Here is a 228,321-nt window from a genome sequence, read left to right on the forward strand (position 1 = left end):
GCGCCCAGTAACCCGAGGGTTGCCACCACCGCCAAACCGACCGTGACCAGCCGCAGCAGCCGGGTGTCCTCACCCGCGTCGTCCGCCAACAGCCAGGCGCCGACCCCGCCCAGGACCCCGCCCAACAGGATCAGGACCGCACCGGCGGCCGTCTGGCGCGCGACGCGTGCGGCCAGTACCCCGGAGCCGGCCGACGCCAGCGCGGCGGCGACCAGCCAGGGGGCGACGGCGTCCGCGCCGTACCAGCCGCGGGCCAGCAGCGCCGCCGCCAGGCCCATCGCGAGCGTGGCCACGCCGGCCGCCCAGGCCCGGGTCGAAGCCGCGTCCCAGCGCCAGCCGCGCACATCCAGATCCTCGGCCGCCGCGTCGGCGACGTCGTGCACCACGGGCGCCGCGGGCGTCTCCTCCTGCCGAACCAGCCGGAGCACCGCCCCGTCCTCGATGCCCGCGCCGGCCAACGTCTCGTCCTGCGCCAGCACCGCCCCGTCGGCGGTCACTAACCGCCGCGCCGCGGGCCTGGACACCGGATGGTCGTCCAACATCCGCAGCACGTCGGGGAGTAACTCTCCGATCGGCTCCTCGGCGGGCACCAGCAGATCGATCCGCCGGCCCTCACCGGCCAACGTCACGCGACTCAGCCGGGTCCGTGCCCGGGCCGCCGCATCGGTGGCGCTCACCATCCCGATCCCCCCGTACTCGCGGACTCCTGCTCCGCCAGGCCGAACAGCCCGCCCTCCTCCCGCATCTGCTGCGAGATGAACGACCAGCCCACGCAGCCGGCACACACCACGGCGGCGAGCGCGATCCCGCCGAAGATCTTCCCCAGATTCTCGTCCAGACTCCGCCGCATGCGCTGCGACCCGAACAGTAGTGCGTCCCGCAACCGCCTGCGCCGCACCGCCACCGACTCGAGTAATTGGCTGTCATAGTCCCGGGCCATGTGTCCCCTCCTGCCCCTCAGCTCTCCAGTATGGCCCGATCGTTCTCCTGCACCAGGAACTCATGCACAGGTGTCAGCGTCCAGTCTTATAGTCCCAGTGGACGGTGGAAAAGTCCGGTGGAGCCTCAGGGGGAGGACGAACACGTGAAGTTCGACATGGGATCCCAGACACTGACCACGCTGATCCAGCAGTCCCAGGGATCGAGCACCGACCTGGGCGTGCTGATCCAGCAGTTGATCACGGCGGCGGAGCCGTTGGAGGGGCGTTTCAACGGCGCGGGCAAGGCGGCCTTCGACGCGTTCAAGGCCAACTCCGACGAGATCACGAATGCCCTGAACGGCGCGCTGAGCGCCATCCTGGGCGGCCAGTCGGGAATGGACCAGGCATTCGGCACCGGTGACCAGGAGTCGGCGGACAACGCGACCCAGGCGATGAGTTCGGCCAACTTCGACGCGGCCCGTTTCCAGGCCCGCTGACCCCCGAGTTCGGCCAACCGACCCGCTGACACCCTAAGGATCAGGACATCATGGCGACGGAAGACCGACGCAGCTACGACACGGGCGCCTCCGGCGAGGCGCAGACCAACATCACGGGCGTCCTCAACCAGCTGGAGGGTGTGATCACCGCCCGCGACCAGCAGGTCAAGGCGGCGATGGCCGACTTCCAGGCGGACGGCGTCTCCGACCAGTACCACGGCGTGGAACAGCGGTGGAACAGCTCCGCCCAGGAGGTGCGCGAGATCATCAACCTGCTGCGCACCACCCTGGAGAACAACGACGCCACGGCGCAGAACACGCTGGGCCGCGCGCAGGCCGCCGTGGACGGCATCGGCTGACCGCATCGTTCGACGGGAGGGGGTAACCACACATGCCGACCTGGGACATCCAGCCGCTGGGCGTGCGGGACGTACTGGACCGCACGGTCGACCGGGCCAACGACATCGAGGGCTGGGGCTCGGGCTACAGCGACCACCTCAACAACGCGGCGACCTACGCCGGCACCCTGGCCATGAACGGCCAGGCGGCGCCCGCGATGGGCATCGTGGGCGCCGCGCTCAACGAGTTCGCCGAGGCCACGCAGACGGACGTGCAGTACATCGTGGCGCGCGCGAGCGCCTCCCTCACCGGCGCCTCCGACGCCACCATGGCGTACGTCGACGGCGACCTGGAGATGGCCGCGGAGGCGCAGCGGCAGGCGCTGCGGCCACCCGAGATGCCTCGCATCTACGAGGGACCCTCGGCGGGTGGCTACCAGGAACCGCAATAGCAGGGGGGTAACCGGCCCATGGCCGAAGAGATTGGTTCGTGTCAGGTCGAGGAACCGGACCGGGTGGATCCCTCCGGAATTCCGGAGTTCACCGGCGACCTGGGACTGCTCGAAACCGCGCACGGGGCGTTATCCAGCGACGCGGGCGACATCCGCGACATCGGCAGCGACATCCACTCCCGTTTCCAGGGTCTGTCCGCCTTCTACCAGGCCCCGGAAGCCGAACAACTCTTCGCCACCACCACGCCCGTGCGGGACCGGGCCGACACCTTCGCCTCCGATCTGGAGTCCGTCGGCTCGTCCCTTTCCGCCTATGCCGACGAGATCCGGCCACTTGTCGAGCGCCTCCAGTCGCTGAAGGCCGAGGCGGACGCTTTCGTCGCCGAGATCGACGGCGACGACGAATGGCAGTACGACGGCGGCAAGGTCGAACGCAACAACCAGCTGATCTCCGACATCTCCACGACGGTCGCCGAGTTCTGGGCCGCGGAACGCCGCTGCGCCAACGCCATCACCGCCCTGGTCGGCGGCACCCAGTGGACCGTCGACGACGGTTCCGGCGGCGAGAACATGTACGGCATGTCCGTGGAGGACATGTCCCAGGCGGGGGAAACCCCGTGGGGCAAGGCGGTGGAGGAGAAGCACCACTGGTACGAGGTCGGCCACCACCTCAAGAGCTTCGTCTGGGACGGCATCATCGTCGACGGCATCTGGGGCACGATCACCGGCCTCGGAACGCTGCTCAACCCCTGGAGCGACAACTTCGGCGCGGCGTGGCAGGGCCTGGGCCAGCTCGCCACGGGACTGGCCCTGCTCGCGGGCCCCGTCGGGCTCCTGACCTACGCCGGCTCCCGCCTGCTGCCCGAGGACAACGCGGTCCGCGGCTGGATCGACGACAGCATGGACACCACGGTCAACGTCGGCAAATCCATGGTCGCCTGGGACGAGTGGAGCGAGAACCCCGCCCGCGCGGCAGGGCTGCTGACCTTCAACGTCGTGACCACGGTGGCCACGCTGGGCGCGGGCACGGCCGTCACCGGCACCGGTGCCGCGGCGTCCGCGACCGCCCGCGCGGTCAGCGCCGCCGCGCGCGTCGGCAACTTCATCGACCCCGTGGCCCAGATCGGCCGGGTCGCCGGCGCCGGTCTGAACGGCCTGCGCAGCATCGGGAACATCGCCAGCGATCTGGCGAACATCACCAACACCCTCCCGGCGACGGCGTTCCCCGACGGCACCCTCCGCCTCGCGGACGGCACCGTGATCCCCGAGACCGGCCCGCTCCCCGACCTCCCGGCGGGCACCCAGGCCGTCACCCTCCCCGACAACACGGTCCGCCTCCCCGACGGCTCCACCCTCCACCCCAACGGCCAACTCGACCTCCCCAACGGCCAGACGGCCCAGACGGCAGACCAGATCCCCGCCGAACTCTCGGCCGTCGACCGCGACATCCTCGCCACCACCCCGACCCGCGACCCCGAACTCGCCACGGTCGGCACAAGCAACGCCGGCGACAACCTCCCCCCCACCACGGCCCAGACCGGCGACAACCTCCCCCCCGGCGGCACCAGCCGCCCATCCGACCTACCGGGTCCCACCGCCCAGGCCAGCGACCCCAACCTTCCGCCCAGCAGCAGCGCAGGCGCCGGAGGCGGCGGCGATCTGCCTCCGACCGGCGGTGTGGGCGACGACCTTTCGAACGGTTCGCCGGGAGACGATCTGTCCACCTCCGACCCGAACTCCGGGCCATCCACCGGCGGACCCGGTGGCGGGACGGACCTTCCCCCGGGCGGCACGATCCCGAACCCGCCGGCGGGCAACCTCCCCGACGGTTCGTGGGCGGGCGAGAACGGGCTGCGCCTGGACCCCGAGGCCAACGCGGCCGCCGACGACTTCCTCCGCCAGACCGCGGCCGCTGAACCCCGCATCACCAACACGATGCAGGACATCGCGGCCGGGGTCGACGACGGCAGCCTCACCGGTCTCGACTACCGGCTCAAGAGCGAGGACTCGCTCAAGCGCAAGCTCGCCACGGATCTCCTGGAGAACCCCAATCTCACCCCCGAGCAGGCGCTCAACCGGATCAAGGACTCCACGCGGTACACGGTCGAGATTCCCGCCCGCAATTACACCGAGGGTGTCCAGCAGGCCGTCAACGACCTCCAGGCCCGCGGCTTCGAGAACGTCACGTTCAAGAACACGTGGGACTCGCCTGGCTACAAGGGCATCAACTCCACGTGGTGCGACCCGGTCTCCGGCCAGATCTTCGAGGTGCAGTTCCACACCCCGGAGAGCTTCGCGGCCAAGATGGACACGCACGGCCTCTACGAGACCCAGCGCCTGCCCGGCGTCTCACCGGACGAGGTCGCCCGCCTGCAGGCCCAGCAGGACCAGATCTTCAACGACGTCCCCGTGCCCGGCGACGCGGGCGACATTCACATCGGGCCGGCGCCCGACCGCCCGCCACCGGGCGCTGGTGCGAGCGGTGCGAACTGGGTCGACGAGCCATCGGAGTCCGCCGGACGCGCCTACGAGGACATACGGGCGACCCCCAACAGGGTCGACCTGCCCGAGATCTCCCGGAACACCGGGATCGACGAGTCGGTGCTCCGGCAGGTCAAAAGCCACCTGTTCCGGTCCCAACACGACGTACCGGTTGGACCGGGAGAGACCAGAAGAGGGCTCTTCACACCAGATGATCACATTGCCGACCTGTGGCAGGGAGCCCGCGCCGGTACCCTTGATGCGGGTGAGCTCGCACGTTTCAGGAGCCTGATGGCTCACGAATATTTCGAAAGCGAACTGATGCGGGCAGGCCTGCCTTACACATCGGACCATCCCAGCTTGTGGGAGCTCGACGAAACGGATGGAACGTACACCAGAGAGTTCCCCACCAGCCTCGACCAGGCCGGGGCGCACGACCTGGCACCGCACTATCATGAGGGGCATTTCAATCACTGGAAGCGGGCCTTTGGAATTGAACCGCCATCCGTTCGCCTAGCGGATGATCTGTCGAACATAGACGATGTTGTCAACGCTGCGATTCAGGAGTTGCGGTCGAGGGGTGTGATCTGAAATGAGCGGCACGGCTCCACGCACAGTTTTGGAGCGACTACGCGTCATCGTCTGGAACGACTGGGATCAGGCGTTCGGTCACCGTCGGTCGCGCGCCCTGCTGATGCGGGAGTACCTACGCCGTGCCGCCTGCTGGGCTCGAGCGTACGGCGCGGAGCGGGTCTGGCCGTTCTTCGACATCGTCGAATACATCGACCCAACTGTTCAGGTAGACGACGATGTCCTGGCCGAGTTGGACGAGTTGTCGAGCCATATGGGAACGCTGTACGTACGGACGACCTGCCAGGCCGCCGTACGGTGGGCAGCGCTTCGCGAGAAGACGGAGCCGCAACCATCCGATCTGCCCGATCTCTACGAACCGCTGCTGCTCATGTACGAGCGTGGCGGCGGCTTTTATATCGAAGAATTCATCGAGCTTAACGGAATCGCCATCCGACGCGGAAATGTGGAGACCAACCTCGCCGCTACCCCGTTCCTGACTCTTGCTCCCGCCACGCTCGACGCCATGGATGCCGAAGGAAAGATCACCTACTACGCGAAGATCGACGACGAGTTTCCCAGGGATAATCCCATGGGCATCGTTCGGAGGCGCATAGACGGAGATCTCACGTATGACGAGGCATTCACCAGAAATCTGCACTGGGAGCCGACCGAGTACCTGAGGCTCTACCAGTTGGGCCACAACGACGTTGATCACGTGCAGATTTCCGCGATCGAAGCGGCAGCGTTCGTCGAGAAGGTCTCCAACAAGGTGCGTCATGGCGCGAACTGATCCCGCCCGGGTCACCAACCGCTCCCGAAGGTGACGTCCGGGCCCTCTCCTGGGTCGGCATCGCTCCGGCGTTCGGGTCGCGGTCGTTCCCTGAGTTCGAACCAGGTGGTCTTGCCCTCGCCCCGCGGGGCCACGCCCCAGGCGTCGGCGAGGGAGTCCATCAGGACCAGGCCGCGGCCCGAGGAGGCGAGCTCGCCGGGGTCGCGGCGGTGCGGGAGGGAGCCGCTGGGGTCGGCGACCTCCACGCGGAGCAGGCGGTCGCCGGGCGGGCCGGCGAGCTCGGCGACCAGCAGGGCGTCGCCGTCGGTGTGGGTGAGCACGTTGGTCACCGTCTCCGAGAGCAGCAGCGTCGCGCCGAACACCCGGTCCGGGTCGTGCCAGTCGTGCAGCATCTCCGCCAGTTGCCGGCGGGCCGCCGCGACGTGGTCGGGCTCCGACTGGGCGATGGTCTGCACCACCCGGCGCACCGGCCGGCGCGCCGCCTCCCGCCCCTCCGGCTGGGGGTGGCGGAGCAGCAGCAGCGCCATGTCGTCCAGGTCCTGCCCGGCCCGCTCCGCGTGCTGCGCCGTGTGGACGAGGGTCTCGGCCATCTCCTCCGGGTCGGCCAGGCGCTCGTCGTCCATCCCCTGGATCGCCGTGCGCAGGCGCGCCCAGCCGTTGTCCAGGTCGACGTGCCCGGTCTCCAGCAGCCCGTCGGTGCACAGCAGCAGCGTCTCCCCCGGCTCCAGCAGCAGCCGGGTGGTCGGGTAGTCGCCGTCCGGGGCGACGCCCAGCGGCAGCCCGCCGGCGGTCGGCCGGATCAGCATCGTGCCGTCCTGGAGCACCATCGCCGGGTCGGGATGGCCCGCCCTGGCGACGTCCAGGGTGCCCGTGGACGGGTCGACCTCGACGTACAGGCAGGTGGCGAAGCGGTCCTCCGGATCCCCGCCGCTCTCCGGGGTGGGCGCCAGGGCGGCCAGGAATCGGGAGGCCCGGGCGAGGACCGCGTCCGGGCGATGTCCCTCGGAGGCGTACGCGCGCAGCGCGATGCGCAGCTGGGCCATGATCGCGGCGGCCCGCACGTCGTGGCCCTGGACGTCGCCGATGATCAGCGCCACCCGGCCGGACGGCAGCGGGATCACGTCGTACCAGTCGCCGCCCACCCGCAGCCCGCGGCCGGTCGGCACGTACCGGGCGGCCACCCGCATCCCCGGAATGCTGGGGGTGGGGGCGGGGCGCATGGCGCGCTGGAGGTCGTCCGACAGCTCCCGCTCGGTGTCGTGGAGGAAGGCGCGGGCCAGCGCCTGGGCGATCAGCCGGGCGAGGGCGGCGAGCAGCGTGCGCTCCTCGAAGGTGAAGGCCATCGCCTTGTCGAAGGCGACCAGCCAGACCCCGATGGTGCGTCCCGACACCACCAGCGGCAGGTACGCCCACGACTCCCGGTCCAGTGAGGCGATGGTCCGCCAGATCTCGGGATAGGAGTCGCGCAGCTCGTCGGGCGTGGAGAAGTAGCGCGGCCGCCCGGTGCGCAACGCCTCGGCCGCGGGATTGCGGCTGTTGATGTGCTGCGGGCGGGGCAGCGCCCGGCGGATGGTCTCCTCGGTCTCCCGGTCGCGCTCCGGACGGGTTCCGCGGGTGCGGTACTCGATCATCCGCAGCCGGTCGCCCTCCAGGCTGAAGACGCCGGTGGCGGCCGGGTGGAATCCGGGCATCGACAGCGCGGCGACGACCCGGAGCACCTCGCGGCCGGTGTGCGCCTCGGACAGCGCCTGTCCGGCGTCGAGCAGGAACGCCTCGCGGACCCGCCGCTCGTCCTCCGCCTGCTCCAGCGCGGACGCCGCCGGGTGGCCGAGGGCCGGCACCTCCAGGAAGACGCCGACCAGCCCGCCGGGCGCCGCCGGGCCGCCGGTGCGTTCGGACTCCGGGGCGTAGGCGCGGCTGCGCAGGCTGTGCAGCACGGTGCCGTCCTCGGCGACCACCCGGAGCTCCGCCTCGCCGAGCCGGCCCTCGGCGGCGGAGGTCGCGAGGTGGCGCTGGGCGGCGACGTAGTCGGCCAGATGGAAACGCGCGCGCAGCTCCGGTTCGGTGAGCGCGGCCGGCTCGGCCGGGAGGCCCAGCAGCTCCGCCTCGACGGCGTCCAGGCGCACCAGGCCGTCGCCGCCGTGCCAGCGCCACAGGCCAACCCGGCAGGCCGCCAGCACCTCCTCCCTACGCATATCGAGAGATCTTATTTCCCTTTAGCACCTTTTGCCGGGTGGTGTGCCGGGTGGTGCGCCGGGTGGTGTGCCCGGTGGGCGACGCGCCGGCTCAGACCGCCGTGGTGACCACCGTCATGGCACGGGTCAGGCCGCTGCGTTCGAGGGCGTCACGCAGTTCCGGCGAGGCGCCCTCGACGGCCACCTCCGTGGTGGGCGGCAGCTGCTGCTGGGTGAAGGCGAGGCAGCGCAGCGCGGCGGGGACCAGCGACGCCAGGTCGTGGACGTCGACGACCAGCCGCCGGCCGGCCTCGGCGGCCGCCTGGCCGATCAGGGCGCGCAGGGTCGGCACGTCGGCGTCGGTGAGCCGGCCGGCGAGCCGGAGCACGGTGGTGCTGCCGGCGGCGCCGACCGAGGCGTGGAAGGTGTCGGCGACGGCGTCGGTCGAGGTGTCGGACGGCTGGGCGGACGGCTGGGCGGACGGCTGGGCGGACGGCTGGATGGACGACATGGGGACTCCCATCGGTGTGTTCGGATCAGTGAACGGGGTGGGCGACCAGCAGCGTGGTGGAGCGGCCGGCCAGGGTGAGCGGGCCGGCCGGGAGGACGCGTTCGTGCCCCGGCGGGTACGCGTCGCGCCCGAGCGTCGCGGCCGTGTCGGCGAAGACGTGCCAGCGCGTGCCGGGCGGCGGTTCGGGCGGCCGCACGATGCGCGGACGGTCGTCGACGTTGGCCGCGAGGAAGACGGTGTCCCGGTCGGGGGCGCCGGTGGCGCCCTGGTGCAGCAGCACGGCCAGCAGCGTGGACCCCGGCGACCAGTCGGGCCGGTACGGCTCCTCGCCGTGCCAGCTGACCTGCGGAAAGGGCCAGTCCGCCCGGTCCCGGCCGTCGGGGTGGGGCAGCCGGCGCAGCACCGGGTGGGCTCGCCGGAAGGCCAGGCAACGCCGCACGAAGCGGTGCAGCGCGGCGCCGTCCTCGCCGTCGAGCAGCGACCAGTCCAGCCAGCCGGTGGCGTTGTCCTGGCTGTAGGCGTTGTTGTTGCCGTGCTGGGTGCGGCCGAACTCGTCGCCCGCGAGCAGCATCGGCACGCCCTGGCTGGCCAGGAGCAGCAGCAGGGCGTTGCGCGCCTGCCGGGCGCGCCGCCGCCGCACGGTCGGGTCGGCGGTCGGCCCCTCGTGGCCGTGGTTCCAGCTGAGCTCGTCGGGGACGCCGTCCCGCCCGCCCTCCCCGTTGGCCTCGTTGTGGCGGTGGTCGTACGCGGTCAGGTCGGCGAGCGTGAACCCGTCGTGGCAGGTGACGTAGTTGACGGACGGCGCGGCGCCGCGGCCGGGGTAGAGGTCGGGCGAGCCGACCAGGCGGGTGGCGAACTCCGCGACCCCGCCGGGCCTGGCCAGCAGGAACCGGCGGACGGCGTCGCGGTAGCGCATGTTCCATTCGCCCCACCGCCCGAAGTGCGGGAAGGAGCCGACCTGTTCGGTGCCGGTCGCGTCGCTGGCCTCGGCGATCAGCGTGCACCGGGCGAGCACCGGGTCCTCGGCGATGGCCCGGAGCAGCGGCGGTTCGGCGAGCAGCGCGCCGTCCTCGCCGCGCGCCAGGATGGAGGCCATGTCGAAGCGGAAGCCGTCGACGCGGTACTCGGTGGCCCAGTGCCGCAGGCAGTCCAGGATGAACGCCCGGGCCGCCGGGTGGTTGGCGTTGACGGTGTTGCCGGTGGCGGTGAGGTTGCGGTGCCGTCCGTCGGCGTCGAGCAGGTAGTAGCCGGCCTCGTCCAGCGCGCGGAGGGACAGCACGGGACCGCGGTGGTCGCCCTCCGCCGTGTGGTTGAAGACGACATCGAGCAGCACCGCGATGCCCGCCGCGTGGCACGCCCTGACCAGGGACTTCAGCTCCCGGGACGGGCCGCCGGGACGCTGGTCCGCGGCGTAGCCGGCCTTGGGGGCGAAGAACGCCACCGTGTTGTAGCCCCAGTAGTTGGGCAGCGGCTCGCCGGTGTCGGGCGACGCGTAGGTGTTGTCGGTCTCGTCGAACTCGAAGACGGGCAGCAGTTCGAGCGCCGTGACGCCGAGGCGCCGCAGGTAGGGGACCTTCTCCGCCAGACCGGCGTAGGTGCCGGGCCGGGCGACCCCGGACGAGGGGTGCCGGGTGAAGCCGCGGACGTGCGCCTCGTAGATCACCAGGTCCTCGGCGGAGTGGTCGGGGTGCCGGTCGTCGCCCCAGTCGAACGCCGGTCCCGCGGGGATCACCGAACGGTAGGCCGGCCGCGCCCCCCACGGCCCCGAGCCGGCCAGCTCGCGGGCGTAGGGGTCGAGGATCACCGGCGAGGCGGCGGCGAACTCCGGGGGCGGTCCGGGCTCGACCCGGTAGCCGTAGTGGCACTCCTCGGGGCGCAGGCCGAGCACCGTCATGGTGTGCACGGCGCCGACCCTGTGCTCGGGCCTGAAGGGCAGTTCGGCCACCACGGCGCCGTCCGACGGCCGCGTCAGCACCAGGCTGACGCGGCGCGCCGTGCGCGAGGTGACGGCGAAGTTGACGCCGCCGGGCACCACGCTGGCGCCCAGCGGGTCGGGGCGACCGGCCGCGGTGTGCCAGCGGCGGCCGGTCGACGCGAGGGTGATCGCCTCCTCCATGGTCAGCCGTCCTCCGGACGGAGGCGGGCGCGGACCAGCAGCGGCTGTGCCGAGTCGGGCAGCCGGACGGTGAGCCCGTCGGGGTCGAAGTCCCGGTACTCGGTGCCGTCGACGGTGACCCGGTCCAGCAGCACCGCGCCCCGCGGGAGGACGTCGGGCGAGACCCGCAGCAGCCCGTCCGGATAGGCGGCGCCCGGCATGGGCCGGAAGTACAGGTCGAGCGGCTCGCGGTGCACCAGCAGGCGGGTGTACACCTCGGCGAGGTAGGCGAGTTCGGCCTTGTGGTACATGGCCATGGCGTGGCTGCCCTTGAGCCGCTCGTTGCCCACCAGGTAGGGGATGCCCGAGGCGAGCACGGTGAAGAACACGCCTCCCTCGTCGTGGTCGAGGAAGAAGGCGTTGTAGAACGCCGCGGACTCGCGGGCGTTCCGCAGGAAGTCGCCGTCGCCGGTGTAGCCGGCCAGCACCAGATAGGCCAGGATCGCCTGCTCCTGCTGCCACCACGCCTTGCGGTCGTGCCAGACGAAGGCGTGCCGGCCGCGGTCGGCGACGCGCTCGACCAGGTCGTACCAGCCGCCGCGCTGCCGGTCGGAGCCGACCGCCGGCATGGTGGCGCCCAACGACTCGGCCAGCGCCTGGTACTCGGGCTTGGGCAGGGTGGCCCGCATCCGCATCAGGTTCCAGGCGATCTTCAGGTTGTGGCCGACGACCGCGCGGTTCTGCTGCCAGCCCCACGCGTGGTCGGGCGTCCAGTCGGCGTGGAACCGCTCGCGGACGAACGGGCTGGCGCCCGGCGTCCGGTCGGGCAGATGCGAGACGATCATGTCGAAGGTGTGCTCCAGCATCCTGCGGTACCGCTCCTGGCCGGTGGCCAGGTAGAGGTTGAACAGGTAGGCCGGGGCGTGGTCGCCGACGGAGTTCCAGTTCTTGCGGGAACGGTTGGGCCCCAGCGAGTCCTCGTGCGGGCTGAGGGTGACCGGGTCGATGTGCGAGTAGTAGCCGCCCAGCCTGGGGTCGTGGAAGAACTTCTCGAACAGCCGGACCGTGCCCTCGATGTCGGCCAGGATCTCCGGATCGCCGGTGAGCCGGTAGGTCTGCACGAGACCGACCAGGGCGTAGATCTGCTCGTACGCCGGGATGGCCCGGTAGTCGTCGCCGAACTCGCTGGCGAACAGCTTGTGTTCCCGGCCGCCGGTGACGTCGATGCCGTGGTACCAGTAGACGACGTCCTCGTCCGGGTCGACGAACCGCATGTGGTCGTGCAGGTAACGGGAGCCGCGCTCGGCCACGGTCAGCGCCCGCTCGTCGCCGGTGAGCAGGAAGGTGCTGGCCATGCCGTACACCATGCGGGAGATGGTGTCCGTCTCCTGCACCTGCCGGACCGCCTTCTCACCGCTGTTGCGCAGGTCGGTGCGGTAGTTGTCGAAGTCGACCTCGCCGTCGCCGAACTGCGCGCGGTGGTAGAACGCCGCCAGCTGCCGCAGCTGTTCGGTCCACCAGCCGGGACGCTCGAACGGCCAGGAGCCGCCCGGCGCGGCGCCCGGCTCGCTCACCAGGACCAGCTGCGCCGCCTGGAAGTGTCCGCCCTCCGGATCGGGATAGTTGACGCCGTAGCAGAACAGGAAGGTGCCGGGGGTGAGTTGGTCGTACAGGTGGGTGGTGACGTCGGCGTAGGGCTCGCCGAGGTTCCGCAGCCGCTGGCCCGAGGTCGTCGCCGTCAGGTGCACCGTGATCGGCGCGCCGTCCAGGGTGCGCAGCGTGACGGCGTTTCCCTGGCGGTCGAGCACGTAGCCGGCGACGGTGTCGGAGCCGGAGAAGCCGAGGCCGGGGCCGGGGCCCGTGGTGGTCGGCGTGCTCACGACGCGCCCCCGGTGCTCGCCAGGGACGGGGCGGCGCCGTCGGCGGTCGCCGGGTCCAGCATGTCGATGACGGAACGGGCCAGCAGGTGGCACTCGTCGACGGTGCGGGTGGTCACCAGGTCGTTGTCGATCACCACGTCCTGGTTGGTGTAGACGGCGCCCATGTTGCGCACGTCGCCCACCAGGTTGTTGTGGCAGGTGACCTCGCGGCCGCGCACCAGTTCGGGCGCGGCGGTGACCAGCAGCAGGCCGTGGCAGGAGAACGCCTTCACCAGGTTGGGCAGCCGGAACGCGCGGCGCATCAGCTCCACGGCGGGCGCCGGCTCCGCGACGTCCTCGCTGTAGCGCAGCCGGTCCGAGACCTGACCCGAGGGCACGACCAGGGCCGAGAAGCGGGACAGCGCCGTGTAGTCGAGCTGCTCCAGGTCCTCGGTGACGGTCACCGGGGCGCGCTGCTCGTGTCCGGTGAAGGTGAGCGAGGGCTGCCCCCAGAGCCGGGTCAGCAGCAGGACCTCGGCGCCCTCCTCGGCGAAGCGGCGCTGGTAGTAGGAGATCTCCTCCTCGACGAAGTCGCTCTCCATCAGCAGGCCGATGCGCTTGCCGGTGAGGCGGCCGGGCGAGGGGGAAGGTGCGGTGGTCACGATGATCAGTCCCTTGGGCGAGAGAAGACGGAAGAAGGACGGAGAGAGCTGGCAGGGAAGCCGGAACGGGGTGACGCCGGAACGGGGAGGCGGCCGGCGTCGGGACGCGCGCCGGTCAGGCGGCGTCGAGCAGGGACAGGGATGAGGCGGCGGTCGCGGAGTCGGGCCACGTGACGCTGATGGTGCGAATGCGCGGTCCCTCCTCCTGGGCCACCACCCACCACTCGTGCCGGGCCAGCCAGCCGTCGTGGCCGGTGGTGGTGGTCGCGGTCACCTCGGCGTGGACCGGCGACAGCAGCCGCACCCGGACGTCGGCCAGGGCGACGGACCGGCCGGCGAGCGGCAGGTGGCGCCCGTCGGCGTACCAGCGGCAGAAGTCCGCCACGCCGCGGACGACCGCGGACGGCAGGTCGAGCCGGAGGCCGTTGGCGAGGTCGGGCGTCAGCCGCTCCACCGGCACCCGGTCGGTGACGGAGCGGTGCCAGCGGCGCACCAGATCCTCGGCGCCGGCGGCGGACAGTGCGGTGCGGGACACCTGGAGGGTGGAGAGGGTCACTTGTGATCGTCCTTTCTCACGGCTCACGGCTCACGGCTCTCGGCTCTCGCTCACGGAGGGTCCGAGGGTTCTGACGAGGGCTCATACGGCGAGGTCGATGAGGTAGGGGCCGTCGTGCGCCCACATCGCCTCGACCGCGTCGCGCACCTCGTCGGGCCTGGTGACGCGGCGGCCCGGCACGCCCAGCGCCGCGGACAGCTCCGCGAAGCCGATCTCGGGGCGCGTCAGGTCGAACGCCTCGGGCAGGGCGTGTTCGGCGATGCCGCGCTCCCGCCAGTACTGCCGCAGGTTGAGGTCGAGCAGCCGGTACCGCCCGTTGTTGCAGATGACGAACTTGGCGCCGACGCCCTCCCGGGCGGCGGTCCACAGCGCCTGGAAGGTGTACATGCTGCCGCCGTCGCCGGTGAAGCCGACGACCGGCAGTTCCGGGCGGGCCATCTTGACGCCGATGGCGCCGGGGATGCCCACGCCGAGCGAGCCGCCCCGGGTCTGGAAGAACCGTCCGGGGACGCGCGGCGGCAGGTGTCGGGCCAGGGGCCCGCCCGCGGTGAGCGCCTCGTCGAAGACGGCCAGGTCCGCGGGGGCGCGCTCGGCCAGCGTGCGGACCAGCTGGTCCATCAGCGAGTCGTCGGCGCCGGCCGGGGCGCCCGGTTCGGTCGCCGTCGCGGACCCGGGCGGGGTGCCGAGGATCGCCGCCATGGGGGTGCGCGGGCCCAGCGCCTCGGCCAGCCCGGACAGCGCCAGCCTGGGGTCGGCGACCACGCCGAGGTCGACCGGGAAGTTCTTCGCGATCTCCCACGGGTCCAGGTCGATGTGGACGATCCTGGCGTCCGCACGGAAGGGGCTGTCGAGGAGCGGGAAGACCTCGGGGAAGACGTACGTGCCCACGATCAGCACGCCGTCGGCGTCGCCGACCACCCGGGCGCTGTCCTCGCCGAACATGTGCCCGAGCGCACCGCCGTAGAGCGGATGCGTGGTGTCCATGTTGACCTCGGAGGAGTTCACCCCCCACACCGGGGCGCCCAGCCGCTCGGCCACCTGGGTCAGCTCGCGCTGGGCGCCGCTCGCGGCGATCCCGTCGCCCATGAGGATCAGCGGGCGGCGGGCCGAGGACAGCATCCGGGCCGCCTCGCGCAGGGTGTCGGCCGGCGGCGCGACCCGGGTGTCGGGAACGCTGGTGGGCACCACGGGCTCGGTCGTCGTCGCGTCGAGCACGTCGGCGGGGAGCACCACCATGACCGGGCCCCGCGGCGGGGTCATCGCGATCTTCACGGCCCGGCGCAGCACCCGCAGCGTGGAGTTCGGATCGACCACCCGGGTCGCGTACTTGACCACGGGCTCGGCCATGGCGACCAGGTCGGCCGCCATCTGCGCGTCCATGGCGTCGTAGCGGACGCCGGCCTCGCCGGCCACGACCACCAGCGGCGAGCCGCCGCGTTTGGCCTGGTACAGCATGCCGATGCCGTTGCCGAGGCCCACGCCGCTGTGCAACTGCACCAGGGCGGGGCGCTGCGTGGCGCGGGCGTAGCCGTCGGCGATGCCCACGGCGGCGCCCTCGTGCAGCGCCATGATGTACGAGAGCTGGTGGTTCCTCGCCTCGTCGAGGAAACCCTGCTCGACCGTTCCGGGATTGCCGAACATGTAGCTGATGCCATCCGCGGCGAACTGCTCGAAGATGGCGGACTTTCCTGGTCTGGCACGCATGGGGGAATGTCCTCCTCGGGGAAGCGGGCCTTCTGGTGGATCGGGTGGGTGGGGGCCCCGGAACTCCGCGCGGGAATTCCGGAGATCCCACCGATGGTTCGCCGCTTTACCAGCCGTAACGGCGCAGGCCGTTCTCCAGCACCTCGACCAGCTTTTCACCGGAGGGAATCGAGTCCGGGGTGGAGCGGGCGGTCACGAACGGGTAGTCCACGAGCACCGACGTCTCCCGGCCCACGTTGCCGTGGAAGCCGCCCTCGGGCCCCGTGGCGTCGCGCAGGATGTACTCCAGCGGGTACGGCGGCGGGCCCATGTTGAAGTCCACGCCCAGGAAGCCGGTGCCGTCCTTGTAGTCGTACTCCTTGGGGTGTCCGGTGACGTGCTTGCCCCACAGCAGGCTGCGGCGCTCCTCCAGGTCACGGGCGAAGGCGAGCACGGCCACGCCGTAGCACTCGGCGAGCACCGGCTTGTCCGCCGCGACGAAGGACAGCACGACCTCGTGCAGCCGCTCGTTGTTGGCCAGGTCCACGATGGGACCGCTGCCACCCACGATGACCAGGGCGTCGAAGCCCGAGACCAGGTCGCCGGTGGCCGCCTCCAGCTGCCGGTGGTACTCCTCGACCTCCCGCAGGTGGTTGAGCGCGCTGTAGTAGGGCCGCTCGGGGATGAGCGCCTGGAGGCTGACGGGGTTGTCGAGCCGGCTGGACTCGTCGAGCTCACGCGCCCGGCGCGCCATGTCCCGGGTGGTGACCGACCGACCCAGCGGCGGGTCGACGTACTCGGCGTCCAGGCTCGGCGGCAGGGCGTGCGGCCGCTTGCCGGTGGGCGTCATGAAGGTGATCTGGTAGCCCTGCCTGTCGAACGCCTCGACCGGGCCGACCAGCTCCTCGCCCCAGTATCCGTATTCGGACAGGACAACGAGTATCCGCTTGGACATCGTTTATCTCCTCACTCAGTGCCGTGGTGGCCTGTCCGGTGTGATCCGGACACCTGAAGTACAGCCCGGGACGCGGCCGGGGACAAAGAAAGCCCGGGCAGCGGGCGACCACTTGGCCAACTTGACGCAATGGGCGCGAACTCGACTTGCCTGAGTTGACGCAGTGCGGATTCGCCTCCCCGCACTTCCGTGCCAAACGCACCCGCTATTCGCACCATGAACTGCGAACAATCCCTTGCCGCGAACAATCCCCTGAAGGGGGGTAGCGAAATGAATGGTCGCCTGGTCGTCTCCGACCTGGCACCGGTCGTCAGCGGTGGTTGCCACCCCGCGAAGGCCGTCGTCGGGGAACATCTCCCCGTCGAGGCCACGATCTGGCGTGAGGGCCATGACGCCGTCGCCGCCGAGGTGCGCTGGTGGTGGGCCGACGGTGAGGCCGCGTCCGTACCCATGACGCTGGTCGACGAAGGTCTGGATCGCTGGCGGGCCACCGTGGTTCCCGACCGGGAGGGCGCGTGGTCGTTCCAGGTGGTCGCCTGGAGCGATCCGTGGGCCACCTGGCGGCGCGCCGTCGACGCCAAGCTCGCCGCCCGGACACCGCTGGAACTGCTGGCCAACGACCTGGAGAACGGGGCGCGGCTGCTGGATCGGCTGGCCGCGGCCGTGGCCGCGGCCGACCGGCGGCAACCGGTCGAGGCGGCACGCCGGTTACGCGACGCCCGGCTGCCGCTGGCCGAACGCCTGGTCCGGGCCACGTCGCCGGCCATGGACGAGCTGGCCCGCGCGCATCCGCTGCGCGAGCTGCTCACCCACGGCCCGGTGCACGAGGTGTGGGCGGACCGGCAGCGTGCCCTCTTCGGCTCCTGGTACGAGATGTTCCCCCGCTCCACGGGCGGCACCGACGCGGCCGGCCGCCCGGTGCACGGCACCTTCGCCACGGCCGCCGCCGACCTGCCGCGGATCGCCGGCATGGGCTTCGACGTGGTGTACCTGCCGCCCGTCCACCCCATCGGCCGCAGCCATCGCAAGGGCCGGAACAACACGCTGGTCGCCGGCCCGGACGACGTCGGCTCGCCTTGGGCGATCGGCTCGGCGGAGGGGGGCCACGACGCGCTGCATCCGGCGCTGGGCACCCTGGAGGACTTCGACGTCTTCGTCGCGACCGCCAGGCGGCTCGGCCTGGAGATCGCCCTCGACCTGGCGTTGCAGTGCTCCCCCGACCACCCGTGGGCCCGGGAGCACCCGGAGTGGTTCACCCGTCAGCCCGACGGGAGCATCGCCTTCGCCGAGAACCCGCCCAAGCGGTACGAGGACATCTACCCGCTGAACTTCGACAACGACCCGGCGGGCCTCTACGCGGAGATCCTGCGGATCGTGCGGTTCTGGACGGCGCGCGGCGTGCGGATCTTCCGCGTCGACAACCCGCACACCAAGCCGGCCGCCTTCTGGCACCGGCTGATCCGGGAGGTCAAGTCGAGCGAGCCCGACGTGCTGTTCCTGTCCGAGGCGTTCACCCGCCCGGCCGTCGTACACGGCCTGGCCAGGGCCGGCTTCAGCCAGTCCTACACGTACTTCACCTGGCGGAACACCAAGGAGGAGCTGACCGAGTACGCCACCGAACTGGCCGAGGGCGGCCATGTGCTGCGCCCCAACCTGTTCGTCAACACCCCGGACATCCTGCCCGCCGGGCTGCAGACCGGCGAGCCCGCGACGTTCGCGCTGCGCGCCGCACTGGCCGCCACCCTCGCCCCGACCTGGGGCGTGTACTCGGGCTACGAGCTGTACGAGCACGAGCCGCTGCGGCAGGGCGGCGAGGAGTACCTGAACTCGGAGAAGTACGAGCTGCGGCCCCGTGACCACGCGGCCGCCGAGGCGGAGGGCCGTTCCCTGGCGCCGTGGCTGACCCGCCTCAACGAGCTGCGGCGCGCCCGTCCGGCGCTCCAGCAGCTGCGCGGGATCCGCTTCCTGGACGTCGACAACGACGCGCTGCTCGCCTATCTGCGGACCGATCCGGCCACCGGCGACGCGGTGCTGTGCGTGGTCACCCTCGACCCGCACGAGGCGGCCGAGGGCACGGTGCGGGGCGTTCCGGGCGCGCTGGGCGCGGCGCCGGGCGACGTGCTGCCGCTGCGCGACGAGATCAACGGCGAGGTGATCCCGTTCGGGGACGCCACGCGACTCAAGGTCGACCCGCGCCAGGCGGTGGCGCGGTTTCTGGTGAGGCTGGGAGATGAGTGAGCGCATGAACGTGCCGACGCACGAGACGACGACGGAGACGACGAACGGGCCGGCGACCGGACCGAAGACCGGCCCGGCGACCGATCCCACCGGCGGGCGGGCGAGCCGGGTGACCGGGGACGGGCGGGTCGTGGAGCCCGACGCGGCGGACTTCGGCACCGCCCGCCCGGCCCCGGCGGACCCCGGCTGGTACCAGCGGGCGGTGTTCTACGAGGTGCTGGTCCGCTCCTTCCAGGACAGCGACGGCGACGGCATCGGCGACCTGCGCGGCCTGCGCTCGCGCCTGGACTACCTGAGCTGGCTGGGCGTGGACTGCCTGTGGCTGCCGCCGTTCTTCGCCTCGCCGCTGCGCGACGGCGGCTACGACGTCAGCGACTACCGGGCGGTGCGGCCCGAGTTCGGCACCATCGACGACTTCGTCGCGTTGCTGGACGAGGCGCACGCGCGCGGCATCCGGGTGATCATCGACATGGTCATGAACCACACCTCGGACGCGCACGCCTGGTTCGAGGCCTCGCGCCGGGACCCGGACGGACCGTACGGGGACTTCTACGTCTGGGCCGACGACGACTCGGGGTACCGGGACGCGCGGATCATCTTCGTCGACACCGAGACCTCGAACTGGACCTTCGACCCGGTGCGCGGCCAGTACTACTGGCACCGCTTCTTCTCCCACCAGCCCGACCTCAACTACGAGAACCCCCGGGTGCAGGACGCCATGCTGGACGCCCTGCGGTTCTGGCTGGACCTGGGCATCGACGGCTTCCGGCTGGACGCGGTGCCGTACCTGTTCGAGGAGGAGGGCACCGACTGCGAGAACCTGCCGCGGACGCACGACTTCCTCCGAGCCGTCCGCAAGATCGTCGACGACGAGTACCCGGGGCGGGTGCTGCTGGCCGAGGCCAACCAGTGGCCGCGCGACGCCGTGGCGTACTTCGGCGGCGAGGACGCCCCGGTCGGCGACGAGTGCCACATGGCGTTCCACTTCCCGCTGATGCCCCGGGTCTTCATGGCGCTGCGCCGGGAGGACGGCACGCCCATCACGGACATCCTCGCCACCACCCCGCGCATCCCCGCCGGCGCGCAGTGGGGCACGTTCCTCCGCAACCACGACGAGCTCAGCCTGGAGATGGTCACCGACGACGAACGCGCCTTCATGTACGAGGCGTACGCGCCGCATCCGCGGATGCGGGCCAACGTCGGCATCCGCCGGCGGCTGGCGCCGCTGCTCGACAACGACCCGCACAAGCTGGAGCTGGCCACCGCGCTGCTGCTGTCCCTGCCGGGATCCCCGATCCTCTACTACGGCGACGAGATCGGCATGGGCGACAACATCTGGCTGCCCGACCGCGACGCCGTGCGCACCCCGATGCAGTGGACGGCCGAGCCCACCGGCGGCTTCTCCACCGCCGACCCGGGTGAGCTCTTCCTGCCCGTCGTCCACCAGCCCGGCTACGGGCCCGAGGCGGTCAACGTCGAGGCGCGGCGGGCGGATCCCGGGTCGCTGCTGCACCACACCCGGCGGATGCTGGCCGTCCGGCGGGCGCACCCGGCGTTCGGCATGGGCGACTTCGAGCCGCTGACCACCTCGGACCCCGCCGTGCTGGCGTTCGTGCGGGACCACACGGGTCCCGACGGCCGCCGGGACCGGGTGCTCTGCGTGAACAACCTCGCCGCCGAGGCCCGCGCCACGACCCTCGACGTGCCGGACGCGGCGGGCTGGCGCTGGACCGAACTCACCCCCGCCGGCTCCGCCACCGAATCGGCCAACGAATCCGCCAACGGTGAGCCGGCCACGGACGGCACGCCCGGGCGGCTGGAGCTGCCGGGACACGGCGTGCGCTGGTTCTCCCTCACCCCACCGGAGTCGCTCTCATGATCCCCACCACCCCTGACCCGCTCGACGCGCTCGCCGCGCCCGGCGTGCCCGAGGCGCTGGCCGCCTGGCTGGCCCGCCAACGCTGGTACGCGGGGCCCGCGACGGCGGCCGGCCCGGTCACCGTCCTGTCCGCCCGCCCGTTCACCGAGGACGGCGCCGGCGTGCTGGCCACGGTCCGGGCCGCGCGGGACGAGGACACCTACCTGCTGCCGCTGGGCCTCGGCCGGTCCCCGGTCGGCGAGCCGATCGCCTGGGCGGGCGACACCGCCGTCTACGACGCGCTGGCCGACCCGCGCCTGGTCGGCGCGCTCGTCCGGCGCGCCGCCCCCGACCTGCTGGCCGGGCGGCCCGCGGGCGAACCGTCCGTCCGGCCGTTGGGCGTGGAGCAGAGCAACAGCTCGGTGGTGGTCGACGAGCGGTACCTGCTCAAGGTCTTCCGCCGGCTGGTACCGGGTCCGAACCGGGACCTGACGGTGCACCGGATGCTGGCGGACGCCGGTTCCGCGCACGTGCCGCCGCTGCTGGGCGCGGTGACGGACGAGGCGTCCGGCGACACCCACGCCACCCTCCAGCGGTACCTGCCGGACGCCGTGGACGGCTGGGCCCTGGCGCTGACCCACGCCCGCGGCCGCACCGACCTGCGGCACGAGGCACGCGCGTTGGGCCACGCCGTGGCCGCCGTGCACCGGCAACTGGCCGCCACCGGCGGCGAGGCGCCGCTGCGGCACGCGGACTACCGGCGGCTGTCCCGGACCTTCCTGCTGCGGCTGGAGCGGGCGGTGGCGGCGGCGCCGCCGCTGGCCCGGCTGGCGCCGCGGCTGCGCGCCGCGTTCACCGCCATCGGCTGGCCCACCCTGCCGACCTCGTCGCCCCGGACGGCGCACCGGATCCACGGCGATCTGCACCTGGGGCAGACGCTCCGCACCCCGCGGGGCTGGCTGCTGATCGACTTCGAGGGGGAGCCGTTGGCCGCCCCCGAGGAGCGCGACCAGCCGGACTCGCCGCTGCGCGACGTCGCCGGCATGCTGCGGTCCTTCGACTACGCGGCCCACCACGGCTCCGCCGCAGAGCCGGGCGCGGCGGCCGGGACCGACCGCTGGACACGGGCGCGCGCCGCCCGCTGGGCGGGCCACCACCAGCGGGCGTTCTGGGACGGCTACGCCACCGCGACCGGCCGCGTCGGTCCCCGCCGGGCCGAGGATCTGCGGCTGCTGAACGCCTACGTGCTCGACAAGGCGGTCTACGAGGTCGGGTACGAGTTCCGGCACCGCCCCACCTGGGCCTGGCTCCCGCTGCTGGCCCTGGACCGCATGCTGACCGCGACCCCGGCCCCGGACAGCGTCCTGCCCGGAGCCGAGGCCGCCTGACGACTCAGCGCACCGACGCCTCCTCGCCACGTCTGATCCCGTTCAGCCTGGCGAGGAGGTCCGCGCTGCCACGCGGGTCCAGCCGCGGCAGCACCCGCTCGGACACCATGCCGGGCAGCAGCGTGCTCCACCAGGTGGTGACCCGGGCGACCAGGTCCACCCGCCTGGTGAGCACCTGGGAGAGCAGCTGCACCCCGAACAGGGAGCCGACGACGAGATGCGCGAGATCATCGGGGCCGGCGTCGGCGTTCAACTCCCCGGCCCGCTCCGCCTGGTGCAGATGGGTGCGGCAGACCCCCAGCCACCACTGGTGCACGCTCGGGTCGTTGCTACCCATCGCGCCCTGCTCCACCGTCAGCCGGATGCTGGCGCGCAGCACCGGATCGCGGCGCAGCAGCCGGGCCACGCCCTGCGTGATGTCGATCACCGTCTGTGTGTGGGACCCGGTGTTGGTGAGGATCAGCGAGCGTTTCTGCTCCTCCATCACCCCCCGCGCCAGCGCCTCCTTGGATTCGAAATGAAAATACAAGGCGCCCTTGGTCACTTGGGCGCTGCGGAGAACGTCGGAAATGCTGGTGGAAGCGAACCCCCGGCTTTCGAAGACCACGGCGGCGGCCTCCAGTACGCGACGTCTGGTCCGAAGCGCGCGTCGTTGCATGGTTGTCCCCCAACCTCCCCCCGTCGCATTGCGTAAGCCGAATACTAGCAATCGGATGATCATTGATGTCGAGTAACGCACGCGAAAAGCGCGGAACCCCGTTTCGCCGCGGTCCGTAGGGAGAAACGGGGTTCGCGCGGGAAATCCCAGTTGATGCCCTGTCAGGTTCCGTTCAGCTCCGTGCGCTCGGAGGCTCGGCGCGGCAGCCCCACCAGCGCGATGACCAGGCCCAGCAGGGCGATCGCCGAACCGGCGAGGAACGCGTTCTGGTAGGCCGCGAGTCCCTCCCCCGCCCCGCCGGTCGCGCCGCCCGAGCCGGTGATGACGCCGGCCAGCACCGCCGTGCCCAGGCCGGCGCCGACGGCGTACGCGGCCGAGCAGAGGCCGCCGGCCACTCCCTGGTCGCGGTCGGCGACGCCGCTGACCCCGCCGATGTTCGCGGCGTTGAGCACGGTGCCGCAGGCCACGCCGTGCACCACGAGGCAGGGCAGCACCAGCGTGAAGTACTGGTCCGACGTGCCCACCAGCACGAACATGCCCACCGAGACGACCTGGAGCACGAGTCCCGCCACGCACACCGCGCGGACGCCCAGTGCGTTGACCAGGCGGCTGGTGAGGAAGCGGGCGGTGAGGAAGACGGTGACGCCGAGCGGCAGGATCGCCATGGCGATCCGGGTGGCGGAGTAGTCCAGGACCTCCTGGAGGTAGAGCACGATGGTGAACTGCCAGCCCAGGGCGGCGGCGGCGTGCGTGCACGCGACGAGATAGGAGACCGAGCGCAGCCGGGAGCGGAAGATCTCCAGCGGCAGCATCGGCGCCCGGTGGCGGCGCTCGATGGCGACGAACGCGCAGAGCAGCACCGGCGCGAGGGCCAGCGGCAGCAGCGTGGCCGCGTCCGTCCAGCCGGCCTCGGGCGCCTGCACCACGCCGTAGACCAGGAGCAGCAGGGCGGAGGTGACCACCAGGGCGCCGCCCGGATCGAACGACCGGCGGCCGCCCGAGCCGCCCGCGTCGCGGGTCTCGCGGGTCCCGGGGGTGTCGGGGTCGACGGCGATCGGGACCAGGGCGAGCACCAGCAGCGCCAGCAGCCCGGGGATGAAGAACACCAGGCGCCAGTTGGCCTCGGTCAGCAGCCCCGAGGCCACCAGCCCGGTGCTCCAGCCGAGACCGCCGGTGGCGCCGTAGATGGACAGCGCCCGGTTCCGCTCCCGGCCCTCGGCGAACCGCGTGGTGATGATGGAGAAGGCGGCGGGCGCGGTGAACGCGGCCGCGGCGCCCTTGACGAAGCGCGAGACGATCAGCGGCTCGGGCGCGGTCATCAGGCCGCCCAGCAGGCTGGCGGCGACGAACACGGCGAGGCCGACCACCAGCACCCGCCGCCGGCCCAGCAGGTCGGCGGCCTTGCCGCCCAGCAGCAGGAAGCCGCCGAAGGCGAGGGTGTAGCCGGAGACCAGCCACTGTAAGGAGCCGGTGTCCATCGACATCTCGTCCCTGATGCTGGGCAGGGCGACACCGACCGTCGAGTTGTCCAGGGCGTCGAGGAAGAACACCGCGCACGTCACCAACAGGGTCAGTCCCTTGCCGCGCGGCGACCCGGGCCGGTCGACGGCGCCGGGCGCCGCCCGCGCGGGCAGTTCGTTGCTGATGGTCATCGGTCCTCATTTCGTTCGCGAAAAAAATACCGAGGGGTATGAAATACCGGGCCGCGCGCTCCCGACTCACCTCGTGCGATCGCGTTCGACCGCGTCGATTCGCTTGGCTCGGCCCTCGCGCGGCCCGGCGTTGTTGAGTATTCCGCCGGGCGCGCATTACCCGGCGCCGCCCGGAGGTTTCCCGAACCCACTTCGTGGAGTTAACGCGGCGGCGCGGCCCGGCCGGCCCTGGAGAGTTCCTGGACGACGCTGGCGAATTCGCGTATCGGCTCGCTCTCGCGCTGTCGCGGCCAGGCCAGTGCCACCCGCATCGGCTCGACGTCCGTCAGCCGCGCCCAGGCCAGGTCAGGACGCGCGTAGTACCGCGCCATGCTGGCCGGCGCGATGCAGATGGCGGCCCCGACCGCCACCTGTTCGAGCATCTCCTCGACGTTGTTGTTGGTCGGCCCCCACCGCGGGCTCGACCCGTCGGGCCGGGGGTTGACCGCCCACCAGTCGACCCAGGCCCGGGGCGCGTGCTGCGTCCAGGTCAACGGCTCGTCGTGGATGTCGTCCAGGGTCACCCGCCCGCGCCCGGCCAGCCGGTGGGCGGCGGGCAGGCCGACGACGCGCGGTTCCACGTGCACCACGACGGTGCGCAGCCCCGAGGTGTCGGCCGGCAGCCAGATGAACGCCACGTCCGCGCGGCCGTCGCGCAGCGCCGCCACCTCCTGGCCCCAGTCGAACCGCTTCGGCTCCACCCGGATGCCGGGATGCCGGCGGGCGAACTCCGCCCGGGCCCGGGTGATCAACTCGCCGGCCCCACTGGCCTCGAAGCCCACGCGCAGCAGCAGTCCTGAACCGCCGGGCCAGTGTCGTTCGGCCGCCGCCCTGACCCGGTCGGCCTGGGCCACCGTGCGGCGCGCCTCCGCGACGACCTCCTCGCCCGCGGCCGTCGCCCGCACGCCGCCCGGGTGCCGCTCGAACAGGCGCACCCGGAGCTCCGACTCCAGGGTTTTCAGGGCATAGGACAGCGTCGGCTGGCTGACGTGCAGCGCCTCGGCGGCCCGTCCCAGGTTCCCGGCCTCGGCGATGGCGACGAGATAGCGGAGCTGACGCAGTTCCACGCTGCGATGATAGAGGCGTTCTATGGCACAAGTGATCGCTTCACTTGGACAGCCCGTCGGTGACCGTGCGACAACTGTCGTGACAGCTCAGTGATGTGGAGGTCAGTCCGTGAGTAGCCCCAGTGCCCCCGCCCCGACCCGGACGGTGAGAGGCCGCGTCTGGCTGATCACCGGCGCCTCCTCCGGTTTCGGGCGGGCGATCGCCGAGGCCGCGCTCGCCGCCGGCGACACGGTCGTCGCCTCGGCCCGCCGCCCCGAGTCCGTCCACGACCTGGTCGCCGCCCATCCGGACCGGGCGGCCACGACCCATCTGGACGTCACCGACAACGCGCGCATCGCCGACGTCGTCGCCGAGGTGATGCTGTGGTACGGCCGCATCGACGTGCTGGTGAACAACGCGGGCCACGGCCAGGTCGGGGCCGTCGAGGAGACCACCGACGGCGAGCTGCGCGATCTGATGGACCTGCACTTCTTCGGTCCCGCCGCGCTGGTGCGCGCCGTGCTGCCGCACATGCGGGAGCGGAAGTCGGGCGCCGTCGTGCAGATCAGCAGCTTCGGCGGCCAGGTGGCGTACCCGGGCTTCTCGGCCTACTGCGCCAGCAAGTTCGCGCTCGAAGGGCTGTCGGAGTCGCTGCGCCAGGAGGTGGCGCCGCACGGCATCAAGGTGCTCGTCGTCGAGCCCGGGGCGTTCCGCACCCGGTTCTCCGGCGAGGCCCTGCACCAGTCGGCGGCGCTGGACGCCTACGCCGACACGGTGGGCCCGGTGCGCGAGTTCATCACCGGCATCCACGGCACCCAGGCCGGTGACCCGGCCCGGGCGGCGGCGGCCATCCTCGGCGCCCTCGACAGCGACAAGACGCCGCTGCGGCTGCCGCTCGGCGACGACGCCTACGACGGGGTGCTCGAACACCTCGACGCGGTGCGGGAGGAGGCCGTGGCCTGGGAGTCGGTCGCCCGGGACATGAACTTCCCCGACGCGGCGAACGACTAGCTCCAGTCCTCTCCCGGGCGTGGTCGCTTCCGGGAGAAGTCGGAGACGGGCCCGCACTCCCCCGAGCGGGCCGTCCCCGGCTCGGCGTGGCGTCGCGGACGCGGGTCGTGGTTGTCATCGCGCCCGGGCGCCACACGAAAGACCCCGTGGTTCCGCCGTTGCCAGCAACGGCGGAACCACGGGGCCGTTCTTCGGACTCCCCAGGACCGTCAGCGGCGGGGGAGCGCGCGCAGGATCTGCGACGGGTCGGTGTACGACTTCCAGCGCACGATCTTGCCGTCGCGCACCTTCAGCCACTGGATGAACTCGATCTCGAAGACCCGCCCGGTCTCCTTGACCGTGGACCGCTCGTCGATCACGCCCATGGCGTTCTCGCCGTCCACGACGAGGTCGACGAGTTCCTCGTGGTTGACCTCGACGATGCCGGAGAAGACGCGGAAGGTCTCCAGCACCTCGGCGACGCCGCGGTAGGTGCCGATCCAGGCCATGGCGTCGTTGTAGCCGGGAACCGGGCTGTAGTTGATCCACTCGACGTCGTCGGCCAGGCAGCTCAGCGCCCGTTCGATGTCGCCGGTGGTCAGCGCCTCGAACCAGGTGGCGGCGACCTCACGCGTCGTCGGGATCGCGGTGGTGGTCATGAACTCACTTCTCCTTCTTGGACGGCTTCTTGGACGGCTTCTTGGACGGGTTTCTTGGACGGGTGCCGGGGCCGCGGTTCAGCGGCTCCGCGGGCCGATGACCCAGTGCTGGCGGACCGTGAGGCTGTGCAGGTACCGGCCGTTGACGAAGTTCCTCCGGTCGTCGTCGACCAGCGCCTGCTGGGCCGACCGACGGGCCGACCGCAGGGCCTCCACGTCGTCGAACCACTCGTGGAAGGCGGCGTCGAAGGGCGGCTCGCTCAGCGCGTACCACCCGTCCCTGGTGACGGACTGGTCGTAGCGGCGCAGCCCGGGGAGCTCGGTGACCAGCGGCGCGTGCCGCTCCCTGAGGTGCCGCCGGAACGCCTCGACGCTCATGCCCTCCCGGCGCTTGGCCAGGGTCACGACCTTGACGCCGGGCTGGACGGAGGTCTCGGGAACGTCCGGAAGCACGGTCTCGGTGTCGGTGTCCAGCACCACGGTGCGCCAGAACGCGGCCCAGCGCGGCTCGTCGAGGCGGGCGCCCTCGAGGAACTCCGGCGTCTGGAGCGAGGCGAGCTGCTCCTCCTCGTTGGCCAGCCAGATCTCGGCGATGCCGCTCCACAGCGGCTCGCCGCCCTCGCCGGGCTCGGGCAGCCGGGTGTCGATGGCGTAGCGCCTGATCTGCGGGATCCGGCTCGCGTACCGGACCGCGTGCACGTCCAGCCAGTACCGGTGGAAGTCCTGTTCGGTCATGCCCGGCTTGGGGGCGGCGAAGATGAGTTGGTGAATCACGTCGCGCCCTCTCAGACCTTGTACCGGGCCTGGACGTCCTCGGCGAAGCCGAGGTAGTCGCGCAGCGGCCAGACCTCCTCGAACTCCAGGTACTCGCGCATCGGCAGCCGGCCCAGCGCGTTGCGGTCGAGCTCCTCGGCGCTCGGCGAGTCGACGATGGCGATGACGCGCTTCTGGGCGGCCACCTTCCACAGGCCGATGCAGTAGCCGGAGTCGAGGGTCTCCTGGGCGTGCCTCGCCTCCTCCTCCTCGATCTCCCACAGCTCGTCGAGGGTGATCCGGCCCTCGTGGTTCCACTTCATCTGGACGTAGAAGAGCATGGCTGTCTCCTTCTGGTGACTGGTTTGAACTGGTGGCTGGTTTGAACTGGTGGCTGGTGGCCGGTGACGGGAGCTGGTGGCGGGTCGCGTCGGCCGGCGGGGCGGGCGGGTCAGGCCGTGGCGGCGGCGAGGTCCCGGACCATGGGGTGCTCGGGGCCGAACGTCCCCGCCGCGATCTCCAGGGCGGTCCGGCCGTCGTGGCCGAGCAGGTCGGTGCGGGCGCCGGCGGCCAGCAGCGCCCGGCCGCACTCCTCGAAGCCGTGCCACATGGCGTCGTGCAGCGGCGTGTAGCCGTTGGTCGCGCCCTGGAAGTCGATGTCGACGCCGGGCGTCTCGACCAGGACGCGGGTGATGTCCGCGTGGCCGTTGTAGACCGCCTTGTGCAGCGGCACCGCGCCGAACGTGGGCTCGGTGGCGTTGACGTCGGCGCCGGCGGCGATCAGCAGCCGCACGATCTCGGTGTGGCCGTCGCGCGCGGCCACCAGCAGCGGCGTGTGCAGGTCGTTGAAGCCGTTGAGCACCGGGGACCGCTCGTCCACCTCGGCGCCGCCGGCCAGCAGCGCGCGCACCGCGTCGACGTCGCCCCGCGTCACCGCGGCCATCAGTCGCTGCCGCCTGGCCAGGTCCTCGTCGGCCTGGGTGCGGGCCTTCAGCAGCTGTTCGGCCGCGAGCAGCCGGTCCTTGCCGTGCACGTTGACGTTGAGCGCGTACTGGAAGTGCTCGCGCAGCGAGAAGCCGTAGTGGGTGGCGAGCCCCAGCCCGGCGCCCCGGTCCAGCAGGTACGCCACGATGTCCGGCCACTTGTACCAGAGCGCGTCGATCAGCGGCGTGTGCCCGGTGGTGGTCGCGACGGCGTCGACGAAGGCGCCCGCCTCGACCAGCCGGCGGACGGTGGCGAGGTCGCCGCGCTGCACGGCCTTGTGCAGGGCGGTGCCGCCGGCCCGGGCGTCGGTGGAGTGGATGTCGCCGCCGGCGGCGATCAGGGCCGCGACGATCCGGTCGGCGCCCTGTCCGGCCGCCGTCTGCAGGGTGGTGAGGCCGGTGGCCCGATCGCGGTGGTCGGGGTCGGCGCCCTGGCGCAGCAGGGTGTCCACCCGTTCGGCGTCCCCCGCGCGCACCGCGGCGAGCAGCCGGACGTCGAGGTCGGAGCGGAAGACGGACAGTTCGTCGGCGCTGTCCGTCAGCACCCGCCAGTACCGGACCAGGCCGGCGTCGTCCACGGTCAGCTGGGCCGCGTACTCGAAGCCGGCCCGCGCGCCGGTCGCGCGGTTCCTGATCGTCTGGAAGGCCACGACGAGTGCTCGCTCACCGTCCACCAACACGTCGCGCAGCGCGACGTCGACGACCTCCGCGTATTCGGCGCGCCGCCGAAAGGCCGCGGCGACCGCTTCCCTGCCACGCCACACGCCGACATCGGGCAGCACCGTGTTGTGTTCGGTGGCGGGGAACTCGAAGACGATGTCGGGCGACAGGGTGTCGAGCACGCCCTGCAGATCTCCGGTCGCCACCTCGTCGAATATTCGGTGCATGACAACGCGCGTATGCTCTGCGGTGTTCATGGGGCCTCCGTGCGCTTTCCTGGCAGATTTCTCATGATTGCTTCTCGCATGCGGCCGGGGTCGGTTCCGGACCATCGATCACGAGTAAAGCCACGGCGCGGGGTGGAGCACAGCGATCGGCGCAGACCCGCGAATTCTTGTGCAACTTGACGGAGTAGCGACGGCGGCCGGGGGGTACCTCACATCCCGGCCACGGACCTGGTCGGACCGGTGACGCGGCCGCCGGACGCCGCCGCGGACCCGCCGGCCACCGGTCCCCGCCTGTTAACGGCAGGATAAGTACTGGACCGTCATGCGGTTTTTTCCGCCTTCGTGGCGGGACTCGACTCGTCCGCCGCCCAAAAACACCGTACCGACAGTCGGAATCGGGAACTTTTTCGCTAGGTCACCGCAGCGGAACAAGTTCCGCAACTACGTTAGGTTCGGCTTGCCCCTCGCCCAGCGACGTGGTGAAACATGAGCCTGGACCACGACCAGGCGAGCACCAAGGAGCGACCGATGCTTGCGAATGATATCGTCCCCATTGGTATCCGAGATTCACTTTCCTCCTATGCCGGCAGCGTCTTCTCGGCCATCCCGCGGGCCGACCAACGGCGCTGGGCCGAGGTGTATCTCAGAGGGCTGCTTTCCGTGGAGGGAAAGAAGTCGGTCAGGAAGATCGCGGAGAGCATACTCGCCATGCCCGCGCATCAGTCGCTCCAGCAGTTCATCAACCAGAGCCCCTGGCGCTGGGCGCCGGTGCGGGCGACGCTGGCCCACCACGTGCAGGCCGCCGCCCCGGCCCGTGCCTGGGTGCTCAGCCGCGTCGTCATCCCCAAGCGGGGCGACCGTTCCGTGGGGGTGGAGCGGCAGTTCCTGCCCGAGGCCGGACGCATGGTGAACTGCCAGATCGGGCTGGCAGTCTCCCTGGTCACCGACCTCACCAGCGTCCCGGTGAACTGGCGCATCCTGCTGCCGAAGAGCTCCGGCGCCCCGCACGTCAGGAAGTCCGCGCACATCCCCGACCATGTGCAGACGCGTCCCGAGTGGCGCGAGTCGGCCGGCATGGTCCGGGAGATGGCCGGCCGCTGGGGCCTGCCGTCGGCGCCCGTGGTGGGTGGCATCCGCTACCTGCGCCAGGCCAACGAGTTGGTCGCCGACCTCGCGGCGCGCGACATCCCGTTCGTCCTGGAGGTGGGCGAGTCGCTCCGGGTGATGGGCAGGCCGCACCACGTGCCCGCGCACCGGCACACCAGCTTCGCCCGCCGCTCCCTGGAGACCGTGCTGACGGCGCGCGACCTCTTACACTCCCTGACCGGCCAGCACCACCGGCACCAGGCCCCGGCGGCGGTGGCCTCGATCTCGACCGCGATGAAACGATCCTTCGTGCGGTCCTCCCGGACGAAGATCCCGGTGGCCAACGGGTCGGCCAGGCCGGCCCGGCTGATCACCGAACTGCCGCCGAACGGCGGGCCGCCGCGGTTCTGGATCACCAACCTCATGGAGCACCGGATCGACGAGCTGATGTCGCTGGCCCGGCTGGAGCTGCGGGCCCGCGAGGACATGCAGGCCCTGGAACGGGACTTCGGCCTGCGCGACTTCGAGGGACGCTCGTTCCGCGGCTGGCACCACCACATGACCATGGTCTCCGCCGCGTACGTCTACGCGAACGTGGGCGCGGAGCGCCTCCCGGAGTGCGCCCGCTGTTCCTGAGAGCCCGAACGACCCACGGCACCCCCGGACGCCTTTCCGACCGCTTTGCCCATTATCAAACTCTTTGTTCTGGCTGATGGGAGCAGGTGGCGGGGCGAACCCGGGACGGTAGTCTGAGGGTCTTCCCGAACCGTTGACGACATGGGTGATCGAACGATGCACCGGTACCGGTCCCACACCTGCGGCGAGCTGCGTTCCTCGGACATCGACACCGATGTCCGGCTTTCCGGTTGGCTGCACAATCGCCGGAACCTGGGCGGCATTCTCTTCGTCGACCTCCGCGACCACCACGGCATCACCCAGCTCGTGGTGCACCCGGAGACGGAGGCCGCGCAGGCCCTCGGCGAGCGGCTCGGCTCGCTGGCCAAGGAGACCGTGCTGCGGGTGGACGGACGGGTGGTGAGCCGCGGCGGGGAGAACGTCAACCCGGAGCTGCCGACCGGCGAGATCGACGTCGAGGTGCGGGAGATCGAGGTGCTCGGCGGCGCCGAGCAGATCCCGTTCACCATCAACGCCGACGACGGGGTCAACGAGGAGCGGCGCCTGGAGTACCGCTTCCTCGACCTGCGCCGGGAGCGCATGCACCGCAACATCATGCTGCGCTCGTCGGTGATCTCGGCGATCCGCTCGAAGATGACCGGGCTCGGCTTCACCGAGCTGGCCACGCCGATCCTCTCGGCCACCTCGCCCGAGGGCGCCAGGGACTTCCTGGTGCCCTCCCGGCTGCACCCGGGCACCTTCTACGCGCTGCCGCAGGCGCCGCAGCAGTTCAAGCAGCTGCTGATGATCGCCGGCTTCGACCGGTACTTCCAGATCGCGCCCTGCTTCCGCGACGAGGACGCCCGCGCCGACCGCTCGCCCGGCGAGTTCTACCAGCTCGACATGGAGATGAGCTTCGTCGAGCAGGAGGACGTGTTCGGCGTCATCGAGCGGGTGATGACCGAGCTGTTCGAGGAGTTCGGCGACGGACGGCACGTCACCTCGCCGTTCCCCCGCATCCCCTTCCGGGAGGCGATGCTCAGGTACGGCTCGGACAAGCCCGACCTGCGCACCTCGCTGGAGCTGGTGGACGTCTCCGAGGTGTTCGCCGGCTCCGGCTTCCGCGCCTTCGCCGACCGGCACGTGCGGGCCCTGGCGGTGCCGGACACCGCCGGGCAGCCGCGGCGGTTCTTCGACGAGATGGGCGACTTCGCCACCGGGCTCGGCGCCAAGGGCCTCGCCTGGGTGCGGGTCGGCGAGGGCGGCACGCTGACCGGGCCGATCGCCAAGTTCCTCTCCGAGGAGAACGTCAAGGCGCTGTTGGACGCGGTGCGGGCCGAGCCGGGCACGGCGATCTTCTTCGGCGCCGGCGAGTTCGACGAGGTGTCGCGGATCATGGGCCCGGTGCGGGTCGAGGCGGCGCGGCGCACCGGCCACTTCGAGGAGAACGTCTTCCGCTTCTGCTGGATCGTCGACTTCCCGATGTTCGAGCGGAACGAGGACACCGGCGCGATCGAGTTCTCGCACAACCCCTTCTCCATGCCGCAGGGCGGCCTCGCCGCGCTGGAGGAGAAGGACCCGCTCGACGTGCTGGCCTGGCAGTACGACATCGTCTGCAACGGCGTGGAGCTGTCGTCCGGCGCCATCAGGAACCACGAGCCGGACATCATGTACCGGGCGTTCGAGATCGCCGGGTACTCGCGGGAGGACGTGGAGCGCGAGTTCGGCGGGATGCTCCGGGCGTTCCGCTTCGGCGCCCCGCCGCACGGCGGCATCGCGCCGGGCATCGACCGCATCGTGATGCTGCTGGCCGACGAGCCCAACATCCGGGAGACCATCGCCTTCCCGCTCAACGGCAACGCCCAGGACCTGCTGATGGGCGCGCCCAGCGCGGTGGAGGAGGCCCGGCTGCGGGAGCTCCACCTGGCGATCCGCAAGAAGGACCAGTGACCCGAGTCGGAGCTTGATACCGATTGGGAGACGTCTCCCGGCACCACCCCCGGGCCCGGTTTAGCCTCGTGCGGCGGACGGTAGTTCTGCTGCGCGGCCGGGCCCGGAGGCATGTGTGACCAGACAGACCCCCTTCACCCCCCACGAACTGGCGCTGCTCCGGGACAGCGGGCACGCCCGGACGTGGGAGCGGGGGGACGTGCTGATGTTCGAGGGCGACCGGGCGGACGACGTCGTGCTGATCACGGACGGCCTGGTCCGGATCACCAAGGACTCGGAGAACGGCTACACCAGCGTGCTGGCCGTGCGCGGCCCCGACGACCTGCTCGGCGAGCTGTCCTGCCTGGACGGCGGCCGCCGCTCGGCGACCGCCACCGCGACCAGTCCGGTGGACGGGGTGACGATCAGCGCCGACCGCTTCCGCGCCCTGCTCGCCGAGCACGGCGGCCTGGCGCTCGCGGTGCTGCGCGGCGTCACGGCCCGGCTGCGCGACTCCGACATGATCCGCGCGGAGCACGGCGCGTATCCCTCGGGCGTGCGGGTGGCCCGGGCGCTGGTGGCCCTGGCCCGCCGGCACGGCGTCCCCTCCGCCGAACCGCCGGGCGCGGTGGTCGTCCTCACCAACCAGCGCGAACTGGCCGGGGCCGCGGGCACCTCCCGCGAGTCGGTGGCGCGGGCGCTGCGCGCCATGCACCGCGACGGCCTGATCGTCCCCGGCCGCGGCCGCACCCTGGTCACCGACCCCGCGGGACTCGGCGGCTGGAACGGCGAGTAGCCGGTCGTACAACCATTTGGCCGTCTGTGTCATCTGACGCTTTATCCGCAGGAACCTTCCGATAGGCAGGTTTTACGCGCGAAGAGGGGAAGATGCACATGGCAGGCAAGTCTCAGTACTACGAGATCGTCGTGGTCGATATCAAGGGCTTCGGCAGCCGGTCGAACCCGGTGCAGTCCTGGTTGCGCGACCGGCTGTACGAGCTGCTGGAGAACGCGCTGGCGGCGACCGGCATCGACCACCGGGCCGGCCCGCCGCCGACCGACCGCGGCGACGGGATGTTCTGGCTGCTGCCGGGCTCGGTGCCGAAGACCGATCTGACGGGTCCCTTCGTCCACCACCTGTACACCGGGCTGCGGGCGCTGGCCGCCACCAGCAACGCCCGGGCCGAGATGCGGTTACGCGTCGCGCTGCACGCGGGCGAGGTGGCGTGGGACGAGCGCGGCTGGGTGGGGGCCGACCTGAACACCGCCTGCCGGATGGTCGACCTGCCGGTGCTGCGGGAGACGCTGGAGGCGGCCGGGGACGCGCCGTTGGCGCTGGCCGTCTCCGACGCCTGGTACCGCGGCGTGATCCAGCACGACTACCCGGAGATCGACCCGGCGGACTTCCGCCCGGTGCGCTTCGACGCCAAGGAGATCAGGAACGCCACGGCCTGGGTGCGGGTGCCGGGCCGCTCCTGGCCGACGGACCGGGGCCCCGACGGCCCGGGAGGCACGGGAGACACGGCCAGCGACGCGGACGCCGGCGCCGGCCGCTCGTCCGACGACGCCCCGCGCGACGAGGCCCGGGGTCACGCCGGCGGGCGCGGGCGCGAGCAGCGGGGAGACCGCGGCGGCGGCGACACGTTCAGCTTCACCACCGGACCCGGGGCCCACGACTTCCAGCAGATGGGCAACAACTACGGCGACACGCACCTGGGCGGCGCCCGGCCCGCGGCACCGCTCGATCCGGAGGTGCGCCGGCTGCTCGACGACGTGCGCGCGGCGCTCAAGGAGGCGCGGAACCAGCGGCGGATCGACCTCGACACCTACCGGGACGCCACGGAGGAGCTCGACCTGGCCGACGAGAACGCCGACGCCGCCGACTCGGGCTCCCGGGGGCGCTTCCTGACCGCGCTGCGGCGGTGCCGCGACGTCCTCACCCCGGTCGGCGAGCTGTCGGCGCTGGTCGGAAGCGTCATCGCGCTGGTGAGGGGGAAGCAATGAGCCCACGTTCGGCGCAGGGTTTCCGGCCGCCCCCGCGCGGCGACGACGCCACCCGTTTCACCACCGGGTCCGGTGCCCACGACTTCCAGCAGATCGCCCGGATGTACGGCGACATCCACAACCACAGCCACGCCGGGGCGCCGCCCGAGGAGCTGTACCGGCAGGGCCTCGACCTGCTCCACCGCGAACAGCCGGAGGCCGCCCACCAGCTCATCTCCGACGCGGTGTCGCGCGGCCACGTGAGCGCGGAGTCCCTCTACTACCTGATGCTCAGCCTCGTGCGCCGGCGCGCGGTGGACGAGCTGACCGGGAGCGAGCTGCGCCAGATCCGCGAGATCGGCCGCCGGATCCGCGCCTACCCCGACGACGCGTACCGCGAGGCCGGGGGCGCGATCCTGGCGCTGCTGCGCGGCGCGTTCGGGCTGGTCCCCGAGCAGCCGGACGAGACGGCGACGCGCGGCGCGCGCTCGCCCCTCAACGCCGAGCTGGTGCTCAAGGATCTGCCCGCGCCGCGGCGCGACGAGATCACCAACCACCTGCGCGGCATCATCTCCGGCGCCGAACAGGACCGGCTCGACCACGAGGAGGAGCAGGAGATCCGCGAGAAGCGGATGAGCGACGACCGCGAGGAGCGGGTGCCGCTCTTCTTCATGCACGATCCGGAGCCGCCCGAGCCGCTGCGGCCCGCGCCGCCGCGCTTCGGCCTGGCCGGCCCGGCCTGGTTCGCGCTCGCCGCGGTGGCCTGCGTCGCCGGCCTCGTCTCGCTGGCGCGGCTCGCCGTGCTCGGCGACGTGGCGGCCGCGGTGCCCGGGCTGCTCCTCGTGGTCGCCGGCGCCGGCGCCGCGCTGCGCTACGGCCTGGACGCGGCCTGGCGGCTGTGGCGGCTGGCCGAGGAGGAGGACCGCCGGACCCGGAGCGTGCCGGCCACCCGCCGGGCGGGCGCCGCGCGGCTCTACGCGGGCGGCCTGCTCCCGCCGGCGCAGACCCAGGCGTTCCACGACGAGATCTACGCCATCGTGCGGGGGCGCTTCGACGAGCAGCTGGAGGCGCACGAGGACCTGGCGACGTGGCGGCAGGAGAGCGAGATCGTCCGGCAGAACCTGGCGGCCGAGCTTACCGACCTGTACGCGCGGCAGGACAGGCGAACCGACGCGTGGACGCTCGACTGGCTGGTGCAGCACCACGCGGCGGCCACGGCGGGTGCCTGGCGCAGGGGCGCCCTGCGGACCAGCGACGCGGCGCTGCGAACGCCGTTCACCGGGTGGGCGGCGTTCGCCGGCGGCGCGGTGGCGCTGCTCGCGGGCGTCGCGCTGACGTTGGCGGCGGCGGCCGGGGAGAGCGCGGGCCTCGCGTTCGGATCCGTGCTGCTGCTTTGCGCGGGCGGCTACTTCGGGGTGCGCAGGGGCTTCGGGCTCTACGCGGAACGCCGGCGGTTCGCCGCCGACAGCGAGGAGTTCGCCCGCCGGCACGAGGAGGAGCTGCGGGTCTACGAGTGGTGGCGGGACTATCTCGCCAGCCGGCGCCCGACGGACAGCGAGATGGCCCGCTGGCTCGACTACGACCTGCGTCATCTGCGGCGTCGGGCGATCCTGCACTACGACCTGCGGAACAGCGACATCGAGGCCGCGTTCTTCGTCCTGGAGGCCGCGCCCGGCTGCCTGCGGGCCCGGGTGCGGGGCCGGCCTCAGCGCTACTCGGACTACGTCGTGCGGCTGTTCCTGCTGACCTCGGGCGGCTTCCGGCTGCGGGTCTGGTCGCTCGACTTCTTCACGGCGCGCGACGAGGGCAGGTCGCGGCAGAGCTTCCGCTACGACGTGATCGGCACGGCCCACCTCGACGAGGAGAGCGTCCCCGAACGGCTGCGGATCACGCTGACCAACCGGCAGCAGATCGACGTGCGGGTCGAGTGCTACGGGCGGTCCCGCGGCGGCGAGGCCAGGCGGCTGCCGGACGACCTGGACGCGGAACAGCTCAGGGAGCTGGCGCTGACGTCCTCCGGCATCTCCCGGGCCCGGGACATCCTGGAGGGCGTGGCGGCCGAGGGGCGCGCCTGGTTCGACCAGCAACGGGCCCGGAACCGCGAGCGGTTCCGCGAGGTGCTCGACGGCCCCGGCGGCTTCACCGACGACCTTCCTGACGACACTTCTCACGACCTCCCCGACGACATCGGCTCGGACGCCGAGGACCTCGGGGCCCCAGGGAACGCAGGGGACTCCGGGAACGCAGAGGGCTCCGGGAACCCGGGGGAGGCCGGGAAGGAGAGCTGAGCCGGCGGCGCGCTCCGCCCGTCGTGAGGGGAGCGGGCGGCGCGCGCCGGTGGGCTCAGCCGCTCACACGTCGAACTCGGTCGGCGGGATGTCCAGCGCGAAGCACACCTCGCGCACCACCCGGCGCTCGTTGGCGTCGAAGTTCCCGTCGGCGCCGCCGATGATGATGCCGATCTGCACCACCGCCCGCGCCTCCGTGGGCTTCTTCTTCGTCTTGCCGATGTCCTGCATGACCCCGACCTTGCCGAACTCGAAGTCCGCCGTCAGCTGGTCGACGTACTTGTTGAACCGCTGGCGCAGGTCGTCGGCGGGGAAGTTCTGCAGGACCTCGTTGGTGGCGATCAGTGACGCCACCCGCTGCCGCTCGGACGCGTCCACCGACCCGTCCGCCGCCGCCACCAGCGCGCACATGGCCATGCTCGCGTCCCGGAAGGCGCCACTCTTCAGCTCGGTCTTCTTCTGGTTGAGCTGTCCCTGCATCAGCCGAGTGGAGTCCTTGATCCGGTCCCACAGCGCCATCGAAAGTCACCTCTGCTCATCGTCATCGCGTGTACGTAGCGTCAACGATTCCCCACCCGTCCCAGGTTCCACGACTGCCCACGCCGTCCGCCACGACCACCCGCTACGCTGGGGGGTAAACATCTGTGCACCCCGACTGGTCTGGAGCGTTGTGTCAGGAACCAGAGCGGCGCCCGAGCGGGCCGCCACGCGCCCGCGGCTCGTCGTCGGGGTGCTGGCGTTCTGCGGCGTGGTGGTCGCCGTCATGCAGACGCTCGTGGTGCCGCTGCTGCCGCACGTGCCCGAGCTCACCGGCAGCACCCCGACCGCGGCCAGCTGGCTGATCACCATCACCCTGCTGTCCGGCGCGGTCTGCACCCCGGTGCTGGGGCGGCTCGGCGACATGTACGGGAAGCGTCGGGTGCTGCTGGCCTCGCTCGGGGTGCTGGTCGCCGGTTCGGTGCTGTGCGCCGCCAGCTCGCACATCGGCGTGCTCATCGCCGGCCGCGCCTGCCAGGGCGCGGCCCTGGCCGTGGTGCCGCTGGGCATCAGCATCCTGCGGGACGAGCTGGACCCGGCGCGGATGCTGCCCGCCGTCGCGCTGATGAGCTCCACCCTCGGCATCGGGGCGGCCGTCGGGCTGCCGGCCGCCGCCCTGGTCGTGGAGTACTCCGACTGGCACACGATGTTCTGGGTGTCCGCCGGCCTCGGGCTGCTCGACATCGTGCTGGTGCTGTGCTTCGTGCCCGAATCGCCGCTGCGCTCGCCCGGCCGGTTCGACGTGCTCGGCGCGGCCGGCCTGTCGGCGGGCCTGGTGGCCCTGCTGCTCGCGGTCACCCAGGGCGGCGACTGGGGGTGGGCGTCGGGCCGCACGCTGGGGCTGCTCGCCGGATGCGCGGTGATCTGGCCGCTCTGGGGGTGGTACGAGCTGCGGGTCCGGGCGCCCATGATGGACCTGCGGGTCTCCGCCCGCCCCGCGGTGCTGCTGACGAACGTCGCGGCCCTGCTGATCGGCTTCGCGTTCTACGCGAACTCGCTGGTCACCGCCCAGCTGGTGCAGGAGCCGACGAGCACCGGCTACGGGCTCGGCGCCTCGCTCGTGGTCAGCAGCCTGTGCCTGCTGCCCGGCGGCCTGGCGATGGTGGCGCTCTCCCCGGTGTCCGCGCGGATCTCGGCGGCGTTCGGCCCGAAGGTCACCCTGGCGGTGGCGGCGGGCTGCATGGCCGTCGGTTACGGCGTGCGCTACTTCACCAGCCACGCGCTGTGGTCGATCATCGTCGGCGCCACGGTGGTCGCCGCGGGCACCGCCATCGCCTACTCGGCGCTGCCGGCGCTCGTGATGCGCGCGGTGCCGGCTTGCGCGACCGCCTCGGCGAACGGGCTCAACACGCTGATGCGCTCGATCGGCCAGGCCTGCTGCAGCGCGGTGGTGGCGGCGGTGCTGTCCGGGCTCACCGTCCGGGTCGACGGGCGGACCGTGCCGACGTTCCACGCCTACCTGCTGCTCTTCCTCGTCGCGGCCGGCGCCGCGCTGCTCGCCCTGGCCGTTACGCTGTGCCTGCCGGGCCACGCGGCGCCCGCGCGTCCACGCTTCCTCGGGAGAGCGGCTGATGCAGACCCCCGGCCACGAGCCGGCCGCCGCCCCTGACGCGGAGTCCGCCGCGGAGTCCGCCGCGGAGTCCGACGCGGGCGGCGGGCGGGACGCCATCGTGCGGGCGGCGCGGCGCGCGTTCGCCCTCCGGCCCTACGCCGAGGTGACGCTGCGCGGCATCGCCGCGGACGCCGGCGTCAGCGCGTCGCTCATCGTGAAGTACTTCGGCGGCAAGGAGCCGCTGTTCAACTCCGTGGCGGACTTCGGCCCGGCCGCCGACGCGCTGTTCGCCGCGCCGCCCGAGGCGCTCGGCCGGCACCTGGTGCTGACCCTGGTGCGCGCCCGCCGGGCCCGGCGCACCGACCCGCTGCTGCGGGTGGTGTTCTCGCTGGGCAACCGCGACGAGCGGACCCTGCTGCGCGAGCGGTTCCGGGAGCAGGTCACCGCCCGGCTGGCCGCCCTGCTGGAGGGCCCCGAGGCGGAGCTGCGCGCCGAACTGGTCACCGGCCAGCTGCTGGGCCTCGGCGCGACCCTCAGCCTGCACCGCCCCGACGGCGCCGGGGACCGGGCCACCCCCGAGCGCATCGCCGACCTCTACGCCCCCGGCATCCAGCGCCTGATCACCGGCTGATCACCGACCGCCCCGGCGCCGGCCCCGTATTTCGGGTCAGGAGGTCGGCCGCTCCTCGGCGGCCGGCGCCTCGCTGCCCGCGTCCCCCTCGGCGGCGTCGGCGTCGGCGACCTGTTCGTCCCGCCCCTCGGCCCGGCTGACCCGGATCTTGGACTGGCCGTGCGGAAGGCTCTCCCAGTCCTCCATGAAGCGGGCCCGCAGCCCGTGGCGTTCGGCCAGTGCGACGAGCGTCTCGGTGCGGTAGTAGAAGTCCTCCTTGAGCACGTGGTGCTCCGCGCCCTCGGTCCGGTCGAAGGTGAAGTCGAAGTGGCCCCCGGGCGCCAGGATCCGGCCGACGTGTGCCAGGCACTCGTCGATGATCTCGACCGGCGAGTGCGAGAAGACGCTGTGCGCGTGCACCACGTCGAAATGGCCGCTGGGCAGGAAGTCCAGGGTGAGGTCCTTCGTGATCGTCAGATGCGGCAGCTTGTCCTGGAGGCCGTAGGTCACCACGGTCTGCTTGGCGCTGATCAGGATGTCCGGCGAGATGTCGATGCCGTAGTAGTGGCCAGGGTCGAGATAGTCGATGAAACGCCAGCCCGCGCGGAGGTTGCCGCAGCCGATGTCGAGCATCCGGTGCTCGGGGCGCAGCCCGTGGCTCTTCAGGTAGTCGAACTGCATCCGGCCCAGCGCCAGCCAGCGCTCCTGGCTGCGGCTGCCGACCGCCGCCTGCGGGTTCCGCGCGGCGTCCGAGGCCATGACCGCCCGGTAGTACGCCACGTGGTCCCGGTGCCGCAGCCGGAGCCAGGCGTCCCGGCCGCTGCGACGCAGATGCGGGGCGACGCGGCCGGGGTGCCGGAGCGCGTAGCCGATCTTGTGGACGAGCCGGGAGCGGTTGACGGACAGCCGGCGGCCCGTGCGGACCTTCTGCGACGGCATGACAACTCCGAGTGATCGTGCGGTACGGGGATAACTGCGCAGCTTGGTGCACTTAGGGAGCAAACGCAACCATCCGGAGCACGAACCGGTGAGCTCCGTCGCGAGGTTGACGGATCACCCTGGAGGACTACGCGTGCGTGCTACGCGTACTGGTCCGCCTGGAGCCGGTAGAGCTCCGCGTAGAGGCCGTCCGCCGCCATCAGCTCCGCGTGGCTGCCGGACTCGGCGATCCGGCTGCCCGACATCACCAGGATGAGATCGGCCATCCGCACCGTGGAGAAACGGTGGCTGACCAGCACGGTCACCGCGCCGGTCCGCCGCGCGTGGCGGTGCGCGCCGGCCGCGTACCGCTCGAAGAGGCGGTGCTCGGCCTCGGCGTCCAGCGCCGCGGTGGGCTCGTCGAGCACCAGCAGCAGCGGCGTCTCGCGCATCATCGCCCGCCCCAGCGCGAGCTTCTGCCACTGGCCGCCGGAGAGCTCGACGCCGTCCGGCTGGCTCAGGCCGAGCGGGGTCAGCAGGCCCCGGGGCAGCCGCCGCGTCACGTCGGCGGCCCCGGCCCGGTCCAACGCGGCGGCGACCGCCGCCGCGTCCGCCAGCCGCGGCAGATCGCCGACGCCGACCGTCTCGCGGGCCAGCAGTTCGAACCGGGAGAAGTCCTGGAAACCGGCGGCGATCCGCTCCCGCCACCGGTCCGCCGGGAGGCTCCGCAGGTCCACGCCGTCCAGCTCGATCGCCCCCGCGGTCGGCTCGTAGAACCGGCACAGCAGCTTGACCAGCGTCGACTTCCCCGCGCCGTTCTCCCCGACGACCGCCACGGTGGCACCGGCCGGCAGCCACAGGTCCACGCCGCACAGCACGTCGGGCTTGCCGCCCGGGTAGCGGAACGAGACGCCGCGCAGCCGGATGCCGTCCGTCAACCGCACCGGCACGGAGGCGCTTGCCGCGCCCAACCCGACCCCCGCGCCGGCCCCGGCCACCGGGTCCAGCCCGGTCCAGGCCGGAGCGATCGGCGCTGACGCGTCGGAGACCGGAGCGTCCGGAGCCGGACCGGCAGGCGTCAGCGCGTCCCGAGCCGGACCGGCGGGGGCCGACGCGTCCGGACCGGTCGAAGCCGGCATGTCCGCAGCCGGAGCAGTCGGCGCCAGCCTGTCCGCAGCCGGGCCGGCCGGCGTCGGCGCAGCCGGGGTCAGCTCTGTCGGCGCCGGATCGGAGACCAGGGTGCGGGTCCAGTGGAGTTCGGTCATGGTGCGGGCCAGTCGCTGGTGTTCCTGGAGCAGCGTGACCGCGCCGGTCACCTGCCCGTTCACCTGTGCGGCGAGCACCACCACCAGCACCACCTCGCCGACCGGCCGCTGCCCCGCCACCGCCTCCCGCAGCACCAGCAGGGTGCCCGCCAGATAGCAGAGCGCGAACACCAGCTGCCCGCCCGCCCGCAGCAGCATCGCCCGCACCTCGCCGCCCCACAGCCGGCGGGTCGCGGCCCGCCAGTGCCGCTCGTGCCGGGACACGATCAGGTCCCGCAGACCGAGCACCCGCAGCTCCTTGGCCGTGGCCGCGTTCCGCGCCAGATCGAACATGTGCTGCGCCGCCCGGGTGTCCGCCGCGGCCGCCACCCGGCGGGCGCCGATGAGCGACTCGGCGTACCGGCCGGCCAGGATCGGCGGCACGGCGGCGAGTGGCAGGAGCAGGAGCCACGGGTCGAGGCGGGCCAGCAGCATCGCCGTCAGCGTCACGGCGCAGCCCAGCGTGAGGGTGCCGAGCAACGCGCGAACGCCGGCGTTGCCGATCCGGTTCAGCTCCTGGCGCAGCACGGCGATCCGGTCGGCGTACTCGGGGCGTTCGTGGTGCGCCAGGCCCACCGAGCCGTTGGACAGCGCGATGACCTCCCGGTCCAGGTGTAGGAAGGCCTTGTCGCCCAGCTCGAAGTAGAGGACGTGCGCGAAGTGCTCGCCGGTGAGCGCGGCGATGGCGAGCAGCGCGACGACGGCGCCCAGGGCCCCGGCCCGGTCGGCGTCCCCGGCGACGGCCGCGTCGGTGAGGGCACCCAACGCGGGGGCGGTGAGCGGCAGCGCGGCGGCCTCGGCCAGCATCAGGGCGAGTGCCCCGAGCAGGCGCGGCCGGTCGTTGACCCAGCAGATCCGGGTCAGCTCGACGACGGCCCGCGCCGCGCCACCGGTCATCTCAGCTCTCTCCCGTGTTCTCTCGGGTCGGACGGTTCGGCCGCGGCGGTGGGCGGCGCGAAGCGCCGCTCCTCCGGCTCGCCCTCCGCGGTCAGCCCGGCGGCGAACCGCTCGGCCTGGAGCCGGAAGAGCCGCGCGTAGTGGCCGCCGGACGCCAGCAGCCCCGCGTGGTCGCCGAGTTCCACCACCCGCCCGCCGTCGAGCACGGCGATCCGGTCGGCCCGGCGGACGCTGGAGAAGCGGTGGCTGATCAGCACGGCCGTCACGCCCCGGGTGAGCGCCACGAAGGAGTCAAAGAACGCGGCCTCCGCGCGGACGTCGAGCGCCGCGGTCGGCTCGTCGAGGATCAGCAGCCGGGCGCCGGCGTCCAGCGCGTACAGCGAGCGGGCGATGGCCACCCGCTGCCACTGTCCGCCGGACAGCTCGGCGCCGCCCCGGTGCGCCCGGCTCAGCACGGTGTCCAGGCCGTGCGGCAGCCGCTCCAGGACGTCGAGCACACCGGCCCGGGCGGCGGCGGCGCGCACCGCGTCCCGGTCGGGCGGCAGGTGGGCGGCGCCGCAGGCGATGTTCTCCGCGGCGGTCAGCTCGTAGCGCACGAAGTCCTGGAAGACGACGCTGACCTGGCGGCGCCAGCCGTCCACGGCGAGGTCCCGCAGGTCGGTGCCGTCCACGGTGATCCGGCCGGCGGTCGGCTCGTAGAGCCGGGTGAGCAGCTTGACCAGGGTGGTCTTCCCCGCGCCGTTCACCCCGACCACGGCGGTGCAGCGCCCGGCGGGCAACACGAGGTCGAGCCCGTCCAACACGGCGGGCCTCCCGCCCGGATACCGGAACCCCACCCCCGCCAGCGCGACGTCCACGCCCCTGGCCTTGCCGGCCCCTCCGGCCAGCCCCGCGGCACCCGCCCCACGGCTCGACACGGCCGTGCCGCCCGACGCGGCTGGTCCACCCAACTCGGCGGCGACGCGCTGCGCTGGCACCCGACCCGACCCGACAAGCGCCCCCGCCGGCCCCGCACCCTCGACAGGAACCGAGGGCTCGGCGGGCGCCGCACGCTCGACAGGGGTCGCGGGCTCGACGGGGCCCGCGCCCTCGACAGGAACCGCAAGCTCGGCCGGGCCCGCGCCCTCGACAGGAGCCGCACGCTCGGCAAGGGCCGCTCGCTCCGCGGGCGCCGCACGCTCGACGGGGGCCGCGGGCTCGGCGGGGCCCGCGCCCTCGACAGGAACCGCAAGCTCGGCCGGGCCCGCGCCCTCGACAGGAGCCGCACGCTCGGCAAGGGCCGCTCGCTCCGCGGGCGCCGCACGCTCGACGGGGGCCGCGGGCTCGGCGGGGCGGCGCGGCGCCATCGTGGTGCTGGGGGCGGTGGACGGGGCCGGCCCGACGGAAGCGACCGCCGTCGGGGGTCCCGCCGGCAAGGCGCCCGCGCTCGCGAGTTCGGCCGCGACGACCTTCGACTCGAACGTGTCGAGCGCCTCCCAGGCCCGCATGCCCATCGAGGTCTGGAGATCGGCCTCGGCGTAGAAGCCGCCCATCGCGATGGCCGCCGTGGCGGCCTGTAACCCCAGCGCCAGCCCGGTCAACGAGACCTCGCCGCGGGCCGCGTCGACGCCGAGGGAGACGAAGACGACCGTGGCGGCGGCTAGGCCGAGCACCGTGTATCCCAGGTAGGGCAGCAGGAAGATCCGGCGGCGCACCCGGGCCACCCCCCGCTGGACCACCCCGAAGCTCTCCGCGTACCGCTCGCTCATCCAGTCGGTCAGGCCGTAGACCCGCAGCTCCTTGGCGTGCGTGGCGCCCTGGGCGACGTCCCTGAGGTGGTGGCTGCGGCGCAGCTCCGCGCCCCACCGGCCGAAGCGACGGGCGAAGACCCGCTGGCCGCCGCGCTGGCCGGTGCGGAAGACGAGCACCGCGAGGCTGAGCGCCGCGGCGGCCGGCCAGGAGGCGACGACGCCGAGCAGCACGACGAGCCCGGCCAGCCGCAGGTACCTGGCGACCAGCGCGAGCATCCCGGCACATGCGGTGCCGGGCGTGAAGGTGCGGCCCTGGAACCACTGGCTCGCCTCGTCGAGGGCGTCGAGCGCGGCGGGGTCCTCCAGGGGCGCGATACCGGGGCTGCGCAGCGAGGTGGCGATCAACCGGGCCTGCAACCAGCCGTCCACCCGGCGGCTGAGCAGCTCACCGAGCGCCGCCTGGACGGGCGCCAGCAGCGTCTGGCCGACGAACAGGGCCGCCGCGAGCAGCAGGGCGCGGAGCAGCGCGTACCAGGCGGGTGAGCCGGTGCCCGCCTCGACGGCGTCCGGCACCCGGCCGACCACGGTGCTGGTGGCCAGCACGAACCCGATCGGCAGCAGCCCGAGCAGGACGTTGACCAGCAGCAGGAGGGCGACGAGGCCGCGGCCGCCGACGGGGACGTGTCGGATGACCCGCACCCGCGCGACCACGGCCTCGCGCCACCAGCGACGCGCTGGGGTCCCGGCTAAGCCGGGCAGGTTCACGACGAGAAGAAGAGCCCGGAGAGCCCGCCCTTACGCCGGTGCGGGTAGTGGCCACCGTGGTGGCCGCCGTAGTGGCCGCCGTGCTGCTGCGGGGCGCCCCAGCCGGGACCCTGCTGCTGCGGAGGCGGCGGGGGCGGGGCGGCGGCCGCGGCGCCGGGCGGCGGGCCGGCGAACTGCGACTCCATCCGGCTGATGGCCTCCAGCTCCCCGTAGTCCAGGAAGATGCCACGGCAGCCGCTGCACTGCTCGATCTGAACGCCGCTCCGGCTGAACGTGTGCATCGGCGCATGGCACTTGGGACACTGCATGGTCGGCTCCACCCCTCAAGGTCGAAAAGGTCCGTCAGGTTGTCCGACGGACGCGTCTTCCCGGCAACGTGCCAGCCACCCTAAACGCTCCCGGCTCCCGAGGACCGGGCTATGCGGGCACAGGCGTCGACGAACGCCTCCTCGTCGGGCGCGAGCCCCTTCCCGGCGCGGTCGGCGCGGAGCACGGCGCGGCAGGCGAAATGGGCGGTCAGCGCGCGGGCGGGGGCGTCCAGGCGCGGCCACGGATCCGGCTCGTCGGGCCCGGGGCCCCGGCCGTACTCGGGCCGGTAGCCGGCCAGCAGCCGGTGCCAGTACACGGGCGCCAGCAGGCCGGCCGCGTACCAGGCGGCGGGGCGCGCCAGGTCCCAGGCGGGGTCGCCGAGCCCGAGGTCGTCGACGTCGATCAGCAGCCAGCCGCCGTGCGGACCCGGGCGCCGGACCAGCTGTCCGAGGTGCAGGTCGCCGTGGCACAGCACGGCGGGGCCCGGCGGGGGCGTCTCGCCGCGGCACCAGGCCGGCAGTCCGGCCCAGACCCGCTCGACGGCCCGGCGGGCGGCGGCGTGGCCCGCCACCCGGCGCATCCGGGCGACGGCCCGGGCGGTGCGGTCGGGGCCGCCCATCGCCGGCAGGTCGCGGCGGGGGGTGGCGAGCGCCTCGGTGTCCACGGCGTGCAGGGCGGCCAGCAGCCGGCCCGCGACCTCCCAGGGCACGGCGTCGGGATCGCTGGCGGGATCGACCGGGACGCCGTACGGCCAGACCGTCGCGGCCCGCCCGTCGGGCAGCGCGGCGAGGGTTCCGGGCGGCGCCGGGGGCAGCAGCAGGCCGGCCAGCGCGGGGTCCCCGGCGAGCGCGACCCGGGTGGCGAGCGCCCGTTCGTCGGTGCCGGGGGCGTGCGCCTTCGCCACGACGTCCCCGACCCGCACCACCGTCACCCCCGCACGCTCCACGAGCACCACCGGCTCCGCCGGACGGTGGGCGAGGCCGGCCGGCAGGCCGGCGGTCGCGGCGAGACGCACCAGCGCGGCCGTCGCGTCCCCGCCCGGCAGGGGCCCGTTCATCTCCTGGGGATACGCCAGGAGCCCGGGCCGCGGTCGGGCCTGGTCGGGGGTTTGGCCTTGGCGGCCATGCGACGCTCCTCCTCCTCGCCGATGTGGTGGATCACCACCACCCGGTCGGTGAGCTCCAGGGTCGCCGCGTCGGGATCGTCGAACGGCAGCAGCCGGTGCCCGCGTATCACCGAGACCACCAGATCGTCGCACTCACGGGGCGAACGGCCCGCCTCGGCCTTGGTGACCGGCCGCTCGCGCACGCTGAGCCCCTTGCCCTGGTGGATCAGGTCCTCCATCACCGCGCCACTGTTCGGGCTGATCATGGACAGGCCGAGCAGCCGGCCGACGGCGCTGGCGCTGGTGATCACCGAGTCCGCGCCGGACTGCCGGAGCAGCGGCACGTTCTCCTCCTCGCGCACGGAGGCCACGATCCGCACGCTGCTGCTGAGCTGTCGCACGGTCAGCGCGACCAGGACCGCGGTGTCGTCCCGCTGGGTGGAGATCACCACCTGCCTGGCCCGGTCGGTCCTGGCCCGCATCAGGACGCTGCTGCGGGTCGCGTCGCCGACGACGCCCGCGTAGCCCTCGGCGTTGGCCAGCTCGACGACCTGGGAGCTCGGGTCGACGACGACGATCTGGTCCTGGGTCAGTCCCGTGGTCATCAGCGTCTCCGCCGCGGACCGGCCCTTGGTGCCGAAGCCGACGATGACGGTGTGGTCGCGCAAGGTGTTCCTCCAGTGGGCGAGCCGCCACTGCTCGCGGGTGCGCTCGGTGAGCACCTCCAGTGTCGTGCCGACCAGGATGATCAGGAAGAGGACCCGGAGCGGGGTGATGAGGAAGGTGGTGATCAGCCGGGCGACGTCGGACTCGGGCACCACGTCGCCGTAGCCGGTGGTGGAGAGCGAGACGGTGACGTAGTAGAGGGCGTCGGTGAAGCCGACCTCGTCGTCCGCGTTGTCGTGGTAGCCGCCGCGGTCGACGTAGACGAGGACGACGGCGGTGGCCAGCACGCCGAGCGCCATGGCCAGCCGCCGGAGCACCTGGATCAGCGGCCCGGCGACGTAGCGGGGGAGGCTGATGCCGTGGATCCGGTCGTCCCGGGCGGAGCGGGCGGCGTTCGTCGATGTGCGTCTCATGCCGGTGTGGGTGAGGGCTCCGGGACGGCTGGGGGCGGCTGGGGACTTACCGGGGGAGGTCGAGCAGCCGGATCTGGACACCGGCCTCGGCCCCGCCGGGTGGGATGACGGCGAGGGCGGCGGCGGAAGCGATGCCGCGCAGCATGGCCGGGCCAGCGTAACTCAGCGGGCGCGCGTCGGACCCGGCCGGGCAGTCGACGGGCACCAGCCGGGTGTCGCTCGGATGCCCGCGCACCGCGGTGGTCAGCTCGGCCCGCCGGGTGTCCGGCTCGGCCCGGCCGGACAGCGCCCGGAGCAGCGGCGCGGCCAGGGTCAGCAGCGCGGAGACGGCGGCCAGCGGGTTCCCCGGAAGGCCGACCAGGGGAACGCCGTCGGGGGTGCGGGCCAGCACCATCGGGTGTCCCGGGCGCACGGCCACGCCGCGGACCAGCACCGGCGCGCCCAGCCTGCGGAGCACGGGGCGCAGATGGTCGACGGGCCCCGACGCGGTGGACCCGGTGGTGACGATGAGCTCGGCCCGGCTGGTGCTGATCGCCTCGTGCAGCGCGTCGGCGTCGTCACCGAGCCGGCGGGTCACCAGCACCCGGGCGCCGAGCGCGGTGAGCCACGGTCCGGTCATCGGGCCGAGCGCGTCGCGGATCCGGCCGTCGTGCGGCAGGCCCTGGTACAGCAGCTCGTCGCCGAGCACCAGCACCTCGGCCCGGGGCCGCGGATGCACGGCCAGCCCGTCGTACCCGGCCGCGGCGGCCAGGCCGAGGACGGCGGGGGTGATCGGGGCGCCGGAGTCGAGCAGCGTGGTGCCGGAGCGGCACTCCTGGCCGCGCGGCCGGATGTCCGCGCCGGGCCCGGGGGTGGCGCCGCGCAGCTGTCCCGGGGCCACGGGCGAGTTGGTCAGCACGGAGCCGCGCTCGGCGCGGAGCACGGCCGTGGTGCCCTCGGGGATCCGGGCGCCGGTCGCGATCGGCACGGCCTGCCCGTCGGTCAGCGGCACGGCGCGGCCCACCCCGGCCAGCACCCGGGGGCGGCCGGTCAGCCGCCAGGGTCCGGGGCCGGCCACGGCCCAGCCGTCCATCGCCGAGGTGTCGAAGGCCGGCAGGTCGGTGAGTGCGGTGAGCGGGGCGGCCAGGGTGGCGCCGAGCGTCTCGTCCAGCGGCAGCGTGCGCGGCGGCAGCGGCCGCCCGGCGCGGTACGCGGCGGCGCGCGCCGCGTCCCAGTCGGGCGATCTGAGCTGCGGGGTGTCCTCGGACTCCCAGGGATCGCCGCCGTCGCCGGGCTCCGCCGGCGGCTCCGGGGTCCTGTCCCGCGCCGTCCCCGCGGCGCTGGTGGGGCGCGCGGCGGCCGGGCCCGCCGCGGAGCCGGCGACGGCCGGCTCGTTGGCGAGGGCCAGCGCGTCGTCGAAGTCGTCCGCGAGGTCGCCGCTCACGTCGCCGGCTCCTCCCGCTCCGGCTCCGGCCGCCGTTCCTGTCCGTCTTCCTGTTTCCCTTCCTGCTTTCCCTTTTTCCCTTCCCGCGGTCGCTGCTCCTGGGACCAGCGTTCGGCGAGCGCGGCGATCGCCCTGGCCGCCTCCGCCGGACTCGTCCCCGACGAGCCCGCCGCGTAGCCGATGAGGAAGGTGGTCAGCGGGGCGGCCGGGCGGGCGACGCCGTGCGCGGCGTCGCGGGCCGCGTCGAGCAGCGCCGTGGTGTCCACGTCGAGGTCGGGGTCGATGCGCAGTTCGGCCTTGGCCGCCGCGATCCATTCGTCCAACACCCTCCCATCGTCCCTGATCCTGGCCCGGGCCACGGCGATGTCCGACCAGGTGTCGCAGTCGAGGTCGACGGCGTCGGTGTCCAGGCGGTGCAGCGCGAGCCGGGGCAGCAGCAGCCGCAGCGGCAGCCCGGCCAGGCCGCCGTGCTCCTCGGCCAGCGCGTCGAGCGCGCGGCGCAGCGGTGCCGCGCGGTATCCGGCGGTCAGCGGCTGGTCGCGGCCCTCGGCGTCCCGCAACAGGACGCCGTCCGAGCCGGATGGCACGGCCAGCAGCCGGCCGAGGGTGCCGGAGCTGAGGAAGGGCAGGTCGGCGGCGAGCACCGCGACCAGCGGCCGGGTGGTGTGCCGCAGCCCGGCGTCGAGCGCGGCCAGCGGCCCGCCGCCCGGCGGGTCCTCGCGGGCCCAGACGACGGGCCGGACGGTGCGCCGCCGCGGCCCGACCACGACGGTCGTCCCGGCCCCGGCGCAGGCGGCGAGCACCCGGTCGAGGAGCGACCGGCCACCGATCCGGACGGCAGGCTTGTCGGTCCCGCCGAGCCGCCGCGCGGCCCCGCCGGCGAGCACCAGGGCGTCGCACGGCGGCAGGGGCGCCAGGGCGGGGCCGGACGACGCTGGATCGGAGGGTGCGGGGTGGCTGGTCATCGGTCCTCGGAAAACGGCATGGGGTCCCTGATCAGGGCAGCGACTCGGTGACGATGCTGGAGTCGATCTTGCGGTAGGCGGACCCGCTGCGGGTGAGCACCGGCAGGCCGGTGGTGAGCCCGACGTGCGCCGCGTGTGCCGTGGCGATGTCCACGTCGCGGTCCCCGGCTATCTGGGCCACGGCCCAGCAGCTGAGCTCGTCGAGGGGGCGGAAGACGAAGCTGGGCGCCGCGAACGCCTCCTCGATGCGCTGCCTGACCTCGCCGATGACCGTCTCGGTGAGCCCCTGGGCGAGGCAGACGCCCGGCACGTACAACGGCTGCGCGGAGCGGGTGGAGACGTGGATCCGGGCGGCGAGGTAGACGCTCCCGTGGGCCAGGGAGCGGACGGCCGTGTGGTCCAGGATGTATCCGCCGCTCACGCGGCGGACCCCGCGCGCGACGCGTCGCCGGCGGAGCGTCCGTCCATCTCCTCGGCCCAGGCCAGCGCCCGCTCCCACTCCTCGTCGGGGGCCTCGGACCTGGCCCGGCCGACCAACCAGTCGACGGCGCGGCGGGAGCGCTCGATCTCGGCGATGCGGCGGGCCGCCGCCTCGTCGAGCCAGCCGGACACGGAGTCGGCCTGGCCCTGTGCCACGAGCCGCTCGATCTCGCCATAGCGCTCGGGATCGAGACTGATGGTGATCTTCTTCTTGGCCATACCGGCACCCTACTTCGGTGTGACCGGAGCGCGTAAGGGGCGCGTGGTGGCGCGCGCGGATGGCCGGTTGAACAGACGCCCGGTGGACAACTGTCCCGATTTCGCGTGACATGAGTGCGGAGCGTCCAGGAGGGAGCGCGCCGGAGGGGAGCCCCAGCCGATGCCGGACAGGTCAGGCGCGCGCGAAGCGCGGGAGGAAGCGCGGGAAGAAACACGAGAAGAAACGCGGGAAAGTGCGCGGGAAAGAGCGCGGGAGACCCGCGACATACCGAGCCCGCGGAGCCCGCGGGCCGCGCGGGTCCCACCGGACGCGCGGAGCGCCCGGGACATCCCGAACACCAGGGACGCCGGGAACGCGCGGGGCGCGCCGGAGGCGCACGGGCCGCCGGGCCCCGGCGACGCCGCGGCGGGCTGCGACGGCGGAGACGTCGGCGAGGGTGACGAGGCCGGCGAGGGTGACGAGGCCGGCGAGGGTGGCGAGGGCGGCGAGGGCGGCGACGGCCGGGACGGCATCTTCCCGCGCGATCCGCAGGCCACCAGGGACCGGCCGAGCCGGCCGCTGGACTCCATCGATCTGGCCATCCTGCGGCTGCTGCGGGTGGACGGCCGGGCCTCGATCCGCTCGGTCGCCGAGCAGGTGCACATCTCCCGGGCGAACGCGTACTCACGGATCAGCCGCCTGCTGGACGAGGGCGTGATCCGCGGCTTCTCCGCCCGGATCGACCACGAGCGGGCCGGGCAGGGCGCCGCCGCGTACATCGCGCTGCGCATCGTTCAGGACAGTTGGCGCAGCGTCAGGGAGAAGCTGGAGCGGCTGCCGGGTGCCGCGCACATCGCCCTGGTCGGCGGCGAGATCGACGTGCTGTTACTCGTTCACACGGCGGACTACCGGGCGCTGCGCGACCTGGTGCTGGGCCGCATCCAGCCGATGCCCGAGGTGCTCAGCACCCGCACGCTCCTGGTGTTCGAGGAGTCGGACCCCCAACCGGGGCCGCTCACCGCCCCGGACCGATGAGTTTCCGCCCGCCCCCGGGTCGGACCGGGTGACGGCCCGCCAGGCGGCCGAGCGAGGAGGCGGAGATGAGACTGACGACGACGATGTTCCTGTCCCTGGACGGCGTGGTCCAGGGCCCCGGGGCGCCGGACGAGGACCCGCGGGGCGGCTTCACCCAGGGCGGCTGGGTGTTCCCCCACGCCGACGAGGACTTCGGCGAGCTGGTCGCCGGGTGGTTCGCGGCGGCCGACGCGTTCCTGCTGGGCCGCCGGACGTACGAGATCTTCGCCGGGTACTGGCCGCGCGTCACCGATCCGGCCGATCCGATCGCCGGCAGGCTGAACGCGCTGCCGAAGTACGTCGCCTCGCACACCCTGAGGGAGGCGGAATGGGCCGGCAGCACGGTGCTCTCCGGCGACCTCGCCGCGGAGGTCGCGGCGCTGAGGCAGCGGCCCGGCGGCGAGCTGCAGATCCACGGCAGCTCCGAGCTGGTGCGCTCGCTGATGGCGCACGACCTGATCGACGAGTACCGGCTGCTGTTCTTCCCGGTGGTGCTGGGCAACGGCCGGCGGCTGTTCACCGAGGGCAGCACGCCGACCGCGCTGCGCCTGACCGGCACCGCGACCACCGCGAGCGGCGTGGTGCTGCACACCTACGAGGCCGCGGGACGCCCGACGTACGGCTCGTTCGGCTCGCCGGAGTGACGCCGCCCGCGCGCACAGGCATGCTGGGGGCGTGAAGACGGTACTGAACGTTCTGTGGCTGGTCTTCTCCGGCCTGTGGATGGCGCTCGGCTACGCGGTGGCGGGGCTGGTCTGTTTCGTCCTGATCATCACGATCCCCTGGGGCATCGCGTGCTTCCGCATCGCCGGGTACGCCCTCTGGCCCTTCGGCTACACCGTGGCGGAGCGACGGGACGCCGGCCTCGCCTCCACCCTGGGCAACGTCGTCTGGCTGGTGGTCGCCGGCATCTGGATCACCATCGGGCACGTCATCGCGGGCCTCGCGTTCTGCGTGACCATCATCGGCATTCCGTTCGGCCTGGCGCATTTCAAGATGGTGCCCGTGTCGCTGATGCCGCTCGGCCGCGAGGTGGTGCGGACCGGGTCCGGCTACCCGAGCTATCGCTGGTAGTGGCGGCCCGGCGGCCCCGTGGTCAGGGGTGTTCGCCGCCCTGGTCGGGCCAGGGCGCGATGCGCTCGGGGTTGGCCTCCTGCACGACCCGGCCGCAGCTGGTGCACGCCCAGTGCGGATTGTCGAAGAGGAAGCCGTCGTTGGTCAGGTTCACCTCGCGAACCAGCGTTCCGTTCTGGCACTTGCAACTGATCGCTTCGACGATCTTCCGCATGGGCTCTCTCTGACCGGGGAACGTCGTGCACTCCGATGGCGTGAGGCACGGTCCAAGAATAGGGCTGCGGCACGGGGGTTGGGGTTGGTCGGCGAGTAATTCCCCCTTCGTCCGCGGCTAATGCTCCCGCTGCGACAGCCAGTGGTAGAGGGTCATCGCCACGCTGGTCGCGAGGTTGTAGCTGGAGACCTGAGGGCGCATGGGGAGGGCGAGCAAGCGTGTGGCGCGCGCCCGGAGCGCGGGGGAGAGGCCGGTGCGCTCCGAGCCGAAGGCGAGCAGCGTACCGTCCTCGATCGGCACCCCGCGGATGTCCTCCCCCTCCGGGTCGAGGGCGTAGAGCGGGCCGAGCGGCAGCTGGTCGGGGGAGCGCCGGGTGACGGCGGTGGCGTAGTGCAGGCCGGCGCTCGCGCGGAGCGCGTTGGGATGCCAGGGGTCGACCGTGCCGGTGGTGATCACGCCGCCCGCGCCGGCGCCCGCCGTCAGCCGCACCACCGCCCCGATGTTGCCGAGATGGCGCGGGTTGTCCAGCACCACCACCGGGGCCGGCGGGAACGAGCGCGGCCGGGGCGGCCGGACCGCGAGCGCCGCCACGCCGGTCGGGTGCGGGCGCGGCACCAGGCCGCGCAGCGTCTCCTGGGACACCGGCCGCAGCAGCCCGTCCAGCGGTTCGGCGAGCTCCGGGGCCAGGGCGCGGGCCAGGCCGAGCGCGGCCGGCTTGTCGGTGGCCAGCGCGACCGGCACGTCGGCCTCGAAGCGGAGCGCGTGCTTGACCGCGTGGAAGCCGTCGAGGAGCACCATGTCGGGGTCCTCGGCCAGCGGCCGCCAGCGCCGGACCGCCGCCTCGTCCCCCGTACCGGACCCGTCGGTCCCGTCGGTCCCGCCGCCCTCGTCGGTCATGGCCGTTCGGCCCAGGCGGGCGGGCGGGCCGGATCGCGCGGGGCGGGCACCGGCGCGCCAGGGGCGGGGCCCTGCTCCCACGGCCCGCCCGCCGCGTCCGGCGCGGGCGACGAACGCCCCAGCAGCCGGCGGAGCGGCGCGGTGCCACGCCGCACCCGCGAGCCCGTCCACAGCAGGAAGGCGGTCGGCAGGAAGACGCTGTCCATCGCGATCATCGCCATGGAGAAGGCGGGCAGCCCCAGGGTCACGGCGATCCCGATGTGTTCACCGATCATCAGGAACAGCAGCAGGTTCTTGGCCCGCCGGTTCAGCAGCGCGAACGGGAAGGCGACCTGCACCGCGACCGTGCCGTAGCTGAGCACGGCGATCAGCAGCCCGCTGTTGCTCAGCATGTCCGACAGCTCGGGCCAGGGCTCGAAGTAGTCGAGGTTCAGCGGGTAGTAGACGGCGGTGCCGTCCTGCCAGCGGCTGCCCTGGATCTTGTACCAGCCGGCGGCGGCGTAGATGACGCAGACCTGGACCATGATCACCAGCAGCGCCGCGTTGTGCACCAGGTTGGCGATCACGTCGGCGACGATGCGCGGCTCCCCGCCCGCGTACCGTTCGACGAACCACCAGAACGCGTGGACCAGCCACATGCCGGCGAAGAACGCGGTCCATATCGGGCTGTCCAGCTTGCCGACGAGGACGCTCACCAGCAGCGCCGACCCCAGCACCGCCCAGGTCGCGACGCCCCCGGGATCGGCCCAGTGGCCCCGGCCGCGCGCCCGGCGGCGGGCGTCCAGCGACCAGACCTGACCGCAGCGGGTGAGCACCAGGTACAGCGACATCAGGTGGATGACGTTGTCCCCGCCGTCGCCCATGAAGACGCTGCGGTTCTGCAGCGACAGCACGCCGATCATGAACAGCAGCGACATGGCCCGGGTGCGCCAGCCCAGCGCGAGGCCCACGCAGGAGGCCAGCGCGAGCAGGTAGACGAACTCGAACCAGGCCGTGGAGTCCGTCCACAGCAGCACGGTGAACGCGTCGTTGTCGTCGACGAAAAGGGTCGCCAGGTCGAAGCCCCACGGGCTGTCGGGACCGTACAGCTCGTGCCGGTGCGGCCATTCGCGCAGCAGGAAGACGAGCATCGTGACGGCGAAGCCGATCCGCACCACCGCGGTCTGGTACGGGCCGAGCGGGCGCCGGGTCACGTGCCCGACGCCGCGGCCGAGCGAGGCGTCGAACCGGGCGCCGAGGTCGCGGAACGGGGAGGGCGGAACGGCCGGCGCGGGTGGTGCGGGCGGTGTGGGCGGCATGGCCGGTGGGGTGGCCGCGGGTCCGGGTCCGCCGGGCGGCGTCGGAGCGGTCACGGCTTACTCCCCCTCGCTCGTGCCGGAGGCCAGCTCGCCGCTCGGCAGGTCCTCGGTGGTGACGACCCACCAGTCCAGCTCGTAGTAGCCCGTCGTCGTGTTGATCTCCTCGCTGCTCCACTCGGGCGCCGGCAGCAGGCTCGTCGCCGAGCGCATCTGGATGCGGTCCACCCGGTCCATGTCCATCGGCGTCTCGTGCTCCAGCCGGAGCAGCGCGATGCGGCGCAGGTACACCTCGGCCAGCTCGCCGCGCAGGCCGATCGGCTCGCCGGTCTCGGTGGAGTGCGAACCGCTGTAGAAGTCCCACGCCCGGCGCAGCGTGTTCTGCGCGGTGTGGCTGGGCATCGGGTTGTGCACGATGCCCTCCAGGTCCATGGCGGTCAGCGAGATCCAGTCGGTGGTCGTCCGGCCGCCGTCCTCGTCCCTGACCTCCGCGCGGACCTCGATGGCGACGTTGCGCTGCAGCGGGTTGGGCGCGAACAGCTTCCAGGTCTGCTCGAACTCCGGGTAGATGTACTCGCGCATCCCCTCGCCGTACTCCTGGCTGACGGTGTTGGCCGGTGCCACGAAGAGGAAGACCAGCAGCAGGTGGTAGACCGCGTAGACGCCGAGCGTGCCGACCGCGCCGGCGATGACCAGTCGGGAGGTCAACGACAGCTGGCCGAGCGGCACGTCGGCCGTGGCGGTGCGCTCCAGGTCGAGGCCGCCGGCCGGACGACCGCCGGCCCGGGCTCCCCCGGGCGCGCGCCGCGGCGGCTCCGACCGCCCGGACGACTCCGCTGGTACCGATGGCTCCGCTGGCTCCGATGCCTGATGCATGATGCTCGGCCCGCTCCCCCAGGACTGCTCTCCGGCTGACCCGAGCACGGTACCTGCCTCGTGCGCCGGGCGCGTATCCGCGTGCGGTAACGGAACACGCGGACGGCCTAGGGTGAACCCGAAGACCAGGATCCGAGCGAGGACGGTGGGGAGATGGGCGGCAGGCCGCTGCTGAACCGGAGGCTGGACGGGCACGGGACGACGATCTTCGCGGAGATGTCGGCGCTGGCGCTGGCGACCGGGGCCATCAACCTGGGCCAGGGGTTCCCGGACACGGACGGCCCGGAGGAGGTCAGGGAGGCGGCCGTGCGGGCGCTGCGCGACGGACGCGGCAACCAGTACCCGCCGGGCCCCGGCGTGCCGGAGCTGCGTGCGGCCGTCGCCGACCACCAGCGCCGCTTCTACGACCTGCGCTTCGACCCGGACACGGAGGTGCTGGTCACGGCCGGGGCGACGGAAGCCATCGCGGCCTCGATGCTGGCGCTGCTGGAGCCGGGCGACGAGGTGATCGCCTTCGAGCCCTTCTACGACTCCTACGCCGCCTGCATCGCCATGGCCGGCGGCGTGCGGGTGCCGCTCACGCTGCGCGCGCCTGGCTTCCGACCCGATCTCGACGCCCTGCGCGACGCGATCACGCCGCGCACCCGCCTGCTGCTGCTGAACACGCCGCACAACCCGACCGGCATGGTGCTCACCCGGGACGAGGCGACGGCGATCGCGCGGCTCGCCGTCGAGCGCGATCTGCTGGTGGTCACGGACGAGGTCTACGAGCACCTCGTCTTCGACGGCGAGCACGTGCCGCTGATCTCCCTCCCCGGCATGCGGGACCGCACGGTCTCCATCTCCTCCTCGGGCAAGACGTTCTCCTTCACCGGGTGGAAGGTCGGCTGGGTCACCGCGTCGGCCGCGCTGGTCGCCGCGGTGCGCACGGCGAAGCAGTACCTGACCTACGTGAGCGCGGGGCCCTTCCAGTACGCGGTGGCCGAGGCCCTGGGGCTGCCGGACGGGTACTTCACGGACTTCCGCGAGGATCTGCGCGCGAAGCGCGACCTGCTCGCCGGCGGGCTCACCGAGGCCGGCTTCGAGGTCTACCACCCGCAGGGCACGTACTTCGTCACCACCGACGTCACGCCGCTCGGGGAGCGGGACGGCTTCGCGTTCTGCCGCGCCCTGCCCGAGCGCTGCGGCGTCGTCGCCGTCCCCAACGCCGTCTTCTACGACGATCCGGAGCTCGGCCGCTCCCAGGTCCGCTTCGCCTTCTGCAAGCGCCCCGAGGTGCTCACCACCGCCACCACCCGGCTACGCGCCCTCGCCCTCTGACGGCGCCTGCGGCAGCGGGACGTGGCGGAGCTTCTCCGGGTTGCGGACGACGCGCAGCTCGGCGATGCGGCCGTCGGGGCCGAGATCGATGCTGGCCACGGAGTCCACCCGGCCGCCCGAGGTGACGACGACGCCGGGCCGGCCGTTGACCAGGGCCGGAAAGACCGCCAGGTCGGGCACGTGGTTCATGACGCCGCGCAGCCAGCGGACCGTCCTGTCCGCTCCGTGCACCGGCCGCAGCGCCGCCCGCGCCCTGCCGCCGCCGTCCGACCACACCACCACGTCCGGCGCCAGCAGCTCCATCATCCGCCCGAGGTCGCCGCCCAGACAGGCCGCGAGGAACTCCTCCGTCACCCGCCGCCGCTGCTCCGCCGAGGTGTCGAAACGAGGCCGCCGCGCCGCGACGTGGGACCTGGCCCGCCGCGCCAGCTGCCGCACCGCCGCTTCCGAGCGCCCCAGCGCCTCGGCGATCTCCGCGTGTGGATAGCCGAAGACCTCGTGCAGCACGAACACCGCGCGCTCCGCCGGGCTCAGGCTCTCCAGCACCACCAGCATGGCCAGCGACACCGACTCGGCCTGTTCGACCTCCTCGGCCACGTCCGGGGCGCTCTCGGCGACCAGCGGCTCCGGCAGCCACGGGCCGACGTACCGCTCGCGCTGCGCCGCGGCCGAGGTCAGGCGGTTCAACGCCAGGTTGGTGACGGTGCGGGCCAGATACGCGCCCGGCCTGTCGACCGGATCCGTCACCCGGCTCCAGCGCAGCCACGCGTCCTGCAGCACGTCCTCCGCGTCGCCGACCGTGCCCAGCATCCGGTACGCGATGCCGAACAGCCGGTCCCGGTGCCGCTGGAAGACCGCGGTGGCATCCCCCGCCTCACCCGCCTCCGCCGCCGCGCCGTCGTCGCTCATCCCACCGACCCTACGCGGCCCCACGGGCGGGTGACTCAGCTGGTCGCGGGCACACCCCGGGGTGACGGAACCTCACCGCGGGTTTCGGCCGCGGCGGAGGGGCTACTCGCCTTGGCATGTCCGCTACTAGAGTCTCTTCCTCGAATCTCCGACCGGTGGCGACCGTGGTCGCGGTGATCGCGGACGTGGCTGCGTTCATCATCGGCCTGTGGGTGCTGATGTACCTGCTCGACGCCAACCCGCACAACGATCTGGTGGAGTTCGTCCAGGACGTCTCCCGCTGGCTCGCCGGCTGGTCGCATGACCTCTTCACCTTCGACAAGGAATGGGCCCGCGTGGTGTGCGGCTACGGCCTCGCCGCCGTGGTCTACCTCTGCATAGGCAACCTGCTGGCCTCCCGCATGCGGCGCTACTAGCCCCGGCTGGGTCCCACGAGTCCCCGCCGGTGTCGCACCAGCCGCGCCGCCCGCCCTGTCGCCTCCTCGGCGTCGCCGAGGGGGCGACAGCTCGGCTCCGCCGTGATCCGGACGACCGGGATCAGAGGACGAACGGGTCGGCGCCCGTGTCGTTCTTCAGCGGGCGGCCGCAGGCCTGCCAGGCGGCCATGCCGCCGGCCACGTTGATCGCGTGGATGCCCTGCTGGCCGAGGAACGCCGCGACCTGCGCGGACCGGCCGCCCACCTTGCAGACGACGTACAGCGGCTGCTCGCCCGCGTGGTCGAGGATCTCCTCGATGCGCTGGACGACCTGGCCCATGGGCACGTGCAGCGCGCCCTCCGCGTGGCCGGCGGCCCACTCCGCCGGCTCGCGGACGTCGAGCAGCCGCGCGTCGGCGGGCACGGCCTGGGGCGCCTCGGTGGGCAGCCGGGAGAAGTCCATGCATCGACCCTAACCCGACCGTCCGACAGCCCGCCGGGCGCTCCCGTCGGAGAAGGCTAGGGCGTGAGCAGGGTGGACAGTTCGGCCTCGCGGGTGGCGAGCGTCCGGTGCAGGTCGGCGGCGATCTCGGAGAGCAGTCCGTCGGGGTCGTCCTGGGCCATCCGCAGCATCGAGCCGATCGCGCTCTGCTCCAGCTCGGCCACCGCCTCGGCGAGCAGGTCCTTGCGGCGGGCGAGCCACTCCAGGCGCGCGGCGAGCTCCTCCAGCTCCCGCAGCGTCGCCATCTCGGGCGGGCGCGGGCCCGCCTCCCATTCGGCGGTCAGCGCGCGCAGCGCGTCCGCGTCGCCGAGCGCGTACGCGTCGTTGACCCGGACCAGGAACGTCTCCCGACGCGCGCGCTCCGACTCGTCGGCGGCCAGGTCCGGATGGCAGCTGCGGACCAGATCGCGATAGAGCTTGCGGGCCTCGGGGCCGGGGCGCACCTTCGTCGGCTGCGCCGGGGCCGGCCCGAACTCCGACTCGGCCTCCTCGGGCGCCGCCTGCTGGCCCGTACCCGACGCGGCGGGCGCCGACAGCCAGCCGTCGAAGAGGTCCGACATCTTCGGCAGCGGCGTCACCAGCGCGCGGGCCTCCCGCGCCTTCCGCTGGTCCTCCGGATCGCCGGTCCGGGCCGCGACCGCCTCGGCGACCCGCGCGTCCAGCTCCTCCAGACGGGCGTAGAGCGGGCCCAGGCGCCGCTCGTGGAGCCGGGAGAAGTTCCGCACCTCGATGCGGAAGGACTCCACCGCGATCTCGAACTCGATGAGCGCCGTCTCCGCGGCTCGCACCGCCTGCGTGAGGCGTTCGGCGGCGTCGGCTTCGGGCATGGTCACCCGACCACCCTAGTGCGGGCGCCGCCGGCGGCGCGGGGGCGCACGACTACCCGGCGACGGGTGCGCCATGGCAAAGCACGAGAAAAATCACCGCCAAGCTGCTCCAAATGGCCTAAAAGGCTTACCCGGAAGGAGGCAACGATAGATCATCATTACCCTGTGAAGTAGATTGGTCACGCCTGGTGATCCGCGGAGGGTGCGGTGTGGCCCCGTCGAGAGGAGCTCGACCGTGCGTCGTGAGACGCTGACGGACGCCGACCGCGCGGCCTCGGCCGTCGCGGAGCGCCTGCTTCGCGCGGGATCCCGGTTGCGGCGGGCGACGGCGGGCGCGGACCCGCGGGACGACCGCGCGGACGCCCGGACCGGCCGGGACCAGGGCGAGCAGGACCACCGGGACCACACGGGCCTCCGGGACCCCACGGACCCCCCGGACCCCCCGGCCTCTGCGGACCGAAGAGACCACCCGGACGCCACGGACGCCACGGACCCCACGGACCATGACGCCGGGTCCGGGCACCGGGCCCGTGGCCCGCGCGCGGCCGCGGTCTCCCGGGACACGTACGCGCCGACCCGGGTGCGGTACCCGCACGCCAGGGGCGTGCTGCTGGAGCTGTACCGGGAGGCCAGGGAGCGGCGCGGCGATCCGGTGGCCGCCTGGGCGGAGCTCACCGGCGATCCGGACAAGCGGCGCCGGTACCAGTCGGCGCGTGGCAAGGGCGGCCTGGTGCGGATCGGCTGGGACGAGGCGCTGGAGATCGCCGCCGCCGCGCATGTGCACGCGCTCCAGCGGTACGGCCCGGACCGGATCGCCGGCTTCTCGCCCGCGCCGACCCTGGCGATGGCCTCGCACGCGGTCGGCGCGCGGTTCATGGCGCTGCTCGGCGCGCCCATGCTGTCGTCCCAGGACTGGCAGGCGGAGCTGCCGATCGCCGCGCCGCAGATGTTCGGCGACCGTGCGGACGGCCCCGAGCCGGGCGACTGGTGGGACGCGGCCCATCTGACGCTCCTGGGCTCCGACGCTCCCGCGGGGGTCACCCCCGCCCCGAGCCCCGAGGGGCGGCGCCGGGATCAGCGGGTGGTGGTGCTCTCGTCGGACCATTCGGAGGCCGCGCGGATCGCCGACGAGTGGCTGCGGCCGCATCCCGGCACGGACGGCGCGGTGGCCATGGCGATGGGGCAGGTGGTGCTGCGGGAGTTCTTCGTCGAGCGCCAGGTGCCGTACTTCGTGGACTACGTGTCGCGCTTCACCGACCTGCCGTTCCTGGTGGACCTGCGGCAGCTGGACGGCAGCCCGGACCGGTACGCGCCGGGCCGGTTCGTCACCGCGGCCGACGCGGACCTGGGCGTCGACCTGGGCGAGCCGCGCCCGGCGGCCGGGCTCCGGCTCGGACAGCACGCGGACGCGGCGGCGCGGCGCTGGATGCCGGTGGTCTTCGACGAGGAGACCGGCCGCCCGGCGGTGCCGAACGGCACGCTCGGCGACCGCTGGAGCAGCGGCGGCGAGGGCCGGTGGAACCTCGACCTGGACGGGCTCCGCCCGACGCTCACCTTCCATCCGGGGCCGTTCGCCGCCGGCGTGCCGGTCGGCGAGACGGCGGAGGTGGTGCTGCCGCGGTTCGAGGAGCCGGGCGGAGTGGTGCGGCGCGGGGTGCCGGTGCGGCGGCTCGGGGACCGGCTGGTCACCACCGTCTTCGACCTGCTGCTCGCGCAGTACGGCGTGGCCCGCCCAGGGCTTCCGGGACGCTGGCCGCACGGGTACGAGGACGCGTCGGCGCCGGGCACCCCGGCCTGGCAGGAGGCGATCACCTCGGTGCCGGCCGCGGCGGTGGTGCGGACGGCGCGGGAGTTCGCCGGCACGGCGGAGCGCACCCGGGGCCGCTGCATGATGGTGATGGGCGCCGGCAGCAACCGCTGGTTCCACGCCGACACCAGCTGCCGGGCGTTTCTCACGCTGCTGCTGCTCACCGGCTGCCAGGGCGTGCGCGGCGGCGGCTGGGCGCACCACGCGGGGCAGCGGAAGGTGCGTCCGTTCGCCGGCTGGCAGCAGCTGGCCAGCGCCGCCGACTGGGTCAGACCCCCGCGGCAGATGGCGGGCACCCCGTACTGGTACCTGCACACCGACCAGTGGCGGTACGAGCGGTACGGCGCGGACGCGCTGGCCTCGCCCACCGGCCGGGGCCTGTTCGCCGGCCGGCACACCGCCGACCTGGTCGCCCAGTCGATGCGGCTCGGCTGGATGCCGTCCTACCCCACCTTCGGCGAGAACCCGCTGGACCTCGGCCGGCGGATCCACCGCAGCGGACAGCCGGCGGCCGAGTGGGTGGCCGAGCAGCTGGCCGCCGGGAAGCTGCGGTTCGCCTGCGAGGACCCGGACGCGCCGGAGAACTGGCCGCGGGTGCTCACCGTGTGGCGGACCGATCTGTTCGGCCCCTCCGCCACCGGTCACGAGTTCTTCCTGCGGCACCTGCTGGGCGCCGACGACAACGCCAGGGCCGAGGAGGCCGCGCCGCGCCAGCGCCCGGCCGACGTCACCTGGCACGCCCGGGCGCCGCGCGGCAAGCTCGACCTGCTGCTGGCGCTCGACGTCCACCTGACGCCGACGGCGATGCTCGCCGACCTGGTGCTGCCGGCCGCCACCGCGGCGGAGCGGCACGACCTGGCCAGCGCGGACGCGGAGCCGTACGTGCGCGCGGTGGAGCCGGCGATCGACCCGCCCTGGCAGACCCGGACAGAGTTCGCCATCTTCCACGGGCTGGCCCGGGCGGTGAGCGAGCTGGCCGCCGGGCGGCTGGAGAACACGCACGATCTGGTGGCCACCGCCCTCCGGCACGACACCCCGGGGGAGGCGGCGCAGCCGGGCGGCACCGTGCCGGACTGGCGGGTGGGGGCGCCTCCCGGGCCGTCAGGGCCCGGGGGAGGCGCGGCGGCGGCCGTACCGGGGCGGAACCTGCCGCACGTCTCCCTGGTCGAGCGGGACTACACGACGCTCGCCGACCGGCTGGCCACGTTCGGGCCGCTCGCGGAGATCGCGGGGATGACGGTGAAGGGCGTGCGGGTGGACCCGTCGCCGGAGTCCGCCTGGCTCGCCGCCCACTGCGGCACGGCCGCCGGCGGCTCGGCGGCTGGGCGGCCGCTGCTGGACACCGACGTCAAGCTGTGCGAGGCGATCCTCGCGCTGTCCGGCACCACCAACGGGCGGCTGGCCGCCGAGGGCTTCCGGCAGCTGACGGAGCGCTGCGGCCCCGGCTCCGGGCTGACCGAGCTGGGCGCGGCGGACGCGGACCGGCGGGTGGCGTTCGCGGACGTCCGGGCCCGGCCGAGCCGGGCCGGCACCAGCTTCGAGTGGTCGGGCAAGGAGACGCTGGACCACGGGTACACGCCGTTCACCATCCACACCGAGCACGGCAAGCCGTGGCACACGCTGACCGGCCGCCAGCACCTCTACCTGGACCACGACTGGATCGCCGAGCTCGGCGAGCAGCTGCCCGTCTACCGCCCGCCGCTGAACCTCGCGGCGCTCGGCGAGGCGACGCTGGCCGCGCCGGGCAAGGGCCGGGAGGTCAACGTCAGGTACCTGACCCCGCACGCGACGTGGGCGGCGCATTCCGAGCACCAGGAGAGCCTCGTCGCGCAGACGCTGGCGCGCGGCGGACCGGTGATCTGGCTCAGCGTCCCGGACGCGGCGGCGATCGGCGTCGCCGACCAGGACTGGACGGAGGCGGTGAGCGCCGGCGGCGTGGTGGTGGCCCGCGCCATGGTGTCGCACCGGATGCCGATCGGCACGGTGTACGTGCACCAGGTGCGGGACCGCCCGGCGCGGGCGCCGCTGCCGGACCCGCACCCGGCCGCCCAGGCCAGGAGGCACGCCCAGCCGGTGCCCGCGGCGCGGCGGGCCGCGGCGTCGCCCGAGGTGGCGAACCGCCTGCTGGTCAAGCCGAGCCACCTCGTCGGGGGGTACGGGCAGCTGTCGTTCGCGCCGAACTACTACGGACCGACGGGCAACCAGCGCGACCCGGTCACCGTCGTCCGCCGTTGTTCCGCGCAGGAGGCCCCCCGATGAGCCAGGTCAACGCCGCGCTGCGGCAGTCCGCGGCGCTGCTGCTGGGGTATCCGGACGACGGCTGGCCCGACCTGCTCGACCTGGTCAGGACCTCGCTCGACGCGCTGACCGGGCCCTGTGCGGCGCCGCTGCGGCGCTTCTGTTCGGCGACGGGGGGCACGCCGGTGCTGCATCTCGCGGCGCGCTACGTCACCACGTTCGACCGCAGCAGCCGGCGCACGCTGCACCTGAGCTACTACACCGACGGCGACACCCCGCAGCGCGGCGCCTCGCTGGCCGCCTGGTACGAGCGGTACCGGGCGCACGGCTGGGAGTGTCCGCCGGACGAGCTGCCCGACCATCTGCCGCTGGTGCTGGAGTTCGCGGCGCGCTGTCCCGAGGCGGGCACGGAGCTGCTGTACGAGCACCGGGGCGGCCTGGACCAGCTGCGCGCGGCGCTGGTGGAGCACGGCAGCCCGTACGCGCACGTGCTGGAGGCGGTGCACGCGACGCTGCCCGAGACGGCGCGGGGGCACCTGCCGGGGCCCGGGCCTGAGGGCCCTCGGAGCGGCCGCGACGGGTGGTGACGAAGGGTGACGCGGGCACCCGGTACCGTCGAGGGATGGCGACCACTCCCCAGCCGAGCTCCCGGCCGAACGCCGAGTCGAACGCCGAGTCGAACGCCGAACGCGGCGTGCTCGCCGAGCTGCCCGAGCTGCTGGGGAGCGACACCGCGCGGGCGTCGGGGACCATCCTGTGGCGGCTGACCGCCGAGCGGCGGCAGCTCGACGCGAACCTGGTCCGGCTCGGTCCCGGAGACCGGGTCGCGGAGCACGCCGAGGCGGATCTCGACGTGCTGCTCTACGTCGCGGACGGCGACGGGGTGCTCGACCTGGCGGGTCGGTCGCAGGGGCTGCGGCCCGGCGGCGTGGTGTGGCTGCCGCGCGGCGCCCGCCGGGCGCTGGCCGCGGGCCCGGACGGCCTCGTGTACGTCACGGCGCACCGCCGCCGCCCTGGTATGACCATCGGGCGCGCGGAGCCGGAGGGCGGCGAGCCGGCGTGCCTGCTGCACCGGGTGTGCGACGAGTGTGGCCGGCTGGCCGGGGAGTCCGACGCGAGGTACTGCTCCCGCTGCGGCACCGCCCTGCCGGACTGAGCCGGCCGGACCGGACGGAGCCCCGTCGGCGGCCGGCCGGCTGCGACAGATCACTAGTGACAGTTGTGCGGCATGGGCGCTGTTCCTGGCTCCGCGGTTCCGAGGTCGTCGGAGTGTCCGGCGTGGATTCGCGGCCACTGGGCGGTGGGGCGTCCGTTAGTCCGCATGTGTGCCGACTCCCTGTCAACCTGCGGTTGTGGCCAGCCGGAGGGCGAGTCCTCCCACGGCTCCTGGCGCCCGTAGACGGTGAGGTCCATGAGCGCGTAGTTGTAGTCCAGTGCCTCCACGCCGCGGCGCGACGTCCAGTAGGTCTCGAAGACGCGGTCGCCCTCCCGCACGTAGCACACGAGGTGCATCAGGCCGAGCTCGCGACCGACGAGGAGCGCGTCAAGGGAGGGCTGTGCCGAGTACCACGGCATGTCCCAGCCCATGAAGTCGCGATAGCGGACGCTTTCGTCGTAGGACACCTGGGCATCGCTCGGGCCGAACGCGGTGTTGCGGCCCTGGCTGAAGACTGCGTAGGTGATGTCACGGGAGTGCAGGTAGGACAGCTCGCCGACCTGGCTGAGGAACAAGGTGCAGCCCTCGCACTGCTCGGGCGCGGGCCGGCCGGGCCACCACATGAGGTAATAGGCGATGAGCTGTCGACGTCCTTCGAACGCGTCCAGCAGGGTCACCGGCCCGTTCAGTCCGATCAGCTCAAGGCTGGCATCCACCTCCACCATGGGCAGGCGCCGGCGGGCCGCCGCGATCGCGTCGCCTTCGCGGGTATGGGCCTTCTCTCGAATCCGCAGCGCATCCACGTCGGCCTGCCAGGTGTCCCGGTCGACAACCGCTGGCAGCGCAGAGGTGTCGCTGTTCTTCGAATCATCGTTCATGACCGTCTCCTAGACTCCGTCGTGACCGTGCGCGGTGTCTCCCCGAGGGCACGTGGATCGTTGCGGCTCCCGGTCGGGCCCGATGGGCCCTCATCATCCTCGCGTCGCGGATGAGAAACCCTCATTGATCAGGGTGCGACTGCACGGTCTCGCCGGGCGAACGTAGCCTGATGCGGCCGCTAGGAGCGGAACTGCTCGGGGCAGCGGGCGCCCTCCGTCGCGAGGTGCGTCTCGGCCCAGCGGGTCAGCTCGACGAGCGAGGGGCGCAGCCCCTGGCCGGCGGCCGTGAGCCGGTAGCTGACGCGCAGCGGCGGCCCCGCCTCGACCTGGCGGGTGAGGAGGCCGAGCTCGGCGAGCTCGGTGAGCCGGTCGGACAGCATCCGCTCGCTGATGCCGGGAACGGCCCGCTTCAGCTCGGCGAAATGGCCGGGGCCGCTGATCAGCGCGGCCAGGATCAGGCCCGTCCACCGCTTGCCCAGCAGGTGGAAGACACGCGTCAGCGCGGAGTCGGGCTCGGTGCACACATCGTTCCCCAGGTCCTTGGTGGCCTGAGGGGCCGTACCAGCGGGATCGCCCTGGCTCCGCTCCCCGTCCGTCATGCCCCCAGCGTACTGGATTCCGAACAGGGGATGCAGAAAAGTAAGTGACTATGTTATTAGTAGTTGCGTACCGACCTACACCAGCTACCTTAACGGAGGGTCCTCATGGCTCGGCTGCTGCACATCGACTCCTCGATCAACGGCGACGCGTCCGTCTCCCGCGCCGTCACCCAGACGTTCCGGGCCGCCTGGGAGGAGCAGCACCCCGGCGGCACCGTGATCTACCGGGACCTGGCCGCCGACCCGCTGCCGCACCTGAGCGGCGAGGCGTACCACGTGCAGTTCGTGCCGCCCGAGCAGCGCACCTCCGAGCAGCGCGCCGCCTTCGCGCTGCGGGAGGAGCTCGCGGCGGAGCTGGAGTCCGCCGACGCCGTCCTGCTCGGCGCCCCGCTCTACAACTACTCCGTGCCCTCGGGGCTCAAGGCGTGGCTGGACCACGTGATCATCATGGGCCGCACCGCGGGGGCCGAGGAGACCACGATCGCCGGCAAGCCGCTGACCGTCGTGACCAGCCGCGGCGGCTCGTACGCCGCCGGCACGCCGATGGAGGGCAACGACTTCAACCACCCGTACCTGACGTGGCTGCTCAAGGGCGCGCTCAAGCTGGACGTGCGGTTCATCGTGCCCGAGCTGACGCTGGCCCCGCACACGCCCGGCATGGAGGGACTGGTGGACAAGGCACACGCCTCCCGGGAGAAGGCGCACGCGGACGCCCGGGACTGCGGCAAGTCGCTGGCCAGCCAGCTCGCCGCCTGACCGGCGTCACCGTCTCCCGGCCGCCACCCGCCGCCGCACGCCGCCCACCAGGCGCGCGGCGGTGAACCCCGCCCCGTACACGAAGCGCATCGAGGGGCCGAAGCTGGGCGCGGCCAGCAGGCCCGCGAAGAAGAGCCCAGGGCGGGACGACTCGAAGGTGCCGCCGAGCCGCGGCGCCCGGGTGCCGCGCACCGTCACCAGGCCGCCCCGCAGCAGCGGGTCGAGCACCCGCAGCCGGCGCAGGTCGGGCTCGAAGCCGGTGGCGGCGATGACGTGCCCGGTCTCCACGGTGCGGGTCGCGGCATCGCCGCCCGACCCACCCGTCGCCCCGCCGACCCACGACAGCTCCAGGCGCACGCCGTCCGCCCGGCCGAGCGGCTCGGCCCGCAGCAGGCGGTGCCCGAGCCGGATCGGCACCACGTCCGACACCCGCTCACGCAGCCACCAGGCCCCGGCCGGGCCCATCGCCGTGGCCGCGACCCGCGCCCGGGTGGCGCCGGGCAGCAGCCGGAACGCGGCCGGCAGCTCCGACCAGGCCCAGCTGGACCAGCCGGTGCCGAGCCCGCTGTGCGGGGCGCGCAGCCGGGCCATCCGGCCGCGGACCAGCGGCTGCGGCGGGGTGTTCCAGACGATCCGGTCGGAGCGGGCGATCACCACGGGGCGGGCGCCGCCCTCGGCCAGCAGCGCCGCCGTCTCCAACGCCGCCTGGCCGGCGCCGACCACCGCGACCTCGCGCCCGCGGAAGCCGGCCAGGTCCCGGTGGTCGCTGCTGTGCGAGACCAGGGCCGGGCCCGCGTGGTGCAGTTCGGGCGCGCGCAGCGGGCGCGGCAGCCGGACGAACGGGGTCACGCCGACGGCCAGCGCCACGGTGCGGGCCAGCGCCGTGTACCCGTCCGCCGTCTCGACGCGGAAGCCGGCGCCGTGCCCGGCCACGGAGGTGACGGTCCGCTCCTCCACGGGGACGCCGAGCCGGTCGGCGAACCACAGGCCGTACCGGGTGAAGGTGTCGATCGACAGCGGGTGGCCGTGCTCGGCGGTGAGGCCCTGGGTGGCGCAGTAGGCGCCCAGCGTCCGCTCGCCCGCAGCGTCGGAGAGGTTGGAGGCCCAGGGCTCGGACTTCAGGTACATGCCGTCGGGCATATGGTCGCGCCAGGACGCCATGGGCCGTCCGAAGACCCGGACGTCGAGCTTGGCCGCGGCCGCGTGCGCGGCGATGGACAGCCCGTAGGGACCGGCGCCCACCACTACCAGGTCGTGCATCAGGTTCTCTCCGCTCTCTCAGGGCCGTCCGCTCGCACCGCTCTGTCCCCAGCTCTGTCCGCGGCTCTGTCCGCGGCTCGGTTCGCAGCTCCCTGCACGGCGCTGTCCGCGGCGCTGTCCACCGGGTGCCGCCGCCGGGCGATCCGCCGGCCGAGGCGCCCGGGTCCCCAGCTGCCGGCCATCGCCCAGAACGGCGCCGGATCGTCGGCCGCGAACCAGGCGGTCTCCACGCCGCGCCGGCGATGCGCCCACCGCCCGCCGACGCCGCGGCCGGTCAGCGCGGACACCAGCCCGGACGCGAGTCCGTAGTTCTCGGCGAGGAAGACCCGGCCCGGCACCGGGCGCGGCGCCGGCACCCGCCGCCCGGTGAGGTCCAGGTGCAGCGCCCGCACCACGTCGAGCCCGCCGCCGTCGGTGAACAACCGGAACTGCGCGCCGGGCCGCGGGTTGACGTCCAGCAGGTGGTACGCGCCGGTGGCGGCCTCGCGGCGCAGGTCGAGGTCGAGCACGCCGGCGTAGCCCAGATCGGCCGCCAGCCGCCGCGCCACCGCCGCCACCTCGGCGTTCGGCAGCCAACGGCCCAACGCGGTCAGGCCCGCGCCGACCGGCCAGGAGAGCTCCTTGCGGCCGGTACCGCCGAGCAGGCAGTGGCCGCCGGCCGCGAAGCAGCCGTGGAAGAACCAGTCGGCGCCGGGCCCGCCGATCACCAGCCGTTGCAGCACCAGGCGGTTTCCCGGGCCGGCCAGCGACGTGCGGGCGAACAGCCGACACGCCTGCTCCGTCCTGGTCAGCACCGTGGTGCTGCGCAGCCCCGCCGCCCTCCCCCGGTCCGGGAGCAGCCACGGCCGGCTCCACTTGGCGACCAGCGGCAGCCCGAGCCGGCGCGCCGCCGCCTCGGCCTGCTCCGCGCTGTCCGGCACCTCGGTGGCTGGGTGCGCGATGCCCAGCCGCCGGCACAGCCCGGCCAGTTCCGCCTTGTCCGCGACCCGTTCCAGCAGCCAGGGACGCGGCTGCGCGGGCAGCAGGAAACGCCCGGCCAGCCGCGCGGCGAGGCGGGCGGCGGCGATGGCTCCCGCGTCGTCCATCGCGATCAGCACCGCGGGCCGCCCGATCCGCTCGGCGGCCCGCAGCAGCGCCCGTTCGGTGCCCGCGAGACCCGACGCCTCCGGCGCGAGGAGGTGGCCCGTGTGCAGGTAGCGGGAACGATTCAACGGGCCGCGCGCCGACTCGACGAAGGCGTGCACCTCGACCCCCGCCCGGCCCAACGACCTGACCGCCCCGAGCGAGCCGTGGTGGAAGGGGTTGCGGTCGAGACGCAACAGCAGCGCGGGCACCTCGGTGTCCAGCCGCGCGTCGAACGGTGACATGCCGCGATCCTGGCCGAACTTCCCGGGCATATGACTCATTTCGAGTCATATGGACAGAGGAAACCACGATCGGACCAGCCCACAATCCTTCCAGTGGCGCATTCGGCCGTCCGCGCGGCCAGATCTTCGCCGTTAGCACACATCTGACACACAGAAAGGACACGAATCCTGGGACGGTGCTGTCCTCATGCAGAGCGCGGGGTCAGGGGGAGGGGAGCAGCACCATGTCGTACTCGTGGGAAGAGCCACCCGGCGGCCGGTGGCGGCGGGTGGGGGCCCGCTGCCTGGACGGGTTCGTCGCCGTGTTACCCGCCGTTCCGCTGGCCTTCGCGGTCGGGCCGATCCTCCAGCGGGCGCTGCTCCGGCAGGCGTTGCGGCTCCGCTCCTCGGCCGTGCTGGCCGGCGGCACAGAGGAGCTGGGCGATCTGGCCAGGCAGAGCCTGACCGACATCGGCCAGACCCTCGGCGCCGTGGTCCTCGGGTTCCTGGCGGTGATCCTGATCAGCGCCTGCCTCTACGACTGGCTCGCGCACGCGCTGGTCGGCCGGACGTTGGGCAAGTGGGTCTTCGGCATCGCCGTCGTCCGCTCCCGGGACGGCGGCCGCCCCGGCGTCCTGCGCAGCCTGCTGCGCACCGCCCTGCTCATCGGCCTGCCGGGCACGCTGGTCTGTGTGACGTGGGCCGACGCGCTGGCCTCCGAGACCGGCCAGGCACAACCGCCGTTCGCCCTCCGAGTGCTGGGCTGGGCGTACCTCGGCTGCCTGCTGCTGATCCTCACCCCGCTCCGGCGCGGCCACCACGAGTTGCTCTCCACCACCCGGGTCGTCGCCACCCGGTGACACCGGCCCCGTAGGCTCACCTCCAGATGGAGGAGTCATACACGGATCCGGGGGTGCCCGACCGCCGCGGTCCCTTCCGGTACCTGTGGTGGCTGGCCACCCGGCAGCGGGCCCGGGTGGCCGCCGGCGCCACGCTGGGCACGAGCTGGATGGTCGGCCTGACGCTGCCGCCGTACCTCGTCTCCCGCGCCATCGACGACGGCCTCGCGCCCGATCACGACGCCGCCCTCGCGGGCTGGGCCGCCGCGCTGCTCGCGGTGGGCGCGCTGAACGCCTGGCTGGCGATGATGCGGCACCGCACCATGACCCGGATCCGGATGGACGCGGCGTTCCGCACCGTGCGGCTGGTCACCGCGCAGGCCACCAGGCTCGGCGCGGAGCTGCCCCGACGGGTCACCGCGGGCGAGGTGGTGACCATCGGCATGACCGACGTCGGGCTCGTCGCGCAGACCCTGACGGTGACCGGCCCCGGCGTGGGGTCGGTCGTCGCCTATCTGGTGGTGGCCGCGCTGCTGCTGACCGTTTCGCCGCCGCTCGCCGCGGTGGTGCTGCTCGGCGTGCCGCTGGTCGCGCTGCTGGTCGGGCCGCTTTTCGGCCGGTTGCAGGGGGCGGAGTCCGCGTACCGGCGGCGACAGGGCGGGCTGGCCGCCCGGCTGGTGGACATCGTCGAGGGCCTGCGGGTGCTGGGCGGGCTCGGGGGCCGGGAGGCGTTCGCCGCCCGCTACCGGAACGAGGCGCGGGCGCTGCGCGACGAGGGGTACCGGGTCGGGGCGGTGACCAGCTGGCTCCAGGCGCTCGCGGTCGGCCTGCCCACCCTCTTCCTGGCCGCGGTGGTCTGGTTGGCCGCCCGGCTGGCCGCCGAGGGGACCATCACCGTCGGCGAACTCGTCGCGGTCTACGGCTACGTGGCGGTGCTCGCGGTGCCGGTGGCGTTCTTCGTCGAGGGCGGCTACGACCTGGCCCGCGGCCTGGTGGCCGCCCGGCGCATCGTCCACTTCCTGTCGCTGGAGCCTCCCCCGGGCCCGGAGGGCCCCGGAGGTGCCCCCCTCACCGGTGCGGTCGGGGACCCGGGCCACCCGGCGGCCGCCGATCCCCCGTCAGGGCCGGCCGCGCTGCACGACCCGGACTCCGGCGTCACGGCGCCGCCCGGCGCGCTGACCGCACTGGTCAGCGCGCGTCCCGCGGAGTCGGCCGCCGTACTCGAACGGCTCGGCCGGTTCACGGAGACCGCGGTCACCTGGGGTGGTGATGGGGGCACCTCCCAGGCCCCCGGGGCCTGGGGGAGGCTCGACGGGATGGATCGGGCGACGGTCCGCGAGCGGATCCTGCTGGCCGACACCGAGGCCGACCTGTTCGCCGGCCCGCTGCGCGAGGTGATCGCCGGACGGCACGCCGCCGCCGGGCCCGATCCGGAACGCCTCGCCGACGCGGTGCGCGCGGCGCTGGCCGAGGAGATCGTGCGCGGGCTGCCCGACGGACTGGACTCGCCCCTCGCCGCGCAGGGCCGCAACCTCTCGGGCGGCCAGCGGCAGCGCGTCAGGCTGGCCAGGGCGCTGCTGGCGGACCCCGAGGTGCTGCTGGCGGCGGAGCCCACCTCGGCGCTGGACGCGCACACCGAGGCGGCGGTCGCGGAGCGGCTGCGCGCCGCGCGCGCCGGCCGGACCACGGTCGTCACCAGCACGTCGCCGCTGCTGCTCGCCCGGGCGGACACGGTGTACTACCTGGTCGACGGCGTCGTCGCGGCCACCGGCGGCCACCGGGAGCTGCTGGCCACCCACCCCGGCTACCGCCGCCTCGTCGCCCGCGCCGACCCCCCGTTGGACCCGGACCAGGGACCCGGGGCGCACCCGGACGGCCCGGATGACCCGGATGACCCGGATGACCCGGATGAGCTGAGCGGGAAGCGCGAGGTGCCGGCGTGAGCGGGCTGCCGGTCGCCGGTCCCGCGGAGATACGCCGCGCCGCCCGGGACCTGATCCGGCGCGACCGGCGCGCCGTCGCCGCCGTGCTGGTCCTCAACGCGCTGGCCGCGGCGGCCGGGCTGGTCGGCCCCTGGCTGCTGGGGCGGATCGTCGACGAGGTGCGGGCCGGCGCCGGCGCGGCCACCGTGGACCGGCTGGCGCTGGTGCTGCTGGTGTTCGCGCTGCTCCAGATCCTGCTGCTGCGCGCCGCCCGCCGACTCGGCCACCGGTTCGGCGAGCGCACCCTGGCCCGGCTCGGCGAACGGTACGTGGAGCGCGCGCTGCGGCTGCCCGCCGCCGTCGTGGAACGGGCCGGCACCGGCGATCTCGCCGCGCGCGGCACCGGCGACATCTCCACCGTCGGGGTCACCCTGCGGGACGCGGGTCCCGACGTGCTGATCGCCACCGTCCAGGCGCTCTTCATCGTCGGCGCCGTCGTCGCGCTCGACCCGCGGCTCGGCGCCTGCGCGCTGCTCGGGCTGGTCGGCGGGTCCCTCGCCGTCCGCTGGTACCTGCGCCGGGCGCACGCCGCGTACCTCGCCGAGGGAGCGGCGTACTCGGCGCTGGCCGAACAGCTGACCGCCACCGCCACCGGCGCCCGCACCGTGGAGGCGTTCGGGCTCCAGCGGCGGCGGCTCGCGGTGTGCGAGGCGGCCGTCGAGGAGTCCCGGCGCACCCGGCTCCGGACCCTGTTCCTGCGCAGCGTGCTGTTCCCGACCGTGGACGTCTGCTACATGGTGCCGGTGGTCGGGGTGCTGCTGATGGGCGGCGTGCTGCTGGACCGGAACGCGATCAGCCTCGGCACGGTGGCCGCCGCGGCGCTCTACCTGCGCCAACTGGTCCAGCCGCTGGACACGCTGCTGCTCTGGGTGGACCAGTTGCAGCGCGGCGCCGCCGCGTTCGCCCGGGTGGAGGGCCTCGGAGAGGCGTCACGCGACGCCGGACCCGCCGGCGCCGAACACGACGCCGCCGGCCGAGAACCCGCCGACGACCGGCTGGAGGTGGCCGGGGTGCGGTACGCGTACGGCGACGGCGCCGGCGACGTGCTGCACGGCGTCGACCTCACCGTGCGGCCCGGCGAGCGGCTGGCCATCGTCGGCCCGTCCGGCGCCGGCAAGTCGACGCTGGGCCGGCTGCTCGCGGGCGTCGACGCCCCGCGCGCCGGCCGGGTCACGGTCGGCGGGGTGCCGGTCGCCGGCCTGCCCGCCGACCGGCTGCGCCGCCAGGTCGTGCTGGTCACCCAGGAGCACCACGTCTTCCTCGGCACGCTCCGGGACAACCTGCTGATCGCCGCGGAGGAGGCGAGCGACGCGGAGCTGGTGGCCGCGCTCGCCGCCGTCGGCGCCGAATGGGTGGCGGAGCTGCCGAACGGCCTGGACACCGAACTCGGCGCGAACGGCGATGGGGGCACCTCCCAGGCCCCCGGGGCCTGGGAGAGGATCGACGGGGCACGGGCGCAACAGCTGGCGCTGGCCCGGGTGGTGCTCGCCGACCCGCACACCGTGATCCTCGACGAGGCGACCGCGCTCCTCGACCCGAGCACCGCGCGGCACACGGAACGCGCGCTGGCCGCCGTGCTCCGCGGGCGCACGGTCGTCGCCATCGCGCACCGGCTGCACACCGCGCACGACGCCGACCGGGTGGCCGTCCTCAGGGACGGCCGACTGACCGAGCTCGGCCCGCACGACGAACTCGTCACGGCCGACGGCGACTACGCCGCGCTCTGGCGGACCTGGCACGGCGAGGCCCGCCCGGAGCCGGCACCGGCCCCCGACGGCCGGGCCGCCGGCGACGACGGCTGAGCACTCACCCCGCCTCCCCGGTCAGACAACGTCGTGACGCACCTCGGCCAGGGTGACGACCGCCACGCGACACCGCACACCGCAGGCGCACGGACGGCTGAGCACTCACCCCGCCTCCCCGGTCAGACAACGTCGTGACGCACCTCGGCCAGGGTGGCTACCGCCTCCCTGATGGCGGTCGGGGTGGTCGCCGCGTAGCCGAGTACCAGGCCGGGCGGCCCCGGGCGTTGGGTGTGCCAGGACAGCGGCTGCGCCTTCACGCCGCGGGCCAGGGCGGCCGCGGCGAGCGCCGTGTCGTCCAGGGCCGTCCCGTCGAAGGTGATCATCAGGTGCAGGCCGGCCGCCGCGCCGTGCACCCGGGCATCCGGCAGATGCGCGGCGATCGCCTCGATCATCGCGTCCCTGCGCCGCCGGTGCCGGCGGCGCAGCATCCGCAGCTGCCGCTCCAGGGTGCCCGACTCCATCAGCCGGGCCACCACCAGCTGCGGCAGCACCGCCGTGCCGTGGTCGGAGACCCGCTTGGCGGCGGCCAACTCCTCCCGGTACCGGGGCGGCGCCAGCAGCCAACCCACCCGCAGCGCCGGGGCCAGGAGCTTGGAGACGCTGCCCGCGTAGCAGACCCGCTCCGGCATCATCGAGCGCAGCGCCGGCACGGGCGGCCGGTCGTAGCGGTGCTCGGCGTCGTAGTCGTCCTCGATGACCAGGCCGCCAGGGCCCGGCTGGCAGGCCCAGTCCATCAGCTCCCGGCGCCGCTCGCCGCCCAGCACCACACCGCTCGGAAACGCGTGTGCCGGCGTGAGCAGCACGGCGCGGGCGCCGCTCGCCCGCAGCTCGTCGACCCGCACGCCCTCCTCGTCCAGCCGCACCGGCGGCGTCCGCACGCCCCAGGCCGCGAGCTGCTGGCGGGCGCCGAGCGAACCCGGTTCCTCGACGGCCACCTCCGCGATGCCGTCGGCCTGCAGCACCCTGGCGAGCAGGGCCAGCGACTGGGAGACGCCGGCCACGATCAGCACCTCGTCGGGGTGCGCCCGGATGCCGCGGGTGCGGGCCAACCAGCTGGCGACGGCCTGCCGGAGCCCGGGCGCGCCGCGCTCGTCGCCGTAGCCGAGCGCCGAGGCGGAGAGCTCGCCGAGCACCGCACGCTCCGCGCGCAGCCAGGCGGCGCGCGGGAAGGCCGCCAGATCGGGGACGCCGGGGGTGAGGTCCACCTGGGCCGGGACGGACCGCAGCGTCGCGAAGACCTGCGTGTCGGGCTCGTCCCGGAACACCCGGTCGGCGGCCGACCCCCGGCCGCCGGCCGGCGCGTCCCGGCCCGCCGCGGCGGGGGGACGCCCGGTGGGCGCGGGTTCCGCAGTCACCGGCATCGCCACGACCACCGTGCCGCCGCGGCCGCGCCCCGCCACGTGGCCGTCCTCGGTCAGGCAGCGGTACGCCTCCGTCACCACGCCGCGGGAGACCTGGAGTTCGGTGGCGAGCACGCGGCTGGGCGGCAGCCGGCTGCCGAGCGGCAGCCGCCCGTCGGCGATCGCGAGCCGCAGCTGCTGGGACAGCCAGTCGGCGAGCCCGCCGGCCGGCGCGTCCCCGACGTTGAGCTGAAGGAAGTCGGAGCCGGACGCGGCACCGGCCACCGCACCGGTCGCTCGCGTTATGGACCAGTCGGCTGTGTCTTCTTTGGACCTGGGCACCGGACCATAGTGCCAGCAGGATGAGGGCATGACCATGGAAAGTGACACGAACGCGTATGTTCACGGATATTCGGCGCGCGAGGCGCAGCGGCTGGGCGACCAGGCCGACACGCTGGCCGCGCTGCTGCACGCGGACACCCGTTACCCGGCCGGCAGCCGGGTGCTGGAGGCGGGCTGCGGGGTCGGGGCGCAGACGGTGCACCTGGTCGCCGGCAGCCCGGGGGCGCGGATCGTGTCGGTCGACGTCTCGGCGGAGTCGCTGGCGCGCGCCCGCGCCCTGGTGACCGAGCGCGCGCCCGGCGCGTCGGTGGAGTGGCGGCAGGCCGACCTGTACGGGCTGCCGTTCGACGAGGCGTCGTTCGACCACGTCTTCGTGTGCTTCGTGCTGGAGCATCTGAAGGATCCGCGCGCCGTGCTGGCCGAGCTGCGCCGGGTGCTGCGACCCGGCGGCACCCTCACCGTCGTCGAGGGCGACCACGGCTCGACGTTCTTCCACCCCGACGGGCCGTACGCCCGCGCGGCGATCGACTGCCAGGTCAGGCTCCAGGCGGCCGGCGGCGGTAACGCGCTGATCGGCCGGGAGCTGCAACCGCTGCTGGCCGAGGCGGGCTTCGCCGACGTGGTGGTGCGCCCGCGCACGGTCTACGCCGACGAGACCCGCCCCGAGCTGGTCCGGGGCTTCACCCGGGACACCTTCGTCGCCGCGATCGAGGCGGTCCGGACGGACGCGCTGGCCGCCGGGCTGACCACGGAGGCCGACTTCGACCGGGGCGTCGCCGAGCTGAGCCGCTCGGCGGAGCCCGGCGGCACCTTCCACTACGTCTTCGTCAAGGGCACGGCGGTGCGGCCGCGATGACCGCGGCACTCTTCGCCCTGAGCCTGCTCGCGGTGCTGGTCGGGGCGCTGGAACGCAACCACCGCCGGCAGCGCCCGCGCCCGCCGTACGGCAGCGCGGAGCCGGCGGACCGGGACGTCGAGCGCGTCGAGAGGGAGCTGCGCGGAGTACCTTCGGAGGGTGCCCAGGGTCGTCGAACTCCACAGTTATCCCGTGAAGGGCTGCGCCGGGATGTCCCTGACGCAGGCCGCGTTGACGCCGTCGGGCCTCGCGCACGACCGGGACTTCATGGTCGTCGACCGGGACTGGTCCTTCCGCAGCCAGCGCCGGGACCCGCGCCTCGCGCTGATCCGTCCCGAGGTGACGGCCGGCCCCGAGGAGACGCTGACGCTGCGCGGGCCCGGCGTGGAGCCGGTGCGGATCGCGGTGGACACGGCGGGCCCGCGGCGCGAGGTCGCGCTGTTCGGGCGGCCGACGCTCGGCATCGACCAGGGTGACGCGGCGGCCGGATGGCTCTCCGAGGTGCTGGGCGCGCCCAGCCGGCTGGTCCGGATGCCGCCGGAGCACCACCGGATCACGGACGGCCTGACGCCGGGGCGCGCCGGCTACGCCGACAGCGGCGCGGTGCACGTGGTGTCGCTGGCCTCGCTCGACCTGCTGAACGAGCGGATGGCCGCGCGGGGCGGGGATCCCGTCGCGATGAGCCGGTTCCGGCCGAACGTGGTGGCCGGCGGCTGGGCGGAACCCCATGCCGAGGACGAGCCGCGCGACCTGTCCGTCGGCGACGCCCGGCTCGCCTTCGCCAAGCTGGCGACCCGCTGCGCGGTGTGTCTCGTCGACCAGGACACGGGCGAACGGGCCGGGCCCGACCCGATCCGCACGCTGGCCGGCTACCGCCGGGCCGCCGGCGGGGTCGCCTTCGGCGCGAAGTTCTCTGTCCTGACGCCGGGGAAGCTCTCCGTCGGCGACGACATCCACGCCGGCGGCCCGGCCGGCCAGATCCCTGGCTCCTAGACCGGGTCGTCGTCGAGGGCGCGGGCCAGCCGCCGGCGCCGCTGGGTCCGGTCGGCTCCCCCGTGCCGCTGACCCGGACGGGGCGCGGCACGGGTTGGCGCGACGCGGCCGGCCCGTCAGATCAGCGCGTCCACCCAGGCGGGCAGCGGCTCGCGGCGGGCGCGCCAGGCGTCGGGGACGCCGGCGAGGCCGGTGTGGGCGGCGACGATGCCGCCGGTGATGGCGCAGGTGGTGTCGACGTCGCCGAGCCCCTCCGCCGTGGTCCACAGCGCGTCGACCAGGCTGTCCCGGTGGTGCGCGGCCGACCAGACCGCGAACGGGACGGTGTCGTCCGCCCGGACCCGCCGCCCGCTGCCCAGCAGGTCGGCCGCCTGCCACGGCGGGGTGTCGAGGGGCAGTTCGGCGGCCAGGTCCAGGCCGTCCCGCACCGCGCTCGGCGGCGTGTGCTCGGCGACGAGCCGCAGGAAGGCGGCGCCCGCGGCGGGGGGTGGGGGCGTCGCGCCGCCCCGGACGCTCGCGGTCAGCGCGGCCGCCACGGTGACCGCGACCGCCCCGGCCACGCCCTCGGGATGACCGTGGGTCACCCGCGCGGCGAGCTCCGCCTGGGCCACCGCCCGGGCCGGGTCGGCGTGGAACCACGCGCCCAGCGGGGCGGCCCGCATGGCCGCGCCGTTGCCCAGGCTGCCCTGACCGTCGAACAGCTCCGCCGCCCTGACCCGCCAGGCGTCGGGCCGGTGCCGCAGTTCGGGCAGCAGCTCGTGCATTCCGTAGCCGTAGCCGCGCGCCGGGTCCGCCGCGTACGTGTCGGCGAACGCCCGCGCCAGCCGGTCCTGGTCTATCTCCCCGTCCGCGGACAGCACGCTCAGCACGCCCAGCGCCATGGCGGTGTCGTCCGTCCAGTGCCAGGTCCGCTCGTGCGGGGTGGCCCGGGCGCGGATCTGCCGGAACGCCTCCTCGGGGGACCGCATCAGCGGGAACCAGCGCTCGCCGAACGCGTCGCCCAGCGCGAGCCCGTGCATGCTGTCCCGCGCGGCGGCCCGGCTACTCCTCACGACGCACCATGATCGCGGACCGCGGCCCACCCCGACAAGGTCACCGGGACGGCCAGGAAGGCGAGGGCGCTCAGCGCGTTGAGCGCGGCGGTGAGGCCGAGGGCGGCGACCAGGGCCGGGGCGGCCAGGCCGCCGGCGACCACGGCGAGCGCGTCCACGGCGAGGAACAGCGCGCCGACGCGTCCCAGCAGCGGGGGCGGGACGACGCGTTGGACGTGGGTCTCCACCGCGATCAGCAGCACGCTGCCCGGCACGCCCACGCCGGCGGCGGCGAGCACGGCGAGACCGGGGCCCGGGGCGTTGACGAGCAGCAGGAACGCGCCGGCGGTGGCCGGCTGGGTGACGGCGAGCAGCCGCCGGACGCCCAGCCGGTCGAGCGCGACGCGGGCCAGCGTCGAGCCGACGAGGAAGCCGACCCCGAGCCCGGATATCAGGTAACCGACGGTGTGCGCGGGCGCGTCCAGGCTGACCGCGGTGAACGGGACGAGCAGCGCGGTCAGTCCGGCGTTGGCGGTGAGGAACACCGCGTTGGCGGTCAACGGGCCGCGCAGCTCGGGGCGGCCCGCGAGGTGGGCCAGCCCCGCGCGGAGCTCCGACAGCACCTTCCCCCGGGCTCTGAGGGCCTGGGAGGTGCCGCCCTGCGACCCGTCGGCCTCCCCCCGCGGCGGGCGCCCCGGCGCGTGGCGCCGGGCCACGGCCGCGATCAGCGCCGCCGACACCAGATAGCTGGCGACGTCGACGACGAGCACCGCCGCGAAGCCGGGTCCGGCCAGCAGCGCGGCGCCCGCCGGCGGCGCCACCAGGCGCAGCACGCTGCCGGCCCCGGCGGTGAGCGCGTTGGCCTGGGCGAGCCCGGGTCCGGTGCCGACCATCGCCGGGGTGAGGGCCCGGGCGGCGGGCCGGAAGACGGTGCTGGCGACGTTCTCGACCAGCACGGCGACGTAGACCAGCCAGACCTCGCCCGGCCGGTCGGCCAGCAGCATGAGGCTCACGGCGGCGGCGCCCACCAGGTCCGCGGCCCACATGGCGCGGGTGAGCGGCCACCGGTCCACCAGCGTGCCGGCGAACGGGCCGATCAACAGGGCGGGCAGCGCCTCCAGGGCGAGGGCGAGCCCGGTGGCGGCGGGAGAGCCGGTGAGCTGGTAGACGTGCACGGGGACGGCGACGACCAGCAGCCAGGAGCCGAACCCCGAGACGGCGCCGCCGAACCAGAGCAGTCGGAAGGCGGCGTTGCGGAGCACCATGGGAAGCACGAGCGCGATTCTATTCTCACAGAATAATTGAGCTCAATAGTGTCCCAGTAAAACATAAGAGAAGCAGCCGGTACGGGACGACGAGGCGGGCGGCGGACGGTGGCCGCCGGGCGGGAGGCAGGACGTGGACGAGGCGGAGCTGGGGCGGGAGTTGCGGGCCCGGCGCCGGGAAGCCGGGCGCACCATCGCCTCGGTGGCGGCGGACGCGGGGCTGTCCGTGCCCTACATCGCGAACCTGGAGAACGGGCGCGGCAACCCGACCCTGGCGGCCCTGCGCCGGCTGGCCGCCGCCCTCGGCGGACGCCTGGAGGTGACCCTCGCGGAGCCGGACGCCGGGAGCGACGCGGCGCCCGACCTGGCGACCCGGGTGGCGGCCCTGCTCGCGGCGTCGGCCCGGCTTCCGGACGTCGTCGAACGGCTCGGCGGCACGGTCGCCGTACGACGGCGGGTGGCCGAGGCGCTCCTCGCCGTCGCCGCCGCCACCGGCGCGGAGCCCGACGAGCGCGACCTGGACCGGCTGCTGGACCTGCTGCTGCTGGCGCGGACGGCGTCAGGCGGGCCCGCCTGAGAGGGCCGGCGCACCGGCCTCGCCGGCGCGGACCGCGGGCTGGTCCGGCAGCGGGGTGGCCGGCTGGCGCGGGTCTGACTCCGGCCGCGGCCGGGTGAGGAGCAGCAGGCAGCCGGTCAGCGTGCCGGCGCACGCGCCGGTGGCCAGGGAGACGGCGGGGGAGGGCGAGACGGGCGTGGCGTGCCGGCTGACCGGGGCGAGCAGCGAGAGCCGCGCGTCGGTGTCGGCGGCGGCGTCGTTGCCGTGGGCGATGAGCGCGGCCGCCACGGCGCCGGCGGCGCGGGCCGCCTCCGTGGCGCTCGGCGCCGTGCCGGTGATCTCGATCATCGGCACCTCGGGCGAGGTGGCCGCCCGCACCCGGCCGCGGAGTTCGGCGACGCTCACCCCCGCGTCCGCCTGCGCCGCGGCCAGCACCGCCCCGTCGGTGGCCAGCCGGCCGTACGCCTGGGCGTAGTTCGTGGCGACCTCGCCCGGGCCGCTGACCAGCACGTGCCCCACGGCCGCGTACTCGCGGTCGGCGAGCAGGGCGTGCGCGCCGCCGCAGAGCAGGCCCAGGAGCAGGCAGACGAGCGGCGGCCCCCAGACGGGGAGGCGGGCCAGCCCCAGGCTCGGTGGGCGCGGCGTTCCCGGCGTGCGCGGCGTTCTCGGCGTGCGCGGCGTTCTCGGCGTCATCTCGGGCATACCTCCTGGTAGACGTCCAGCAGCCGGTCGGCGGCGCGGGCGATGTCGTAGCGGTGCACGGCCGCCGGCACCGGCAGCCGGCGCGCACCCCGCGCGAGCTCCCCGCGCAGCGCGTGCGTCAGCTCCCCCACGCTGGGCGCCAGCCGCCGCGCGCCCGGCGCCTCGTGGCGCGGCAGCTCGTCCACGGCGGGGCAGGTGACGTGCAGCACCGGCAGCCCGGCGGCCAACGCCTCCAGCACGGCCAGCCCGAACGTCTCCTCGGTGGAGCAGGAGACGAACACGTCGAGCGCGGACAGCAGCCCCGGCGCCTCGCACTCGCCGGGGAACACCACCCGGTCGGCCAGCCCGAGCCGGCGGGCCAGCCGGCGCAGCGCGGGCAGTTCGGGGCCGGCGCCGGCCACCACCAGCCGCACCCGCGGCAGCGGCACCGCGGCGCGCAGCAGCACGTCGAAGCCCTTGCCCGGCACCAGCCGTCCCACGCCGCCGACCACCAGCGCGTCGGGCGGCAGCCCGGCCAGCCCCAGCCGGGCCCGCACCTCACCGCGACGCTCCTGGTCGAAGTGGAAACGGGCCGGCTCGATGCCGTTGGGCACCAGCCGGATCCGGTCCGCCGGCACGCCCCAGGCCCGCAGCCGGGTGGCGACGGCGCCGGAGACCGCGACGGTGGCCGCGCCCAGCCGCTCGGTGGCCAGGTACAGCGCCTGGTTGCCGCGGCCGATCGGGCGGCCCTCGATGAGCCGCTCGCCCAGCGAGTGCTCGGTGGCCACCACCGCCCGCACGCCGGCGAGGCGGGCCGCGATCCGGCCGTACACGCAGGCCCGGTAGAGGTGGGTGTGCACGACGTCGTAGCGGCCCCGGCGGATCAGCCTGGCCAGCCGGGGCAACGCCCGCAGGTCGCGGTTGCCCGTCATGCCCAGGTGGTCGACCCGCACGCCGTCGGCCGCCAGCTCGCGGGCCACCGGCCCCGGGTTGGTCAGCGCCACCACCTCGCAGGTGGCGGCCGGATGCCGCTCGCGCAGCTGCCGCAGCAGGGCCCGCAGCTGCCGCTCGGCGCCCCCGACGCCGAGCCCGGTGATGACGTGCAGCACCCTCATCGCGGTCCTCTCATCGCGGCGTCACCTTCCGGCGGCGCAGCGGGTGCAGCAGCCGCTTCGCGCGCAGCCGCGGGCCGGTGTCCGCCTCGCCGACGTGCACCCGCGGCAGCGCGTGCACGTCGGCGAGCGGGCCGGGATCGACGGCGCACGCGTAGTCGTAGCCGGCGTCCCGCACGGCCGCGACCGAGGCCGGGTCCACGGCGCCGTACGGATAGCAGAAGCCGGTGACCTCGCGGCCGGTCAGCTCCCGCAGCAACGCGCGGCTGTCCGCGACCTCCCGGCGCAGCGCCGCGTGGTCGCCGCGCGCCACCAGCTCCGGCAACGAGACGTGGGTGAGGCCGTGCGAGCCGATCTCCATCCCGGCGGCGGCCACCGCGCGGATGCCGTCGGCGGTCAGCAGCGGCTTCCGCGGGCCCTCGGCGTCCCAGGCGTTGTCGCCGCCGAGCCGGCCCGGCAACACGAACACGGTCGCGGTGCAGCCGTGCTCGCGCAGCAGCGGCAGGGCGTGGTCGAGGAAGTCCCGGTAGCCGTCGTCGAAGGTCAGCCCCACCAGACCGGCGGCCCGGCCGGCCCGAGCGGCGCGCAGCAACTCACCGGCGGAGACGCCGCGCAGGCCACGCCGCCGCAGCCAGCGCAACTGGCGACGCAGCCGGTCGACCGAGACGGTCACCCGGTACGGGTCGGGCTGCGCCCGAGCGTCGGGCCACACGGAGTGGTACATCAGAACCCACAACCGCACCCCCGCATGCGCCCTGCCGGCGGCCACCCGAACCTGGTCCTGCACGCTCACGACGCGGTCTCCTCTCCCGCACGCACACCCACACCGGGCGCGGCCTCGGGCGGAGGCGCCCCCTCTCGCCCGGCGCCCCGGCGCCCGACCCCCGAAGGCCCACCGGCGTCCGGGCGTCCCGTCGGCCCGAGGCTCTCGGTCTGAGTGCTCACGACGCCGTCTCCTCTCCCGCACGCACCTCGTGCGTGGCCTCGACCGCCGAGCCCTTGGCGACGCCCCGGCCTTCGGCCGCGGGCGGGAGCGCCTCCGGCTGCCCGGTGGCCGGGCGCCTGGACGCCTGCACATCGCCGCCGTGCCGGGCCCCGTCTCCGCCCCCGTGCGGGAGCCCCTCCCCGTGCCCGGGGTCCCGGCGCCCGATCGCCGGAGACCCGCCGGCGGGCGCGGGCGCCGCGGGCTTCGCCCCGGTCACGGGTGCCATCGCGGGGGGATCCCCGGCAAGGGGCCGGGGCTGGCGTAGGGATGGCCAGGCGGTGGCGGCGAAGACCGCGGGGACGACCAGGGCGCCGAGGCCGCAGGCCGCGAACGCGGAGGGGTCCGCCGCCGACACCACGCCCCAGCCGGCGGCGCAGGCCGCCACCGCGGCGAGCGTCAGCCAGAGCAGCCGCCCCAGCACCCGGCGCGAGTCGACCGGCACCATCCGGGTCCGCAGCCCGCGCAGCAGCACCAGCGCGGTCAGCGTGATGCCGACCGCGTTGGCCGCCGCGATGCCCGGCGCCCCCCAGCCGCACCCGCGCACCGCGACCAGCCCGGCGGCGATCGTGACCAGCAGCCCGCCGGCCATCGCGGCCAGCGGGAACCAGACCGGGCGGGCGGCGGAGAAGAACGGCCGGACCAGCGTGCCCACCAGCGTGTGGCCGAGCAGCCCGAGCGCGTAGACCCGCATCACCCGAGCCGTCGCCACCGTCGCCCCGGGCCCGAACTCGCCGCCCTGGAACAGCACCTCGACGAGCTGCGGGGCCAGCGCGACGACGTATGCGGCGCCCGTCAGCACCACCGCCGCGGCCAGCGTCAGGTCACGCTCCACCCGGCGTCTGGCGCCGTCCGTGTCGCCGACCGCGAGCGCGCGGGCGACCAGCGGCAGGGTGACGGTGCAGATCATCATCGACAGCACCATCGGCATCTGGGCGACCTTCTGCGCGAAGTTCAGGTGCGAGATGGCGCCCGAGGGCAGCCCGGCGGCGAGGAACCGCTCGACCAGCACCTGGCCCTGTCGGGTCAGCGCGAACAGCGCGACGGGCGCGACGACGGCGAGCCCGGCGAGCGCCACCGGCGGCCGGCACGGGCGGGGCGGCCAGGCCGCCTCGGGCAACAGCCGCAGCACGTAGGGCAGCTGCACCAGCACCATCAGCAGGCCGCCCACCGCCACCCCGGCCGCCGCCGCGCGCACCCCCCAGACGCCGCCGAGGGCCAGCACGACGGCGATGATGCCGACGTTGTAGGCGATGTAGATGGCGGCGGGCGGCAGGAAGGCGCGGTGCGCGCGGAGCAGGGCGCTGCTGTAGCCGGCGATGCCGAAGGTGTGCACGGTGAACGCGGTCAGCCGGGTGCAGTCGACGGCCAGGTCGGGCTCCGCCAGGCCGGGCGCGAGCAGCCACACCAGCGGTTCGGCGAGGGCGACCAGCAGCGCGGCCGCCACCGTGAGCGCCAGCACCAGGCGCGGGAACGTCGCCGCCACCAGCTCGCGCACCCGGTCCGGGCCGCCGACCAGGGCCAGGCTGAACGCGGGGACCAGCACCAGCGCCATGGCCTCCTCGATGAGCAGCGTCGACGCCACCTCGGGCACGGTCCAGGCCACCAGGAACGCGTCGGTCTCGCCGCCGGCGCCGAACGACCGGGCGATGGTCCGGTCCCTGAGCAGCCCGAACAGCGCCCCGGCCACGGTCAGCGCGCCCGCCGCCGTGGCCGCCCGCACGACGAACCACTCCACGCCGCGGGCCGCGGCCCTGGCCGATCGCGAGGTGTCCCGGGCGACGTTCACCGGGGTGCCTCGCGGGCGGGTACGGGGGGCAGCGCGAGCCGGGCGACGGGCCCGATCAGCGTCCTGGGCCGGCGCGGCGCGGTCCGGCCCGCCGCCGGAGGAGGAGGGGGAGGAGAGGGAGGCCGCCGGGCGGCGGGCGACAGCGCCCACCACGCGGCCAGGCCGAGGGCGACGGCGGTCAGCACGGTGGTGGGCCCGCCGATGTCGGCGTAGAGGAAGTTGACGGCGTGCCAGACCAGCAGGCCGGTGGCGGCCAGGCCGACGCCGCGCTCCTCGGGCGCGGCGCGGCGCAGCCGGGCCAGGCAGGCCGCCAGCAGGGCCGCCCAGCAGCCGAACAGCGTGCCGGCGCCGACCAGTCCCTGCTCGCTGAGCACCAGCAGGTAGAGGTTGTGCGGTGAGAGCAGCTCCTGGCGCTGGAACGCGGTGCCGGCCGCGCCGGTGTCGCTGCCCGAGGAGAGCGCGAGCGAGGCGTGGGTGTCCCGGTGCTCGGCGAACGCCTTGGGCCCGACGCCGGTCAGCGGCTCGGTCCGCCACATCGCGACGGCCGCCTCCCACATGGCGTACCGGTCGATGACCGACTGGTCGGGCGTGCCGCTGACGTCGCCGATGCTGCCGAGCCGCTCCGCGACGAGCCCGGCCCCGGAGGCCGCCTGCAGCGTCACCGCCGCACCGGCGCCGAGCAGCAGCGCGCCCGCGCCGAGCGCCAGCAGCAGCCGGCGCCGCAGCCTCCCCCGGGCCTTGGAGGCCCGGGCGGTGCCCCCATACGCGGCGGCCACCAGCACGACCAGCACCGCGGCGGCCGTGGCCAGCCAGGCGCCCCGGCTGAACGAGACGGCGAGGGGCGCGCACGACAGCACCGCCGCCACCAGGGCCAGCGCGCGCCGCCAGGTCCGGCCGGCCGCGGGCCGGCGGGACGGCGCCGCGTGCCGCCCGCGGGTCCTGCCCGGCGCGGGGGCGAGGCCCAGGCAGAGCGCGATGACCAGCCCGTACGACACCGCGGTGGCCATGCCCATCACGTGCTGCGGCCCGAACGTGCCCACCGCCCGGACGAACTGGCCCATGTACGTGGCGCCGGTGCCGGTGGCGTACTGGTGGGCGCCGAGCGCGCCCTGCGCGACCGCCACCGCGACCGCGCACCAGCCCAGCAGCCGCGCCTCCCGGTGCGAGCGGAGCAGCAGCACCAGCGCGAGCGGGAGCAGCACGAACACCTGGGCGCAGCGCACGAAACCGGGGAGGCTGGCCGCGGGGTCGCCGGAGGCCGCCGTGGCGACGGCGAAGCCGACCAGGGGCGCGCCGAGCAGCACGACCGCCCGGGGAGGCAGCGCGGCCCGGGTGCGCCACCGGCACGCCACCGCCACCGCGGCCGCCAGCACCAGCGCCAGGGAGGCCAGTTCGGCGGTCCGTCCGGGCAGGCAGACCGACAGCACCGTGACCACGGCGGTCAGCAGCGGCAGCGCGCCCGCGGCCCTCCTGAGCCACCCGACCCACCGGGTCCGCCGGTTCCGCCCGTTCCGGGGCCGACGGTGTCGGGGCCCGGCCGGCCGGGCCGGCTCCGCGGGCGTGTTGGGCGCCGTCGTCAGTGTGGTCACGGTCAGCTCCCGCCGCACCGGAAGCAGGCGGCCGTGGTGCGCAGCATGATGCGCACGTCCTGCCACAGCGACCAGGTGTCGATGTAGAGGTTGTCGAAGCGGGTGCGGTCCTCGATCGAGGTGTCGCCGCGCAGCCCGCTTACCTGGGCGAGCCCGGTGAGGCCCACCGGGACCCGGTGGCGCTCGGCGTAGCCCGGGTACGCCTTGGAGAAGCGCTCCACGAAGTGCGGGCGCTCCGGCCGGGGGCCGACCAGGCTCATGTCGCCGCGCAGCACGTTCCACAGCTGCGGCAGTTCGTCGAGGAAGCTGCGCCGCAGCAGCCGCCCGACGGTGGAGATCCGCGGCTCGCCCGCCACGCTCCACCGGGTGGCGGCCTCCCTCTCGTCGGCCGGGACCATGGTGCGCAGCTTCAACAGGGTGAACCGGCGGCCGTCCTGGCCCACCCGCTCCTGGCGGAAGATCACTCCGGGGCCGTCGGACAGCCGCACGGCCAGGGCGCAGCCGGCCAGCAGCGGGGCCGCGAGCGCCAGCGCGACGGCGGCCACGACGACGTCCAGGGCCCGTTTCGCGAGCCGGGCGCACCAGCCGGCCAGGCCGGCGCCGGGCGGTTCGAGACGGCGGTAGGCGAAGCCCCACAGGTAGCCGCGGGCGGGCGCGGCCGCCACCCGGGCCTGCTGGGCCCGCTCCGGGAAACCGGGGCCGGGGGCACCTCCCAGCCCCACGGCCGGGGGAGCGTCGGCGTCGACCAGCCACACCCGGCAGCCGCACTCCCAGAAGAGCCGCACCAGCGACTCCTCGGGCAGGACGGCGAACACCGCGTCGCGCACCGCGCTCCGCTCCGCGGCGTTGGTGATGTCGCGGCGCGAGGTGAGCACCGGGAGCGGCGCGATCTCCGGCAGCCGGGCGGGCACCGGGCCGACCAGGCCGACCGGGCGCATGCCGTACTCCAGGTGCTGGGCCAGCGCGGCGGCGACGCGCTGGCCGGCCGGCCCGGTGCCGACCACGAGGGTGGCGCGCGGGTGGCGGCGGGCGGCCCGGCGCCTGGCGTGGTGGACGGCGGCGCGGGCGGCGCAGGCCGTGCCGGCCTGGCCGGCGCAGGCCGCCAGCAGCCACGGCCAGGACAGCGCACCGCCCGTCCGGGGCGCCGCCCAGGCCGCCAGGAGGACGACCAGGCCGCCGGCGACGGCGCTGTGGCCGAGCAGCCGCGGCAGTTCGTCGAGCGCGGCGGCCACCGGCCCCGGCCGGTAGAGGCCGGCGACGGCGTTGAGCACGAGCAGCGTGGCCAGGGCGGCGAACGCCGGCCACCCGGCCGCGCCGGCCAGGTTCGCCGGGCGCTGGGCGAGGGCGGCCAGCAGGACGGCGCCGAACGCCGCGGCGTCCGCGGTGACCAGCAGCGCCGCGACGGGGCGCCCCCGGGGGGCGCGCCGCACCCGGGGCGGCACGGGGGCGGGCAGTGGCGTCCGGGGCGGGATGACGGTCCGGCCGGCGGGCGCGGCCGGGTCCCGTTCGGGCCGCCCGTCCCGTTCCGCCGTGCTCGCCTGCTCCGTGCTCATCGCCCGGTGGTCTCCCTCACGTCAGGCCCGGCGTCCCCGCCGGGCCCGCTGCCCTCGGGCCCCGGCGACTCCGGCGCGGCCCCGTCGGGCGGGGCCGGCTCGGGGATCGCCCGGCCGGGAGCGGCCCGGTCGAGGAGGACCCGGTGCGCGCCGGCGGTCTGCGGGCCGGCGGGGCCCGGAACCGCGACGTTCGGGTCCCCGGGTGCCGCCTCCTCGGCGGGCGGGCGGTCCAGGCCCTGCGGGAGGCCGAGCAGTTCGGCGTAGAGGCGGGAGCAGGCGGCCGCCGTCCGCCGCAGGTCGTGCGCCGCCCGCACCCGGGCGAGCGCCTCGCGGGCCAGCGTCCGGCGGCGCGGCGGGTCGTCGAGCAGCGCCACGATCCCCCGCGCCAGCGGCCCCGGTTCGCCGGGCGGCACCAGGCATTCCGCCCAGTGCTCCGGTGGCAGGCTCTCGCGCGCGCCGCCGACGTCGGTGAGCAGCACCGGGCGGCCCACCGCCATCGCCTCCAGCGGGGTCAGCGCCATGCCCTCCCAGCGGGACGGCAGCACCACGAGGTCGGCCGCCGCGTACCAGGGCAGGGTGTCGTCGGTGTGCCCGACGAACAGCACGCCGGGCACCGCCTGTCGGGCGGCGGTGGAGCGCAGCCGGTCGTGCTCGGGGCCGTCCCCGACCAGCGCCAGCTGGGCGCCCGGCACCCGGGCCGCCACCTCGGGCCAGGCCCGGAGCAGCACGTCCTGGCCCTTCTGCCGGCACATCCGGGCCACGCAGACGACGAGCGGGGCCCGCTGCGGCAGGGCGTGCACGGCGGCGAGCGCGGCACGCGCCTGGCGGCGGGCGATCCCGTCGGCGACGGGGTGGCGGTCCAGGTCGATGCCGTTGGGGATCACCGACCAACGGGCCCGGATGCCGGCGGCCTCCCCGGTCGCCCGCTCCCGTTCGCTCACGCACAGCACCCGGTCGGTCCAGGCCGCGGCCCTGCGCTCCCAGCCGAGGGCCAGCCGGGCGCCCACGCCCTCCACCGCCTCGAACGACCAGGCATGCGGCTGGAAGACGGTGGGCAGCCGCCCGCGCAGCGCCAGCCGGCCGGCCAGACCGGCCTTGGAGCTGTGCATGTGCACAAGGTCGGGACGGGCGCGTCTGATGGCCCGGGCGGCGAGCGCGGTCTCCCACGGGAGGTTGGGTCCCGGGTTCCGCTCGGCGAGCCAGCACCCCACCTCGGCGCCGGCGGCGGCCGCGGCTCTTTCCAACTGGCCGCCGGGCGGGCACAGCACGATGGCGCGCAGACCCTGCACGGTCTGCTCGCGGACCAGGTCGGCGACGACCCGGGCCACGCCACCGGTGCCCGGCTGGGCGAGATGCAGCACGGTGAACACGCGCGCTCCCTTGCGAAGATCTCGGCTCTTCCCTGTCAGCCGCGGCGCGCGGGCCGCGGCTCAACGACCCGCGCGCCGGGCCTGGTCCCGGGGGGAACACTCCGCTCCCGCCCGGGGACCGGGCCCGGCGCCGCGGTCAGCGCGGTCCCGGCCGTACCGCCGGCCGCGGGTTCGCGGGGCTGGTGGCCTGGGCCGCCGCGTCCGCCTGGAGGAAGACCGCGCCGATCTGGTAACTGTCGCCGCCGCTGGCGAAGTGCATCCCGAGCCGGTCGGCGCCGCCGGCCAGCGCGGGCGAGACGTCGAAGACGTCGGCGTCGAAGCCGAGGGTGTTGGCGTGTGCGGGCTCCCGCGCGGCGGTCGGGGTGCCGAGGTGGCCGATCGTCGAGTTCATCACGTCCGTCGCCGGGTTGGCGGAGTCCGTGAGCTGCCGCGCCGCGCCGCCCGCGCCGGACACGCTGACCGAGTCCCCGGTCTGGCCCCGGTCGCCGCCGAACGCCACCACGCCGAGGCTGCCCCCGGCGTCGGCGGCGGTGCGCAGTTCCGGCACCGCCAGGTCGAGCCCCTCGCCCGGCTCGTCCAGCGCCTGGAACCCGTCGAGCAGCGCCACCTCGCGCAGCGGTTCGTCCTCGTCCTCGTAGGCCACCACCAGCGCCCAGCCACCCCAGCCGCCGGTGTCGGAGTGGCCGCGGGCGACGTTGATCTGGCCCACCGTGTAGGAGCCGGCGCCGGCCTGGCGGACCAGCGCGGTGACGTCGGCGGACGCGGAGAAGCTCTCGTACGCGCCGGCGTCGTGGTGGCCGATGACGGAGTCGGCGAGCAGTTCCTTGTAGGCGCCGTTCGGCTCGGCGATCAGCACCCGCCCGTTGTCCTCCGGCGGCTTCTGCTCGCCGACGCGGATGTTGGCGCCCCAGTAGAGCCGGGCGTGGGCCACCTCGGCGCCCGGGGGCAGGGTGAGCTCGGCGCGGCTGGAGTTGTAGGTGTTGGGGTCGGAGTCCACGTCGATGTACGTCATGTCGTACTCGCCGCCGCGCCCGTCCGAACCGCGCTGCGTCTCGGCGCACGGCGTCGCGTCGGCGGTGACGGCCTCGCCGCAGGTGATGACGGAGTTCGCGGTGCTGGTGATCCCGCCGTGCAGGACCTCCCGGTACCGCTCCGCGAAGGCCACCTCCGTCTCCTCGCCGGCCGCTGCCGCGCCGTTCGGCAACAGCCCGCAGGCGGCGAGGACGGCGATCGCGCACAGCGCGAACCGACTCCAGGACTTACGCATGGCTCACCCTTTCTGACCCCAGTGCCGGGCACCCGGCAGGCGGTGAAAACCATGACAGAAGAAAAATGGGAAATCACGTAAAACGCGCGGTCGCGACCTCATGCGCTTTTCCATGATTAGCGTACAAATCACCCTCCGCACCGACCCGGTCAACGCCCCGCCGCGGACCCAAGGCATCACCACCAGGGCCTCGGCCGGACCGCCGAGCGCGGTCACCCGGCGGACCACGCCGCCGGCAGGATCACCGCCCGGCCGGCGTCGACCCTCCCCCAGACTTCGCCCGGGAGGTGCCCCCGTGGTGCACGCCTCGGCGCTGCCCCGACTCGGCCCGGCCAGGCCGTACGTCATCCCCGCCGCCGTCCCGGTCGTCCGCTCCTCGGTCTCGCTCAGCAAACGGCTCGGCGTCACCGAACAGGCGGCCGGACAGATCGTCGACGACCTGGTCGCGCGCGGCTACCTGGAGCGCCGGCCGCACCCCGCGGGCGGGCGGCGCAAGCTCGTCGTGCTCACCGGGCGCGCGGAGCGCCATCTCGCCGTCGCCGGCCGGGAGCTGCACGACCTGGAGACCCAGCTCGCCGCGCGCCTCGCGGAGGCCGGGCTGCTGATGCCGCGGGCCGAGCTCGCCGCCGTCATCCGCGCGCTCGCCGGCGACGCGGTCCCCCCGCTGCGCCCCTTCTGGCGACCGGCGCGCCGACGGGCCGCGGGGATCCCCGACAACGCCGGAGAACCCCGAAGGCTCTCGAAGGCTCTCGAAAAAAAGAGAGACCCCTGTCACCAGGGATCTCTCTCAGTGTGCGCGAGGGGGGAGTTGAACCCCCACGCCCTTTCGGGCACTGGAACCTGAATCCAGCGCGTCTGCCTATTCCGCCACCCGCGCGTGGGCGTCGGCCGTGAGCAACCCCACACCCGGTGGAGCGCCGCCGACATCAAAAGGCTAACACGCCCGGGACAGTGCCCTCACCTGCGTTCCGCACCGTCGCTCGGGGCGCCGAAGGGCCCTCCCACCTCAGCCGTCTCCCCCTCGTCTCCGCATCCTCACCCCCTCCCGACCCCATTCCCTCCCCACATGCGGGACACTGTTGCGAGGCTCCGCCCTACGATCCGGGGAAGGCTCCGGAGGGGAACCGGCTGATCGTCTCGCGCGTGGATACGATCAGTAAGCACTACCAGCAAGCCGCGCGCCGGGACGTCGGAGAACGTCGGAAGAGGAGGTGCACCATGGGAGTACTGAAGCGCTTCGAACAGCGACTGGAGGGCCTCGTCAACGGCACCTTCGCGAAGGTCTTCAAGTCCGAGGTGCAGCCGGTCGAGATCGCCGGCGCACTGCAGCGCGAATGCGACAACAACGCGACCATCTGGAACCGCGAACGCACCGTGGTCCCCAACGACTTCATCGTCGAGCTGAGCTCCGGCGACTACCAGCGCCTCGCCCCCTACGCCGCCCAGCTGGGCGACGAACTCGCCGGCATGGTCCGGGAGTACGCCAAGCAGCAGCGGTACACGTTCATGGGCGAGATCAAGGTGCACCTCGAGCAGGCCGCGTCCCTGGACACCGGCCTGTACCGGGTGCGCAGCCGCACCCTGGCCGCCAGCTCCCCCGGCTCCGGACCCGCCGCCCCGACCTACGGCGGCCCGCCGCAGCAGCCCGCCGCGCCGCCCTCCCCGGCGCCCGGGGCCGGCGGCTACGGCTACCCGGCCGGGCCGCCCCCCGGCCAGCCTCCCGCGGGCCCGGGCAGCCCGGGAGGTGCCCCCAGCGCCTCCCCCGGGTACCCACCCGCCTCCCCCGCGTACGGGCAGCGCCCGCAGACCCGCGTCCGCCGCTGGATCGAGATCAACGGCACCCGCCACCAGATCTCCCGCCCGACCCTGGTGATCGGCCGCAGCACCGAGGCCGACGTGCGGATCGACGACCCCGGCGTCTCCCGCCGGCACTGCGAGATCCAGGCCACGCAGCCCGCCACGGTCCGCGACCTCGGCTCCACCAACGGCATCGTGGTGGACGGGCAGCACACCAAACGCGCTACGCTCCGCGACGGCTCCCGCATCGTCGTGGGCAGCACCACCGTCATCTACCGGCAAGCCGAAGGGTAAGCGGGGGGCAATGTCAGAGCTGACCCTGACGGTCATGAGACTGGGCTTCTTGGCCGTCCTGTGGCTGTTCGTCATCGTGGCCGTGCAGGTCATCCGCAGCGACCTCTTCGGCACCCGCGTCACCCAGCGGGCCGCCGTCCGCCGCCCCGAACAGCAGCCCCCACCACGCCGCCAGCAGGCGCCCCCGCCGCAGCAGCCCCGGGCGCGCGGCGGCCGGCAGCGCCGCGGCGCCCCCACCAAACTCGTCGTCAGCGAGGGTTCCCTCGCCGGAACCACTGTCGCGCTCGCCGGGCAGACCATTACGCTCGGCCGGGCACACGACTCGACCATCGTCCTCGACGACGACTACGCCTCCGGCCGGCACGCCAGGATCTACCCCGACCGGGACGGTCAGTGGATCGTCGAGGATCTGGGCTCCACCAACGGCACCTATCTGGACCGGACGCGACTGACCACCCCCACTCCCATCCCACCCGGCGCGCCGATCCGCATCGGCAAGACCGTCATCGAGCTGCGGAAGTAGGTCCGACCCCTATGACGACCGGACTGACCGGAGCGAAAGGACCGACCGGAAGGGGGGACGGTCGCGCATGAGCCTGTCGCTGCGTTTCGCCGCCGGCTCCCATGTCGGCATGATCCGCGACCACAACGAGGACTCCGGCTACGCCGGCCCCCGGCTGCTGGCCATCGCGGACGGCATGGGTGGCCAGGCGGCCGGTGAGGTCGCCAGCTCCGAGGTCATCTCCGCCCTCGTCCAGCTCGACGACGACATCCCGGGCTCCGACATCCTCACCTCCCTCGACGACTCCGTGCAGCGCGCCAACGCGCAGCTCCGCGCGATGGTCGCCGAGGACTCCCGGCTGGAGGGCATGGGCACCACGCTCACCGCCCTGCTGTGGACCGGTCAACGCCTGGGCCTGGTGCACGTCGGCGACTCACGCGCCTACCTGCTGCGGGACGGCGAGCTGACCCAGATCACCCAGGACCACACCTGGGTGCAGCGGCTGGTGGACGAGGGGCGGATCACCGAGGAGGAGGCCACCACCCACCCGCAGCGCTCACTGCTGATGCGGGCACTGGGCAGTGCCGACCACATCGAGGCCGACCTGTCGATCCGCGAGGTCCGCCCGCACGACCGGTACCTGCTGTGCTCCGACGGCCTGTCCGGGGTGGTCAGCCACGACACGATGCGCGAGGCGCTGGCCACGTTCGCCCCGCCCCAGGACACCATCAGGGAGCTCATCGAGCTGGCCCTGCGCGGCGGCGGCCCGGACAACGTCACCTGCATCGTGGCCGACGTCCTCGACATGGACACCCAGGAGGGCGACACCCTCGCCCGCCAGCTCTCCGACGCGCCCCAGGTGGTCGGCGCCGTCGCCGAGTCGCAGGCCCAGCGGTCCGGCGACGACCCGGGCGCCCAGACCCCCGCCTCCCGCGCCGCCGGCCTCGGCCGGCCGGCCCCGCCGCCCCCGCTGCCCGACGGCGGCAACGGACACCTCGGCTCGTTCGGCGCGTTCAGCGAGGACGACTACCTCCCCGCGCGCCCCGAACGCCGGCGCACCTGGAAGCGGGTCGCGCTCATCGCGCTGGCGCTGGTCGTGCTGGCCGGCGGCACCTACGCCGCCTACGGCTGGACCCAGGACCAGTACTACATCGGCGCCAACGGCGACCATGTGGCGCTCTACCGCGGCGTCAGCCAGGACCTCGGCCCGATAAGCCTCAGCAGCATCGAGAAGGACCACCCCGAGATCGAGCTGGAGTACCTGCCCGCCTTCAAGCGCAACCAGGTCGAGGAGACGATCACCGTCTCCCTGAACGAGGTCGACGAGCGGATCGGCGAGCTCGCCGACCAGGCCGAGACCTGCAGGCTCCTGGACGAGCAGCGCGAGGCCGAGGAGGCCCAGGAGGGGCAGAACCCGCCGACCGAGCCGGGCGAGACCGAGAACCCCGGCGAAACCGAGAACCCGGACTCCCAGCAGGACGGCGAGACGGACCCGGAGGCGCCCGGCGGTTCGTCGAACGAGGACGGCACGGAGCAGGACGGCGGCAACCAGGACGGCGGCTCGACCTCCGCCCCGGAGACCCCACCGCTCAACGACAACCAACGGGAACTCGCCCGCCAGTGCGGAACGTAGTGTCGAGTGAGTGACGACATGAGCGCCAACACCAGTAACACCACAGTCTCCACCGGCGGCCTCCCCAGCCGCCGCAACACCGAGCTGGCCCTGCTCGTCTTCGCCGTGCTCATCCCGGTGCTGGCGTACGCCAACGTCGGGCTGGCGATGGACGAGGAGCTGCCCGCCGGCATGCTCGGCTACGGGCTCGGGCTCGGGCTGATGGCCGGCGTCGCGCACCTCGTGGTGCGTCGCTTCGCCCGCTACGCCGACCCGTTGATGCTGCCCATCGCCACCCTGCTCAACGGCATGGGCCTGGTCCTCATCTGGCGCCTCGACCAGGAGCCCACCATCACGACCGACGCGCTCGGCGGCCCGATGGCCGCCGACCAGCTGATCTGGTCGACCCTGGGCGTCGCGCTGTTCCTCGGCGTGCTGGTCTTCCTCAAGGACCACCGGATCCTGCAGCGGTACACCTACATCTCGATGGTGCTGGCGCTGGTCCTGCTGGTCGCCCCGATCACCCCGCTCGGCACGGAGGTCAACGGCGCCCGCATCTGGATCGACATCCCGGGCGTCGGCTCGCTGCAGCCGGGCGAGTTCGCCAAGATCGTCATCGCCGTCTTCTTCGCCGGCTACCTGATGGTCAAGCGCGACGCGCTGGCCCTGGCCAGCCGGCGCTTCATGGGCCTGTACTGGCCGCGCGGACGTGACCTCGGGCCGATCGTCGTCATCTGGCTCATCAGCCTGATGATCCTCGTCTTCGAGACCGACCTCGGCACCTCGCTGCTGTTCTTCGGCATCTTCGTGGTGATGCTCTACGTCGCCACCGAGCGCACCAGCTGGATCATCTTCGGCCTGCTGCTCTCCGCCTCCGGCGCCGTCTTCGTGGCCAGCACCAACGCCCACGTCGAGGAGCGGGTGGACAACTGGCTCAACCCGCTGGCCACGGTGAACGGCGGCGTCACCGAGACCGCCCAGTCCATGTACGCCTTCGGCTCCGGCGGGCTGATGGGCTCGGGGCTCGGCCAGGGGTACTCCCGGCTCATCGGCGGCATCGCGACCAAGAGCGACTACATCCTCGCCACCGTCGGCGAGGAGCTCGGCCTGGTCGGCCTGATGGCGATCATCCTGCTCTACGGCCTGCTCATCGAGCGCGGCCTGCGCACCGCGCTGGCCACCCGGGACCCGTTCGGCAAGCTGCTGGCCATCGGCCTCACCGGGGTGTTCGCCATCCAGGTCTTCGTGGTCGCCGGCGGCGTCACCGGCCTCATCCCGCTCACCGGCATGACCATGCCGTTCCTGGCCCAGGGCGGTTCGTCCGTCATCGCCAACTGGGCCCTCATCGCGCTCCTGCTGCGCATCAGCGACACCGCCCGACGACCCGCACCCGCGCCGGCCCCCTCGATGGCGGCCGATGAGACCCAGGTGGTCCGGACATGAACAAGCCCATGCGTCGCGTCTCGATCTTCTGCGGCCTGCTGATACTCGCCCTGCTGGTGCGCGTCAACTGGGTCCAGTTCGTCCAGGCCGACGAACTGCAGAACGACGAGCACAACCGCAGGGTCGCGATCGAGCGGTACGCCAACCCGCGGGGCAACATCATCGTCGACGGCGAGCCGATCACCGGTTCGGCGCAGACCGACGACCCCGACTTCGCGTACGAGCGGACCTGGACCGACGGCGAGATGTGGGCGCCGGTCACCGGGTACTCCTCGCAGGCGTACGGCGCCAGCCAGCTGGAGGCGATCAACGACTCCATCCTCACCGGCGACGACGACCGGCTGTTCTTCGACAACACCATCGACATGCTCACCGGCGAGGACCAGCGCGGCGGCAACGTCGTCACCACGCTGAACGGCGCGGCCCAGGAGGCCGCCTACCAGGGCCTGATGGACCTGCCGGGCGACGCCAAGGGCGCGGTCGCCGCCATCGACCCGCGCACCGGCGCCATCCTCGCCATGGCCTCGGCCCCGTCGTACGACCCGTCCTCCTTCGCCGGATACGGCGCGGAGGACGAGGAGGCGTGGATCTCGCTGAACGAGGCCGAGGACCAGCCCATGCTCAACCGGGCGCTGCGCGAGACGTACCCGCCGGGCTCCACCTTCAAGGTGGTCACCGCGGCGGCCGCGCTGGAGAACGGCCTGGTGGACGACGTGGACGAGGGCACCGACACGCCCGACCCGTACCACCTGCCGGAGACCCAGGACCTCCCGCAGAACTACATCCCCAACCCGATCGACGGCGTCGGCTGCGAGGACGCCTCGATCCGCGTCGCGCTCCAGTGGTCCTGCAACACCGTCTTCGCCAACCTCAGCGACCAGGTCGGCAACGAGGACATGATGGCCATGGCCGAGGAGTTCGGGTACAACGAGGAGCAGTTCGTCCCGGTGCGCAGCTCCGAGAGCGTCTACCCGGAGGACAACCGCCCGCAGAACGCCATGGCCGGCATCGGCCAGGCGTCCAACCGGGCCACCCCGCTGCAGATGGCGATGGTCGCCTCGGCCGTGGCCAACGACGGCGTGCTGATGGAGCCGTACATGGTGGACCAGCTCGTGGCGCCGAACCTGGACGTCATCGAGCAGCACGACCCGCAGGAGCTCAGCGAGCCGCTGAGCGCGGAGAACGCCCAGATGCTCCAGGACGCGATGGAGACCGTCGTGGAGGAGGGCACCGGCGAGTCGGCGGCGATCGGCGGCGTCACCGTCGGTGGCAAGACGGGCACCGCCCAGCACGGGCTGAACAACGAGGAACTGCCCTACGCCTGGTTCATCTCCTACGCGATGACGGACGACGGCTCCCCCGTGGCGGTCGCCGTGGTCGTGGAGAACGGCTCGGAGGACCGGGACGAGATCGGCGGCGGCGCGCTGGCCGGACCCATCGCCCAGGACGTCATGGAGGCCGTGCTGGACAGCGAGAGCTGACCGGTCCCGGGCGCCGCGCGCCCGGCCCGCCCGCCCTCGCGTTCACCCGCCGGTTCACCCGGGCCGACGCAACCGAGCCCTGCGAACACACGTCATACACAGGACCGGCGCCAAGCGGCCCGGGCGGGGATCGACGCGATACCGGTTGGATATCGGCCGACCACCCACGACGGGGTGGTCCCCGCCCGGCGGGTACCGTAAGCCAGGGCGCGGACCCCGTGGGTTGCCCAGGGGGTGCGGCCCGGACCAAACGGAGAGGGCTGGAAACATGGAAGAGCCGCGTCGCCTCGGCGGGCGGTACGAACTCGGCCAGGTGCTCGGTCGCGGGGGCATGGCCGAGGTCTACCTCGCGCACGACACGCGCCTCGGCCGCACCGTCGCAGTCAAGACGCTGCGCGTCGACCTGGCCCGCGACCCCACGTTCCAGGCCCGGTTCCGCCGCGAGGCGCAGTCCGCCGCCTCCCTGAACCACCCCGCGATCGTCGCCGTCTACGACACCGGCGAGGACTACGTCGACGGCATCTCCATCCCGTACATCGTGATGGAGTACGTGGACGGCTCCACGCTCCGCGAGCTGCTGCACTCCGGGCGCAAGCTGCTGCCCGAGCGGGCCCTGGAGATGTGCATCGGCATCCTCCAGGCCCTGGAGTACTCGCACCGCAACGGCATCGTGCACCGCGACATCAAGCCGGCCAACGTCATGCTCACCCGCACCGGACAGGTGAAGGTGATGGACTTCGGCATCGCCCGGGCCATGGGCGACTCCGGCATGACCATGACGCAGACGGCCGCGGTCATCGGCACCGCCCAGTACCTCTCACCCGAGCAGGCCAAGGGCGAGACCGTGGACGCCCGGTCCGACCTCTACTCGACCGGCTGTCTGCTCTACGAGCTGCTGACCGTCCGGCCCCCGTTCATCGGCGACTCCCCCGTGGCGGTCGCCTACCAGCACGTCCGCGAGGAGCCGCAGGCGCCGAGCGTCTACGATCCGGAGATCCCCTCGGACGTCGACGCGATCGTGCTGAAGGCCCTGGTCAAGGACCCGGACTACCGGTACCAGAGCGCCGACGAGATGCGCGCCGACATCGAGGCCTACCTCGACGGGCGCCCCGTCGCGGCCGCCGGCATGGGCGCCGTGCCCTACGGCTACGACGACCAGCCGACCACCGCGCTGCGGGCGACCGACCCGCAGACCGCGATGATGCCGCCGGCCACCGACCCGAACGGGTACGACGACGGCTACGACCGGTACAACGGCCGGGCCGACCGGCGCCAGCGCCGGCGCAACACCTCGACGATCCTGCTGGTGCTCGCCGCGATCCTGGTGCTGGTGGGCGCGATCTTCGTCGGCCGCGCGCTGTTCGGCGGCGATCCGCCGGAGGACGGCGTCACGGTGCCGAACATGGTCGGCATGACGCTGGAGGAGGCGGAGGAGGCAGCCACCAACGGCCACTTCCAGGTGCGCGAGGGCGACAGCAAGCCCTGCGAGCAGGAGGAGGGCCTGGTCTGCGAGACCAACCCGGAGGCCAACTCGGAGATAGCGGAGGACTCGGTCGTCGAGCTGATCATGTCCGAGGGACCGGCGCCCGTCGAGGTGCCGGACGTGGTCGGCAAGCCCTTCGACGAGGCCGAGAGTGAGCTGGAGGACCTCGGCCTCGAGGTGGAGCGGAACGAGGAGGAGACCGACTCCGAGGACCCCGAGACCGTCCTGGAGCAGGACCCGGGGGAGGGCGAGGAGCTGGAAGCCGGCGAGACCGTCACCCTCACCGTGGCCGTCGAGGTCGAGGGCGTCGACGTGACCGACGTCGTCGGCTGGCAGTACGAGGACGCCAAGGCCGAGCTGGAGGGCGCCGGGTTCGTGGTCACCCAGGTGACGCAGACCGACGACTCCCGGGCGGAGAACGAGGTCATCGCGCAGAACCCGACCGCGGGCTCCCAGGCGCAGCCGGGCAGCGTGGTCGAGCTGACCGTCGCGGTGCCGTCCCAGACGACCGAGCCGGAGCCGGAGCAGGTGCAGGTGCCGGACCTCGCCAACCAGCCGTACTACGAGGTGGCCGAGCCGACGCTGCGCGACCTGGGTCTCAACCCCGTGCTGCAGTGCAGCCAGACCGACGTGGTCGTGGTGCAGTCCACGGACCCGCCGGCCGGCACGCTCGTCGACGAGGGCAGCACGGTGAACGTCTTCTGCGTCGAGAACGGTGGCGGCGCCACCGGCGACCCCGGCGGCGGTGGCTCCATCTTCGGCCAGGGCGGCCGGCCCACCGACGAGTGATCCACCGCTCCCGCCAGGAGCGCTGACAGCCCTGAGGGCCGCTGCCGTCCGGCAGCGGCCCTCGGTGCGTCCGGCCCGGCTAGCCGGCCTCGCGGGTCGCGTCCGCGTCCATCTCGGCCGCCATCTCCTCCACATCCTCGGGCGGCATCTCGGTCGCCGGGGCCGGCTCCATCAGCCAGTCCGGGCTCGACTGCCGCTCCCACCACTTCCACGCGGCGAAGGCGCCGGCCGCCGCCACGGCGACCAGGCCCGCGCGGCGCATCGACCGGGCGCAGCGCGCCCTGCGCTCCCGGCGCCGGACCACGCTGGCGATCTCGCGGGGCGTGACGCCCGCCCGCAGGGCCGCCATCGCGGCCTCGGAGCGCGCCCTGGCCTTGCGGCTCGCGGGACCGGCGGCAGACTTCGCCTGCTCCAGCCGGGGAAGCAGCCGCTCGTCGTAGCCGACCCGGGCCGCCCTCGCCGCGCGGCGGGCCCGGGGCGCCGCGTAGGCCGTCGCCTGCCGGGCGCCGTTCTTGGCGGCCACGGCATAGGGCGCCGCCTTCTCGACGGCCTGCCGCACGCCCCCTCGCTTCGCTTCGCGGTTCACCACTCCCGCCTCCTTGGCTGAGGTTTTGTACTGCCTTTTCGTCTTGTCCACTCGTGCGCAAATCATGCCGGTTCCGGAGCATCTACACACGTGATACGGGCATCCGACACCGCGGCGTGTCGTGTACCCATGGCAGGATCGTGAACCGTCACTGACGTAGACGGAAGGTAAATCGTGGCCGAGCAGCTCTACGCCACCCTGAAGACCAACCGCGGCGACATCGAGGTCCGCCTCTTCCCGAACCACGCGCCGAAGACCGTGAAGAACTTCGTGGAGCTCGCCGAGGGCTCCCGCGAGTGGGTCAACCCCGAGACCGGAGTGAAGTCCGCCGAGCGGCTCTACGACGGCACCGTCTTCCACCGGGTGATCAGCGGGTTCATGATCCAGGGCGGGGACCCGCTGGGCAACGGCACCGGCGGCCCCGGCTACCAGTTCGAGGACGAGATCCACCCCGACCTCGGCTTCACCAAGCCGTACCTGCTGGCGATGGCGAACGCGGGCCCCGGCCCGAGCGGCACCGGCACCAACGGCTCGCAGTTCTTCATCACCGTCGCGCCGACCAGCTGGCTGACCGGCAAGCACACCATCTTCGGCGAGGTCACCAGCGTCGACGGCCAGAAGGTGGTGGACGCCATTGCCAACGCGCCGACGGACAGCCGCACGGACCGCCCCGTCCAGGAGGTCGTCATCGAGTCGGTCACCATCGAGACCCGTCAGGGCTGACTCCGGGCCGGGTCGCCGACCCGAGCCCGACCCCGCGGGAACCATTCCGGCCCCCTGTCCGTAGCATCAGGGGGCCGGAGTGCGCCCCGAGCGCGCTCGGCACGCGGTACGCGGAGGGACACGATGGCTCAAGCGCACGAGCAGCCGCCGCAGCCGGGGGTCGCGAACTGTTACCGACACCCGGACCGGCAGACCGGCATCACGTGTGCCCGCTGCGCGCGTCCCATCTGCCCCGACTGCATGATCTCCGCGTCGGTCGGCTACCAGTGCCCCGAATGCGTGCACGGCGCCACCGCCACCCGCGCCGGGCGGGCCAGCCAGCCGCGTACCCTCGCCGGCGGCACGATCGCCGGCGACCCCCGGCTGGTCACCAAGATCCTGATCGCGATCAACGCCGTGGTCTTCGTCGGCGGACTGGTCGGCGGCGACCGCTTCCTGGCCGAGCTCGACATGCTGGGCTACGCCTGGGACCCGGAGACCGGCGACTGGGTCGGCGTGGCGTCCGGCGAGTGGTACCGCATGCTGACCGCCGCGTTCCTGCACCAGGAGCTCTGGCACATCGGCTTCAACATGCTGGCCCTGTGGTTCCTCGGACCGCCTCTGGAGGCCACCCTCGGCCGCGCCAGGTATCTCGCGGTGTACCTGATCTCGGCGCTCGCCGGCAGCACCCTGGCCTATCTGCTGGCCGCACAGAACCAGGGCTCGCTCGGCGCCTCGGGCGCCATCTTCGGCCTCTTCGGCGCCACGGCCGTGTTGGTGCGCCGGCTCCGCCAGGACATGCGCCCGATCGCGGTGCTGCTGGCCATCAACCTCGTGCTGACCTTCACCTGGGGCAACATCTCGTGGCAGGGGCACATCGGCGGGCTGGTGGCCGGGACGCTGCTGGCCATCGCCATGGTGCACGCGCCGCGGGAGCGCCGGACGCTGGTCCAGGTCGGCGCCTGCGTCGCGCTGCTGCTGGTCATCGTCGTCGCCTGCGTCATCAGGACCGTCCAGCTGCTGGGCTGAGCCCGCACCGTCCACGCCCAGCCACGGCCCGGCGCACGGCCGTTCGCGGCCACCCGGCACCACTCAGGTCCACCCACGGTCCACCCACGACGGTCCACCCACGACCACCCTCGGCCATCCTCGTGACGCTGACCGCCAGTTATCCACAGCCGGTGCTGGATCTTGTGCAGGGGGTGGACGGACGCCTCGACCGGCCGTTCGAAGTGACGTTTCCGCAGGTCAGGACGAAGCGATCGGTCGTCGCACGGGGGGCCGAGCCGGCCGCGACCGGCGAGTTATCCACACAGTTCTTACGATCTCCTGCCAACCTGTGGATAACTCTGACGCAGCGTGACGCCCGTCACTTCCACTGGGTGGACACGACGAAACCCAGCGCGATGAAGCCGAAGCCCACCACGATGTTCCAGTTCCCGAGGGCGTCCACCGGCAGATCGCCCTGGGTGACGTAGAACACCACGATCCAGGCGAGTCCGATCGCGAACATCGCCAGCATCAACGGGGCCACCCAGCGGCGGCCCGTCCGCATATCGATCTTGGTGGCCTGCCGCTTCTCCGGCGGGGTGAACGTGTCTGCCTTCTTCTTCCGGACCCTGGACTTCGGCACGAGGGGCTCTCCTGTCGATCGCGCTGCCCGACCACACTGTCTGATCAGTGTCTGACCGCTGGCTGATCACCTTCGCAGCGCGTAGCTGGGGGATCGTCCGTTAGCGTAGTGCTTCCCCGGCCGATAAAGGAGCCCCGGGGTGGCCCGGCGGCCAATGCCCTGAAGGACTCGGGTGATTCGGCCGCTCGTCGTACGCTTGGGGCACACGCGGACGCGCGGGACGGAAGGAGGGGCGTGAAGCCATGTACGCCTGGATCTGGCGGCACCTGCCGGGCAACGTCCTGGTCCGAGCGCTGATCTCTGTGGTTCTGGTGCTCGGGGTGATCTACCTGCTCTTCCAGTACGTGTTCCCGTGGGCCGAGCCGATCCTGCCGTTCGGCGACGCGGCCGTCGAAGACTGATCCCACCAGGAGCCGCCGTCCATGTCCAGCGCAGCACCGCCCCAGCCCCGCGCGCGCATCCTCGTCATCGACAACTACGACAGCTTCGTCTACAACCTGGTCCAGTACCTCTACCAGCTCGGTGCCGAATGCGAGGTGCTGCGCAACGACGCGGTCACCCCGCGGCACGTCGCCGACGGCGGCTTCGCCGGTGTGCTGCTCTCACCCGGCCCCGGGGCCCCCGAGCAGGCGGGCGTCTGCATCGACATGGTGCGGCACTGCGCCACCACCCGCACCCCGGTCTTCGGCGTGTGCCTCGGCCTGCAGGCCATGGCGGTGGCGTACGGCGGCGTGGTCGGCCGGGCGCCCGAGCTGCTGCACGGCAAGACCTCAGAGGTGACGCACGCCGGGGCGGGCGTGTTCGCCGGGCTGCCCACGCCGCTCACCGTCACCCGGTACCACTCGCTCGCGGTGGCCGAGGGCACGGTGCCCGACGCGTTCGAGGTCACCGCCCGGACCACCGGCCGGGGCGTGGTCATGGGCCTGCGGCACCGGGAGCTGCCCATCGAGGGGGTGCAGTTCCACCCCGAGTCCGTGCTCACCCAGGGCGGCCACCGGATGCTGGCCAACTGGCTCGCCGGCTGCGGTGACGCCGGCGCCGTCCAGCGCTCCCACGGGCTGGCCCCGGTGGTGGGACGGACCGGCCAGCAGGAGCCCGCGGCGTGACCACGTCGCGCCCGGACGACGGGGCGGGATGGGGGTCCGAGGAGGCCGCCTATCCCGAGCCGGGTGCGTACGAGGCCGCGATCCACTCACTCAACGATCCGCTCAACGATCCCCTGCCCGGCGGCGGGCAGCCGTCGGCCGGATACCCCGACGCCGGGGGCTACGGGTACGACGCCGGCGCGGAGTACGCCACCGAGTACGCCGCCGGGTACGGGGCCGACCACGGCGGCTACCACAACGACGGTGTCGGCGACCAGGCCGGGCTCGGCGGCGCCGCCGGGTACGAGGCGTCCGCCGGATATCCGGCCGACGCCGGCGCGGGCTGGCACCCCGACCCCGGCGCGGACCCTCTCCCCGGCCCTGAGAGCCTGGGAGGCGCCCCCGTCACCGGCGCGTCGGCCGAGTACGGAGCGGCCGTCGGGTACCCGACGGAGCCGGGCGATCCGGAGACCGTCGGGCTGCGCCGCCCGACCCACCTGGCCCGCGGCCGGCCCACGCCCGGCACGTCGGGGGACGACGCCGACCCCGGCACGGACGCCGAGGCTCCGGTCCGGCCGCCCGACGGCGGTCGCGCCGCCCGCCGCAGGGCCGCGAAGCACGGCGGCGCCCCGGCGGAGACCGCCGCGGCACCGCCGGGGCACCCCGAGGGCGGCCGCGCCGCCCGCCGCAGGGCCGCCCGTACCGGCCCGCCACCCCGGGTTCCCGAACCGCCGCCCGACGCCGGCCGCGCCGCCCGCCGCAAGGCCGCCAAGGCCGCGGCCAAGGCGGCCAAGCAGACCGGCACCGCGATCAGCAACGTGATAGGCGAGCTGTTCATCACCACCGGCGTGCTGATGATGCTCTTCGTCGTCTACCAGCTCTGGTGGACCAACATCGAGGCGAAGGCGCACGCGAACCGGGAGCGCGCGGAGCTCCAGGAGTCCTGGGACAACCCGGACGCCAGCGCGGAGGAGCAGGCGCGGGACCCGGGCGAGTTCTCCCCGGGAGAGGGCTTCGCGGTGCTCTACATCCCCTCGCTCGACGTGGTGGTGCCGATCGCCGAGACCACGGACGAGAGCGAGGTCCTGGACAACGGGATGGTCGGGCACTACTCGGAGGAGGACGGCCTGCCCACCGCCATGCCCTGGGACGAGGAGGGCAACGTCGGCCTCGCCGGGCACCGGAACACGCACGGCGAGCCGTTCCGCTACATCAACCGGCTGGAGCCGGGCGACGCGATCGTCATCGAGACCGAGGACGCGTTCTACACCTACGAGGTGGCCAGCCGGCTCGACTCCACCTCGCCGTCCAACACGGACGTGCTCGACCCCGTCCCGACGCAGGGGGGTTTCGACGAGCCCGGGCGGTATGTCACCCTCACCACCTGCACGCCGGAATTCACCTCCACGTACCGTCTTATCGTCTGGGGACAGATGGTCGACGAACGTCCGCGCGCGGAAGGCAAGCCCGATGCCCTCATCAGCTGATCCGGAGCGGAGGACACCGGCGGTGCCGGAACAGACGCGTAAGCCCGACGACGGCCACGAGACGGTGGACGACGCCGCCGACGCCAACGCCGCCGACGCCGCCACCCACGACGCCGACGACGACGTGACGACGGACGAGGCGACGGACGAGGCGACCGACCGGGACGGTGACGCCGCGGGCGCCGACGAGCGGACGGCACCTCCGGCGGTGAGCCGCACCCGGCGCCGGGTGGCGGCCGTCATCGGGGTGGTCGGCGAGCTGCTGATCACCGGCGGCGTGGTCCTCGCCCTGTTCGTCGTCTACTCCCTCTGGTGGACGAACGTCGTCGCCAACCAGGAGGCCAAACGGGACAGCAACGCCCTGCACGAGCAGTGGGAGAGCACCCCGGACGACGGCGACGACACCACCGAGCCGCGGACCTACGACCCGGCCGACGGCATCGGCTTCCTGCACGTGCCGGCCATGACGGACGACGTCATCCTGGTCAAGGAGGGCGTCGACACCGGCATCCTGAACGGCGGCGTCGCCGGGTACTACGACGAGCCGGTCGAGTCCGCCATGCCCTGGCAGCAGGAGGGCAACTTCTCGCTCGCCGCCCACCGGGACGGCCACGGCGCGAAGTTCCACAACATCCACGAGATCGAGGAGGGCGACGCGATCGTCTTCGAGACGCGGAACAGCTGGTACGTCTACCGCGCCTTCGCCATCCTCCCGGAGACCTCGAAGTACAACACCGGCGTGCTCGCCCCGATCCCCGAGGAGTCGGGGCGCGACGAGCCGGGCAGCTACATCACCCTCACCACCTGCACCCCCATCCTCACCTCGGAGCACCGGTACGTGGTGTGGGGCGAGCTGGAACGCGTCGACGCGGTGGACGCGCAGCGCACCCTGCCGCCCGAGCTCCAGCCCTGACCCCGAACAGCCGCCGTCATCCGCCGGGCAGCCGGCGCGGGCCGCGCGCGGCGGGCGCGGCGGGCGCGGCGGGCGCGGTGAGGGACCGGGCGGCGGCGCCGGCGGACCGGGCGATGCTGATGCCGCCGCGGTCCCGAGCGTAGGGGTAGGTGCCGAACCACAGGGCGCCCTCGCGGTCCTGGGCGATGGTCCGCACCAGGTTCTCCACCAACCCGTCCTCCCGGGTGAACGACGTCCAGGTGGCGCCGTCGAAGCGGCTGACCCCGCCCTCGGTCCCGAACCAGAGCGCGCCCCGGTCGTCGACGGTGACGGCGTAGACCCGGTCGTCGACCAGCCCGTCGCGGCGGGTGACGCGCCGCCAGCGCGCGCCGTCGAAGACCGAGACGCCCTCGGTGGTGCCGAACCACAGGTGCCCGTCCCGATCCTCGGCCATCGCGTAGACGCAGTCGCCGGCCAGCCCGTCGGCCCGGTTGAAGGCCCGCCAGCGCCGGCCGTCGAAGCGGCCGACCCCGGCGCCGTGGCCCCGGTCGTAGGTGCCGACCCAGAGGTGGCCGCGGGAGTCCTGGAGGATCCGGAGTATCTCCAGGCCCGGGAGTCCGTCGCCGCTGCCGAACGCCTGCCACCGGCCGGCGCCGGAGGCGTCCCTGGGGCGCAGCAGGTGCAGTCCGCCGCCCGTCCTGCTGGCCCGCCAGGCGCCGGCCCAGAGCCGGCCCGCGTCGTCGAAGCAGATGGTCAGCAGGCTGCTGCCGGTCAGCCCCGCGTCCACGAACCGCTCGCCCTCCAGCCGGCACAGTCCGGCGCTGGTGGCCGCCCAGATCCCGCCGTACGGGTCCTCGCGGACGCAGGTCACGGCGGCGCTGGCCAGCCCGTCCGCCTGGGTGTAGACGCGCCAGCCGCCGTCGTCGCGGCGGGCCAGGCCGCCGCCCCAGGTGCCCACCCAGACGGCGCCCGTGGAGTCGGCGAAGAGGTCGTAGATCCAGTCGTGCGGCAGCCCGTCCCGGGTGGTCAGCGACTCCCACACCGGGGCGTCCGTCGGACTCCCCGCTCCGGGCCGCGGCGGCCCGTGGTCGGCCGGCTCGTGCTCCGGGTCCCGCAGGAAGCGACGCATCTGCTCCCGCACCTCGTTTCGCGACGCCGACCGGGCCCGGCCCGGCCGCAGCGACTTGTCCGCCATCGTCGTCACCCTCCGCCCACCTCTGCCCCAGGATCGGCCGGGACTCTAACCACGACCGGCCGGGACCGGTACCGCGAGTCGGTGGGGTGGGCGGCCGCGTCAGTCCAGCAGGTCCAGGTCGGGGGGGACCAGGGTGGTCGACGCGACCAGGCCGGTGAGCAGGTTGTGCAGCAGGTTGTTGTCGCAGGGGTCGTGTTCCCCGAGCATCACCTTGTACGGGAAGCGTCCGCTCTCGTGCAGGCGCTTGCGGACCGTCGCCACCCGGCCCTCGATCCGGCGTTCGCTCCAGATCTCGCCGGGACGCAGCACCGCGAGCAGCCGGGACGCCTGGGAGTACGGCCAGGGCCGCGGATCCGCGGTGTAGCGCAGGTAGTCCTGACCGAGCGTCACCAGGAGCAGCCGCTCGTCGTCGCTGAGCGGCCACCGCTCGGGCGGCAGCGTGGGGGAGCCGGGCGGCGGGGCCGTGCGGCGGGTCTCGTGTCCGGTCACGAACAGCTCGACGAGATGCTCGCGGTAGCCGGTGCCCTGCACGAACACCGGGGTGTAGCCGGAGGCGAGCGGGATGGGCTCGGTGCTGGCGTGCATCCGCTGCCCGCCGGGCAGCCGGACGAGCTGCTGGCCGGTGTTGCGCAGCCACCAGTTTCCGCCCCGGAACGTCAGTTCGCCGTGCCGGCGGCTGACCCGCGCGTCGTCCACGCCCACCGCCAGATGGACCTCGGTGTCGAACTCCGGCGCGTTCCGCCCGAACCTGATGATCCGCTCGGGGCGCGGCGGGACCCGGAGGTTGCCCATGGTGGAGCGGGCGAGGAGCGTGCCCGGCGCCCCCGGCGCGCGGTCGGGCGACAGGCGGGCGAGGCTGCCGAGGCCGTTCACCATGATCCGTCTCCGTTCCTGAGAACACCCGGGCTGTTCCCCGGACCCTCAGCATGCCCGCCGGGCCCGGGGACCCCTCCCCGCAGGCGGCCGCGGTCGACGAGGGTGGTCAGGTAGCCGCGCAGGCGCAGCACCTGTTCGGACTCCGCGTCGATCGCCCGGCCGATCTCCCGGGACCGCTCCTCGATCCGGCGCCTGACCCCGCCGTCGTCCGCCAGTTCCGCGGGGCTGCACTCCGCGCGGAGCAGGCCCAGCCGGTGGCGCAGCCGCCCGGCCGCCGCCCGGTACTCGGCCAGCCGGTCGGCCGCCTCGGCGCGGCCGAGCTCGCCGCGGTGCCGGATCACGAACGACTCCATCAGCACGTAGTCCCGGACCCGGTAGGCGGCGTGCGCCGCGTCGAACGCCTCGAAGGGCGCGTCGGAGGTGTCGGCGTGCACGCCGGGCAGCACGATGCGCCGGAACTCCCGCAGTATCCGCCGGCGGGTGGACTCGTCCAGGCCCGCGTCGTCCGCGGGACGGCCGAACGTCGCCGCGCCCGGCGCCGGTGCGGCGTCCGGATCGGCGTCCGGATCGGCGTCCGCGCCGGCGTCCGGGCCGGGTGGCGGGACGAGCGCCCGCCGGGCGTCGGCGGCGACCTCCGCGGCGTCCCGGTACGCCCCCCGCGCGATGCCGGCCCTGATCCGGTCGCATTCGGCCGCCAGCCGCCGCCGCTCCTCGACCACCTCCCGCAGCTGGTAGCCGGCGTGCAGCACCCGGACGCGGAACAACTCCTCGAACGCGCGTTGCCGCAGCGCCAGCGCCACGTAGTCGCCGAGCATCCGCACCACCCGCCCGCGCACCTCGTTCGCTCCCCCGGCGGCATCCCGGCCGGCCCCACCCATCCCACTCATGCGCGGGACCGTAGCCGAGCGCTCCGGGACTGGTCCCACCCCCGCTCAGCCCGGCTCCTCGCCGTCCAGCAGCACCAGATGCGTCGGCACCAGGGTGGTCGACTCGACGAGGCCGGTGATGAGGTTGTGCAGCAGGTTGTTGTCGCAGGGATCCCCCGGATCCTCCCGCCTGAGCTTGTACGGAAAGCGTCCGCTGTCGCCCAGGCGCTCGCGCACGTCGGTGGCGACCTTCGCCACCCGGCGCTTGTTCGGCGCCTGCTTCCCGTACAGGTCCCGGAGCAGCTCGGACGCCTCGCGGTAGCTCCACGGGCGGGGATCCGGCTGGTTGCGGAGGTAGTCCTGGCCCAGCGTCACCAGGACGAGCCGCTGCTCCTCGTCGAGCGGCCACCGCTCGGGGCGCACGGTGGGCGTGCCGGGAGCGGGCGTGCTGATCCGCCCCCGGTGGCCGGCCACGTACAGCTCCACCAGATGCTCGCGGTAGCCGGTGCCCTTGACGAAAAGCGGCGTGTAGCCGACCCCGACGTCGACCGGCTCGCTGGTGCCGAAGACCAGCCGGCCGCGCGGCAGCCGGACCACCTGCTGACCGATGTTCCGCAGCGACCAGTGGCCGCGCGCGAACGTCAGCTCGCCGTGCCGGCGGCTCACCGCCTCGTCGTCGAACCCGACCGCCAGGTCGACCTCGGGGTCCTCCTCGGGCCGGTTGCGGCCGAAGCGGACGGTGTGTCCCGGCCGGGGTTCGACGACCCGTACCGTGCCGGCGATCGAACGGGCGTAGAGCGTGCCCGGATGGCGGGCCGCGGCGTCGTCGAGCCAGGCGAGGCTGCTGGGGGGTTCCCTCATGTCCATGTCCGGTTTCTCCGATCCCGCGAGGGGGTGCGTGTGGTCCTGGGCGGTGCCCGGGGCCGTTGCAGGATGCCGCCGCCGGGCGGGAGCCCTCCCAGCTACGCCGTCGGCAGCGCGGCGGCGGCCGAGGCCGCGAGGTCGGTGGCGTCGGCGCAGAGGTCGTCCATCGGTTCTGACCCGCCGACCGCGATCTGCAGCACCTCGGCCAGTTCGCCGCCGTCCTCGTTGTCGATCTCGCGGTGCTCCAGGGTGACCAGGCAGGTGTCCGGGCCGTACCCCTCGACCGCCAGCGCGGCGTCGTGTCCCGAGAGGCGGATCAGCTCGCCGTCCTCCGCGGTCACCGGGAGCTCGCGGTTGAAGTCGACCTCGGCCCATCCGTCGTTCGGGGCCGGCCAGCTGCACGACCACCCTCCGAAGTTGTCGTCGGCCTCGGCGGCGACGAGGTCCGCGGCGGCGAGCGTCTCCTGGTCGACCACGGTGCAGGCGTCCTGCCAGACGAGCGACTCGTCCGGCGGCTCGGGGGAGCGGCGCCGCAGCGGCCCGTCGGCCGTTTCGAGCACCTCGGCGGCGCTCCTGGCGGCCGCGTCCGCCATCGCGCACAGGGCGGCCTCGCCGTCCGCGCCCTCGGCGACGATCTCGACGCTCACGTCGTCGCCCCCCGGAGGCACCACGACGCGTTGGCACTCGTCCTCCTCGGACTCCGTCCCCAGCACGGTGACGTCCCCGACCGTGGCGACGACCTCCATCGTCTCCGCCTCCGGCCCGTCGGCGAGGATCACCTGGACGTCGACCTCGGCGTCCTCGCCCGGGTTCACGAGCACGTCGCACCGCGCGAAATAGCCGTAGTCCCGGTCGAGACGGGTGTCGCCGAAGCGGCTGAGGACCTCCTCGTCCGTCAGCACGCAGGGATCGACGGTGCGTTCGTCGCCGATGAAGGGCGAGGGCGAGAGGTACGGGGAGGGGTCGGCGTCGTCGCGGGACCAGTCCCACGCCCAGGTCGCGCCGAGCCCGGACAGCACGACCACCGCCGCACCGCCGGCCACCACGACCCGCCGGCGGCGCCTCGGCCGCGGCCGGGGCCCGGCGTTTCCCGGTGAGGGCACGGTCCGCCTCCCCGGCGTCGGCGGCGCGGACCGCTCCGGCCCGTACGGAGGATCCCGCAGCACCTCGGGAGGAGCCTGTCCGGTCTCGGCGACGGTGGCCAGCCACGATCTGGTCTCCGCGGCGGTCGGCCGGTCGCCGGCCCGTTCCTGGAGCAACGCCGCGACCACCTCGCGCAGCGGCCCCAGTCGATCACCCTGGTGCGGCGACACGGTCTCGTGCTCCTCACACATCGCGCAGGGCGGCCTGCCCGTGACCAGCTCCTGGAGCGTCGCGCCCAGGCAGTAGACGTCCGAACGCGGCGCGGGGACGCCACCAGAGGCCAGCTCGGCGGGGGCGTAGCACGGGGTGAAGGTGGTCTGGCCGTTGCGGCTGACGGTCTGGTCGAGCCGCATCCGGTACGCGGCGCTGAAGTCGAACAGCTTGGCGTGACCGTTCTCGGCCACGCCGATGTTGGCGGGCTTGACGTCGCAGTGCACCAGGTGTTCGGCGTGGAGGGCCTCGAGGGCCGCCGCGATCTGTGCGCCGTAGCGGGCGGCGAGCCGTGGCTCCATCCCCGATCGCCCGTCCAGGCTGCCATCGGGGAGGAACTCCATGACGAGCCACCAACCCCGCCCGTCGGCCAGGGCCATCGGCACCGGATCGTGCAGGTAATCGACGACGTGCGGATGGTCCCGGAACTTCTCCATCGCCCGCGCCTCGCCGGGTAATCGCTCGATGCCGGCGCCGTCGCCCTCGATCCGGCAGGGCTTCAGGGCGACCTCCAGGTCCGACGACTCGTCGAGGGCCAGCCAGACCTCGCCGCTCCGGCCCTTCCCGATCACCCGCAGCAGCGTGTAGCGATCGGCGATCCTGTGCCCTGGTAGCACTGTTCCCCCACCCCGGTCCGACGTTCGCGCCGCTTCCTCGCGGCGTGTCCCGAACATAGTGGGGTGGGGGGTCAGGCACCCGGTGTTTGTGCCGTCAACAGCCGCTACCGAGGGGTACTTCACCGTACTCGCACAGGGCGTCGCGGTTGGTGAAGATCAGGAGCCGTCGGTCCCCGCCGGGGTGACCTCGATGTTGGTCAGGCCGCTGCCGGCGTCGGTGACCGTGTTGTCGTCGTAGACGACGTTCGGGTCGGCGTCGCAGTCGGCGTGGTCGGGGAGGTGGATGGCGTATCCCTCCGCGCCGCCGAGGTCGGAGTCGTTGCCGCGGAAGGAGTTGCCGCAGCCGTAGCCGTCGACCACGGAGTGCACCTGGTGGCCGTCGAGGAGTTCGCCGTCGCCGTCGAAGGTGCCGATGTTGCCCTCGACGAGGTAGCCGTTGCCCTTCATGTCCAGCCAGGAGTCGGCGTAGTTCTCGCCGGTGATGCCGTGCCCGTCGAAGGTGTTGCCGCGCACCACGCCGCCCTCGGTGCCCTCCTTGACGTCCACGGCCTCGGCCGTGACGTCGGGCCCGACGGTGTTGTTCAGCGCCTGGTTGCGGTCGCTGCGGTCCGGGCCCTCGCCGCCGTCCTCGCCGTACTGGGGCCAGTTGCTCACGGCGGAGCCGAAGTAGATGCCCTCGCCGTACTGCGGCTGTTCCAGGCCGGTGTCGTGGATCGTCGAGTTCCGTATGACGTTGTCCGAGCTGGAGGCGCGGAAGTGCACCGCCTCGGCGCCGGTCTCGGAGATCTCGACGCCGTCGATGAGCACGTGGTTCGTGTCGTCCAGGACGATGCCCTTGGCCGAGTCGGTGACCGCGAAGCCGGAGAGCTCCCAGTGGGCGGCGTGGTTGAGGTGCAGGCCGTAGCCGCAGTAGTTGACGCTGTCGCCGGGTTCGTCGGTCGGGTCGCAGCCGCCGTCGGCGTTGGAGAGCACCGCGTCGCGAGGGCCGGTCAGCGTGATGGGCTGTTCGGCGGTGCCCTGGGCGGTGGCGAAGAAGGTGCCATCGTAGGCGCCGGGTGCCAGCCGGATGGTGTCGCCCGGCTGGGCGTCGGCCAGCGCGTCGGTCAGCTCCTCGGCGGTGCCGACCTCGACCACCCGGGTCGGCCCGGCGCCGGTGTCGTCGGTGGCGGCGGCGCCGGCCGCGGCGAGCGTGCCCGTCAGCCCGACGGCCAGGGCGAGCGCGGCCACCCCCGTGGGCCGCGCGCGCCGATTCCTTCGTGGGTGTGTCACCTGGTGTTCCTCTCCTCGTGTCCGCTGCCGTGTCCGCTGCCGTGTCGCCGGGCGGTGGGGCCGCGGCTCACGGTTCGCCGCCCGGCTCGGGGCCCTCGTAGCCCGGCAGTGACGACTCGTCGATGCCGACCTCGTAGCCGATGCCGGGGTCGTACTCGTTCTCGCCGACGTGCGCCCCCGTCGAGCCGATGGCCAGGCCGATGGCGTGGTGGGTGGGCGCGGCGAAGGTGTTGCCGGTGATCGTGACGTTCTGCACGTCCTCGAACATCAGCGCCTGGGAGGCGTCCAGCGTCTCGAACCAGTTGTCGCGGATGACGAAGTCCGAAGTGGTGCCCTCGCCGTCGCCCTCCCCGTCGTTCGGCCCCTCGGCCATCAGCCCCATGTTGTCCACGCCCTCGCAGCGGTTGCCCTCGATCAGCACGTTCCGGCTGGGCGGCGAGTCGTCGGAGTAGGTCTGCATGCAGTCGGCGTGCCGTCCTTCGGTGTTCTCGGTGTCGGTGACGACGTTGTCCAGGATCCGCAGCTCGTCGCCGAAGAACCGGATGCCGTCGCCGTCGCCGCCCTCCGGGCTGGTCACGGTGACGCCCCGCAGGGTGATGCCGTCGCCCTCCATCACCACGCCGGGCGCCTCGGGCCGCTCCGCCCGGTAGCCCTCGACGACGACGTGGTCCGCCTCGATGGTGATGCCGTCCACGGCCGCGCCGTCGCCCGCGTAGGTGATGGGCCGCTCGGCGGTGCCGCCGTGGGTGATGACGAGCCGCTCGTCCGCGAGGTCGGCGGTGAAGCAGACCACGTCGCCCGGCTCGGCCCGCTCGGCGTCGTCCGGCGTCGGCACCCGCAGCGTGCACTCCGCGGCCCCCGTCGCGTCGGCGGCGGGGGTGGCGGCGTGGCTGGCGGCGGCGGGGCCCGCGGCTCCCGCGCAGGCGACGACGCCGAGCAGCGCCGCCGCACCGATGGCGATCCTCTCCGTACTGGTCATGCGACGCACCGTAGCGCCGGTCTCCGGGAGGGGTCCCAGCTCAGGCGTCGCCGTAGCTCAGCCCGTAGCCGTACGGGTAGAGCGGCTCGGCCGAGTCGCAGGCGACGTCGGGGTGTTGGGCGCGCACCGCGGTCATCGACGCGGGGAGTTCGAACGGCAGCGCGCCGGCGGGGGCCGCGTCGCCGGTGAGCACGTCGAGCAACGCCTCGTCGGTGAGGCCGAAATGGGCCACCAGCGCGTCGGCCCGCTCCCGCACGCCGGTCAGGATCGCCGGGCGGTCCAGCTCGATCGCCACGACCGTGGGCACCGCGGCCGCCGCGGCGACCACCGCCTTCAGGTCGGCGTTGTCCGGCTTGAAGTCCAGGTCGGTGCCGTGGTCGCCGGAGGACGGCGCGCCGATGCGGAGGATCGCCAGGTCGGCGCGGTCCAGCTCGTCGGTGACGGTCATGCCGCGGTCGGCCAGCGCCTCCGCGGCGACGCCGCGCGCGAAGACGGTGCGGGCGCCGCTCGCCAGCGGCAGCAGCGACCCCCGGTTCTCCAACAGCACGACCGAGCGTTGCTGGGCGCGCCGGGACGCCGCGAGGAACTCGGCGTTGCCGACGATCCGGGTGGCGGCCGCCACGTCGCGGTAGGGGTTCTCGAAGAGCCCCTGCTGGAACTTCTGCAGCAGGATCCGGTACACCGACTCGTCGATCCTGGTCTCGTCGACCGCGCCGTCCCGGACCGCGCCGGCGATGTGGTGGGCGTGCGTGGTGCCGCCGAACTGGTCGACCCCGGCCCGGATCGCCTTGACGAAACGCTGCCGCTCGGTAAGGTCCTCGACCCCCCACGGCTTGCCGCCGGTCGAGTCGTTCTCCGTCGCCGCCGGATCGCGGGTCACCTGCCAGTCGGTCAGGATGACGCCGTCGAAGCCCAGTTCCCCGCGCAGCAGTTCGGTCAGCAGCTGCCGGTTGAACGCGGCGCCGACCTGCTCCAGCGGCCGGCCGGCGAGCGTGAGGTCGCGCAGGATCGAGTAGGTGGGCATGACCGAGCCGGCGCCGGCGGCCACCGCCCGGCGGAACGGGCGCAGGTGGGTGGCGAACTCGTCGCCCGGGAACACCGCGTACCTGCCGTACGCGTAGTGGCTGTCGTAGCCGTTCAGCGCGGCGCCGTAGCCGGCGAAGTGCTTGACGACGCCGACCACGCTGTCCGGGCCGAGGCCCCGCTCACCGTGCTGGAACCCGGCGAGGTAGGCGGCGGTCAGCTCGGCGACGGGGGTGACCCGCTCGCCGAACGTGCCGTCCACCCGGCTCCAGCGCGGCTCCGTGGCCAGGTCGGCCTGCGGCGACAGCGCGACGAACAGGCCGACCGCCTGGTACTCCCGGCGGCACGTGTCGGCGAACTCCCGGACCAGGGCGGCGTCGCCGATCGCGGCGAAGCCCAGGGTGCCGGGCCAGCGGGTGAACGCGCCCGCGCCGACGCTCTGCCCGGCGGTCGCGGAGAACCGGTTCCGCGGGTCGCTGCTGAAGCTGACCGGGATGCCGAGCCGGGTGCCCTCGGCGATCTCCTGGGCGGCGTTGTGCTCGGTGGCCAGCACGGCGGCGTCGGCGGCGAGTCGGGACAGTAACGAGGTGACGTGCAGGTCGGCGATGCCGGGGCGGAGCGCCACCTCGTACGGCGGCGCGCCCTCGGGTACGTCGTCGAAGTGGTAGCCGGTCTCGGAGTTGGCGGCCACCGGATGCACCATCGTGCCGACCTTCTCGGCCAGCGTCATCCGCGCCACCAGGTCCCTGGCCCGGTCCGCGGCGGGCAGCCGCCAGTCCGCGTAGGGCCGGAGCACCCCGTCCTTGGCCAGGTCCTTGAACGTCAGCCCGTCCACCTCCAGGAGGCGCACGCCCCGCGCGCCGAGCACCGGCTGGGCCGGCGCGCCCCCGGCGCGGGGTGTGGCGCCGGCGGGTGTGGCGAGCGCCGCGGCGCCGGCCGCCGCGCCCGCGGCGCGCAGCGCGGTCCTGCGGGTCATGCCCGTGCGTTGTTCCATCGTCGGCTCCCGGATCCGGGCCCGGCCGGTGACCTCCCTCGGTACCCCCTCCGCCCAGGACCTGACGGCCTGGGAGGTGCCCCCACCCGGGATCACGGCCATGGCGTCCCTGCGGTCTGGCCGCGTAACGCTAGGGGCGCCCGCCGACCCGGTCAAGACCGGGTCGGCGGCGCGTCTCCTCATGTGAAGACCGTGTGCTGGGCCGGGTGGAGGGCCGCGTGGCGGGCCCGGTCGGGGCCGGTCAGCCGGTCCGGCTGGCCGAGGAGCGGCCGGGACCACGAGTTGGGCGCCGTCGGAGAACGTCACCGTCTGTTCGGCGTCGCCGTGGTTGTGCGCGGCGTACGTCACCGTCCCGCCGTCACCGCTCGTCGAGAAGGCCGCGGCGGTCGGGCTGTCGGCGGTGATCGGCGTGTCCGGGGCGCCGGTCGTGGCGAGCGTGTGAATCCAGTGATGGACGTGCGCCCGCGACTCACCCGCCTCCGGCGCGTACGCCCCGCCGTCCGCGTCGTAGGCCGCCCGGGCCGCCGTTCTCCCGCTCCATCTCGGCCAGATTGCGGTCGATCACGGCCGGATCGGCGGCCAGGTGCAGCGAGGCCGCCGGTCACCGGCAGCACGTTGATGCCGTGGATCTCCTCCGGATTGGCGGTTCACCAGGTGCTGGAGGCGCCGCCGTTGCTCCACACCATGCCGAGCGTGTCGTGCTGGAAGCCCTCGGGGAACACCTCCTGTCGGCGTCGAACCAGTACTGCCTGATCGACTCCGACTCGGTGGTCGGCAGGTAGACGCCGAGATCGCGCAGCTCGGTGTCGCCGGTGGCCGAACCCCACGGCACCAGGGCGGCGCTGAGGTTGATCGACTCGGAGGAAGGCTCCTGGTTGTTGCCGGCGGCGAAGCCCTGGTGCCCGGACGCCCAGCTGTGTCCGGCGTAGACGTCGAAGCCGCGGAGGAGGGGGTAACGGTCGTCGTCGCGGACCGGGTTTGCCGCGTCCCTGACCAACTCCTCGACCATGCCGCCCGTGCTGGGCGACCACGGCGACCACGGCGGCGGCCATCACGTGGTAGGAGTAGTGGAAGTGATGGCCGTTCAGCTCGGTGTCGCTGCCGTAGGAGGCGGGGTGGCCGGTGAGCGCGGACCACTCCGCGTCATAGGAGAACTCGACCGGGCCGGCCCACCGTGAACCACTCCTCCGGCCGCGCCCTGATCGCCGCCAGCAGCGTCTCCTGGGCCTCGGTCGCGCCCACCTGCTCGGCGATCGGCACCAGTTGGGCGAGCCGGTCGAACGCCTTGCCGGTCCAGTAGGTGTCGGTGGCGCCGTCGAACGGATCGGCGGCGTCAGCCTCCTCGTTGACGAACGCGGTGAGCCGCGCCCGGTCCAGACCCTCGACCTCGGACAGCGCGGCGGTGGTGAGCCGCGCGGCGCCACCGGTGGCCTCGGCGCAGACGTACGGGCCGCCGTGGCCGATGGTGGCGCGGAACGTCTGGTCGGGGTCCGCCCAGTAGGGCGTGACGGTCCAGTCGGACCAGTCGTCGACCGCGGTGTCGGGGGAGTCGAGCCCGGCGACGCCGAGGGTGAGGGCTGGGTGTTGGCGTACTCGTACTGCTGTCCCTCGCCGACGACGGTCGGCTCCGTGGGGTAGCCGACCTCCAGGCCGCCGGCGACGGCCCGGTAGCTCAGCGGGTGGCCGTACATCGGTTGGGGGTAGGGGTTGTCGGCGTGGCGCTTGAAGGCCAGGGACGACCACCGGTCGTTGGTGGGCACCGGGCGGTCGAAGCCTGTTGCAGGCTGCGGAAAGGTGAATCCTGTGTCAACGCTTTCCCCGAGTACTGGAACGGGCGCCGGTTCCGGGTATCAGAAAGCCCCCACAGCCCCAGGGACGACTTCCGGACGGCTTGCCGGACGACCCGGGCATCCCACCCGCCGGGCGCACCGCTCTCCAACGCAAACGGCCCCGGTGCCGGGCCCGTCGATCGGGGGGCGGCTCGGGGCGGGAGGAGGTCCGCGTCACCACCGCGGGCCGTCCGGCCCGCGATGCGCGCGGTGGAGCCTAGGAGAGTCGAACTCCTGACATCTGCCATGCAAAGACAGCGCTCTACCAACTGAGCTAAGGCCCCGCGGCCCGTTTCGGACCGACGCCCAGGGTACCCAATATTCCGGCTGGATTCCGACCGGGTATCGCCCCGGGCGGCGCTCCGTCCGTAGGATGACGCGCAACTTCGCTCAGGTGAAGCGACCGGGGAGAACAGGGGAGAGACCATGGACGTAAGCCACCAGGAGGCCACCGAGAAGGCCAGGGAACAGCAGACGACCTGGTACGGCGAACCCCTGGGGACGCTCTTCCGACGACTGATCGCCGACCTCGGCCTCAACCAGGCCCGGCTGGCCGTCGTCCTGGGGCTGTCCGCGCCGATGCTGTCCCAGCTGATGAGCGGGCAGCGCGCGAAGATCGGCAACCCGGCCGTGGTGCAACGCGTCCGCTCGCTCCAGGACCTGGCCGCTGAGGTGCGCGCCGGGCGGGTGAGCGCGGCCGAGGCCACCGCCGCCATGGAGGAGATCCGCCGCACCGCCGGCGGCAACGTCCTCAACCCGAACTCGGCCGCCACCCGGTCCAGCACCCTCGGCGTCCCGGCGAACCCCAGCAAGCGCATCGTCCGGGAGATCCAGGCACTGCTCAGGGCGGTCTCCGACGCCACCGAGATCCAGGCCGCCGCCCGCCTGCTGGCCGACAGCCACCCCGAGCTCGCCGAGTTCCTCCGCGTCTACGGCGTGGCCAGGACCCGCGAGGCCATCGAGCACTACGAGAGCCACCAGGGCTGACCGCCCCGCTGGCCCACCCGCAGGCCCCGCACCGCGCGCTGCGGCCGGGGCCCGGGGCCACGCACGCCCGAGACGTGCGGAAGTGTGGGGGATTTCAGGGTCAGGAACCCGTGGAGCCGGAGCCGGTCGGCACGGAGTCGGTCGCCTCCGTCCACAGGTCCTGCTCGGCCTTGTCCGCCTGGATCTGGCGGTAGACAAGGAGACCGCCGATGGCGGCCAGGGCGACCAGGAGGAGCTTCTTCACCGCGCTACCTCGTCCTTCTTCAACGTGATCGAAACATCTGGCGCCCGATGATACCCAAACGTGTCCTTCCCCATGCGGCCGGAGTCCGCATCTCCCCCACCACACGAAAACCCCCGGCCGATCTCGGCCGAGGGGTCGTCACACATGCTCACGGGTGGGGCTAACAGGACTTGAACCTGTGGCCTCATCCTTATCAGGTCGATCCATCCGCACCGCTTCCCCGGAGTGACGACGCAATTCCGAGGGGTGCCCCGAACGCCGATTCCCGGCACGTCCGGCCGCGTGCTCCACTGTCCACAGATGTTGGTGTCACCTGTGGACATCAGGTGATGTCAGTGCGGCTCGACCGCCGCCAGTGCTTCCGCCACGGGTAGCAGCGACTCGTAGACCGCGACGGCGCCCGCACCTTCCGAGGCTTGTTCGCGTACCCGATGGTGGGCACCCCGGCGGCGTGACCGGCTTCGACGTCGCGCACCGCGTCCCCGAGGAACACGTACTCCGACGCCGGGCTCGTGCCCATGGCATCGAGCAGCAGCCGCGGACTCGGCTTCATGGACGCCGGTTCCCCGGGAACCCGCCCGACCACGCCCCGCACCCGCGACGTGAGCGCATGCTTGTCGAGGTAGCCCTGTATGGCCTGCGCCGCGTTGTTGCTGACCACGATCACCGCCCGGCCCGTCGAAGTCCGCCAGCAGGTGACGCACCCCACGCAGGACGCCGGCCGGGCCCCCGGCACCGCCGCTCACGCGGACGTCCGCTCGAACGCGATGCCGCTCCACCCGCTGTCGAACCACGTCTGGGACTGTCGCACGTGCTGGGAACCGAGCGACGTCTCATCGGCCCCGGCGGAATGGTGGAAAAGCGTGGTGCCCTTCCCAGTGATATCGAAGAACTCCTTCTCCTCCACCTCCACCGTCATCGTGCGTTGCAGCGCATCCACCACCCCTACGACGGTGGCGCCGACGTTCTCCTCGCCACGTCCGAGGAACGGGATCGGGTGCGTGATCGGCATGCCGACTGGCTTTCCCGTCACCCCTCGGGTCTCCCACCCGCTCGGATCTCCGCTCCGCCCAGAACCGTCTCCACTGCAAGTACCGGGTTGAGAGGCTCCACGAGCTCTTCGGTGGCGACGGCCACGAGACGCGCGGGCGCATCACCTTCCAGCAAGGCGCTCACATACTCGATGGCCTCCGCAGGCGAGAACATCGGCAGTCTCTGACGCAGTGTCCGCACAGCGTGCACACGTCCGCGCGCAGCGGCGACTTCGCACAGCGCATCGTGGAGATCGTCTACTGCGGTGCGCACCGGCAGCCCACGTATCCGGGCCCGATAGTCGGCCTCCCACTCCCCGGTTACCGCGGAGACGACGCCGACCCGGTGCAGTCCACCGTCGACACGGTCGACCAGGTAAGGCCCGTTACCGGCCAGCATGAACTCCGGGTTTCGCGTGCGTACGAACTCCTCGGAGTTCCAGGAGACGATCCACACCAGCTCGTGCTCCTCAACGTCGACCACAGCCATCCGCAGCGCGTCCACCCCCGCAGCCCGCCACTGCTGATAGTCGCGTGCCAGCTGGTCCTCGACAGCCCGAACGGCGGCCTCTCGCTCGATCACGCATGCAGCTTCCCGCACCGACCCCTCGCTCAACCAGCGAGTTCGCACGGCCCAGGGCGGACAAGCTGAGCCACTCCTGAGCAGCAGGGCCCAGGGCGAGGAGAAGGAGGCAGCAGGGAAGCGCTGGCATCAGTAGGCGGACGAGGACGTCGTCTTCTCCGAGCGGCACGGCGGGCTGATCGAGCCGCGGGGCTTCTCCCGGACGTTCGAGACGCTGGTGTCGCACGCGCCGGTACGGCGGATCACGGTGCGGTTGGCTCGGCACACGTGCGGGACGCTGCTCGCCTTCCTGAAGGTGCACCCCAAGGCGGCGCAGGCGATTCTCCGGCACAGTCAGATCCGGATGACGCTCGACATCACACACACGTTGTGGATGACGACCAGCGGGCCGCCGCCGCGCTGCTGGCGGGGCTGCTGGAAGGCGAGAAACCGCCCGGCTGATGTCACGCGTAGATGTCAAACGCCCCTGGTCGGAAGCGACCGGGGGCGTTTTGACTGGTGGGGCTAACAGGACTTGAACCTGTGGCCTCATCCTTATCAGGGATGCGCTCTAACCATCTGAGCTATAGCCCCGTACGCACGGGAAAGGCTAGCGCATCGGCGTCCCCGGGCCCAAATCGGTTCCGGTGCCTCCCGGGTGCCGGCCGGGAGGCGGCCGTTCGCTACTCGTCCTCCGCCAGCGTGACCTCGATGCCGCCGACGAAGCTGGCCGAGATGTTGTACATGAACGCGCCCAGCGTCGCCAGCGCCGTGGCCAGCACCACGTCGATCACGGCGATCACCGAGGTGAACAGCACAACCCGCGGCAGCGACAGGAACGCTTCCAGGTCGAAGCCGCTGTCCGTGTCGGTCTCCGTGGCCTCGCTGATCGTCTCGCCGATGGTGGAGAAGACGCCCATCGCGTCCATCACCATCCACAGCACGGCGACGGCGATGATCGTGCAGATGCCGAGCGCGATCGACAGCAGGAAGCTGACCTTCATCACCGACCACGGGTCCGCCTTCGCCACCCGCAGCCGCGCCTTGCGGGTGCGCGGCACCGTGCGGGCGCCGGTGCGGGGGCGGCGCACGCCCTGACCGCCCTGGGTGCCCCCCTGGCCCCCCTGAGTGCCACCCCTGGCCGACGGGGCCGACGGGCCCGGCGGGGGAGTGGAGGGCGCGGCGGGGGCCGCCTGGCCCGCCGAGGGCGGGGCGCCGGGCGGGGCCGGGTACGCCTGCGGCGGGTGGTAGCGCTGCTCGTCCTGCTGTGGATATCCCGAGCCCTGGCCGTACGGGTCCACCGGTCTGGCACTGGTCATCGTGGGCCCCCCACGGGTCGCGTCGTCTGGGGAATGCTCGGGGACCCGGCGGCGCGCCGGCCCGGGCCGGCCGGCGCCGCGGAACGCGGGCGTCGGCCGGTCGTGCTCGGTGCCGCCGGGGCGCCGTCCCCCCGCCCGAGGGCTGGGGAACGGTGCCCTTCACCGACCGTGGTCACACGCTACTCCTCGTCGTCGCCCTGCCCCGCCGCGTCCTCGCCGGCACCCACGCCGGTCTCCGCGGTGGGCTCGTCCGCGAGCGCTGCCGCGGGCGTTGCCGGAACTCCGGTCTCGGAGCCTTCATCGACTTCAGCCTCGACTTCCTCGGCCTCGCGGCCCGCCTCGGCGTTGCGGGCGATGCCGACCACGGCGTCCCGCTTCCCCAGGTTGATCAGCTGAACGCCCATGGTGTCACGGCCCGTCTCGCGGACCTCGTTGACCCGCGTGCGGATCACTCCACCGCCCAACGTGATGGCCAGGATCTCGTCGGCGGCCTCCACCACCAGCGCCCCGACCAGCGAACCGCGGTCCTCGACGATCTTCGCGGCCTTGATGCCGAGGCCGCCGCGGCCCTGCACCCGGTACTCGTCGACCGGAGTCCGCTTGGCGTACCCGCCGTCCGTGGCGGTAAACACGTAGGTGCCGGCACGCACCACGTTCATCGACAGCAGCTCGTCGCCCTCGCGGAAGCTCATGCCCTTCACGCCCGAGGTGGCCCGGCCCATGGGCCGCAGCGCCTCGTCCGTCGCCGTGAACCGGATCGACTGCGCCTTCCGGCTGATCAGCAGCAGATCGTCCTCCGAGCTGACCAGCTCCGCGCCGATGAGCTCGTCGTCCCGGCCGTCGAGCATCTCGCGCAGGTTGATCGCGATGACGCCGCCCGAGCGCGGCGAGTCGTAGTCCTTCAGCGCCGTCTTCTTCACCAGGCCCGACTTCGTCGCCAGCACCAGGTACGGCGCCGCCTCGTAGTCCCGGATGGCGAGGATCTCCGCGATCCGCTCGTCCGGCTGGAACGCCAGCAGGTTCGCCACGTGCTGCCCGCGCGCCTCGCGGCCCGCGTCCGGCAGCTCGTACGCCTTGGCCCGGTAGACCCGGCCCTTGTTGGTGAAGAACAGCAGCCAGTGGTGCGTGGTGGAGACGAAGAAGTGGTCGACGATGTCGTCCTCGCGCAGCTTGGTGCCGCGCACGCCCTTGCCGCCGCGCTTCTGCGCCCGGTAGTCGTCGGTCCTGGTGCGCTTGACGTAGCCGCCGCGGCTGATCGTGACGACGATGTCCTCCTCGGCGATCAGGTCCTCGATGGACATGTCGCCGTCGTAGGGCACCAGCGCCGTCCGCCGGTCCTCGCCGAACTTCTCCACGATCGCCGCCAGCTCGGCGCTGATGATGCCGCGCTGCCGCACCGGCGAGGCCAGGATCGCCTGGTACTCGTCGATCTTGGCCTGCAGCTCGTCGTGCTCCGCGGTGATCTTCTGCCGCTCCAGGGCCGCCAGCCGGCGCAGTTGCATCTCCAGGATCGCGTTGGCCTGGATCTCGTCGATGGCCAGCAGGCCCATCAGGCCGGTGCGCGCCTCGTCGACGGTCTGGCTGCGCCGGATCAGCGCGATGACCTCGTCGATGGCGTCCAGGGCCTTCAGCAGGCCGCGCAGGATGTGCGCCCGCTCCTCGGCCTTGCGCAGCCGGTACCGGGTGCGGCGCACCACGACGTCGATCTGGTGGCCCACCCAGTAGCGGATGAACGCGTCGAGCGACAGCGTCCGCGGCACGCCGTCCACCAGGGCCAGCATGTTCGCGCCGAAGTTGGTCTGCAGGTCTGTGTGCTTGTAGAGGTTGTTCAGCACCACCTTGGCGACCGCGTCCCGCTTCAGCACGATCACGAGCCGCTGGCCGGTGCGCGAGGACGTCTCGTCCCGGACGTCGGCGATGCCGCTGACCCGGCCGTCCTTCACCAGCTCCGCGATCTTCAACGCCAGGTTGTCCGGGTTCACCTGGTAGGGCAGCTCGGTGACCACCAGGCACTGCCGGGCCTGGATCTCCTCGACCTCGACCACGGCGCGCATCGGGATCGAGCCGCGGCCGGTGCGGTACGCCTCCTCGATGCCCTTGCGGCCGACGATCAGGGCGCCGGTGGGGAAGTCCGGGCCCTTGATCCGCTCGATCAGCGCGTCGAGCAGTTCCTCGGGGCTGGCGTCGGGGTGCTCCAGGTACCACTGGGCGCCGGCCGCCACCTCGCGCAGGTTGTGCGGCGGGATGTTCGTGGCCATGCCGACCGCGATGCCGGCCGAGCCGTTGATCAGCAGGTTCGGGAAGCGGGCCGGCAGGACCGTCGGCTCCTGGTTGCGGCCGTCGTAGTTGTCCTGGAAGTCGACGGTCTCCTCGTCGATGTCCCGGAGCATCTCCATGGCCAGCGGCGCCATCCGGCACTCGGTGTACCGCATCGCGGCGGCCGGGTCGTTGCCCGGCGAGCCGAAGTTGCCGTTGGAGTCCACCAGCGGCATCCGCATCGACCACGTCTGCGCGAGCCGCACCAGCGCGTCGTAGATCGAGGTGTCGCCGTGGGGGTGGTACGTGCCCATCACGTCGCCGACCACCCGGGCGCATTTGTAGTACCCGCGCTCCGGGCGGTAGCCGCCGTCGTACATCGCGTACAGCACGCGGCGGTGCACCGGCTTCAGGCCGTCGCGCACGTCGGGCAGCGCACGGGAGACGATCACGCTCATCGCGTAGTCGAGGTAGGAGCGCTGCATCTCCGTCTCGAGCGTGACCGGCTCGATCCGCACCGTGCCCTCCTCGTCCTCGGGCGGCTGGGGGGGTGTGATGTCGTCTGCCATCGGTGGTGTCCGGTTTCCTCTCGGGGCTGTGCGGAGGGCCGCGTCGGGCGGGGATGAGCGGGGGTGGGGCCCGGTCGGGGTCGGCCGGCCGGACGGTCAGCTGCTCGGACGGTCAGCGGACCGGCCGGCCGGCCGCCTGGTCAGATGTCCAGGAACCGGACGTCCTTGGCGTTGCGCTGGATGAACGACCGCCGGGCCTCCACGTCCTCGCCCATCAGGATCGAGAACAGGTCGTCGGCCGCGGCCGCGTCGTCCAGCGTCACCTGGCGCAGCACCCGGTGGGCGATGTCCATGGTGGTGATGCGCAGCTCCTCGGCGTTCATCTCGCCCAGACCCTTGAAGCGCTGGATCGAGTCCTCACGGATGCGCCGGCCGCGCTCCCGGCCGAGCTGGATCAGGCTGTCGCGCTCCCGGTCCGAGTACGCGTACTCGAACTCGTCCCTGGTCCACTTGATCTTGTACAGCGGCGGCTGGGAGAGGAACACGTGGCCGGCCTCGACCAGCGGGCGCATGAAACGGAACAGCAGCGTCAGCAGCAACGTGTTGATGTGCTGGCCGTCCACGTCGGCGTCGGCCATCAGGATGATCTTGTGATAGCGGAGCCTGGTGATGTCGAAGTCCTCGTGGATCCCGGTGCCGAACGCCGAGATCAACGCCTGGACCTCGGTGTTCTGCAGCACCTTGTCGATCCGGGCCTTCTCCACGTTCAGGATCTTGCCGCGGATCGGGAGGATCGCCTGGTACTGCGGGTCCCGTCCCGACTTGGCGCTGCCGCCGGCGGAGTCGCCCTCCACGATGAAGATCTCGCACTTGGCGGCGTCGTTGGACTGGCAGTCGCTGAGCTTGCCCGGCAGCGAGGCCGTCTCCAGCAGGCCCTTGCGCCGGGTCAGGTCGCGGGCCTTGCGGGCGGCGACCCGGGCGGTGGCCGCCTGGATCCCCTTCCGGACGATGTCCGCGGCCTCCGTGGGGTTGCGCTCCAACCAGTCCTGGAAGCGGTCGTAGACGGACTTCTGCACGAACGTCTTGGCCTCGGTGTTGCCCAGCTTGGTCTTGGTCTGCCCCTCGAACTGGGGCTCGCTCAGCTTCACCGAGATGATCGCCGTCAGGCCCTCGCGGATGTCCTCGCCCGTGAGGTTGTCGTCCTTCTCCCGCAGCAGCTTCTTGTCCCTGGCGTAGCGGTTGACCAGGTTCGTCAGCGCCGCCCTGAACCCCTCCTCGTGGGTCCCGCCCTCGTGGGTGTGGATGATGTTCGCGAAGCTGTAGACACCCTCGCTGTACTGGGTGTTCCACTGCATCGCGATGTCCAGGGAGATCTTGCGCTCGGTGTCCTCCGCCTCGAACTCGATCACCGAGGGGTGCACCGGCTCGCCCTTGCGGGAGTTCAGGTGGCGCACGAAGTCCGCGATGCCGCCCTCGTAGTGGTAGGTCACCGAGCGCGGCTGTCCCTCACCGTCCCCGGACGCGCTGTCCGCGCCCGCGGTCTCCATGGCCGCCGCCCGCTCGTCCGTCAGCGAGATGGTGAGCCCCTTGTTCAGGAAGGCCATCTCCTGGAAGCGGCGGGACAGCGTCTCGAAGGAGTAGTCGGTGGTCTCGAAGATGTCGGGGTCCGCCCAGAACGTCACCGTGGTGCCGGTCTCGGACGTCTCGCCGTTCCGCGCCACGGGGGCGGTGGGCACGCCCAGCTTGTAGTCCTGGGTCCAGCGGTAGCCGTCGCGGAGGATCTCCACGGCGACCTTGTACGAGAGCGCGTTCACCACCGAGACGCCCACGCCGTGCAGGCCGCCGGAGACCGCGTACCCGCCGCCGCCGAACTTGCCGCCGGCGTGCAGCACCGTGAGCACCACCTCGACCGCCGGCTTGCCCTCCGACGGCACGATGTCCACCGGGATACCGCGCCCGTTGTCCACGACCCGGACGCCGCCGTCGGCCAGCAGCGTCACGTCGATGGTGTCCGCGTGGCCCGCCAGCGCCTCGTCCACCGAGTTGTCCACGACCTCGGTGACCAGGTGGTGCAGGCCGCGCTCGCCGGTGGACCCGATGTACATGCCGGGCCGCTTGCGCACCGCGTCGAGGCCCTCCAGCACCGTGATCGCGCTGGCGTCGTACGACGGAAGCTCCATGTCCTCGGGAACGCCCTGGGGAACGCCGTCGCCGGCGTCGGGCATGCCCTCGGCCGACGGTCGGGCTGGGGGCACCTCGGGCGTCCCGTCGGAGGCCGGTGTGTTCTTGTTGGATTCGCCGGAATCGGCCACGAAGCGCCCTTTCTGGCACAGCACAAGCCGGCTGTCACGCACCTGGGGAGGGTGCGGGAGAGCGGCTGCGTCGTTCGACATGGTCCGCAACGGGGCGGTGGCTCCAGTCTACCCGGAGCGCCAACCGTAATGGGGGTTTGCCGGCCCCCAGTGCCGTATGTGCCGCCCTGAACCCGCAACGGGTGGGTCCCCATATACAGACCCGGTTCCTGAAACGCTCACGGCGCCGCTCAGCGCTTCCGGCTGTCACCTTCCGCGACGTGACCCACGTCACTCCGGCCTCAGCCGTTGACCGGCGCCGGGAGGCGGCGGGGCGGCCGCGACCGCGGCCCCCGAACCGGCTCAGCCGTAGGTGTCCCCGGGCCCGCGACTGCCCGGCGCACGCCAGGCCCCGCCGCCCCGGCCGCCGGGCGCGGTGGGCCCCACCACCCTGATCGACCGCACGGACCCCGCCCCGACGTCCGCGTTCACCCGGGCCACCAGCTGCCGCGCGAGCAGCCGCAACTGGGTCGCCCAGGCCGTCGAGTCGCACCGCACCGTCAACACGCGCGCGTCCTCGTCATACGTCAGCGGGATGCAGTGCTGCGCGATCTCCAACCCCACGAGCTCCCGCCAACGCCCCATCACGCCCCCCACCGCCAGCGGCATCTCCCAGCCCCGCTCCGCCGACAGCCGTTCCATCGCGGCCCCCAGCGGCAACGGGTCACGACCCCCGGGCCGCGCGCCCGAGCGCAGGCCACCCCCGCGCCGCGCCTCCCGCCGCTGTTGAGCGCCGGCACCGCGCGCCCGCGCCTGCTCCTTCGCAGCCCGCAACGCAACGCGCGCCAGGTCCACCCCCGAGGGTTCCCCGACCGGTTCCTTCCTCGACCCGGCGCCGGGCGCGGGGTCCGCGTCGGGCGGCTCCGGCACGTCAGTCACGCTCGACCCTCCCGTCGGCCACCGCGAACCGCGCGCCCACGAGCATCTCCGGCACGTCCTGCGCCACCGCCGCCGTCACCAGCACCTGTTCGCCCTGCGCCACCAGCTCCGCCAGCCGCTCCCGGCGCCGGCTGTCCAACTCCGCGAACACGTCGTCCAGCACCAGCACCGGCTCCGGCCCCTCGTCCTTCAACAGCCCGTACGACGCCAGCCGCAGCGCCAACGCCAGCGACCAGGACTCCCCGTGGCTCGCGTACCCGCGCGCCGGCAGCTCCCCCAGCCGCACCAGCACGTCGTCCCGATGCGGACCGACCAGGGTCACGCCGCGCTCGATCTCCCGCGTCCGCGCCGCCGCCAACGCGGCGAGCAGCAGCTCCGACAGCTCCTCGCGGGACGCCACCGCCACGTCCTCCGGGCCGTCCCCCGCCTCCTCGCCCAGCGACCACCGGTACTCCAGCGCCACCGCGCCACCGCCCGGCGCCAGTTGCTCGTACGCCTTGTCCACCAGCGGCCGCAGCGCGACCAGCAGCCCGAGCCGCTGCGCCAGCAGGTCCGCGCCCACCCGCGCCAGGTGCTGGTCCCACACGTCCAGCGTCGTCAGGTCCATGCCCCGGCCGCCGTGCCGCCGGGCCATCGCGGCCGACTTCAGCAGCGTGTTCCGCTGCCGCAGCACCCGGTCGTAGTCGGAGCGCACGCCCGCCAGGCGCGGCGCCCGGGCCGTCACCAGCTCGTCGAGGAACCGGCGCCGGCCGCCCGGATCGCCCTTCACCAGGTCCAGGTCCTCGGGCGCGAACAGCACCGACCGCACCACACCCAGCACCTCGCGCGGCCGCACCTGGGCGGAACGGTTCAGCCGCGCCCGGTTCGCCTGCCCGGGATTCAGCTCCAGCTCGACCAGCTGGCTCCGCTCCCCCTCGGTCACCGCGGCCCGCACCACGGCACGCTCGGCGCCGACCCGAACCAGCGGCGTGTCCGAGGAGACCCGGTGACTGCCCAGCGTCGCCAGATAGCCCACGGCCTCCACCAGGTTCGTCTTGCCCTGCCCGTTCGGCCCGATGAACGTCGAGACGCCGGGCCCGAGCGGCACCTCGGCCCGGGCGTACGAGCGGAAGTCGGCGAGCGACAGATGCGTCACGTGCACGGCGGTACGCCAACCTCCCCGGCCCGTGGCCTACTTGCTCTCCACCGCGTGACCGCCGAACTGGTTGCGCAGCGCGGCGACCATCTTCATCTGCGGCGAGTCGTCCTGGCGCGAGCCGAAACGGGCGAACAGCGAGGCCGTGATCGCCGGCAGCGGCACCGCGTGCTCGATCGCCGCCTCCACCGTCCACCGACCCTCACCGGAGTCCGCGGCGTACCCGCGCAGCCGGTCCAGGTGCTCGTCCTCCTCCAGCGCCCGCACCGCCAGGTCGAGCAGCCAGGACCTGATCACCGTGCCCTGCTGCCACGAGCGGAAGACCTCGCGCACGTCGGTCACGGCCTCCACCCGCTCCAGCAGCTCCCAGCCCTCGGCGAAGGCCTGCATCATGGCGTACTCGATGCCGTTGTGGACCATCTTGGCGAAGTGGCCCGCGCCGACCTTGCCGGCGTGCACCGCGCCGAACTCGCCCTCCGGCCTGAGCGCGTCGAAGATCGGCTGCACCCGGGCGACCAGCTCGGCGTCGCCGCCGTACATCAGCGCGTAGCCGTTCTCCAGGCCCCAGACGCCGCCGGAGACGCCGCAGTCGAGGAAGCCGATGCCCTTCGCGGCCAGCTGCTCGGCGTGCCGCTCGTCGTCGGTCCAGCGGGAGTTCCCGCCGTCCACCACGATGTCCCCCGGCGAGAGCAGCTCCGCCAGCTCGTCGACCGTGGACTGGGTCGCCTGTCCGGCGGGCACCATCAGCCACACCACCCGCGGGGCGGAGAGCGCGTCCACCAGGTCCTTCAGGCTGGCGACGTCGGTGGTCTGCGGGTCGTGCGCGTACCCCACCACGGTGTGACCGGCGCGGCGGATGCGCTCCCGCATGTTCCCGCCCATCTTGCCGAGGCCGACGAGACCGAGCTCCATCAGGACTCCCTAGCTGCGTTATGACCTGCTGCGGACCTGATGTCCGAGCCTACGCCCGCGCACGCGGCTTCCCGCCGGCACATCGGTCGGCCCGCGCCACCCCGCCGCGCGCCCCGTGACCCGGTCCCGCCACGGCCAGCCCGCGCCGGTGCGAGGGGCCCCTCGCGCACCAGCGCTGGGACACCTCCCGCGCGCCCGGCGGCGAGCGCCCCGTCCAGGGCCCTGTGCGGGCGAGGGACGGCCGCGCGCTCGGGGTGGGAGTCCGCCCACGCCGAGCGGCAAGCTACCCGCTGAGCCGCACCGGCATGATGAGGTACTTGTACGCGTCGTCCGCCTCCGCGTCCACCGCCGGCCGGCCGCTGAGCAGAGCGGGCTTCGTCGACGTGGTGAAGGACAGCTGCGCCACCGGGGAGTCGATCGCGCTCAGGCCCTCCAGCAGGAAGCCGGGGTTGAAGGCGATCGAGATGTCGTCGCCCTCGAGCTGCGCGTCCACGCGCTCCACAGCCTGTGCGTCGTCGCTGGACCCGGCCTCCAGCGTCAGCACGCCCTCCTCGAAGCTCAGCCGGACCGGAGTGTTCCGCTCGGCCACCAGCGCGACGCGCTTGACCGCCTCCACGAAGGGCGCCGTCTCGATCACCGCCACCGAGTTGAACTCGGTGGGGAACAGCGTCCGGTACTTCGGAAGGTCGCCCTCCAGGAGCCGCGTCGTGGTGCGCCGGCCCGAGCCCTCGAAGCCGATCAGACCCTCGCCCGAGCCGGATCCGGACAGCGCCAGCGACACCGTGTCGCCCCCGCTCAGCGACTTCGCCGTGTCGAGCAGCGTCTTGGCCGGCACCAGCGCCACCGCGGAGACGTCGGCCGCCTCCGGCTTCCACAGGAACTCCCGGACCGCGAAGCGGTACCGGTCGGTCGAGGCCAGCGTCACCAGATCGCCCTCGATCTCCACCCGCACGCCGGTGAGCACCGGCAGCGTGTCGTCGCGACCGGCGGCGATGGCGACCTGGGAGACCGCCGAGGCGAAGACCTCGGCCGAGACGGTGCCCGTCGCGGTCGGCATCTCCGGCAGCGCCGGATACTCCTCCACAGGCAGTGTGTGCAGGGTGAACCGCGAGGAGCCGCAGACGACGGTGGCACGCACCCCGTCCGACGAGATCTCCACCGGCCGGTTCGGCAGCGAGCGGCAGATGTCGGCCAGCAGCCGGCCGGAGACCAGGACGGTGCCCTCGTCCTCGACGTCCACCTCGACGGAGACCCGCGCCGACACCTCGTAGTCGAAGCCGGAGAGGCTCAGCGACCCCTCCTCGGCCTTCAGCAAGAGGCCCGCCAGAACCGGCACCGGCGGTCGGGCCGGCAGGCTGCGGGCGGCCCAGGCCACCGCCTCCGCGAGCACGTCGCGTTCCACCCGGATCTTCACTTCAGCCGCCTCCTGCATCGCTTGCTACGGGGCACCAGTCTGACGCACCCCACTGACACTAGGGGCCTCGACGAGTCAAATCGACCTGGGCGGGTAGACCGAGGTCGCGCCGAGTTGTGCACAGCCCCCACTTCGAATCGAGTTGGCCGGCTTATATCCGTAGTCGTAGTAGTAGGGCCTGTGGAAACCGTGGATAACCCGGTCCTCGCAGCTCAGCGCCACTTTTTTGTCCACCGCCCCTGTGGGTGGACCGGTGGATGAACGGGGGGTCCCTGTGGACGCGGCGGAGTTGTGCACAGGCCGTCCCCAGGTGCCGCTGACTTCTCAACAGCTCTGTCCCCAGAAACCGACCCCTTGTCAACAGGGCGCGAACCGGCGGGCTGTGACCTGATTCACTCCTGACGGTGAGAGCGCGCGTTGTGTTGCCGAACAGTGGATAAGTCTGTGGATCCGATGTGCACAACTCCGCTCCGCCTGTGGGTACCGGGCCGCGCGCGGTGGACAACGGATCGCGTCCGGTCAGGGCGCCGGTCGCCGTCCACATCCTGTGGATCTCCGCTGTCCCCATTTCCACAGCCCTCTGACCAGGGCATCCGCCGATCCGTCGGGCGAGGTGTGGACGGCGGTGTGCGTAACCTACGCCGCCCACAGCATGTGGACGACGCGGAGCCGCGCGGACTGTGGACAACGGCCGGTTCGGGGCCGCATATCGAACAGCGCCCCCGTGGTGTCCACGGGGGCGCTGCGGCGTGCGGTCGGGAAGGAGCCCTCGTCCCGTACGGGAGAGACGCACGGGACGGGAGGGCAGGAAGTGCCGGGAGTGCCGGGAGGGCTGGGAGGAAGCGGAGAGAACGAGGAGAGCAGAGAGACCGGAGAAGGCGGCGGGAGGGGCGGCTCAGCCGTTCTTGATGCGGTTGGTGAGCTCGGTGACCTGGTTGTAGATGGAGCGGCGCTCGGCCATCATCGCCCGGACCTTGCGGTCGGCGTGCATGACGGTGGTGTGGTCACGACCGCCGAAGTGCTGGCCGATCTTGGGCAGCGAGAGGTCGGTGAGCTCCCGGCACAGGTACATGGCGATCTGCCGGGCGGTGACCAGGATCCGGCTGCGCGAGGCGCCGGCCAGATCGTCCACGGTGAGCCCGAAGTAGTCCGCGACCGCCGCGCTGATGGCGTCGGCGGTGATCTCCGGGGCGGTGTCCTGCCCGCCGGGGATGAGGTCCTTCAGGACGATCTCGGTGAGCCCGAGGTCCACCGGTTGGCGGTTGAGGCTGGCGAACGCCGTGACCCGGATCAGCGCGCCCTCCAGCTCCCTGATGTTGCGGGAGATCCGGGAGGCGATGAACTCCAGCACCTCCGGGGGCGCGTTGAGCTGTTCCTGCACGGCCTTCTTGCGCAGGATCGCGATCCGCGTCTCCAGCTCGGGCGGCTGGACGTCGGTGATCAGGCCCCACTCGAAGCGGTTGCGCAGCCGGTCCTCCAGCGTGATCAGCTGCTTGGGCGGCCGGTCGGAGGAGAGGACGATCTGCTTGTTGGCGTTGTGCAGGGTGTTGAAGGTGTGGAAGAACTCCTCCTGCGTCGACTCCTTGCTGGCCAGGAACTGGATGTCGTCGACGAGCAGGATGTCCATGTCGCGGTAGCGCTTGCGGAAGGCGTCGGCCTTGCCGTCCCGGATGGAGTTGATGAACTCGTTGGTGAACTCCTCCGAGCTCACGTACCGCACCCGGGTGCCGGGGTAGAGGCTGCGGGCGTAGTGGCCGATGGCGTGCAGCAGGTGCGTCTTGCCCAGGCCGGACTCGCCGTAGATGAAGAGCGGGTTGTACGCCTTGGCGGGGGCCTCGGCGACGGCCACGGCGGCGGCGTGCGCGAAGCGGTTGGAGGCGCCGATGACGAAGGTGTCGAAGAGGTACTTCGGATTCAGCCGTGCGGTCGGCTCGCCTGGGCCGGCGGCGGGCGCCGGCTGGGCGGCGAGCGGCCCCGGCGCGCCGCTGGGCACCGGTCCTCCCCCGGGCGGCCGGTGCGGTCCGCCCACGCCGGGGCCCGAGGCCGCGGGCGGTGCCGCCCGGCCGTCCTGGCGGTAGGGCGGGTACGGCTGCTGCCGGTACGGCTGCTCGTACGGGGCCTGCTCGTACTGCTGCTGCTCGTACTGGGGCGGTTCGTACGGGGCCTGCTCGTACCGCTCGTACCCCTCGTAGGACTCGGGCGCGCTGCCGTACGGGTCGCGGTGGTCGCGGTGGTCCCCCGGCGAGTGCGGTCCTGGCGCCCGCGGTCCGTCGTGCTCGTGCCGGGTGGGCATCGGCGGATAGTCGGGGTGCGGCTGCTGCCAGCTCGGCATGGGGGCGCCGGTCAGGCCGCCGGGCGCGCCCGGCGCCCGGGGGTGGTCGGGGTACGCGGGGCGGGCGGACGGCAGCTGGCGCCCGTCCATCGACTCGCGGCCGCCCGTCGGCTCGCCCGGCGTCGGGGCGCCGCCCGGGCCCAGGGGCTCCGCGGTGCGGGCGGGCTCGGCGGAGCGCGGCTGCGGCAGCTCGGGGGGCGGGGCCGTGACGGTGATGGCCAGCCGGACCGGCTGGCCGCACTCGCGGCTGAGCGTGTCGCTGATCAGCGGGGCGAGCCGGCCCTCCAGCACGCTCTTCGCGTACTCGTTCGACACCCCCAGGAGTGCGGTGCCCGAGACCAGCGCGAGCGGCTGGCAGTCCTGCAGCCAGCGGTGGTCCTTCGCCTCCAGCCGCTGGCTGTCGGAGAGCATCGAAGTCAGTGCGCGTGGCCATACCGCCGCGAGATCTGCAGGTAGGTCAGCCACGAGGCACGCTCTCTCACTCACAGGGGTGGTGCTGGCTATGGGAGGCGCCGACGGGTGTGGCACCGGGGGCAGCCGGGAAGGATGCCGAGTTCAGCCACGGTAGTCAGCGCGACGCTCGCACATCAAGTCATTGTCCACAGGGTGTGTACAGCCCGGGGCCGGCCGAGTTTGACCGGCGGGACGCCTCGCGCGTACCGTTGCGAGGTCGAGTTGTCGATGGCTGCTGCCGCCTGCCTCCAATCCGATCAGCCGTCTCCAGGATGGGATGCAAGCGGCCGACTCGGGTTCCGCGGACTCCTCGTGGGCGCACGGTGACAGCCAGTCGGCGTGCTGTAAGCCCGTGGTCGCGATCGTCGCGCCGGGGCACGAAGACCGTCGGGAGCCTGAAGAAGTGAGCAAGCGTACTTACCAGCCGAACAACCGGCGCCGGGCCAAGACTCATGGCTTTCGGCTGCGGATGCGGACGCGCGCCGGCCGGGCCGTCATCGCGAACCGCCGCGGCAAGGGCCGTGCCCGTCTGTCGGCCTGAGCCCGTCTGAGCCACAGGTCCATGCTGTGCTGCCCTCCGAGAACCGGCTGAGGCGGCGGGAGGACTTCGCCGTCGCGACCCGTCGGGGGCGCAGGGTCGGACGCCGGCACCTGGTCGTCCACCTCAGCGGCGTCACGGACCCGCACGGAGCCGGAGAGAGTGCTCTCCCGGCGCGTGCGGGTTTCGTCGTGAGCAAGGCCGTGGGGAACGCCGTGGTGCGCAATCGCGTGCAGCGCCGGCTGCGCCACCTGATGCGGGACCGGCTGTCCCGGCTGCCCGCCGGTAGCCTGGTGGTCGTGCGGGCTCTGCCCGGAGCGGGCGACGCCGCCCACGCGGAGCTGGCCCGGGATCTCGATGCCGCGTTGGAACGGCTGCTGGGAGGGGTGCGGTCATGAAGTACCCGCTGCTGCTGCTGATCAAGCTCTATCAGCGGACCATCAGCCGCCTCCTCGGGCCGGTCTGCCGCTACTATCCGTCATGCTCCCACTACGGGTATCGCGCCATCGACGTGCACGGTGCCGTGAAGGGCAGCGCGCTGACGGCCTGGCGCATCCTGCGCTGCAATCCCTGGTCGCGCGGTGGTGTCGATCACGTGCCGCCTCGCAAGCGTCCCGTCTGGCATCAGCTCTTGCGTGATCGCCTGGGGCGTCGCCCCGTCTCCAACGCCTCGCCCGGCGGTGCCCCCAACCATGCCCAAGGAGCCTGACCCGTGGACACGATCAACTCGATCCTCAGTCCTCTCTATATCGCTGTCTCGTGGATCGTGATCCGGTTCCATGATCTCTACAGTCTGATCTTCGATGAGGACAGCGGGTGGGCCTGGGGTCTGTCGATCGTCTCGCTGGTGGTCGTGATCCGCATCGCGCTGATCCCGCTCTTCTTCCGCCAGATCAAGGCGACGCGCAACATGCAGGCGCTCCAGCCACAGCTGAAGAAGATCCAGGAGCGCTACAAGAACGACCGGCAGCGTCAGTCCGAAGAGATGATGAAGCTGTACCGGGAGACGGGCACCAACCCGTTCGCGAGCTGCCTGCCGATCCTGGCGCAGTCGCCGTTCTTCCTGGCGCTCTTCCAGGTGCTCAACCACATCGCCGGCGACGACACGGTCGGCGTGCTGAACCAGGACCAGGTGAGCAGCGCCCGCGAGGCCACCATCCTGGGGGCGCCGATCGCGTCCAAGTTCATGAACAGCGCGAGCGACCTGGCCGAGTTCGGCGCCTCGCTGACCAACGTCCGGGTCGTCACGGTCGTCATGATCCTGCTGATGTCGGCCTCGCAGTTCTTCACCCAGCGGCAGCTGATGACGAAGAACGTGAACCTCGACGTCAAGACGCCGTTCATGAACCAGCAGAAGATGTTGATGTACATCTTCCCGATCATGTTCGCCGTCTTCGGCATCAACTTCCCGGTCGGCGTCCTCATCTACTGGCTGACCACCAACGTGTGGACGCTGGGTCAGCAGATGTACGTGATCAAGCGCAACCCGACGCCCGGCAGCATCGCCTACAAGCAGCGCCAGGAGAAGCTCCGCAAGAAGGGCAAGCTGGCGGAGGAGCCGGCGGAGCAGCCCGAGGCCAAGCGCTCCGTCGAGGCCGCCCGCGCCGGTCGGACCCAGCCCAAGCGCCAGTCGAAGTCGCAGCGCCAGTCGCAGCGGCAGCCGGCCGCCCGCCAGCAGCAGCCCAGCAAGCAGGACTCCGGATCCGTGCAGCTCGCCAAGGACGCGGAGGCCGAGCCGAGCGACGAGGCCCCCGCCGACGAGGCCACGTCCGAGGGGACGTCGTCCCAGAACGGCCGGTCCGGGCAGCAGGCGAAGAAGCAGCAGGGACAGCGGCAGCGGACGCAGGGCCAGCAGGCGCGTAAGCAGCAGCAGCGCAAGAAGTCCCAGTCGGGCAAGTCGAAGTCGTCCGCGAAGAGCAAGAAGTAAGAAGGAGTCCACCCGTGACGGACACCACCTCCACCGCCACCCAGGACACCGAGGTCCTGACCCGCCTGGAGCAGGAGGGCGAGATCGCGGCCGACTATCTCGAGGGGCTGCTCGACATCGCCGACCTCGACGGGGACATCGACATGGACGTCGAGGGTGATCGTGCCGCGGTGTCCATCGTCGCCGAGGGCGGCGGCCGGGATCTCCAGAAGCTGGTCGGCCGGGACGGCGAGGTCCTGGAGGCGCTGCAGGAGCTGACCCGGCTCGCGGTGCACCGGGAGACCGGCGAGCGGAGCCGGCTGATGCTCGACATCGCGGGGCACCGGGCGCGGAAGCGGGAGAAGCTGACGGTCCTGGGCACCAAGGCCGCGCAGGAGGCGCGAGAGGCGGGCGAGCCGGTGAAGCTGCAGCCGATGACGCCGTTCGAGCGCAAGGTGGTGCACGACGCCGTGGCGGCGGCCGGCCTGCGCAGCGAGTCGGAGGGCGAGGAGCCGCAGCGGCGCGTGGTCGTCCTCCCATGAGCGAGGCCTCCGCCGCGGAGCTGCCCGCGCCTCCCGAGGTGGCGGGCGAGATCTTCGGCGAGCGGCTGTCCGACGCCGTGCGGTATGCCGAGCTGCTCGCCGAGGTAGCCGTGGAGCGGGGCCTGATCGGGCCCCGCGAGGTACCCCGGCTGTGGGAGCGCCACCTGCTGAACTGCGCGGTGCTCTCCGAGGTGGTGCCCGAGTCCGTGACGGTGTGCGACGTGGGCTCCGGGGCCGGGCTGCCCGGGATCCCGCTGGCCCTGGTCCGCCCCGACCTGCGGATCACGCTCCTGGAGCCGCTGCTGCGGCGTACCAACTTCCTCCGCGAGGTCGTCGAGCTGCTCGGCCTGGAGCAGGTCAGCGTGGTGCGTGGCCGCGCCGAGGAGGTGCTGGGCAGCTTCGAACCGGTCCATGTGGTGACGGCCCGGGCCGTGGCGCCGCTGGACCGGCTGGCCGGCTGGGGTGTGCCGCTGCTCCGGCCCTACGGGCAGATGCTGGCCATCAAGGGGGACACCGCCGAGGAGGAGCTGCGGGGCGCCCGGGCCGCGCTCGGCAAGCTGGGCGTGGTCGCGACCTCGGTGACCCGGGCCGGCGTCGGCCTGCTGGACGCGCCGTCGACGGTGGTGCGGGTCGAGGTCGGGGAGAGTCCCGGCGGTGTGCGTTTCGCCGGAAAGCGGGCCAGGGCCCAGCGCGGCTCGCGACGTCGCCGCTGACCCCGGCGCCCGTTCCGCGCGGCCCGGTCGGCATCGCCGGTCGCTGATTCGTCCGATGCGCTGGTGAAAGAGACGAATATATCCAGGATGCGGAGTGTCGTCCCCAGGGCCAGCGGTCGGGGTGGGCATCGTGTTTCACGTGAAACGCCGCTCGCTGTTGCAGGGAATCATCAGCCGGGGCCGCGCCGCCGAGCCGCGTGGCCGTCGCCCGCGTCCCGACATCCCCCGTTCCGGCGGTCCTCCCCCGGACGGCGATGCCCTCGATCGGGGGATCGACCCCTCCTCAGGGGCCCGGTCGTCCACAAGTACCTCGTCTTCGCTGGTTCGCGACCCCCGAGACATGGCAGGCTTTGAACTCACGAAGACTGCGTGCCTCGAGGAGAGTGAACCATTGCGGTCCGACGCCAATATCGCGGGGCCGACGGCTGATCCGGTGCCCGGCCCTCGGTCCGAACTGGCGGATGCCCCGGGCGGTGCGGTGGACATCGCTCCCGCCGCACCGGCTCCCTCCGGGGAGCTGCCGGGCCGCGCCGCCCAGCAGGCCGTCGAGGCCATGTACCGCGCCGGGGGCAGTCTGCCCCGGCCGGAGCAGACCCGGATCATGATCGTCGCCAACCAGAAGGGCGGCGTGGGCAAGACCACGACGACGGTGAACCTGGCCGCGTCGCTGGCCCTGCACGGCTCCCGAGTTCTGGTGATCGACCTCGACCCGCAGGGCAACGCCTCGACGGCGCTGGGCATCGACCACCACGCCGACGTACCGTCGATCTACGACGTGCTCGTGGAGAGCCGGCCGCTCGCCGACGTGGTCCAGCCGGTGCGGGACATCGAAGGGCTGTTCTGCGCGCCGGCGACCATCGACCTCGCCGGCGCCGAGATCGAGCTGGTCTCCGTGGTGGCCCGGGAGAGCCGGTTGCAGCGGGCGATCAGCAGCTACGAACAGCCGCTGGACTACGTCTTCATCGACTGCCCCCCGTCGCTCGGGCTGCTCACGGTGAACGCCCTGGTCGCCGGCGCCGAGGTGGTCATCCCGATCCAGTGCGAGTACTACGCCCTGGAGGGGCTGGGTCAGCTGCTGCGGAACGTCGAGCTGGTGCGCGGCCACCTCAACCCCCACCTGCACGTCTCGACGATCCTGCTGACGATGTACGACGGGCGGACGCGGCTGGCCTCGCAGGTGGCGGAGGAGGTGCGGAGCCACTTCGGCAGGGAGGTGCTGCGCACCAACATTCCGCGCTCGGTGCGTATCTCCGAGGCGCCGAGCTACGGACAGACCGTTCTCACCTACGACCCGGGCTCCAGCGGATCGCTGTCCTATCTGGAGGCGGCCCGGGAGATCGCACTGCGGGGGCCGATCCCGCAGCAGGAAACGCACGGCTCGGTGGAGGGACCACAGTGAGCGAACGACGTAGAGGGCTGGGCCGCGGGCTCGGCGCGCTGATCCCGGCCGCCCCGAAGGGTTCCGACGACCCGGGCGCGACGGCCGAGACCGGTGCCGGCGCGGTGCTGACCACCGCGCGCCGCCCGGTGGCCGGCGGGCTCGCCGAGCCCGAGCCGACCGCCGAGGCGCCGGTGGCCAGCACTGCGGACGCGGACCCGTCGGCGGGTCTCGGCCCGGTGGCCGGAGCGCATTTCGCCGAGCTCCCGATGGACTCGATCGTGCCCAATCCGCGCCAGCCGCGCGAGGTGTTCGACGAGGACGCGCTCGCCGAGCTCGTCACCTCCATCAAGGAGGTCGGCCTGCTCCAGCCGGTGGTCGTGCGTCAGGTCGGTCCGCGGCGCTACGAGTTGATCATGGGCGAGCGCCGCTGGCGGGCCTGCCGGGAGGCCGGCCTGGAGAGCATCCCCACGATCGTCCGGGCCACCGAGGACGACCGGCTTCTGCTCGACGCGCTGCTGGAGAACCTGCACCGGGCCCAGCTGAATCCGCTGGAGGAGGCCGCCGCCTACGACCAGCTGCTGAAGGACTTCAACTGCACGCACGACGAGCTCGCCGACCGGATCGGACGCTCCCGGCCGCAGGTGTCGAACACGCTCCGACTGCTCCGGCTCTCCCCCGAGGTCCAGCGGCGGGTGGCCGCCGGCGTGCTGTCGGCGGGCCACGCCCGGGCGCTGCTGTCGGTGACGGACTCCGAGGAGCAGGATCAGCTGGCCAAGCGAATCGTGGCCGAAGGGCTGTCGGTTCGTGCGGTCGAGGAGATCGTCACCCTGCACGGCTCCGGCTCGCAGCGGAACGGCGGCCGCGCCCGCGGCCCTCGAGCGGGCAAGCGGATCTCGCCCGCGTTGGACCATCTGGCCGGCCGGCTCTCCGACCGCTTCGAGACCCGGGTGAAGGTCGACCTCGGACAGAAGAAGGGCAAGATCGTCGTCGAGTTCGCGTCCATAGAGGACCTGGAGCGCATTCTCGGCCAGCTCGCGCCCGGCGAGGGCCCGGTCCTCGTGGAGCGGAACGCGGAGCCGCCGGACGAGGACGACGCCGAATAGCCGCCCGACGGCCCCTCGACGCCCCATGGATACGATGGCTCCATGGGGCGTCAGCTTGTGCCGCTCTCGCTGGACAACCTCTCGGACCTGCCGACTCGCTGCCGTGCCTGTGTCTTCTGGGAGTTGGACCCGGTCAGCGGAGCGGCCGCGCATCGGAACGGCCACACCCTTCTGGAGAAGGAGGCGTGGATCTCCGCCGTGCTGCTGGAATGGGGAACCTGCGGCCGGGTGGTCTACGTCGACCGCCGCCCCGTCGGCTTCGTGCTCTACGCGCCGCCCGCCTACGTGCCCCGCTCCCAGGCGTTCCCCACGAGTCCCATCTCCGCCGACGCGGTGCAGCTGATGACCGTGTGGATCGAGCCGGGACACCAGACCCAGGGACTGGGCCGGACGCTGGTGCAGTCGGTGGCCAAGGACCTGCTGCGCCGGGGCATCAGGGCGATCGAGGCGTTCGGGGACGCCCGCCCCTCCCCGACCGGCTGCCTGCCGCCGGCGGGCCATCTGCTCGCGGTCGGGTTCGAGGTGGTGCGCGACCATCCGCGGTTCCCCCGACTGCGTCTGGAACTGCGGACCGTCGCGTCCTGGCGGGCCGACGTCGAACTGGCGCTGGACCGCCTCCTCGGAGGGACGCGACCCGTCAGTGTCCCGCGCCCGTCGTAGCGAGACGCGAAGAGGGCCGGCGGCGTTTCACGTGAAACGCCGCCGGCCCTCTCGGGATTGGCCCTCGGCCGAGGCTCCCCTTCGGCCGATGGCCGCTCAGCTGATGAAGTCGCCGAGGTCGCGCTCCAGGGCCGCCTTCGGCTTCGCGCCGACGATCGACTTGACCACCTCGCCGCCCTGGTAGACGTTCAGCGTCGGAATCGACAGGATGCCGTACTTGGCGACGGTCTCCGGGTTCTCGTCCGTGTTGAGCTTGACGACCGTGATCTTGTCCGCGTTCTCCTCGGCGATCGTCTCCAGCACGGGGGCCACCTGGCGGCACGGGCCGCACCATTCGGCCCAGAAGTCGACCAGGACCGGCTTGTCGCTCTTGAGGACCTTCTCCTCGAAGTCGGCGTCGGTCACTTTCTCCGTGGCACCGGCCATGGTGCTTCTCCTTAGTTCGTGTGTCGGAAGCTCTCGCTGTGGGGGAGCTCCTGGTCTCTGGGTCTGGTGGTCAGACCTGGATGTCGGCCTGCACGTCGGCCTCGATGTCGGCCACCACCTCGGCCTGCGCGGCGGCGGCGTCGGACAGGGCGGCCAGGTACCGCTCGGCATCCAGTGCGGCGGCGCAGCCCGTGCCGGCCGCGGTGATCGCCTGGCGATATGTGTGGTCAACGACGTCACCGGCCGCGAAGACACCGGGGACCCTGGTGCGGGTCGACGGCGCGTCCACGCGGAGATAGCCGGCCTCGTCCAGGTCGAGCTGGTCGTGGAAGAGCTCGACGCGCGGGTCGTGGCCGATGGCGACGAAGAGCCCCGTCACCGGCAGCTCCGAGGACTCCCCGGTCGTGGTGGACCGGAGCGTCAGGCCGGAGAGCTTGCCGTTGGCCTCGTGGATCTCGGCCACCTCGCTGTCCCACCGGAACCTGATCTTGGGGTCGGCGAAGGCCCGCTCCTGCATCGCCTTGGAGGCACGCAGGGCGTCCCGACGGTGCACGATCGTGACCGTCCTGGCGAACCGGCTGAGGAAGGTGGCCTCCTCCATGGCCGTGTCGCCGCCGCCGATCACCGCGATGTCCTGGTCCCGGAAGAAGAACCCGTCACAGGTCGCGCAGTACGAGACGCCGCGGCCGGAGAGCTCGTCCTCACGAGGCAGCCCGAGCTTGCGGTGCTGGGAACCGGTGGCGACGATGATCGCCTTCGCCCGGTGCACCGTGCCGGCGGTGTCGGTGACCGTCTTGGTCTCGCTGGTGAGGTCCACCGAGACCACGTCGTCGGGGACCAGCTCCGCGCCGAACCGCTCGGCCTGGGCGCGCATCTGGTCCATGAGGTCGGGCCCCATGATGCCGTCCCGGAAACCGGGGAAGTTCTCCACCTCGGTCGTGTTCATCAGCGCGCCACCCGCGGTGACCGCTCCCTCGAAGATCAAGGGCTTCAGCGAGGCACGTGCGGTGTAGAGCGCTGCGGTGTAGCCCGCGGGTCCGGAGCCGATGATGATCACGTTGCGGACGTCGCTCACGAGTTCTTCCTTGTCTCGGGTGCCTGGCCCGGAGCCCCGGGTTGGGGTCCCAGTGCGGTAACGGATCCTAGGGTCCCAGACATTCCCGAGGGGGGTGCCACCCGGCTCACTCCCGCGGATAGCTCGCCTGAGCGAGGATTTCACCCCGCCCGGACGGCTCCGCGGTCACGCAGTCCGCGTCGATCATGTAGGCGTCCACCCATTCCGAGTCCGCCTCGTGCGGGAGCACCACGAGGTACGCCTCCTGCCCGCGGTAGGTCTCCTCTCCCGCGGCCAGGGGTGACTCCGCACGATCGATGGCGGAGCGCACACAGCCGGGCAGGCTGACCGCGCTCGCCTCGGACTCGGGCGACGAGGTGGTCGTGGTCGTCTCCTCGGTGTCGAAGGGCTCGGCGCTTTCGTCGACCCCGCTCTCAACGAGCAGCTGCCGTACCTGGCGCTCCAGCGGGTCGTCGGCGTCGCTTCCGGCGGCCTCGTCGCTGGCCCCGCGGTCCATCTCCACCTGGCCCTCGGCGTTGCTCCCGCCTCCGTCCGCGGTGTGCTGGGCCGAGTCCACGCCCTGGAGGATGGCCGCGCCGAGGCCCACGGCGACGAGGGCGCCGGCCGCGGCGAGCCCGAGCTGCGGCCCCCGTCGCTGTTTCACGTGAAACGGCGCCGGCGTCGCGGCCTCGGCCGCCAGTGCCGCGTCGATGCGGTCGGCGACGTCGCTCGGGATGGGGGTGCTGGGCACGGCACCGAGTTCCTCGCTGAGCACAGCGAGGTCGGACTCGATCTCCGCGCAGGTCGCGCAGCCCGCCAGGTGGTCGCGCAGCCGTTCCGCCTCGTCGGGCGGCAGTAGATCCGCGCCGAGGGCGGCGATCTCGGCGGGCTCGGGGTGGTGGTCCTTCATGAGCGTCCGCCTCCTTCCCGCGCCGCTCCGGTATCTCCGCTCTCCCTCGGGGATGGGACGGATGCTTCCGGCGACTGGTTCCTTACCTCGTCCTCCGGCTGCGGAGCGCGCGGGTGCAGATGGCGCACGAGCGGCAGCAGCCGGGCGCGACCGCGCGCGCAGCGGCTCTTGACGGTGCCGACGGGCACCTGGAGTATGCGGGCCGCCTCGGCGACGGGATACCCCTGCATGTCGACGAGGACCAGGGCGGCGCGCTGCTCCAGGGGCAGCTCGTCCAGGGCGACGCGCAGCTCGCGCCGCAGGTCCCCGCGCTCGGCGGGCGCGGCGGCGGACTCGTGGGGTTCCAGGAGGGTTTCCAGTCGTTCGGGCTCGGGCACGGGGGCGGCTCGGCGGCTCTTGGCCTTGCGGGCGCGGTCCAGACAGGCGTTGACCGTGATGCGGTGCAGCCAGGTGGTGACGGCGGCCTGACCGCGGAAGGTGTGGGCGGCCCGGTAGGCGGAGATGAGGGCGTCCTGGAGCGCGTCGGCCGCCTCCTCCCGGTCCCCGAGTGTCTTCAGAGCCACCGACCACAGCCGGTCGCGGTGACGGCGGACCAGCTCGGTGAAGGCGTCGGAACGGCCCGCGGCGTGGCTGCGAAGCAGCTCCTCGTCGGTGGCGTCGGCCGGATCGGCCGCGCCGGCGACCCAGTCTGGGCCCTTCTCGCCCACGACGGGCTCCTCCCTTTCCCCCGGCAGTCCGCTGTCCCGTGTCCGCTACGGCGCGTCGCGCGGTCAGCCGGACACGGAGATGCCGGTGATGCGGCCACGGTAGTTCGAGTCGCTGCCCATGGGGAGTTCGGTGAGCCAGACGAGAACGAACCGTGTCTCGATCGACTCCTCGGCCTGGAGGGAGAGGGACTCGCCGGTGCCCTGGTCGAGGATGGTGTAGCCGTCGACGTCGGTCGGCATCGCGGAGACGCCCGGGGCGGCGGCGCGGAACTCCACGCTGGTGTCGCCGATGGCCTCGACGTTCAGGGACCGCACGTTCCGCGGCTCGCCGAGGTCGAGCACGATGCCGAGTCCGGGCTTCAGGTTGGCGAAGCCGGGACCGAAGTAGTTCTCCGTGTGCCAGGACGTCTCGGGGTCGTCGTCGATGGCGTAGGACACGATGTCCTCGTTCTCGGAGCCGTCGCCGAGCGGATCGAAGGTGATCGCGGACTCGATGGGCAGGAACTGCGGGGCGGCGGGTGGGTGGTCCTGGTCGTTCTGCTCGGCGGGCGGAGGCGTGGACTCGACGCCGGAGGAGCTGTCGCCCTTCATGAGGGAGTCGGCGATCTGCCAGCTGCCGAGCCCGAGGGCGGCGATCAGCAGGGCGGAGACCCCCCACTTGAGCGCGGTGCCGGTGCGGCCGGGAAGGGTGGGCATCGTGCCCGAGCCGTTCGGCGCGGGGGTCACGCCGCCCGGGGCGCGGCCGCCCGACGGGAAGCCGGTGGCGCGGAAGGGGGCGACAGTGGTGGGCGTGGGTGCGGCGGGCGGGATGCGCGGCAGGCGGGAGAGCTCCTGGCTGAGCTCCTCCGCCGTGGTACAGGGCGGGTTCTGGCTGGCGGCGGTGGCGCCGTTGTTGATCAGCGCGCGCATGGCCAGGTCGGAGAGCCTCCGGTGGACGCCGGCCCGGACCTGTTCGGGCGCGGCCAGCACGTCCCTGGGCCCCGTGCCGAGGCCGGCGACGCCGTCGAGACCGTAGGCGCCCTCGGGATAGGGCCAGCGCTGCGTCAGGGCCGCGTAGAGGATGGCGCCGATGGCCTCGGTGTCGGCACGCTGCGGATCGGGTGCGGTGATGCCGCGCAGCGCGGTGTCCACCGCCAGACCGCGGATGCGGTACTGGTTGGGGCCGGTGCGGAGCACGGTCGCCGGGCTGAGCCGGAGATGGCAGAGCCCTTCGCGGTGGGCCGCGGCCATGGCCTCGGAGACCTGGCTCGCGAGGACCTGCGCCTCGTGCGCGTCCAGCGGGCCGCCCTGGAGCAGCGCGCTCAGCGGGACGGCGTCCGGGAGCCACTCGTGGATGACGTGGACCTGGTCGTTCTCCTCGACGGCGTCCAGCACCTGGACGAAGCGGGGGTCCCCGAGCAGTGCGGCGGCGCGGGCCGCGGAGAGCACCGCGGGCGCCCGCTCGTGGGTCGCCGGCAGCACATGGATGCCGACCGCACGGCGCAGCTTCTCGTCGACCGCGCGCCAGCTGCTGAATCCGTCCAGTCGAGTGATGCACTCCTCCAGCCGGTACCGCTTGGCGAGGCGGTGACCGCTGTGCAGCTCCGCCGGCGGGGGCGTCGGCGCGGGCGCCGCGGCGAGGTCCACGGTGGCCTCCCCCGGCCCCTCGGCGGCCTCGGACACGGCCTCGGAGGTGCTCCCCGGAGAAGCGTCCGGAGAGGCGTCCGGGGCGGCGTCGGAAGCACCGGGGACGGCCTTCTCGGGCGGCGCGGGGGTGGCCTCGGACCCGGGCCCCGGGTCGCCGGCGGCCGGCTCGCCCGGCTCGGCGAGCGGGGGCGGCCCCTCGACCGTGGGCTGGTCCTCGGCGGCGCCAGCGCGTTCGGTGTCCGGTCTCTCCGCCGCGGTCCGCGCCGGACCTTCGACCGATCCCTGCGCAGACTGGTGCGGCGGACTGGTCGCCGTGCTCCGTTCCGCCACCGTCGTTCCCGCCTCCCCATCGTGAGTGTCAGCTGGTGACCCCGGCTCGTGACGCGGTTCGTGAGGGGTCCCGAACTCCACTGCCAGAATCATTGTGCCGTTACTCCGTCACACTGCACGACATGTGGCCGTGGCCGGAGGTTGTACATCGTGGTGTGGGCGTTCTGTGGGGGTACTGGTCCCGTCGGGTTACCGAAGGGTGATCAGCGTCCCAGACGGGCCCTGACCATCCCGACCAACGTGGTGAGCTCCTCGATGCGCATCCGGCGGGCGGCCAGGTAGAAGACCACCAGCAGCACCAGGCCACCGCCGGCCAGTGCGGCCAGCGAGCCGACCAGTCCCTCGCCGAGCGCGTCGAGCACCGCGTAGCCGGCCGCGCCCCCGAGCAGGGCGGCGGGCAGGCTGGCCCCGGCCAGCCGGATGTAGGTGCGCACCACGCGGGCGCCGTCCAGGTCGGTGCGCATCCGCCGGCTCAGTCGGCGCCAGGCGACACCCACGCCGAGGGCGTAGGCGACGCCGTAGGAGGCGGCGATCCCGGCGACCACCCAGCGGTCGGGGAGGGCCAGGAAGCAGAGCCCGGAGAGCGCGACCCAGGCCACCGAGACGATGACGGTGTTGTAGAACGGCGTGCGCGTGTCCTCGTAGGCGTAGAACGCGCGCAGCACGACGTACTGGGCGGAGAACGGGATCAGTCCGACGCCGAAGGCCATCAGGATGTATCCGAAGGCTCGGGCGCCCTCCTCGCCGGCCGTGCCGAAGAGCAGCGTGCACAGCGGGATGCCCAGGGCCACGAAGGCGAAGGCGGCGGGCACGATGGCCACGGCGGAGGTGCGCAGGCCGTGCGAGAGGTCGTCGCGCACGGCCGCGGTGTCCCCGTCCGCGGCGGAGCGGGACAGCCGGGGGAGCAGGGCGGCCATCACCGAGACGGTGATGACGGCTTGGGGCAGCTGCCAGATGAGCAGGGCGCTGCTGTACGCGATGAAGCCGGTGCCGGGGTGGCCGGCGAGCTCGGCGTCCTTGCCGGCGGCGGTGGCGAGCTGCGTGATCACGACCAGTCCGGCCTGGTTGGCCAGCACGAACAGCACGGTCCACTTGGCCAGCCGGGCGGCCTTGCCCATGCCGTGGCCGCGCCAGTCGAAGCGCGGGCGGATGCGGAAGCCGGCGGCCCGCAGGTAGGGAATCATGGCCAGGGCCTGCACGGTCAGGCCGAGCAGGGTCCCGATGCCGAGGAGCTGGACGCCCTCGGCGGTGATGGTCGACGAGCTGACGCCCGAGGTGCGCTTGGTGCCGTAGACCCAGAGGAACATCCCGAAGGTGAAGATCACCACGATGTTGTTGAGGACCGGGGTCCACATCATGGGCCCGAAGCGTTCGCGGGCGTTGAGGATCTGGCCCAGCACCACGTGCACGCCCATGAAGAAGATGGTGGGCAGGCAGTAGCGGGCGAAGGTGATGGTGACCTCGTTGGCGTACCGGTCGCCGGCGATGGACGAGGACATGAGGTGGACCAGCAGCGGGGCGGCCAGGACGGCGGCGATCACCAGGGCGCCGAGGCTGACCATGACCAGCGTGAGCAGCCGGTTGGCGTAGGCGATGCCGCCGTCGGCGTCGTTCTTCATGGCCCGGACCAGCTGCGGCACGAACACGGAGTTCAGGCCGCCGCCGATGGTCAGGATGTAGATCATGTTCGGCAGGGCCCAGGCGACGGTGTACGTGTCGCCGAGCATCGCGGTGCCGAGGGCGGCGACGATGACCAGCTGCCGGACGAAGCCGGTGACCCGGGAGACCAGCGTGCCGGCCGCCATGACGGCGCTGGACCTGAGCAGGGAGGCGGCCCGGCCACGGCGTGGCTCGGCGGGTCCGGCCGGTCGGGGCGGCGGCTGCTCGGCGGGCGGGGCGGCCGGCTGTCCCACCGGCGCGGGCGCCGGGGCGGGCTGCTGGCGCGGGCTCGCCTGCTGGTCCCTGAAGAGGTGCGCGAAGGCGTCGTCCAGGCCCTGCCGGGGGTCCTCGGGGCCCGGGAGACGGGCGGAGGGCGGGGCCTCCCCGTACGCCGCCGGGTAACCGCCGGGCTGCGCCGGCCCCTGCGGCTGGGGGCGCTGTCCCTGGGGGTGGTGCGGCTGCTGGGGGTAGGACGACGGCGGATAGGACGACTGGGGGTACGAGGGCTGGGCGGGCGGCTGTCCGCCCAGCGGCTGCTGCGGGTGCTGCGCCTGCGGGTGCTGGCCGTGCGGGTGCTGCGCCTGCGGATACTGGCCCTGGGGGTACTGCGCCTGCGGATACTGCCCCTGGGGGTACTGGCCCTGCGGGTGGGGTGGCTGCTGGGCGGCCCAGGGGCCCTCGTCGTGCGGTGGCCGGGGCTGCCGCGGCGGGGGCGCGCCGCGCTCGCCGTAGCCGTCCCCCGGAGGGCCGCCGTCGGCGGGATGGCCCGGGCCTGCCGGATGAGGCGCGGGCACACCAGGATGCTCACGGCGCCCGGATGGGTCACCGCCACCCGGCGCCTGGCCGTGTTGACGGTCGTAGGGCGCTTGCATCGCTGCTCCACCTCAGGATTCGCGGCCGGTCGGCTCAGTCGTTGCCGTCCAGCTTCTCACTCTTCGACGAGGTCGAGGCGCTGTTCGCGGCGGTGTCGGCCGCGTCGTCACCCTCGTCGCGCTCGTCCGCCTCGGCGCCGTCCGCCGCGAGCGTACGAGCGGCCCGCTTGCGCTGGGTGTACATGCGGATACCCGCCAGCACCACCAGCAGAAGGCCGCCGGCGATCACCATCATCACGGTGGACGTGATGGAGTCGACACGGGCCTGGAACCGCATCGCCTCGCCGTACTGCTTGTCGTCCTCGGTGTAGAGCTGCGCCGACAGGGAGAACAGGCCGTTCGCGTTGGCGTCGGCGGTGAACTTGAAGGACTGGCTGTGCCCGCCGTTGACCGTGATCTCCTGCGGCTCGCTGACCTCCAGGCCCAGCGTGCGACTGGAGGTCAGCGTCAGGGTCAGGCCCTGCACGTCCTGGACCAGGTTGTTCTGCACCGTGACGGGGATGGTGGCGCTCCGCCCGGACAGGGTGATGGGGGACTTCTGGATGAGGTAGACCTGCTCGGTGAGGTCCTGCAGGTCGTCCTGCAGGTCCGTGCGATAGGTCTCGGCCTCCTCCTCGTTCCCGCGCCAGGAGGTGGACATCCCGCGGCGGATCGCGTTGCCGTAGGGGACCGTGACCCGGTCCTCCCTGGTGAGGATCTGGGCGAAGTCGTCGAGCGTGCGCTGGGTCTCCCGGATCGCCTGGAAGGCGCTGGTCGGCAGCTCCTGCTCGCGCAGCTCCTCCGGGTACTGCGCGGCGCTCGGCACGTCGCGGTTCGCTCCCGGGTCGGGCTCGGCCTCGGCCGCCTCCGACAGCTCGGCGAACTCCACCCAGTCGCCCTCGTCCCGGAGCGTTGTCAGGGCGGCCGCCATGGCCTCGGCCTGGGCGGTGGTGAACATCCGCTGCGGGGCCACCACGATGCTGCGCTCCGTGGCGGGCGCCTGCTGGGTGATCGACAGGGTCTGGGCCAGCAACTGCTGCTCCGCCAGCGAGGCGGCGCCGCCGCTGGTCATGTCGCCCTCGAACAGCGTGGAAAGCCGGGCGTCGGCGACGATCGCCGTGGTGTCGTCGCCGATGGGTCGCGCGGCGCTGGGCGTGTAGGTGAGGCCGTCGGCGGAGCGCCAGCTGTCGCTGCGGGCGATGATGTTGTTCGCACCGGCGGCGGTCGCCACGGACACGATGGACGGGTCGACGGCGCCCTCGACCGGCCAGGCGAAGTCCGTGCTGGGCTCGACCTCGAGCACGGTCTCGGTGGACCGGACGACCTCGGTGGCCGTCCGGAGCTGGTCCAGCGCGCCGAGGACGTCCTGCCCCTGGTCGTCCAGACCCTGGTGCGCCAGCGAGGCCAGGTCGGGGTCACCGAAGGGCAACGCGATGACCTCGCTGTCCTGCACCGCCTCGCGCAGCGCGAGCAGCCAGGCCCTGGCCTGGACCTGCCCATCGCCGGGGACCAGGTCGCCGTCCTTGGTGTAGACCTGGTAGTCCTCGGTCATGGCGTCCACCGAGGCGACCAGGTCCGGATCGATCACCCAGGTCACGGGCAGCTCGGCACCCAGGGCGACCATCTGGTACAGCTGGCCGCCGGGGGAGATGTCCTCCAGCAGCGAGTCGTCGCGGAAGGCCGGTGTCTGCTCCTCGTCGGAGCCCGTCTGGGCGGTCAGCCGGGTGGTCGAGATCAGCGGCCACAGCACGGTCAGCTGCGTCTGGGCGTCCCCCTCCCCCGCGCCTGCGGGCTGCCAGGGCAGCAGGGTCCGGCCGGCGCCCAGGATCATGTCCCAGCGCTCGGCCTCGGTCTGCCCGGTCAGCGTCACCCCGATCTGGTAGACGCCGGGGTCGCCGAGGGCGAACTCGGAGAGCGGCACCTCGAGGGAGAACGTCCGGGACATGCCGGGTGCGATGGTGTCGATCTCCTGGCTGTGGGAGCTGATGATCCCACCGTCCAGGGTGTTGTCGAAGCCGGTGCGGGACACCGCCTCGTCGATGGCGCTGCGGCTGGTGAGCGGCGTGGCCTCACGGGCCGCGACGGAGCTGTTGATGATGGGCGAGTCGCCCTCGTTGGTGATGGTGCCCCGGAGGGTGAGCTCGTCCCCCTCCTCCGGCACGGCGGGGCCGACCTCGGTGACCGAGACGGTCGCGGTGCGGTGCTCGTCCGTCTCCGCGGCCTGCGCCTCGTCCGGCAGTAGTCCCGCCCCGGTGAGGAGGGGGAAGGCGACCACCAGCGTCAGCAGTCCGCCGCACCGGCGGCGCCAGTTCTCTCGGGCGCGGGACGTCTCCGTCACCTGTGCCACACCTCAGCCCTTGTTCCTTCGTCCGACCTGCGGCGCTACGTCCGCCAGACCAAATCCGCTGACAATCCGCCGACATGGTAACGACGATCGACGGGCGGTAGTGCCGGGTCCCTGGCACAGCGGGGACGGGAGATGGGGAGGAACGGCAACGACCGGGCCACGTACCCTGTGCTGTTGTGCCGAACGACAGGAATGCCATGTCCCCCCGTTCCGCCGCCGCCGACCTGGGGCCGGTGCAGCGGCGTGCCGTGACCGAGCTGCTGCGGGTCTCCCCCCTCGCCGACGATCTCGCCGAGCGCTTCGAGCGTGCCGGCTTCTCGCTCGCCCTGGTGGGCGGCTCGGTACGGGACGCGCTGCTCGGCCGGCTGGGCAACGATCTGGACTTCACCACGGACGCCCGGCCGCAGGACGTGCTGAAGATCGTGCGGTCGTGGGCGGACGCGGTCTGGGAGGTCGGCATCGCCTTCGGCACGGTGGGCTGCCGCAAGCGCGCGGGGGAGCGGGACTTCCAGCTGGAGATCACCACCTACCGTTCCGAGGCGTACGACCGGGACTCGCGCAAGCCGGAGGTGGCGTACGGCGACTCGCTCCTCGACGACCTGGTCCGCCGCGACTTCTCGGTCAACGCCATGGCCGTGGCCCTGCCGCGCAAGGAGTTCGTGGATCCCCACGGCGGGCTCGCCGATCTGGCCCGGCGGGTGCTGCGCACCCCCGGCACGCCGGAGGCGTCGTTCTCCGACGATCCGCTGCGCATGCTGCGGGCGGCCCGCTTCGCGGCGCAGCTCGACTTCACGGTGGCGGACGAGGTGCAGGCCGCGATGACGGCCATGGCCGACCGGATCGACATCGTCTCCGCGGAGCGGGTCAGGGACGAGCTGAACAAGCTCGTCCTCAGCGACCGCCCGCGCCGGGGGATCACGCTGCTCGTCGAGACCGGCCTGGCCGAGCGGGTGCTGCCCGAGGTGCCCGCGCTGCGGCTGGAGCGGGACGAGCACCACCGCCACAAGGACGTCTACGAGCACAGCCTGACCGTGCTGGAGCAGGCGATGGCCCTGGAGGACGGCGGGCCCGACCTGGTGCTGCGGCTGGCCGCGCTGCTGCACGACATCGGCAAGCCCCGGACGCGGCGGTTCGAGAAGGACGGGCGGGTCTCCTTCCACCACCACGAGGTGGTCGGGGCGAAGATGGCGCGACAGCGGATGCTCAAGCTCAAGTACCCCAACGAGATCACCCGGGACGTGGTCCGCCTGATCGAGCTGCATCTGCGCTTCCACGGCTACGGGACCGGCGAGTGGACCGACTCGGCCGTGCGCCGCTATGTGCGGGACGCGGGGCCGCTGCTGGACCGGCTGCACCGGTTGACCCGCTCCGACTGCACGACCCGCAACAAGCGGAAGGCGCAGGCGCTGTCCCGCGCCTACGACGGCCTGGAGGAGCGGATCGCCCGGCTGAAGGAGCAGGAGGAGCTGGACTCGATCCGCCCCGACCTGAACGGCAACGACATCATGCGGATCCTCGACATCGGGCCGGGGCCGCGGGTGGGGCAGGCGTACCGGCACCTGCTGGAGGTGCGGCTGGAGCAGGGCCCGCTGGACCAGGAGGCCGCGGTCGAGGAGCTCCAGAAGTGGTGGGCCGAGCACGGCGCCGACACTGGGAACGCCGGAGGCGGTCGCTTCCGGCGCCGCCCCGGCGACCGCGAAACGCTCTAGGCGCGCTGTCCCCCTAGGGCGTGTCCGCGGCCGGGTGGAGCGTTTCACGTGAAACCGCGTGCCGCCGCAGACGTTCCACGGCGACGGCGGTGGCCGCGTAGAGCAGGGCGACGCCGAGCACCAGTGTCGGGGACCGGCCGTCCGCGGGGAGCACCAGCGCCGCGAGGCCGGCGGCTGACACGAACGCGATGTTGTAGAGCATGTCGTAGAGGGAGAACACGCGGCCGCGATAGGCGTCGTCGACCGACGACTGGATCTCGGTGTCGGTGACGATCTTGGCGCCCTGGGAGACGAGGCCGAGGACGAACGCCGCGATCAGCATGGGGACGGGCCGGAAGAAGAGGCCCAGGGCCGGCAGTATCACGGCGGCCGTCGCGGCGCAGAGGGCGAACCAGCCCAGCCGTCCCGTGCGGGCGATGGCCCAGGGAGTGACCAGGGTGGCGGCGAAGAATCCGGCGCCGGAGGCGGCGACGACGGCGCCGAGCAGCGCGACGCCCTCGTCCGTGTCGCCGTCGCCCCAGGCGTACCGGGCCAGCATGAGGACGGTGACCAGCAGGGCGCCGTAGCAGAGGCGGGTGGTGGCCATGGCGGCGAGGGTCCAGGTGGCTCGCCGCCGCCGGGTCAGGTGCCTGAGCCCGGCGACGAGGCCGCGGGCCGTGCCGGCCACGGCGCTGGTGAGGTGATCGACGACCTCCTGCGGGTCCGGACCGAGCAGCCCGCGGGCCATGCGCAGCGCGGCGAGACCGGTGAGCAGGTAGACGGCGGCGGCGAGGGCCACGGCGAGGGCGTCCTCGGTGCCCTGGGTGCGCGGCAGCAGCTGGGCCACGACGGCCGTGGCGGCGCCGACGCTGGCGGCGAGCGTGCCGGCGGTCGGCGACAGGGCGTTGGCCACGACCAGGCGTTCGCCGTCCACCACGCGCGGCAGCGACGCGGAGAGGCCGGCCAGCACGAAGCGATTGACGGCCGTGACCGCCAGCGCGCAGAGATAGAAGAGCCAGTCGGGCGCGTCCCCGAGGACCAGGAGGCAGGTGAGGGTGGCGAGCGCGGTGCGCAGCAGACTGCCGTGGACGAGCACCTGCCGGCGGCTCATCCGGTCCAGCAGCACTCCGGCGAACGGGCCCAGCAGGGAGTAGGGCAGCAGCAGCACGGCCATGGCCGCCGCGATGTCGCCGGGCGTGGTCTGCTCCTCGGGGGCGAAGACCACGTAGGTGGCCAACCCGACCTGGAAGAGCCCGTCGGCGAACTGGGAGAGCAGCCGGACCGTCAGCAGTCGCCGGAAGTCGCGGAAGCGCAGCAGCGCCCGCAGGTCGGCAACGGGGGCGGGCCGCCCGGCGGCGTCACGTTTCACGTGAAACGTCACGAGGCGAGGGCGGGCCGGGGTGCTCGGGCACGCCCCATTCCACGTAGGGGTGGCTGTTCGGCACGGCGGTGGGTGGCGCCGGCCGGAGTGCGAAGGCGTCCGGGGCGCCGTCCAACACTCCTCCTCCCGGGTCGTCGGAGCCGTCGCGGCGCACCAGGTCGTGCTCGGGTCGCAGCACGTCGCGGACGATCAGGGCGCAGAGGTACAGCGTCCCCGCCAGGTGCACCAGGATGGCGAGGTGGTAGCCGCCGGGCGGGAGGCCCTGTCCGTCGGTGCCGGAATGGGCGAGGTACATCCAGATGGCGACGAAGTAGAGGACCTCGCAGGACTGCCAGACGAGGAAGTCCCGCCAGCGTGGCCGCGCCAGGACGGCCAACGGGATCAGCCACAGGACGTACTGCGGCGAGTAGACCTTGTTGGTCACGATGAACAACGCGACGACCAGGAAGGCGAGTTGGGCGAGCCGTGGGCGGCGCGGGGCGAGCAGGGCGAGCGCCGCGATGCCGAGGCAGCCGCCCAACACCAGCGCCATGGCAAGGGTGTTGACCCGGTCCGGCTCCAGCGTGAGGTCGGTGCGATGGGCCAGCACCAGCCAGAAGGAGCCGAAGTCCACCCCACGGTCCTTGCTGAAGGTGTAGAACTCCGACCAGCCGCGCCACGCCGCCACCATGATCGGCAGGTTGACCGCGAGCCAGGCGCCGACCGTGCCGGCGGTCACCTGGCCGAAGGCCCGCCAGCGGCCGGCCCGCCAGCACAGCACGAAGATCGGGCCGAGCATCAGCACGGGATAGAACTTCGCGGCCGTGGCCAGGCCCAGCAGCACGCCGGCCGCCAGCGGCCGGGACCGCGACCACATCAGCAGGGCGGCGCAGCTCAGCGCGACGGCCAGCAGGTCCCAGTTGATGGTGGCGGTCAGGGCCAGCGCCGGGGCCAGGGCGAACAGCAGGCCGTCCCAGGGGCGGGTGCGGTGGATCCGGGTGACGCAGACGGCGGCGATCACCGCGCAGGCCATCAGCATCCCGGAGTTGACCAGCCAGTAGATCTGGGCCGGGTGGGGATCGGCGGCGTCCTGGGGGGTGAACCAGGCGGCGACCTCCATGAACAGCCCGGTCAGCACCGGGTATTCGAGGTACTCCTTGTCGCCGGACAGTTCGGCGGGGATGCGGTCGAAGTACGGCGTGAGGCCCTCGGCGAAGCCCCTGCCGCCGTAGAGGTGCGGGATGTCGGAGTAACAGGCGTGGGTGTGCTGGGCGGCGGGCCCGTAGAACCAGCCGCCGTCGTAGCAGGGCAGCTTCTGCACCATGCCGAGGGCGAACATCCCGATGGCGAGGAGCGCCACGATCCGCACGGGCGTCCACCAGCCGCCGCCCGACACCGCCCGCCGCCCGGCGGGGCCGCCAATCAGCTCGCTGCCGGCGGCGGCCACCTCGTCCTGGGTGGTGGGACGCACGGTGGCTCGGGCGTTCGGATGCACCATGGCCCCCATCTTGCCGTACGGGTCGGCGGCGGGTGGGTCCCGCCGCCGACGAACGCCGGAGGGGCGGTGGCGTGCTCACACGCCACCGCCCCTCCGCGGTCGAGGTCACCCCGTCGGGGTGCCGGGATCAGCCGCTGTCCGAGCCGTCGCCCCGTCCCCAGATGGCCCCGGAGTCTCCGGAATCGCCCTCCGTGGCGCCCTGGTCGGTGCCGACGTCGGTGCCCTCGTCGGTGCCCTCGTCCGTGCCCTCGTCGGTGCCCGCGTCCGTACCCTCGTCGGTGCCGCCGTCCGTGCCGCCCGCGTCCGAGCCGCCGGCGGTGCACTCCAGGTCCCACGGCTCGCAGGTCTCGGTGGGGTCGGGCTCGGTGGGCGTCGGATCGGGCTCGGTGGGCGTCGGGTCGGGGTCGGGGGTCTCCTCGGGGTCGGGGGTCTCCTCGGGATCCGGCGTGTCCTCGACCGGCAGGTCCGGCAGCGGAGCGCTGGCTCCGGGGCCGTAGTACATCTCGTTGATGTCCGGGACGTCGCGGAACTCCTCGGGATCGTCGCCGGCGGTGGCCTCACCCATGAAGGCGACCCAGACGTCCAGCGGCAACGAACCGCCGTTGACCCGACCGCCCACCAGGTCGCCGGTGCCGTACATCGACATGAACTCCGGAGTCTCGCCCTCCGGAATGTCGTCCGAGTCGGGGAGGCGCCACATGCCGATCGCGGTGGAGAGCTCCTTGGTGTAGCCGACGTACCAGGCGCTCTTGTTCTCGTCCGTGGTGCCGGTCTTGCCCGCCGACGGGATGCCGATCTCCTGGGCTCCCTGGCCGCTGCCTTCGTCGCCCTCGACGACGCCGACGAGGGCCTCGGTCACGGTGTCCGCCACGTCAGAATCGAAGACCTGTTCGGTCTTGCTGAGCTCGGGGTCGTCGTCGTGCTCCCACGCGAAGTTCGTGCCGCTGTTCTCGACGCTCTCCACCGAGTACGGATCGGCCTGCTCGCCGGAGGCGGCGAAGGTGCTGTAGGCCGACGCCATCCGGATCGGTCCCGGGGTGGAGACGCCGAGGGCGAAGGACGGCACGGTGTCGTCGTGCGGGCCGAGGCTCGGCTCCAGTAGCCCCGCCTTGACGGCCGCTTCCGCCACGGTGTCAGGACCGACGTCCATGCCGAGCTGGACCATGGGGGAGTTGGCCGACACCTCGATGGCCTCTCTGAGGCTGATCTGTGGGTAGCTGCCGCCCTCGAAGTTCGCCTGCTCCCAGGTGAACTCCTCGCCGGTCTCCGGATCCTCGCCGACCCAGGTGGAGCCGTCGTAGTTCTTGATCTCCAGCCCGTCCGTGCCGACGTACTCGCTGTCCAGGGAGATCTGCGTCCGGTCGTCGTGGTCTTGGTCGGCGTCCTTCTCGGGGTCCCGCACGCCTTCACTCAGCGCCGCCGCGAGCACGAACGGCTTGAACGTCGAGCCGACCTGGGCGCCCGGGCTGTTGGCGTTGTTGACGTAGTGCTCCAGGTAGTCCTCGCCGCCGTAGATCGCGACGATCGCGCCGTCGCCCGGGACCACCGAGGCGCCGCCGAACTGGACGAACTCGTCCTCCTCCCGGTTCTCCGGGTCGAGGTTGTCCTCGCTGACCTGCTCGACGGCGGCCTGCATCTGGTTGACCAGGCCCTCGTTGAACGTCGTCGTGATGTGGTACCCGCCGCGGGCGAGCTCCTCCTCGCTGACGATGTCGTTCAGGGTCAGGTAGTTGTTGGCCAGCTCGACCAGGTACCCGATCTGCCCGGCCTTCTCCTGGGGCGGAGTCAGCGGGTTCGGCATCGGGAAGCCCTCGTTGACGATCTCGTCCCGCTGCGCGGCCGTCAGCGGGTCGCCCCCGTTCAACGAGCCGACCTCGACCATCCGGTCCAGCACCCAGGACCACCGGTCCTCGGCGCGCTGCTGGATGGTCTCGTTCGGCTCGTCGCCGCCGGCGACGAAGGGGTCGTAGTCGCCGGCGCCCTTGAGCACCGCCGACATGTACGCGCACTCGCTGACGCTCAGGTCGGCCGCGTCCTTGCCGTAGTACGCCTGGGCCGCGGCCTGGATGCCGTAGGTCTGGCCGCGCCCGAAGTACGAGGTGTTGAAGTACCCCTCGAGGATGTCCTCCTTGGTCTGCGTGGCGCCCACCTTCACCGACAGCAGCAGCTCCCTGGCCTTCCGGCTGAGCGTCTGGTCCGCCGTCAGGTAGGTGTTCTTCACGTACTGCTGGGTGATGGTCGAGCCCGACTGCACGTCGCCGCCGCGCGCCATGTTCAGCACGGCGCGGCCGATGCCGATCGGGTCGATACCCGAGTCCTCCCAGAAGGTGGCGTTCTCGGCGGCGACCACGGCGTCCTGGCAGGCCGACGGGATGTTGGCGAGCTCGACGTTCTGCCGGTTCAGCCCGCCGTCGCCGCCCTCCGTGTACATCTGGTCGCCGTTGGCCCAGTAGTAGACGTTGCTCTGGGAGAGCGCCAGCTCGTTCTCGTCCGGGATGTCGATCATCGCGTAGGCGATGCCGACCAGGCCGATCAGCGAGCCCAGGAACATCAGGGTGGTGCCCATCACCTGCTTCCAGGACGGCACCCAGCGTCGCAGACCGTGATAGCCCGAACGCGGATAGTCGATGAAGCGCTTCCGCTTCACCGGCGCCGCCCGGCGCCGCCGGCCACCGCCGACGGCGGAGCCGACGCCCTCGGCGGCGCTCGCCGCGCGGCGGCGCCCGCCGCGCTGCATGGCCCGCCGGGCCTCGGCACGGCTGCCGTAGGGCCGCTCCGAGGCCGCCCCCGGCGGAGGTGCCGGGGGCGGCGGAGGACCGGAGTGCGAAGCGGCGCGCCTGCCGGACGGCGGCGCTGCGCGGCGGCCGCGTGACTGCGGCGGCTTGCGGCGGTGCTCGCTCATGGGACAGCTACTCCTCGGACAGACACGGCACGCTGCTGTCGGCAGGTGATTCTGCTGGCTTCCAGTCCCCCGGCGCACGCCCGCTCCCCCGATACGGCTGCGGGCATACGGCACCTGGAACGAAGACGACCACAGGCGTCACGTGGTTCCCGGCGGCGGCGTTCTGCACGGGCCCAGACTACGCATCGGCAAAGCGCCATCTTTCTTGGAGTAGCGGTTATTTGGTGCATATCGCAGGGGTCGAGGTGGGAAAAGTGGCCCGTGCTTGCCGGAACGGCCGAGCGCCCTCTATCGTGGAGATGTATCGAGGCGATACATCGAGCCGTTGCATCGGACTGTTGCATTGAGACGATGCATTGGGGCGATGCATCGCCCCAATGCATCCAAGCGACACACCGTACGGGACGGACCACGAGAACGGATGGGAACGGAGGTGACCCCCTGATGAGCCGACGCTCCGGGGTCCTGGAGTTCGCCGTTCTCGGCCTGCTGCGCGAGTCCCCGATGCACGGGTACGAGCTGCGGAAGCGGCTCAACACCTCGCTCGGCGTCTTCCGCGCCTTCAGCTACGGATCGCTCTATCCGTGCCTGAAGGAACTGGTACGCCAGGGATGGCTGGCCGAGGAGACCGGGAGCGGCGCCGAGGACTCCAGGGCCCCGTTGGCCGGCCGGCGGGCCCGTATCGTCTACCGGCTCACCGCCGAGGGCAAGGAGCGCTTCGAGGAGCTGCTCGACCAGACCGGCCCCGACGCCTGGGAGGACGAGCACTTCGGCGTGCGCTTCGCCTTCTTCGGCCAGACCTCCCGCGACGTGCGGATGCGGGTCCTGGAAGGGCGCCGCAGCCGGCTGGAGGAGCGGCTGGCCAAGATGCGCGCCTCACTGGCCCGCACCCGAGAAAAGCTGGACACCTACACCCTCGAACTGCAGCGCCACGGCATGGAGTCCGTGGAACGCGAGGTCCGCTGGCTCAACGAGCTCATCGAGAGCGAGCGGGAAGGGCGCGATCGAAACGATCAACGAGGACGGGGCGCCACGCCCGAACGCGACGAGCGATCACCGTCCGACGAGAACGACAACTGACCACCCCGCGAGACCAGCGGGGTCTTGCCGAGAACACAGGGAGCAACCGGAATGGGTTCGGTTCGCGTAGCCATCGCCGGCGTGGGCAACTGCGCCGCATCGCTGGTCCAGGGCGTCGAGTACTACAAGGACGCCACCCCGGACAGCCGGGTCCCGGGTCTGATGCACGTACAGTTCGGCGACTACCACGTCTCGGACATCGAGTTCGTGGCGGCCTTCGACGTCGACGCCAAGAAGGTGGGCATCGACCTCTCCGACGCCATCGGCGCCAGCGAGAACAACACCATCAAGATCTGTGACGTGCCTCCCACCGGCGTGACCGTGCAGCGGGGCGAGACCCACGACGGCCTGGGCAAGTACTACCGCGAGACCATCGTGGAGTCGGACGAGCGTCCGGTCGACATCGTGGCGGCCCTGCGCGAGTCCCGCGCCGACGTCCTCGTCTGCTACATGCCGGTCGGCTCCGAGGACGCCGCCAAGTACTACGCCCAGTGCGCCCTCGACGCCGGTGTCGCCTTCGTCAACGCGCTGCCCGTCTTCATCGCCGGTACGAAGGAGTGGGCGGACAAGTTCACCGCCGCCGGCGTGCCGATCGTCGGGGACGACATCAAGTCCCAGGTCGGCGCGACCATCACGCACCGGGTGCTGGCCAAGCTGTTCGAGGACCGCGGCGTCGTCCTGGACCGCACCATGCAGCTGAACGTCGGCGGCAACATGGACTTCAAGAACATGCTGGAGCGCGACCGGCTGGAGTCCAAGAAGATCTCCAAGACGCAGGCGGTCACCTCGCAGATCCCCGACCGGGACCTGGGCGAGAAGAACGTGCACATCGGCCCGTCCGACTACGTGCAGTGGCTGGACGACCGCAAGTGGGCGTACGTCCGGCTGGAGGGCCGCGCCTTCGGCGACGTGCCGCTGAGCCTGGAGTACAAGCTGGAGGTCTGGGACTCGCCGAACTCCGCGGGCGTGATCATCGACGCGCTGCGCGCGGCGAAGATCGCCAAGGACCGCGGCATCGGCGGCCCGATCCTGTCGGCCTCCTCGTACTTCATGAAGTCGCCGCCGGTGCAGTACTTCGACGACGAGGCCAGGGAGAGCGTGGAGAAGTTCATCCGCGGCGAGATCGAGAGCTAGGCGCTGAGCGCTTGCCCGCGCGGAGCCCGCGGCCGGCGAGCGCGCCCGGCACGAGACCTCGGTCGGCACCGCGGTCGACGAACGCGCAACGCCGCCGCCGGGGTGCCGCACCGGGCATCCGGCGCGGCCCTCCGGGGTGTCGCCGGCCGGGCCAAGCAACCGCCGCGGTCAGCGGCGCGTCGCGGCCGGGAGTAACGGCATCGAGGCCTGGGCGCGGTCACCCGGGGCGTTGTGTCGGAGGCGGTCGCATGGAGGGCTCGGGCGGCAGCGTGGGGCGTTTCGCGCGGGCACCGCGGCCGTCCTGAGTGGTCGCTTCGTGAGGGCTGGCGGGGCCGTGTGGGGCTGGGTGTGGCCGGCCTGGGCGCCGTACCGGCGAACGGACGCCGACGGGGGCGCCGCCCAGGCACTTCGCGCCGCGAGAGACGTCACGGGCCGCCCGCATCACCGACATCGGTGGCGCGGGCGGCCCGTTCGGGTCGTGTGTGGACCGTGGGGGACTCAGCCGTCCACCAGGCGGTCCACCTGCGTCGTCGTGTGCCGCAGGATCGCCTGGAGCTCGTCGCCCACCTTCGGCCCGCGGGCCTCCGCCGGGACGAACAGGATCGACACCTGCATGTGCGGCGGCTCGGCGAACCACCGCTGCTTGCCGTCCCAGACGAACGGCGAGAGGTTGCGGTTCACGGTCGCCAGCCCCGCCCGCGCCATCCCCTTGGCCCGCGAGGTCATCCCGTGCAGCGCCTTCGGCGCCTCCAGGCCAACCCCGTGCGAGGTGCCGCCGGCCACGACGGCCAGCCAGCCGTCCCCCGGCGCCTTCTGCTGCCGGTACCCGAACCGGTCGCCCTTCGCCACCGGCGTCACGTCGAGCACCGCGCCGCGGTACTGCGTCGCCGCGTGGTCCCCCAGCCAGAGCCGGGTGCCGATCCGCGCCCGGAACCGGGTCTGCGGGAACTGCTGCCGGAGCCGCGCGAGCTCCTCCGAGGTCAGGTGGCTGACGAACATCGTGTCCAGCGGCAGCCGGGCGGCCCGCAGCCGGTCCATCCAGCCGATGACCTCCTCCACCGCGTCCGTGCCGTCGGTGCGGTCCAGCGGCAGGTGAATGGCGAAGCCCTCCAGACGCACGTCGTCCAGCGCGGCCTGCAGCTTCCCCAGGTCCCGCGGCGTCACCCCGTGCCGCTTCATCGAGCTCATCACCTCGACGATCACCCGGGACCCGACCAGCCCGTACACGCCGTCGACCGAGGACGCGGTGCGGATCACCCGGTCGGGCAGCGGCACCGGCTCCTCGCCCCGCCGGTAGGGCGTCAGCACGAGCAGGTCGCCGCCGAAGCGGTCCTTCATCGGCGCCGCCTCGTACGTCGTGCCCACCGCGAGGATGTCGCACCCCAGCAGCGTGGTCTCCTCGGAGAGCCGGTCGTGGCCGAACCCGTAGCCGTTGCCCTTACACACCGGCACCAGATCGGGGAAGTCAGCCAGGACCGCCCGCTGGTGCGCCCGCCAGCGTTCGGTGTCGACGTAAAGGGTGAGCGCCATGGCCGGGGAGACCCTCTCTGTGTCGTGCTGGGTTGTGCTGTGCCCTGCTGTTGCGGATGTTGTGCTGGTCGGCCGCCGCGTCCGTCAGCGACGCGACATGTAGATGTCCAGCGCCTTGTGGAGCAGCTTGTTGAGCGGGAAGTCCCACTCGCCGAGATACTCCGCCGCCTCGCCGCCCGTGCCCACCTTGAACTGGATCAGGCCGAAGAGATGGTCGCTCTCCTCCAGCGAGTCGCCGATGCCTCGCAGGTCGTACACGTCCGCGCCCATCGCGTGGGCGTCACACAGCATGCGCCACTGCATGGCGTTCGACGGCCGCACCTCCCGTTTGTGATTGGCGGACGCACCGTACGAATACCACACGTGGCCACCCACGATCAGCATGGTCGCCGCCGCCACCGCCTCCCCCTCGTGGGTGGCGAAGTAGAGCCGCATCCGGTCCGGGTCCTCCTCGTTCAGGACCCGCCACATGCGCTGGAAGTAGGCCAGGGGGCGCGGACGGAACTTGTCGCGCTCCGCCGTGGTCTCGTACAACGCCTGCCACGTCGGGAGGTCGTCGTAGGCCCCTCGCACCACCTCGACGCCGGCCTTCTCCGCCTTCTTGATGTTCCGGCGCCACAGCTGGTTGAAGCCCTTGTGCACCTCGTCCAACGTCCGGCCGCGGAGCGGGATCTGGAAGACGTAGCGCGGCTGCACGTCCCCGAAGCCGGCCCCGCCGTCCTCGCCCTGCTGCCAGCCCATCCGCCGCAGCTGGTCCGCCACCTCGAACGCCTTCGGCTCCAGGAAGGTGGCCTCCACGTTCCGCAGCCGCTTCGCCTCCTGGCTCTGGATCCCGGCCTTGACCGCCGCCGCGTTCCAGCGCCTGATGATCACCGGCGGCCCCATCTTCACCGAGAACGCGCCCTGCTTCTTCAGATGCGCCAGCATCGGCTTGAGCCACTCGTCCAGGTTCGGGGCGAACCAGTTGATCACCGGACCCTCCGGCAGGTACGCCAGGTACCGCTTCACCTTGGGCAACTGCCGGTACAGCACCAGCCCGGCGCCGACCTGGCGCTCCGAGAGGTCGAACCAGCCGAGCGACTCCGTGCGCCACTCCGCCTTGACGTCACCCCAGGCCGGCACCTGCATGTGGCTGGCCGAGGGCAGCGAGCGGATGTACGCCAGGTGCTGCTCACGGCTGATGGTCCTCAGGGTCAGGCTCATTCGGGGCGCTCCTCCGCCGTTGTCCCGCGGGTCGATCGCAGGGTCTCGCCGAAGCCTAACGGCGCCGGGGACGCCGTGGGACGCGCCGGGGTGAGCCCGAGGACGGCGTCCAGCTAGCCGAACACCTAACCGAATGCCTGGTCGGACGTCTAGCCGTAAAGGCCGCCGTGCGCCACGCCGAGGTAGAAGCCGACGGCGGCCGCGCCGAGCCCGATCACGAGCACGAAGCGTTCCGCCGTGGTCGCGGAGATCATCTGTCCCCAGCCGCCCGTGGCGATGCCGACGAGGCCGACCCAGCTGCTGACCACGTGCAGTCCGGGGGAGATCGCCGTCAGCGCGGCGATCGCGCCCAGCAGGAGCGTGACCAGGGCGAAGGCGTTCTCCACCGGATGGGAACGGCCGTCGGTGTTGAGGAAGGAGAGGGGACCGTGATGCGCTGCCTGTGTCATGCACGCCTCCTGACGGAAGGCGACGAACGGCGGCGCCGTCGCGGGCGTCACCGTAGTGCCGCGGATACCCGACGTGTCCAGGGTGTCCCCTGGCTCGCCCGATTTCAACCGGAAGGACAAGGGCGGGTACGGTGTACTGTCCGTCCACTGACGGATCGCATCACGACCCTCCTGCCACGGATCGTCCGTGGCCGCCTGAGTCCAGAGGAGGTGGGTTTTCGCATGCGTCACTACGAGGTGATGGTCATCCTCGACCCGGATCTCGAGGAGCGCGCTGTCGCCCCCCTGATCGAGACCTTCATGTCCGTGGTCCGCGAGGCCAACGGCAAGGTCGAGAAGGTCGACACCTGGGGCCGTCGCCGCCTGGCATACGAGATCGACAAGAAGCCCGAGGGCATCTACTCCGTCATCGACCTCCAGGCCGAGCCCGCCGTGGTCAAGGAGCTCGACCGGCAGATGAACCTGAACGAGTCGGTCATGCGGACCAAGGTCCTGCGCCCCGACACCCACTGAAGCCCTCGCGGTCATCGGGGGCCCGAGTCCGGGCCCGCTGTCAGAGCCATACGTAATCATCGCAGCATCAGCAGTTACCCCCGCCGAGAGGTACCACCATGGCAGGCGAGACCGTCATCACGGTCGTCGGCAATCTGGTCGATGACCCCGAGCTGCGCTTCACCGCATCCGGTGCGGCGGTCGCGAAGTTCCGCGTCGCGTCCACCCCGCGCGTCTTCGACCGCCAGACCAGCGAGTGGCGGGACGGCGAGTCGCTGTTCCTGACCTGCTCGGTCTGGCGGCAGGCCGCGGAGAACGTCGCGGAGTCCCTGACCAAGGGGACCCGCGTCATCGTCCAGGGCCGCCTCAAGCAGCGGTCGTACGAGGACCGTGAGGGCATCAAGCGCACGGTCTTCGAGCTGGAGGTGGACGAGGTCGGCGCCAGCCTGCGCAACGCCACGGCCAAGGTCACCCGGACCACGGGTCGGGGCGGCCAGCAGGGCGGCGGCGGTGGCGGCGGTTGGGGCCAGGGCCAGGGCGGCGGCGGCCAGCAGGGCGCCCCCGCCGGCGACCCCTGGGCCACCGGCGCGCCGGCCGGCGGCCAGCAGGGCGGCGGCCAGGGTGGCCAGGGTGGCGGTGGCGGCTGGGGCGGTGGCTCTGGCGGCGGCTATTCGGACGAGCCGCCCTTCTGACCGAGACTTCTGCTCGAACTCACGGAGAGAGACCATGGCGAAGCCGCCCGCGCGCAAGCCGAAGAAGAAGGTTTGCGTGTTCTGCAAGGAAAAGATCAAGTACGTCGACTACAAGGACACGAACCTGCTGCGGAAGTTCATCTCCGACCGCGGCAAGATCCGTGCCCGCCGGGTCACCGGCAACTGCACCCAGCACCAGCGTGACGTCGCCACGGCCGTGAAGAACAGCCGGGAGATGGCGCTGCTGCCGTACACCTCGACCGCTCGCTGACACGGAAGGGTGACACAGCGTCATGAAGATCATCCTGACCAGCGAGGTTCCCGGTCTGGGCACCGCCGGTGACGTCGTCGAGGTAAAGGACGGGTACGCCCGTAACTACCTCCTCCCGCGCCAGGTGGCCATCCGCTGGACCAAGGGCGGGGAGAAGGACGTCGAGCAGATCCGGCGGGCCCGCAAGTCCCGCGAGATCGCCTCGGTCGAGCAGGCCAACGAGATCAAGACCCAGCTGGAGGGCGTCACCGTCCGGCTGAAGGTCCGCGCGGGCACCGGTGGCCGGCTGTTCGGCTCGGTCACGCCCTCGGACATCGTCTCGGCGGTGAGGACCTCCGGCGGTCCCGACGTGGACAAGCGTCGGATCGAGCTGAGCACGCCGATCAAGAGCCTGGGTGCGCACCGGATCACCATCCGGCTGCACCCCGAGGTGGTCGCGAGCATCGGCGTCCAGGTGGAGGCCGCGAAGTAACGCGCCGCGCCCGCGACGCCCCGGCGTCGCGGGCACAGCCGCGATCCGGGCTGGGCGGACGGCGCTCCGGTGAGCCCGCCCTAGGCCCGGACCGCTCCGGTGACCAGCCAGCGGCCGGTCCGCACCCGCAGTCCGAGGGTGACCAGCCGGGTGGCCATCATCAGCCCGGCGACCGCCCACCACAGCGCGGTGACCCCGCCGCGGTCCGGCGTCAGCAGCGCCACCGGGACGAACACCGCCAGGGTCAGCAGCATCGCCCAGGCCAGGTACGGTCCGTCGCCCGCACCCATCAGCACGCCGTCCAGCACGAACACCGCGCCGGCGAGCGGCTGGGTGACCGCCACCACCAGCAGCAGCGGCAGCAGCGTCTCGCGCACGGACTCGTCCCCGGTGAACAGCCGAAGCAGCAGCGGGCTGGTCGCCGCGGTCAGCAGCCCGAGCAGCACGCCGGAGGCGACGCCCCAGAACACCATCCGACGGCAGGCGGCCCGCGCCCCCGCGGCGTCCTCGGCCCCCAGATAGCGGCCGATGATCGCCTGTCCCGCTATGGCGATGGCGTCCAGGGCGAAGGCCAGCAGGGTCCAGACGGTGAGCGTGAGCTGGTGCGCGGCCATCTCCGCGTCCCCCATCCGGGCGACCACGGCGGTGGCCACCAGCAGCACCGCGCGCAGCGAGAGGGTGCGGACCAGCAGCGGCACCCCGGCCCGGGCGCTGGCCCGGACGCCGGCGGTGGTCGGCCGCAGCGAGACACCGTGCCGGAGGGTGCCGCGGACCACCACCCGCAGGTACGCGGCGGCCATCGCGAACTGGGCGAGCACGGTGCCCCAGGCGGAGCCGGCGACGCCCCAGCCGAAGCCGTAGATGAAGACGGCGTTGAGCGCGGCGTTGACCGCGAAGCCGGCGATCGCGACGTAGAGCGGGGTCCGGGTGTCCTGCAGGCCGCGGAGCACCCCGGTGGCGGCGAGCACCATGAGCATGGCGGGGATGCCGAGGGCGCTGATCCGCAGGTAGGTGATGGCGTGCGGGGCGGCGTTGGCGGACGCGCCGAAGGACTCGGCGAGCGCGGGCGCGGCCGGGATGGTGACGGCCACCAGCGCGGCGCCGAGCAGGAGCGCCAGCCAGATGCCGTCCACGCCCTGCCGGAGGGCGCCGGGCAGATCGTCGGCGCCCAGCCGGCGGGCGACGGCGGCGGTGGTGGCGTAGGCGAGGAAGACGAAGACGTTGACGACGGTGGTGAGCAGGGCGGCGGCGACGCCGAGCCCGGCGAGCTGGGCGGTGCCCAGATGGCCGATCATGGCGCTGTCGGCCATGAGGAAGAGCGGTTCGGCGACCAGGGCGCCGAAGGCCGGCAGGGCCAGCGCGAGGATCTCCCGGTCGTGCCGGCGCATGCTCCCGGAGCCGCCCTGGGACCGCCCGCTCCGGTCACTGTGCGTAGGTGTGCTGGCGCTCCGCGACGACGGTGACATGGCTTCGATCCAAACATCCACAGGTAATAGATGCAAGGGAAATTGACCCCTTACTTCGGGGAGCTGACGGCGTGTCGGTTCGCCGATGTCGCGGTGATCTTGCCGAGTGGGCCCAGGTTTTTTTCGCCCACAGCCGGTGGACGGTGTTTGCGCAGCTCAGTGGGCCTTCTCGGCGATCTTGGTCGAGTCGTCCACAGCGTCGTCCCCCGCTTCGTCCACAGGAATCGCCCGGTCTTCCACAGGCGCCGGTCTGATGTCCACATAGCCTGTGGATAACTTGGTTGGGCCCCTCCCCGCCTGCCCCTTAGCGTTGGTTCCCGCTCGCCTCGGCGTTCCCCGCGCTTCTGATCCTTCTCGACGCGCCGTAACCCATGGCTGGCGACCGAGTGTCAGTGCCGTGGCGTAGGAAGGACCGTGTCCACGCTTAGCGTTGGGGCGGCCTGGAGGGAGGCGGGGCGGTGACGGATCTGGAGCACAGGGGACCGTCGTGGGAGGGGACCCAGCGAGGCGGCCCGATGCCGGTGGCCCGGCCCCGACAGAGCGCCGAGGGCCGGCCGGGGAGAGGCATGGAGAGCGGTGAGGCCGAGCCCGACGGCTATCCCGACGACGGCGAGCGCGCCGCCTTCGAGCGGGTGCCGCCGCAGGACCTGGCGGCGGAGCAGTCGGTCCTCGGCGGCATGTTGCTGTCCAAGGACGCCATCGCGGACGTCGTGGAGGTGTTGCGCGGCCCCGACTTCTACAAGCCGGCGCACGAGACGATCTACGCCGCCATCCTCGACCTCTACGCCAAGGGAGAGCCGGCCGACCCGATCACCACCTCCGCCGAGCTGACCAAGCGCGGAGAGCTGTCCAAGGTCGGCGGCCCCGGATACGTGCACTCCCTGGTCAACACGGTGCCGACGGCGGCCAACGCGGAGTACTACGCGGAGATCGTCAGGGACCGCGCGGTGCTGCGCCGCCTGGTCCAGGCCGGCACCCGGATCACGCAGATGGGGTACGCGGCGGACGGCGACGTCGACGACATCGTCGACTCCGCCCAGGCCGAGGTCTTCGCGGTGACCGAACAGCGCACCACGGAGGACTATCTGCCGCTGGGTCAGATCATGGAGGGCGCCCTCGACGAGATCGAGGCGATCAGCAACCGCAGCGGCGAGATGACCGGTGTGCCCACCGGCTTCACCGATCTGGACTCGCTGACCAACGGCCTGCACCCGGGCCAGATGATCGTGATCGCGGCCCGTCCCGCGATGGGAAAGTCGACGCTGGCCCTGGACTTCGCCCGCGCCTGCTCGATCCGGCACAAGCTGCCGAGCGTGATCTTCTCGCTGGAGATGGGGCGGAACGAGATCGCCATGCGGCTGCTGTCCGCGGAGGCGCGGGTGGCGCTGCACCACATGCGGTCGGGCAGCATGACGGACGAGGACTGGAACCGGCTGGCCAGGAAGATGGCCGAGGTGAACGAGGCGCCGCTGTACATCGACGACTCGCCGAACCTGTCGATGATGGAGATCCGGGCCAAGTGCCGGCGGCTGCGCCAGCGGAACGAGCTCCAGATGATCATCATCGACTACCTGCAGCTGATGCAGACGGGCGCGAGCCGCCGCCCCGAGAGCCGGCAGCAGGAGGTCTCCGAGATGTCGCGGAACCTGAAGCTGCTGGCGAAGGAGCTGGAGGTGCCGGTGGTGGCGCTCTCCCAGCTGAACCGTGGACCCGAGCAGCGGACGGACAAGAAGCCGATGATCTCCGACCTCCGGGAGAGTGGATCCATCGAGCAGGACGCCGACATGGTGATCCTGCTGCACCGGGAGGACGCGTACGAGAAGGAGTCGCCGCGGGCCGGGGAGGCGGACCTGATCGTGGCCAAGCACCGGAACGGCCCGACGGCCACGATCACGGTGGCGTTCCAGGGGCACTACTCCCGCTTCGTGAACATGGAGGGCGGCTTCTGAGTCGCGCCATGCCGGCCGGCCTCGATACGCCGTAGTTGCCGATACGCCGTATCGCTCGATGTACCGTTGCCGGCATGTTGGTGTGGGAGAGGCCGGAGCCACCGAAGCGACCCGTGCCGGCCCCGCTGGACCGGGAGCGGATCGTCCGGGCGGCGATCCGGCTGGCCGACGCGGACGGCCTGGAGGCGGTGTCGCTACGCAAGGTCGCCACCGCGTTGGGCGTCGGGCCGATGCGGCTGTACAGCCACATCGCCAGCAAGGAGGAGCTGCTCGACCTCATCGTCGACGCGGTGCACGCCGAGATCCGGCCGGTCGGGGACGGCTGGCGGGAGGTGCTGCGGTCTCTTGCCGAAACCACCCGGCAGGCCGCTCACGAGCACGAATGGCTCGCCGATCTGCTCGGTGGCCGACCGCAGCTCGGCCCGCACGCGCTGGCCAGGGGAGAGGCCGTGGTGGCCGCGCTGGACGGCGTTGACGTGGACGACGTCATGCCGATGGTCACCGCGGTCGACGCGTACGTGATCGGCGCGGTGCGTCGGGAGATCGCCGAGCGGCGTGCCGAGCGGGCCACCGGGATGGACGAGCGGCGTTGGCAGGTCTCCCTGGGGCCCTATCTGGAGCGGACCTTCGCCACCGGGCGATTCCCCGCGCTGGCCCGGGTGGTGCGCGACGCCGCCCATCTGGACGCCGACCGCACCTTCCGGATCGGTCTCGACTTCCTGCTCGACGGCATCGAAGCCCGCATCGCGAGGTGACGGGCGGCGGCTACTCCGCGCCGTCCTGGTCGCGTTCGATCTGGCGGTTCCACTCGGCCTTGCCCGCCTGCCAGCCGTCCTCGGTGACGCCGCGTCGCCAGTACCCGGAGACGGACATCCGCTCGCGGTTCAGGCCCAGCTCGTGGCGGAGGTGTCGGCGCAGGTCCCGGACGAAGTGGGCCTCGCCGTGCACGAACGCGTGGGGCGTGCCCGGGGGAAGGTCGGCGGCCGTGACGGCCGGCACCAGGGTGGTGCCGGCGGGCCGGTCGCCGCGGTCCAGCCAGATGATCTCGACGTCGCCGTGGGAGAGGATCTTCTGCTCCTCCTCGGGGCCGGCGATCTCCAGGAAGACCTTGGCCACGGCGCCCGCCGGCAGCGCCTCCAGGGCGACGGCGACCGCGGGCAGCGCGCTCTCGTCGCCGACCATCAGGTGCCAGTCGGCGTCGGGGTCCGGAGCGTACCCGCCGCCGGGCCCCGTCAGGTGGAGCGTGTCGCCGGGCCGGGCGGCCGCGGCCCAGGGACCGGCGAGGCCCTGGTCGCCGTGGTACACGAAGTCGATCGTCAGCTCCCGGGCGTCGGGGTCCCAGACGCGGACGGTGTAGGTGCGGGTGGTGGGCCACTGCTCGCGCGGCAGGTCGCGGCGGATGGCGGCCACGTCGAAGGGCTCCGGGTAGCTGACGCCCGGCACCGGGAACACCAGCTTGACGTAGTGGTCCGTGTAGGAGCCGGTGGCGAAGTCGCGCAGCCCGTCCCCGCCGAGCACCACGCGGATCATGTGGGGGGTGACCCGGGAGGTGCGCAGCACCCTGCCCTGGTGTGTCTGCCGGCTGCGGGCCCTGGATCGATCCTCGGACACGGACACTCCTCACCTCGACGTACAGGGTTAGGTTCACCTGAGTTGGTACGCGGGTCAAATCAGAGGTGCTGGTGTGGCGCCGGTCGTTGTTAGGGTCATGCCCATGGACACGGCTGCTGACGATCGTGCGCCCGTGCGATTGCGCTCCCTGCCGAGCTGGCTCATCACCCAGACGGCGACGCAGGCCGGGCGGCTGGTGTGGGACGCGTTCGCGGCGACCGGCGCCCGGCGTTACCACTACGCGCTGCTGGCCGCCCTCGCGGAGTTCGGGCCGGCGAGCCAGGCCGCGTTGGGCCGGCGGTGCGGGATCGACCGCAGCGACGTGGTGGCGGCGATCAACGAACTGACCGAGCGGGACCAGGTGGTGCGCACCCCCGACCCGGCGGACCGGCGGCGCAACGTCATCACCATCACCGCGGGCGGGATACGGCAGCTGACCCGGACGGAGGAGGCGCTGTCCGCCGCGCAGGACGCGCTGCTGGTGCCGCTGTCCGTGGCGGAACGCGAGGAGCTGACCCGGCTGTTGGCCCTGCTGCTGGACCACCACCGGCACGGCGTGGTCGCCGGCCGCGACGCGGCGGCGTCCTAGACCTTCCAGGACGGGCCGTTCCAGGCCGCCGGCGTTCCAGGACGGCGGCGTTCCAGGACGGCGGCGTTCCAGGGGTGTTCCGAAACAGACGTGCCCTAGCGACGGCGGCAGACGTACTCGGCGTGGGTGTGGCGGGGATGGGCCCGATCGGTGATCTCCAGGCCGGCGCGCTCCAGCATGCCCTCGATGATCCAGGCGTAGGTGGAGAACTCCTCGCGGACGTGCACCTCGAAGTCCTCCCGGGTGAAGCCCTCGCCCGCCGGCCGCCCCGCGGCGTCGAGCCAGCGCGCCACCTCGGCGTCCGCGTCGTCGGGGTCGAAGCTGAAGATGACGTCCCAGAGGTACAGCGTGCCGCCGGGGCGGAGCATCGCCGCCATGCGGCGCAGCGCCTGCTGCTTGAAGAAGTCGGGGAGCTGGTGCAGTGCGGACTTGGTGGTGACGACGTCGGCCGGCCGGTCGGCGGGGTGGACGTGGTCCAGGAATCCTGCGTGGTGCCAGCCCGGGGTCGCCGGCGGGGCGGCGGCCGCGGCGCGGCGCCGGGCGAAGCCGAGCATCTCGGGGGAGACGTCGACCCCATGCGCCTCCGCGCCGCGCAGCGCGGCCCGGACGACGAGCGAGCCGGTGCCGCAGGCCATGTCGACCAGGCGGGTCCCCGCGGTGACGCCGAGCCGGTCGAGCAGCGCGTCGTCGGCTGCCGGGTCGGTGCCCTGGTTGCGGTCGAAGTCGGCCACGGCGTCGGCGCTGCCGAGATCGACGCCGACCGGCGCGTACTCGCGGAAGTACCAGGAGGGAACGGGGCCGGGCGCGGGCGCCGGGGCGGAGGCGGAGGTGCCGGTCATGGCCCCGGTCTACGGGACGCCGGGCCCCGGCACAACCCCCTGCCCCGGCCGTGCGACGGCGCCGGACGGCGCGGTACGGGTACGGGTACGGGTGCGCTACGAGTGGGGGCGCGGTCAGCCCGCGGCGGGCTGGACCAGGTCCCAGCGGTTGCCGTAGAGGTCCCGGAAGACGGCCACCGTGCCGTACGGCTCGTCCCAGGGCGGCTTCTCGATCGTGACGCCGGCGTCGGTGAGGCGCCGGTAGTACGCCTCGAAGTCCTCGGTGTAGAGGAAGAAACCGACCCGGCGCCCCGTCTGGTCGCCGACCCGGGAGCGCTGGTGGTCGGTGACGGCGCGGGCCAGCAGCAGGCAGGTGGCGCCCTCGCCGGAACCGGGAGGGGCGACGACCACCCAGCGCTTGCCGCCGCCGTCGGCGTGCGGTGAGTCCTCGCGCAGTTCGAAGCCGAGGACGCCGGTGTAGTAGGCGATGGCCTCGTCGTAGTCGTCCACCACGAGGGCGATCAGGCCGAGGCGGGATGTTGGGTGGGGCATGCCGGCAGCGTGTCATGCTGGCAGGTGTGTACCGGGAGAGGCCCTCGCGCATCGGGGGCGCGGCGGTGTGGTCCAACGCCCTCGACGTGGGCGGGGACGCGGGCCGGGTGCTGCCCGACGGGTGCATGGACGTGATGTGGTGGGAGGGCCCCGGCCGGCGGGAGCTGGTGGTGGCCGGTCCCGACACCCGGGCGCTGATGGTGCCGCGGGTGGACGGGGCGCGGTGCGTCGGGCTGCGGTTCCCGCCCGGCACCGGGCCCGCGTTCTTCGGGCTGCCGGCCTGCGAGCTGACCGACCAGCGGGTGCCGTTGGCCGCGGTATGGTCCGCGTCCGAGGTGGCCGGGCCGGCGGAGCGGATCGCCGACGGCGCGGACCCGGGGACGGTGCTGGAGGAACTGGCCGTCCGGCGGCTGCGCGGGGCGCCGCGTCCCGAACTGCTCCCCGCGGGTCAATCGGCCCCGGGCGGCACCCCCTGGCCGGCGGCGGTGGTCGCCGCCGCGGACGCCGGTCTCGACGTGGCGCGAATGGCCTGGGAGTTGGGCCTGAGCGAGCGGCAGCTGCGGCGACGCAGCCGGGCCGCGTTCGGGTACGGGCCGAAGACGCTGGTGCGGGTGCTGCGGATGCGGCGGGCGCTGCGCCTGGCGCGCGGCGGGGTGCGGTTGGCCGAGGTCGCGGCGCGCAGCGGCTACGCGGACCAGGCCCATCTGTCCCGCGAGGTGCGGGACCTGGCCGGGGCGCCGATCAGCGCGCTCGTCCGCCGCGCGGGCGCCCGCTAGGCCAGCCCGCTCCCGTTGAATGTCGTTCGGTCCGGGCGCGGTCCACGTTCGGTCCACGTTCGGTCCAGGCTCAGTCCAAGGTTCAGTCCTGCTGGTCGAGGCGGGCGAAGAGGTCGACGCCGTTGCCGTCCGGGTCGAGGAGCACGGCGTAGCGCATGCCCCAGGGCGCGTCGAAGGGCGCCATCTCCGAGTCGTAGCCGGCCTGGGTGAGCTCCGCGTGGAGCTTGTCCACCTCCGCGGGGCCGTCGCACAGGAAGGCCAGGCCCACCCGGGACTGGCCGCGGGGCGGCAGGGCCCAGTCGGGGTTGAAGGACCTGATGGTCTCGACGGGGTCCCAGGCCATGCGCAGGCCGCCGGGCAGCGTCGCCTCCACGTGCGGCTCCCGTTCCGCGCCGTCGGGGATGTCGAGGCCGAGGCGGCGGTAGAAGGCGAGGGAGGCGGCCAGGTCGTCGGTGACGATGCCGATGAGGTCGAATCGAGGAGTCATGCCCGGAAGGCTAGGCGGCGGTCCCCGCGGCGGTCTTGAACGAATCGGACGCGTTCAGGCGGCGCCCGGCGCCGCCGGCGGCCGGTGCTCCAGGGTGCGGACGGCGGTGACCAGGGGCGCCAGTTCGGGCCGTCGTTCGGCCCGGTCGAGGGCCTCGGCGAGAGCGGCGTCGTTGGTCGGGCGGGCCTCCGCGAGCAGCCGGCGGCCGGCGTCGGTGACCTCCGTGTAGATGCCGCGTCGGTCGGTGGGGCACAGATCGCGGGTCAGCAGTCCGCGCTCCTCCAGGCGGTTCACCAGCCGGGTGGTGGCGGACTGGCTCAGCACGACCGCGTCCGCCAGCTCGTTCATCCGGAGATGGCCGCCGTCGCGGGGGCGCTGCCGGCCGAGCACGTCGAGGACCGAGTACTCCCGCACGCTCAGGCCGTGCCCGGTCTGCAGGGCGCGCTCCACATGTGCCTCGATCCGGTCGTGCAGGGCAGACAGGGCGCACCAGCCCCGCGCGAGGCCCGGTTCCGGACGCGTCATCGCACTCCTCCTCCGCACCATCCACCCTAGCGGGGCGCGCGGGTCGGCAGCGGTTCGTGGAGCCGGCCTCAGCCCAGGGCGAGGGAGTACGGGGCGAAGCGGCGGCCGGCGTCACCGGGGAGGGCGGGCAGGCCGTCCACCATCACGGTGACCGGCGATCCGTAGGGGACCAGGCCGTGGGCGCGCAACCAGCCGGCCGGCTCCGGCTGTCGGGCGTCGGCGTCGAAGCGGACCGGCGTCCCGGCGGGGGCGCCGGTGGCCAGCCGGGAGACCAGGGCCAGGGCGGTGTCCGGATCGTCGGCCACCACCGGCCCGATCACGGTGCTGGCGACGTTGGGCCAGGCGGCGGCGAACCCCGTCAGCCGCCGGGCCGCCGCCGACCCGGTGGATTCGGTGGAATCGGCAGGCGCGGCGGACTCGGCCACCAGGAACTGGTCGGCGAAGGAGGGCAGCCGGGTCAGCAGCGCGGTGCGGTCGGCGCCGAACGCGGACCGGTCGTAGGCGAGCACGGCCGGCAGGTCCGCGGCGGTGGCCGGGCGGATGGTCGCCGCGCCGGGCGGCGTGGTCGGCGCCGCCCCGGCGGCGAGGTGCCCGCGCAGCGTGCCGAGGCTGCCGAGCGGAACGAAGCCGAGCCGCTCGTACAGCGGCCGGCCCTGTTCGGTCGCGGTGAGGAACATGGCCGCCGCGCCGCCGTCCCGCTCGGCGGCGATGACATGCCGCATCAGCCGCAGCCCGAGGCCGCGGCGGGCGTACCGCTGGGCGACCAGCATCATGCCCAGACAGCTGAGGCCGGGACCGCCGTCCAGGCCGGGATAGCGGGTGGCGACGACCGACGCGATCAGGCCGCCCGCGGCGTCCCCCGGCGGGGCGTCCACGCCGAAGCCCTGGCCGGCGCTGAGCAGCAGCCGCCATCTGCCCTCCTCGCGGCTCCAGCCCCGGTCCGCGGCCAGGTCCAGGCAGTCCGGCAGGTCGGCCACGGTGAGGCGGCGGACGCGGCAGGTCGCCGCCCAGGCCTCGGGACGTCTGGGAGCTGTCCCCAGGCTGTCGGTACGGGCGGCGGTACCAGCGGCCGTACGAGCGGGGGCATCAGCGGCGGTACGAGTGGCGGCGCGGGCGGCGTCGGAGGTCGTCACGACCCTCAGCCTGGCCGACCGGGGGAGGCGGCGGCGAGTGGTTTTTGCCCACGGTCGCGCGCGGCGAGCCGTTCCCGGCGCTCGCGTTCGCGGTGCCGCTGCCCGCGCCGGGTCAGCCCCCACGGCTTCAGGTAGGAGACGGCCGTGAGGAACAGGTACAGCGTCAACGAGACGCACGGCGGCGCCAGCAGCGACGAGGCGTCCGTCACCCGCTCCCCCGCCGCGACCGCGTCCGCGGCCTCGTTGATGCTCGTCCTGAACGCCAGCAGCGAGGCGGTGGCGGCGACCAGGGAGACGAGCAGCTTCACCACCACCCAGCGGTGCCGCAGCAGGCCCCAGGGTGTGCCGACGGAGAGCACGAGGCCGGTGCCGATGCTGGCCAGCGCGAGCGGCGCCAGCAGCCAGTCGCCGAATATCCCCATGGCCAGGTACGCGGCGTCGGCCGTGGCCCGTTCGGCGGTCGCCCCGGCGACGGCCAGGACCAGCAGGCACAGCGTGAGCCCGAGCCAGCCGACCGAGGTGACGACGTGCGCGATGAGGAAGCCCCGGCGGACGGGGCGCGGTAGCTGTGTCATGCCCTCAACGGTCCCGTCGCGCCGCCGTCGGGTCGTCTGCCGGTGGGAGTAACCGTCGCTACTCGCCGTCGAGTAGTCGGGGCGTCGCGGGGTAATCGGTGGCGCGGGGCGGGCGGCTCGGGATAACGCTGGGTGCCATGACGCGTCTCTCCGCCGATTTCTCCGACGACTTCTCCGCAGCATCCGATCCGGACCGCACCGACGCGGCACGGCCCGCACCGCTTCTGGCGGGCACCGCCAGGGCGCTGCTGCACCGGCTGGCCACCGCCCAGGCCGAGGGCCGCGGCCCGTCGATGGTGGCGGCCGTGGTGCGCATGGGGGCACCACCCAGGGCCTCCGGGCCTGGGGGAGGTCGCCGGGTGTGGACCGCCTCCCGCGGCGAGCTGCCCCCCGACGTGCCCGAGGCCGACGCCGCCCACGTGCAGTACCGCATCGGCTCGATCACCAAGACGCTGACCGCGGTGGCCGTGATGCGGCTGCGCGACGAGGGACTGCTCGACCTCGGCGATCCGCTGGGCGCGCATCTGGACGCCCCGCACGGTTCCGACGCCACCGTCGCGCAGCTGCTCGCGCATTCGGGCGGCCTGGCCTCCGAATCGCGCGGCCCCTGGTGGGAGCGCACGCCGGGGGAGCTGCGCCCGGAGCTCGCCGACATCTTCGGGGACGCCCCGCGGAAGCACCCCGCCGGGCGGCGCCACCACTACTCCAACCCGGGCTACGCGCTGCTCGGCGCCCTCGTCGAGAAGCTGCGCGGCGAGCCGTGGTTCGACGTACTACGGGAGGAGGTGCTGCTGCCGCTCGGCATGGACCGCACCACGGCCGCGCCGGTGGCCCCGCACGCCACCGGCTGGGCGGTGCACCCGTACGCGGACGCGCGCCAGCCGGAACCGGCCGTGGACACCGGGCGGATGGCGCCGGCCGGACAGCTGTGGTCCACGGTCGCCGACCTGTCGACGTTCGGGGCCTTCCTCCTCGCCGGCGACGACGCCGTGCTGCGGGCCGAGAGCCTGGCCGAGATGCGGGCGCCGGCCGTCGCCCCCGAGGCCGGCGACTGGGACGCCGCGTACGGGCTCGGCATGCAGCTGGCGCGCCGCGACGTCGGGGGCGAGCGGAGGCTGCTGTCCGGGCACACCGGCTCCATGCCCGGCTTCCTCGCCGGGCTGTGGACCAGTCCCGCGGACGGGCTCGCCGCCGTGGCCGTGGCCAACGCCACATCGGGGCCGCTGGCCGGCACGCTGGCCGCCGAGTTGCTCGCGGAGGTGGCCGACCGCGAGCCCGCGCTGCCCGAGACCTGGCGCCCGATGCCGGCGTCGGACGCCGAGCCGGAGCTGCTGGAGCTCACCGGCACCTGGTTCTGGGGCACCTTCGCCTATCTGCTGTGGCTGCACGCGGGGCGGGAGTTGACCCTGGGCCCGGCGGCGGGCGGGGTGGTCCGCGGCACCCGGTTCCTGCCGGCCCCGGACGGCGAGGGCTGGTTGGGACAGTCCGGCTACTACGCCGGCGAGACGCTGCGCGCGGTGCGCGGACCCGACGGCCGGGTCAGCCATCTCGACCTGGGCACCTTCGTCTTCACGCGGCGGCCCTACGATCCGGACGCCCCGGTGCCCGGCGGGGCCGACCCGGCCGGCTGGACGGGGGCCGGGTGACTCTGACCGCGGCCGGGGTTCTTGCAGCGGCCGCGGGGGACACGGTCAGAGCATCAGCTTGAAGCCGACGTGCGTCGCCCGGAAGCCGAGGCGTTCGTAGAAGCGGTGCGCGTCGATCCGGGTGGCGTCCGACGTGAGTTGCACGAGGGCGCAGCCGTGGCGCCGCGACTCCTCGACCGCCCAGCGGATCAGTTCGCTGCCGAGGCCGGCGCCGCGCTCCGCCGCGTGCACCCGCACCGCCTCGATCAGCGCGCGGGACGAGCCCCGGCGCGACAGGCCGGGCAGGATGGCGAGTTGCAGGGTGCCGACGAGGTGTCCCGGTCGCTCGGGGCGCTCCGCGACGATGAGGTGCTGGTCGGTGGAACCCTCGATGCGCGCGAAGGCGTCCAGATACTGGGTGAGGTCGTCCGGGTCCTCGCGGTTGGCACCCAGCGGATCGTCGGCGAGCATGGCGACGATCGCGGGCACGTCAGCTGCCGTGGCCCGACGCATGGTGATGTTCACACACGCTAGTTTAAGAAACGTCAGGAACGGCACGAACCACGCGTTTCTGAAGAGGGCTTGTGTCTCAGCCGTATAACGGTAGGGTCAGTTCCGCATCTGGGCAGCACGAAGTCCGCCAGTTTACGAGAGGAGCGTGTCGTGGGAGGCGGGTTTTCGGTTACTCGCTCCCGGCGAGTGGCGAGACTGACACGCTGTGCGACCGGAAGGTGGATCGAGGCGAGGCAGGGTCATGACCGCGATATCGGCCGACGACGGCGCCGCCATCACCACCAGCAACACGGCCGGTGAGGCACGGCGGTCGCCGTCGCGCGACGCCGTCATAATTCGGCGTACGCTCGCCGAGATCGAGCCGGTGGCGGATCAGGCGACCTCGTACTTTTACGCTCTGCTGTTCCTCAATAATCCTGGGTTGCGGGATATGTTTCCGGCGGCCATGGATACTCAGCGCGACCGGATTTTTCGGGCGCTGCTGACTGCCGCCGAACGCATCGACGACGAGGCCGGACTCACGGAGTATCTGAACGAACTGGGCCGTGGCCACCGCAAATACGGCACCAGGTCGGAGCACTATCCGGCGGTCGGCGAGTGCCTGATGTCCGCCCTGGAGCGATACGCCGTCCGCACCTGGAGCCCGGAGGCCGAGGGCGCCTGGGTCCGTGCCTACACGCAGATCTCCCAGACGATGATCGACGCCGCGGCCGACGACGAACTCCGCGCGCCGGCGTACTGGCACGCCGAGATCGTCGCGCACGAGCGTCGTACCAGCGATGTCGCCGTGGTCACCGTCCGCCCCGACCAGCCCTACCCCTACCGGGCGGGGCAGTACGCCGCGGTGGAGACGCCGTGGTGGCCCCGGGCCTGGCGCTACTACTCCTTCGCCAGCTCGCCGCGGCCCGACGGCCTTCTGTCGTTCCACGTCAAGGCGGTGCCCGCGGGCTGGGTCTCGCGCGCGCTGGTGCACCGGGCCGGCCGCGGCGACGTGCTGCGGCTGGGACCGCCCGGCGGCTCGATGACGCTGGAGCACTGCACGGGGCGAGGGCTGCTGTGCGTGGGCGGCTCCACCGGAATAGCGCCGATCAAGGCGCTGGTGGAGGACGTGGCCCAGCAGGGCATGCGGATGCCGGTCGAGGTCTTCTTCGGGGCGAACCGGGACGCGGAGCTGTACGACCTGGAGGCCTTCCTGAACCTGGAGCGGCGCCACCCGTGGCTGTCGGTGCGGCCGGTGGTCGCGGAGTTCGGCACCCGTGGCTTCGCCGGGCAGCTGCCGGAGGCGGTGCGCAAGTTCGGGCCGTGGCGGGAGTTCGACGGGTTCCTGTCGGGCCCGCCGCTGATGGTGCGCAAGAGCGTCGAGGCGCTGATCTCCTCGGGCATCCCGGCCGAACGCATACGGCACGACTACATCGGACCCTGATCGCGCGTGCCCGCGGAGCACGTTTTTTCGGAAAGTGACGGTTGGTAACGCATGGCTGGCATCGACGGGATGGCGGGAATCGAGGCGCGCGGCGACCGGCCGGGCAGCGACGGGGAGCACGCACTCCAGGCGCGGCTCGGCTCCGAGGCGCGCGCCGACCGCTTCTACGAGGAGCAGGTCCTCGACCATCTCAACGACCGGATGCGGGACTTCGTCGCCCACCAGGAGTGGTTCTTCCTGGCCACGGCGGACCGGCACGGCGAATGCGACAACAGTTTCCGCGCCGGCCCGGCCGGCTTCCTGCGGGTGCTCGACCCCCGCACCGTGGTCTTCCCCGAGTACCGGGGGAACGGCGTGCACGCCTCGTTGGGCAACATCTCGGAGAACCCGCACGCCGGCCTGCTGCTCATCGACTTCGAGCGCTCCCGGATCGGCCTGCACATCAACGGCCGGGCGCGCGTCGTGCCCGACGCGGAGCTGCGGGCCAGCCTTCCCGACCTGCCCGTCGACCCGGTGCCCGGGCGGCGCGCGGAGCTGTGGGTGCGGTTGGAGGTGCAGGAGGCGTACGTGCACTGCGCGAAGCACATACCGACGCTGGTCAGGGCGGGCACCAGGCCCGCGGGCGACTGGGGCACCGACGACACCCGACGCAAGGGCGGCGACTTCTTCGGCGCGGCCAGCGACGCCCACGCCCGGCGCGCGGCCGGCGCCACCGGGCCCGCCGGCCCTGGTGAGACGGCCCCGCCGCCGCGGCGCGCACCCATCCCGGCCGGCCTCCGGCGCGACGCCCCGAGCCGGCCCGCGCCGGGTCCCGGCCCCGGCGGACCCGGGAGTGCCCCCGCCCCCGGCCCTGCTCCTGCCCCCGTTCCCGCTTCTGCCCCCGACCCGGGCCGGGCGCCGGTTCCGGTCGGCCTGCGGGCGTCCCACGACGCCGACGCGCCGGCCCCGCATCCCGCGCCGCCCGCCGGCGTCCCCGGCCCGCCGGCAGCGCCCCCGGGGCCGCCGGAGACGCTCGACGTGCCGCTGCCGCCCTCGGGCGGCGCCCCCGACGTGGTCGCGCCGCCGCTGGCCGGCCACCGCCCGCCGGCGCACGCGCCGGAACCCCAGGGCCCCGCTGTCCCCCATGTGGTCGGGAGCTCGGGGCGAACCCCCGCGGGGGGCACCCACCTGCCGCCGGCGGATGTCGCGGCGTGGCGGGCGGAGGCGCGCCGGGCGCTGGAGGAGGCGGAACGCCGTAGGCCACCGGGCGACGGCGCCGGCGGCTGGTTCTACCGCGGCTAGGACGGGTCCGGCAGTCCGACGTCCGGCTGTTCGGCGTCCCGGCTAGGTGAAGTCGGGCGCCAGCAGCGCGCGGATCCCCTGCACGTTGCGGGCCAGATAGCTGCTGAGCGACTCGGGCACCACCGTCACCGACGCGAGCCCTTCGGGCGTGAACGGCAGTCGGACGATCTCGTACGTGCCACGCGGCTCCTCCACCTCGGGCCCGTGCCGCAGCGCCGGGTCCATGGACGCCAGCCGGCAGACGAAGAAGTGCTGCACCTTGAGCCCGGGCGGCGTGGTCTCGCCGGGCTCGGGCACATGCGGCACGGTGTCGACGAAGGCCGGCACCACGTCCACGATCCTGGCGCCCAACTCCTCGTACACCTCGCGGTGCAGCGCGGCCAGCACCGTCTCGTCGGCCGGTTCCACGCCGCCGCCCGGGGTGATCCAGTACGGGGGCTGCCCCGGCTTGGTGCGCTTGATGACGATCATCTCCGGCACGGCGCCGGAGGAGGGGGCGGTGTCCAACAGGATCGCCCGGGCGGTGCGCTTGACCACGTTGACCACGGATTGAGCTGGGGTCATGGAAGTCATGTGGCCCGTGAGCCGCCGGATGAAACCATGAGACCCGTCACGCGTCACGCGGCGCCGCCGGGTCGTGGCTCAACGCGCCGCGCCGGCCCCGGAGCCGAGCGCCGTGTCGAGCGCGCGCCGCAGGTCGGCGACCAGGTCGGCCGGATCCTCCACGCCGACCGACAGCCGCACGAAGCCCTCGGGGACCGGGTCGCCGCCCCAACGGCCGCGCCGCTCCGCGGTGGAACGCACCCCGCCGAAGCTGGTGGCGTCGTCCACCAGCCGCAGCGCGGCCAGGAAACGCTCCGCCACCGCCCGGTCCGGCAGCTCGAAGGAGACGACGCAGCCGAACCGCCGCATCTGCCCGGCCGCCACCGCGTGCGCCGGATCCTCCGGCAGGCCCGGATGCCGCAGCCCGCGCACCTCGGGGCGTTCGCGCAGCGCCCGCGCCACGGCGAGGGCGTTCTCCGCCTGCCGGTCCACCCGCAGATGCAGCGTCGCCAGGCCGCGGTGCGCCAGCCACGCCTCCATCGGGCCGAGGATCGCGCCGACCTCCGTGCGCCAGGCGCGCAACTCGGCGGCCAGCTCGGGGCGGCGGGTCACCGCGTAGCCGAGCAGCACGTCACCGTGGCCGGCCAGCGCCTTGGTGCCGCTGGCCACCGAGAGATCGGCGCCGAGCTCCAACGGACGCTGCCCGAGCGGGGTGGCCAGCGTGTTGTCCACCGCCACCAGCGCGCCCCGGTCGTGCGCCGCGCGCGTCAGCCGGCGGATGTCGCAGACGTCGAGGCCCGGGTTCGACGGCGTCTCCAGCCACAGCAGCCGGGCGCCGTCCAGGTGCCGGCCCTGGGCGTCGTCCGCGGTGGGCGCGGTGCGCACCGCCACGCCGAACGTCTCCAGGCGGCGGCGCACCCGCGGCAGCGCCTGGTACCCGTCCGCCGGCAGCACCGCCAGCTGCCCCGGGCGGAGCAGCGCCAGCAGCACCGCGTTGGTGGCGGCCAGACCGGACGGGAAGACGACGGCCTCGGCGGGATCGCCGGGCGACTCCAGCTCGGCGATCGCCCGCTCCAGCGCGGTCCAGGCCGGGTTGCCCATGCGGCCGTAGGAGTACGGCGCGTCGGCGACCTCGCCCGGCAGGTGGTAGTGCGCCGCGAAGACAGGGCCCGGCAGCGACGGCTGGTACGGCTCGGCTTCGGGCAGCCCGGCACGCGCCGCCCGCGTCCCCTCGCCCCACCCCGCTCCGTTCGTCGTCACCCGGCCGAGACTAACCCAGCGCCGGGGCGGCGCCGGGCGGTGGCCCCTCCCAGGCCCCCAAGCCCTTGGGGGCCTGGGGGGTGCCCCCATCGCGGGTCCCTAGCCCTGCGCCAGAGCGGCGCGGGCTACGGACCCGCTCTCGGGGCCGTAGGCGCCGCCGAAGAGGGCGGCGTGGATCAGCACGTGGTGCAGCTGGTGGAGCGGCGCCCGTCGGGTGCGCCCCGGCAGCGGGCGTACCTCCTCGTAGGCGCCGATCAGCCGGTCGAAGTGCGGGCAGCCCGACATCTCGAGGAAGGCGAGGTCGGCCTCGGGGTGGCCGCCCTGCGCGGCGGGGTCGATCAGGTGCGGGTGCTCGGACCACAGGATGTTCCCCACCCACAGGTCGCCGTGGATGTACGTGGGTGGCTGCGGCGGCCCGGCGACCTCGTCGATCCGCTCGCACAGCCGCTCCACGTCGGCCCTGTCCGCCGCGCCGATGCCGTCGTTGTCGACGGCCAGCCGCAACAGCGGCAGCAGCCGGTACTCGGCGTGGAACGCCGGCCAGTCCGCCGGTTCCGAGGGCATCCGGGTGCCGGCCGCGGCGTCCCCCGGCCCTTCGGGGTCCGGCGGGGAGCCGGGGGTGACCAGCGGCACCGGGCCGAGGTAGAGCGGTCCTGCCGTGCCGTAGTGGGGCGCCCGGGTGTTGTGCAGGGCCGCGAGGTCGCGGCCGAGCCGTTCCGCCGCGTCGGGCGTCGGCGGGCCCGACGGCACCCACTCCAGGACCAGCAGTTCGGCGTCGGCGGCCAGCACCCGGGGGATGGCCACGGTGCCGGTGGCGCGCAGCAGCTCCAGACCCGCGGCCTCGGCGGGGAAGAAGTCGGGCGGGGCGCTGGCGAGGGTCTTGGCGAAGACGTCCCGGAACGGGCCGCCGTCCTGGTCGGTCGCCGCGCCCAGGGTGAGCCGGTAGGACTCGCAGATCTCGCCGCCCGCCACGCGCCGGACCTCGTGCGGGACGAGCCCGCCGAGGAGCTCGGTGATCTTCCCCCAGGCGCCGAGGTCCTCCGGACCCGCGGGCCCGGAGGGGGGTGCCTGGCGGGGCTCGCTCTCGTTCATCGGCCCTCCGTCGGGTCGTTCACGCCGCCGTTCGCGGCGCGGTCGTTCTGGTCGAGGTCGCGTTCGATCTCGGCCAGCAGCCCCGGCATGGCGTCCTCGATCAGCTTCAGGCAGACCGCGAAGCCCGCGTCCCCGCCGTAGTACGGGTCGGGCACGTCCAGGTCGTCCGGGTCGGACACCGCGGGGTCGAAGTCGCGCAGCAGCCGCACCCGCGCCGCGTGCGCCGGGCTCGGGGCGAGCCGCCGCAGGCTGCGCTCGTGGCCCCGGTCCAGGGCTATCACCAGGTTGTATCGGTCGAACCAGCCCCGCCTGAACTGCCGCGCCTCGTGCTCCCCCGCGTCCCCGGGGCGGTGGTAGCCCGCCGAGGCCAGGGCCGCCGTGGCGCGCGGGTCGGCCTCCTCTCCCACGTGCCAGCTGCCGGTGCCCGCGCTGTCCACGACCACCGCGGCGCCGAGGCCGTGCGCGGCCAGCTCGGCGCGGCAGACGGCCTCGGCCATGGGGGACCGGCAGATGTTGCCGGTGCAGACGAAGCAGACGCGGTAAGGGCTCCCGTTCCCGTCGGGAGCGGGGTCGTGGGCGGTGGTCGGAGAGGTGTCGGGATCGCGGTCCATGCTCGCCATGATTCCCTCAAGGCCCGGGCGACCGGGGAGGTACCCCCACTCACGGCCCAAACGGGCCGCGGGTGCCCCAGGCGGCCTGGACGGGTCAGTCCCGGTCCAGGACCATGGTCACCGCCCAGGACACGATCGAGATGATCAGGCCGCCGAGCAGCGCCGGGAGGAAGCCGCCCACCTCGAAGGAGTCGCCGGCGATCGCGCCCGTGAGCATCAGCATGAGGGCGTTGATCACCAGGGTGAACAGGCCGAGCGTCAGTATCAGCAGGGGCAGCGCGAAGAATTTCACGATCGGCTTGACGATGAGGTTGACCAGGCCGAAGATCAGCGCGACGACGAGCAGGGTGATCACCTTGCTGCTGTCGCTGGCGTCGTCCTCGCCGAGGGTGATGTCTCCCACCAGCCAGACCGCGGCCGCCAGCGCCACGGCGTTGGCGATGAACTTGAACAGGATGCTCGTCATGCAGCAGATCGTTCCAGATGGGAGCGGTGTGGGGGCAAGGGGTGTGAACCGATGAGGGAGTTCCGGCTGGAGCAGCTGGAGGCCGAGCGGATCGCGAACGACGGTGCCTACCTTCGTTTCATTCGCGAGCGCAACATGTCCGTCGGTCTCTACGCCCTGGACGCGGGGCAGCCCGACCCGCAGCGGCCACAGCGCCAGGACGTGGTCTTCTTCGTGGTCAGCGGCCGCGGATCGCTGACCGTGGGGGAGGAGACGACGATGGTCGCCCGCGGCAGCGTGGTGTTCGTTCCGGCCGGGGTGCCGCGCAAGTTCCACCACATCACCGAGGACCTGCGGGTGATGGTGATCTTCTCGCCGCCGGAGGGCTGAGGCCGGCCGGTCGCCGCCGTCAGGGTTCATCTCAGGGAACGGTCAGGGGAGGACGGGGGGCGCTGGGACTCCCGCCGACGGCTCCGCCCGCATAGCATCGAGGTATCGGGTCGTATTCGCTAGGAGGAGCCGGGCAATGAAGGGCGCGTTCATGGCGTTGCCATGGTGGGTTCGGTGGATCGCCATCCCCGCCATCGCGCTGGCCGTCTTCGGCACCATGCTCATCAGCCTGATCACGATGCTGGTCGGCTTCGTGTTCAAGATCCTGCTGTTCGCCGCCCTGGTGGCGATCCTCATCTTCGTGGTGCGGAAGTTCGTCTCCTCCTCTTCCGGTGGCGGCTGGTAGCGCGTGACCCCTCGGCGGCACCCGGCGCCCTGCTCGGGGCCGGAACGGCCGCGTCCGGCCGGCGGTCGGCGCTGACCACCAGCGCCGCCAGCAGCGTCGTCACCGGCACCGAGGCCACCAGCCCGATCGAGCCGACCAGCGTCCGGACGATCTCCTCGGCCACCACCTCGCTGAACGCCACGGTGTCCACGCCGCTGCGGGCGATGGTGAAGAGCAGCAGCAGCGGCAGCGCGGCGCCCGCGTAGGCCAGCACCAGGGTGTTGACCACCGAGGCGATGTGGTCCCGGCCGATGCGCATCGCCGATCGGTACAGTTTCGGCCAACCTGCCCCCGGCTCCGCCTGCTTCAGCTCCCACACCGCCGACGTCTGGGTCACCGTCACGTCGTCCAGCACGCCGAGCGAGCCGATCAGGATGCCGGCGAGCAGCAGCCCGCGGATCTCGATGCCCGGGTACAGGCTGTGCACCAGGCTGGTCTGGTCGTCGGTGTTCCCGGTGAGGCTGGCCCACCCGATGAACGCCGACCCCAGCAGCCCGATGAGCAGCAGCGAGATCAACGTGCCGAGCACCGCGACCGCGGTGCGGGCGGTCACCCCGTGGGTCAGGAACAGCGTCACCAGCATGATCACGCTGCCGCCGATGACCGCGACCAGCAGCGGGTTGGAGCCGTTGAGGATGGCCGGCAGGATGAACGCGGTCAGCACCGCGAAGCTCACCACCAGGCCGACCAGCGCCAGCAGCCCGCGGAGCCGCCCGACCGCCACCACGACCAGCGCGAACACCCCGGCGAGCAGCAGCATCGGCGGCTCCCGGCCCACGTCCCTGATGCTGTACTGCAACTCCTCGGGCGCATCGGGGGCGAAGGCGACGACCACCTTCTGGCCCACGCTGTAGCGCTGCGGCGCGTCCGGCGGGACCACCTCGTCGAAGGTGCGTCCGGCGTGCGGCCCCGTGGTGACCTCGACCGTGGCCGTCTCGCAGGTTCCGGTGACGCCGCGCGGCACCTGCACCCCGATGTCCGCGCAGTTCACCTCCTCGACCTCGGTGATCCGCGCGTCCTCGGTCTGCTGGTCGAAGCCGAGCCCGGTGCGCTGCCCCTCGCCCTCCGGCGCGCCGCCCGGCCACAGCAGCACCACGCCGGCGGCGACCAGGGCGGCGAACGGGATCAGCACCGCCGCGATGACCCGCCGCAGCCGCAGCGACACGGGCGCGGCGGGACCGCCGTGATGGTGATGCGCGTGCGCGTGCCCGGGTTCGGGTCCCTGCCCGGATCCGGGGGCGTCGTCGAATGAGGTCACGGTCAGATCATCGCCTAAGCGACCCGGCCCCCTGTTCAGCTCGGCCGGTGTGCCGTTAGCGTGGAGTCGCATATGTGCCAATCGCGGGAGCTCCGGGCACGGGGCTGAGAGGGCGCTGAGGCCGCGCCGACCGCCGAACCTGTTACCGGGTAATGCCGGCGTAGGGAGTAGGTCCGATGACCAAGCAAAACGCACGCACGCCTGCCCGCACCGCGGCCGACCGGCCCGTCGGCGCGCACAAGGGATACCTCACCGGGGCGCGCCCCGACCTCCGGGTTCCCGTGCGGCACGTGCGGCTGACGGACGGCCGGGACGTGTCCCTGTACGACACCTCGGGGCCGTACACCGACCCGGACGTCCAGACCGACGTCCGCCGCGGCCTGCCGCCGCTGCGCGCGGGCTGGATCGCCGAACGCGGCGACACCGCGGAGCACGGCCCGAACGGCGGGGCCCGACGCGGCAGCGGCGCCGCCGTCACCCAACTGGCGTACGCGCGCCGCGGCGAGATCACCCCCGAGATGGAGTTCGTCGCGCTCCGCGAGAACCGCCCCGCCGACCTCGTCCGCGAGGAGCTCGCCGCCGGCCGCGCCGTACTGCCGGCCAACATCAACCATCCGGAGACCGAGCCGATGATCATCGGCCGGAACTTCCTGGTGAAGGTCAACGCCAACATCGGCAACTCCGCCGTCACCTCCTCCATCGAGGAGGAGGTCGACAAGATGGTCTGGGCGACCCGTTGGGGCGCCGACACGGTCATGGACCTGTCCACCGGCCGGGACATCCACACCACCCGCGAGTGGGTGCTGCGCAACTCACCCGTCCCCGTCGGCACCGTGCCCATCTACCAGGCGCTGGAGAAGGTCGGCGGCCGGGCCGAGGAGCTGAGCTGGGAGATCTACCGGGACACCGTGATCGAACAGGCCGAACAGGGCGTGGACTACATGACCGTGCACGCCGGCGTGCTGCTGCGCTACGTCCCGCTGACCGCGCGCCGCAAGACCGGCATCGTGTCCCGCGGCGGCTCGATCATGGCGGCCTGGTGCCTCGCCCACCACCAGGAGAGCTTCCTCTACACGCACTTCGAGGAGCTCTGCGAGATCCTCGCCGCCTACGACGTCACGTTCTCCCTCGGCGACGGGCTGCGCCCCGGTTCGATCGCCGACGCCAACGACGAGGCGCAGTTCGCGGAGCTGCGCACGCTCGGCGAGCTGACGACCATCGCCAGGGCACACGACGTGCAGACCATGATCGAGGGGCCGGGCCACGTGCCCATGCACAAGATCAAGGAGAACGTGGACCTCCAGCGCGAACTCTGCGACGACGCCCCGTTCTACACCCTCGGCCCGCTGACCACCGACATCGCTCCCGCCTACGACCACATCACCTCCGGCATCGGCGCGGCGATGATCGCCTGGTGGGGCACGGCGATGCTCTGCTACGTCACCCCGAAGGAGCACCTCGGCCTGCCCGACAGGGACGACGTGAAGACCGGCGTCATCACCTACAAGATCGCCGCCCACGCCGCGGACCTCGCCAAGGGCCACCCGGGCGCCCAGGACTGGGACGACGCCCTGTCCGACGCCCGTTTCGACTTCCGCTGGGAGGACCAGTTCAACCTGTCCCTCGACCCGGACACGGCCCGCGCCTTCCACGACGAGACCCTCCCCGCCGAACCCGCCAAGACCGCCCACTTCTGCTCCATGTGCGGCCCCCGCTTCTGCTCGATGAAGATTAGTAGAAGCATAATGAACGACTACGGCGACGAACTGGGCCTGACCAGCGCTGCCTCGGCCGAAGCCGCCGAGGCAGCCGCCGGGATGGCCCAGAAGTCCCAGGAGTTCGCCGAGGGCGGCAACCGCCTCTACCTGCCGCTCGCGGACTGACGGAAGTGTCCCGGTCCGAGGCGGGCCTCGGACCGGGACACTGCCTTCTCGACAGTGGAAGGGCTCGCGGCGGGCAAGAGTTCGACTCCACAGGCTGGCCCTGCAAGTGGGATTCGGTCTGTAGGTGGATCTTGGTATTGACGAGGGATGCAGCCTCTTCCCGCAGTAACCTGACTAGTATCAGATCGAGGGCTTGGGGAGGCGGCATGGAGTCAACTGATAGGCCGGATGGGAATACGGCTGCTGGAGCGCCTTTCGAGGCGCGCAACGACTTCAGCGGCTCAACTCACGGTCCCGTGTTTCAAGCCGGCCAATTCAATGGGCCCATCACCCTAAATCTCTACCATGGGAATTCCTCGGCTCCCTCATTGAACAGTGGTGCAGATCTTGGTGAGGGCGGGGAGAATAAGCCTGTCCCGAAAGTTCCCAGAACTCAGGATCAGTTAGATCGCCTTCTCGTTGAGAAGCCAATCGTGTGGGAATATTTGGCGTGGGCAGGTTTCCTCAAAATTGGCATGGATAAGCTGAATCCGGTGTGGCTTGACCACGCCGTGGGAAACCCTGGCGCAGGGCAGTATCTTGCCAACGCTCAGGAGGTTGTCGCGTATGCGGATAGCGTAATTGGGAGCGCATCGGAGATTGGCGAAAGAATCAACTACTGGCTTTCGGAGGATATGCAACGAAGTGCCTTCGGTCCTCCAGGTGAGCCGGGTGACCCCGTCGTGATTGAGCACGTCGCTAAGCGCCTGCTTGACATTTATCAGGGCTTCATGCGGTGCGCTGTTGATCTCCGCTCTGCTCGGGCGCCGTCGCATCTGTTGAAGTTTCTTCAGCTGACGGCTGTGCTGATGAACAATCCAGTGCGCGAGTTTCGCGAATTTGTAGAAACTCTGGTGAGCAACTTCGACAGATTTTCGCAGGTGGATATGTATGATCCCGATCTGCGTATCGATCTAACCTTGCACTTCAAGCTCACGATTGATGACGATGCCATGGCGGCTTTTGATGCGGAGGTAGAAAGGATCGAAAGGGCCGGGTTTCGATAGGTGGAACGGGATTCTGATTCTTGATTGTTGTCACGCGCCTAGCCGAGGTGAGGGCTGTTGCGGTGCTCTAGGTAGTGCTGGAGCCGCAGCCGTTGGGTGTGGTGCATAGGCAGGGTGGCTAGGTCGGCGGGTGGGATGAAGCGGAGTTCGGTGGACTCGTCGGAGATGGTCAGCTCTCCGCCAGTGATGCGGGCGTTGAAGCAGATGTTGAACTGGCGGCGGACTTCGCCGTCGGTGTAGGCGATGACGTGGCGCGGGTCGGTGTAGGTGCCGACGAGGCCGGTGATCTCGATGTCCAGGCCGGTTTCTTCCTTGACCTCGCGCACCGCCGTACCGGGGAGAGAGTCAGTCATTTCCATGCCGCCGCCGGGCAGGGCCCACAGGTCGTTGTCGCGGCGGCGTTGGAGGAGGATGTTGCCGGCATCGTCGGTGACGACGGCTGAGGCGGCGACGACGAGGCTGTTGGGCTTGGGGGCGTCGGGGTCGTCGTAGTACTCGGTGCGTGCCATGGTTCAGGCTTCCTCGGTGACAGGTTTGGCGGTGGCCCAGACGGCGTTGAAGCTCTCGGCGTAGGTGTCGAACATGCCGCCGCGGGCGTCGCGGCGTAGGTGCCAGACGGGTGCGCCGTAGGCGTTGACGCCCCAGACGTGGGCGTTGACCAACATCTCCTCGTCGGCGCGGTAGAGGGAGTTGTAGAGCGTGGTGCCGTGGGTCCTGATTTCGATGCCGGGCACGCCGATGAGCGGGCGGTAGTGCATGAGGGCCAGGCGGCAGCGCGATTCGATGCCGTGGCCGAACTTCTCCTCTTGGCCGCGATGCTGAACGTTGGGGCTGTCGGCGTCGCCGATGGCAATCCGGATGGCACAGCCCTCGGCTGCTCGTTCCTTGAGTAGCTCGTTGAGTCTGGGATTGGCCTCGTGCAAGAAGACGGCCGCGTAGACCAGCACGTCAATCTGCTCAGTGGCGCGGGTGATGAGGTCGACGAACGCGGTTGCGGGGACGTTGGCGCGTTGTTCGTGGAGCGCGACGAGTTCGGGGCTGACCGCGCGGGCGGGGCGGGCTTGGCGTAGGGCAGGCCAGAGTGCGTGCACGTCTTCTCCTAGGGTCTCGGCTGCCCGCATGGCCGTGGAACGGCGTGGTGTGCGGCCGAGGTTCACCCAGCGTTCGACGGACTTGGGGTCCACGTCGACCTTCGCCGCGAGGGTGGCATGGGTCCAGCCTCCGGCTGCCATGACAGCTCGTAGCCTCTCGTTCGGCTCCACAGTCTCTCTCCGCATGGTGGGACGGCACTAGGGACGTTTTACCCGACGCGGGACGTCCCAAAGTGGGGTTGGGACGTGGTTCCTACGTCCCAGTGAGCGACGCGATGATCACGCGACGTAGACCCCCGCGACCGTGGGCTCGGTCCGGGGGCGTGGCCAACGCTACGAAGGAGCGTCGACGTGTCGCACTGTATCGCCTGGATTCTTCTGCCGTTGCTGCGACGGCTCTTGCCAGCCCCCGGCCGCCATCGGGCGGACTCCGTCCTTGCCGAAGTGCGCCGGGAGGACGAGCCGACGATTGTGTTGCCTCGCCAGCCGGGGCGCGGCGCCGATGAACTGGTCCGCCCGTACGTGCTGTCCGCCGCGGAACGGCGTTCGCGTCGCGAGCGGACCGAGCAACGTGAGCGGCGGCGGGCACTGTGGTTGGCGTCGTACGGGATTGACGTGAGGCCGAGCCGCATCCATGGAGTGGAGGTGGCCCCGTGAGTGGCACGTCGACACCCAAGGTCGGTTCTCTGGCACGGGATACGGAGCTGGGCCGGCTCGGCAAGGTCATGGACTACCAGTCGGGCCGGGTGTGGCTTCGCCCCGTCGAGGGCGGGCGGGAATGGGACGTTCAGCCGGACCGCGTGGAGCTCGTGGCGGAGCGACTGGGGCGGCGGTCCTGGTGAGTCCTCGGTCGGTCATCAAACACCACGTGCCTTGGACGCTGGGCGAGGAGACAGCGCCGAACGCCACCAAGGCGATTTTCCGCATTGAGTGCCTGACCTGCGACGCCTCGTCCGAGCTGGTGGACAACGAGTCCGCGCCGGTTGAGCTGTGGGCCTTGGAGCACACCGGCCGGAACGTCTCGCATCGCCAGTTCAAGCTCTACACGGAGTGGTTCATGCGCGTCGACCCGGCGCCCGGCAACCCCCTCTACGACCGAGAGAAGGAGACGGGCCCACCCCGTCAGGCTCCCTGACCGACAACCCCATACGTGACCGGACCACCCTCTCCGCCTGGCAGCTTCGCGGGTGGTCCGGCAGGGATTCCGCAGAACCCCGGTGCCGATGGTATCGGGGCTGCGGTCGTTGTGATCAAGCCGCAGGACCCCAAGTCAGATGGACAGAAGGGTGTTCAGCGATGCACGGCCCGGACGACGAGACAGGATCACTCAACGCGGAGTTCGACCCTGACACCGTGCTGTGGGTACGGGAGTCGACTACGTGGATGGATGGCGAGACGCGAAGGATGCCGCCGAGGCACTGGCTTCCGGGCTGCGGCTGGCCGGTGTAGACGCGGAGGGCATACAGCTGCGGGCCGACGCGGCGCCGGACGGCTCGGGCGTGGTTCGGCTGACTTGCTCGGCCTCGACCGCACGCGATATCGCGTTGCTGGCGCGGGTAACAGGCGCTCGGCTGCGGCGGGCTGGGTGAGGCGCCATGGGTGCCGCGCCTGCGGTCGCGGGTGGCCGGAGAGTGTTGGGCCGGTGTCCTGCCCGGGTTGGGGTCGAGCATGGTCAGGGGGCCATACGCTGGCCGGCGACTCGGGCAGGCTGGTCCTGCCCACGTTGGTGCCCGAGTGGCCCCCTGTCCTTGCTCGACGCGGGCCCCGGCCCGGTCAGGTGGCTCAGGACTCGCAGGCCGCCCGCCCCAAACACTCCCGTGCCGCCTCGACGCGCGGGCGGCGGCGCCCGGCCGGGACCGGCCGCCAGGCCGCACGCCCGGCCAGGGACGTCAGGGCCGCCCGGCGCGCAGCGAGGCGCGCCCTTGAGGAAGTGAAGACGGGTTTCGACAAAGAAGCCGCTTGAGGCGTGCGGGCTGGTCAGCCGCAGGGACGGTGGGGCTCAGCGCGGGCTGGTAAAACGGGGTTCATGAGGCGGATCGTGGGGTGGGGATTCACTGGCATCGGTGTCGTGGTCTTCTTCGCGCTGCTGTGGCAAGGCCCGTGGTGGTTCGACGGTGCCCATCTACGGGAGACGGACCTTGAACCGGCTGACGGTGTGGTGATCACCGGCTTCCGTACCACGCTCGTGGCGATCGGCGCGGGCATCGTCGCAGGGCTGGGCCTGTACTACACCGACCGGAACCTGAAACACACGCGTGAACTTTTCGAGCACACGCGGGAGAAGGACCGGCAGGAAGCTGAGCTGACTCGGGAGGGTCAGGTCACCGGCCGGTACGTCGAAGCGATCAAGCTCCTTGGCTCCGAGAACATGACGGAGCGCCTGGGCGGCATCTACGCCCTGGAGCGCATCATGCGCGATTCCGAGAGGGACCATCCCACCGTCGTGGAAGTCCTGGCCGCCTACATCCGTCATCATGCACCGGCGCCCCCACTGGAAGCCGATCCCGATGCTGAGGACACAGAACAATCCCCTGAGGAGCACGTGCAGGCGGCTCTTACCGTCTTGTGCAGGCGTCCCCGACGAGACGAATCCTTCCGTATCAACCTCGCCCACACCGATCTGCGTCGGGCGGACCTGCGCGACGCTCACCTCGAGGGTGTGATCCTTAGGCGCGCCCGCATGGAGGGAGCAGACCTGCGCGGTGCCCACCTGAAGGAGGCTGCCCTGGACTACGCCCACTTGGAGGGAGCAGATCTGCGCCACGCCCTCCTTAAGGAGGCGATCCTGGTCGCTGCCCGCTTCGAGGGAGCAGATCTGCGCCACGCCCTCCTGAAGGAGGCGATCCTGGTCGCTGCCCGCTTGGAGGGAGCGCACCTGTTTGACGCCCGCCTAGAGGGGGCGATCCTGCGCGGTGCCCACCTGAAGGAGGCGATCCTGATCGGTGCCCACCTGGAGGGAGCGGAGCTGCAACACGCCGGCCTGGAGGGAACAGACCTGCGCGACGCCCACTTGCAGGGGGCGATCCTGTCCCGCGTCGACCTCTCGGGGGCGGTGGGGCTGACGGTTGATCAGCTTGTCGTGGCTTGGGTGTGGCGCACCACCGTTCTTCCGTCCGAGTGCGCAGATGACCCGCGTATTCGGGCCCGGATCGCTGAGTATGAGGCTCAGTTCAACGGGTCAGGGCTGGGTGACGGGTAGGTGGTGCGGGGTGCGGGCTGTGATGCGGTAGGCGGTTCGGGCGTGGTCGCCGTTGACCCGTAGCTCTTCGAGGATCAGCGGGCGGTCGTCAGTGCCATGGGTGACGCGAGTGGTGTGCAGGACCGGGGTGGCGTCGGGGAGGTGCAGGGCTTCGCGTTCGTCGGGCAAGGGCATGCGGGCGCGGGTGGTTTCGGTCCAGGTGAGGGTGTGACCCGCCTTGGTGAGGATGGCGTAGCTGGCTGCGGGGTCGGTGTCGGGGTGGTCGGCGAGTTCGGTGTCTTCAGCGGTGGCGTAGGGGATGAGGGTGCGGTGGGCGAGGCGGGTGCCGGTGTCCGGGTGGTTGTAAAGGCGGTCGACGCCGAATAGCGGTTCCTCGGTGGGGAGGCCAAGGAGTCGGCCGGTCTCCGGAGTGGTGTGGGTGCGGTGGACGGTGGGGCCTTCGAGGAGTTGCCAGGTGTCGAGGCCGGTGTGGAAGGTGCCGTCTTCGTCCTGGGTGATGGTGCGGTCCAGGGTGGTGAGTTGGGTGGGGGCGGTGCGGACGAAGCTGCCTTTGCCGTGGATGACTTCGATGAGTCCTTCGGCGCGTAGGGCGGAGATGGCGTTGCGCACGGTGGGGCGGGAGACCTCGTAGCGGGCGATGAGCTGCGCTTCTGAGGGGAGTGGGCTGCCGGGTTCGTACTCGCCTGCGGCGATGGCTTCGCGGATGGCGGCGGCGACCTGGCGGTAGAGCGCTCCGGGGCGCTGGATCTCTGCCATGACTGGGTGGCCCTCTCCTCGCGGGTGGTGTGTCGTGCATCTCTCTCACGTCACTCGTCAGCATAAGTGGTTGCCTCTGGGCGTCAAGGTTCTGCATACTCGCAGCTCGTAAGGACGAGTGACGTCAGGCTAGGAGTCTGGTGTCGTGAGCGGCCAAGGAGGCCAACCCACATGCAGTCCATTCCCGTGGACATCTCCCGGCTCGGCGTGCTGCGGTGCGCCGTCGCGCCGGAAGTGAAGATCAGCAACTTCGAGACGCAGGAGGTGAAGAAGGACCGGGACGGCAACACCGTCTACACCGTGGCAGTGATGGTCCGGCAGGAAGGCCGGCGGGTCTCGGTGATCGAAATCGCCGTCCCTGGTGAGCCCAAGGGCGTCGTGGAGGGGGCCGAAGTCAAGGTCACCGGCCTGGAGGCGTTCGCCTGGGCCATGGGCGAACGGCACGGCATCAGCTTCCGCGCAGCGGCCATCACCCCCGTGCATCCGCCCGCAGCGGCGGTCAAGGGCGGGGGTAGTTGATGGACGCCGTCGTGTATGCCTTCGCCCTGGCGGCGCTGGCCTGGGTGCTGGTGGCCGGCCGGGAGATCACCGAGCGGCACCCGGTGTGGCGTTGGTACCTCACCGGCTACCCCAGCATGGCGATACGGGTCGTGACCACGTGGCGGAAGGTGTGTCAGGTCAACGATCTGACTGTCTCCTATCAGCCTGCGCGCCGGGTGCTGGGTGACCTGGTGGTGCGGGGTGAGGCACTGCGCGGCGTCGCTCCGCGGTTGGGTCTTCCGCGGCCGGTGCCGGGTGGTGTCCGGGTGAGGGTTCGTCTGCGGCCGGGGCAGACTCCGGCGCCGTTCCTCCAGGCGGCTGACGCGTTAGCGCACGCCTGGCGGGCGCATGCGGTGCGGGTGGACTCGCCTGAACGCGGGGTTGTGACCCTCACCGCGTCGGCATCCGATCCGTTGGCCGCGCCGCACGAGGCCAGCGGGCAGCCTGCCGTGCTGCTCTCGGTGGTGCTGGGGCTGTTGGAGACGGGCGGGGTATGGCGGGTGGACTTCCGCCGAGTGCCGCACTGGCTGATCGTCGGCGCCACCCGGTCGGGGAAGTCCACGCTGCTGGCCCGACTGGTCGCCCAACTCGCTCCGCAACGTGTTGCCCTGGTCGGCATCGACTGCAAGGGCGGCATGGAACTGGCACTGTTCGCGGACCGCCTCACGGTGCTGGCCACCACCCGGCGTCAGGCCGTGGAGGTCCTGGGTGAGCTGGTCAACGAGATCCAGCGGCGCATGTACCTGTGCCGTGCGGCTGGGGCCCGCTCCATCTGGGACCTGGAGGACGAAGCGCGACCGGTGCCGGTCGTGGTCCTGGTCGACGAGCTGGCGGAGCTGTACCTCACGAACGGTTCGCGGGAGGAGCGGGCTGAGGCGGAGCAGTGCTCGACGTACCTGCTGCGCCTGGCCCAGCTCGGCGCCGCGCTCGGGGTCTACCTCGTGATCGCGGGTCAACGGGTCGGCTCCGATCTCGGGCCGGGTGTGACCGCGTTGCGGGCCCAGCTCGGCGGCCGGGTCTGCCACCGGGTCAACGACCCGGGCACAGCGGAGATGGCCCTGGGCGACCTTCACAAGGACGCCGTAGCCGTAGCTCAGTCCATCCGCACCGATGAACAGGGCGTCGCTGTGACGGTCGCCGACTCCGGCGGGTGGGTTCGGGGCCGCACCTACCTGACCACTCCCGACGATGCTCGGAAGGCGACCCTCGAACACGCCGACCGGACGCCTCGGCTGCCGCTGCTGGCCCTCGCCAAGGAACGCGGGGATCGGGGTGAGGAGCGGTGAACAACGACTCTCCCGGTCTCTCGATGAACACGGCCATGCCCCTGGTGGTCGTGCTGGGCATCGTCGTCGTCCTGCTCGTCCGATCGCGTCAGGTGCGGGTGTGGGAGGCGTCGGTAGTCGGCCTGTTCGGCTTCTACGTCGCGCTCACCCCGATCGGCTGGACCGTGATCGCCGTCGTCGAGTGGCTGCTTGGCGGCTTCCTCCACACCTGACCCCCTCACGGAAGGAGAAGCCACCGTGCCCATGCCCCGCGTGCGCTGCCCCGCCTGCAAGGGAGAGGGCTCCCGCACCACATGGACCGGCCGGCGTCGCCGCTGCCGCATCTGCCGAGGCGCCGGCAACATCCGCTGACCACCATCCCCACCCACCACACCGAGGAGTGATCGCTATGCACCACATCCACCCCACGCCATTCGCCCCGGCCGCTTCGGCGGCCCACCCCGGAAGGGACCCGCCATCACCCCCGAGCACGTCAACACGGCCGACAGGCGCGCCGTCCACCAACCGGCGGCGCGCCTGCCCCGGCTCCCCGACGCGGACCAGGACGTCATCCGCCTGGCCAACGATCCACTCTTCCCGCGCTGGCTCGACCAGGTCATCGCCACCGGCGGCTGCGCGCACCCTGTCCACCTGACCGGCCAGACCACTACTTCCGACGTGGCCACCGGCGAACTGCTCCACCACTACGACACCAGCCGCGAACCCGGCGAACGCCTCCTCATCCGCTGCCGCAACCGCCGTGCCACCGTCTGCCCGGCCTGCTCCCGCCTCCACGCCGGAGACACCTACCATCTCGTGCGCTCCGGCCTCCTCGGCGGCAAGAACGTCCCCGAGGCCGTACGCGCGCATCCGCGGCTGTTCGTCACCCTCACCGCGCCGAGCTTCGGACCCGTCCATCGGGTCACCGAACAGGGCCGTTGCCGAACGCGCCGCGGCGGACCCTCGTGTGAACACGGCCGCCCGCTGAGCTGCCCTGTGGAGCACTCCCCGCATGACTCGCTTGTCGGCCAACCCTTGTGTCCCGACTGCTACGACTACGTCGGCCACGTCCTGTGGCACGCGCACGCTGGACGGCTGTGGAAGGCGTTCACCGACAACCTCTATCACCGCCTCGCCACCCACACCGGCCGGACTCGTGCGGCTCTGCGGCGGGCCCTGCGGGTCTCCTACGCCAAAGTCGCCGAGTACCAGCGGCGTGCGGCCGTCCACGTGCACGCCGTCATCCGCCTCGACGGCGCCGGCGGCCCTGGTGATCCGCCTCCCGACGGGATCGGGACTGACGTCCTGGGCGACTGCGTACGCTCTGCTGCGGCGGCCGTTCACCTCCGGGCACCCCACGCGCCGGCCCTGGGAGAGCACCTGCTGCGGTGGGGCGCACAGATCGACGTCCGCCCGCTGCGCGCGTCCAGCGCTCCCGAGGCGCTCAACGACGAGGCCGTGGCCGCGTACGTCGCGAAGTACATCACCAAGGGAGCGGCCGACACCGGCGCCGGCCTCGACCACCGGATCACGGCCAGCCGAGACATCGCCCTGGCCCATGTCTCGCCCCACGTCCGCGCCCTCATGGCGACCTGTTGGCGCCTCGGCGCCCTACGCGAACTGGCGCCACACAGGCTGCGCTCCTGGGCTCACACCCTCGGTTACAGGGGCCACATCCTCACCAAGTCACGCGCCTACTCCACCACCTACACCACGCTCCGCCAGGAACGCGCCCAACATTGCCAACCTGTCGATCAGTCGACCGAACTAGGCACCATCACAGAGTCGACTTGGCGCTACATCGGCTCCGGCCACACCCCCGGCGCCGCCCTCATCGCCGCAGGCATCGCCGAAGACCTGGCGCGGAACCGCGAGATAGCTCGCGATGCGGTGGGCGGTGATGTCGGCTGAGCGGTGAGGGAACGCGGGAGTTTTCGGAGGAGGAGAAGGCGCGGGCCTGGATTCGTAGGCACGTGCACGACTCGCCGACGCTCTCAGACGAGCAGTTGCGGCGCATCGGGGAGATCCTGGGCCTGGCCCTTACTCGGAGGACGTCTTCCACACGGGAGTGAGTAGCTCGACGTCGAACGGCTTCCTGCCCTTGCCTCCGGGTCGAGCGATCACGGCATGCAGGACGCTCCTGATCAGTTCCCGTTTCTGGGACAGCGTGCGCGTCCGGTACGTCTCAGCGATGTTGGCGTCCACCGCCTCCGCTGCCGCCTTCTTCGCAAGGTAGTCGGCCTGCTCCTCCCGGAGTTTCTTCACCCTGCCTTCGATCGTCGGGAGGTTCCGGAAGAACGTCTCATCGTCGATGTTGCCCTCATGCCAGCGACGTTCGAGTTCCTTGCGGCTCTGCACGGCGCGGGCCAGGTCCTCCTCACCACCCCACTCCGGCACCTCTTGCGCCCTGCTGGCGGCCTGGGCCTCCAGCTTCGCGATGACCAGCTCCTCGATGTACTTGTCCGTCTTGTCTCCGCGCTTGTACGTCTTGTTGCAACCGCCGTCCACGCTCTTCTTGCACAGGTATCCGTGCTGGTAGGTCAGCCACTGGTTGGCCTTGACGCCGATCATCTTGTTGTTGCAGACGGTGCCGTCGTCGTGCACGTAGCCGCAGCGGAGTAGGCCGGTCAGCAGGTACTTGTGCACGACTCCACCGCGAGGCATTCCGGTGCCGTTGCCGCGTCCTCTGATCGTCGAGACGACCGCGAACCACTCCTTGGGAGTGATGATCGGCTGCCACTGTCCGACGACTGGTTGGTCATCGCCGTCTCGGACGAGTTCACCCTTGATCTCCCGATAGCCACACAGCCGGGCGTTCATCAGGATCTGCTTGACGGCCATGTACTGGAAGGCGTTGCCCTTGCTCGTGACAAGACCTGTGTCCTTCCACTGCTGGGTGATCTCCGAGACGGACGCCCCCGCGATCACGTCACGGACGCCCTTGCGGATGGCGTCGGCCTCCCTCGGTCGGAGCGTGACCTTGTCGTCCTCCCAGCCGAACGGGCGCCAGGCGGCGACGGACTGGCCACGGATGGCGCGGTTGCGGTGGCTGTTGCGGGCCCGACGCTGCTTCTTCCGCGTCTCCGCCAGGGACATGGCCACGCCCACCAGTCCCTTGATCTCGAACCCTTCGGCGTAGAGGTCCTGGAGGCCGTTGGAGTCGTGGTAGACGCGGCCCTCATGGGCGGTGAAGGCGCGTAGGTAGCGTTCCCAGTCACCGGGCCGGCGGTACAGCCGGTCGTCGTTGATCGCCATCACGCCGTGGATCGGGTAGCCCTCGGGCGTCTGTCCGGCCGCGAGATCCGTGATCAACTGCTCGAAGTCCTCCCGGATCACCTCCTCCTTGCTGGCGCTCTTGTCGTTGTCCGTGTAGCGGTAGACGACCAACCATCCGAACCTCCGGGCGTGCTCCGCCATCTCCCGGTGCTGGTCCTCGATGCCGTGGGCGTCCTTCGCTCGGCCGTCGAACGAGATGCGGGCGTAGCAGACGACGCACTTGAGCTCCGGGTTCTCCGCCAGCATCGCCCGTACGTCGTCGATCGGCGGCAGCCCTTCCGGCGTGCCGCGCAGCTTGCTGATGATCTCCGCACGCGTTGCCATCTGCTCTCCCCTGGCCTGATGTTCGCGCTGACCAGGCCAGTCTAGGCAATGTGTGTGGACCGATAATGTTCTTTTCGATGAAGATCTCCCAGGAGATCCGCCGGGACCACGGCGCCACGATGACCGAGATCGAGGCCGGCCTGGCCCAGAAGTCCCAGGAGTTCGCCGACCACGGCAACCGCCTCTACCTCCCCCTCGCCGACTGACTGGCGGAACCGGCCCGCGATGGGACGCCTCCCCAGGCCCTCAAGGGGCCCATCGCGGGCCGGGGACGGCCAGGACCTAGGCCGGGGTGGGCTTCGGGAGGGCGGCCAGGGCCAGGTGCCAGGGGTATGGGGGTGGGGGGCCCTGGCCGGGTTCGTGGGGGGCGGGGCCCGTGTCGCCGTGCAGGACGCGGATGCCCATGTCGCGGAGGGTCTCGATGCTGGACAGGAAGCGTGTGTGCCGCGCGTAGGCCTCGTTGACGCAGGGCATGGTCACGACCGGGACGCCCTTTCCGCGGGCCTCGACGGCGTAGCCGACGACGAACTTGCTCGCGATGCCCAGAGCCCACTCGTTGATGGTGTTGAACGTCGCCGGGGCGACCAGCACCACGTCCGCGTGCGGCCACACGTCCGGCTCGCTGGGGAATCTGAAGCGGCTGCGGACCGGCTTGCCGGTCAACTTCTCGAGCTCCGGCAGCTGGTCGCTCACCCAGCGCTCGGCGGCTGGGGTGAGTCCGAGGCAGACGTCCCAGCCCGCCGCCTTGGCCTCGTCGATGACGGGGCCGAGGGTGAGCGCGGGTCGGGCGGCGCAGGCCAGCAGGTAGAGCACACGGTTCGTGGTCATGTCCTGCAGTTCACCGCGTGCGGTTCGACGGCCGCAACGGCGGGCGGGGCGGAGGGCCTTACGGAGCGTGTCCCCACCGGGCGCCGTCGCGTGGCCGTCGGGTGGCCGTCCTGGGCCGTTCGTCAGGCCGGCGGGGACCAGGACGGCGATCGTCCGCCGAGCGCGACGGCACGGTCCAGCGGCGGGGCGTCGTCCGGCACCACGACGACCGGGCCGAAGCCCGTGCCCACCCGCTCCGCGTCGCTGGCCGACTGGGACAGCAGGGCGATCGACGCGCGGGCGCTGGCCTCGTCGCAGTGGTAGGGCTGGCCGGTGGCGCGGGCCAGGTCCCAGCCGTGCAGCAGCACCTCGTTGAGCGCGACCTGTCCGGCGACGACGGACGGGAGCGCCACCCCGCCGGCCTGCGTCTCCCCCTCCCACGCGGCCGGATCCCGCCAGGCGACCACCAACTCGTCGAGCCGCCGCCGCAGCTCGCCGCGCCAGTCGTGGGGAATCGGCGGCGGAGGCGTGGCACCCGGGTCCGTCTGGGTCGTCGGCCCGAGATCCTTGCGGGCGGCGTCCCGGAAGGCGACGGTCAGGCCGAGCAGGTGCCGGAGCAGGCCGGCCACGGTGTAGTTCTCGCAGGGCGTGGCCAGCGCGAACTGGTCGTCCGCCACGCCGTCGAGCAGCCCCGACAGCTCGCGAGCCACCGGTTCCAGGTCGAGCATGTGCTGTTGCGTCGTCATGGGGAGGTAGACCGGGCCGCCGCCCGAAACTCATCGCCGGGGCGGACGGCAACGGCCCTACGGGTGGTGCACCTGGTAGATCGGCGCGCCGTCCGGGGTGTTGCCCGTCTGCCGGATGGCCTGGCGCCTGAGGAGGAAGCGCAGCGCGTCGTGCACCCGCGCCTCGCTCAGCCCGGTGCGCGCGGCGAGGGCGGCGACGCTGATCCTGGCCTCGCCGTCCTCGGCCAGGGGCGGTGCGAGGAGCACGGCGACGGCCCACACGTCGTCGGTGATCGTCAGCCGTTCCCGCCAGGCGGCGAGCAACTGGTCGGCGGTGAGGGCGGCCTCCGCCGGCGGCGCCGGCCGCGGCGGCAGCCCGTCGGCGATGCGCTCCAACACGTCCGCGACCCGGTCCAGCGAGCGGGTCTGGTCCCGCACCAGGTTCTGCATCGCCACCACCGACCGCTGCTGGGCCTCCGCGATGGTGCGCAGCACGCTCACCTGGTCCCAGCGCAGCCGGTTCGCGTCCCTGGTGAGCGCGGCGAGCTCCTCGTCGCTGCGCACGGAGCGCTCCTCCAGCCGCACGATGGCGTCGGCGACCTGCTCGGGCATGGCGTAGGCGGTCGGGGTCTGGGGATCGGCGGGTTGGATCTCGGCCTGGCGAAGGGTGTACACACCGTCGCGTTGGACGCTGACGATCACCTCGGTGACCCAGTTCTCGAACGCTTCGGACTCCGGCTTGGTGCTGCCGTTGACGAGGCGGACGAGGCCCTTCACGGTCACCATGAGATTCGATTTCTTGAGGCTGTGACCTGCGAATCTGCTCAAAGCGTCACGAGGACTGACGCTTTGGAGAACAAGTGAGAGCCGCCGAGTCTGCTCCGCGGGGACGTGTCGGGCGACGGCGGCGCGCGTGTTCGCGTAGCCGAGTTCGGTGGCCACGTCCACCGCCGGGAACCAGTGGTCTCCGTCCGGCATGGTGAGGCGACGGACGCGGGCCGCCCGTCGCCGCGTAGACGAAGTCGTTGATGTCGATGGCGTCGCGCCGCGCGGTCGCGTCCGGCGCGTGCTGCTGGTCGTTCATGGGACGGACGGTAAGCAGACGATCATGCCGAACGCGATCGAACGGAGACGGGTCCACCCGTATGTGGCTACTGCACCTCGATGCGGGTGTTGAAGCCGATGCCGGAGCCGGGAACGTGGCCGTGGCACTGGACGGTCGAGCTGGTCTCGGTCGTCGCGCTGGCCTGGGTCCAGGGGCCGTAGTAGGTGCCGACGAACTGCGGGTTGGAGGGGTTGGGGTAGCCGTCGTAGCAGTCGACGACGGCGCGGAAGGTGAAGTCGCCGGCGCCCGCCGGGCAGGTCACGCCGCCCCCGCCGACCGAGCCGTAGGGCGGCTCGGGGTAGACCACGCAGTCGTTCACGTCCGCGCCCGCGGGTTGCGCTCCCGCCAGGCAGGTGCCGAACGCGGCCGCCGCCGCCATCGTCGCACCGACCGCAGTCCGGGCGTACCGTCTCATCTTCACGACCTCCACACGTCGTTGACCGAGCTGACCCGCGACAGCCTGATGTCGAACACCTTCGAACACAAGACCCCACGGGCGAACCGGAGTTACCAGCTGGTAGCCGCGCGGAGGCCGAGCAGCACGAGGACCGCGGCGGTGACACGACCCAGCAGTGCGGTGAAGCGGGGCGAGCGCAGTGCCCGGGCGGCGTGGCCGAGGAGCACGGTCCAGGCGAGCAGCCAGCAGGTGAGGAGGCCGACCTGGGCGGTGGCGAGCAGGTAGATCTGGGGGACGAGCGGTCGGTCCGGGTCCAGGAACTGCGGCACCAGGGTCAGGAAGATCGCCGCGGCCTTCGGGTTGAGGACGTTGCCGAGCAGCGCCTGGACGTAGCCCGTCGACTCGGTGGGGCGGGGTCGGCGGGATCCGGGCCGGCCGCGGGTGGGCGCGCGGGTCGCGTGCGTGCGCCATGTCCAGAGGCCGAGCGCGACGAGGTACGCGGCGCCGGCCAGGCGGAGCGCGGTGAACGCCTGTCCCGAGCGCATCACCAGCGCGGACAGGCCGACCGCGGCGAGCGTGGCGTGCACGTACAGGCCGCTGGCGGTTCCCAGGATCACCGGGAGCGCCTGCCGGCGGCCGTCGCGGCCCACCCTCTGCACCAGCAGGGTCAGGCTGGCGCCCGGGGTGGCGATCAGCGGGAACACGGCCGCCAGGAAGCCGGCGACGGCGTGGTCGGGTGGCATCGCGGGACGCCGGGTCAGGGCACGACGCGGAAGTGGGTGGTCAGCCTCCACCCGCCGTCTGTCGCGCCGGCGCCGGCGCTGGTGCTGGTGTCCGCATCCCGGTCGAGGACGTGGAAGGCGATGCCGGGTGGCTGGTCGCGGTCGTCGGGCCGGTCGCCCTCCCAGGGCAGCCGCAGCGTCCAGGTCACCGCGGGGCCGACCACCAGCGGGCGGCCGGCGAAGGTGGAGGCGGCGGCGGTGTGGGCGTGGCCGGTGAGCACGGCGGCGACGTTGGGGTACGCCGCGAGCACCGCGGCGAGGTCCTCGGGGTGCCGCAGCCGGATGCCGTCGGCCAGCGGATGGTGCAGCGCCACGGGCGGCTGGTGGAAGGCGATCAGCACGGGGGTGGCGCGCGGCAGGTCGGCCAGCGTCCGGGTCAGCCAGTCGAGGGTCTCGGGGGCCAGCAGACCCTCGTCGCGGCCGGGGATGGTCGCGTCGCACATCAGCACGGCCGCGTCGCCGACCCGGTGCGCGCGGTTGATGGGGGCCTTGGCGTCGTCGGCGTGCTCGCCGGTGTCGCCGAGCAGGGTCTCGCGGTAGGCGGTCCTGTCGTCGTGGTTGCCGGGGCAGGCCAGCACGGGGAACGGCGCGGCCAGCAGGTCCGCGGCCTCCGCGTACTCGGCGGGGGCGCCGTGGTCGGCGATGTCGCCGGTCACGAGCAGGGCGTCGATCGGGCGGGGGAGCCCTCGCAGGTGGTCCATGACCCGGCGGGCGCGTTCGGTGGCGCGGCGGGTGCCGTCGAGGTGGAGGTCGCTGATCTGGGCCAGGAGCACCATCGTCCGGTCTCCCCTTCGTTCTCGTGAGACTCGTGGATCTAATGAATGAAGCACAGTTTTCCGTTAGGAAGCACGATAGGCTGGACCGGGCTCGGAACGGAAGGGGGTAGGCGGTGGACCGCTACCTGGCGCTGGAACTGGCGAGCACCATCCGGCACGACGGGGACGGCGGGGTGGCCGACGACCTCGCCGACGTCGACGGGCTGGCCGGCTGGGTGCGGGCGCAGGCCGCACTGCTGGACGCCGTGGTCGATCCCCGCGGGTTCGTGGCGAACGACGCGGCGCTGGCCGAGGTGCTCGGGGTGCGCCGGGCGGTGCGGGCGCTCTTCGCGCGCGCGGTGCGGCCGGGGCCGCCGAGCCCGGCCGACGCGCACCGGCTCTTGCCCCAGGAGCGGGCGCTGGCCGTGCTCAACGAGGCGGCCGAGCGGGCGGCGTTCGTGCCCCGGCTCGTCTGGGCCCCGGACGACGAGGCGCCGAGCGTCAGTTACCGGTCGGCCGAGCCCGACCCGGCGGTCCGGCTGGCCGCCGCGCTCGCGACGGCCGCGATCGACTTCCTGTCGGGGCCGCACCGCGAGAAGCTGCGCGCCTGCACCGCGCCGCGCTGCGTGCGGTACTACCTGAAGACGCACGGCCGGCAGGAGTGGTGCAAGCCCTCCTGCGGCAACCGGGCCAGGGTGGCCCGCCACTACCAGCGGCACAAGGGCAGCCCGGCGGGCTGAGCCGCCGGCGCGCGGACCAGGGGTCGGCCGGGCCGTCAGCGGCCGCGTTCGGCGCCGCCGTTGACCTGGAGCACCTGCGAGGTGACGTGGCCGGCGGCGTGCGAGGCGAGCCAGTGCAGGGTCTCGGCGATGTCGCCGGGCTCGCCGGCGCGCCCGTTCAGGGTCTGCGCGACGAGCGTCCGGTGCCGCTCCTCGGTCATCCGCCCGCCGAAGAACTCGGTGTCGTCGATGACTCCGGGGGCGACCACGTTGACCGTGATGCCCCGTGGGCCCAGCGCCCGCGCCAGGTCGAAGGCATACGGATGCAGCGCCGCCTTGCTGGCCGCGTAGGCGCCGGAGCCCGAACCGCGGTAGGCGGCGATGGAGGACAGGAAGAGCACCCGGCCGCCGGGCGAGGCGAGCCGGTCGCGCAGCGCCTCGGTGAGCAGCACGGCGGTGAGCACGTTGCTGCGGAGGTTCACCGTCCACTCGTGGGCCACCGCCCCCAGCCGGTCGTCGCCGTCCGGGCCCGGCTCCCGGGTGCCGTTGCCGCCCGCGTTGTTGACCAGCACGTCCACCGTGCCGAAGCGCTCGGCGACCAGTTTCGCGACCCGGGCGGCCTCCTCCGGCTCGGCCAGGTCCGCCGGACAGGCCGTCGCGCCCTCGATGTCGGCCGCGGCGCGCTCCAGCACGTCGGCGCGGCGCCCGACGAGCACCGTCGTGTCGCCGTCGCGCGCGAATCGGCGGGCGGTGGCCAGGCCGATGCCCGTGCCGCCGCCGCTGATCACCACGGTGCGTCCAGTCACCCGTTCCGTCATGCCGGCAACGTACCCGGCGTGAGCGGCACCTGCCAGATCAGCGCGGTGCCGGTGCCCTCGAGGCCGGGGCCGATCTCGACGGATCCTCCGAGCCCTTCGGCGCGGCGGCGGATGTTGCGCAACCCTCCCCCGCCGCCCGGGGTGGGGGAGGTCCCGTCGCGGACCACGGGGTCCATCGCCTCCGGCATGCCGACCCCGTTGTCCGCGACGACCATCCGCACCGAGCCGTCGGTGATCTCGACGGTCACCTCGAGGCGGGTCGGGCGGGCGTGCCGGGCGGCGTTGGACAGGGCCTCGCGCAGGGCCGCGACCAGGTGGTCCGCCACCTCGCCGGGCACCCGGGCGTCCACCGCTCCCCGGAAGCCGACCGAGGGCGTGAAGCCGAGGGTCTGCGCGGCGGCGCCGGTCTCCCGCAGCACGCGGGTGCGCAGCCCGGTGGGCGCCTCGTCGGGCTCGTGCTGGAGCGCGAAGATCGCGGTGCGGATCTCCTGCACGATGGCGTCCAGCTCGCGGGCCGCCGCCTCGATGCGGCCGGCGATGTCGGGGGCCTCGGAACGGGCGCCGCGCTGCGCGCCCTCCAGCATCATGCCGACCGCGAACAGCCGCTGGATCACCAGGTCGTGCAGGTCGCGGGCGATCCGGTCGCGGTCCTCCAGCACGGCCAGCTGCTCGCGGTCCACCCGGGAACGGGTGAGCACCAGGGCGAGCGCGGCCTGCTGGGCGAACTGGGTGGCCAGCGACCGCTCCGGCACCGAGTACGGCGCGCCGCCGGGGCCCCTGGCCAGGGCGAGGACGCCCATGGTCCGGCCGTCGCTGGCCAACGGCAGGGCCATGCGGGGGCCGAACCGCCGCGCCAGCCCGGCGCCGACGAACAGGTCGGCGTCGGGGTCGGCGGGCTCGCCGGCGTCCGCCGGCTCGTCCATGAAGATCGGCTCGCCGGCCAGGACCCGGCGGGCGGCGGGCGTGTCGGCGGGCACGACGGTGCCGAGCAGGCCGGCCGGCTCGTCGGCGCTGACCGCGACGATCTCCAGGTTGCCGCCGCCGGACACCCAGGAGGCGTCCAGGGCATCGGTGCTCGGCTCCCCGGCGCGGTCGGTCGGCTCGAGCACCGCGCCGACGGCGGCGCCGGCCAGCCGCCTGGCCTGTTCGGCGACGACGGCGAGCGCGTGGTCGACGTCCCCGGACAGCAGCGAGGTGGACAGCTCCAGGCTGCCGTCCATCCAACGGGCCTGCTGCCGGACCGCCTCGTAGAGCCGGGCGTTGCCCACGGCGATGCCCGCCTCGGTGGCCAGCACCCGCAGGATCTGCAGGTCGTCGGCGGAGAACCGGCCCTCGGCCTTGTCGGCGAGGTAGAGCGCGCCGTAGGCGGCGCCGTACACCCGGATGGGCACGCCGACCATGGAGTGCATCGTGGGGTGACCGGGCGGGAAGCCCGCGAAGCGTGGGTCGGCGGCGAGCTCGTCCACCAGCATCGCGTCCGTGCTGTCGGTGCTCTCCAGCATGGCGCGGATCAGCCCCGAGCTGCCGGGGAGCCGGCCCACCGCCGTGTGCGCGTGCGGGTCCACCCCGTGCGTGACGAACTCGCCCACGCCGCTGCCGTCCTCGTTGAGCACGGCCAGCGCGGCGTAACGGGCGTCGGCCAGCTCGGCCGCGGTGGTGACGATGCGGTCGAGCATGCTGTGCAGCTCGACGTCGCCGCCGATGGCCTCCATCGCCTGGAGCAGGCGCGGCATCCGGCGGGCCAGCTCGGGGGTGATCCCGTTGGCCGCCTCGCTGGGGTCGGTGTGACGCGCTGCCATGACAGCGAGGGTAGTCAGCAGACATTCGGGGCGAAAGTCGGCTATGCCGGAATCGTGGCCGCGGCGGGTTCGGCGGCGGCCTCGCGCTCCAGCATCCGGCGGAACGGGCCGGGCGCGGCGGCCAACTCCGCGTACGTGCCCCGTTGCACCGGCCTGCCCCGGTCCAGCACCAGCACCTCGTCGACCGCGGCGAGTCCGGCCAGCCGGTGGGTGATCAGCACGGTGGTGCGGCCCTCGGTGGCGGCCAGCAGGTCGGCGGTGAGGGCGTCGGCGGTGGGCAGGTCGAGATGTTCGGCCGGCTCGTCCAGCACCAGCACCGGGAATCCCGCCAGCAGCGCCCTGGCCAGCGCGAGACGCTGGCGCTGGCCGCCGGACAGCCGGGCACCCCGCTCGCCCACCGGGGTGTCCAGGCCCCGCGGCAGCGTGATCACCCAGTCGAGCAGCCGGGCGTCGGCCAGCGCGGCGCGCAGCGCGGCGTCGTCCGCGCCCGGCCTGGCCAGCCTGAGGTTCTCCCCCAGGGTGCTGTCGAAGACGTGCGCGTCCTGGGCGCACAGCCCGACGACGCGGCGCACGTCGTCGCCGGCCAGGTCGGCGGCGGGGACGGCCGCCGGCCCCAGCGTGTAGCTGCCCGCCTCGGCGTCGAGGAAGCGGACCAGGCAGTGGGCGAGGGTGGTCTTACCGGAGCCCGAGGACCCGACCACGGCGACCCGGCGGCCCGGGGTGAGGCGGAGGTCCACGCCGTCCAGCGCGGGCCGGTCGGCCCCCGGGTGGCGGGCGGTCAGGCCGCGCACGACCAGCGGAAACGGATCGGCGGGCGCGGACCGGGGGCGCTCGGGCTCCCGCACGGCGGCCGGGGCGTCGAGTATCTCCCGCAGCCGCTCGGCCGACCGGGTCACCCGGTGCCGGTGCTGGACGGCCAACGGCAACCCCTCGACCGCCTCGAACGCGGCGAGCGGCACCAGCACGACACTGGCCAGCCACACCCCGGCGAGATCGCCGCCGGCGACCGCCCCGGCGCCCAGCCAGGCGGCGCCGGTCACGCTGAGCCCGGCGGCCAGCGCGGCGAGCCCGCCGCCGAGCGCGGTGGCGGCGGCGGACCGGGCGGCCAGCGCGGTGAGCCGGGCGTCGGCCGCGCGCACTGCCGCGCGCCGGGCCGGCAGCGCGCCCGCCACGGTCAGCTCGGCGGTGCCGGTCAGCAGGTCCAGCGTGCGGCTCGCCAGCTCCCCCCGGGCAGGGGCGAGCTGCCGCTCGGTGCGTCGGGCCACGGCCCCGACCAGCGCGGGAACGGCCACCCCGGCGACCAGCAGCCCGCCCGCCAGCGCGGCACCGGCCGCCGGCAGCAGCCAGCCGGTGAACGCCACGGCGGCCATCGAGACCACGGCGGCGACCGCGACCGGCAGCAACCAGCGCAGGAAGTAGTCCTGCAGCGCGTCCACGTCGTCGACCACCCGGGCCAGCAACTCCCCACGCCGAACCGCGCGATGCGCTTGCCGCGCGGCGCCGGTCGAGCCTTCCCCCGGGGTGCCCGATGGTCCCGGGGCCTCCGGTGTGCCCGATGCTCCTCGGGTGGCCGGCGCCCCCGGGGTGCCCGGGGTGCCCGGGGTGCCCGGGGCGGAGAGGAGTGGCCGGCGGGTCACCGTGTCGTGGCGTGCGGCGGGCGAGTCGGCCGTGCGCAGCGGGGCGAGCCGCTCCAGGCTGAGGTAGACGGCGACCCGCAGCTCCGCGAGCACGCGCAGCACCGCGTCGTGGCCGACGAGGCGCTCCGCGTAGCGGAAGACCGCGCGGCCGATGCCGAACGCGCGGGTCGCGGTCACGGCGATCATCAGGTAGAGGATGGGCGGCTGCTGCCAGGCCCGGGAGATCAGCCATCCGGAGGTGGCCATCAGCCCCACGGCCGAGCCCATGGCCAGCGCCCCGAGCACGATGGCCAGCGCGAGCCGTCCGCTCCTCGGCCCGGCGGCGGCCCGCACCCAGCCGAGCGGGTGCCCGGCCCGGTCGGCCCGGTCGGCCCGGTCGGCCCGACCACGGTCGGCACGACCCGGCTCCGTGCGACCCGGCTCCGCGGGACCGGGACCGGGACCGGCGTCGCGGCCGCCGTCCACGCCGGGCGCGGTCCGGGCCACGGCCGCCGCGCTCGCTGGCTCCCGGTCCGCGGCCGCCTGAGACCCGGGTGCCGGTGGGGCTGGTTCCACGTGAAACACCCGGTCGGCCGCGGCCAGGAGCGCCGGGCGATGGGTGACCAGCAGGATCGTGCGGTCGGGATCCGCGGCCAGGCGGGTCAGCGTGGCGAGGGTCTCGGCCTCGGTCGCGCCGTCCAGCGCGGCGGTCGGCTCGTCGAGCAGCAGCAGCGGGCGGTCGGCGAGCAACGCCCGGGCCAGGGCGACGCGCTGACGTTGGCCGGCCGAGAGCCCCGAGCCGCCCTCGCCGACCCGGCGGTCCTGGTCGAGGTCGGCGGCCGCGGCCCGGGCGAGCGCGTCGGCCACCGCCGCGTCGTCCGCGTCCGGCCGGGCCAGCCGGACGTTGTCGGCGATGGTGCCGGCGAACAGGTGGGGGTGCTGCGGAACCCAGGCGATCTGGCGGTGCCAGCTCGTCCGGTCGAGCGTGGCCAGGTCCCGGCCGTCGACCAGGATCCGCCCGGCCGCCGGTTCGGCGAAGCCCAGCAGCGCGGCGAGCAGCGTGGACTTCCCGCTGCCGGACGGGCCGGTGAGGGCGACGGTCTCGCCCGGGGCCACGGCGAGGCTGGTCTCGGCCAGCGACGCGGCCGCCCGTCCCGGGTGCCGGACCACCAGCCGGTCCACGGCGATCGTGGCCGCCCGCACGTCGGGGGCGGGAGCGCCGCCCCCGCCCGCTCCGGCGGGAGGCTCGGTCGCCAGCACCGCGAAGACGTCCTCGGCGGCGGACATGCCCTCCTGCGCGGCGTGGAACCGCGCCCCGACCTGGCGCAGCGGCAGATACGCCTCGGGCGCCAGGATCAGCACCACCAGACCCGTTTCCAGGCCGATGTCGCCGTGCACCAGCCGCATGCCGATGCCGACCGCGACCAGCGCCACCGAGATGGTGGCCAGGAGTTCCAGGGCGAAGGCGGAGAGGAAGGCGATCCGCAGCGTGCGCAGGGTGGCCCGGCGGTAGTCGTCCGTGACCGTGCGGATCTGCCCCGCCTGGGCCTTGGCCCGGCCGAACACCTTGAGGGTGGTCAGCCCGGACACGACGTCGAGGAAGTGGCCCGACAGGCGGGACAGCCGCCGCCACTGGCGATCCGTCTGGGCCTGGGTGGCCCAGCCGATCAGGGCCATGAAGAGCGGGACCAGCGGCAGCGTGACGGCGATGGTGGCCGCCGCGACCCAGTCGTCCGTGAGGATCCGGGCCAGCACCGCCACCGGGACCACCACGGCCAGCCCGAGCTGCGGCAGATAGCGGGCGAAGTAGCCGTCCAGCGCGTCCACGCCGCGGGTGGCCAGCGTCGTGAGCTCGCCGGAGCGCTGCCCGGTCAGCCAGGAGGGGCCGAGCCGGTCGGCGGCGTGGTCGAGGAGCCGCAGCCGCAGCTCGGACCTGACCGCCGCGCTGGCCCGGTGGGCGGCCAGCTCGGTGAGGTAGGCCACGGCGGCCCGGCCGGCCGTGACGGTGCCGAGCAGCAGCAGGGGGGTGCGCAGCTCCGCCACCCCCATCCCCGAGGTGAACGCGCCGACGATGACCTCGGCGAGCAGCACCGCCTGGGCGATGACCAGGCCCGCCCCGGCCAGGCCGAGTGCCACCGAGGCGGCGAGGAAGCCGCGGGTGGCGCGGGCGTACCGCAGCAGGCGCGGATCGACGGGCTTCATGTCAGTGCTTCGTTTCCGCGGCGATGTGCTGGGTGCCGATGCGCTTGCGGAAGACCCAGTACGTCCAGCCCTGGTAGAGCAGCACCACGGGCGTGGCGAGGGCGGCGCACCAGGTCATGATCCGCAGCGTGTAGGGGCTGGACGCGGCGTTCTCCACCGTCAGGTTCCAGTCCTCGTTCAGCGAGGAGGGCATGACGTCGGGGTAGAGGGCCAGGAACAGCAGCGCGACGGTGGCCACGATGGTCAGCCCGGAGAAGAGGAACGCCCAGCCCTCCCGGCCGGCGGCGTTGGCGACCAGCGCGACCAGCAGCGCCAGCACGGCGACGACCAGGGCCGGCCAGGTGCGTCCGTCGCCCCGTTCCGCCTGGGTCCAGAGCAGGAACGCCCCCGCCAGCACGGCGGTGGTCGCGCCCAGCAGGGCGGCCGTCCGGCGGGCCCGGAGCCGGATGTCGCCGACCGTCTTCAGCGCGGTGAACACGGCGCCGTGGAAGGTGAAGAGCGCGCAGGTGACCGCCCCGCCGAGCAGGGCGTAGGGGCTGAGCAGGTCGAACAGGTCGCCCGCGTACTCCCGGTCGGGGCCGATGGGCACGCCGCGCACCACGTTGGCGAAGATCAGGCCCCAGAGGAACGCGGGGAGCAGCGAGCACCAGAAGATGGCGTGCTCCCAGTTCCGCTGCCAGTACTCGGCCGCCCGCTTCGCCCGGTACTCGAACGCCACGCCGCGCACGATCAGGCAGAGCAGGACGGCGAGCAACGGCAGGTAGAAGCCGGAGAAGAGGGTGGCGTACCAGTCGGGGAAGGCCGCGAAGGTGGCGCCGCCGGCGGTGAGCAGCCAGACCTCGTTGCCGTCCCAGACCGGGCCGATGGTGTTGATCAGCACCCGTCGCTCGGCGCGGTCCCTGGCCAGCAGCCGGGTGAGGATACCGACGCCGAAGTCGAAGCCCTCCAGGAAGAAGTAGCCGGTCCACAGCACGGCGATCAGCACGAACCACACGTCGGGGAGTTCCATCGCACGTCCTCCGTTCAGCAGGCAGATCAGTACGAGAACGCCATCGGCCGGTCCTCGGCCGTGGCTTCTCCGTCGCCGGTCACGCGGTCGTTCGGGGTGCCGCCGATGCGGGTCGGCGGGTTGCGGTCGGCGTCGGTCAGCTCGGGCGGTCCGGCCTTCGCGTACCGCGCCAGCAGCCGGACCTCGATCACGGCGAGCACCGCGTACAGCAGGGTGAAGAGCGACAACGAGGTGATGACCTCGGCCTGCGAGACGCTGGGCGACACCCCGGCGGCGGTCGGCAGCACCCCGTAGACCAGCCACGGCTGCCGGCCGGTCTCGGTGAAGATCCAGCCCCAGGCGTTGGCGATCAGCGGGAAGAGCATGGTGAGCAGTGCCAGCCGCCAGTACCAGCCGGTGAGCACGGCGGGCAGTTCGCGGCCGCGGGTCAGCGCCAGCCGGGGCGTCTCGTCCTCCCCGGTGCGCAGCCGGGGCGCCAGCCAGAACCGCCGGCGGGTCAGCCACAGGCCGGCGGCGCCGAGCGCGGCGGAGGCCATGCCGAAGCCGATCATCCAGCGGAAGCTCCAGTAGGCCAGCGGGATGTTGGGCCGGTAGTCGCCGGGCCCGTACCGCTCCTGCATCTGCTCGTTGAGGTCGTTGATGCCGGGGACCTCCTCCGAGAAGTTGTCATGCGCCAGGAACGACAGCAGGCCCGGCACCTCGACGGCGACGACGTTGTGGCCCTCGTCCACGTCGCCGATGGCGAACAGCGAGAACGGGGCCGGGCCCTCGGTCTCCCACAGCGCCTCGGCGGAGGCCATCTTCATCGGCTGCTGCTCGTACATGATCTTGCCGAGGCGGTCGCCGGAGAACGCGGTCAGCGCCCCGGCGACGACCATGGTGACCAGGCCCAGGCGCAGCGAGGTGCGCATCACGGCGACGTGCCGGCCGCGCAGCAGGTGGTAGGCGGAGATGCCGACCAGGAACGCGCCGCCGGTCAGGAAGGCCGCGGTGAGGGTGTGGAAGAACTGGGCCAGCGCGGTGTTCTGGGTGAGCACCGCCAGGAAGTCGGTGAGCTGGGCCCGCCCGGTCTCCTCGTCGATCCGGTAGCCGACCGGGTGCTGCATCCAGGAGTTGGCGGCCAGGATGAAGTACGCCGACAGCACGGTGCCGACCGCCACGGTCCAGATGGTCGCCAGGTGCAGCCGGGGCGGCAGCTTGTCCCAGCCGAAGATCCACAGGCCGATGAAGGTGGATTCGAAGAAGAACGCCAGCAGCGCCTCCATCGCCAGGGGCGCGCCGAACACGTCGCCGACGAAGCGCGAGTAGTCCGACCAGTTCATGCCGAACTGGAACTCCTGCAGGATCCCGGTCACCACGCCCATGGCGATGTTGATCAGGAAGAGCTTGCCCCAGAACTTGGTGGCCCGCAGGTACTTGTCCTTGCGGGTGCGCACCCAGGCGGTCTGCAGGCCGGCGGTCAGCGAGGCCAGCGAGATGGTCAGCGGGACGAAGAGGAAGTGGTAGACGGTGGTGATGCCGAACTGCCACCGTGCCAGGGTCTCCGGTGCGAGTGCGAGGTCCACTGGCCCCTCCTCAGCTTGTGAAAGTGTTCACATTCACAAGCCATTATGGACCCGCCAGGCGGCGGATGCGCGCCGGAGTCGCGTGAGACTGCTCACCCGCCCCGGGCGCGCCGGAACTCCGCCGCCGTGCGCAGCAGGATGTCGTTGGCCTCGGGCTCGCCGATGGAGACCCGGGCGCCCTCCCCGGCGAACGGGCGCACCATCACCCCCGCCTGCTCGCAGGCCGCGGCGAAGTCCGTCGTGGCCTCCCCCAGCCGCAGCCACACGAAGTTGGCCTGGGAGTCCGGCACCGTCCAGCCCTGGGCGGCGAGCCCCTCGCTGACCCGGGTCCGCTCCGCCACCACCGCGGCCACCCGCCTCATCAGCTCCGCCTCGCTGCGCAGCGAGGCGACCGCCGCGTCCTGCGCTATCTGGCTGACGCCGAACGGCACGGCCGTCTTGCGCAGCGCGGCGGCCACCGGCTCGTGCGCCACCGCGTACCCGACGCGGAGCCCGGCCAGCCCGTACGCCTTGGAAAAGGTCCGCAGCACGCAGACGTTGGGCCGCTCCCGGTACAGCTCGAGGCCGTCCGGCACCCGGTCGTCGCGCACGAACTCCCGGTACGCCTCGTCCACCACCACCAGCACGTCGTCCGGCACCCGGTCGAGGAAGCGCTCCAGCTCCGCGCGCGGCGTGGCCACGCCCGTCGGATTGTTCGGCGAGCAGACGAAGATCAGCCGAGTGCGCTCGGTGATCGCCGCGGCCATCGCCGGCAGATCGTGCTCCTCGTCGGGGGTGAGCGGCACCCGCACCGAGGTGGCACCCGAGATCTGCGTGATGATCGGATAGGCCTCGAACGACCGCCAGGCGTAGATCACCTCGTCGCCGGGGCCGGCCGTGGCCTGGAGCAGCTGCTGCGCGATGCCCACGGAGCCGGTGCCGGTCGCCAGGTGTTCGACCGGCACCTCGAACCGCGCCGACAGCTCGGCCAGCAGCCCGGCGCAGGTCATGTCCGGATAGCGGTTCAGCGAGCCGGCCGCCGCGACCGCCTGCTCCAGCACGCCGGGCAGCGGCGGATGGGGATTCTCGTTGGACGACAGCTTGAACGCCGGCCGCCCGCCGGGGCCGCCGGCGCCGGCCGGGCGGCCCGGCACGTATCCGGGGATGTCGTCCAGCGCGCCGCGCAGCCGGACCCGGGGGGCGCCGGTGTCCCGCGGCGAGGCCGCGTCCGCGGCGCGGGTGTCGTCCTGAGAGGATCCCTGGGGGAGCCGAGTGCTGTGCGATGAGGCGGTCACCCTGCCCACTGTAGGAGCACCGTGCGCCATCGATGCCGGCGCGTGGCCTAGCCGGGTAGCGTGACAGGGCGATTATGCGCCGGTGGCGAACGCCCTTGCGCGCATCACCCGTAGGGGTGAGCCCGCGAGTGTTGAAAGCGGGACGACTTGCTGGGAGGGACCGCGGGCTGGCGGGAGGATGCGTCGCATCGACGCCCGTCATGCCTTGTCATCGCAGGTCAGCCACCTCTTTGATCTTGCTGAAACGTATCTTCTTCCCTCGTTGGACGCGTTCCGATGGGGTCGGCAATCCGGGCCTACGATCGGGTCGCCATGACAGCAGCGAAACATCAGGTGACCCGGGCTGGCGGTCGCCGGCCCAGCGGCCGAGCGGGGATCCGTGACGTCGCCGCCGCTGCGGGTGTCTCGATCACCACTGTCTCGGACGCGCTCAACGGTAAGGGCCGACTGCCCGACGCCACCCGGCGCCACGTGCGGAGCGTCGCCGACCGACTCGGCTACCGGCCCTCCGCCGCCGCCCGCACCCTGCGCACCGGCAAGTCGGGGCTGATCGGCCTCACGGTCACCACCTACGGCGAAGAACCGTTCACCTTCACCGAGTTCGCCTATTTCGCGGAGATGGCCCGCGCCGCCACGTCCGCCGCCCTGGCGCGCGGCTACGCGCTGGTCATCCTCCCCGCCACCTCACTGCACGGCGACTTCGACGTCTGGTCCAACGTCGCCCTGGACGGCACCGTCGTCATCGACCCCTCCGACCACGATCCGGTGGTCACGGAGCTGGTCAGACAGGGCATCCCCGTGGTTTCCGACGGCCGCCCCGGCGGCAGCCTCCCGGTCACCGCCTGGGTGGACAACGACCACGAGGCCGCCGTGCTCGGCCTGCTCGACCATCTGGCCGGCGCCGGGGCCCGTCGCATCGGGCTGCTCACCGGCACCAGCACCGACACCTACACCCGGCTGTCCACCACCGCCTACCTCACCTGGTGCGAGCGCACCGGCCAGGACCCGGTGTACGAGGCCTACCCGGCGCACGACCCGTGTGCCGGCGCGGTCGCCGCCGACCGGCTGCTCGCCCGCCCCGACCGGCCCGACGCCGTCTACGGCCTTTTCGACCCCAACGGCACCGATCTGCTGGCCGCCGCCCGCCGGTACGGCCTGCGGGTCCCGGACGACCTGCTGTTGGTCTGCTGCAGCGAGTCCGGCGTCTACGCCAGCACCGAGCCGCCCATCACCACGCTCTCCCTGAAGCCGGGACGGATCGGCACGACGGTGATCCAGTTGCTGATCGACGCCATCGAGGCCGGCGTCCGAGTGCCGGGCGTCGCCGGGGTGCCGGGCGTGGGCGCGTTGGGCCCGCCCCATCAGGTGATGCCGACCGAGCTGATCGTCCGCACCTCGTCCCAGCGCCGCGCCCCGCGCACCACGGTGAGCGCCCCCCGTCCGCACCCGGTCGCCGAGCAGTAGCGTGCCGCGCGGCCGGTTTGCGGCAAAAGGTCCGGCAACGACCCCGCACCGACCTCGGATCTCTCGCCCCAGGTGTGTCACACCTGAGCATCGGGATTCCTATGATGGGCCAACGGCACCCCGACCAGCCGCTCCGGCAGGTCGAGCAGGTGGAGGCGGCGCGCGAAGGTGGAGGGGTCGATGATCCAGGGGGACGGCCAGGGACCAGAGGTGTGGCACGCCACCGACCCGGACGCGACCCGTCGTGCACCGGATCTCTACTCGCCGACCGTGCCCGACCTACCGGTGATGGAGGGCGCGGGTCCGCTCTACGTCGTCGGCGACGTGCACGGGTACCTCGACGAGCTGCGCGAGGCGTTGCGTGCCGCCGGTCTGACCGACGAGTCGGACGCCTGGGCCGCGGGCAACACCCGGCTGTGGTTCCTCGGCGACTTCACCGACCGCGGCCCCGACGGCATCGGCGTCATCGACCTGGTCATGCGGCTGTCCGCCGAGGCCGCCGCCGCGGGCGGCTACTGCAAGGCCCTGCTCGGCAACCACGAGCTGCTGCTGCTCGGCGCCAGCCGCTTCGACGACACGCCCGTGGACTCCGTCGCGGGCACCGCCTCGTTCAAGGCCGCCTGGCTGCTCAACGGCGGGCAGCGCAGCGACATGGAGCGGCTCCAGGACCACCACATCCAGTGGATGTCCCGGCTGGACTCGATGGCGCTGGCCGACGGCCATCTGCTGCTGCACTCCGACACCACCGCGTACCTCGACTACGGCACCACCATCGACGACGTCAACGACGCGATCTGGCAGGCGTTGGCGCGCAACGACGTCGGGGTGACCTGGGACCTCTTCCGAAAGTTCACCAAGCGCTTCGCGTTCCGCGACGAGGACGGCCCACAGGCGGTGCGGAAGCTGCTCGACACGTACGGCGGCACCCGGGTGGTGCACGGCCACAGCCCGATCCCGTACCTGACCGGCGAGGCCGGGGCCTCGGGCGGCGGCGACGGCGACGCGGAGGGGTCAGGGGCCGACGCCTCACCGCAAGTGCGCGCCCCGCACGTCTACGCGGACTCGTTGGCCATCGCCATGGACGGTGGCGTGACGATGTCGGGCAGGTTGCTGGTCGCGCGGTTGCCGTTGTCCGGTTGAGCGGGTGCCCGCGTTGGCCTTCGCCATGGACGGTGGCGTGACGATGTCGGGCGGGTTGCTGGTCGCGCGGTTGCCGTTGTCCGACTGAGCCGACTGAGCCGACTGAGCCGACTGAGCTGACTGAGCCCCGGCGCCCGCGCCCCCGCGCTTTTCCGTTCGGTCCGTCACCCGAGTCGGTCCGTCACCCGAGATCACTGGGTGTCGCGTTGCGTGTGTTTCCCCGTTACGGGCAGGAGAAACGCAGACGCTGAGTGAGCCCCCTGAGGGTAGAGATTCCGGCTTCTCCCTGTGAGGAAAGGCCGGACCGCTCTACCATCGTTCTGCTCACCGGCTCTCCGCGAGCATCTGGGGACGCACATGAACAGCGCCGAGGTTCTGCCACCCGAGGATCACGCCGAATTCGAGCGGGTCCTCGAAGAGGCGTTGCGCACGATCCGGCTCACCACCCGGGCCGACCAATACCACGTCGAGCAGCTGCGATCGCTCGCGTTGAAGGAACTCCCGCGCATCGTCTCCTCGTCCGAGCCCGAGTACCGGAACTACGCGCGGCTGCGTGAGGAACTGCGCCGCCCCGACCCGCCCGCCGACCGGCGCATCGCCGCCGGTGCCCAGGCGCCGGGGGTCGGGACGGGACGGACGACGAGCGGGGGTGGCACCGGTCTGGTCGCCGTGGCCGCCGCGCTGGTTCCGGTGCTCGCGGCGATCGCGGCCGTCATCTTCCTGCTGCTCGGCTACGCGCTGGGCCTCGCCGACCCGGAGCCGGCCATGGCGCGGCCGATGCGGGAGGTGGGTTGGGTGTTCGCGGTGCTGGCCGCCGCCGGGCTGCTGCTGGCCGCGGCCGGCCTGCTGGTGGCCGCCGTCCGCAACGGCGCGCAGACCTCGATCCGCGCCACCGGGACGCGCCGCGGCCGGACCGGGGAGCGGCAGCCGCTGGGCGACGAGGTGGTCAGGGCGCGCGATGCGTGGCGGCGGGCGCTGCTCGACCAGGGGATCATGCCGTTCCTGCGGGAGCAGGCCGCGCGTTCCGGCATGGGCCAGGAGGACGAGCGCCGCACCCCGCGCCTGCGGTTCTCCAGCCCGGACTTCTCCAGTCCGGACTTCGCGGGACCGGCGTCCGCCACGAACCAGCCGAGCGCCAGACCCCGGTTCAGCCAGCCGAATTTCTCCGGGCCCGAGTTCGGCCGGCCGCACTTCACCTCGCCCGAGGAGGGCTGGGACGAGGAGCTCGAGGCGGCGCACGGGGAACGCCGCTACGGCCAGCCACATTTCTCCGCCCCAGACTTCGCGAGCCCGGACTTCGAAAGCCCCGACGCGGGCGGCGCCGACTTCGCCGGTCCGGCGTTCGACAGCCCGGACTTCGACGGCCCGGAGTTCACCAGCCCCGATTTCGACAGCGGCGTCGACGACGCGGACGAGGGATTCGACCTTTTCGACACCCTCGACGAGGCGGACCAGCACGGGGGCACCTCCCAGCCTTCCAGGCTGGGGGAGAAGCGTCGCCGGCGGCCGGGCTACGGCCAGCCGGACTTCTCCAGCCCCGAGTTCACCAGCCCGGCGGACGGCGCGGAACGCGACTGAGCCGGCGGCCGATCCGCCGGATCGTTTCGGCTAGCGGTGGCCGGCGGCCGTGCTGAGCAGTTGCTCGATGACCAGGGCCACGCCGTCGTCCTCGTTGGACGCCGTGTGGCGCGGGGTGGCGGCCAGCACCTCGGGGTGCGCGTTGCCCATGGCGTAGGCGGTTCCGGCCCAGCCCAGCATCTCCAGGTCGTTGGGCATGTCGCCGATGGCCACCACCTGGTCGGGGCGGATGCCGTGCCGGGCGCAGCGCTGCGCCAGCGTGCTGGCCTTGCTGACGCCCGGGCCGCTGATCTCCAGCAGCGCGGTCGGGCTGGACCGGGTGAACTCGCCGTGCTCGCCGCCCACGCCGCGGGCCAGCGCGAGGAAGCCGTCGGGGTCGAGCAGGCCGTGGTGGGCCAGCAGCTTCAGCACCGGCTGGTCCGGGTTCCGCGGCGCGGTCAGCAGCCGCTCGACGGGGCCGATCTCCGTCGGGGAGCGCCGCCCGGCCCTGCGGTTGGAAGTACTCCCCCGGGCCTTGGGGGCCCGGGAGGTGCCCCCACCCAGGCCCTCAGGGCTTGGGGGAGGGTCGCCGTGCAGCGTCGGGTACTCCGGCTCGTATCCCATGCCCTCGGTGCGTTCCACGGCGAAGCTCACGCCGGGCGCGGCGCGGCGCAGCTCGTCGACGATGGCCAGTCCGGCGGCCGGGGTCAGCGGGCGCACCTGCACCAGCTCGTTGTCCCGGCGCAGGTCGACCACCGCGGCGCCGTTTCCGCAGATGGCGAGGCCGTGGCCGTGCACGTGGTCGCTGACCACGCCCATCCAGCGGGCCGGCCGGCCGGTCACGAAGATGACCTCGATGCCGGCCTCCTCGGCGGCGGCCAGGGCGGCGATGGTGCGGGTGGAGACGGTCTTGTCGTCCCGGAGCAGGGTGCCGTCCAGATCGGTGGCGATCAGGCGCGGCAGGGCGGTGAGCGGGGGGCGGGGATGGCAGGCGGCGTCAGGCACAATCACCCAGCATATGCATGCGCATGCGCACGTGGCAGGCCGCGGCCGGGCTTGCGGCGAGCCTGTCAGGAAGCCGTGTAACTCTGGCCGGAAACACATCGGCCGGCTCTAAGCTACCGGCCCATGGCTGTCTCCACCGCGCCCCTGCGGCTGTCGACCGTGATCCTGCCCGTGTACCGCTGGGCCGAGGGCGGCCGGCGGACCTGGCTGCGCGCCGAGGAACTCGGCTTTCACACCGCCTACACCTACGACCACCTGTCCTGGCGTGGCTTCCGCGATCGCGCCTGGTTCGGCGCCCTGCCCACCCTCACGGCGGCCGCCGGGGCCACCGAACGGCTCCGGCTGGGCACCCTGGTCACCTCCCCGAACTTCCGCCACCCGGTGCCGCTCGCCAAGGAGCTGCTGACGCTCGACGACCTGTCGGATGGCCGGATCACGCTGGGCATCGGCGCGGGCGGCAGCGGTTTCGACGCCACGGTGCTGGGCCACGACGCCTGGAGCGCCCGGGAGCGCGCCGATCGTTTCGCGGAGTTCGTCCCGTTGCTGGACCGGCTCCTCAGCGCCGGGGACGAGGGGACCGCCCGCGGCGTCTCCTACCGGGGCGACTACTACTCCGCGCACGAGGCCCGGATGATCCCCGGCTGCGTGCAGCGGCCGCGCCTGCCGTTCGCGGTGGCGGCGACCGGGCCGCGCGGCATGCGGCTGGCCGCCCGGCACGGCCAGGCCTGGGTGACCACCGGCGATCCGGCCACGTTCGCCGGCACGGTGCGGGACTTCAGGTCGGGACTGGCCCGGCAGGTCGAGCGGGTCTCCGCGGCCTGCGAGGCGGCGGGACGGGAACCGGACAGCCTCGACAAGATACTTCTGGACAGCAGCCTCGCCCCGGCCGACGCCTCCCCGCTCGGCTCGCTGGCCGCCTTCGTGGACCACGCCGGCGCCTGCGCCGAGCTCGGCTTCACCGAACTGGTGCTGCACTGGCCCGTCCCCGACTCGGTCTTCGCCGCCGACCGGGACCTCTTCGAGCGGATCGCCACCGAGGGCCTCGCCCAGCTCGCCGGCTGACGCCCGGCCCTCTCTCGGTCGCGCGCGTCGTGTGACGCCGGATGACGGGCCCGTCAACGGCGTGGTAACTCCGGTTGCGCGCCCTCACCGTCGCTCCCGCGGCCCGCTAGCGTCGGGCCATGAGCCTCGTCCGCCGCACCGTAGCGCCCGTCGTCCGGCCCGTCATCCGACGGCTCGACCGCCATCTGGAGGCCCGGATGGCCGGCCGCGACCGGCGCCTCGCCGAGACCAGGGAGCGGGCCGAGCGCACCGAGTCCGCGCTGCGTGAGGAGCTCGCCGACACCAGGAAGGAGCTGCGCGAGCTGCGGGACCGGGTGCACGGGCTCGACCTGCTGCTCGGCCGCGAGGGCCGCCGGGTGCACCGGCAGCCCACGGTCCGGCAGATCGGGGCGCTCGCCCGGGACGTCGCCGAGGTCACCGGCGCGCGGGGCGCCGACGCCCGCCGGGAGATCGTGCAGGCGTACCGGACCCTGGTGGAGGTGGAGAACCGGGGCGTCGGCCGGATCGCCGGCGGCACCGGCAACATCCTCGGCAAGCTCGCCACCGTGCCGCTGCTCGACCCGCCGAACGGCGAGGTCCTGGAGATCGGCACCCTCTTCGGGTTGTTCGCCGGCTGCCTGGCCCGCCAGGTCGTCCGGGCCGGGCTGCCGTACCACCTCACCATCGTCGACCCGATCTCGCCGGTCCAGCTCCAGGAGGGCCGGCGGCTCAAGCACGACCTGTCGGGCACCCCCATCTCCGAGGACGTGGTGCGCGCCAACCTGCACTACGCCGGCGTGCAGCCCGAGCGGCTCCGCCTGGTGCGCGGCTACTCCACCGCCCCCGAGGTCCGCGCCGCGCTGGCCGGCGGCGGCTTCGGCGTCATCGTCGTGGACGGCGACCATTCGGCGGAGGGCGTCGCCGCGGACCTCGCCTGGGTCGAGGAGCTCGCCGCGCCCGGCGCCGTCGTGGTGCTCGACGACTACGGCGACCCGAAGTGGCCGGGTGTCAGGGAGGCCGGCGAGGCGCACCTGGCCCGGCCCGGCACCCGACTCTCGCTGGTCGGGCAGGTCACCACGAGCGCCTTCCTGCGCGCCGGCTGAGTCTGGCCGCCTTCGGGCACCCCCAGCCGCCGGCCGGCGCCGACGGGTATCCCCTAAGGGAAACCCATACCGAGGAACCACCGGGACCAGGGTGCCCCAGTACCAAAGAGTGACGTGTGCCACCGTCGGGCCCGCTACGGTCGTTCCTGTGAGCGTCATCAACGTCAACGCGGGCGGACCTGGCACCGAGACCGGGGCCGCGCCGGGCCCGGGCACCGGCGCCGGCAGCGTCATCCGGACCGAGGGCCTGACCAAGCGGTACCCGGAGGTCACCGCGCTCGACCGACTGAGCGTGGACATCGGCCCCGGCGTCACCGGCCTGGTCGGCGCGAACGGCGCCGGCAAGTCCACCCTCATCAAGATCCTGCTCGGCCTCTCCCCGGCCAGCGAGGGCGGGGCCCAGGTGCTCGGCCAGGACGCGGCGCGGGACGGCCACGCCATCCGCGAGCAGGTCGGGTACATGCCGGAGCACGACTGCCTGCCACCCGACGTGTCCGCCACCGAGTTCGTGGTGCACATGGCCCGGATGTCGGGGCTGCCGCGCACCGCGGCCCGCGAGCGCACCGCCGACACGCTGCGCCACGTCGGGCTGTACGAGGAGCGGTACCGGCCCATCGGCGGCTACTCGACCGGCATGAAGCAGCGGGTCAAGCTCGCCCAGGCGCTGGTCCACGACCCCCGTCTGGTGCTGCTCGACGAGCCGACCAACGGCCTCGACCCGGCCGGGCGCGACGACATGCTCGGCCTGATCCGCCGCATCCACACCGACTTCGGCATATCCGTGCTGGTCACCTCGCACCTGCTCGGCGAGCTGGAGCGCACCAGCGACCACATCGTCGTCATCGACGGCGGCCGACTGCTGCGTTCCCAGGCCACCGCGACGTTCACCCAGGCCACCGCCTCGCTGGCGGTCGAGGTGACCGACACCGACGAGCATCCCGACGGCGCCGCCGCGCTGCGCGCCGCGCTCACCGCGGACGGCCTGGAGGCCACGCCGGGCGCCGGCCACCTGGTGCTGGTGGAGGCCGCCGACGAGAGCGTCTACGACGCGGTCCGCGACACCATCGCCGACCTGGGCCTCGGCCTGGTGCGCATGGAGCAGCGCCGGCACCGCATCGCCGAGGTCTTCCAGGACCCGACCGACCCCGCCGCACCGAACCACCCCGCCGAGGGAGCGCAGCCGTGACCAGTCCTCCCGAGCAGGCCAGCCAGGCGCGCCCCGACGCGCGGATCCACCCCGCCGAGGGAGCGCAGCCGTGACCAGTCCTCCCGAGCAGGCCAGCCAGGCGCGCCCCGACGCGCGGATCCACGACATCGGGTACCGCCGGTACGGCGGCGACCGCCTCGGCTCCCTCTACGCCCGGCGCTCCCTGTTCGTGCACTCGCTGCGCGGCGCCTACGGCATCGGGCGCTCCGCCCGCTCCAAGATCCTGCCGTTCGTCCTCTTCGGCGTCATGGCGGCCCCGGCCGTGGTCATGGTGGCCGTCGCCGTGTCCACGGGGCTGGACGAGCTGCCGGTCGAGTACACCAGCTACGGCCTGTTCATGCAGCCGATCTTCGGCCTGTACCTGGCCCTGGCCGCGCCCCAGATGGTCTCGCTGGACCTGCGCTACAAGACCATCCCGCTGTACTTCTCCCGGCCGATCACGCACACCGACTACGTGGTCGCCAAGGTCGCCGCACTGACCAGCGCACTCTTCCTGTTCGTCGCCGTCCCGGTCACCATCGCCTACGCCGGCGGACTGCTCGCCAAGCTCGGCTTCGTCGACCAGACCACGGCGTACGCCCGAGGGCTCGTGGCCACCGCCGTCTTCGCCCTGCTGCACGCCGTCATCGCCGTGCTCACCGCGTCCTTCACGCCGCGCCGCGGCTTCGGCGTCGCCGCCATCATCGCCGTCTTCACGGTGCCCTACTTCGCGGTCACCGCGGTGCAGGCGGTCGCCACCGAACAGGGCAACCCGGACGTCGTCGGCTGGCTCGGCCTGTTCTCCCCCGGTTCGCTGCTGGACGGTCTCCAGTCCGCGTTCCTCGGCGGCGAGAGCAACTTCCCCGACCAGGTCGAGGTGACCGGCGCCGCGGGCCCCGCCTACCTGCTGGTCACCGGCGCCATCATCGTCGTGTGCTACGCCCTGGTGCAGCGCCGCTACCGCAACGTCGGACTGTGAGGACTCGACGACCATGACGACCATCCAGATCGACAAGACGTCCCGCTGGTTCGGCAACGTCGTCGCCGTGAACGACGTGACGATGGACATCAGCCCCGGCGTCACCGGGCTGCTCGGCCCCAACGGCGCCGGCAAGTCCACCCTCATCCACATGATGAGCGGCTTCCTCGCGCCCTCCGCCGGCAGCGTCACGCTCGACGGGCGGACCATCTGGCGGAACGCCGACGTCTACCGCCACATCGGCCTGGTCCCCGAGCGCGAGGGCATGTACGACTACCTCACCGGCGGCGAGTTCGTGCTGGCCAACGCCGAGCTGCACGGCCTGCCGGATCCCGGCGCCGCCGCGACCGCCGCGCTGACCACCGTCGAGATGACGCACGCCGCCGACCGGCGGATCGGCACCTACAGCAAGGGCATGCGGCAGCGCGTCAAGATGGCGTCCGCGCTGGTGCACGACCCGTCCGTGCTGCTGCTCGACGAGCCGTTCAACGGCATGGACCCGCGCCAGCGCATGCACCTGATGGACCTGCTCCGCCGGATGGGCGAGGACGGGCGCACGGTGCTGTTCTCCTCGCACATCCTGGAGGAGGTCGAGCAACTCGCCTCGCACATCGAGGTCATCGTCGCCGGCCGGCACGCGGCGTCCGGCGACTTCCGCAGGATCCGCCGCCTGATGACCGACCGGCCGCACCGGTACCTGGTGCGTTCGTCCGACGACCGGGCGCTGGCCGCCGCGCTCATCGCCGACCAGTCCACCGC

The 228,321-nt window shown here is 72.8% G+C and carries 204 protein-coding genes, 3 tRNA genes, 3 pseudogenes and 1 riboswitch (2 of these 211 only partly in view); of the genes and pseudogenes, 89 read left to right on the forward strand and 121 right to left on the reverse strand.

Features of this window, described 5'->3' with window-relative positions:
- Nucleotides 1-680, reverse strand: partial view of a type VII secretion integral membrane protein EccD gene (gene eccD / locus ABGB06_RS13255; protein ID WP_347588660.1) — the start only. The gene continues 718 nt to the left of window position 1, outside the view; only the first 680 of its 1,398 coding nucleotides appear in the window; its start codon is at nt 678-680; its stop codon lies beyond the left edge, outside the window.
- Nucleotides 674-940, reverse strand: a complete 267-nt coding sequence (locus ABGB06_RS13260; protein ID WP_347588661.1) for a hypothetical protein — start codon at nt 938-940, stop codon at nt 674-676. Before ABGB06_RS13260 ends, eccD begins: the two co-directional genes overlap by 7 nt.
- A 144-nt stretch (nt 941-1,084) precedes the next feature.
- Here ABGB06_RS13260 and ABGB06_RS13265 point away from each other — a divergent pair, with 144 nt between their 5' ends.
- From ABGB06_RS13265 to ABGB06_RS13285, 5 genes are read left to right on the forward strand one after another with little or no spacing between them, the layout of a single operon-like run.
- The gene (locus ABGB06_RS13265; RefSeq protein WP_347588663.1) at nt 1,085-1,417 is read left to right on the forward strand and encodes a hypothetical protein; all 333 of its coding nucleotides are present in this window, start codon (nt 1,085-1,087) and stop codon (nt 1,415-1,417) included.
- 50 nt (nt 1,418-1,467) lie between these two features.
- On the forward strand, nt 1,468-1,776 hold the full coding sequence (locus ABGB06_RS13270; protein ID WP_347588665.1) for a pore-forming ESAT-6 family protein: 309 nt from the start codon (nt 1,468-1,470) through the stop codon (nt 1,774-1,776).
- Nucleotides 1,777-1,808: 32 nt separating this feature from the next.
- Entirely contained in the window at nt 1,809-2,207 is a 399-nt protein-coding gene (locus ABGB06_RS13275) for a DUF6507 family protein (RefSeq protein WP_347588667.1), read from the forward strand.
- An 18-nt stretch (nt 2,208-2,225) separates the two neighbouring features.
- Entirely contained in the window at nt 2,226-5,279 is a 3,054-nt protein-coding gene (locus ABGB06_RS13280; RefSeq protein WP_347588669.1) for a hypothetical protein, read from the forward strand.
- 1 nt (nt 5,280) lies between these two features.
- The gene (locus ABGB06_RS13285) at nt 5,281-6,051 is read left to right on the forward strand and encodes a hypothetical protein (protein ID WP_347588671.1); all 771 of its coding nucleotides are present in this window, start codon (nt 5,281-5,283) and stop codon (nt 6,049-6,051) included.
- A gap of 11 nt (nt 6,052-6,062) precedes the next feature.
- Here the strand turns inward: ABGB06_RS13285 and ABGB06_RS13290 are convergent, their stop codons facing one another.
- From ABGB06_RS13290 to ABGB06_RS13325, 8 genes are all read right to left on the reverse strand, one after another.
- The gene (locus tag ABGB06_RS13290) at nt 6,063-8,246 is read right to left on the reverse strand and encodes an ATP-binding SpoIIE family protein phosphatase (RefSeq protein WP_347588673.1); all 2,184 of its coding nucleotides are present in this window, start codon (nt 8,244-8,246) and stop codon (nt 6,063-6,065) included.
- A gap of 91 nt (nt 8,247-8,337) precedes the next feature.
- Complete coding sequence (locus tag ABGB06_RS13295; protein WP_347588675.1) at nt 8,338-8,736, reverse strand: STAS domain-containing protein; 399 nt, start codon at nt 8,734-8,736, stop codon at nt 8,338-8,340.
- Nucleotides 8,737-8,761: 25 nt separating this feature from the next.
- Entirely contained in the window at nt 8,762-10,852 is a 2,091-nt protein-coding gene (locus ABGB06_RS13300) for an isoamylase (RefSeq protein WP_347588677.1), read from the reverse strand.
- Nucleotides 10,853-10,854: 2 nt separating this feature from the next.
- Entirely contained in the window at nt 10,855-12,711 is a 1,857-nt protein-coding gene (locus ABGB06_RS13305; RefSeq protein ID WP_347588679.1) for an AGE family epimerase/isomerase, read from the reverse strand.
- Entirely contained in the window at nt 12,708-13,352 is a 645-nt protein-coding gene (locus ABGB06_RS13310) for a DJ-1/PfpI family protein (protein WP_347588681.1), read from the reverse strand. Before ABGB06_RS13310 ends, ABGB06_RS13305 begins: the two co-directional genes overlap by 4 nt.
- 115 nt (nt 13,353-13,467) lie before the next feature.
- Nucleotides 13,468-13,908, reverse strand: a complete 441-nt coding sequence (locus ABGB06_RS13315; protein ID WP_347588683.1) for a hypothetical protein — start codon at nt 13,906-13,908, stop codon at nt 13,468-13,470.
- A gap of 81 nt (nt 13,909-13,989) precedes the next feature.
- Nucleotides 13,990-15,612: a thiamine pyrophosphate-binding protein gene (locus tag ABGB06_RS13320; RefSeq protein WP_347588685.1), complete on the reverse strand. Its 1,623-nt coding sequence runs from the start codon at nt 15,610-15,612 to the stop codon at nt 13,990-13,992.
- 106 nt (nt 15,613-15,718) lie between these two features.
- Nucleotides 15,719-16,546 carry a type 1 glutamine amidotransferase domain-containing protein gene (locus tag ABGB06_RS13325; RefSeq protein WP_347588687.1) on the reverse strand — a complete coding sequence of 276 codons (828 nt, stop codon included), beginning with the start codon at nt 16,544-16,546 and terminating at the stop codon, nt 15,719-15,721.
- Nucleotides 16,547-16,816: 270 nt separating this feature from the next.
- Between ABGB06_RS13325 and ABGB06_RS13330 the strand changes: the two genes are divergently transcribed.
- The 3 genes from ABGB06_RS13330 to ABGB06_RS13340 are packed head-to-tail and all read left to right on the forward strand — an operon-like array spanning nt 16,817 to nt 22,030.
- A complete protein-coding gene (locus tag ABGB06_RS13330) occupies nt 16,817-18,784 on the forward strand; it encodes a maltotransferase domain-containing protein (RefSeq protein WP_347588689.1) in 1,968 nt (655 codons plus the stop codon).
- Entirely contained in the window at nt 18,777-20,663 is a 1,887-nt protein-coding gene (gene treS, locus ABGB06_RS13335) for a maltose alpha-D-glucosyltransferase (RefSeq protein ID WP_347588691.1), read from the forward strand. Before ABGB06_RS13330 ends, treS begins: the two co-directional genes overlap by 8 nt.
- Nucleotides 20,660-22,030, forward strand: coding sequence for a hypothetical protein (locus ABGB06_RS13340; protein ID WP_347588692.1), 1,371 nt, complete (start codon nt 20,660-20,662; stop codon nt 22,028-22,030). The genes treS and ABGB06_RS13340 overlap by 4 nt, the downstream gene beginning before the upstream one ends.
- 4 nt (nt 22,031-22,034) lie before the next feature.
- On the opposite strand, the gene ABGB06_RS13345 is transcribed toward ABGB06_RS13340, so the two are convergent.
- The 3 genes from ABGB06_RS13345 to ABGB06_RS13355 all read right to left on the reverse strand — a co-directional run bounded on the left by ABGB06_RS13345 (nt 22,035) and on the right by ABGB06_RS13355 (nt 25,446).
- Entirely contained in the window at nt 22,035-22,751 is a 717-nt protein-coding gene (locus ABGB06_RS13345; protein ID WP_347588694.1) for a ScbR family autoregulator-binding transcription factor, read from the reverse strand.
- A gap of 98 nt (nt 22,752-22,849) precedes the next feature.
- Nucleotides 22,850-24,340 carry an MFS transporter gene (locus ABGB06_RS13350; protein ID WP_347588696.1) on the reverse strand — a complete coding sequence of 497 codons (1,491 nt, stop codon included), beginning with the start codon at nt 24,338-24,340 and terminating at the stop codon, nt 22,850-22,852.
- A 200-nt stretch (nt 24,341-24,540) separates the two neighbouring features.
- A complete protein-coding gene (locus ABGB06_RS13355) occupies nt 24,541-25,446 on the reverse strand; it encodes a LysR family transcriptional regulator (protein ID WP_347588698.1) in 906 nt (301 codons plus the stop codon).
- A 109-nt stretch (nt 25,447-25,555) separates the two neighbouring features.
- Between ABGB06_RS13355 and ABGB06_RS13360 the strand changes: the two genes are divergently transcribed.
- Entirely contained in the window at nt 25,556-26,437 is an 882-nt protein-coding gene (locus ABGB06_RS13360; RefSeq protein WP_347588700.1) for an oxidoreductase, read from the forward strand.
- A gap of 209 nt (nt 26,438-26,646) precedes the next feature.
- On the opposite strand, the gene ABGB06_RS13365 is transcribed toward ABGB06_RS13360, so the two are convergent.
- The 4 genes from ABGB06_RS13365 to ABGB06_RS13380 form a co-directional block, all read right to left on the reverse strand.
- Nucleotides 26,647-27,075, reverse strand: coding sequence for a nuclear transport factor 2 family protein (locus tag ABGB06_RS13365; RefSeq protein ID WP_347588701.1), 429 nt, complete (start codon nt 27,073-27,075; stop codon nt 26,647-26,649).
- Between the two features lie 78 nt (nt 27,076-27,153).
- The gene (locus ABGB06_RS13370) at nt 27,154-27,849 is read right to left on the reverse strand and encodes an EthD family reductase (RefSeq protein ID WP_347588703.1); all 696 of its coding nucleotides are present in this window, start codon (nt 27,847-27,849) and stop codon (nt 27,154-27,156) included.
- 11 nt (nt 27,850-27,860) lie between these two features.
- On the reverse strand, nt 27,861-28,169 hold the full coding sequence (locus tag ABGB06_RS13375) for a muconolactone Delta-isomerase family protein (protein WP_347588705.1): 309 nt from the start codon (nt 28,167-28,169) through the stop codon (nt 27,861-27,863).
- A gap of 110 nt (nt 28,170-28,279) precedes the next feature.
- Nucleotides 28,280-29,698 (reverse strand): ankyrin repeat domain-containing protein, encoded by a 1,419-nt coding sequence (locus ABGB06_RS13380; RefSeq protein WP_347588707.1) that lies wholly within the window; start codon nt 29,696-29,698, stop codon nt 28,280-28,282.
- Between the two features lie 528 nt (nt 29,699-30,226).
- On the opposite strand from ABGB06_RS13380, the gene ABGB06_RS13385 reads away from it, so the two are divergent.
- The 5 genes from ABGB06_RS13385 to ABGB06_RS13405 all read left to right on the forward strand — a co-directional run bounded on the left by ABGB06_RS13385 (nt 30,227) and on the right by ABGB06_RS13405 (nt 37,599).
- Nucleotides 30,227-31,420: a transposase gene (locus ABGB06_RS13385; RefSeq protein WP_347588709.1), complete on the forward strand. Its 1,194-nt coding sequence runs from the start codon at nt 30,227-30,229 to the stop codon at nt 31,418-31,420.
- Nucleotides 31,421-31,576: 156 nt separating this feature from the next.
- The gene (gene aspS / locus ABGB06_RS13390) at nt 31,577-33,349 is read left to right on the forward strand and encodes an aspartate--tRNA ligase (RefSeq protein WP_347589162.1); all 1,773 of its coding nucleotides are present in this window, start codon (nt 31,577-31,579) and stop codon (nt 33,347-33,349) included.
- A 115-nt stretch (nt 33,350-33,464) separates the two neighbouring features.
- Nucleotides 33,465-34,124 (forward strand): Crp/Fnr family transcriptional regulator, encoded by a 660-nt coding sequence (locus tag ABGB06_RS13395; protein ID WP_347588711.1) that lies wholly within the window; start codon nt 33,465-33,467, stop codon nt 34,122-34,124.
- Between the two features lie 98 nt (nt 34,125-34,222).
- Entirely contained in the window at nt 34,223-35,332 is a 1,110-nt protein-coding gene (locus ABGB06_RS13400; protein ID WP_347588713.1) for a hypothetical protein, read from the forward strand.
- Complete coding sequence (locus tag ABGB06_RS13405) at nt 35,329-37,599, forward strand: hypothetical protein (protein WP_347588714.1); 2,271 nt, start codon at nt 35,329-35,331, stop codon at nt 37,597-37,599. Before ABGB06_RS13400 ends, ABGB06_RS13405 begins: the two co-directional genes overlap by 4 nt.
- Nucleotides 37,600-37,662: 63 nt before the next feature.
- On the opposite strand, the gene ABGB06_RS13410 is transcribed toward ABGB06_RS13405, so the two are convergent.
- Nucleotides 37,663-38,118: a tellurite resistance TerB family protein gene (locus ABGB06_RS13410; RefSeq protein ID WP_347588716.1), complete on the reverse strand. Its 456-nt coding sequence runs from the start codon at nt 38,116-38,118 to the stop codon at nt 37,663-37,665.
- 151 nt (nt 38,119-38,269) lie between these two features.
- Here ABGB06_RS13410 and ABGB06_RS13415 point away from each other — a divergent pair, with 151 nt between their 5' ends.
- Together ABGB06_RS13415 and ABGB06_RS13420 are read left to right on the forward strand one after the other, a co-directional pair.
- The gene (locus tag ABGB06_RS13415; protein ID WP_347588718.1) at nt 38,270-39,745 is read left to right on the forward strand and encodes an MFS transporter; all 1,476 of its coding nucleotides are present in this window, start codon (nt 38,270-38,272) and stop codon (nt 39,743-39,745) included.
- A complete protein-coding gene (locus tag ABGB06_RS13420) occupies nt 39,708-40,319 on the forward strand; it encodes a TetR family transcriptional regulator (protein WP_347588720.1) in 612 nt (203 codons plus the stop codon). The genes ABGB06_RS13415 and ABGB06_RS13420 overlap by 38 nt, the downstream gene beginning before the upstream one ends.
- A gap of 36 nt (nt 40,320-40,355) precedes the next feature.
- Here the strand turns inward: ABGB06_RS13420 and ABGB06_RS13425 are convergent, their stop codons facing one another.
- From ABGB06_RS13425 to ABGB06_RS13470, 10 genes are all read right to left on the reverse strand, one after another.
- Nucleotides 40,356-41,237 (reverse strand): class I SAM-dependent methyltransferase, encoded by an 882-nt coding sequence (locus ABGB06_RS13425; protein ID WP_347588722.1) that lies wholly within the window; start codon nt 41,235-41,237, stop codon nt 40,356-40,358.
- Between the two features lie 140 nt (nt 41,238-41,377).
- Nucleotides 41,378-43,417, reverse strand: coding sequence for an ATP-binding cassette domain-containing protein (locus ABGB06_RS13430; protein ID WP_347588724.1), 2,040 nt, complete (start codon nt 43,415-43,417; stop codon nt 41,378-41,380).
- Nucleotides 43,414-45,912 (reverse strand): ATP-binding cassette domain-containing protein, encoded by a 2,499-nt coding sequence (locus ABGB06_RS13435; protein WP_347588726.1) that lies wholly within the window; start codon nt 45,910-45,912, stop codon nt 43,414-43,416. Before ABGB06_RS13435 ends, ABGB06_RS13430 begins: the two co-directional genes overlap by 4 nt.
- Nucleotides 45,909-46,220: a zf-TFIIB domain-containing protein gene (locus ABGB06_RS13440; protein WP_347588728.1), complete on the reverse strand. Its 312-nt coding sequence runs from the start codon at nt 46,218-46,220 to the stop codon at nt 45,909-45,911. The genes ABGB06_RS13435 and ABGB06_RS13440 overlap by 4 nt, the downstream gene beginning before the upstream one ends.
- A gap of 80 nt (nt 46,221-46,300) precedes the next feature.
- Nucleotides 46,301-47,278, reverse strand: coding sequence for an aminoglycoside phosphotransferase family protein (locus tag ABGB06_RS13445; RefSeq protein WP_347588729.1), 978 nt, complete (start codon nt 47,276-47,278; stop codon nt 46,301-46,303).
- Entirely contained in the window at nt 47,275-48,405 is a 1,131-nt protein-coding gene (locus tag ABGB06_RS13450; protein WP_347588731.1) for a potassium channel family protein, read from the reverse strand. Before ABGB06_RS13450 ends, ABGB06_RS13445 begins: the two co-directional genes overlap by 4 nt.
- Nucleotides 48,406-48,451: 46 nt before the next feature.
- Nucleotides 48,452-49,828 carry a molybdopterin molybdotransferase MoeA gene (locus tag ABGB06_RS13455; RefSeq protein ID WP_347588733.1) on the reverse strand — a complete coding sequence of 459 codons (1,377 nt, stop codon included), beginning with the start codon at nt 49,826-49,828 and terminating at the stop codon, nt 48,452-48,454.
- A complete protein-coding gene (locus ABGB06_RS13460) occupies nt 49,825-50,793 on the reverse strand; it encodes an NTP transferase domain-containing protein (RefSeq protein WP_347588735.1) in 969 nt (322 codons plus the stop codon). The genes ABGB06_RS13455 and ABGB06_RS13460 overlap by 4 nt, the downstream gene beginning before the upstream one ends.
- 31 nt (nt 50,794-50,824) lie before the next feature.
- The gene (locus tag ABGB06_RS13465; protein ID WP_347588737.1) at nt 50,825-51,214 is read right to left on the reverse strand and encodes a hypothetical protein; all 390 of its coding nucleotides are present in this window, start codon (nt 51,212-51,214) and stop codon (nt 50,825-50,827) included.
- Entirely contained in the window at nt 51,211-51,492 is a 282-nt protein-coding gene (locus tag ABGB06_RS13470) for a hypothetical protein (RefSeq protein ID WP_347588738.1), read from the reverse strand. The genes ABGB06_RS13465 and ABGB06_RS13470 overlap by 4 nt, the downstream gene beginning before the upstream one ends.
- Nucleotides 51,493-52,003: 511 nt before the next feature.
- Here ABGB06_RS13470 and ABGB06_RS13475 point away from each other — a divergent pair.
- From ABGB06_RS13475 to ABGB06_RS13485, 3 genes are all read left to right on the forward strand, one after another.
- A complete protein-coding gene (locus ABGB06_RS13475; protein ID WP_347589164.1) occupies nt 52,004-52,507 on the forward strand; it encodes an Lrp/AsnC family transcriptional regulator in 504 nt (167 codons plus the stop codon).
- Between the two features lie 65 nt (nt 52,508-52,572).
- Complete coding sequence (locus ABGB06_RS13480; RefSeq protein ID WP_347588740.1) at nt 52,573-53,190, forward strand: dihydrofolate reductase family protein; 618 nt, start codon at nt 52,573-52,575, stop codon at nt 53,188-53,190.
- 31 nt (nt 53,191-53,221) lie between these two features.
- The gene (locus ABGB06_RS13485) at nt 53,222-53,620 is read left to right on the forward strand and encodes a YccF domain-containing protein (RefSeq protein ID WP_347588742.1); all 399 of its coding nucleotides are present in this window, start codon (nt 53,222-53,224) and stop codon (nt 53,618-53,620) included.
- A 22-nt stretch (nt 53,621-53,642) separates the two neighbouring features.
- On the opposite strand, the gene ABGB06_RS13490 is transcribed toward ABGB06_RS13485, so the two are convergent.
- The 4 genes from ABGB06_RS13490 to ABGB06_RS13505 form a co-directional block, all read right to left on the reverse strand.
- A complete protein-coding gene (locus ABGB06_RS13490; protein WP_347588744.1) occupies nt 53,643-53,834 on the reverse strand; it encodes a hypothetical protein in 192 nt (63 codons plus the stop codon).
- Between the two features lie 117 nt (nt 53,835-53,951).
- The gene (locus ABGB06_RS13495) at nt 53,952-54,632 is read right to left on the reverse strand and encodes a TrmH family RNA methyltransferase (protein WP_347589166.1); all 681 of its coding nucleotides are present in this window, start codon (nt 54,630-54,632) and stop codon (nt 53,952-53,954) included.
- Nucleotides 54,633-54,727: 95 nt separating this feature from the next.
- Complete coding sequence (locus ABGB06_RS13500; RefSeq protein ID WP_347589168.1) at nt 54,728-56,029, reverse strand: HTTM domain-containing protein; 1,302 nt, start codon at nt 56,027-56,029, stop codon at nt 54,728-54,730.
- A gap of 57 nt (nt 56,030-56,086) precedes the next feature.
- On the reverse strand, nt 56,087-56,902 hold the full coding sequence (locus tag ABGB06_RS13505) for a DUF5819 family protein (protein WP_347588745.1): 816 nt from the start codon (nt 56,900-56,902) through the stop codon (nt 56,087-56,089).
- Between the two features lie 153 nt (nt 56,903-57,055).
- Between ABGB06_RS13505 and ABGB06_RS13510 the strand changes: the two genes are divergently transcribed.
- Nucleotides 57,056-58,222 carry a pyridoxal phosphate-dependent aminotransferase gene (locus tag ABGB06_RS13510; RefSeq protein ID WP_347588747.1) on the forward strand — a complete coding sequence of 389 codons (1,167 nt, stop codon included), beginning with the start codon at nt 57,056-57,058 and terminating at the stop codon, nt 58,220-58,222.
- Here ABGB06_RS13510 and ABGB06_RS13515 read toward each other — a convergent pair.
- Nucleotides 58,202-59,131: an RNA polymerase sigma-70 factor gene (locus ABGB06_RS13515; RefSeq protein ID WP_347588749.1), complete on the reverse strand. Its 930-nt coding sequence runs from the start codon at nt 59,129-59,131 to the stop codon at nt 58,202-58,204. The two genes, ABGB06_RS13510 and ABGB06_RS13515, sit on opposite strands and share 21 nt — an antisense overlap.
- A gap of 218 nt (nt 59,132-59,349) precedes the next feature.
- On the opposite strand from ABGB06_RS13515, the gene ABGB06_RS13520 reads away from it, so the two are divergent.
- Nucleotides 59,350-59,547: a hypothetical protein gene (locus tag ABGB06_RS13520; RefSeq protein ID WP_347589170.1), complete on the forward strand. Its 198-nt coding sequence runs from the start codon at nt 59,350-59,352 to the stop codon at nt 59,545-59,547.
- A 121-nt stretch (nt 59,548-59,668) separates the two neighbouring features.
- Here ABGB06_RS13520 and ABGB06_RS13525 read toward each other — a convergent pair whose 3' ends face one another.
- On the reverse strand, nt 59,669-60,010 hold the full coding sequence (locus ABGB06_RS13525) for a rhodanese-like domain-containing protein (protein ID WP_347588751.1): 342 nt from the start codon (nt 60,008-60,010) through the stop codon (nt 59,669-59,671).
- A gap of 56 nt (nt 60,011-60,066) precedes the next feature.
- Entirely contained in the window at nt 60,067-60,876 is an 810-nt protein-coding gene (locus tag ABGB06_RS13530; protein ID WP_347589172.1) for a hypothetical protein, read from the reverse strand.
- A gap of 235 nt (nt 60,877-61,111) precedes the next feature.
- On the opposite strand from ABGB06_RS13530, the gene ABGB06_RS13535 reads away from it, so the two are divergent.
- From ABGB06_RS13535 to ABGB06_RS13545, 3 genes are read left to right on the forward strand one after another with little or no spacing between them, the layout of a single operon-like run.
- Complete coding sequence (locus ABGB06_RS13535; RefSeq protein WP_347588753.1) at nt 61,112-64,942, forward strand: molybdopterin-dependent oxidoreductase; 3,831 nt, start codon at nt 61,112-61,114, stop codon at nt 64,940-64,942.
- The gene (narJ, locus tag ABGB06_RS13540; RefSeq protein WP_347588755.1) at nt 64,939-65,508 is read left to right on the forward strand and encodes a nitrate reductase molybdenum cofactor assembly chaperone; all 570 of its coding nucleotides are present in this window, start codon (nt 64,939-64,941) and stop codon (nt 65,506-65,508) included. Before ABGB06_RS13535 ends, narJ begins: the two co-directional genes overlap by 4 nt.
- A 35-nt stretch (nt 65,509-65,543) precedes the next feature.
- Nucleotides 65,544-66,077: a hypothetical protein gene (locus tag ABGB06_RS13545; RefSeq protein WP_347588757.1), complete on the forward strand. Its 534-nt coding sequence runs from the start codon at nt 65,544-65,546 to the stop codon at nt 66,075-66,077.
- A gap of 53 nt (nt 66,078-66,130) precedes the next feature.
- Here ABGB06_RS13545 and ABGB06_RS13550 read toward each other — a convergent pair whose 3' ends face one another.
- The gene (locus ABGB06_RS13550) at nt 66,131-66,955 is read right to left on the reverse strand and encodes a DUF899 family protein (protein ID WP_347588759.1); all 825 of its coding nucleotides are present in this window, start codon (nt 66,953-66,955) and stop codon (nt 66,131-66,133) included.
- Between the two features lie 179 nt (nt 66,956-67,134).
- Complete coding sequence (locus tag ABGB06_RS13555) at nt 67,135-67,554, reverse strand: helix-turn-helix domain-containing protein (RefSeq protein WP_347588761.1); 420 nt, start codon at nt 67,552-67,554, stop codon at nt 67,135-67,137.
- A 105-nt stretch (nt 67,555-67,659) separates the two neighbouring features.
- Here ABGB06_RS13555 and ABGB06_RS13560 point away from each other — a divergent pair, with 105 nt between their 5' ends.
- Nucleotides 67,660-68,310, forward strand: a complete 651-nt coding sequence (locus ABGB06_RS13560) for an NAD(P)H-dependent oxidoreductase (RefSeq protein WP_347588763.1) — start codon at nt 67,660-67,662, stop codon at nt 68,308-68,310.
- A gap of 6 nt (nt 68,311-68,316) precedes the next feature.
- Here ABGB06_RS13560 and ABGB06_RS13565 read toward each other — a convergent pair whose 3' ends face one another.
- Together ABGB06_RS13565 and ABGB06_RS13570 are read right to left on the reverse strand one after the other, a co-directional pair.
- Complete coding sequence (locus tag ABGB06_RS13565) at nt 68,317-69,570, reverse strand: NAD(P)-binding domain-containing protein (RefSeq protein ID WP_347588765.1); 1,254 nt, start codon at nt 69,568-69,570, stop codon at nt 68,317-68,319.
- Complete coding sequence (locus ABGB06_RS13570) at nt 69,570-70,937, reverse strand: ATP-grasp domain-containing protein (protein ID WP_347588767.1); 1,368 nt, start codon at nt 70,935-70,937, stop codon at nt 69,570-69,572. Before ABGB06_RS13570 ends, ABGB06_RS13565 begins: the two co-directional genes overlap by 1 nt.
- A gap of 224 nt (nt 70,938-71,161) precedes the next feature.
- Here ABGB06_RS13570 and ABGB06_RS13575 point away from each other — a divergent pair, with 224 nt between their 5' ends.
- Genes ABGB06_RS13575 through ABGB06_RS13585 form a run of 3 tightly spaced genes read left to right on the forward strand, consistent with a single transcriptional unit; the run spans nt 71,162 to nt 75,539 of the window.
- Complete coding sequence (locus ABGB06_RS13575) at nt 71,162-71,776, forward strand: RDD family protein (RefSeq protein ID WP_347588769.1); 615 nt, start codon at nt 71,162-71,164, stop codon at nt 71,774-71,776.
- A 26-nt stretch (nt 71,777-71,802) separates the two neighbouring features.
- Nucleotides 71,803-73,698, forward strand: a complete 1,896-nt coding sequence (locus ABGB06_RS13580) for an ABC transporter ATP-binding protein (protein WP_347588771.1) — start codon at nt 71,803-71,805, stop codon at nt 73,696-73,698.
- A complete protein-coding gene (locus tag ABGB06_RS13585) occupies nt 73,695-75,539 on the forward strand; it encodes an ABC transporter ATP-binding protein (protein ID WP_347588773.1) in 1,845 nt (614 codons plus the stop codon). Before ABGB06_RS13580 ends, ABGB06_RS13585 begins: the two co-directional genes overlap by 4 nt.
- Before the next feature lie 122 nt (nt 75,540-75,661).
- Here the strand turns inward: ABGB06_RS13585 and ABGB06_RS13590 are convergent, their stop codons facing one another.
- On the reverse strand, nt 75,662-77,188 hold the full coding sequence (locus ABGB06_RS13590; protein ID WP_347589174.1) for a PLP-dependent aminotransferase family protein: 1,527 nt from the start codon (nt 77,186-77,188) through the stop codon (nt 75,662-75,664).
- A 64-nt stretch (nt 77,189-77,252) separates the two neighbouring features.
- Between ABGB06_RS13590 and ABGB06_RS13595 the strand changes: the two genes are divergently transcribed.
- Together ABGB06_RS13595 and ABGB06_RS13600 are read left to right on the forward strand one after the other, a co-directional pair.
- A complete protein-coding gene (locus ABGB06_RS13595) occupies nt 77,253-78,080 on the forward strand; it encodes a methyltransferase domain-containing protein (protein ID WP_347588775.1) in 828 nt (275 codons plus the stop codon).
- A 159-nt stretch (nt 78,081-78,239) separates the two neighbouring features.
- A complete protein-coding gene (locus ABGB06_RS13600) occupies nt 78,240-79,073 on the forward strand; it encodes an MOSC N-terminal beta barrel domain-containing protein (protein ID WP_347588777.1) in 834 nt (277 codons plus the stop codon).
- 116 nt (nt 79,074-79,189) lie between these two features.
- Here ABGB06_RS13600 and ABGB06_RS13605 read toward each other — a convergent pair whose 3' ends face one another.
- Together ABGB06_RS13605 and ABGB06_RS13610 are read right to left on the reverse strand one after the other, a co-directional pair.
- The gene (locus ABGB06_RS13605) at nt 79,190-80,092 is read right to left on the reverse strand and encodes an ADP-ribosylglycohydrolase family protein (RefSeq protein WP_347589176.1); all 903 of its coding nucleotides are present in this window, start codon (nt 80,090-80,092) and stop codon (nt 79,190-79,192) included.
- Nucleotides 80,093-80,121: 29 nt separating this feature from the next.
- On the reverse strand, nt 80,122-81,369 hold the full coding sequence (locus tag ABGB06_RS13610) for an MFS transporter (RefSeq protein ID WP_347589178.1): 1,248 nt from the start codon (nt 81,367-81,369) through the stop codon (nt 80,122-80,124).
- Nucleotides 81,370-81,502: 133 nt separating this feature from the next.
- On the opposite strand from ABGB06_RS13610, the gene ABGB06_RS13615 reads away from it, so the two are divergent.
- The gene (locus tag ABGB06_RS13615; RefSeq protein ID WP_347588779.1) at nt 81,503-81,946 is read left to right on the forward strand and encodes a helix-turn-helix transcriptional regulator; all 444 of its coding nucleotides are present in this window, start codon (nt 81,503-81,505) and stop codon (nt 81,944-81,946) included.
- Here ABGB06_RS13615 and ABGB06_RS13620 read toward each other — a convergent pair.
- From ABGB06_RS13620 to ABGB06_RS13655, 8 genes are all read right to left on the reverse strand, one after another.
- On the reverse strand, nt 81,929-82,618 hold the full coding sequence (locus tag ABGB06_RS13620; protein WP_347588781.1) for a lipopolysaccharide biosynthesis protein: 690 nt from the start codon (nt 82,616-82,618) through the stop codon (nt 81,929-81,931). The genes ABGB06_RS13615 and ABGB06_RS13620 overlap by 18 nt on opposite strands.
- The gene (locus ABGB06_RS13625; RefSeq protein ID WP_347588783.1) at nt 82,615-83,721 is read right to left on the reverse strand and encodes a glycosyltransferase; all 1,107 of its coding nucleotides are present in this window, start codon (nt 83,719-83,721) and stop codon (nt 82,615-82,617) included. The genes ABGB06_RS13620 and ABGB06_RS13625 overlap by 4 nt, the downstream gene beginning before the upstream one ends.
- A gap of 10 nt (nt 83,722-83,731) precedes the next feature.
- Nucleotides 83,732-84,442 carry a polysaccharide deacetylase family protein gene (locus tag ABGB06_RS13630; RefSeq protein ID WP_347589180.1) on the reverse strand — a complete coding sequence of 237 codons (711 nt, stop codon included), beginning with the start codon at nt 84,440-84,442 and terminating at the stop codon, nt 83,732-83,734.
- A gap of 217 nt (nt 84,443-84,659) precedes the next feature.
- Nucleotides 84,660-86,489, reverse strand: coding sequence for a lipid II flippase MurJ (locus ABGB06_RS13635; RefSeq protein WP_347588785.1), 1,830 nt, complete (start codon nt 86,487-86,489; stop codon nt 84,660-84,662).
- The gene (locus ABGB06_RS13640; RefSeq protein ID WP_347588787.1) at nt 86,486-88,078 is read right to left on the reverse strand and encodes an O-antigen ligase family protein; all 1,593 of its coding nucleotides are present in this window, start codon (nt 88,076-88,078) and stop codon (nt 86,486-86,488) included. The genes ABGB06_RS13635 and ABGB06_RS13640 overlap by 4 nt, the downstream gene beginning before the upstream one ends.
- A 2-nt stretch (nt 88,079-88,080) precedes the next feature.
- Nucleotides 88,081-89,631 (reverse strand): sugar transferase, encoded by a 1,551-nt coding sequence (locus ABGB06_RS13645; RefSeq protein ID WP_347588789.1) that lies wholly within the window; start codon nt 89,629-89,631, stop codon nt 88,081-88,083.
- Nucleotides 89,628-91,001, reverse strand: coding sequence for a glycosyltransferase (locus ABGB06_RS13650; RefSeq protein ID WP_347588791.1), 1,374 nt, complete (start codon nt 90,999-91,001; stop codon nt 89,628-89,630). Before ABGB06_RS13650 ends, ABGB06_RS13645 begins: the two co-directional genes overlap by 4 nt.
- Before the next feature lie 136 nt (nt 91,002-91,137).
- Entirely contained in the window at nt 91,138-92,268 is a 1,131-nt protein-coding gene (locus ABGB06_RS13655) for a DUF3344 domain-containing protein (protein ID WP_347588793.1), read from the reverse strand.
- A gap of 373 nt (nt 92,269-92,641) precedes the next feature.
- On the opposite strand from ABGB06_RS13655, the pseudogene ABGB06_RS13660 reads away from it, so the two are divergent.
- Nucleotides 92,642-92,947: pseudogene (locus ABGB06_RS13660) on the forward strand (MarR family transcriptional regulator); the annotation flags it as partial.
- Nucleotides 92,948-93,061: 114 nt separating this feature from the next.
- Here ABGB06_RS13660 and ABGB06_RS13665 read toward each other — a convergent pair.
- A tRNA-Leu gene (locus tag ABGB06_RS13665) sits at nt 93,062-93,145 on the reverse strand.
- A 341-nt stretch (nt 93,146-93,486) separates the two neighbouring features.
- Here ABGB06_RS13665 and ABGB06_RS13670 point away from each other — a divergent pair.
- The 6 genes from ABGB06_RS13670 (at nt 93,487) to pknB (ending at nt 101,669) form a co-directional block, all read left to right on the forward strand.
- Complete coding sequence (locus tag ABGB06_RS13670; RefSeq protein WP_347588795.1) at nt 93,487-94,359, forward strand: DUF3662 and FHA domain-containing protein; 873 nt, start codon at nt 93,487-93,489, stop codon at nt 94,357-94,359.
- Nucleotides 94,360-94,369: 10 nt separating this feature from the next.
- Entirely contained in the window at nt 94,370-94,882 is a 513-nt protein-coding gene (locus ABGB06_RS13675) for an FHA domain-containing protein (protein ID WP_347588797.1), read from the forward strand.
- 67 nt (nt 94,883-94,949) lie between these two features.
- Entirely contained in the window at nt 94,950-96,494 is a 1,545-nt protein-coding gene (locus ABGB06_RS13680) for a protein phosphatase 2C domain-containing protein (protein WP_347588799.1), read from the forward strand.
- An 18-nt stretch (nt 96,495-96,512) separates the two neighbouring features.
- A complete protein-coding gene (locus ABGB06_RS13685) occupies nt 96,513-97,916 on the forward strand; it encodes an FtsW/RodA/SpoVE family cell cycle protein (protein WP_347588801.1) in 1,404 nt (467 codons plus the stop codon).
- A complete protein-coding gene (locus ABGB06_RS13690) occupies nt 97,913-99,397 on the forward strand; it encodes a penicillin-binding transpeptidase domain-containing protein (RefSeq protein WP_347588803.1) in 1,485 nt (494 codons plus the stop codon). The genes ABGB06_RS13685 and ABGB06_RS13690 overlap by 4 nt, the downstream gene beginning before the upstream one ends.
- 268 nt (nt 99,398-99,665) lie before the next feature.
- Nucleotides 99,666-101,669, forward strand: coding sequence for a Stk1 family PASTA domain-containing Ser/Thr kinase (gene pknB / locus ABGB06_RS13695; protein WP_347588805.1), 2,004 nt, complete (start codon nt 99,666-99,668; stop codon nt 101,667-101,669).
- 79 nt (nt 101,670-101,748) lie between these two features.
- Here pknB and ABGB06_RS13700 read toward each other — a convergent pair whose 3' ends face one another.
- Nucleotides 101,749-102,255, reverse strand: coding sequence for a DUF5324 family protein (locus tag ABGB06_RS13700; protein WP_347588806.1), 507 nt, complete (start codon nt 102,253-102,255; stop codon nt 101,749-101,751).
- 174 nt (nt 102,256-102,429) lie between these two features.
- Between ABGB06_RS13700 and ABGB06_RS13705 the strand changes: the two genes are divergently transcribed.
- Together ABGB06_RS13705 and ABGB06_RS13710 are read left to right on the forward strand one after the other, a co-directional pair.
- Nucleotides 102,430-102,978: a peptidylprolyl isomerase gene (locus tag ABGB06_RS13705; protein ID WP_347588808.1), complete on the forward strand. Its 549-nt coding sequence runs from the start codon at nt 102,430-102,432 to the stop codon at nt 102,976-102,978.
- A gap of 123 nt (nt 102,979-103,101) precedes the next feature.
- A complete protein-coding gene (locus ABGB06_RS13710) occupies nt 103,102-103,986 on the forward strand; it encodes a rhomboid family intramembrane serine protease (RefSeq protein ID WP_347588810.1) in 885 nt (294 codons plus the stop codon).
- Nucleotides 103,987-104,326: 340 nt separating this feature from the next.
- On the opposite strand, the gene crgA is transcribed toward ABGB06_RS13710, so the two are convergent.
- The gene (gene crgA, locus ABGB06_RS13715; RefSeq protein WP_347588812.1) at nt 104,327-104,590 is read right to left on the reverse strand and encodes a cell division protein CrgA; all 264 of its coding nucleotides are present in this window, start codon (nt 104,588-104,590) and stop codon (nt 104,327-104,329) included.
- Between the two features lie 242 nt (nt 104,591-104,832).
- Here crgA and ABGB06_RS13720 point away from each other — a divergent pair, with 242 nt between their 5' ends.
- The 4 genes from ABGB06_RS13720 to ABGB06_RS13735 all read left to right on the forward strand — a co-directional run bounded on the left by ABGB06_RS13720 (nt 104,833) and on the right by ABGB06_RS13735 (nt 108,075).
- Nucleotides 104,833-104,991: a hypothetical protein gene (locus tag ABGB06_RS13720; protein WP_347588814.1), complete on the forward strand. Its 159-nt coding sequence runs from the start codon at nt 104,833-104,835 to the stop codon at nt 104,989-104,991.
- A gap of 21 nt (nt 104,992-105,012) precedes the next feature.
- Entirely contained in the window at nt 105,013-105,696 is a 684-nt protein-coding gene (locus tag ABGB06_RS13725) for an aminodeoxychorismate/anthranilate synthase component II (RefSeq protein ID WP_347588816.1), read from the forward strand.
- Nucleotides 105,693-107,162 carry a class E sortase gene (locus tag ABGB06_RS13730; protein WP_347588818.1) on the forward strand — a complete coding sequence of 490 codons (1,470 nt, stop codon included), beginning with the start codon at nt 105,693-105,695 and terminating at the stop codon, nt 107,160-107,162. The genes ABGB06_RS13725 and ABGB06_RS13730 overlap by 4 nt, the downstream gene beginning before the upstream one ends.
- Nucleotides 107,163-107,370: 208 nt before the next feature.
- Nucleotides 107,371-108,075 (forward strand): class E sortase, encoded by a 705-nt coding sequence (locus tag ABGB06_RS13735; RefSeq protein WP_347589182.1) that lies wholly within the window; start codon nt 107,371-107,373, stop codon nt 108,073-108,075.
- 16 nt (nt 108,076-108,091) lie between these two features.
- Here ABGB06_RS13735 and ABGB06_RS13740 read toward each other — a convergent pair whose 3' ends face one another.
- The 10 genes and pseudogenes from ABGB06_RS13740 to ABGB06_RS13785 form a co-directional block, all read right to left on the reverse strand.
- Nucleotides 108,092-109,249: a two-component regulator propeller domain-containing protein gene (locus ABGB06_RS13740; protein WP_347589184.1), complete on the reverse strand. Its 1,158-nt coding sequence runs from the start codon at nt 109,247-109,249 to the stop codon at nt 108,092-108,094.
- Between the two features lie 99 nt (nt 109,250-109,348).
- Nucleotides 109,349-110,125 carry an FHA domain-containing protein gene (locus ABGB06_RS13745; protein ID WP_347588820.1) on the reverse strand — a complete coding sequence of 259 codons (777 nt, stop codon included), beginning with the start codon at nt 110,123-110,125 and terminating at the stop codon, nt 109,349-109,351.
- Nucleotides 110,119-111,012, reverse strand: coding sequence for a hypothetical protein (locus ABGB06_RS13750; RefSeq protein WP_347588822.1), 894 nt, complete (start codon nt 111,010-111,012; stop codon nt 110,119-110,121). Before ABGB06_RS13750 ends, ABGB06_RS13745 begins: the two co-directional genes overlap by 7 nt.
- Nucleotides 111,013-111,057: 45 nt before the next feature.
- Nucleotides 111,058-111,852 carry an FHA domain-containing protein gene (locus tag ABGB06_RS13755; protein ID WP_347588824.1) on the reverse strand — a complete coding sequence of 265 codons (795 nt, stop codon included), beginning with the start codon at nt 111,850-111,852 and terminating at the stop codon, nt 111,058-111,060.
- Nucleotides 111,853-111,953: 101 nt separating this feature from the next.
- Nucleotides 111,954-113,825 carry a serine/threonine-protein kinase gene (locus ABGB06_RS13760; RefSeq protein WP_347588825.1) on the reverse strand — a complete coding sequence of 624 codons (1,872 nt, stop codon included), beginning with the start codon at nt 113,823-113,825 and terminating at the stop codon, nt 111,954-111,956.
- A 156-nt stretch (nt 113,826-113,981) separates the two neighbouring features.
- On the reverse strand, nt 113,982-115,094 hold the full coding sequence (locus ABGB06_RS13765) for a right-handed parallel beta-helix repeat-containing protein (protein ID WP_347588827.1): 1,113 nt from the start codon (nt 115,092-115,094) through the stop codon (nt 113,982-113,984).
- A gap of 67 nt (nt 115,095-115,161) precedes the next feature.
- Nucleotides 115,162-116,073, reverse strand: a complete 912-nt coding sequence (locus ABGB06_RS13770; protein WP_347588829.1) for a right-handed parallel beta-helix repeat-containing protein — start codon at nt 116,071-116,073, stop codon at nt 115,162-115,164.
- A gap of 40 nt (nt 116,074-116,113) precedes the next feature.
- Complete coding sequence (locus tag ABGB06_RS13775; protein WP_347589186.1) at nt 116,114-118,090, reverse strand: glycoside hydrolase family 3 N-terminal domain-containing protein; 1,977 nt, start codon at nt 118,088-118,090, stop codon at nt 116,114-116,116.
- Nucleotides 118,091-118,357: 267 nt separating this feature from the next.
- A pseudogene (locus ABGB06_RS13780) lies at nt 118,358-119,859 on the reverse strand (glycosyl hydrolase); the annotation flags it as partial.
- A 271-nt stretch (nt 119,860-120,130) separates the two neighbouring features.
- A tRNA-Ala gene (locus ABGB06_RS13785) sits at nt 120,131-120,203 on the reverse strand.
- 142 nt (nt 120,204-120,345) lie between these two features.
- On the opposite strand from ABGB06_RS13785, the gene ABGB06_RS13790 reads away from it, so the two are divergent.
- Nucleotides 120,346-120,906, forward strand: a complete 561-nt coding sequence (locus ABGB06_RS13790; protein WP_347588831.1) for a DNA-binding protein — start codon at nt 120,346-120,348, stop codon at nt 120,904-120,906.
- Nucleotides 120,907-121,006: 100 nt separating this feature from the next.
- On the opposite strand, the gene ABGB06_RS13795 is transcribed toward ABGB06_RS13790, so the two are convergent.
- The 13 genes from ABGB06_RS13795 to dnaA form a co-directional block, all read right to left on the reverse strand.
- Nucleotides 121,007-121,150 carry a DLW-39 family protein gene (locus tag ABGB06_RS13795; RefSeq protein WP_347588833.1) on the reverse strand — a complete coding sequence of 48 codons (144 nt, stop codon included), beginning with the start codon at nt 121,148-121,150 and terminating at the stop codon, nt 121,007-121,009.
- A 322-nt stretch (nt 121,151-121,472) separates the two neighbouring features.
- Nucleotides 121,473-121,817, reverse strand: coding sequence for an HAD hydrolase-like protein (locus ABGB06_RS13800; protein ID WP_347588835.1), 345 nt, complete (start codon nt 121,815-121,817; stop codon nt 121,473-121,475).
- 75 nt (nt 121,818-121,892) lie between these two features.
- The gene (locus tag ABGB06_RS13805) at nt 121,893-122,162 is read right to left on the reverse strand and encodes a hypothetical protein (protein WP_347588837.1); all 270 of its coding nucleotides are present in this window, start codon (nt 122,160-122,162) and stop codon (nt 121,893-121,895) included.
- 17 nt (nt 122,163-122,179) lie between these two features.
- Complete coding sequence (locus ABGB06_RS13810; RefSeq protein ID WP_347588839.1) at nt 122,180-122,764, reverse strand: YrhB domain-containing protein; 585 nt, start codon at nt 122,762-122,764, stop codon at nt 122,180-122,182.
- 496 nt (nt 122,765-123,260) lie between these two features.
- Nucleotides 123,261-123,337 (reverse strand) — tRNA-Ile (locus ABGB06_RS13815).
- An 89-nt stretch (nt 123,338-123,426) separates the two neighbouring features.
- Nucleotides 123,427-124,062, reverse strand: a complete 636-nt coding sequence (locus ABGB06_RS13820; RefSeq protein ID WP_347588841.1) for a DUF3566 domain-containing protein — start codon at nt 124,060-124,062, stop codon at nt 123,427-123,429.
- Nucleotides 124,063-124,241: 179 nt separating this feature from the next.
- A complete protein-coding gene (gyrA, locus tag ABGB06_RS13825) occupies nt 124,242-126,887 on the reverse strand; it encodes a DNA gyrase subunit A (protein WP_347588843.1) in 2,646 nt (881 codons plus the stop codon).
- Between the two features lie 140 nt (nt 126,888-127,027).
- Complete coding sequence (gyrB, locus tag ABGB06_RS13830; protein WP_347589188.1) at nt 127,028-129,163, reverse strand: DNA topoisomerase (ATP-hydrolyzing) subunit B; 2,136 nt, start codon at nt 129,161-129,163, stop codon at nt 127,028-127,030.
- 318 nt (nt 129,164-129,481) lie between these two features.
- Entirely contained in the window at nt 129,482-129,973 is a 492-nt protein-coding gene (locus ABGB06_RS13835; protein WP_347589190.1) for a DciA family protein, read from the reverse strand.
- Nucleotides 129,974-130,049: 76 nt separating this feature from the next.
- Nucleotides 130,050-131,198, reverse strand: coding sequence for a DNA replication/repair protein RecF (gene recF / locus ABGB06_RS13840; RefSeq protein ID WP_347588845.1), 1,149 nt, complete (start codon nt 131,196-131,198; stop codon nt 130,050-130,052).
- Between the two features lie 30 nt (nt 131,199-131,228).
- Entirely contained in the window at nt 131,229-132,104 is an 876-nt protein-coding gene (gene gnd / locus ABGB06_RS13845; RefSeq protein ID WP_347588847.1) for a phosphogluconate dehydrogenase (NAD(+)-dependent, decarboxylating), read from the reverse strand.
- Nucleotides 132,105-132,387: 283 nt separating this feature from the next.
- Nucleotides 132,388-133,518 (reverse strand): DNA polymerase III subunit beta, encoded by a 1,131-nt coding sequence (dnaN, locus tag ABGB06_RS13850; RefSeq protein WP_347588849.1) that lies wholly within the window; start codon nt 133,516-133,518, stop codon nt 132,388-132,390.
- Between the two features lie 895 nt (nt 133,519-134,413).
- Complete coding sequence (gene dnaA / locus ABGB06_RS13855; protein ID WP_347588851.1) at nt 134,414-136,315, reverse strand: chromosomal replication initiator protein DnaA; 1,902 nt, start codon at nt 136,313-136,315, stop codon at nt 134,414-134,416.
- Nucleotides 136,316-136,706: 391 nt separating this feature from the next.
- Between dnaA and rpmH the strand changes: the two genes are divergently transcribed.
- The 9 genes from rpmH to ABGB06_RS13900 all read left to right on the forward strand — a co-directional run bounded on the left by rpmH (nt 136,707) and on the right by ABGB06_RS13900 (nt 143,146).
- Nucleotides 136,707-136,844, forward strand: coding sequence for a 50S ribosomal protein L34 (rpmH, locus tag ABGB06_RS13860; RefSeq protein WP_347589192.1), 138 nt, complete (start codon nt 136,707-136,709; stop codon nt 136,842-136,844).
- Between the two features lie 26 nt (nt 136,845-136,870).
- A complete protein-coding gene (gene rnpA / locus ABGB06_RS13865; RefSeq protein ID WP_347588853.1) occupies nt 136,871-137,239 on the forward strand; it encodes a ribonuclease P protein component in 369 nt (122 codons plus the stop codon).
- On the forward strand, nt 137,236-137,550 hold the full coding sequence (yidD, locus tag ABGB06_RS13870; RefSeq protein WP_347588855.1) for a membrane protein insertion efficiency factor YidD: 315 nt from the start codon (nt 137,236-137,238) through the stop codon (nt 137,548-137,550). Before rnpA ends, yidD begins: the two co-directional genes overlap by 4 nt.
- 12 nt (nt 137,551-137,562) lie before the next feature.
- Nucleotides 137,563-138,768 carry a membrane protein insertase YidC gene (gene yidC, locus ABGB06_RS13875; protein ID WP_347589194.1) on the forward strand — a complete coding sequence of 402 codons (1,206 nt, stop codon included), beginning with the start codon at nt 137,563-137,565 and terminating at the stop codon, nt 138,766-138,768.
- Between the two features lie 14 nt (nt 138,769-138,782).
- Nucleotides 138,783-139,289 carry a R3H domain-containing nucleic acid-binding protein gene (locus ABGB06_RS13880; protein WP_347588856.1) on the forward strand — a complete coding sequence of 169 codons (507 nt, stop codon included), beginning with the start codon at nt 138,783-138,785 and terminating at the stop codon, nt 139,287-139,289.
- Entirely contained in the window at nt 139,286-140,002 is a 717-nt protein-coding gene (rsmG, locus tag ABGB06_RS13885; RefSeq protein WP_347588857.1) for a 16S rRNA (guanine(527)-N(7))-methyltransferase RsmG, read from the forward strand. The genes ABGB06_RS13880 and rsmG overlap by 4 nt, the downstream gene beginning before the upstream one ends.
- Nucleotides 140,003-140,342: 340 nt before the next feature.
- Nucleotides 140,343-141,401, forward strand: a complete 1,059-nt coding sequence (locus tag ABGB06_RS13890; protein WP_347588859.1) for a ParA family protein — start codon at nt 140,343-140,345, stop codon at nt 141,399-141,401.
- Nucleotides 141,398-142,486: a ParB/RepB/Spo0J family partition protein gene (locus ABGB06_RS13895; protein WP_347588861.1), complete on the forward strand. Its 1,089-nt coding sequence runs from the start codon at nt 141,398-141,400 to the stop codon at nt 142,484-142,486. The genes ABGB06_RS13890 and ABGB06_RS13895 overlap by 4 nt, the downstream gene beginning before the upstream one ends.
- A 42-nt stretch (nt 142,487-142,528) precedes the next feature.
- Nucleotides 142,529-143,146 carry a GNAT family N-acetyltransferase gene (locus ABGB06_RS13900; RefSeq protein ID WP_347588863.1) on the forward strand — a complete coding sequence of 206 codons (618 nt, stop codon included), beginning with the start codon at nt 142,529-142,531 and terminating at the stop codon, nt 143,144-143,146.
- Between the two features lie 96 nt (nt 143,147-143,242).
- Here ABGB06_RS13900 and trxA read toward each other — a convergent pair whose 3' ends face one another.
- The 7 genes from trxA to ABGB06_RS13935 form a co-directional block, all read right to left on the reverse strand.
- Nucleotides 143,243-143,572, reverse strand: coding sequence for a thioredoxin (gene trxA, locus ABGB06_RS13905; RefSeq protein WP_347588865.1), 330 nt, complete (start codon nt 143,570-143,572; stop codon nt 143,243-143,245).
- A gap of 70 nt (nt 143,573-143,642) precedes the next feature.
- The gene (trxB, locus tag ABGB06_RS13910) at nt 143,643-144,647 is read right to left on the reverse strand and encodes a thioredoxin-disulfide reductase (protein ID WP_347588867.1); all 1,005 of its coding nucleotides are present in this window, start codon (nt 144,645-144,647) and stop codon (nt 143,643-143,645) included.
- A gap of 106 nt (nt 144,648-144,753) precedes the next feature.
- Nucleotides 144,754-145,536, reverse strand: a complete 783-nt coding sequence (locus ABGB06_RS13915; RefSeq protein ID WP_347588869.1) for a hypothetical protein — start codon at nt 145,534-145,536, stop codon at nt 144,754-144,756.
- Nucleotides 145,533-146,243 (reverse strand): RNA polymerase sigma factor SigM, encoded by a 711-nt coding sequence (gene sigM, locus ABGB06_RS13920; RefSeq protein WP_347588871.1) that lies wholly within the window; start codon nt 146,241-146,243, stop codon nt 145,533-145,535. The genes ABGB06_RS13915 and sigM overlap by 4 nt, the downstream gene beginning before the upstream one ends.
- Before the next feature lie 63 nt (nt 146,244-146,306).
- Complete coding sequence (locus ABGB06_RS13925) at nt 146,307-148,199, reverse strand: serine/threonine protein kinase (protein WP_347588873.1); 1,893 nt, start codon at nt 148,197-148,199, stop codon at nt 146,307-146,309.
- A 203-nt stretch (nt 148,200-148,402) separates the two neighbouring features.
- A complete protein-coding gene (gene murJ / locus ABGB06_RS13930; protein WP_347588874.1) occupies nt 148,403-150,730 on the reverse strand; it encodes a murein biosynthesis integral membrane protein MurJ in 2,328 nt (775 codons plus the stop codon).
- Between the two features lie 34 nt (nt 150,731-150,764).
- Nucleotides 150,765-153,047 (reverse strand): DUF6049 family protein, encoded by a 2,283-nt coding sequence (locus ABGB06_RS13935; RefSeq protein ID WP_347588876.1) that lies wholly within the window; start codon nt 153,045-153,047, stop codon nt 150,765-150,767.
- Nucleotides 153,048-153,253: 206 nt separating this feature from the next.
- Here ABGB06_RS13935 and ABGB06_RS13940 point away from each other — a divergent pair, with 206 nt between their 5' ends.
- On the forward strand, nt 153,254-154,765 hold the full coding sequence (locus ABGB06_RS13940; RefSeq protein WP_347588878.1) for a CCA tRNA nucleotidyltransferase: 1,512 nt from the start codon (nt 153,254-153,256) through the stop codon (nt 154,763-154,765).
- A 13-nt stretch (nt 154,766-154,778) separates the two neighbouring features.
- Here the strand turns inward: ABGB06_RS13940 and ABGB06_RS13945 are convergent, their stop codons facing one another.
- The 3 genes from ABGB06_RS13945 to ABGB06_RS13955 form a co-directional block, all read right to left on the reverse strand.
- The gene (locus ABGB06_RS13945; protein WP_347588880.1) at nt 154,779-156,125 is read right to left on the reverse strand and encodes an MFS transporter; all 1,347 of its coding nucleotides are present in this window, start codon (nt 156,123-156,125) and stop codon (nt 154,779-154,781) included.
- Nucleotides 156,103-157,602, reverse strand: a complete 1,500-nt coding sequence (locus ABGB06_RS13950) for a glycosyltransferase 87 family protein (protein WP_347588882.1) — start codon at nt 157,600-157,602, stop codon at nt 156,103-156,105. The genes ABGB06_RS13945 and ABGB06_RS13950 overlap by 23 nt, the downstream gene beginning before the upstream one ends.
- Nucleotides 157,603-157,729: 127 nt before the next feature.
- Complete coding sequence (locus tag ABGB06_RS13955) at nt 157,730-160,504, reverse strand: transglycosylase domain-containing protein (protein ID WP_347588884.1); 2,775 nt, start codon at nt 160,502-160,504, stop codon at nt 157,730-157,732.
- A gap of 444 nt (nt 160,505-160,948) precedes the next feature.
- Between ABGB06_RS13955 and ABGB06_RS13960 the strand changes: the two genes are divergently transcribed.
- A complete protein-coding gene (locus ABGB06_RS13960) occupies nt 160,949-161,584 on the forward strand; it encodes a PadR family transcriptional regulator (RefSeq protein ID WP_347588886.1) in 636 nt (211 codons plus the stop codon).
- Between the two features lie 51 nt (nt 161,585-161,635).
- Complete coding sequence (locus ABGB06_RS13965; RefSeq protein ID WP_347588888.1) at nt 161,636-162,718, forward strand: inositol-3-phosphate synthase; 1,083 nt, start codon at nt 161,636-161,638, stop codon at nt 162,716-162,718.
- A gap of 498 nt (nt 162,719-163,216) precedes the next feature.
- On the opposite strand, the gene ABGB06_RS13970 is transcribed toward ABGB06_RS13965, so the two are convergent.
- The 3 genes from ABGB06_RS13970 to ABGB06_RS13980 all read right to left on the reverse strand — a co-directional run bounded on the left by ABGB06_RS13970 (nt 163,217) and on the right by ABGB06_RS13980 (nt 165,900).
- Nucleotides 163,217-164,248 carry an alanine racemase gene (locus tag ABGB06_RS13970; RefSeq protein WP_347588890.1) on the reverse strand — a complete coding sequence of 344 codons (1,032 nt, stop codon included), beginning with the start codon at nt 164,246-164,248 and terminating at the stop codon, nt 163,217-163,219.
- Between the two features lie 84 nt (nt 164,249-164,332).
- Nucleotides 164,333-165,451, reverse strand: coding sequence for a peptidoglycan bridge formation glycyltransferase FemA/FemB family protein (locus ABGB06_RS13975; RefSeq protein ID WP_347588892.1), 1,119 nt, complete (start codon nt 165,449-165,451; stop codon nt 164,333-164,335).
- Nucleotides 165,452-165,600: 149 nt separating this feature from the next.
- Nucleotides 165,601-165,900, reverse strand: a complete 300-nt coding sequence (locus tag ABGB06_RS13980) for a hypothetical protein (RefSeq protein ID WP_347588894.1) — start codon at nt 165,898-165,900, stop codon at nt 165,601-165,603.
- A gap of 222 nt (nt 165,901-166,122) precedes the next feature.
- Here ABGB06_RS13980 and rpsF point away from each other — a divergent pair, with 222 nt between their 5' ends.
- The 4 genes from rpsF (at nt 166,123) to rplI (ending at nt 167,827) form a co-directional block, all read left to right on the forward strand.
- Entirely contained in the window at nt 166,123-166,413 is a 291-nt protein-coding gene (gene rpsF, locus ABGB06_RS13985) for a 30S ribosomal protein S6 (protein ID WP_347588896.1), read from the forward strand.
- Between the two features lie 98 nt (nt 166,414-166,511).
- Complete coding sequence (locus ABGB06_RS13990) at nt 166,512-167,084, forward strand: single-stranded DNA-binding protein (protein WP_347588898.1); 573 nt, start codon at nt 166,512-166,514, stop codon at nt 167,082-167,084.
- Between the two features lie 34 nt (nt 167,085-167,118).
- On the forward strand, nt 167,119-167,355 hold the full coding sequence (rpsR, locus tag ABGB06_RS13995; protein ID WP_027765513.1) for a 30S ribosomal protein S18: 237 nt from the start codon (nt 167,119-167,121) through the stop codon (nt 167,353-167,355).
- Between the two features lie 22 nt (nt 167,356-167,377).
- Nucleotides 167,378-167,827, forward strand: coding sequence for a 50S ribosomal protein L9 (gene rplI, locus ABGB06_RS14000; RefSeq protein WP_347588901.1), 450 nt, complete (start codon nt 167,378-167,380; stop codon nt 167,825-167,827).
- A gap of 80 nt (nt 167,828-167,907) precedes the next feature.
- Here rplI and ABGB06_RS14005 read toward each other — a convergent pair whose 3' ends face one another.
- Complete coding sequence (locus tag ABGB06_RS14005; protein WP_347588903.1) at nt 167,908-169,215, reverse strand: MATE family efflux transporter; 1,308 nt, start codon at nt 169,213-169,215, stop codon at nt 167,908-167,910.
- 644 nt (nt 169,216-169,859) lie between these two features.
- On the opposite strand from ABGB06_RS14005, the gene dnaB reads away from it, so the two are divergent.
- Both dnaB and ABGB06_RS14015 read left to right on the forward strand, forming a co-directional pair.
- Nucleotides 169,860-171,242 (forward strand): replicative DNA helicase, encoded by a 1,383-nt coding sequence (dnaB, locus tag ABGB06_RS14010; protein WP_347588905.1) that lies wholly within the window; start codon nt 169,860-169,862, stop codon nt 171,240-171,242.
- Between the two features lie 74 nt (nt 171,243-171,316).
- A complete protein-coding gene (locus ABGB06_RS14015; RefSeq protein ID WP_347588907.1) occupies nt 171,317-171,997 on the forward strand; it encodes a TetR/AcrR family transcriptional regulator in 681 nt (226 codons plus the stop codon).
- Between the two features lie 10 nt (nt 171,998-172,007).
- Here ABGB06_RS14015 and ABGB06_RS14020 read toward each other — a convergent pair whose 3' ends face one another.
- Nucleotides 172,008-172,853, reverse strand: coding sequence for a siderophore-interacting protein (locus ABGB06_RS14020; protein ID WP_347588909.1), 846 nt, complete (start codon nt 172,851-172,853; stop codon nt 172,008-172,010).
- A 133-nt stretch (nt 172,854-172,986) separates the two neighbouring features.
- Between ABGB06_RS14020 and ABGB06_RS14025 the strand changes: the two genes are divergently transcribed.
- Nucleotides 172,987-173,442 (forward strand): MarR family winged helix-turn-helix transcriptional regulator, encoded by a 456-nt coding sequence (locus ABGB06_RS14025; protein ID WP_347588911.1) that lies wholly within the window; start codon nt 172,987-172,989, stop codon nt 173,440-173,442.
- 95 nt (nt 173,443-173,537) lie between these two features.
- On the opposite strand, the gene ABGB06_RS14030 is transcribed toward ABGB06_RS14025, so the two are convergent.
- Together ABGB06_RS14030 and ABGB06_RS14035 are read right to left on the reverse strand one after the other, a co-directional pair.
- The gene (locus ABGB06_RS14030) at nt 173,538-174,281 is read right to left on the reverse strand and encodes a methyltransferase domain-containing protein (protein WP_347588913.1); all 744 of its coding nucleotides are present in this window, start codon (nt 174,279-174,281) and stop codon (nt 173,538-173,540) included.
- 114 nt (nt 174,282-174,395) lie between these two features.
- Nucleotides 174,396-174,812 (reverse strand): VOC family protein, encoded by a 417-nt coding sequence (locus ABGB06_RS14035; RefSeq protein WP_347588915.1) that lies wholly within the window; start codon nt 174,810-174,812, stop codon nt 174,396-174,398.
- Nucleotides 174,813-174,838: 26 nt separating this feature from the next.
- Here ABGB06_RS14035 and ABGB06_RS14040 point away from each other — a divergent pair, with 26 nt between their 5' ends.
- A complete protein-coding gene (locus ABGB06_RS14040) occupies nt 174,839-175,588 on the forward strand; it encodes a helix-turn-helix domain-containing protein (RefSeq protein ID WP_347588917.1) in 750 nt (249 codons plus the stop codon).
- Between the two features lie 82 nt (nt 175,589-175,670).
- On the opposite strand, the gene ABGB06_RS14045 is transcribed toward ABGB06_RS14040, so the two are convergent.
- The 4 genes from ABGB06_RS14045 to ABGB06_RS14060 form a co-directional block, all read right to left on the reverse strand.
- Complete coding sequence (locus ABGB06_RS14045) at nt 175,671-176,075, reverse strand: VOC family protein (RefSeq protein WP_347588919.1); 405 nt, start codon at nt 176,073-176,075, stop codon at nt 175,671-175,673.
- A 54-nt stretch (nt 176,076-176,129) separates the two neighbouring features.
- Nucleotides 176,130-176,600, reverse strand: a complete 471-nt coding sequence (locus ABGB06_RS14050) for a MarR family transcriptional regulator (protein WP_347588921.1) — start codon at nt 176,598-176,600, stop codon at nt 176,130-176,132.
- A 68-nt stretch (nt 176,601-176,668) separates the two neighbouring features.
- Nucleotides 176,669-177,733, reverse strand: coding sequence for a GNAT family N-acetyltransferase (locus tag ABGB06_RS14055; protein ID WP_347588923.1), 1,065 nt, complete (start codon nt 177,731-177,733; stop codon nt 176,669-176,671).
- A gap of 5 nt (nt 177,734-177,738) precedes the next feature.
- Entirely contained in the window at nt 177,739-178,308 is a 570-nt protein-coding gene (locus ABGB06_RS14060; RefSeq protein ID WP_347588925.1) for a DUF2269 domain-containing protein, read from the reverse strand.
- Nucleotides 178,309-178,445: 137 nt separating this feature from the next.
- On the opposite strand from ABGB06_RS14060, the gene ABGB06_RS14065 reads away from it, so the two are divergent.
- Complete coding sequence (locus tag ABGB06_RS14065; protein WP_347588927.1) at nt 178,446-179,954, forward strand: serine hydrolase domain-containing protein; 1,509 nt, start codon at nt 178,446-178,448, stop codon at nt 179,952-179,954.
- Between the two features lie 45 nt (nt 179,955-179,999).
- On the opposite strand, the gene ABGB06_RS14070 is transcribed toward ABGB06_RS14065, so the two are convergent.
- On the reverse strand, nt 180,000-180,446 hold the full coding sequence (locus tag ABGB06_RS14070; protein ID WP_347589196.1) for a GNAT family N-acetyltransferase: 447 nt from the start codon (nt 180,444-180,446) through the stop codon (nt 180,000-180,002).
- Between the two features lie 241 nt (nt 180,447-180,687).
- Between ABGB06_RS14070 and ABGB06_RS14075 the strand changes: the two genes are divergently transcribed.
- Nucleotides 180,688-181,869, forward strand: a complete 1,182-nt coding sequence (locus ABGB06_RS14075; RefSeq protein WP_347588929.1) for a globin domain-containing protein — start codon at nt 180,688-180,690, stop codon at nt 181,867-181,869.
- Between the two features lie 69 nt (nt 181,870-181,938).
- Nucleotides 181,939-182,556: pseudogene (locus tag ABGB06_RS14080) on the forward strand (pyridoxamine 5'-phosphate oxidase family protein); the annotation flags it as partial.
- Between the two features lie 636 nt (nt 182,557-183,192).
- Here the strand turns inward: ABGB06_RS14080 and ABGB06_RS14085 are convergent.
- From ABGB06_RS14085 to ABGB06_RS14105, 5 genes are all read right to left on the reverse strand, one after another.
- Nucleotides 183,193-183,714: an NUDIX hydrolase gene (locus tag ABGB06_RS14085; RefSeq protein WP_347588931.1), complete on the reverse strand. Its 522-nt coding sequence runs from the start codon at nt 183,712-183,714 to the stop codon at nt 183,193-183,195.
- Between the two features lie 78 nt (nt 183,715-183,792).
- The gene (locus ABGB06_RS14090) at nt 183,793-184,953 is read right to left on the reverse strand and encodes a cystathionine gamma-lyase (RefSeq protein WP_347588933.1); all 1,161 of its coding nucleotides are present in this window, start codon (nt 184,951-184,953) and stop codon (nt 183,793-183,795) included.
- 99 nt (nt 184,954-185,052) lie between these two features.
- Nucleotides 185,053-186,045: a fructosamine kinase family protein gene (locus ABGB06_RS14095; protein ID WP_347588935.1), complete on the reverse strand. Its 993-nt coding sequence runs from the start codon at nt 186,043-186,045 to the stop codon at nt 185,053-185,055.
- Nucleotides 186,042-186,656 (reverse strand): low molecular weight protein-tyrosine-phosphatase, encoded by a 615-nt coding sequence (locus ABGB06_RS14100; protein ID WP_347588937.1) that lies wholly within the window; start codon nt 186,654-186,656, stop codon nt 186,042-186,044. The genes ABGB06_RS14095 and ABGB06_RS14100 overlap by 4 nt, the downstream gene beginning before the upstream one ends.
- 94 nt (nt 186,657-186,750) lie before the next feature.
- Nucleotides 186,751-187,122: a phage holin family protein gene (locus tag ABGB06_RS14105; RefSeq protein ID WP_347588939.1), complete on the reverse strand. Its 372-nt coding sequence runs from the start codon at nt 187,120-187,122 to the stop codon at nt 186,751-186,753.
- Between the two features lie 51 nt (nt 187,123-187,173).
- Between ABGB06_RS14105 and ABGB06_RS14110 the strand changes: the two genes are divergently transcribed.
- Nucleotides 187,174-187,491: a cupin domain-containing protein gene (locus ABGB06_RS14110; protein WP_347588941.1), complete on the forward strand. Its 318-nt coding sequence runs from the start codon at nt 187,174-187,176 to the stop codon at nt 187,489-187,491.
- Nucleotides 187,492-187,627: 136 nt separating this feature from the next.
- On the forward strand, nt 187,628-187,837 hold the full coding sequence (locus ABGB06_RS14115; protein WP_347588943.1) for a DUF5326 family protein: 210 nt from the start codon (nt 187,628-187,630) through the stop codon (nt 187,835-187,837).
- Here the strand turns inward: ABGB06_RS14115 and ABGB06_RS14120 are convergent.
- Nucleotides 187,785-189,206: a YibE/F family protein gene (locus ABGB06_RS14120; protein ID WP_347588945.1), complete on the reverse strand. Its 1,422-nt coding sequence runs from the start codon at nt 189,204-189,206 to the stop codon at nt 187,785-187,787. The genes ABGB06_RS14115 and ABGB06_RS14120 overlap by 53 nt on opposite strands.
- Nucleotides 189,207-189,318: riboswitch (TPP riboswitch) on the forward strand.
- Here ABGB06_RS14120 and thiC point away from each other — a divergent pair.
- Entirely contained in the window at nt 189,311-191,017 is a 1,707-nt protein-coding gene (gene thiC, locus ABGB06_RS14125) for a phosphomethylpyrimidine synthase ThiC (protein WP_347588947.1), read from the forward strand. It overlaps the preceding riboswitch by 8 nt.
- A gap of 206 nt (nt 191,018-191,223) precedes the next feature.
- The gene (locus ABGB06_RS14130) at nt 191,224-192,063 is read left to right on the forward strand and encodes a hypothetical protein (RefSeq protein WP_347588949.1); all 840 of its coding nucleotides are present in this window, start codon (nt 191,224-191,226) and stop codon (nt 192,061-192,063) included.
- Nucleotides 192,064-192,101: 38 nt separating this feature from the next.
- On the opposite strand, the gene ABGB06_RS14135 is transcribed toward ABGB06_RS14130, so the two are convergent.
- The gene (locus ABGB06_RS14135; protein WP_347588951.1) at nt 192,102-192,572 is read right to left on the reverse strand and encodes an NUDIX domain-containing protein; all 471 of its coding nucleotides are present in this window, start codon (nt 192,570-192,572) and stop codon (nt 192,102-192,104) included.
- A 3-nt stretch (nt 192,573-192,575) separates the two neighbouring features.
- On the reverse strand, nt 192,576-193,295 hold the full coding sequence (locus tag ABGB06_RS14140) for an XRE family transcriptional regulator (RefSeq protein WP_347588953.1): 720 nt from the start codon (nt 193,293-193,295) through the stop codon (nt 192,576-192,578).
- Between the two features lie 512 nt (nt 193,296-193,807).
- On the opposite strand from ABGB06_RS14140, the gene ABGB06_RS14145 reads away from it, so the two are divergent.
- From ABGB06_RS14145 to ABGB06_RS14155, 3 genes are all read left to right on the forward strand, one after another.
- On the forward strand, nt 193,808-193,996 hold the full coding sequence (locus ABGB06_RS14145; protein ID WP_347588954.1) for a hypothetical protein: 189 nt from the start codon (nt 193,808-193,810) through the stop codon (nt 193,994-193,996).
- A gap of 26 nt (nt 193,997-194,022) precedes the next feature.
- Complete coding sequence (locus tag ABGB06_RS14150) at nt 194,023-194,289, forward strand: hypothetical protein (RefSeq protein WP_347588956.1); 267 nt, start codon at nt 194,023-194,025, stop codon at nt 194,287-194,289.
- A gap of 891 nt (nt 194,290-195,180) precedes the next feature.
- The gene (locus tag ABGB06_RS14155; protein ID WP_347588958.1) at nt 195,181-196,353 is read left to right on the forward strand and encodes a pentapeptide repeat-containing protein; all 1,173 of its coding nucleotides are present in this window, start codon (nt 195,181-195,183) and stop codon (nt 196,351-196,353) included.
- Here ABGB06_RS14155 and ABGB06_RS14160 read toward each other — a convergent pair.
- On the reverse strand, nt 196,333-197,109 hold the full coding sequence (locus tag ABGB06_RS14160; RefSeq protein WP_347588960.1) for a GntR family transcriptional regulator: 777 nt from the start codon (nt 197,107-197,109) through the stop codon (nt 196,333-196,335). The genes ABGB06_RS14155 and ABGB06_RS14160 overlap by 21 nt on opposite strands.
- A gap of 171 nt (nt 197,110-197,280) precedes the next feature.
- On the opposite strand from ABGB06_RS14160, the gene ABGB06_RS14165 reads away from it, so the two are divergent.
- The 4 genes from ABGB06_RS14165 (at nt 197,281) to ABGB06_RS14180 (ending at nt 200,825) form a co-directional block, all read left to right on the forward strand.
- Nucleotides 197,281-197,628: a hypothetical protein gene (locus ABGB06_RS14165; protein ID WP_347588962.1), complete on the forward strand. Its 348-nt coding sequence runs from the start codon at nt 197,281-197,283 to the stop codon at nt 197,626-197,628.
- The gene (locus ABGB06_RS14170) at nt 197,628-198,935 is read left to right on the forward strand and encodes an FtsK/SpoIIIE domain-containing protein (RefSeq protein WP_347588964.1); all 1,308 of its coding nucleotides are present in this window, start codon (nt 197,628-197,630) and stop codon (nt 198,933-198,935) included. The genes ABGB06_RS14165 and ABGB06_RS14170 overlap by 1 nt, the downstream gene beginning before the upstream one ends.
- Nucleotides 198,932-199,147, forward strand: a complete 216-nt coding sequence (locus tag ABGB06_RS14175; protein WP_347588966.1) for a hypothetical protein — start codon at nt 198,932-198,934, stop codon at nt 199,145-199,147. Before ABGB06_RS14170 ends, ABGB06_RS14175 begins: the two co-directional genes overlap by 4 nt.
- Nucleotides 199,148-199,490: 343 nt before the next feature.
- A complete protein-coding gene (locus ABGB06_RS14180) occupies nt 199,491-200,825 on the forward strand; it encodes a replication initiator (protein WP_347589198.1) in 1,335 nt (444 codons plus the stop codon).
- 129 nt (nt 200,826-200,954) lie between these two features.
- On the opposite strand, the gene ABGB06_RS14185 is transcribed toward ABGB06_RS14180, so the two are convergent.
- Nucleotides 200,955-202,514 (reverse strand): recombinase family protein, encoded by a 1,560-nt coding sequence (locus ABGB06_RS14185; RefSeq protein WP_347588968.1) that lies wholly within the window; start codon nt 202,512-202,514, stop codon nt 200,955-200,957.
- Nucleotides 202,515-202,591: 77 nt separating this feature from the next.
- Here ABGB06_RS14185 and ABGB06_RS14190 point away from each other — a divergent pair, with 77 nt between their 5' ends.
- Nucleotides 202,592-202,720: a hypothetical protein gene (locus tag ABGB06_RS14190; RefSeq protein WP_347589204.1), complete on the forward strand. Its 129-nt coding sequence runs from the start codon at nt 202,592-202,594 to the stop codon at nt 202,718-202,720.
- Between the two features lie 76 nt (nt 202,721-202,796).
- On the opposite strand, the gene ABGB06_RS14195 is transcribed toward ABGB06_RS14190, so the two are convergent.
- The 6 genes from ABGB06_RS14195 to ABGB06_RS14220 form a co-directional block, all read right to left on the reverse strand.
- Nucleotides 202,797-203,342: a flavoprotein gene (locus ABGB06_RS14195; protein WP_347588970.1), complete on the reverse strand. Its 546-nt coding sequence runs from the start codon at nt 203,340-203,342 to the stop codon at nt 202,797-202,799.
- Nucleotides 203,343-203,464: 122 nt separating this feature from the next.
- Nucleotides 203,465-204,067 (reverse strand): TIGR03086 family metal-binding protein, encoded by a 603-nt coding sequence (locus tag ABGB06_RS14200; RefSeq protein WP_347588972.1) that lies wholly within the window; start codon nt 204,065-204,067, stop codon nt 203,465-203,467.
- Between the two features lie 57 nt (nt 204,068-204,124).
- A complete protein-coding gene (locus ABGB06_RS14205; RefSeq protein ID WP_347588974.1) occupies nt 204,125-205,024 on the reverse strand; it encodes a Bro-N domain-containing protein in 900 nt (299 codons plus the stop codon).
- Between the two features lie 173 nt (nt 205,025-205,197).
- A complete protein-coding gene (locus ABGB06_RS14210; protein ID WP_347588976.1) occupies nt 205,198-205,566 on the reverse strand; it encodes a hypothetical protein in 369 nt (122 codons plus the stop codon).
- A 92-nt stretch (nt 205,567-205,658) separates the two neighbouring features.
- Nucleotides 205,659-206,291, reverse strand: a complete 633-nt coding sequence (locus ABGB06_RS14215; RefSeq protein WP_347588978.1) for a LysE family translocator — start codon at nt 206,289-206,291, stop codon at nt 205,659-205,661.
- A gap of 14 nt (nt 206,292-206,305) precedes the next feature.
- Nucleotides 206,306-207,106, reverse strand: a complete 801-nt coding sequence (locus ABGB06_RS14220; RefSeq protein WP_347588980.1) for a metallophosphoesterase — start codon at nt 207,104-207,106, stop codon at nt 206,306-206,308.
- A gap of 113 nt (nt 207,107-207,219) precedes the next feature.
- Here ABGB06_RS14220 and ABGB06_RS14225 point away from each other — a divergent pair, with 113 nt between their 5' ends.
- Nucleotides 207,220-207,825, forward strand: a complete 606-nt coding sequence (locus ABGB06_RS14225; RefSeq protein WP_347588982.1) for a CGNR zinc finger domain-containing protein — start codon at nt 207,220-207,222, stop codon at nt 207,823-207,825.
- A 35-nt stretch (nt 207,826-207,860) separates the two neighbouring features.
- Here ABGB06_RS14225 and ABGB06_RS14230 read toward each other — a convergent pair whose 3' ends face one another.
- From ABGB06_RS14230 to hisC, 6 genes are all read right to left on the reverse strand, one after another.
- Nucleotides 207,861-208,622, reverse strand: a complete 762-nt coding sequence (locus tag ABGB06_RS14230; protein WP_347588984.1) for an SDR family oxidoreductase — start codon at nt 208,620-208,622, stop codon at nt 207,861-207,863.
- Complete coding sequence (locus ABGB06_RS14235) at nt 208,619-210,421, reverse strand: GAF domain-containing protein (protein ID WP_347588986.1); 1,803 nt, start codon at nt 210,419-210,421, stop codon at nt 208,619-208,621. The genes ABGB06_RS14230 and ABGB06_RS14235 overlap by 4 nt, the downstream gene beginning before the upstream one ends.
- A gap of 41 nt (nt 210,422-210,462) precedes the next feature.
- The gene (gene cydD / locus ABGB06_RS14240; RefSeq protein ID WP_347588988.1) at nt 210,463-214,239 is read right to left on the reverse strand and encodes a thiol reductant ABC exporter subunit CydD; all 3,777 of its coding nucleotides are present in this window, start codon (nt 214,237-214,239) and stop codon (nt 210,463-210,465) included.
- Between the two features lies 1 nt (nt 214,240).
- The gene (cydB, locus tag ABGB06_RS14245) at nt 214,241-215,248 is read right to left on the reverse strand and encodes a cytochrome d ubiquinol oxidase subunit II (protein ID WP_347588990.1); all 1,008 of its coding nucleotides are present in this window, start codon (nt 215,246-215,248) and stop codon (nt 214,241-214,243) included.
- 26 nt (nt 215,249-215,274) lie between these two features.
- Complete coding sequence (locus ABGB06_RS14250) at nt 215,275-216,813, reverse strand: cytochrome ubiquinol oxidase subunit I (protein ID WP_347588992.1); 1,539 nt, start codon at nt 216,811-216,813, stop codon at nt 215,275-215,277.
- 92 nt (nt 216,814-216,905) lie between these two features.
- Nucleotides 216,906-217,979 carry a histidinol-phosphate transaminase gene (gene hisC / locus ABGB06_RS14255; protein ID WP_347589199.1) on the reverse strand — a complete coding sequence of 358 codons (1,074 nt, stop codon included), beginning with the start codon at nt 217,977-217,979 and terminating at the stop codon, nt 216,906-216,908.
- Nucleotides 217,980-218,399: 420 nt separating this feature from the next.
- Between hisC and ABGB06_RS14260 the strand changes: the two genes are divergently transcribed.
- From ABGB06_RS14260 to ABGB06_RS14270, 3 genes are all read left to right on the forward strand, one after another.
- Nucleotides 218,400-219,551 carry a LacI family DNA-binding transcriptional regulator gene (locus ABGB06_RS14260; protein WP_347588994.1) on the forward strand — a complete coding sequence of 384 codons (1,152 nt, stop codon included), beginning with the start codon at nt 218,400-218,402 and terminating at the stop codon, nt 219,549-219,551.
- 180 nt (nt 219,552-219,731) lie between these two features.
- Nucleotides 219,732-220,691: a metallophosphoesterase gene (locus tag ABGB06_RS14265; RefSeq protein ID WP_347588996.1), complete on the forward strand. Its 960-nt coding sequence runs from the start codon at nt 219,732-219,734 to the stop codon at nt 220,689-220,691.
- 357 nt (nt 220,692-221,048) lie between these two features.
- Entirely contained in the window at nt 221,049-222,269 is a 1,221-nt protein-coding gene (locus ABGB06_RS14270; RefSeq protein WP_347588998.1) for a hypothetical protein, read from the forward strand.
- 30 nt (nt 222,270-222,299) lie between these two features.
- On the opposite strand, the gene ABGB06_RS14275 is transcribed toward ABGB06_RS14270, so the two are convergent.
- Nucleotides 222,300-223,253, reverse strand: coding sequence for an HAD hydrolase family protein (locus ABGB06_RS14275; protein ID WP_347589000.1), 954 nt, complete (start codon nt 223,251-223,253; stop codon nt 222,300-222,302).
- Nucleotides 223,254-223,376: 123 nt separating this feature from the next.
- Here ABGB06_RS14275 and ABGB06_RS14280 point away from each other — a divergent pair, with 123 nt between their 5' ends.
- From ABGB06_RS14280 to ABGB06_RS14300, 5 genes are all read left to right on the forward strand, one after another.
- A complete protein-coding gene (locus ABGB06_RS14280) occupies nt 223,377-224,315 on the forward strand; it encodes an LLM class flavin-dependent oxidoreductase (RefSeq protein ID WP_347589002.1) in 939 nt (312 codons plus the stop codon).
- A gap of 119 nt (nt 224,316-224,434) precedes the next feature.
- Nucleotides 224,435-225,397: a class I SAM-dependent methyltransferase gene (locus tag ABGB06_RS14285; protein ID WP_347589004.1), complete on the forward strand. Its 963-nt coding sequence runs from the start codon at nt 224,435-224,437 to the stop codon at nt 225,395-225,397.
- A gap of 232 nt (nt 225,398-225,629) precedes the next feature.
- On the forward strand, nt 225,630-226,583 hold the full coding sequence (locus ABGB06_RS14290) for an ABC transporter ATP-binding protein (protein WP_347589200.1): 954 nt from the start codon (nt 225,630-225,632) through the stop codon (nt 226,581-226,583).
- 70 nt (nt 226,584-226,653) lie between these two features.
- Nucleotides 226,654-227,562 (forward strand): ABC transporter permease subunit, encoded by a 909-nt coding sequence (locus ABGB06_RS14295; protein ID WP_347589006.1) that lies wholly within the window; start codon nt 226,654-226,656, stop codon nt 227,560-227,562.
- 13 nt (nt 227,563-227,575) lie between these two features.
- Nucleotides 227,576-228,321, forward strand: the 5' portion of a protein-coding gene (locus ABGB06_RS14300) for an ABC transporter ATP-binding protein (protein ID WP_347589008.1). The gene runs 172 nt beyond the window's last position; 746 of the gene's 918 nt are visible here — the first part of the coding sequence; its start codon is at nt 227,576-227,578; the stop codon falls past the right edge of the window.

Source organism: Streptomyces sp. B6B3 (assembly GCF_039871525.1).
Taxonomy (GTDB): domain Bacteria; phylum Actinomycetota; class Actinomycetes; order Streptomycetales; family Streptomycetaceae; genus Streptomyces.

Coding starts and splice junctions, on each gene's coding strand:
- ABGB06_RS13260 (WP_347588661.1), bottom strand. CDS start 940: ATGGCCCGGGACTATGACAGCCAATTACTCGAGTCGGTGGCGGTGCGG.
- ABGB06_RS13270 (WP_347588665.1), top strand. CDS start 1,468: ATGGCGACGGAAGACCGACGCAGCTACGACACGGGCGCCTCCGGCGAG.
- ABGB06_RS13275 (WP_347588667.1), top strand. CDS start 1,809: ATGCCGACCTGGGACATCCAGCCGCTGGGCGTGCGGGACGTACTGGAC.
- ABGB06_RS13280 (WP_347588669.1), top strand. CDS start 2,226: ATGGCCGAAGAGATTGGTTCGTGTCAGGTCGAGGAACCGGACCGGGTG.
- ABGB06_RS13285 (WP_347588671.1), top strand. CDS start 5,281: ATGAGCGGCACGGCTCCACGCACAGTTTTGGAGCGACTACGCGTCATC.
- ABGB06_RS13290 (WP_347588673.1), bottom strand. CDS start 8,246: ATGCGTAGGGAGGAGGTGCTGGCGGCCTGCCGGGTTGGCCTGTGGCGC.
- ABGB06_RS13295 (WP_347588675.1), bottom strand. CDS start 8,736: ATGTCGTCCATCCAGCCGTCCGCCCAGCCGTCCGCCCAGCCGTCCGCC.
- ABGB06_RS13300 (WP_347588677.1), bottom strand. CDS start 10,852: ATGGAGGAGGCGATCACCCTCGCGTCGACCGGCCGCCGCTGGCACACC.
- ABGB06_RS13320 (WP_347588685.1), bottom strand. CDS start 15,612: ATGCGTGCCAGACCAGGAAAGTCCGCCATCTTCGAGCAGTTCGCCGCG.
- ABGB06_RS13325 (WP_347588687.1), bottom strand. CDS start 16,546: ATGTCCAAGCGGATACTCGTTGTCCTGTCCGAATACGGATACTGGGGC.
- ABGB06_RS13330 (WP_347588689.1), top strand. CDS start 16,817: ATGAATGGTCGCCTGGTCGTCTCCGACCTGGCACCGGTCGTCAGCGGT.
- treS (WP_347588691.1), top strand. CDS start 18,777: ATGAGTGAGCGCATGAACGTGCCGACGCACGAGACGACGACGGAGACG.
- ABGB06_RS13340 (WP_347588692.1), top strand. CDS start 20,660: ATGATCCCCACCACCCCTGACCCGCTCGACGCGCTCGCCGCGCCCGGC.
- ABGB06_RS13345 (WP_347588694.1), bottom strand. CDS start 22,751: ATGATCATCCGATTGCTAGTATTCGGCTTACGCAATGCGACGGGGGGA.
- ABGB06_RS13350 (WP_347588696.1), bottom strand. CDS start 24,340: ATGACCATCAGCAACGAACTGCCCGCGCGGGCGGCGCCCGGCGCCGTC.
- ABGB06_RS13365 (WP_347588701.1), bottom strand. CDS start 27,075: ATGACCACCACCGCGATCCCGACGACGCGTGAGGTCGCCGCCACCTGG.
- ABGB06_RS13375 (WP_347588705.1), bottom strand. CDS start 28,169: ATGCTCTTCTACGTCCAGATGAAGTGGAACCACGAGGGCCGGATCACC.
- ABGB06_RS13380 (WP_347588707.1), bottom strand. CDS start 29,698: ATGCACCGAATATTCGACGAGGTGGCGACCGGAGATCTGCAGGGCGTG.
- ABGB06_RS13385 (WP_347588709.1), top strand. CDS start 30,227: ATGCTTGCGAATGATATCGTCCCCATTGGTATCCGAGATTCACTTTCC.
- aspS (WP_347589162.1), top strand. CDS start 31,577: ATGCACCGGTACCGGTCCCACACCTGCGGCGAGCTGCGTTCCTCGGAC.
- ABGB06_RS13400 (WP_347588713.1), top strand. CDS start 34,223: ATGGCAGGCAAGTCTCAGTACTACGAGATCGTCGTGGTCGATATCAAG.
- ABGB06_RS13405 (WP_347588714.1), top strand. CDS start 35,329: ATGAGCCCACGTTCGGCGCAGGGTTTCCGGCCGCCCCCGCGCGGCGAC.
- ABGB06_RS13410 (WP_347588716.1), bottom strand. CDS start 38,118: ATGGCGCTGTGGGACCGGATCAAGGACTCCACTCGGCTGATGCAGGGA.
- ABGB06_RS13420 (WP_347588720.1), top strand. CDS start 39,708: ATGCAGACCCCCGGCCACGAGCCGGCCGCCGCCCCTGACGCGGAGTCC.
- ABGB06_RS13425 (WP_347588722.1), bottom strand. CDS start 41,237: ATGCCGTCGCAGAAGGTCCGCACGGGCCGCCGGCTGTCCGTCAACCGC.
- ABGB06_RS13430 (WP_347588724.1), bottom strand. CDS start 43,417: ATGACCGGTGGCGCGGCGCGGGCCGTCGTCGAGCTGACCCGGATCTGC.
- ABGB06_RS13440 (WP_347588728.1), bottom strand. CDS start 46,220: ATGCAGTGTCCCAAGTGCCATGCGCCGATGCACACGTTCAGCCGGAGC.
- ABGB06_RS13445 (WP_347588729.1), bottom strand. CDS start 47,278: ATGAACGGGCCCCTGCCGGGCGGGGACGCGACGGCCGCGCTGGTGCGT.
- ABGB06_RS13450 (WP_347588731.1), bottom strand. CDS start 48,405: ATGAGACGCACATCGACGAACGCCGCCCGCTCCGCCCGGGACGACCGG.
- ABGB06_RS13460 (WP_347588735.1), bottom strand. CDS start 50,793: ATGACCAGCCACCCCGCACCCTCCGATCCAGCGTCGTCCGGCCCCGCC.
- ABGB06_RS13470 (WP_347588738.1), bottom strand. CDS start 51,492: ATGGCCAAGAAGAAGATCACCATCAGTCTCGATCCCGAGCGCTATGGC.
- ABGB06_RS13480 (WP_347588740.1), top strand. CDS start 52,573: ATGAGACTGACGACGACGATGTTCCTGTCCCTGGACGGCGTGGTCCAG.
- ABGB06_RS13490 (WP_347588744.1), bottom strand. CDS start 53,834: ATGCGGAAGATCGTCGAAGCGATCAGTTGCAAGTGCCAGAACGGAACG.
- ABGB06_RS13495 (WP_347589166.1), bottom strand. CDS start 54,632: ATGGTGCTCCTCGACGGCTTCCACGCGGTCAAGCACGCGCTCCGCTTC.
- ABGB06_RS13500 (WP_347589168.1), bottom strand. CDS start 56,029: ATGCCGCCCACACCGCCCGCACCACCCGCGCCGGCCGTTCCGCCCTCC.
- ABGB06_RS13505 (WP_347588745.1), bottom strand. CDS start 56,902: ATGCATCAGGCATCGGAGCCAGCGGAGCCATCGGTACCAGCGGAGTCG.
- ABGB06_RS13510 (WP_347588747.1), top strand. CDS start 57,056: ATGGGCGGCAGGCCGCTGCTGAACCGGAGGCTGGACGGGCACGGGACG.
- ABGB06_RS13515 (WP_347588749.1), bottom strand. CDS start 59,131: ATGAGCGACGACGGCGCGGCGGCGGAGGCGGGTGAGGCGGGGGATGCC.
- ABGB06_RS13520 (WP_347589170.1), top strand. CDS start 59,350: ATGTACCTGCTCGACGCCAACCCGCACAACGATCTGGTGGAGTTCGTC.
- ABGB06_RS13525 (WP_347588751.1), bottom strand. CDS start 60,010: ATGGACTTCTCCCGGCTGCCCACCGAGGCGCCCCAGGCCGTGCCCGCC.
- ABGB06_RS13530 (WP_347589172.1), bottom strand. CDS start 60,876: ATGCCCGAAGCCGACGCCGCCGAACGCCTCACGCAGGCGGTGCGAGCC.
- narJ (WP_347588755.1), top strand. CDS start 64,939: ATGAGCCAGGTCAACGCCGCGCTGCGGCAGTCCGCGGCGCTGCTGCTG.
- ABGB06_RS13545 (WP_347588757.1), top strand. CDS start 65,544: ATGGCGACCACTCCCCAGCCGAGCTCCCGGCCGAACGCCGAGTCGAAC.
- ABGB06_RS13550 (WP_347588759.1), bottom strand. CDS start 66,955: ATGAACGATGATTCGAAGAACAGCGACACCTCTGCGCTGCCAGCGGTT.
- ABGB06_RS13555 (WP_347588761.1), bottom strand. CDS start 67,554: ATGACGGACGGGGAGCGGAGCCAGGGCGATCCCGCTGGTACGGCCCCT.
- ABGB06_RS13560 (WP_347588763.1), top strand. CDS start 67,660: ATGGCTCGGCTGCTGCACATCGACTCCTCGATCAACGGCGACGCGTCC.
- ABGB06_RS13565 (WP_347588765.1), bottom strand. CDS start 69,570: ATGCACGACCTGGTAGTGGTGGGCGCCGGTCCCTACGGGCTGTCCATC.
- ABGB06_RS13570 (WP_347588767.1), bottom strand. CDS start 70,937: ATGTCACCGTTCGACGCGCGGCTGGACACCGAGGTGCCCGCGCTGCTG.
- ABGB06_RS13575 (WP_347588769.1), top strand. CDS start 71,162: ATGTCGTACTCGTGGGAAGAGCCACCCGGCGGCCGGTGGCGGCGGGTG.
- ABGB06_RS13580 (WP_347588771.1), top strand. CDS start 71,803: ATGGAGGAGTCATACACGGATCCGGGGGTGCCCGACCGCCGCGGTCCC.
- ABGB06_RS13595 (WP_347588775.1), top strand. CDS start 77,253: ATGACCATGGAAAGTGACACGAACGCGTATGTTCACGGATATTCGGCG.
- ABGB06_RS13605 (WP_347589176.1), bottom strand. CDS start 80,092: ATGCACGGGCTCGCGCTGGGCGACGCGTTCGGCGAGCGCTGGTTCCCG.
- ABGB06_RS13610 (WP_347589178.1), bottom strand. CDS start 81,369: ATGGTGCTCCGCAACGCCGCCTTCCGACTGCTCTGGTTCGGCGGCGCC.
- ABGB06_RS13620 (WP_347588781.1), bottom strand. CDS start 82,618: ATGACGCCGAGAACGCCGCGCACGCCGAGAACGCCGCGCACGCCGGGA.
- ABGB06_RS13625 (WP_347588783.1), bottom strand. CDS start 83,721: ATGAGGGTGCTGCACGTCATCACCGGGCTCGGCGTCGGGGGCGCCGAG.
- ABGB06_RS13630 (WP_347589180.1), bottom strand. CDS start 84,442: ATGTACCACTCCGTGTGGCCCGACGCTCGGGCGCAGCCCGACCCGTAC.
- ABGB06_RS13645 (WP_347588789.1), bottom strand. CDS start 89,631: ATGAGCACGGAGCAGGCGAGCACGGCGGAACGGGACGGGCGGCCCGAA.
- ABGB06_RS13655 (WP_347588793.1), bottom strand. CDS start 92,268: ATGCGTAAGTCCTGGAGTCGGTTCGCGCTGTGCGCGATCGCCGTCCTC.
- ABGB06_RS13670 (WP_347588795.1), top strand. CDS start 93,487: ATGGGAGTACTGAAGCGCTTCGAACAGCGACTGGAGGGCCTCGTCAAC.
- ABGB06_RS13675 (WP_347588797.1), top strand. CDS start 94,370: ATGTCAGAGCTGACCCTGACGGTCATGAGACTGGGCTTCTTGGCCGTC.
- ABGB06_RS13680 (WP_347588799.1), top strand. CDS start 94,950: ATGAGCCTGTCGCTGCGTTTCGCCGCCGGCTCCCATGTCGGCATGATC.
- ABGB06_RS13685 (WP_347588801.1), top strand. CDS start 96,513: ATGAGCGCCAACACCAGTAACACCACAGTCTCCACCGGCGGCCTCCCC.
- ABGB06_RS13690 (WP_347588803.1), top strand. CDS start 97,913: ATGAACAAGCCCATGCGTCGCGTCTCGATCTTCTGCGGCCTGCTGATA.
- pknB (WP_347588805.1), top strand. CDS start 99,666: ATGGAAGAGCCGCGTCGCCTCGGCGGGCGGTACGAACTCGGCCAGGTG.
- ABGB06_RS13710 (WP_347588810.1), top strand. CDS start 103,102: ATGGCTCAAGCGCACGAGCAGCCGCCGCAGCCGGGGGTCGCGAACTGT.
- ABGB06_RS13720 (WP_347588814.1), top strand. CDS start 104,833: ATGTACGCCTGGATCTGGCGGCACCTGCCGGGCAACGTCCTGGTCCGA.
- ABGB06_RS13725 (WP_347588816.1), top strand. CDS start 105,013: ATGTCCAGCGCAGCACCGCCCCAGCCCCGCGCGCGCATCCTCGTCATC.
- ABGB06_RS13740 (WP_347589184.1), bottom strand. CDS start 109,249: ATGGCGGACAAGTCGCTGCGGCCGGGCCGGGCCCGGTCGGCGTCGCGA.
- ABGB06_RS13745 (WP_347588820.1), bottom strand. CDS start 110,125: ATGGTGAACGGCCTCGGCAGCCTCGCCCGCCTGTCGCCCGACCGCGCG.
- ABGB06_RS13750 (WP_347588822.1), bottom strand. CDS start 111,012: ATGAGTGGGATGGGTGGGGCCGGCCGGGATGCCGCCGGGGGAGCGAAC.
- ABGB06_RS13755 (WP_347588824.1), bottom strand. CDS start 111,852: ATGAGGGAACCCCCCAGCAGCCTCGCCTGGCTCGACGACGCCGCGGCC.
- ABGB06_RS13770 (WP_347588829.1), bottom strand. CDS start 116,073: ATGACCAGTACGGAGAGGATCGCCATCGGTGCGGCGGCGCTGCTCGGC.
- ABGB06_RS13775 (WP_347589186.1), bottom strand. CDS start 118,090: ATGGAACAACGCACGGGCATGACCCGCAGGACCGCGCTGCGCGCCGCG.
- ABGB06_RS13790 (WP_347588831.1), top strand. CDS start 120,346: ATGGACGTAAGCCACCAGGAGGCCACCGAGAAGGCCAGGGAACAGCAG.
- ABGB06_RS13805 (WP_347588837.1), bottom strand. CDS start 122,162: ATGCCGATCACGCACCCGATCCCGTTCCTCGGACGTGGCGAGGAGAAC.
- ABGB06_RS13820 (WP_347588841.1), bottom strand. CDS start 124,062: ATGACCAGTGCCAGACCGGTGGACCCGTACGGCCAGGGCTCGGGATAT.
- gyrA (WP_347588843.1), bottom strand. CDS start 126,887: ATGGCAGACGACATCACACCCCCCCAGCCGCCCGAGGACGAGGAGGGC.
- gnd (WP_347588847.1), bottom strand. CDS start 132,104: ATGGAGCTCGGTCTCGTCGGCCTCGGCAAGATGGGCGGGAACATGCGG.
- yidD (WP_347588855.1), top strand. CDS start 137,236: ATGAAGTACCCGCTGCTGCTGCTGATCAAGCTCTATCAGCGGACCATC.
- rsmG (WP_347588857.1), top strand. CDS start 139,286: ATGAGCGAGGCCTCCGCCGCGGAGCTGCCCGCGCCTCCCGAGGTGGCG.
- ABGB06_RS13890 (WP_347588859.1), top strand. CDS start 140,343: ATGGCAGGCTTTGAACTCACGAAGACTGCGTGCCTCGAGGAGAGTGAA.
- ABGB06_RS13900 (WP_347588863.1), top strand. CDS start 142,529: ATGGGGCGTCAGCTTGTGCCGCTCTCGCTGGACAACCTCTCGGACCTG.
- trxA (WP_347588865.1), bottom strand. CDS start 143,572: ATGGCCGGTGCCACGGAGAAAGTGACCGACGCCGACTTCGAGGAGAAG.
- ABGB06_RS13915 (WP_347588869.1), bottom strand. CDS start 145,536: ATGAAGGACCACCACCCCGAGCCCGCCGAGATCGCCGCCCTCGGCGCG.
- murJ (WP_347588874.1), bottom strand. CDS start 150,730: ATGCAAGCGCCCTACGACCGTCAACACGGCCAGGCGCCGGGTGGCGGT.
- ABGB06_RS13940 (WP_347588878.1), top strand. CDS start 153,254: ATGTCCCCCCGTTCCGCCGCCGCCGACCTGGGGCCGGTGCAGCGGCGT.
- ABGB06_RS13950 (WP_347588882.1), bottom strand. CDS start 157,602: ATGGTGCATCCGAACGCCCGAGCCACCGTGCGTCCCACCACCCAGGAC.
- ABGB06_RS13955 (WP_347588884.1), bottom strand. CDS start 160,504: ATGAGCGAGCACCGCCGCAAGCCGCCGCAGTCACGCGGCCGCCGCGCA.
- ABGB06_RS13960 (WP_347588886.1), top strand. CDS start 160,949: ATGAGCCGACGCTCCGGGGTCCTGGAGTTCGCCGTTCTCGGCCTGCTG.
- ABGB06_RS13965 (WP_347588888.1), top strand. CDS start 161,636: ATGGGTTCGGTTCGCGTAGCCATCGCCGGCGTGGGCAACTGCGCCGCA.
- ABGB06_RS13970 (WP_347588890.1), bottom strand. CDS start 164,248: ATGGCGCTCACCCTTTACGTCGACACCGAACGCTGGCGGGCGCACCAG.
- ABGB06_RS13975 (WP_347588892.1), bottom strand. CDS start 165,451: ATGAGCCTGACCCTGAGGACCATCAGCCGTGAGCAGCACCTGGCGTAC.
- ABGB06_RS13980 (WP_347588894.1), bottom strand. CDS start 165,900: ATGACACAGGCAGCGCATCACGGTCCCCTCTCCTTCCTCAACACCGAC.
- rpsF (WP_347588896.1), top strand. CDS start 166,123: ATGCGTCACTACGAGGTGATGGTCATCCTCGACCCGGATCTCGAGGAG.
- ABGB06_RS13990 (WP_347588898.1), top strand. CDS start 166,512: ATGGCAGGCGAGACCGTCATCACGGTCGTCGGCAATCTGGTCGATGAC.
- rpsR (WP_027765513.1), top strand. CDS start 167,119: ATGGCGAAGCCGCCCGCGCGCAAGCCGAAGAAGAAGGTTTGCGTGTTC.
- rplI (WP_347588901.1), top strand. CDS start 167,378: ATGAAGATCATCCTGACCAGCGAGGTTCCCGGTCTGGGCACCGCCGGT.
- ABGB06_RS14005 (WP_347588903.1), bottom strand. CDS start 169,215: ATGCGCCGGCACGACCGGGAGATCCTCGCGCTGGCCCTGCCGGCCTTC.
- dnaB (WP_347588905.1), top strand. CDS start 169,860: ATGGAGAGCGGTGAGGCCGAGCCCGACGGCTATCCCGACGACGGCGAG.
- ABGB06_RS14015 (WP_347588907.1), top strand. CDS start 171,317: ATGTTGGTGTGGGAGAGGCCGGAGCCACCGAAGCGACCCGTGCCGGCC.
- ABGB06_RS14030 (WP_347588913.1), bottom strand. CDS start 174,281: ATGACCGGCACCTCCGCCTCCGCCCCGGCGCCCGCGCCCGGCCCCGTT.
- ABGB06_RS14035 (WP_347588915.1), bottom strand. CDS start 174,812: ATGCCCCACCCAACATCCCGCCTCGGCCTGATCGCCCTCGTGGTGGAC.
- ABGB06_RS14045 (WP_347588919.1), bottom strand. CDS start 176,075: ATGACTCCTCGATTCGACCTCATCGGCATCGTCACCGACGACCTGGCC.
- ABGB06_RS14050 (WP_347588921.1), bottom strand. CDS start 176,600: ATGACGCGTCCGGAACCGGGCCTCGCGCGGGGCTGGTGCGCCCTGTCT.
- ABGB06_RS14060 (WP_347588925.1), bottom strand. CDS start 178,308: ATGACACAGCTACCGCGCCCCGTCCGCCGGGGCTTCCTCATCGCGCAC.
- ABGB06_RS14065 (WP_347588927.1), top strand. CDS start 178,446: ATGACGCGTCTCTCCGCCGATTTCTCCGACGACTTCTCCGCAGCATCC.
- ABGB06_RS14070 (WP_347589196.1), bottom strand. CDS start 180,446: ATGCGTCGGGCCACGGCAGCTGACGTGCCCGCGATCGTCGCCATGCTC.
- ABGB06_RS14075 (WP_347588929.1), top strand. CDS start 180,688: ATGACCGCGATATCGGCCGACGACGGCGCCGCCATCACCACCAGCAAC.
- ABGB06_RS14085 (WP_347588931.1), bottom strand. CDS start 183,714: ATGACCCCAGCTCAATCCGTGGTCAACGTGGTCAAGCGCACCGCCCGG.
- ABGB06_RS14095 (WP_347588935.1), bottom strand. CDS start 186,045: ATGAACGAGAGCGAGCCCCGCCAGGCACCCCCCTCCGGGCCCGCGGGT.
- ABGB06_RS14100 (WP_347588937.1), bottom strand. CDS start 186,656: ATGGACCGCGATCCCGACACCTCTCCGACCACCGCCCACGACCCCGCT.
- ABGB06_RS14105 (WP_347588939.1), bottom strand. CDS start 187,122: ATGACGAGCATCCTGTTCAAGTTCATCGCCAACGCCGTGGCGCTGGCG.
- ABGB06_RS14110 (WP_347588941.1), top strand. CDS start 187,174: ATGAGGGAGTTCCGGCTGGAGCAGCTGGAGGCCGAGCGGATCGCGAAC.
- ABGB06_RS14115 (WP_347588943.1), top strand. CDS start 187,628: ATGAAGGGCGCGTTCATGGCGTTGCCATGGTGGGTTCGGTGGATCGCC.
- ABGB06_RS14120 (WP_347588945.1), bottom strand. CDS start 189,206: ATGCGACTCCACGCTAACGGCACACCGGCCGAGCTGAACAGGGGGCCG.
- thiC (WP_347588947.1), top strand. CDS start 189,311: ATGACCAAGCAAAACGCACGCACGCCTGCCCGCACCGCGGCCGACCGG.
- ABGB06_RS14130 (WP_347588949.1), top strand. CDS start 191,224: ATGGAGTCAACTGATAGGCCGGATGGGAATACGGCTGCTGGAGCGCCT.
- ABGB06_RS14135 (WP_347588951.1), bottom strand. CDS start 192,572: ATGGCACGCACCGAGTACTACGACGACCCCGACGCCCCCAAGCCCAAC.
- ABGB06_RS14140 (WP_347588953.1), bottom strand. CDS start 193,295: ATGGCAGCCGGAGGCTGGACCCATGCCACCCTCGCGGCGAAGGTCGAC.
- ABGB06_RS14155 (WP_347588958.1), top strand. CDS start 195,181: ATGAGGCGGATCGTGGGGTGGGGATTCACTGGCATCGGTGTCGTGGTC.
- ABGB06_RS14160 (WP_347588960.1), bottom strand. CDS start 197,109: ATGGCAGAGATCCAGCGCCCCGGAGCGCTCTACCGCCAGGTCGCCGCC.
- ABGB06_RS14165 (WP_347588962.1), top strand. CDS start 197,281: ATGCAGTCCATTCCCGTGGACATCTCCCGGCTCGGCGTGCTGCGGTGC.
- ABGB06_RS14170 (WP_347588964.1), top strand. CDS start 197,628: ATGGACGCCGTCGTGTATGCCTTCGCCCTGGCGGCGCTGGCCTGGGTG.
- ABGB06_RS14185 (WP_347588968.1), bottom strand. CDS start 202,514: ATGGCAACGCGTGCGGAGATCATCAGCAAGCTGCGCGGCACGCCGGAA.
- ABGB06_RS14190 (WP_347589204.1), top strand. CDS start 202,592: ATGAAGATCTCCCAGGAGATCCGCCGGGACCACGGCGCCACGATGACC.
- ABGB06_RS14195 (WP_347588970.1), bottom strand. CDS start 203,342: ATGACCACGAACCGTGTGCTCTACCTGCTGGCCTGCGCCGCCCGACCC.
- ABGB06_RS14200 (WP_347588972.1), bottom strand. CDS start 204,067: ATGACGACGCAACAGCACATGCTCGACCTGGAACCGGTGGCTCGCGAG.
- ABGB06_RS14205 (WP_347588974.1), bottom strand. CDS start 205,024: ATGCCGGACGGAGACCACTGGTTCCCGGCGGTGGACGTGGCCACCGAA.
- ABGB06_RS14210 (WP_347588976.1), bottom strand. CDS start 205,566: ATGAGACGGTACGCCCGGACTGCGGTCGGTGCGACGATGGCGGCGGCG.
- ABGB06_RS14215 (WP_347588978.1), bottom strand. CDS start 206,291: ATGCCACCCGACCACGCCGTCGCCGGCTTCCTGGCGGCCGTGTTCCCG.
- ABGB06_RS14220 (WP_347588980.1), bottom strand. CDS start 207,106: ATGGTGCTCCTGGCCCAGATCAGCGACCTCCACCTCGACGGCACCCGC.
- ABGB06_RS14230 (WP_347588984.1), bottom strand. CDS start 208,622: ATGACGGAACGGGTGACTGGACGCACCGTGGTGATCAGCGGCGGCGGC.
- ABGB06_RS14235 (WP_347588986.1), bottom strand. CDS start 210,421: ATGGCAGCGCGTCACACCGACCCCAGCGAGGCGGCCAACGGGATCACC.
- cydD (WP_347588988.1), bottom strand. CDS start 214,239: ATGAAGCCCGTCGATCCGCGCCTGCTGCGGTACGCCCGCGCCACCCGC.
- cydB (WP_347588990.1), bottom strand. CDS start 215,248: ATGGAACTCCCCGACGTGTGGTTCGTGCTGATCGCCGTGCTGTGGACC.
- ABGB06_RS14260 (WP_347588994.1), top strand. CDS start 218,400: ATGACAGCAGCGAAACATCAGGTGACCCGGGCTGGCGGTCGCCGGCCC.
- ABGB06_RS14265 (WP_347588996.1), top strand. CDS start 219,732: ATGATCCAGGGGGACGGCCAGGGACCAGAGGTGTGGCACGCCACCGAC.
- ABGB06_RS14270 (WP_347588998.1), top strand. CDS start 221,049: ATGAACAGCGCCGAGGTTCTGCCACCCGAGGATCACGCCGAATTCGAG.
- ABGB06_RS14280 (WP_347589002.1), top strand. CDS start 223,377: ATGGCTGTCTCCACCGCGCCCCTGCGGCTGTCGACCGTGATCCTGCCC.
- ABGB06_RS14285 (WP_347589004.1), top strand. CDS start 224,435: ATGAGCCTCGTCCGCCGCACCGTAGCGCCCGTCGTCCGGCCCGTCATC.